Source organism: Kineosporia succinea, assembly GCF_030811555.1.
GTDB lineage: Bacteria > Actinomycetota > Actinomycetes > Actinomycetales > Kineosporiaceae > Kineosporia > Kineosporia succinea.
This window is the reverse complement of record NZ_JAUSQZ010000001.1, coordinates 5,282,580-5,513,265: the sequence shown is the minus strand read 5'-3', so window position 1 is coordinate 5,513,265 and position 230,686 is coordinate 5,282,580. Positions and strand designations below refer to the sequence as shown.

At 70.4% G+C, this 230,686-nt stretch carries 185 protein-coding genes, 1 tRNA gene, 3 rRNA genes and 1 pseudogene (2 of these 190 only partly in view); 101 read left to right on the top strand and 89 right to left on the bottom strand.

The features are described 5' to 3' along the window. Positions 1-36, top strand: the 3' end of a protein-coding gene (locus J2S57_RS23910; RefSeq protein ID WP_307246805.1) for a sugar-binding protein. Its footprint begins 3,267 nt before the window's first position; the window shows 36 of its 3,303 coding nt (coding positions 3,268-3,303); its start codon lies beyond the left edge, outside the window; it ends in the stop codon at positions 34-36. After that, positions 33-2,612: an alpha-L-rhamnosidase gene (locus tag J2S57_RS23905; protein WP_307246803.1), complete on the top strand. Its 2,580-nt coding sequence runs from the start codon at positions 33-35 to the stop codon at positions 2,610-2,612. The genes J2S57_RS23910 and J2S57_RS23905 overlap by 4 nt, the downstream gene beginning before the upstream one ends. Here the strand turns inward: J2S57_RS23905 and J2S57_RS23900 are convergent. The 13 genes from J2S57_RS23900 to J2S57_RS23840 all read right to left on the bottom strand — a co-directional run bounded on the left by J2S57_RS23900 (position 2,599) and on the right by J2S57_RS23840 (position 24,657). After that, complete coding sequence (locus tag J2S57_RS23900) at positions 2,599-3,264, bottom strand: alpha/beta hydrolase (RefSeq protein WP_307246801.1); 666 nt, start codon at positions 3,262-3,264, stop codon at positions 2,599-2,601. The genes J2S57_RS23905 and J2S57_RS23900 overlap by 14 nt on opposite strands. 60 nt (positions 3,265-3,324) lie before the next feature. Next, complete coding sequence (locus J2S57_RS23895; RefSeq protein WP_307246799.1) at positions 3,325-4,563, bottom strand: TIGR02679 family protein; 1,239 nt, start codon at positions 4,561-4,563, stop codon at positions 3,325-3,327. Further along, on the bottom strand, positions 4,556-5,074 hold the full coding sequence (locus J2S57_RS23890; RefSeq protein WP_307251107.1) for an SbcC/MukB-like Walker B domain-containing protein: 519 nt from the start codon (positions 5,072-5,074) through the stop codon (positions 4,556-4,558). Before J2S57_RS23890 ends, J2S57_RS23895 begins: the two co-directional genes overlap by 8 nt. A 3-nt stretch (positions 5,075-5,077) precedes the next feature. After that, entirely contained in the window at positions 5,078-8,602 is a 3,525-nt protein-coding gene (locus J2S57_RS23885; protein WP_307246797.1) for a TIGR02680 family protein, read from the bottom strand. After that, the gene (locus tag J2S57_RS23880) at positions 8,599-9,852 is read right to left on the bottom strand and encodes a TIGR02678 family protein (RefSeq protein ID WP_307246795.1); all 1,254 of its coding nucleotides are present in this window, start codon (positions 9,850-9,852) and stop codon (positions 8,599-8,601) included. The genes J2S57_RS23885 and J2S57_RS23880 overlap by 4 nt, the downstream gene beginning before the upstream one ends. After that, positions 9,849-11,396, bottom strand: coding sequence for a TIGR02677 family protein (locus J2S57_RS23875; RefSeq protein ID WP_307246793.1), 1,548 nt, complete (start codon positions 11,394-11,396; stop codon positions 9,849-9,851). Before J2S57_RS23875 ends, J2S57_RS23880 begins: the two co-directional genes overlap by 4 nt. A gap of 196 nt (positions 11,397-11,592) precedes the next feature. After that, entirely contained in the window at positions 11,593-11,811 is a 219-nt protein-coding gene (locus J2S57_RS23870) for a hypothetical protein (protein WP_307246792.1), read from the bottom strand. A 459-nt stretch (positions 11,812-12,270) separates the two neighbouring features. Then, positions 12,271-13,592, bottom strand: a protein-coding gene (locus J2S57_RS23865) for an IS3 family transposase (RefSeq protein ID WP_307246790.1) whose coding sequence is annotated in 2 segments (ribosomal slippage) — positions 12,271-13,184 and positions 13,184-13,592 — 1,323 coding nt in all. Because the reading frame shifts where the segments join, the coding sequence is not laid out codon by codon here. A gap of 132 nt (positions 13,593-13,724) precedes the next feature. Beyond that, positions 13,725-14,192, bottom strand: a complete 468-nt coding sequence (locus J2S57_RS23860) for a hypothetical protein (protein WP_307246787.1) — start codon at positions 14,190-14,192, stop codon at positions 13,725-13,727. After that, positions 14,189-14,515: a barstar family protein gene (locus J2S57_RS23855; RefSeq protein WP_307246785.1), complete on the bottom strand. Its 327-nt coding sequence runs from the start codon at positions 14,513-14,515 to the stop codon at positions 14,189-14,191. The genes J2S57_RS23860 and J2S57_RS23855 overlap by 4 nt, the downstream gene beginning before the upstream one ends. A 131-nt stretch (positions 14,516-14,646) precedes the next feature. Next, entirely contained in the window at positions 14,647-16,161 is a 1,515-nt protein-coding gene (locus J2S57_RS23850; protein WP_307251104.1) for a polymorphic toxin-type HINT domain-containing protein, read from the bottom strand. 547 nt (positions 16,162-16,708) lie between these two features. Beyond that, the gene (locus tag J2S57_RS23845; protein ID WP_307246783.1) at positions 16,709-21,634 is read right to left on the bottom strand and encodes an RHS repeat domain-containing protein; all 4,926 of its coding nucleotides are present in this window, start codon (positions 21,632-21,634) and stop codon (positions 16,709-16,711) included. Continuing rightward, positions 21,631-24,657 (bottom strand): LamG-like jellyroll fold domain-containing protein, encoded by a 3,027-nt coding sequence (locus tag J2S57_RS23840; protein WP_307246781.1) that lies wholly within the window; start codon positions 24,655-24,657, stop codon positions 21,631-21,633. Before J2S57_RS23840 ends, J2S57_RS23845 begins: the two co-directional genes overlap by 4 nt. A gap of 867 nt (positions 24,658-25,524) precedes the next feature. Here J2S57_RS23840 and J2S57_RS23835 point away from each other — a divergent pair. Next, positions 25,525-25,677 (top strand): hypothetical protein, encoded by a 153-nt coding sequence (locus J2S57_RS23835; protein ID WP_307246779.1) that lies wholly within the window; start codon positions 25,525-25,527, stop codon positions 25,675-25,677. 59 nt (positions 25,678-25,736) lie between these two features. Here the strand turns inward: J2S57_RS23835 and J2S57_RS23830 are convergent, their stop codons facing one another. Then, the gene (locus J2S57_RS23830; protein ID WP_307246777.1) at positions 25,737-26,069 is read right to left on the bottom strand and encodes a hypothetical protein; all 333 of its coding nucleotides are present in this window, start codon (positions 26,067-26,069) and stop codon (positions 25,737-25,739) included. 610 nt (positions 26,070-26,679) lie between these two features. On the opposite strand from J2S57_RS23830, the gene J2S57_RS23825 reads away from it, so the two are divergent. The 3 genes from J2S57_RS23825 (at position 26,680) to J2S57_RS23815 (ending at position 29,039) form a co-directional block, all read left to right on the top strand. Then, positions 26,680-27,207 (top strand): hypothetical protein, encoded by a 528-nt coding sequence (locus tag J2S57_RS23825; protein ID WP_307246776.1) that lies wholly within the window; start codon positions 26,680-26,682, stop codon positions 27,205-27,207. 420 nt (positions 27,208-27,627) lie between these two features. Then, positions 27,628-28,578 (top strand): hypothetical protein, encoded by a 951-nt coding sequence (locus tag J2S57_RS23820; RefSeq protein WP_307246774.1) that lies wholly within the window; start codon positions 27,628-27,630, stop codon positions 28,576-28,578. Positions 28,579-28,901: 323 nt separating this feature from the next. Next, positions 28,902-29,039 carry a hypothetical protein gene (locus tag J2S57_RS23815; protein WP_307246772.1) on the top strand — a complete coding sequence of 46 codons (138 nt, stop codon included), beginning with the start codon at positions 28,902-28,904 and terminating at the stop codon, positions 29,037-29,039. A 335-nt stretch (positions 29,040-29,374) separates the two neighbouring features. On the opposite strand, the gene J2S57_RS23810 is transcribed toward J2S57_RS23815, so the two are convergent. Continuing rightward, positions 29,375-29,941, bottom strand: a complete 567-nt coding sequence (locus J2S57_RS23810) for a Uma2 family endonuclease (RefSeq protein ID WP_307246769.1) — start codon at positions 29,939-29,941, stop codon at positions 29,375-29,377. Between the two features lie 96 nt (positions 29,942-30,037). Between J2S57_RS23810 and J2S57_RS23805 the strand changes: the two genes are divergently transcribed. After that, positions 30,038-30,553: a hypothetical protein gene (locus J2S57_RS23805; protein WP_307246768.1), complete on the top strand. Its 516-nt coding sequence runs from the start codon at positions 30,038-30,040 to the stop codon at positions 30,551-30,553. Between the two features lie 413 nt (positions 30,554-30,966). On the opposite strand, the gene J2S57_RS23800 is transcribed toward J2S57_RS23805, so the two are convergent. Then, the gene (locus J2S57_RS23800) at positions 30,967-31,536 is read right to left on the bottom strand and encodes a hypothetical protein (RefSeq protein WP_307246766.1); all 570 of its coding nucleotides are present in this window, start codon (positions 31,534-31,536) and stop codon (positions 30,967-30,969) included. Here J2S57_RS23800 and J2S57_RS35415 point away from each other — a divergent pair. Further along, a pseudogene (locus tag J2S57_RS35415) lies at positions 31,465-31,617 on the top strand (recombinase zinc ribbon domain-containing protein); the annotation flags it as partial. The gene J2S57_RS23800 and the pseudogene J2S57_RS35415 overlap by 72 nt on opposite strands. Before the next feature lie 35 nt (positions 31,618-31,652). Here the strand turns inward: J2S57_RS35415 and J2S57_RS23795 are convergent. Next, positions 31,653-31,907, bottom strand: a complete 255-nt coding sequence (locus tag J2S57_RS23795; RefSeq protein ID WP_307246764.1) for a hypothetical protein — start codon at positions 31,905-31,907, stop codon at positions 31,653-31,655. Between J2S57_RS23795 and J2S57_RS23790 the strand changes: the two genes are divergently transcribed. Continuing rightward, positions 31,869-32,153, top strand: coding sequence for a hypothetical protein (locus J2S57_RS23790; protein ID WP_370882503.1), 285 nt, complete (start codon positions 31,869-31,871; stop codon positions 32,151-32,153). The genes J2S57_RS23795 and J2S57_RS23790 overlap by 39 nt on opposite strands. Here the strand turns inward: J2S57_RS23790 and J2S57_RS23785 are convergent. After that, a tRNA-Leu gene (locus J2S57_RS23785) sits at positions 32,135-32,219 on the bottom strand. The two genes, J2S57_RS23790 and J2S57_RS23785, sit on opposite strands and share 19 nt — an antisense overlap. Before the next feature lie 130 nt (positions 32,220-32,349). Here J2S57_RS23785 and J2S57_RS23780 point away from each other — a divergent pair. Then, positions 32,350-33,636: an MFS transporter gene (locus tag J2S57_RS23780; protein ID WP_307246759.1), complete on the top strand. Its 1,287-nt coding sequence runs from the start codon at positions 32,350-32,352 to the stop codon at positions 33,634-33,636. Between the two features lie 9 nt (positions 33,637-33,645). Further along, complete coding sequence (locus tag J2S57_RS23775; protein WP_307246757.1) at positions 33,646-34,797, top strand: iron-containing alcohol dehydrogenase; 1,152 nt, start codon at positions 33,646-33,648, stop codon at positions 34,795-34,797. An 83-nt stretch (positions 34,798-34,880) separates the two neighbouring features. On the opposite strand, the gene J2S57_RS23770 is transcribed toward J2S57_RS23775, so the two are convergent. Next, on the bottom strand, positions 34,881-36,953 hold the full coding sequence (locus J2S57_RS23770; protein WP_307246754.1) for a HelD family protein: 2,073 nt from the start codon (positions 36,951-36,953) through the stop codon (positions 34,881-34,883). Between the two features lie 137 nt (positions 36,954-37,090). Beyond that, positions 37,091-37,489: a hypothetical protein gene (locus tag J2S57_RS23765; RefSeq protein WP_307246752.1), complete on the bottom strand. Its 399-nt coding sequence runs from the start codon at positions 37,487-37,489 to the stop codon at positions 37,091-37,093. Between the two features lie 181 nt (positions 37,490-37,670). Between J2S57_RS23765 and J2S57_RS23760 the strand changes: the two genes are divergently transcribed. The 3 genes from J2S57_RS23760 (at position 37,671) to J2S57_RS23750 (ending at position 40,376) form a co-directional block, all read left to right on the top strand. After that, positions 37,671-38,309, top strand: a complete 639-nt coding sequence (locus J2S57_RS23760) for a response regulator (RefSeq protein WP_307246750.1) — start codon at positions 37,671-37,673, stop codon at positions 38,307-38,309. Continuing rightward, the gene (locus J2S57_RS23755; protein ID WP_307246749.1) at positions 38,306-39,340 is read left to right on the top strand and encodes a sensor histidine kinase; all 1,035 of its coding nucleotides are present in this window, start codon (positions 38,306-38,308) and stop codon (positions 39,338-39,340) included. Before J2S57_RS23760 ends, J2S57_RS23755 begins: the two co-directional genes overlap by 4 nt. Before the next feature lie 139 nt (positions 39,341-39,479). After that, positions 39,480-40,376 (top strand): cutinase family protein, encoded by an 897-nt coding sequence (locus J2S57_RS23750; protein ID WP_307246746.1) that lies wholly within the window; start codon positions 39,480-39,482, stop codon positions 40,374-40,376. Here the strand turns inward: J2S57_RS23750 and J2S57_RS23745 are convergent. Both J2S57_RS23745 and J2S57_RS23740 read right to left on the bottom strand, forming a co-directional pair. Then, the gene (locus tag J2S57_RS23745) at positions 40,348-42,531 is read right to left on the bottom strand and encodes a beta-galactosidase (RefSeq protein ID WP_307246743.1); all 2,184 of its coding nucleotides are present in this window, start codon (positions 42,529-42,531) and stop codon (positions 40,348-40,350) included. The genes J2S57_RS23750 and J2S57_RS23745 overlap by 29 nt on opposite strands. Beyond that, positions 42,524-43,660 carry a LacI family DNA-binding transcriptional regulator gene (locus J2S57_RS23740; RefSeq protein WP_307246741.1) on the bottom strand — a complete coding sequence of 379 codons (1,137 nt, stop codon included), beginning with the start codon at positions 43,658-43,660 and terminating at the stop codon, positions 42,524-42,526. The genes J2S57_RS23745 and J2S57_RS23740 overlap by 8 nt, the downstream gene beginning before the upstream one ends. A gap of 295 nt (positions 43,661-43,955) precedes the next feature. On the opposite strand from J2S57_RS23740, the gene J2S57_RS23735 reads away from it, so the two are divergent. The 6 genes from J2S57_RS23735 (at position 43,956) to J2S57_RS23710 (ending at position 51,196) form a co-directional block, all read left to right on the top strand. Beyond that, on the top strand, positions 43,956-45,461 hold the full coding sequence (locus J2S57_RS23735; protein ID WP_307246739.1) for an alpha-N-arabinofuranosidase: 1,506 nt from the start codon (positions 43,956-43,958) through the stop codon (positions 45,459-45,461). 30 nt (positions 45,462-45,491) lie between these two features. Next, positions 45,492-46,760, top strand: a complete 1,269-nt coding sequence (locus J2S57_RS23730) for an ABC transporter substrate-binding protein (protein WP_307246737.1) — start codon at positions 45,492-45,494, stop codon at positions 46,758-46,760. Positions 46,761-46,828: 68 nt separating this feature from the next. Further along, positions 46,829-47,695: a carbohydrate ABC transporter permease gene (locus J2S57_RS23725; protein ID WP_370882701.1), complete on the top strand. Its 867-nt coding sequence runs from the start codon at positions 46,829-46,831 to the stop codon at positions 47,693-47,695. Positions 47,696-47,700: 5 nt separating this feature from the next. Beyond that, positions 47,701-48,558 carry a carbohydrate ABC transporter permease gene (locus tag J2S57_RS23720; RefSeq protein WP_307251102.1) on the top strand — a complete coding sequence of 286 codons (858 nt, stop codon included), beginning with the start codon at positions 47,701-47,703 and terminating at the stop codon, positions 48,556-48,558. Continuing rightward, positions 48,555-49,106: a hypothetical protein gene (locus J2S57_RS23715; RefSeq protein WP_307246733.1), complete on the top strand. Its 552-nt coding sequence runs from the start codon at positions 48,555-48,557 to the stop codon at positions 49,104-49,106. Before J2S57_RS23720 ends, J2S57_RS23715 begins: the two co-directional genes overlap by 4 nt. Before the next feature lie 125 nt (positions 49,107-49,231). Further along, positions 49,232-51,196: a GDSL-type esterase/lipase family protein gene (locus J2S57_RS23710; protein ID WP_307246730.1), complete on the top strand. Its 1,965-nt coding sequence runs from the start codon at positions 49,232-49,234 to the stop codon at positions 51,194-51,196. Between the two features lie 39 nt (positions 51,197-51,235). On the opposite strand, the gene J2S57_RS23705 is transcribed toward J2S57_RS23710, so the two are convergent. The 5 genes from J2S57_RS23705 to J2S57_RS23685 form a co-directional block, all read right to left on the bottom strand. Then, the gene (locus tag J2S57_RS23705) at positions 51,236-52,786 is read right to left on the bottom strand and encodes a serine/threonine protein kinase (RefSeq protein WP_307246728.1); all 1,551 of its coding nucleotides are present in this window, start codon (positions 52,784-52,786) and stop codon (positions 51,236-51,238) included. 323 nt (positions 52,787-53,109) lie between these two features. Further along, positions 53,110-53,226 (bottom strand): 5S ribosomal RNA (gene rrf / locus J2S57_RS23700). A gap of 103 nt (positions 53,227-53,329) precedes the next feature. After that, positions 53,330-56,456, bottom strand: a 23S ribosomal RNA gene (locus tag J2S57_RS23695). Between the two features lie 449 nt (positions 56,457-56,905). Further along, a 16S ribosomal RNA gene (locus J2S57_RS23690) occupies positions 56,906-58,422 on the bottom strand. The 16S, 23S and 5S rRNA genes sit together here, the layout of an rRNA operon. A 585-nt stretch (positions 58,423-59,007) precedes the next feature. Beyond that, on the bottom strand, positions 59,008-59,925 hold the full coding sequence (locus J2S57_RS23685) for an AEC family transporter (protein ID WP_307246726.1): 918 nt from the start codon (positions 59,923-59,925) through the stop codon (positions 59,008-59,010). A gap of 255 nt (positions 59,926-60,180) precedes the next feature. Here J2S57_RS23685 and J2S57_RS23680 point away from each other — a divergent pair, with 255 nt between their 5' ends. The 11 genes from J2S57_RS23680 to J2S57_RS23630 all read left to right on the top strand — a co-directional run bounded on the left by J2S57_RS23680 (position 60,181) and on the right by J2S57_RS23630 (position 70,756). Then, positions 60,181-60,630, top strand: coding sequence for a hypothetical protein (locus tag J2S57_RS23680; protein ID WP_307246724.1), 450 nt, complete (start codon positions 60,181-60,183; stop codon positions 60,628-60,630). A gap of 105 nt (positions 60,631-60,735) precedes the next feature. Further along, positions 60,736-62,100, top strand: coding sequence for a DNA-binding protein (locus J2S57_RS23675; protein ID WP_307246722.1), 1,365 nt, complete (start codon positions 60,736-60,738; stop codon positions 62,098-62,100). 48 nt (positions 62,101-62,148) lie between these two features. Then, positions 62,149-64,269 carry a catalase/peroxidase HPI gene (gene katG / locus J2S57_RS23670; RefSeq protein WP_370882700.1) on the top strand — a complete coding sequence of 707 codons (2,121 nt, stop codon included), beginning with the start codon at positions 62,149-62,151 and terminating at the stop codon, positions 64,267-64,269. 147 nt (positions 64,270-64,416) lie between these two features. Beyond that, complete coding sequence (locus tag J2S57_RS23665) at positions 64,417-64,881, top strand: MSMEG_3727 family PQQ-associated protein (protein ID WP_307246718.1); 465 nt, start codon at positions 64,417-64,419, stop codon at positions 64,879-64,881. A 13-nt stretch (positions 64,882-64,894) separates the two neighbouring features. Beyond that, positions 64,895-66,616 (top strand): PQQ-dependent dehydrogenase, methanol/ethanol family, encoded by a 1,722-nt coding sequence (locus J2S57_RS23660; protein WP_307246716.1) that lies wholly within the window; start codon positions 64,895-64,897, stop codon positions 66,614-66,616. A gap of 23 nt (positions 66,617-66,639) precedes the next feature. Beyond that, the gene (pqqA, locus tag J2S57_RS23655; RefSeq protein WP_307246714.1) at positions 66,640-66,732 is read left to right on the top strand and encodes a pyrroloquinoline quinone precursor peptide PqqA; all 93 of its coding nucleotides are present in this window, start codon (positions 66,640-66,642) and stop codon (positions 66,730-66,732) included. 59 nt (positions 66,733-66,791) lie between these two features. Further along, a complete protein-coding gene (gene pqqB / locus J2S57_RS23650) occupies positions 66,792-67,679 on the top strand; it encodes a pyrroloquinoline quinone biosynthesis protein PqqB (RefSeq protein ID WP_307246712.1) in 888 nt (295 codons plus the stop codon). Continuing rightward, complete coding sequence (pqqC, locus tag J2S57_RS23645) at positions 67,676-68,362, top strand: pyrroloquinoline-quinone synthase PqqC (RefSeq protein ID WP_307246710.1); 687 nt, start codon at positions 67,676-67,678, stop codon at positions 68,360-68,362. Before pqqB ends, pqqC begins: the two co-directional genes overlap by 4 nt. Continuing rightward, positions 68,359-68,643: a pyrroloquinoline quinone biosynthesis peptide chaperone PqqD gene (gene pqqD / locus J2S57_RS23640; protein ID WP_307246708.1), complete on the top strand. Its 285-nt coding sequence runs from the start codon at positions 68,359-68,361 to the stop codon at positions 68,641-68,643. Before pqqC ends, pqqD begins: the two co-directional genes overlap by 4 nt. A 10-nt stretch (positions 68,644-68,653) precedes the next feature. After that, positions 68,654-69,727: a pyrroloquinoline quinone biosynthesis protein PqqE gene (gene pqqE, locus J2S57_RS23635; protein ID WP_370882699.1), complete on the top strand. Its 1,074-nt coding sequence runs from the start codon at positions 68,654-68,656 to the stop codon at positions 69,725-69,727. Positions 69,728-69,736: 9 nt separating this feature from the next. Further along, positions 69,737-70,756 (top strand): sodium:calcium antiporter, encoded by a 1,020-nt coding sequence (locus tag J2S57_RS23630; protein ID WP_307246704.1) that lies wholly within the window; start codon positions 69,737-69,739, stop codon positions 70,754-70,756. Here the strand turns inward: J2S57_RS23630 and J2S57_RS23625 are convergent. From J2S57_RS23625 to J2S57_RS23615, 3 genes are read right to left on the bottom strand one after another with little or no spacing between them, the layout of a single operon-like run. After that, the gene (locus tag J2S57_RS23625) at positions 70,719-71,177 is read right to left on the bottom strand and encodes a hypothetical protein (RefSeq protein ID WP_307246703.1); all 459 of its coding nucleotides are present in this window, start codon (positions 71,175-71,177) and stop codon (positions 70,719-70,721) included. The genes J2S57_RS23630 and J2S57_RS23625 overlap by 38 nt on opposite strands. Further along, a complete protein-coding gene (locus J2S57_RS23620; RefSeq protein WP_307246701.1) occupies positions 71,177-71,452 on the bottom strand; it encodes a hypothetical protein in 276 nt (91 codons plus the stop codon). Before J2S57_RS23620 ends, J2S57_RS23625 begins: the two co-directional genes overlap by 1 nt. After that, positions 71,449-71,925 (bottom strand): hypothetical protein, encoded by a 477-nt coding sequence (locus J2S57_RS23615; RefSeq protein WP_307246699.1) that lies wholly within the window; start codon positions 71,923-71,925, stop codon positions 71,449-71,451. Before J2S57_RS23615 ends, J2S57_RS23620 begins: the two co-directional genes overlap by 4 nt. 358 nt (positions 71,926-72,283) lie before the next feature. On the opposite strand from J2S57_RS23615, the gene J2S57_RS23610 reads away from it, so the two are divergent. Beyond that, on the top strand, positions 72,284-73,870 hold the full coding sequence (locus tag J2S57_RS23610) for a S53 family peptidase (protein WP_307246697.1): 1,587 nt from the start codon (positions 72,284-72,286) through the stop codon (positions 73,868-73,870). Positions 73,871-74,039: 169 nt separating this feature from the next. Here the strand turns inward: J2S57_RS23610 and add are convergent, their stop codons facing one another. The 4 genes from add to J2S57_RS23590 all read right to left on the bottom strand — a co-directional run bounded on the left by add (position 74,040) and on the right by J2S57_RS23590 (position 78,439). Continuing rightward, positions 74,040-74,972 (bottom strand): adenosine deaminase, encoded by a 933-nt coding sequence (gene add, locus J2S57_RS23605; protein ID WP_307246695.1) that lies wholly within the window; start codon positions 74,970-74,972, stop codon positions 74,040-74,042. Further along, the gene (locus J2S57_RS23600; protein ID WP_307246693.1) at positions 74,969-76,165 is read right to left on the bottom strand and encodes an adenosylhomocysteinase; all 1,197 of its coding nucleotides are present in this window, start codon (positions 76,163-76,165) and stop codon (positions 74,969-74,971) included. The genes add and J2S57_RS23600 overlap by 4 nt, the downstream gene beginning before the upstream one ends. Positions 76,166-76,377: 212 nt before the next feature. Next, positions 76,378-77,517, bottom strand: a complete 1,140-nt coding sequence (locus J2S57_RS23595; protein ID WP_307246691.1) for a glycerol dehydrogenase — start codon at positions 77,515-77,517, stop codon at positions 76,378-76,380. Positions 77,518-77,671: 154 nt separating this feature from the next. Further along, the gene (locus J2S57_RS23590) at positions 77,672-78,439 is read right to left on the bottom strand and encodes a DeoR/GlpR family DNA-binding transcription regulator (RefSeq protein ID WP_307246689.1); all 768 of its coding nucleotides are present in this window, start codon (positions 78,437-78,439) and stop codon (positions 77,672-77,674) included. 169 nt (positions 78,440-78,608) lie between these two features. On the opposite strand from J2S57_RS23590, the gene J2S57_RS23585 reads away from it, so the two are divergent. The 11 genes from J2S57_RS23585 to pdxA are packed head-to-tail and all read left to right on the top strand — an operon-like array spanning position 78,609 to position 89,615. After that, positions 78,609-80,168: an ABC transporter substrate-binding protein gene (locus J2S57_RS23585; protein ID WP_307246687.1), complete on the top strand. Its 1,560-nt coding sequence runs from the start codon at positions 78,609-78,611 to the stop codon at positions 80,166-80,168. Position 80,169: 1 nt separating this feature from the next. Then, positions 80,170-81,150, top strand: a complete 981-nt coding sequence (locus J2S57_RS23580) for an ABC transporter permease (protein WP_307246685.1) — start codon at positions 80,170-80,172, stop codon at positions 81,148-81,150. Further along, complete coding sequence (locus J2S57_RS23575; protein WP_370882502.1) at positions 81,147-82,043, top strand: ABC transporter permease; 897 nt, start codon at positions 81,147-81,149, stop codon at positions 82,041-82,043. Before J2S57_RS23580 ends, J2S57_RS23575 begins: the two co-directional genes overlap by 4 nt. Then, complete coding sequence (locus J2S57_RS23570) at positions 82,040-82,966, top strand: ABC transporter ATP-binding protein (RefSeq protein WP_307246680.1); 927 nt, start codon at positions 82,040-82,042, stop codon at positions 82,964-82,966. Before J2S57_RS23575 ends, J2S57_RS23570 begins: the two co-directional genes overlap by 4 nt. After that, positions 82,963-83,793 (top strand): ATP-binding cassette domain-containing protein, encoded by an 831-nt coding sequence (locus J2S57_RS23565; protein ID WP_307246678.1) that lies wholly within the window; start codon positions 82,963-82,965, stop codon positions 83,791-83,793. Before J2S57_RS23570 ends, J2S57_RS23565 begins: the two co-directional genes overlap by 4 nt. Next, positions 83,793-84,749, top strand: coding sequence for an aldo/keto reductase (locus J2S57_RS23560; protein WP_307246676.1), 957 nt, complete (start codon positions 83,793-83,795; stop codon positions 84,747-84,749). The genes J2S57_RS23565 and J2S57_RS23560 overlap by 1 nt, the downstream gene beginning before the upstream one ends. 29 nt (positions 84,750-84,778) lie before the next feature. Continuing rightward, entirely contained in the window at positions 84,779-85,546 is a 768-nt protein-coding gene (locus tag J2S57_RS23555) for an HpcH/HpaI aldolase family protein (protein ID WP_307246674.1), read from the top strand. Continuing rightward, positions 85,543-86,709 carry a sialidase family protein gene (locus tag J2S57_RS23550; protein WP_307246671.1) on the top strand — a complete coding sequence of 389 codons (1,167 nt, stop codon included), beginning with the start codon at positions 85,543-85,545 and terminating at the stop codon, positions 86,707-86,709. The genes J2S57_RS23555 and J2S57_RS23550 overlap by 4 nt, the downstream gene beginning before the upstream one ends. Position 86,710: 1 nt before the next feature. Beyond that, positions 86,711-87,382 carry an SDR family NAD(P)-dependent oxidoreductase gene (locus J2S57_RS23545; RefSeq protein WP_307246670.1) on the top strand — a complete coding sequence of 224 codons (672 nt, stop codon included), beginning with the start codon at positions 86,711-86,713 and terminating at the stop codon, positions 87,380-87,382. After that, positions 87,379-88,518: a four-carbon acid sugar kinase family protein gene (locus tag J2S57_RS23540; protein WP_307246668.1), complete on the top strand. Its 1,140-nt coding sequence runs from the start codon at positions 87,379-87,381 to the stop codon at positions 88,516-88,518. Before J2S57_RS23545 ends, J2S57_RS23540 begins: the two co-directional genes overlap by 4 nt. Positions 88,519-88,559: 41 nt before the next feature. Then, positions 88,560-89,615 (top strand): 4-hydroxythreonine-4-phosphate dehydrogenase PdxA, encoded by a 1,056-nt coding sequence (pdxA, locus tag J2S57_RS23535; protein ID WP_307246666.1) that lies wholly within the window; start codon positions 88,560-88,562, stop codon positions 89,613-89,615. Between the two features lie 6 nt (positions 89,616-89,621). Here pdxA and J2S57_RS23530 read toward each other — a convergent pair whose 3' ends face one another. After that, positions 89,622-89,876: a hypothetical protein gene (locus tag J2S57_RS23530; RefSeq protein WP_307246663.1), complete on the bottom strand. Its 255-nt coding sequence runs from the start codon at positions 89,874-89,876 to the stop codon at positions 89,622-89,624. A 402-nt stretch (positions 89,877-90,278) separates the two neighbouring features. On the opposite strand from J2S57_RS23530, the gene J2S57_RS23525 reads away from it, so the two are divergent. Beyond that, the gene (locus J2S57_RS23525) at positions 90,279-90,857 is read left to right on the top strand and encodes a nucleosidase (protein WP_307246660.1); all 579 of its coding nucleotides are present in this window, start codon (positions 90,279-90,281) and stop codon (positions 90,855-90,857) included. Between the two features lie 55 nt (positions 90,858-90,912). On the opposite strand, the gene J2S57_RS23520 is transcribed toward J2S57_RS23525, so the two are convergent. The 3 genes from J2S57_RS23520 to J2S57_RS23510 all read right to left on the bottom strand — a co-directional run bounded on the left by J2S57_RS23520 (position 90,913) and on the right by J2S57_RS23510 (position 98,585). After that, the gene (locus tag J2S57_RS23520; RefSeq protein ID WP_307246658.1) at positions 90,913-93,135 is read right to left on the bottom strand and encodes an NADP-dependent isocitrate dehydrogenase; all 2,223 of its coding nucleotides are present in this window, start codon (positions 93,133-93,135) and stop codon (positions 90,913-90,915) included. A gap of 633 nt (positions 93,136-93,768) precedes the next feature. Continuing rightward, complete coding sequence (locus J2S57_RS23515; protein ID WP_307246656.1) at positions 93,769-97,458, bottom strand: DUF4132 domain-containing protein; 3,690 nt, start codon at positions 97,456-97,458, stop codon at positions 93,769-93,771. A gap of 119 nt (positions 97,459-97,577) precedes the next feature. Continuing rightward, entirely contained in the window at positions 97,578-98,585 is a 1,008-nt protein-coding gene (locus tag J2S57_RS23510; protein WP_307246654.1) for a class I SAM-dependent methyltransferase, read from the bottom strand. A gap of 199 nt (positions 98,586-98,784) precedes the next feature. Here J2S57_RS23510 and J2S57_RS23505 point away from each other — a divergent pair, with 199 nt between their 5' ends. Then, positions 98,785-101,049, top strand: a complete 2,265-nt coding sequence (locus J2S57_RS23505; RefSeq protein ID WP_307246652.1) for a GH92 family glycosyl hydrolase — start codon at positions 98,785-98,787, stop codon at positions 101,047-101,049. A 21-nt stretch (positions 101,050-101,070) separates the two neighbouring features. Next, complete coding sequence (locus tag J2S57_RS23500; RefSeq protein WP_307246650.1) at positions 101,071-102,324, top strand: glycosyltransferase; 1,254 nt, start codon at positions 101,071-101,073, stop codon at positions 102,322-102,324. 76 nt (positions 102,325-102,400) lie between these two features. Here the strand turns inward: J2S57_RS23500 and J2S57_RS23495 are convergent, their stop codons facing one another. The 5 genes from J2S57_RS23495 to J2S57_RS23475 form a co-directional block, all read right to left on the bottom strand. Continuing rightward, positions 102,401-103,411 carry a hypothetical protein gene (locus J2S57_RS23495; protein WP_307246648.1) on the bottom strand — a complete coding sequence of 337 codons (1,011 nt, stop codon included), beginning with the start codon at positions 103,409-103,411 and terminating at the stop codon, positions 102,401-102,403. Between the two features lie 107 nt (positions 103,412-103,518). Further along, entirely contained in the window at positions 103,519-104,298 is a 780-nt protein-coding gene (locus J2S57_RS23490; RefSeq protein WP_307246647.1) for an ABC transporter ATP-binding protein, read from the bottom strand. Beyond that, positions 104,298-105,119, bottom strand: a complete 822-nt coding sequence (locus J2S57_RS23485; RefSeq protein WP_307246644.1) for an ABC transporter permease — start codon at positions 105,117-105,119, stop codon at positions 104,298-104,300. Before J2S57_RS23485 ends, J2S57_RS23490 begins: the two co-directional genes overlap by 1 nt. 13 nt (positions 105,120-105,132) lie before the next feature. Beyond that, on the bottom strand, positions 105,133-106,131 hold the full coding sequence (locus J2S57_RS23480) for an ABC transporter substrate-binding protein (RefSeq protein ID WP_307246642.1): 999 nt from the start codon (positions 106,129-106,131) through the stop codon (positions 105,133-105,135). A gap of 431 nt (positions 106,132-106,562) precedes the next feature. Then, positions 106,563-108,095 (bottom strand): GMC family oxidoreductase, encoded by a 1,533-nt coding sequence (locus J2S57_RS23475; RefSeq protein ID WP_442358352.1) that lies wholly within the window; start codon positions 108,093-108,095, stop codon positions 106,563-106,565. Positions 108,096-108,378: 283 nt separating this feature from the next. Between J2S57_RS23475 and J2S57_RS23470 the strand changes: the two genes are divergently transcribed. Then, positions 108,379-109,860, top strand: a complete 1,482-nt coding sequence (locus J2S57_RS23470; RefSeq protein WP_307246639.1) for an aldehyde dehydrogenase — start codon at positions 108,379-108,381, stop codon at positions 109,858-109,860. Between the two features lie 422 nt (positions 109,861-110,282). Here the strand turns inward: J2S57_RS23470 and J2S57_RS23465 are convergent, their stop codons facing one another. Next, positions 110,283-110,537 carry a hypothetical protein gene (locus J2S57_RS23465; RefSeq protein WP_307246637.1) on the bottom strand — a complete coding sequence of 85 codons (255 nt, stop codon included), beginning with the start codon at positions 110,535-110,537 and terminating at the stop codon, positions 110,283-110,285. 174 nt (positions 110,538-110,711) lie between these two features. Next, on the bottom strand, positions 110,712-112,667 hold the full coding sequence (locus J2S57_RS23460) for a primary-amine oxidase (protein ID WP_307246635.1): 1,956 nt from the start codon (positions 112,665-112,667) through the stop codon (positions 110,712-110,714). A 145-nt stretch (positions 112,668-112,812) separates the two neighbouring features. Between J2S57_RS23460 and J2S57_RS23455 the strand changes: the two genes are divergently transcribed. Continuing rightward, positions 112,813-113,406: a TetR/AcrR family transcriptional regulator gene (locus J2S57_RS23455; protein ID WP_307246633.1), complete on the top strand. Its 594-nt coding sequence runs from the start codon at positions 112,813-112,815 to the stop codon at positions 113,404-113,406. Between the two features lie 6 nt (positions 113,407-113,412). Here J2S57_RS23455 and J2S57_RS23450 read toward each other — a convergent pair whose 3' ends face one another. Then, positions 113,413-114,351 carry a LysR family transcriptional regulator gene (locus J2S57_RS23450; RefSeq protein ID WP_307246631.1) on the bottom strand — a complete coding sequence of 313 codons (939 nt, stop codon included), beginning with the start codon at positions 114,349-114,351 and terminating at the stop codon, positions 113,413-113,415. 314 nt (positions 114,352-114,665) lie between these two features. Here J2S57_RS23450 and J2S57_RS23445 point away from each other — a divergent pair, with 314 nt between their 5' ends. The 9 genes from J2S57_RS23445 to J2S57_RS23405 all read left to right on the top strand — a co-directional run bounded on the left by J2S57_RS23445 (position 114,666) and on the right by J2S57_RS23405 (position 123,181). Next, positions 114,666-115,919, top strand: coding sequence for a flavin-containing monooxygenase (locus J2S57_RS23445; protein ID WP_307246629.1), 1,254 nt, complete (start codon positions 114,666-114,668; stop codon positions 115,917-115,919). Next, entirely contained in the window at positions 115,916-116,338 is a 423-nt protein-coding gene (locus tag J2S57_RS23440) for a RidA family protein (RefSeq protein WP_307246626.1), read from the top strand. The genes J2S57_RS23445 and J2S57_RS23440 overlap by 4 nt, the downstream gene beginning before the upstream one ends. Continuing rightward, positions 116,335-117,003, top strand: a complete 669-nt coding sequence (locus tag J2S57_RS23435; RefSeq protein ID WP_307246624.1) for a DUF1028 domain-containing protein — start codon at positions 116,335-116,337, stop codon at positions 117,001-117,003. Before J2S57_RS23440 ends, J2S57_RS23435 begins: the two co-directional genes overlap by 4 nt. Continuing rightward, a complete protein-coding gene (locus tag J2S57_RS23430; protein ID WP_307246623.1) occupies positions 116,996-118,117 on the top strand; it encodes a M20 family metallopeptidase in 1,122 nt (373 codons plus the stop codon). The genes J2S57_RS23435 and J2S57_RS23430 overlap by 8 nt, the downstream gene beginning before the upstream one ends. Before the next feature lie 199 nt (positions 118,118-118,316). Beyond that, positions 118,317-119,090, top strand: a complete 774-nt coding sequence (locus J2S57_RS23425) for a DsbA family protein (protein ID WP_307246620.1) — start codon at positions 118,317-118,319, stop codon at positions 119,088-119,090. A 177-nt stretch (positions 119,091-119,267) separates the two neighbouring features. Next, positions 119,268-120,383: an SPFH domain-containing protein gene (locus tag J2S57_RS23420; RefSeq protein ID WP_307246618.1), complete on the top strand. Its 1,116-nt coding sequence runs from the start codon at positions 119,268-119,270 to the stop codon at positions 120,381-120,383. Positions 120,384-120,420: 37 nt separating this feature from the next. Next, positions 120,421-121,518: a TFIIB-type zinc ribbon-containing protein gene (locus J2S57_RS23415; RefSeq protein WP_307246616.1), complete on the top strand. Its 1,098-nt coding sequence runs from the start codon at positions 120,421-120,423 to the stop codon at positions 121,516-121,518. Position 121,519: 1 nt separating this feature from the next. Continuing rightward, positions 121,520-122,389: a dihydrodipicolinate synthase family protein gene (locus J2S57_RS23410; RefSeq protein ID WP_307246614.1), complete on the top strand. Its 870-nt coding sequence runs from the start codon at positions 121,520-121,522 to the stop codon at positions 122,387-122,389. 24 nt (positions 122,390-122,413) lie between these two features. Then, positions 122,414-123,181 (top strand): maleylpyruvate isomerase N-terminal domain-containing protein, encoded by a 768-nt coding sequence (locus tag J2S57_RS23405; protein WP_307246612.1) that lies wholly within the window; start codon positions 122,414-122,416, stop codon positions 123,179-123,181. Between the two features lie 3 nt (positions 123,182-123,184). Here J2S57_RS23405 and J2S57_RS23400 read toward each other — a convergent pair whose 3' ends face one another. Continuing rightward, a complete protein-coding gene (locus J2S57_RS23400) occupies positions 123,185-123,619 on the bottom strand; it encodes a MarR family winged helix-turn-helix transcriptional regulator (protein WP_307246610.1) in 435 nt (144 codons plus the stop codon). 118 nt (positions 123,620-123,737) lie between these two features. Between J2S57_RS23400 and J2S57_RS23395 the strand changes: the two genes are divergently transcribed. The 6 genes from J2S57_RS23395 (at position 123,738) to J2S57_RS23370 (ending at position 131,332) form a co-directional block, all read left to right on the top strand. Then, on the top strand, positions 123,738-124,568 hold the full coding sequence (locus tag J2S57_RS23395) for an alpha/beta hydrolase (RefSeq protein WP_307246608.1): 831 nt from the start codon (positions 123,738-123,740) through the stop codon (positions 124,566-124,568). 123 nt (positions 124,569-124,691) lie between these two features. Further along, positions 124,692-126,302, top strand: coding sequence for a methyl-accepting chemotaxis protein (locus J2S57_RS23390; protein ID WP_307246606.1), 1,611 nt, complete (start codon positions 124,692-124,694; stop codon positions 126,300-126,302). Between the two features lie 378 nt (positions 126,303-126,680). Further along, the gene (locus J2S57_RS23385) at positions 126,681-127,511 is read left to right on the top strand and encodes an ABC transporter ATP-binding protein (RefSeq protein WP_307246604.1); all 831 of its coding nucleotides are present in this window, start codon (positions 126,681-126,683) and stop codon (positions 127,509-127,511) included. Between the two features lie 25 nt (positions 127,512-127,536). Beyond that, positions 127,537-128,547 (top strand): ABC transporter substrate-binding protein, encoded by a 1,011-nt coding sequence (locus J2S57_RS23380; RefSeq protein WP_307246602.1) that lies wholly within the window; start codon positions 127,537-127,539, stop codon positions 128,545-128,547. 10 nt (positions 128,548-128,557) lie between these two features. After that, positions 128,558-130,672 (top strand): iron ABC transporter permease, encoded by a 2,115-nt coding sequence (locus J2S57_RS23375; protein WP_307246600.1) that lies wholly within the window; start codon positions 128,558-128,560, stop codon positions 130,670-130,672. 342 nt (positions 130,673-131,014) lie between these two features. Beyond that, positions 131,015-131,332, top strand: a complete 318-nt coding sequence (locus tag J2S57_RS23370; protein ID WP_307246598.1) for a hypothetical protein — start codon at positions 131,015-131,017, stop codon at positions 131,330-131,332. Positions 131,333-131,342: 10 nt separating this feature from the next. Here J2S57_RS23370 and J2S57_RS23365 read toward each other — a convergent pair whose 3' ends face one another. The 15 genes from J2S57_RS23365 to J2S57_RS23295 all read right to left on the bottom strand — a co-directional run bounded on the left by J2S57_RS23365 (position 131,343) and on the right by J2S57_RS23295 (position 150,220). After that, positions 131,343-132,248 carry a helix-turn-helix domain-containing protein gene (locus tag J2S57_RS23365; RefSeq protein WP_307246596.1) on the bottom strand — a complete coding sequence of 302 codons (906 nt, stop codon included), beginning with the start codon at positions 132,246-132,248 and terminating at the stop codon, positions 131,343-131,345. A gap of 422 nt (positions 132,249-132,670) precedes the next feature. After that, positions 132,671-135,352, bottom strand: a complete 2,682-nt coding sequence (locus tag J2S57_RS23360; protein ID WP_307246594.1) for a beta-L-arabinofuranosidase domain-containing protein — start codon at positions 135,350-135,352, stop codon at positions 132,671-132,673. Further along, positions 135,349-136,758 carry an aminopeptidase P family protein gene (locus J2S57_RS23355; protein ID WP_307246592.1) on the bottom strand — a complete coding sequence of 470 codons (1,410 nt, stop codon included), beginning with the start codon at positions 136,756-136,758 and terminating at the stop codon, positions 135,349-135,351. The genes J2S57_RS23360 and J2S57_RS23355 overlap by 4 nt, the downstream gene beginning before the upstream one ends. Positions 136,759-136,763: 5 nt before the next feature. Beyond that, positions 136,764-137,627, bottom strand: coding sequence for an ATP-binding cassette domain-containing protein (locus J2S57_RS23350; protein ID WP_307246589.1), 864 nt, complete (start codon positions 137,625-137,627; stop codon positions 136,764-136,766). Further along, the gene (locus tag J2S57_RS23345; RefSeq protein ID WP_307246587.1) at positions 137,624-138,439 is read right to left on the bottom strand and encodes an ABC transporter ATP-binding protein; all 816 of its coding nucleotides are present in this window, start codon (positions 138,437-138,439) and stop codon (positions 137,624-137,626) included. Before J2S57_RS23345 ends, J2S57_RS23350 begins: the two co-directional genes overlap by 4 nt. After that, positions 138,436-139,425 carry an ABC transporter permease gene (locus J2S57_RS23340; protein ID WP_307246585.1) on the bottom strand — a complete coding sequence of 330 codons (990 nt, stop codon included), beginning with the start codon at positions 139,423-139,425 and terminating at the stop codon, positions 138,436-138,438. The genes J2S57_RS23345 and J2S57_RS23340 overlap by 4 nt, the downstream gene beginning before the upstream one ends. Further along, positions 139,422-140,369: an ABC transporter permease gene (locus J2S57_RS23335; RefSeq protein ID WP_307246583.1), complete on the bottom strand. Its 948-nt coding sequence runs from the start codon at positions 140,367-140,369 to the stop codon at positions 139,422-139,424. Before J2S57_RS23335 ends, J2S57_RS23340 begins: the two co-directional genes overlap by 4 nt. 1 nt (position 140,370) lies before the next feature. Next, on the bottom strand, positions 140,371-142,077 hold the full coding sequence (locus tag J2S57_RS23330) for an ABC transporter substrate-binding protein (protein ID WP_307246580.1): 1,707 nt from the start codon (positions 142,075-142,077) through the stop codon (positions 140,371-140,373). A gap of 1,223 nt (positions 142,078-143,300) precedes the next feature. Then, the gene (locus tag J2S57_RS23325; RefSeq protein ID WP_307246577.1) at positions 143,301-143,966 is read right to left on the bottom strand and encodes a GntR family transcriptional regulator; all 666 of its coding nucleotides are present in this window, start codon (positions 143,964-143,966) and stop codon (positions 143,301-143,303) included. Between the two features lie 34 nt (positions 143,967-144,000). Further along, positions 144,001-145,395 (bottom strand): aldehyde dehydrogenase (NADP(+)), encoded by a 1,395-nt coding sequence (locus J2S57_RS23320; protein ID WP_307246575.1) that lies wholly within the window; start codon positions 145,393-145,395, stop codon positions 144,001-144,003. A gap of 12 nt (positions 145,396-145,407) precedes the next feature. Beyond that, positions 145,408-146,409, bottom strand: a complete 1,002-nt coding sequence (locus J2S57_RS23315) for a proline racemase family protein (protein WP_307246573.1) — start codon at positions 146,407-146,409, stop codon at positions 145,408-145,410. Beyond that, on the bottom strand, positions 146,409-147,326 hold the full coding sequence (locus J2S57_RS23310; protein ID WP_307246571.1) for a dihydrodipicolinate synthase family protein: 918 nt from the start codon (positions 147,324-147,326) through the stop codon (positions 146,409-146,411). Before J2S57_RS23310 ends, J2S57_RS23315 begins: the two co-directional genes overlap by 1 nt. After that, the gene (locus J2S57_RS23305) at positions 147,323-148,753 is read right to left on the bottom strand and encodes an FAD/NAD(P)-dependent oxidoreductase (protein ID WP_307246569.1); all 1,431 of its coding nucleotides are present in this window, start codon (positions 148,751-148,753) and stop codon (positions 147,323-147,325) included. The genes J2S57_RS23310 and J2S57_RS23305 overlap by 4 nt, the downstream gene beginning before the upstream one ends. After that, positions 148,746-149,051, bottom strand: coding sequence for a (2Fe-2S)-binding protein (locus J2S57_RS23300; RefSeq protein WP_307246567.1), 306 nt, complete (start codon positions 149,049-149,051; stop codon positions 148,746-148,748). Before J2S57_RS23300 ends, J2S57_RS23305 begins: the two co-directional genes overlap by 8 nt. Continuing rightward, a complete protein-coding gene (locus J2S57_RS23295; protein WP_307246565.1) occupies positions 149,048-150,220 on the bottom strand; it encodes an NAD(P)/FAD-dependent oxidoreductase in 1,173 nt (390 codons plus the stop codon). Before J2S57_RS23295 ends, J2S57_RS23300 begins: the two co-directional genes overlap by 4 nt. Positions 150,221-150,553: 333 nt before the next feature. Between J2S57_RS23295 and J2S57_RS23290 the strand changes: the two genes are divergently transcribed. Further along, a complete protein-coding gene (locus J2S57_RS23290; protein WP_307246563.1) occupies positions 150,554-151,681 on the top strand; it encodes an aminotransferase class V-fold PLP-dependent enzyme in 1,128 nt (375 codons plus the stop codon). Positions 151,682-151,687: 6 nt separating this feature from the next. Here the strand turns inward: J2S57_RS23290 and J2S57_RS23285 are convergent, their stop codons facing one another. Beyond that, positions 151,688-152,134: a hypothetical protein gene (locus tag J2S57_RS23285; RefSeq protein ID WP_307246560.1), complete on the bottom strand. Its 447-nt coding sequence runs from the start codon at positions 152,132-152,134 to the stop codon at positions 151,688-151,690. A gap of 196 nt (positions 152,135-152,330) precedes the next feature. On the opposite strand from J2S57_RS23285, the gene J2S57_RS23280 reads away from it, so the two are divergent. Further along, positions 152,331-152,771 (top strand): VOC family protein, encoded by a 441-nt coding sequence (locus J2S57_RS23280; RefSeq protein ID WP_307246558.1) that lies wholly within the window; start codon positions 152,331-152,333, stop codon positions 152,769-152,771. A gap of 17 nt (positions 152,772-152,788) precedes the next feature. Here the strand turns inward: J2S57_RS23280 and J2S57_RS23275 are convergent, their stop codons facing one another. Both J2S57_RS23275 and J2S57_RS23270 read right to left on the bottom strand, forming a co-directional pair. Then, positions 152,789-153,181: a hypothetical protein gene (locus tag J2S57_RS23275; RefSeq protein WP_307246556.1), complete on the bottom strand. Its 393-nt coding sequence runs from the start codon at positions 153,179-153,181 to the stop codon at positions 152,789-152,791. A gap of 26 nt (positions 153,182-153,207) precedes the next feature. After that, positions 153,208-154,434, bottom strand: coding sequence for a VOC family protein (locus J2S57_RS23270; protein ID WP_307246554.1), 1,227 nt, complete (start codon positions 154,432-154,434; stop codon positions 153,208-153,210). A gap of 224 nt (positions 154,435-154,658) precedes the next feature. Here J2S57_RS23270 and J2S57_RS23265 point away from each other — a divergent pair, with 224 nt between their 5' ends. The 9 genes from J2S57_RS23265 to J2S57_RS23225 all read left to right on the top strand — a co-directional run bounded on the left by J2S57_RS23265 (position 154,659) and on the right by J2S57_RS23225 (position 167,070). Further along, positions 154,659-155,219 (top strand): TetR/AcrR family transcriptional regulator, encoded by a 561-nt coding sequence (locus tag J2S57_RS23265; RefSeq protein ID WP_307246552.1) that lies wholly within the window; start codon positions 154,659-154,661, stop codon positions 155,217-155,219. After that, the gene (locus J2S57_RS23260) at positions 155,216-156,709 is read left to right on the top strand and encodes an MFS transporter (protein WP_307246549.1); all 1,494 of its coding nucleotides are present in this window, start codon (positions 155,216-155,218) and stop codon (positions 156,707-156,709) included. The genes J2S57_RS23265 and J2S57_RS23260 overlap by 4 nt, the downstream gene beginning before the upstream one ends. Before the next feature lie 222 nt (positions 156,710-156,931). Beyond that, positions 156,932-158,095, top strand: a complete 1,164-nt coding sequence (rhaI, locus tag J2S57_RS23255) for an L-rhamnose isomerase (protein ID WP_307246547.1) — start codon at positions 156,932-156,934, stop codon at positions 158,093-158,095. A gap of 49 nt (positions 158,096-158,144) precedes the next feature. Then, the gene (locus tag J2S57_RS23250; RefSeq protein WP_307246545.1) at positions 158,145-160,181 is read left to right on the top strand and encodes a bifunctional aldolase/short-chain dehydrogenase; all 2,037 of its coding nucleotides are present in this window, start codon (positions 158,145-158,147) and stop codon (positions 160,179-160,181) included. Then, the gene (locus J2S57_RS23245; protein ID WP_307246543.1) at positions 160,178-161,653 is read left to right on the top strand and encodes a rhamnulokinase; all 1,476 of its coding nucleotides are present in this window, start codon (positions 160,178-160,180) and stop codon (positions 161,651-161,653) included. Before J2S57_RS23250 ends, J2S57_RS23245 begins: the two co-directional genes overlap by 4 nt. An 8-nt stretch (positions 161,654-161,661) precedes the next feature. Beyond that, positions 161,662-162,897, top strand: a complete 1,236-nt coding sequence (locus tag J2S57_RS23240; protein ID WP_307246541.1) for an alpha-hydroxy acid oxidase — start codon at positions 161,662-161,664, stop codon at positions 162,895-162,897. Positions 162,898-163,049: 152 nt separating this feature from the next. Beyond that, on the top strand, positions 163,050-165,191 hold the full coding sequence (locus tag J2S57_RS23235) for an MMPL family transporter (protein ID WP_307246538.1): 2,142 nt from the start codon (positions 163,050-163,052) through the stop codon (positions 165,189-165,191). Beyond that, positions 165,188-166,393, top strand: coding sequence for a sensor histidine kinase (locus J2S57_RS23230; RefSeq protein WP_307246536.1), 1,206 nt, complete (start codon positions 165,188-165,190; stop codon positions 166,391-166,393). The genes J2S57_RS23235 and J2S57_RS23230 overlap by 4 nt, the downstream gene beginning before the upstream one ends. After that, complete coding sequence (locus J2S57_RS23225) at positions 166,390-167,070, top strand: response regulator (protein WP_307246532.1); 681 nt, start codon at positions 166,390-166,392, stop codon at positions 167,068-167,070. The genes J2S57_RS23230 and J2S57_RS23225 overlap by 4 nt, the downstream gene beginning before the upstream one ends. A 42-nt stretch (positions 167,071-167,112) precedes the next feature. Here J2S57_RS23225 and J2S57_RS23220 read toward each other — a convergent pair whose 3' ends face one another. Then, complete coding sequence (locus J2S57_RS23220; RefSeq protein WP_307246530.1) at positions 167,113-168,879, bottom strand: ABC transporter ATP-binding protein; 1,767 nt, start codon at positions 168,877-168,879, stop codon at positions 167,113-167,115. 123 nt (positions 168,880-169,002) lie between these two features. Between J2S57_RS23220 and J2S57_RS23215 the strand changes: the two genes are divergently transcribed. Continuing rightward, on the top strand, positions 169,003-169,398 hold the full coding sequence (locus J2S57_RS23215) for a PLDc N-terminal domain-containing protein (RefSeq protein WP_307246528.1): 396 nt from the start codon (positions 169,003-169,005) through the stop codon (positions 169,396-169,398). On the opposite strand, the gene J2S57_RS23210 is transcribed toward J2S57_RS23215, so the two are convergent. Then, on the bottom strand, positions 169,395-170,282 hold the full coding sequence (locus J2S57_RS23210) for an SDR family NAD(P)-dependent oxidoreductase (protein WP_307246526.1): 888 nt from the start codon (positions 170,280-170,282) through the stop codon (positions 169,395-169,397). The genes J2S57_RS23215 and J2S57_RS23210 overlap by 4 nt on opposite strands. Positions 170,283-170,384: 102 nt before the next feature. Between J2S57_RS23210 and J2S57_RS23205 the strand changes: the two genes are divergently transcribed. After that, positions 170,385-171,245, top strand: a complete 861-nt coding sequence (locus J2S57_RS23205; protein WP_307246523.1) for a helix-turn-helix transcriptional regulator — start codon at positions 170,385-170,387, stop codon at positions 171,243-171,245. On the opposite strand, the gene J2S57_RS23200 is transcribed toward J2S57_RS23205, so the two are convergent. Continuing rightward, the gene (locus J2S57_RS23200; RefSeq protein WP_307246520.1) at positions 171,211-171,477 is read right to left on the bottom strand and encodes a helix-turn-helix transcriptional regulator; all 267 of its coding nucleotides are present in this window, start codon (positions 171,475-171,477) and stop codon (positions 171,211-171,213) included. The two genes, J2S57_RS23205 and J2S57_RS23200, sit on opposite strands and share 35 nt — an antisense overlap. 64 nt (positions 171,478-171,541) lie before the next feature. On the opposite strand from J2S57_RS23200, the gene map reads away from it, so the two are divergent. After that, on the top strand, positions 171,542-172,315 hold the full coding sequence (gene map / locus J2S57_RS23195) for a type I methionyl aminopeptidase (RefSeq protein WP_307246518.1): 774 nt from the start codon (positions 171,542-171,544) through the stop codon (positions 172,313-172,315). Between the two features lie 138 nt (positions 172,316-172,453). On the opposite strand, the gene J2S57_RS23190 is transcribed toward map, so the two are convergent. After that, positions 172,454-174,904, bottom strand: coding sequence for a rhamnogalacturonan lyase (locus J2S57_RS23190; protein WP_307246515.1), 2,451 nt, complete (start codon positions 174,902-174,904; stop codon positions 172,454-172,456). Positions 174,905-175,669: 765 nt separating this feature from the next. Here J2S57_RS23190 and J2S57_RS23185 point away from each other — a divergent pair. The 3 genes from J2S57_RS23185 (at position 175,670) to J2S57_RS23175 (ending at position 177,441) form a co-directional block, all read left to right on the top strand. Next, positions 175,670-176,191 (top strand): hypothetical protein, encoded by a 522-nt coding sequence (locus J2S57_RS23185; protein WP_307246513.1) that lies wholly within the window; start codon positions 175,670-175,672, stop codon positions 176,189-176,191. A gap of 84 nt (positions 176,192-176,275) precedes the next feature. Beyond that, positions 176,276-176,833: a hypothetical protein gene (locus J2S57_RS23180; RefSeq protein ID WP_307246511.1), complete on the top strand. Its 558-nt coding sequence runs from the start codon at positions 176,276-176,278 to the stop codon at positions 176,831-176,833. Next, positions 176,830-177,441, top strand: a complete 612-nt coding sequence (locus J2S57_RS23175; protein ID WP_307246509.1) for a hypothetical protein — start codon at positions 176,830-176,832, stop codon at positions 177,439-177,441. Before J2S57_RS23180 ends, J2S57_RS23175 begins: the two co-directional genes overlap by 4 nt. Here J2S57_RS23175 and J2S57_RS23170 read toward each other — a convergent pair. The 5 genes from J2S57_RS23170 to J2S57_RS23150 form a co-directional block, all read right to left on the bottom strand. After that, entirely contained in the window at positions 177,438-179,072 is a 1,635-nt protein-coding gene (locus tag J2S57_RS23170) for an amidohydrolase (RefSeq protein ID WP_307246507.1), read from the bottom strand. The two genes, J2S57_RS23175 and J2S57_RS23170, sit on opposite strands and share 4 nt — an antisense overlap. Positions 179,073-179,134: 62 nt before the next feature. After that, positions 179,135-179,872, bottom strand: coding sequence for a hypothetical protein (locus J2S57_RS23165; RefSeq protein WP_307246505.1), 738 nt, complete (start codon positions 179,870-179,872; stop codon positions 179,135-179,137). A 197-nt stretch (positions 179,873-180,069) separates the two neighbouring features. Then, entirely contained in the window at positions 180,070-181,413 is a 1,344-nt protein-coding gene (locus tag J2S57_RS23160; protein ID WP_307246502.1) for an aspartate aminotransferase family protein, read from the bottom strand. Positions 181,414-181,424: 11 nt separating this feature from the next. Then, the gene (locus tag J2S57_RS23155; protein ID WP_307246500.1) at positions 181,425-182,939 is read right to left on the bottom strand and encodes a CoA-acylating methylmalonate-semialdehyde dehydrogenase; all 1,515 of its coding nucleotides are present in this window, start codon (positions 182,937-182,939) and stop codon (positions 181,425-181,427) included. Between the two features lie 77 nt (positions 182,940-183,016). Then, positions 183,017-184,549 carry a GGDEF domain-containing protein gene (locus J2S57_RS23150; protein WP_307246498.1) on the bottom strand — a complete coding sequence of 511 codons (1,533 nt, stop codon included), beginning with the start codon at positions 184,547-184,549 and terminating at the stop codon, positions 183,017-183,019. Between the two features lie 147 nt (positions 184,550-184,696). Here J2S57_RS23150 and J2S57_RS23145 point away from each other — a divergent pair, with 147 nt between their 5' ends. Genes J2S57_RS23145 through J2S57_RS23135 form a run of 3 tightly spaced genes read left to right on the top strand, consistent with a single transcriptional unit; the run spans position 184,697 to position 188,899 of the window. Beyond that, positions 184,697-186,274 (top strand): PucR family transcriptional regulator, encoded by a 1,578-nt coding sequence (locus J2S57_RS23145; protein WP_307246496.1) that lies wholly within the window; start codon positions 184,697-184,699, stop codon positions 186,272-186,274. A gap of 42 nt (positions 186,275-186,316) precedes the next feature. Further along, on the top strand, positions 186,317-188,560 hold the full coding sequence (locus J2S57_RS23140; RefSeq protein ID WP_307246495.1) for a putative bifunctional diguanylate cyclase/phosphodiesterase: 2,244 nt from the start codon (positions 186,317-186,319) through the stop codon (positions 188,558-188,560). A gap of 12 nt (positions 188,561-188,572) precedes the next feature. After that, positions 188,573-188,899 carry a DUF1905 domain-containing protein gene (locus tag J2S57_RS23135; RefSeq protein WP_307246493.1) on the top strand — a complete coding sequence of 109 codons (327 nt, stop codon included), beginning with the start codon at positions 188,573-188,575 and terminating at the stop codon, positions 188,897-188,899. Positions 188,900-189,026: 127 nt separating this feature from the next. On the opposite strand, the gene J2S57_RS23130 is transcribed toward J2S57_RS23135, so the two are convergent. Continuing rightward, positions 189,027-191,252: an LLM class flavin-dependent oxidoreductase gene (locus J2S57_RS23130; protein ID WP_307246491.1), complete on the bottom strand. Its 2,226-nt coding sequence runs from the start codon at positions 191,250-191,252 to the stop codon at positions 189,027-189,029. A 66-nt stretch (positions 191,253-191,318) separates the two neighbouring features. On the opposite strand from J2S57_RS23130, the gene J2S57_RS23125 reads away from it, so the two are divergent. The 3 genes from J2S57_RS23125 (at position 191,319) to J2S57_RS23115 (ending at position 194,845) form a co-directional block, all read left to right on the top strand. Next, positions 191,319-191,672: a winged helix-turn-helix transcriptional regulator gene (locus J2S57_RS23125; protein ID WP_307246489.1), complete on the top strand. Its 354-nt coding sequence runs from the start codon at positions 191,319-191,321 to the stop codon at positions 191,670-191,672. A gap of 170 nt (positions 191,673-191,842) precedes the next feature. Beyond that, on the top strand, positions 191,843-192,547 hold the full coding sequence (locus J2S57_RS23120) for a hypothetical protein (RefSeq protein ID WP_307246487.1): 705 nt from the start codon (positions 191,843-191,845) through the stop codon (positions 192,545-192,547). Between the two features lie 105 nt (positions 192,548-192,652). Then, positions 192,653-194,845: a RelA/SpoT family protein gene (locus tag J2S57_RS23115; protein WP_307246485.1), complete on the top strand. Its 2,193-nt coding sequence runs from the start codon at positions 192,653-192,655 to the stop codon at positions 194,843-194,845. Between the two features lie 49 nt (positions 194,846-194,894). Here the strand turns inward: J2S57_RS23115 and J2S57_RS23110 are convergent, their stop codons facing one another. The 5 genes from J2S57_RS23110 to J2S57_RS23090 form a co-directional block, all read right to left on the bottom strand. Then, positions 194,895-197,090, bottom strand: a complete 2,196-nt coding sequence (locus tag J2S57_RS23110) for an immune inhibitor A domain-containing protein (RefSeq protein WP_307246483.1) — start codon at positions 197,088-197,090, stop codon at positions 194,895-194,897. A gap of 243 nt (positions 197,091-197,333) precedes the next feature. Next, positions 197,334-199,547, bottom strand: coding sequence for a choice-of-anchor J domain-containing protein (locus tag J2S57_RS23105; protein ID WP_307246481.1), 2,214 nt, complete (start codon positions 199,545-199,547; stop codon positions 197,334-197,336). A 225-nt stretch (positions 199,548-199,772) separates the two neighbouring features. Beyond that, a complete protein-coding gene (locus J2S57_RS23100; protein ID WP_307246479.1) occupies positions 199,773-200,423 on the bottom strand; it encodes a TVP38/TMEM64 family protein in 651 nt (216 codons plus the stop codon). An 18-nt stretch (positions 200,424-200,441) separates the two neighbouring features. Continuing rightward, positions 200,442-201,020: a hypothetical protein gene (locus tag J2S57_RS23095; RefSeq protein ID WP_307246477.1), complete on the bottom strand. Its 579-nt coding sequence runs from the start codon at positions 201,018-201,020 to the stop codon at positions 200,442-200,444. 635 nt (positions 201,021-201,655) lie between these two features. Continuing rightward, complete coding sequence (locus J2S57_RS23090; protein WP_307246475.1) at positions 201,656-202,618, bottom strand: nucleoside hydrolase; 963 nt, start codon at positions 202,616-202,618, stop codon at positions 201,656-201,658. 88 nt (positions 202,619-202,706) lie between these two features. On the opposite strand from J2S57_RS23090, the gene J2S57_RS23085 reads away from it, so the two are divergent. Then, positions 202,707-204,794, top strand: a complete 2,088-nt coding sequence (locus J2S57_RS23085) for an alkaline phosphatase family protein (protein ID WP_307246473.1) — start codon at positions 202,707-202,709, stop codon at positions 204,792-204,794. Here the strand turns inward: J2S57_RS23085 and J2S57_RS23080 are convergent. The 6 genes from J2S57_RS23080 to J2S57_RS23055 are packed head-to-tail and all read right to left on the bottom strand — an operon-like array spanning position 204,722 to position 211,328. Next, on the bottom strand, positions 204,722-205,378 hold the full coding sequence (locus tag J2S57_RS23080) for a hypothetical protein (RefSeq protein ID WP_307246471.1): 657 nt from the start codon (positions 205,376-205,378) through the stop codon (positions 204,722-204,724). The genes J2S57_RS23085 and J2S57_RS23080 overlap by 73 nt on opposite strands. Beyond that, positions 205,375-206,241 carry a carbohydrate ABC transporter permease gene (locus J2S57_RS23075; protein WP_307246468.1) on the bottom strand — a complete coding sequence of 289 codons (867 nt, stop codon included), beginning with the start codon at positions 206,239-206,241 and terminating at the stop codon, positions 205,375-205,377. The genes J2S57_RS23080 and J2S57_RS23075 overlap by 4 nt, the downstream gene beginning before the upstream one ends. Continuing rightward, positions 206,241-207,119, bottom strand: coding sequence for a carbohydrate ABC transporter permease (locus J2S57_RS23070; RefSeq protein ID WP_307246465.1), 879 nt, complete (start codon positions 207,117-207,119; stop codon positions 206,241-206,243). Before J2S57_RS23070 ends, J2S57_RS23075 begins: the two co-directional genes overlap by 1 nt. 7 nt (positions 207,120-207,126) lie before the next feature. Continuing rightward, positions 207,127-208,416 (bottom strand): extracellular solute-binding protein, encoded by a 1,290-nt coding sequence (locus J2S57_RS23065; protein ID WP_307246463.1) that lies wholly within the window; start codon positions 208,414-208,416, stop codon positions 207,127-207,129. A 24-nt stretch (positions 208,417-208,440) separates the two neighbouring features. Then, a complete protein-coding gene (locus J2S57_RS23060; RefSeq protein ID WP_307246459.1) occupies positions 208,441-210,318 on the bottom strand; it encodes a DUF2264 domain-containing protein in 1,878 nt (625 codons plus the stop codon). Beyond that, on the bottom strand, positions 210,315-211,328 hold the full coding sequence (locus tag J2S57_RS23055) for a hydroxyacid dehydrogenase (protein WP_307246457.1): 1,014 nt from the start codon (positions 211,326-211,328) through the stop codon (positions 210,315-210,317). The genes J2S57_RS23060 and J2S57_RS23055 overlap by 4 nt, the downstream gene beginning before the upstream one ends. Before the next feature lie 218 nt (positions 211,329-211,546). Between J2S57_RS23055 and J2S57_RS23050 the strand changes: the two genes are divergently transcribed. From J2S57_RS23050 to J2S57_RS23040, 3 genes are all read left to right on the top strand, one after another. Continuing rightward, positions 211,547-212,641 (top strand): LacI family DNA-binding transcriptional regulator, encoded by a 1,095-nt coding sequence (locus tag J2S57_RS23050; RefSeq protein ID WP_307246455.1) that lies wholly within the window; start codon positions 211,547-211,549, stop codon positions 212,639-212,641. Between the two features lie 3 nt (positions 212,642-212,644). Further along, complete coding sequence (locus tag J2S57_RS23045) at positions 212,645-214,468, top strand: heparinase II/III domain-containing protein (protein WP_307246453.1); 1,824 nt, start codon at positions 212,645-212,647, stop codon at positions 214,466-214,468. Between the two features lie 67 nt (positions 214,469-214,535). After that, the gene (locus tag J2S57_RS23040; protein WP_307246451.1) at positions 214,536-215,078 is read left to right on the top strand and encodes a hypothetical protein; all 543 of its coding nucleotides are present in this window, start codon (positions 214,536-214,538) and stop codon (positions 215,076-215,078) included. Between the two features lie 62 nt (positions 215,079-215,140). Here J2S57_RS23040 and J2S57_RS23035 read toward each other — a convergent pair whose 3' ends face one another. Further along, entirely contained in the window at positions 215,141-215,923 is a 783-nt protein-coding gene (locus J2S57_RS23035; RefSeq protein WP_307246450.1) for an MBL fold metallo-hydrolase, read from the bottom strand. A 93-nt stretch (positions 215,924-216,016) separates the two neighbouring features. Between J2S57_RS23035 and J2S57_RS23030 the strand changes: the two genes are divergently transcribed. From J2S57_RS23030 to J2S57_RS23020, 3 genes are all read left to right on the top strand, one after another. Further along, on the top strand, positions 216,017-217,099 hold the full coding sequence (locus tag J2S57_RS23030; protein WP_307246448.1) for an endonuclease/exonuclease/phosphatase family protein: 1,083 nt from the start codon (positions 216,017-216,019) through the stop codon (positions 217,097-217,099). A gap of 78 nt (positions 217,100-217,177) precedes the next feature. Continuing rightward, entirely contained in the window at positions 217,178-217,786 is a 609-nt protein-coding gene (locus tag J2S57_RS23025) for a DedA family protein (RefSeq protein WP_307246446.1), read from the top strand. Between the two features lie 32 nt (positions 217,787-217,818). Next, entirely contained in the window at positions 217,819-219,303 is a 1,485-nt protein-coding gene (locus J2S57_RS23020; RefSeq protein WP_307246444.1) for a hypothetical protein, read from the top strand. A 40-nt stretch (positions 219,304-219,343) separates the two neighbouring features. Here J2S57_RS23020 and J2S57_RS23015 read toward each other — a convergent pair whose 3' ends face one another. Beyond that, entirely contained in the window at positions 219,344-220,957 is a 1,614-nt protein-coding gene (locus J2S57_RS23015; RefSeq protein ID WP_307246442.1) for a flavin-containing monooxygenase, read from the bottom strand. 135 nt (positions 220,958-221,092) lie between these two features. Here J2S57_RS23015 and J2S57_RS23010 point away from each other — a divergent pair, with 135 nt between their 5' ends. From J2S57_RS23010 to J2S57_RS23000, 3 genes are all read left to right on the top strand, one after another. Further along, positions 221,093-221,914, top strand: coding sequence for an alpha/beta hydrolase (locus J2S57_RS23010; protein ID WP_307246440.1), 822 nt, complete (start codon positions 221,093-221,095; stop codon positions 221,912-221,914). 944 nt (positions 221,915-222,858) lie between these two features. After that, positions 222,859-223,731: a pentapeptide repeat-containing protein gene (locus J2S57_RS23005; RefSeq protein ID WP_307246438.1), complete on the top strand. Its 873-nt coding sequence runs from the start codon at positions 222,859-222,861 to the stop codon at positions 223,729-223,731. An 89-nt stretch (positions 223,732-223,820) separates the two neighbouring features. After that, positions 223,821-224,660 (top strand): NmrA/HSCARG family protein, encoded by an 840-nt coding sequence (locus tag J2S57_RS23000; protein WP_307246436.1) that lies wholly within the window; start codon positions 223,821-223,823, stop codon positions 224,658-224,660. Here the strand turns inward: J2S57_RS23000 and J2S57_RS22995 are convergent. Further along, positions 224,638-225,162, bottom strand: coding sequence for an Lrp/AsnC family transcriptional regulator (locus J2S57_RS22995; protein ID WP_307246433.1), 525 nt, complete (start codon positions 225,160-225,162; stop codon positions 224,638-224,640). The two genes, J2S57_RS23000 and J2S57_RS22995, sit on opposite strands and share 23 nt — an antisense overlap. Before the next feature lie 60 nt (positions 225,163-225,222). Here J2S57_RS22995 and J2S57_RS22990 point away from each other — a divergent pair, with 60 nt between their 5' ends. The 5 genes from J2S57_RS22990 to J2S57_RS22970 all read left to right on the top strand — a co-directional run. Further along, positions 225,223-226,839: an alpha-keto acid decarboxylase family protein gene (locus J2S57_RS22990; RefSeq protein WP_307246431.1), complete on the top strand. Its 1,617-nt coding sequence runs from the start codon at positions 225,223-225,225 to the stop codon at positions 226,837-226,839. After that, the gene (gene hisC / locus J2S57_RS22985) at positions 226,836-227,891 is read left to right on the top strand and encodes a histidinol-phosphate transaminase (RefSeq protein ID WP_307246428.1); all 1,056 of its coding nucleotides are present in this window, start codon (positions 226,836-226,838) and stop codon (positions 227,889-227,891) included. The genes J2S57_RS22990 and hisC overlap by 4 nt, the downstream gene beginning before the upstream one ends. Positions 227,892-227,959: 68 nt before the next feature. Continuing rightward, positions 227,960-228,841: a helix-turn-helix transcriptional regulator gene (locus J2S57_RS22980; protein ID WP_307246426.1), complete on the top strand. Its 882-nt coding sequence runs from the start codon at positions 227,960-227,962 to the stop codon at positions 228,839-228,841. A gap of 83 nt (positions 228,842-228,924) precedes the next feature. Further along, positions 228,925-230,112, top strand: coding sequence for a cytochrome P450 (locus tag J2S57_RS22975; RefSeq protein ID WP_307246424.1), 1,188 nt, complete (start codon positions 228,925-228,927; stop codon positions 230,110-230,112). Between the two features lie 28 nt (positions 230,113-230,140). Continuing rightward, on the top strand, positions 230,141-230,686 hold the 5' portion of the coding sequence (locus tag J2S57_RS22970) for a hypothetical protein (protein ID WP_307246422.1). 18 nt of this gene lie beyond the right edge of the window; only the first 546 of its 564 coding nucleotides appear in the window; its start codon is at positions 230,141-230,143; its stop codon lies off the right edge, out of view.

Here is a 230,686-nt window from a genome sequence, read left to right as displayed (position 1 = left end):
GACACTGAGCTGTTCGAGCCGGTGATCTTCGAATGATCGAGCCGTACCGTCTGCGCGTCGATGCCCGCGCCGAACCACGAGAGGTCGACGCCCCCGACCCCGAGCTGTCCTGGGCGCTGCGCAGTGACGACCGGGGCGCGACACCGGTCTCGTACCGGGTGACCGTGCGCTCCGCCGCAGACGCCTTGTGGGACAGCGGGATTCGCGAGGGCGATTCCACCCGGCTGCGCTACGACGGCCCGCCGCTCATCCCCGAGACGTCGTACGTCTGGACCGTCGAGGTCGAGGATCGTCAGGGCGCACGCTCCCGCGCGGAGTCGACCTTCGAGACCGGCGTCTGCGACTGGTCGGGGGTCGTGTGGATCGGCCGCGACCCCGAGCCGAACGGCGCGATCGACGCGACCGATCGCGACAGCGACGCCCCCGTGCGTCCGACGCTCCGCACGAAAGACCTGAGCCCGCCGCTGCAGCTGCGCCGCGCGTTCGCGACCCCGGCCGCGCCGGTGCGCGCCCGGCTCACCGTGACGGCGCGCGGTCTCGTGGTGCCGTACATCAACGGGGCCAGGGTCGGCGACGACGAGCTGCTCCCCGGCTGGACGGACTACCGCACGCGCATCCAGTACCGCACCTTCGACGTCACCGACCTCGTGCACACCGGGGAGAACGTGCTCGCGGCGGAGGTCGGCGAAGGATGGTGGTCGGGCTTCGTGGGCTTCGACCACCGCCACCACGCCCACCACTACGGCACGGCACCCCAGCTGCTCGCGCGCCTCGTGATCGACGACACCGACGGCGGGCGAACCGTTCTCGGCACGGACGAGTCGTGGCGCGAGCACGCGGGCAGACGGCGCTGGGCCGATCTTCTGATCGGCGAGTACATCGACAGCACGCACGAAACCCCGGGCTGGACCGGTCGCGGATTCGACGACTCGGGATGGCGTCCGGCGCAGGTGCTCGACGCCGACCCCGGTCCGCTGATCGGTCAGCGCGACGAGCCCGTGCGCGTGGTCGACGAGCTCGCCCCCGTCGCCGTCGACCGCACCGCGAGCCGCACGATCATCGACTTCGGGCAGAACCTCGTGGGCCGCCTCCGTCTGCCGGCGAGCCCGGACCATGCGCTCACCGTGCGCCACGGCGAGATGCTCGACGCGGACGGAGAGCTCTACACCGACAACCTGCGCTCCGCCGAGGCCACGGACCACGTGCGCTCAACCACCCCGACGGAGCCGGTGTTCACGTTCCACGGCTTCCGGTACGCCGAACTGAGCGGTGCCGACGTCGACCCGACACAGGTGCGCGCCGCCGTGCTCTCGAGCGACGTCGAGTGGACCGGAGAGGTGACCACGTCGTCCCCCTTTCTCAACCGGCTGATCGGCAATATCCGCTGGGGTCAGCTGGGCAACGTCGTCTCGGTGCCGACGGACTGCCCGCAACGCGACGAACGGCTCGGCTGGACCGCCGACGTGCAGGTGTTCGCCCCGACGGCCACGCTGAACGCCGACCTGCAGGCCCTGCTGCGGCGGTGGCTCGACGACCTCGTGTCGGCGCAGCTGCCCAACGGGTCGGTGCCCGACGTCATCCCCCGTTCCCCCGGCACGACCCTGTTCGACTACGGCGCCCCCGGCTGGGGCGACGCAATCGTGCTCGTCCCCTGGACCCTGTACCGCGCCTACGGGGACGTCGACGTGCTGCGGGCGATGTTCGGGCCGATGCGGCGGTGGCTCGACTACGTGGCGGAACGCAACCCCGACGGTCTCTGGCGCTCGCGACGCGGCAACGACTACGGCGACTGGCTGTCCGTCGACGAGCACACGCCCAAGGAGGTGGTCGCAACGGCCTACCACGCGCACGCCACCGCGACGGCGGCCCGCATCGCCGAGGTCCTGGGAGAACACGAGGCGGCCCGGGAGCTCGACACCCGCGCCGCGCTGATCCGGGCCGCGTTCGTCGAGGCGTTCCTCGGCGAGAAGGGCCGCGTGCACGGCGACTCGCAGACCGCATACCTCATGACCCTGGCGTGGGACCTCGCCCCGGAAGATCGCCGCCCGGCGCTCTTCGCCCGCCTCGTCGACAAGATCGAGCAGCGCGGCGCACGCCTCACGACCGGTTTTCACGGCGTGGCGCTGCTGTGCCCGACGCTCACGCGGTTCGGCCGCCCCGATCTGGCGTACGACCTGCTGTTCCAGCGGGAGTTCCCGTCGTGGGGGTTCTCGATCGACAACGGCGCCACGACGATCTGGGAGCGCTGGGACGGCTGGACCCCGGACGGCGGTTTCCAGACGCCGGAGATGAACTCCTTCAACCACTACTCGCTCGGGTCGGTGGGCCAGTGGATCTACTCGGACGTCGCCGGCATCGCGCAGGCCGACGACTCGGCGGGCTTCCGACGCGTCCTGGTCGCGCCGTCGATCGACCCGCGGCTGGAGTGGGTCAACGGCCGGCTGCAGGCCCCGCACGGGGAGATCACGACGCGCTGGGTGCGCGAGGGCGACGAGATCGTGCTCACGGTCACGCTCCCGCCGGGGACGACGGGGACCGCCCGCCTCGGGGCGCGCGACGCCGAGGTCCGCGCGGGGACGACCGTGCTGCGCGCGCTCGTCACGGAGGTGTGACGGGCAGGCGCGTCAGCCAGTCGGCGCAGAGGCCCGTCCACGCGGAGGCGTCGGTGCCGGCGGCGAGCGCCACCCCGTGCACGTCGCCGGGGAACACGTGCAACTCGTGCGGGACGCGCGCCGCCGCGAGTGCCTCACCCAGGAGGTACGAGTGCCGCACGGGCACGACGTCGTCCTCCGCCGTGTGCCACACGAACATCGGAGGGGAGTCCGGACGCACCAGCGTCTCCAGCGAAAGCGACCGTGCCGCAGTGTCATTGGAGGAGTCCGCGTCGTCGCCGAGCAGCACGGCGCGCGAGCCGGTGTGCGGACCGTCGACCATGCTCACGACCGGGTAGCCGAGGACCGCGAAGTCCGGACGCTCGTCCGGCTCGAGGCCGGGGGCGAGAGCGGACAGTCCGGCGAGGTGCCCTCCGGCCGAGAACCCGATCACGCCGACCCGGCGGGCACCGCCCGCACGTTCTCTCGCGACCGCGCGCGAGACGGCACGCAACGGGGCCGGGTGTGCCGTGTTCAGCGGGTAGTCAACGATCTTCGCGTGCCAGCCCTGGGCACCGAGCCATTCGACGATCGGTTCCGCCTCGTGCGGGGCATGGACGCGGTACCCGCCGCCCGGCAGCACGAGCGTGACATCAAACGGCGATCGGAACACACCGGTCACCCTACTCATTGGACGAATCAACGGGACACCCCGGCTGCGCACGGGCTGGCCTCAGACCTGTGACGAACCGTTTCCGGTACTGCCCTCGAGCAAGACCGACAGATCGTCCAGGAGCACGTCGACCACCGTCTCCTCGCTCACCGCGATCCCGGTTTCCAGCATTCGGGCGGTCAGCCTGCCGTGCCACGGCACCTCGCTCACCCGCCCTACTGCCGGGCCCGAGGTCCGCTGCGTCACCGCCTGGTCGTAGTCAGCCACACTCATCCGCCACGGAACCGCACCCACCTTGGCCACCAGGTGAGCCGCGATACGCAGTCCATCACCGTCGAAGTCACCGTGGTACTGAAGCTCCGCACCGACCTGTTGGAGCCTGCGCAGCAGGAGCATGCCAGCCGCACTCGGCCATCCCGAAACACACACCAGCGCTGGGCATCGCGATCCGAAACGCCTCAGTGCGGCGGCCATGACGCTGGGGTTCTCGACCACATGGACCACGCCGCTCGACCAGCGCACCTCAGGGATGCTGCGGACCTGCTGCAGAGTGAGGACACTCGCCTCCCCCGATGCGGCGCCGGCTCGCAACACTTTGAGCGCGGATCCAGTGCCATCGACCTGCGCAACCAGCCCGGCGACAAGAACGGTGGAGGACAGTTCGTCGGCCTCCACCCCGGCCAGCGCCCAGAGTTCGCGAGGCGTGAGGTGCTGACCGTATTGGAAGGACAGCCCTCGATGGACGATCGTGGCCAGCCGACTTCCCTCGTCCAGTGCGTGCGGATCATGAAGGACGCGGTCGGCGAAGATGGGGAGCGGCTCTCCTTCGGCGGGTAGGGCTTTCAGAACGTTCAGAGCCCGGTCGATCAGTTCCCTGGTCTCCGTGACCGATCCACCGACCAGACCGCCGGCCCGCAGGTACGAGACCCATTCCAGCAATGCAGGTTCGGCTTGGACCTGCGGGGATTCCCGCAGCCAGGTCCACAGCGCCCGTCTCTCGTTCTGGGCCAGCGAGCGCTCAGCGCGACGGTCGCCGATGGGGCCGATCACCCGCTCGAGGGTTTCGGCGATCTCGCCGCCGTCGATCTCCCGCACGGCGTCGGCGATCCGGGCCAGGCTCAGGGTGGCGCCGACGGCTGGGAGCCGGGGAAGTCCGAGCAGGTCGGCCACGGCCTCGCGCTCGACCTCGGACCACTCCCGCCCCACCCGGATCGAGCTGACCACCTGACCGGAGGAGAGCCGTGCGTGCAGCGCCTGCCACAGCGGGCGCAGCTGGGGACGAGTGGCCCAGTCACTCATGGACGTCGGGGACGTCGGGGACGTCGGGGACGTCGGGGACCAGGTCTGTCCCGTCCCAGATGAACCGGACGCTGGTCACCGCATCGTCCTGGTCCTGGCCGAGGCCGGTCTCCAGTTGGTGAACGGCGATCCCGTCGAGCTCACGGTAGGTGCCCCACTCATGGTCGGAAGTCAGCATCAGATCCAGGTCGAGGGCGGCCAGCAGCGCGAACACCTGGCCGCGGTTGACCGTGTCCACACCTACGAAAACTTCGTCCAGCAGTATGATCCGAGGGCCGAGGGGCACTGCCTGGTAGTGCGCGGCAATGGCCGCGAACAGCGGCAGGTGCAGAGCGATGGCCTTCTCCCCGCCGGAGAGCGCGCCGTGCAGTTTGCTGGTCAGCTTCTCCCAGCCCAGGCCCTTGCCGCGTTCGACGTTGACCTGGAAATGGTGCCAGGCGGTGTAGTCGAAGACCTGGCCGAGCTGTTCCTCCCAGCTGGCGGCCGTGTTCGCGGCCCGCGCCTCCTCGATCCGCTACCGGAAGAAGACGTGCAGAGCCTCGCGGTCCTGCTCGGACAGCCGGACCGGGTCCTTCAGCAGCAGCTCCCGGGCGGCTCGGGTACCGTCCGGCAGTTGCGGGTCGATCTGCCAGGTGAGCCGGACCGCGACGCTGGAAGCCGTGCGGACCATCGCGAGGCGCTCGTTCATGCTGTGCACCAGTTCCTCGGCCTGACGGATCCGGGCCGCCAGGTGACGGCGGGTATCACCGGTGAGAGTCCGCTCGAACAGCTGGTGCTCGGCGCCGGTGATGTCGTCCTGGCTGCTCTGCAGCTCGGTCCTCAGCCGGTGCAGCAGAGCGGCGGCGCTCATCCGGAGGCCACCGATCGAGGCGTTGAGCACCGCGACGTCGTTCTCCGTGGCCAGCTCCAGGTCGGCTCGGCGGGCCAGGATGTCCTGCTCGGCGTGCAGCGTCTCCATCAGCTTGCTCTGGGCCAAGGTGATCAGCCGCTGCTCGTGAGGAACGGTGGGCCAGGCCGCGGCGATCGCCCGGGCCGCCTCGAGAGCGGCGCGGGAGCCATCCCGCTCACCGAGATCCAGTTCGAGACCCGCGTCCTGGGGCAGGTAACCGCCCAGGAGCGCGAGGACGGCGTCGGCCGCCTGATTCCGGACCGTGAGCGTTTGCCGATGGTGGTCGGCATCGCGTAGCCGGGCCGTTCGGAGCTCTCCCTCCTTGCGGGTGAGGTCGAGCCGAGTGGATACCTGCTTATCGCGCTCCTTCTCGGCTGCGCTGCGCTGGCTTCGGGTGGCACTGACATCGGCCAGGATCTGTTCGTAGGTGGAGCCGATCGCGTCCTGGACAGCCTGCAGCTGGTTGCTCAGGGAGAGGGCGTCGGCTCGTGCTGCGGTGGCTTCCTGGTCGGCCTGTCCGGCGGCACGTTCGGCTCTGGTGCGCTGGGCTATGACGAATTTCACTACGCCGGTGGCGGCTTTGGTCCGTTGATGGGCGCTGGCCCAGGTGCCGGCCGCGGTCAGGAAGTCACCGAGGGCCGCCTCGACGGCGCTGAGCGTGCTCTCGTCGGCCGGAAGCCGGTGCTCGGCCGCGAGATTCATCAGGGCTTGCAGGGCTTCTCTCGCCGCGACCTCGGAAGCCTTCAGATGCTCCTGCGCGGAGGCCAGCAGGCGCTCGGCGGCTGAGGCGTCGGCCTGGGCACGCAGCACCTTGCCGCTGGCGTCGTCCACGGCCCGGAAGTCCGGGCGGGACCGGATCTCCTCGGCCAGGCGCTGGTCTCGCTCCTGCAGCAGATCCAGAGCTTCCTGAAGTTCCTGCAGCAGCGCGTCCAGTGCTTGCAGCTGCCTCTGAAGTTGGGTGATGCGCAGCCTGCGGGCCCGCTCCCGGGCGGTGGCCCCGATGTAGCCGGCTTCGGGCTTGCTCCAGGTGCCGTGCAGCGCGGACAGCCGCCAGCTGCCATCGGCGCCGATGGCGCTCTCACCGCGCGGGGGCAGGGTGCTGCCATAGGCCACCGCGGCCAGCAGTTCATTGACGGCGGCGGGCGGGACCGCTGGAGCAATCTCCGGAATCAGGACGTCACGCAGGCTGGGCCCATCAACCGCTGGGCGGGCCCCCTGGGCGAAGACGTCGTGCCCGTCGATCGCCAGGGACTTCCCGTCGGGAGCGACCCAGGCGTCCAGCAGGCCACTGGCCTCGAGCGCTGCCTCGATCCCGGCCTGCTCGGGTTCGGGGATGTGCGGGCGGAAGGTGATCAACTGCCACAAGGGCGCTCCCGGCCGGTTCTGCCGGGCGGCGGTGCGGGTGTGCGGTGGCGTCGGCGGTAGATGCACTTCGCTCTGGGTCCGCTCCAGATCCGCACGGACGCTCTCGTGCTCAGACCTGGCCTGGCGATGCCGGTGCTGCAGTTCGGAGCGCTCGTCCGAGATCCCCTGCACGACCTGGTCGCGCGCCTGCGACACCAGGACCTGGACCTCGCGCTCTTCGGCGGCGGCCGCACCCAGCGGCTCGATCGGTATCGGCAGGAGGATGCAGGCGGATGCCCATACGATCAGCCGCTCAGCCTGTTGCTCGATGGCTGTTTCCAGGGCTTCCTTGGCCGCCTCCAGCGTGCCGAGAGCCGACTGACGTCCGGTGACCGCCTCGTCCTTAACTTTCTCGGTCTGTTCGCGCCGATGCACCGCGTCGCGCTTCGTGCTCAGGGCCGAGCGGATCTGACTGATCTCTTGCCGACGTTCCCGCACCGAGAGGGCGATCAGGTTCCGGGCAGCAAGGGCGTCCACCTCCAGGCCGTCTGCAGGCGTGCGAGCGGACATGTCCACCCGCTCCGCGGCCCGGATCAGGCCGGCGCGATCACGTTCGAGTTCCTGGGTGGCCGATCGCAGGATCTCTTCCTGGCTCTGGGTCTGCTCCTGCAGGTCCAGCAGTTCGTCCCGGGCTTGCTCGGAGTGTGCACTCAGGCGGGTGGCCCGCTCCTGGGCCTGCTCCGCACGGCGGCGCAGGCCGTCGAGCTCGCGGCCCTCGCGGTAGGCGTCACTGCTGGTCAAGCCCTCAATCCGGGCTTCGTAGGCGGGGATCTGCTCGTTCAGGGTCTCGATCTGCTGCTGGATCTCGGTGATCCGGGCCTTCACCTGGTCGTAGTCGGCCTGGCTGTCACGGGCGCTCTGACTCGCCGTGTCCAGGCTCGTGGTGGCGGAGATCAGATCGGCCGCGTAGGCGCGCAGCACCCGGCGGCTGTAGGTCTGGGCCTGGCGGGCCACGGTTGCGGCCGCTGTGACGATGCCGTCCAGCTCCTTGACCTCTTCGCGTTGGCGGTCCAGCCGCTCGAAGCCTTCAGCCAGTTCGGCGATGTCGCCCTCGTCCAGCGGAGGCAGGGCTGCGGAGAGCAGGTCCGAGAGCAGGCCGGGATCCAGCCGCTGGGAGAGCTTCGGGGTGCGCAGTTGCAGCAGCGCGCTGATCATGGCCTCGTAGCGGCCCTCGTTCAGGCCACAGAAAAGCCTGGCCCGCAGTGCATCGCGGTACTCACCGGCGTTGGCGTGAACGGCGCCTCGCGAGTGCACCGCTTCCTCGAGGCTTTTCCTGGTCAGCGGTTGCCCGGCGTCGTTCAGCAAGTGCAGGTCGTGGCCGACCCGCTGATCGGTGGTGAACCAGTCCGACTTGACGCTGCTGGTGCGGGTAGTGGCCGAGAGCCGGGCCCCGCAGGTGAACCAGGTATCAGAGCCGAGCCTCAGTTCCAGCCAGACGTAGCCGACCCGGGTCACCGCTCCCCCGGTGCCCTCGCCCATCATGTTCCAGTGCATGGCCCGGTCGCCGGTACCGAAGGTGGACAGCCGGCTGGCTCGCAGGTTCGCGTCGAAGACGAACGGAAGCAGCAGTTCCAGTGCCTTCGACTTGCCCGAGCCGTTCGGGCCGCGGATCAGCAGGCGGCCGTGGTGAAACTCGAAGACCTCGTCGTAGTAGCGCCAGACGTTCAGGATGCCGGCCCGGCTCGGGCTCCAGCGCTCAGGCTCACCCCGCTCTGGGCGGTGCCGGTGCTGGTCCTGCACGGTCACGACGACGTCGTCCTCTCCGGTTGCGCGGGCTCAGCGGCGGTGACCTCGATCTCGTAACGAGCGGCGGCTGGCAATGACGTCACCAGGGCGCCCGCTTCGCGCACCAGCCCGAACGTCACCAGAAGGTCCACGGCCTGGCCGGTCAGGGTGCGCGGGCCGTCATCGCCACGGTGGCTCAGAGCCCACTTCGAGTTGCTGTCCAGGAGCTGCTGGGCGACAGCTACCAGTTCGGGCCGAGAGCGGCTCTGGCCCGGCGGCTGCAGATGATCCAGCAGATGCAGCGCCGTCACCTTCACCGTCGAGCCGCCCTCGGGGAACGTCTCGTCGGTGGCGATGGCCTCCGGGTCGACCAGCAGATACCCTTCGGCCCGTTCCTCTAGGACGAATCCGGCTTGTTCGGCCGAGCGGCGCAAGATCTGGCGCCCGGTGGGCGAGGCCAGGTAGTCCCGTTGCTCGACGCTCAGGTCGTCCTGATACAGCACCGGTTCGTCGAACAGCCGGCGCAGGATCGAGTGCCGCGTCCACAGGTTGCGCTGCACGGTGCTCGTCTCGCCGCCATCGGCTTCGCTATTGCCGTAACGGGATTCGGCGACCAGAGCGGCCAGCAGTTCCTCGAAGCGGGCAGGAATCTGCTCGGCTGGCACGGCCAGCGTCGAAGGCCCCTGGGGCGCGGACATCAGCCGGATCAGCAAGGTCACGTCCACCTCGTAGAGCACCTTCGCGCTGCGCGCCTCGACGAAGGTGTCGGTGCTGCCGTCGAGCACCCTCACCGCGCCGAAACCCTCCAGCAGCCGCAGGACATCGACGAACGCCCGCCGCTCGACCTGTCGGCTGGAATCGAAGGATGCGATGCTCTCCTCGATCGCGCAGGCCTGACTCACCCGGTCGGCCAGAAGCCCGATCGTGGTCACCGGGGTGTTCAGCAGTTCGGCGGCGACGAGGCACAGCAGCACGTAGCGACGCCGGTCGAAGGGCTGGCGGCTCGTGCGCGGACGGCGGGCCGGCCGGCTGGCATCGTCCCGGACCCCGACCTTCACCAGACGCGCGTAACCCAGGCGCGGTTCGACCAGCAGCGTCCATCCGCAGGTGTGGTCGAACCACTTCTGCAACGGCACCTGCCGGCGCCGGATCAGATCGAAGGAAGGTTGGTCGGCCCGCTGGGTGATCAGCGGGCTGCGCAACAGCAGACGGATCCCGCGGGCCACCTCCCCCTGCTCGGCCCCCGCCAGCTGATTGTGCAGATTGCTCACGCGCTGGCCTCCCGACGCGCTGCCCGGCCGCGGTCGGCCCGAGCGACGATATCGACCATGTAGTCCGGCCCGGTGAGCGCACCGTGCGACGTCCGGATCGTCGCCGGCCGGGCTTGCTCGGGCGGCCACAGCGTGATCTCGATCTGCCCATCACCCGACTGGTGCCGACGCACCCCGTCCGGCCCGGCAACCGCGGCGAGCGCACCGCCGATCAGATCCATCAGCCTTACGAAGGTGTCGTACTCCAGCATTCCGATCTGGCTGAGGCGGACCGGACCATCCGTGCCCAGAGCCCGTCGCGCCGCCTCCAGCTCCTGACGTTCGGCCTGCGCCCGCTGCGCCCGGGCCCGTTTCACCGCCACCACGTCCCGGACCTTCCCGGTACGCCCGAACCGCTCCGTCTTCCCGGCACTGCGGATCAGGCCCGACACCGGAACCGGTGGGGCGTGCGACCAGGCCGTGCCCGGCGCAACGACTTCAGGGTCTGGGTGCACCAGGTGCGCGTGCCGCGCCGACCCCAAACCGAACGCCGCCGCCCAAAGCCGGTGACCATCGTCCTCAGTCGGAACTGCTGCGAACCACCGCGCCAATTCCCGCAGATCCTCCGCCGCACCGGACGAGCGGCGACGGCTCTCATTGAGCCGGTCGAGCGCCTGCAGCAACGTCACGATGGCCCGCCGGGCAACCATGTGCAGCTGCTCGGCCCGCGCCGCGCCATCGCCAGGCGGCCGGAACCACGCCTGTAGCCCTTCCCACCGAGTACAACGGCGGTGCAGCCATTCCGGGCCAGGGTCCTGCGCACCCAACCGAGGCAGATCAGCCCCCTGCAGCGCACGCCGACGCAGCGCAACGATGTCGTGCCGCTCCACCTCGCCCACTGCGTCCGCGATGATCTGCACACGAAGGTCCAGGTCACCCAAGAAATCGTTGAGGTAGACCACCGTGGCCTGCTTGACCTCGTGAAAGGTCTGCTGATCGGTGCCCTCCACCCGCAACAGGCGCTGCAACTGCGCATTGAACTGAATCGTGTTGGCCCGCAGTCCGTCCAGATGCCCTTCAAGCTCCTGCAGCGTGGTGAACACCCGGCGATCGTCCGACGCGGGATCCGCCGCCAGGACCGCCAGGTCGCCCAACCGCAGAGCGATGGCCTCCAGCACCGCCGTCTGCAGCGCCCCGGTCGAGGCCAGGACAGCCGCCGCGTGCTCCAGCCCAGCCAGCGCCGCCTCGCCGTTACGGGTCAGGGCGTACAGAAGGTTCCGGCGCTCGTACTCGTCCGCCGTGCGGTAACTGCCCCCATGATTCTGTGCAGCCTCCAGCAGCCGCCACTCCCGCAACTGGCGCAACACGTCGAACAGCGTGTCCTCGTCGAGCAGGCTGACCCAGCCCAGCCCCGAGAGCCGCTGAGCGATGTCGTCCAGACCGAGTGCCGTCTCCAGCCGTTCGTTGGCCTCACCGAAGATATGCAGGACAGCGGTGTACACGTCGCTGCGCTCGCCCGTGGTGAAACGGAACATGTCGGTGGGCAGTCGCCGCGCGCTCGCCATGCCGCCTCCGTATCCCGGCCGATAGATGCCGGATCACACGGTACGGGGTCACTACGGATCGCGGAGCGCTTGTAACTCAGTCCAAGCGAGACCGCTTGCGCCTGGCCGAGGACTTGAGTCGTCCCCATCCGAAGCGGGCCTTATTGATCAGCCGGGCCGCACACTCTCCGGCAATACCTGAACACGGACGGTGACGTCAATGTTCGAAACGCAACCGCTCGGTATCGGGGTCGAGGATCTGCACCCGAATCTGGCGCCGGATCGAAGCGTTCCAGGCGATCGCGTCGTCCCCGGCCGTCGGGAGAACGGACTGCCGGGTCAGCCAGCCGGTAAAGGCGTCGTCCGGGGTCCCGTCGCGCTGCGCCAGTATCCGGATCCGGGCGACCTTGTCTCCCGGGATACCGCCGAACTTCACCGTCAGCTTCGATGCGAGATCGTCCAGGCCCGCGAACCTTTCGGCATCGCGGGTCGCACGCTCATTGCTCTACGAGAGCACGATGACGTGATCGATTGCGCCGTCCAGGACCGCCGACTCGTCATCGCCAAGCAGAAAGCGGGCTCAGATCCTGACTTGTTGATCAGAAACCGAACCCGCTTCATGAGTCAAGAAGTGTCCTCGGAGCGAGTTGGAGCTCAATGACACGTTCGATGTTTTCCTCCGAGTTCGCGCTGACCTAAGACGTCCGTCGCCGCCGTTCCCCAGCGCGGCCGCGGTTGTCATCAAAAAAGAGCGCATGAGGCATACGCGGACCTCAGGAATGACGACCGAGTGATTGACCAGACGTCAGCCAGTCGTATGACTTCTCCTGAAACTCCAGTCGTTGCGATCCGGATCGGGCCGTCACCCCGGAACTTGGACACACGGGTGACTGTTTCAGGCTGCCAGGACGAACGTAGCAGCATTCAGGAAGTTCTCGTACTGGTTGGGTGAGACTTTCTGGCAATAGGAGTGCCTTCGGTGTGTGTTGTACCGGGTGCAGAACCGGAAGCTGTCCCGGCGGCAGGTGGCCGCATCGATCCAGAACGGGTCGCCCTGGAGGGTTTCTCGTTTGAAGGTGGCGTTCCAGGACTCCACGGCGGCGTTGTCGGCGCTGGAGCCGATCCTGCCCATGGACTGCCGCAGCCCCAGCGACTTGCAGTGCTCCACGAAGGCGTTCGACGTGTATTGAGCGCCGTGGTCCGAGTGAAAAATGGCTCCTTGCACGATTCCTCGGGTGGCGAGGGCGTCATCGAGGGCCTCGATGACCAGCTCGGTGCGCATGTGATCGGCGATCGCCCAGCCGACCAGGCGGCGTGAGGCCAGGTCGATGACGGTGGCCAGGTACAGGTTGCTGCCGTCGGCGATCGGCAGATAGGTGATGTCACCGGCATGGACACACCCGGGGGCGGGCGCCCAGAACTGGCGTTTGACCAGGTCAGGGAACTTCTGCCCGGACTCGTCGCTGATGGTGGTGCGGACCTTGCGACGTAACCGCAGGCCGGCGATGTCGTGCTCGCGCATGACGCGGGCCACCCGCTTGTGGTTGACCCGCTCACCGGCCGGCACACCCTCGTTGAGCTCGGCCGTGATCCGGGGTGCACCCAGCGTCCGGTCAGCCGCGTTCAGAGCCCGGATCCGTTCGGCCAGAGCCAGGTCGTCAGCGGCCCGCCAGGCCCTGCCCGGCGCGGCGTTGCGCCAGGCGTAGTAGGAGGAACGTCGCAGGTCCAGGACATGGCACAGCCGCTTCACCGTGAAGGTGTTTCGGTGGTCAGCAACGAACTGGAAACCGCTCACCAGTTCGTCTCGCCCGCGAAATATTTTGCCGCCTGGCGAAGAATATCCCTTTCCGTGGAAAGCTTTTCGACTTCCACCTCATGCTCAGCGTCCCGACGCGAAGCCTCCGCCCGTAACGCCGCGACCTCGGCCTCCAACGCCGCGATCCGCGCCAGCGAGCCCGCCGGACGACCCCGTCCCCGCGCAGGCGTCTCACCCGCCTCGAGTGCCAGCACGATCACCTCGTCCGGACCCTCCACGCCGCTCCGGGCGTCCTGGACGTTTAGGCCGGCAACTGCAGGACGTTCTCGGGTCCACTTACTCAGCGCTTCGCGGCCGATCCCCAAGTCCTCAGCGATGCCCATGACCGTCGCGCCGGGCGTGGACCGGAACAGATCCACCGCCTGCTGACGGAACTCCTCTGAATACGGCTTACGGGCCACGAGGAGATCATCTCGCTTCCTCCAACATATGCTGGTTTCAGCGTGTCCAAGGCCCGGGGTAAGTCCCGCCATCATACTCCTGACAAGCACAATCGGACTTTGACGGGACCCTGGCTCACCCCCGACGGCCACTCACATGACAGGAAGCCAGTTTCCCATAAAAACATACATGAATTGTCTGGCGGCATGCTCGTCGGACAGCCCAACGGCTCGTCGGGACACTTCGAGCAGGTGAATGCTTCGTGTGAAAGCATGAATGTTCGTGCGCAGGATGCCATCCATCCCGTGTATCAGGACGGCAATCGGCGGCTCTTCCCACTGAACGAGAACCTGGTAAAGCGCAGAGCAGTGGGAATCCCAGCTGATTTTTGATGCTTCTGGCCAATCCAGGGCCTGGGCAATTTTGCGAAGAAGAATCTCTTCCGTGAAGGTGGCGCCGGTCTCAACTTCAACGGAGACGACAAGGAACCCTAGCTCTGCAAGTTTCTCGCCAACCTCTTGATAGTCGCTATTATCACACAGATATGGTCGCTCCCCTAGTTGGGGAATGATCGTTTCGACCTGAACCCATTCAGGACCGGCAAATCTCTTGTAGATCACGCTTTCCCCCCGATCGGGGTCCACGACCCGGGAAATATGTATTCGAGCTGCGCGAGGTCAGGGAAGTCGGGTGATCGATACGCCTCAGTCATACCGAGCAGGCCGTGCACGCATCCTAGATAAACGTGGACATCCCTACGCAGCATGGCATCAAGGCCGTAAACGACGATCGCCACAGGGTCTTCCTCATCGACCAGGAAGTCGCCTAGCCAATCGTTGAAGGCAGCCCAGTTGACCGGCCCTTCTGCCGGAAATCCCAAGGCCTTTGCTATTTCTCCGAGGATGTCCTCCGCAGCGCCGGCAGGTAACCTGCCAGATTGCACTCTGACAATTCGAAACCCCTCGTTCGCGAAGCGTCCAGTTACCGCCCCCACTTGTTCTGGAGCGATCAGGTGGGGCCTCAGCGGTAATATGTCAAATAGGGGTTGCGAAGCCACTCGCATTACGCCAGACATCAACACGCACAACCTGGGGCTCGTAGCGGAATAAAGGTCTCGTAGTGATCCGGGCTAAACCATACATCACCAGCAGCACCGAAGACCAAGCGAGCGGGGTGGTCGCGCTTCTGGCCGCGCAGGGTTGGAACCACATCGCTTTCGACGTAGTACCTATCTCCTCGAGCAGGAAGACCATTGCCCGAATAGATTCCTGGGGCGTCCTTGGATCCCCCGAACCGCACTCCTGGGGGCCGGCTTCCGTCTAGATCCATGGACGTGATAACCGCATCGGTCTGGGCACGGAGGTCTTCCGGGACGCCGCTGAGGTCCACGTGGGGGCATGCGTTGTGCACGAGAACCGGCGTAGAGCCAGCCACCACATAGAACGTGTGGATCTTAGCGACGCTAAGGTTGTACATGCGCGTCGATCCCGAGAACGACGTCGCGCCTTCTACCCGTGGGGAATCGCCGGACGGTGATGACAGCAAGTCACCTGGCTGCAGTTTCCCGGCGCGGGTCCAGGCGCCCTCCCCCGATTCCCAGAAAGGGTGTTCCTGAGTGGTGTGAACGACAGAGATCCGGCCTTCGCCATCACGGATTTTGAGGTCGGTCAAGTCGGTGTCGTGATGGATCATCACGGCAGTCACCGAGCGGCTGGTGTCCTGGCCGGTCTCGGGGGCGGTGGCGAGCACCTTGTCGCCGACTTCGATGTCCTGGATCTTCTTGCGGCTTCCGTCGGCCATCAGGACGAGCGTCGTACCGGAGAAGCTGTCGACGCATCGTGCCGCAACCTTGGAGCCCAGTTCGGCTGCCTCGTTTCCGGCCGCTGCGGGCTTCGGTGCCTTGTTCCAGAATTTGAGACGCTTGCCGACTCCCTTGCCGAAGGCCCATCCCTTCTTGGCGGGACCCATGCCCGGCATGATCGCGAGTTTGGCTTCCGTGCAGCCTTCCTTGCCCCCGGTGCTGAAGCACTTCTTTGCGGCTTGAGCACCGACCATTTCACCGGCGAAGCTCAGGACGCCCTTTCCAAAAGATGCCCAAGGATTGCTGTGATGGGCCTTGTCCGTCACCGGAATGCGGGCAGGCGTCGGATCGATGACCATCTTTGGTGGGCCGTACCAAACGTTCGTCGGGGAGCTGACGCCACGGCTGGAAGACCCTGACGACGCACCGGAACTGTTCGAGCTAGACGAGCTTGCGCCGCTCTTCTTCTTCTCGTACTCCTTGCGGGACTGTGCCTTTCCGTTACTGCCGACCATGCAGTCCGGACCGTCATCGGGCGTGCAAGGACTCAGGCCGGAGGGGTCCGAGAGGGTGACGGGGTTGTCGTTGGCGTACGAGTACCCGTTCCACTGATCAGGTTTCGTCAAGTCCATGACCGGGTCTACCGAGACGAACCGGCCAAGCTTCGGGTCGTACTCCCGGGCCCCCAGGTGGGTCAGGCCGGTGTTGTCCTTGGTTCCTCCAAGGAATCCCTTGTCCCCGGGCCACGAGGCGGGCGCGGTGCCGCGGTCTTCTCCGAAGGGCAGCATGCGCCGGCGGGTGGCCACGAGACCGACGGCGGCTACGAAAGCGGTACTGGTGCCGTGGTGGTCGTTCAGGAGCCAGTTCAGGCCGGCTTTGGTCCGCACGCCGATGGTTTCGCCGCCATGGCTGTAGTAGCGGGTGGCGGTGGCGGTCCCGCTGGTCGGCTTGCGCACCTCCTGTCCACCGGGCAGGTAGACGGTCGTGCCGGTGGGGTCGCGACGGATCAGCCGGTTGCCATCGGCGTCGTAGACGTAACTGGTGGTGCCGCTCTTGTCCGCTGCGGTGCTCTGGCTGCCTTCATCCGTCCAGGTGAGGGCCTGTCCGGCGGTGTCTTTCGTGCCGGTAGAGGGGCAGGTGTTGGCCGTGGTCCCGATGGGACGGCAGGTCGTGTTGCCGGCTTCGTCGTACGCGTACTTTTGGGTGACGGCGGCAGCGGTGCCGGTAACGCTGGCCACGCTGGTGACGGCATGTGGCTTGCTGCCGGGGGCTCCGCCGGAGGTCGGGTAGGTATAGGTGCGGGTGATGTCCGTGCTGGCGTGAGCGGTTTCACTCTTACGGTTGCCGGCGGCGTCGTAGGTGTATGAGCGCCAGTACGGGGCGGGCCCGCCCAGGGCGGCCTTGGTCGGGGCAGTCGCACACGACAGGGACGTCGGTGTCCAGGCTTCGGTCAGACGCTGACGGTAGTCGTAGGTGAAGCACTGGGTTTCGGACGGCTGTCCGCCCTCGGGCGCGTCTTTGATCGAGGTGACGTTGCCGGAGTCGGTGTACGTGTACGTCTGGTTGTACACGTAGGTCTTGTCGGTGGGCAGGGCGTAGTACTTGCTCAGCCGGCCGGTCGGTTCGTCGTAGCGGTAGGACTCGGTGACCCGGCTGTCGTACTCCCCCACGTCGCGACTCAAGATCTGGTCGAACTGGTTGTAGACGACGTTGTGAACGTACATCTGGGAACCGGCCCCATTCAGGGCGCCGCTGAGCTGGCCGAGGTGGCCCCGTGCGAGGTACGTGCTCGTCAGGGTTTCCTGCGGCAGGTCGGCAGCCGCGGGAATCGAGACCTTGCCGATCTGGCCGTTGGGTTGGTACTGCATCTGCTGGGTATAGGCGCACTTGTTCGTCGCCGCGGAAACCGCAGAGCCCGGTCTCAGTGGACGGCAGGGTCAGGGTGCTGCTGAGGGCCTGGCCGTCGACGTTGTACGAGCCGATCGAGGTCGTGTAGGCGGACGCGGTTCCGGCCGAGTCGTACTCGTAGCGAATCGACTTGGCCAGGCGGCCGATGCCGTTGGTTGCGACAGTGTCGTACTGCCACTCGGCGAGTTTGCTGCCGTCAGTGGTGGCCTTGCGCAGAGACGTCTGGCGTCCGAGCTTGTCGTAGGTGTAGGCGAGAACCTTGCCGCGCGCGTCCTTCGTCGTGAGCAGTTGCCCGGCGTCGTCGTAGGTGGAGGTGGTGGTACCGCTGTCCGGGTCGTCGACGGCAATCTGGTTGCCGCGTACGTCGTAGCGGTAGGCCCACGTGTTGCCGCCGGGGTCGACGACCTTGGCGAGCTCACCCTTGATGTTGAAACCGTAGGTGGTCTTGTCGAAGGTCGAGGCGCTGTCGCTGCCGACCTTGGCGGGGTCCTTGTACTGGCGCAGCTCGGTGGTGCGCCCCTGGGCGTCGGTGAACACCGTGGTCGCGGTGCCGCCCTTCAGTGGGGTGGTGCTGGTCTTTTCGCCTTCGTACTTGTTTGTGGATCGCCATTTTTCGTTGCCGTTGACGATCAAAGCGGATGCGGTCAGTCGTCCGGCGCCGTCGTACTCGTTCTGTGTCAAGGCCGGGATCTCGGGTCGGCCCTCGGCGGTGACCAGGCTCGTGCTGGGCGGGCTGTTGTCGCCGTCGTAGTACGGGTTACTGACCCAGTCCACCAGACCACGCGAGTCGTACACAGTCTCGGTGACAGCCCGTCCCCCGGCCACCGTCTCGATCTGGGTCTGGCGGGAGCGCGCCAGCCCGTCGAACAGCTCGATCGAGGTGCGGTAGGTCTTGTCGCCGTATGCAGTCAGAGTCTTGGTCGTGACGGTCGAGGGCGCGTTCTTGCGGATCTTGTATGCGTAGCTGACGCTCGGATCGTTGGGGAAGGCAGTCTTGGAGCGTCCGGGCGCCCAGACTCCCAGCATGCGGCCTGACCCGTCGTACGTCATCAAAGTCTGGGCCTTGTTCGCGTCCACGGTCTTGACCGGTAGTCCCAGGGCAGGGTCGAACGTGGCGGTGCTGACGTGCCCGAGGGCGTTGGTCACCTCGGTACCGGTGACCGGGCCCGCCACCGCCGGCGTGTACTTGGTGGTAGTGGTCTGACCGAGCGGGTCGGACTCACTGGTGATGCGGCCCAGAGTGTCGTACTTGCGTTCGGAAACGGTGAGGTACTTCGGGGCCGACCCGCTCCAGGAGTCGAGGTCCTCGAACCGCACAGGCAGGCCCTGGGTCGGGGCGGTGCCGAAGGTAGAGGCGTCGTCATAGTAGGTACGGCTGTCACTGACCACGTCACCCGGACGTGAGGGCGTCACAGAGCAGGAGACCGACAGCGTTTCGGTGCGCTTGACCTTGTCAAGGATCCAGTCGGATCGGTTACGGACGTACTCGGTGCGCACGCACTGGTCGTCCGCAGCGGTCGATTCGTCGCCCTGGTCATCGATCTCGACAGGGAAGTTGTCGTCGTCCACCTTGGTGACGGTCTTGGTCCACCGGGTCGCACCGGTGGAGAGCTTGACGCGGTCACGGCTGGTCCCCGTGTACGTCTGCCAGGCTTTCAGCGATCCGGAGGATGCGGTCGGTCCCTGATGGGAGGGGGTGTTCAGCGTGCCGCTGATCCAGGGACCTCCGGCCCCGTCGTAGACGATTTCCTCGCGGACCATTCCGGCGTACGCCGGGTGGTCGTCCAGTTTCGTCCCGAGGGAGTCCTCGATCTGGACCGAGCGGGGGGTGCCGGTCGGGGGACGCTCGGAGTCCTTGGGCTGCTTGTCGCCGTCCATACCGCGGAAGTACCGGTACTCGGTGCTGGACTGCGGTGCGGTGTCAGCACCTTGGATGACCCGGACCCGTTCGTAGCCGCGGAATTGGCTCCAGGTGCGTTTCTTGGGCTCGATCAGCTCGGAGTCGTCATAGGCCCAGGCCGGCGCTCCCAGATAGTCGTACGAGGTCATCTCGTGCTCGAAGCCACCGGTGTTGTCGTACACGTCCAGCTGAGTCACGACGTACTTGTTGAACCAGTCGATCACCGGCTGTTCACCCTCGGCGCCGTAATACTGCGGAAAGCACCTCTTACCGTTGGACCATGCCTTCGGGACAACCCCGTCACACTCAGGCTTGGAGTAGGTGACGCCCAGCTGCGCGCCGGTCTCGGTGGTGACAGTGTCGATACGGGCGCGGAAAAGGCTCGAGTGCCCGTTGGGGGTGTCGACCCGGTTGGGCATGACGTCAGCGTTCGGGTTGAAGACCGTGGCAGGATCGGTGACCTTGGCGCCGCCGGCGCTGGTCACTTCACCGGTGTGAGTGATGCTCTTGAGCCACATCGGGTTGCCCTCATTGCCGCCAGCGGCGAGGTACACCTGCTTCAAAGCCCAGGAGTCCACGTCGGTGTAGGTGCTGCCGGTCCCGCTGTACACCTGGGTCCGCACACCGGACAGGCGCTTCTGCGTCCAGAACGTCGGTGAGAAGTTGTCCTTACAGGGAGCTTCGGCGCAGTACTGGTCCCATGGGGTGTCCGGGAAGCGCTTCTTGATCGCCTGGTCCTTGGCGTTGAAGCAGCTGGTGCCCAGGCATCGGTCGGCGGTCTCGAACAGGATCCGGTTGGCCGGGTGCACCGAGGCGGCTGCGTCGGACCGGCTACCGTACTCCACCCGGGCCAGGGACCCGCCCCGGTCGTAGATGGTGCGCTTGTCCTTGTCGTTCTCCCGCGCGTATGCACCGGTCTCGGCGTCGTAGAAGTACGTGATCGTGTTGCCGCTGGGGTCGACCACGTAGTCAAGGTTCCACCGCCAGGCCCGCTGCTGCCGTGACTTGGCGAAATCCTTGTCGTAGCCGGGCTCGTCGGGATGGTTGCTGTAAACCGGGACAGACCAGACCGATCCGGTCTTGGTGTCCGCGGACGAGCCGCCCTGGCCCTTGTCGCGGCCGTAGTAGTACTGCGTGCCGTCGGTCGTGGTCACACGCCAGTAGGCGCCGTCGACGTCACCGTTGCCGTTCCCCGCCTTGACCAGCTCGATCCGCGAGCCGTCATCGGTGGTGCTGCGGTATTGGATGTCCTTGTCGCCCGCACCGCTGTCGGTGGTTTCGTCCTTGACCAGTTCAGTGGCAGCCCCGTTGAACGACATGGTGGCGTTGTCATTGAAATAGCACAGGTCGCCGCCCTTCTCGTCCTTGTTGTTCGGGTCCTTCTTCTCCTTCTCGTCGTGGTCGTCGGCACACGCACGGTAGGAACGCTCGATGTAGCCCGGCCACAGATCCCAGCCGTCACCGACCCACGAACCCTGCGTGTTGTTCGCCGAAGTGCGCCCGTCGATCGATCCGGAGGAGTACGACAGCTCCAGGGACGGGGCCACACCCGCAGGAGGGGCCGGCGCGTCGATCGGGTACGACCACGCGAACGCCCCGGTCTGGGTCGAGACCTGCCACGTCGAGGCCGCCGACAAGGACGTCGCCTTGTAGTCACCCAGCGGTCCGTCCGCCGCGGCCTCGACAGCGAACCGGCTCACCGCCCCGTCAGCGGCCAACGGCACGACCGCGCTGGTAATCCTCGTTCTGGCGTCGTTCTCGGCGGCGAACGTGGCTCCGTCCGACAACCGGACCAGGTGCAGCCGATTCAGCGCGTCCACGCTGAAGTCACCGGCGAACGCCGCCTGATCCACGCCCACGGAGACCTCCGCGGCCGTGCCGACCTCGTCCGCCCGCGACAGGGCCAGCACCAGGCTCTCACCGCCGGCCGCCTGCGCCGCGGCCCGCGAAAGGACCTCGACGCGAACCTTGCGCACCGGGCTCACCCGGGCGGATACCGCCGTATCCCCGCTGGACGCCGGCAGCGATACGACCACCGGAAGTTTCCCGGCCGGGACCGCATTGCCGGTCGCACCGGAGCCACCAGACGCGCGTGCCGCCGCCACCGTCGTCAGGTCCACCACAGCAGCACCGGATTCGTCTTCCGGGTCAGCTGGAAGGTCGGCCTCGGTGAGCTCCCTCTCCTCAGCCGTGTACTCGGCGCGGTTGGGAGCAGCGACCTCCTTCAGCTTGACCCCGGCGACGTCCCCGTCCTCCACCGCGGCGGCAGCCTGCGGGGACGAGGGCAGCTGAGCGGCCAGGGAACCGACGAAGACCGACGCCACCACCAGGGCAACGATCTTACGCCGACCCCGGACAAGTATCCGGCGGCGCGAAAACGGCGAGCGAGTAACACTCACAGCGACAATCTCCTCACGAACACGAAACAGCAGACCGGGGGCGAACCACGTCACTCGATCTCCGGCCACTCCTCGGGTTCCTTCGCTCGCATGTTGATCTCGCCGTCGTTCCACACCCGGGGAAGGGCGTAGACCTCATCGATCCAGCCGATCCAGCGTTCTGTCGTGGTTGCTCCTAGACCGCGGCCGATGGCGAAGTCGCCGGTGGAGTCCCAGGTCGCCTTACCGGTCGCTGCGGTCAGGGATCCGAGGACGGACGGGGTGCCGTTCACGTACAGGCGGATCTCGTTCGTGAGCGGGTCCGCCACGGCCGCCAGATGCGTCCACTCCCCAGTGGCGACGTACTCGGTCGTGCAGACTGCCGTTTCGGAGGCCGTAACCGTGTCTGCAGCTGCGATGGTGAAGCACCATCCCGGGTCGGGAGACCCGTCGGCTGACTTGTCGATGTTCAGGTCCGTGCGGTAGCCCAACCTGAACATGGAGCGCTTGTTGCCGTCCTGGGATACCGAGGCCTGGTTCGCGGTCGGAAGGGTCACCGCAGGAGGTTCTTCCGGCTCTACCGGCGGGGAGTCTTCACTGTCGGGGTCATCGCCGATGCCACCGGGGTCGCCGTCCTCACCCGTTCCAGGGGTTTCGGGTTCCTCCGGAGGCGCGTCCGAGGTTTCGGGGGAAGGCAGCCGTACCCAAGAGGCGACGGTGAAGCCAGCGACAGCAGTGGTCTTCAGCACCGATGACGTCGTGAACTGTCCTTGCCCGGCGAACTGGGCTGACCCGGCCGAACCCATCATCCCGACGGAGGACCAGGCGACTCCGGATCCGCTGATACCGGCGGGGCGGTTGTTTTCCGGGACCGATTCGGCCGAAGTACCCTCCCCCTCGTCGAGAGACCAGTACCAGCTGCCCTTTTCCAGAGCCACCCAGAACTCGAAATCCGATACCCCGGAGAGGTTTCCGGCCTTGTCAATAGCCTTCACGGTCAGGACGTTCTGGGAGTCCTTGGTCGGGGTGATCGGAACTTCCGTTATGCCGTTGGAGTCAGCGTCCTTGAAGCGCTTCTCGCCACCGTTGAGCTGGTATTGGTACTGGTAGACGTTGTCCGAAGCAGTTCCCGGGCGGAACGTAAACTTGGAGGACTGACCCACGCCCCCCTTCCACGCGTTCTCCGAGTAGAGGTCGCTGGTGATGACGGGCGACTTCGGATTCTCGTTGTCGACGATGATCTTCGCAATCGGATCCGTTGTGGCCGACCAAGGGCCACACTGGTTGTACGAGTCGCAGGCCCGCCCGATCCAGTAGTACGTCCCGTCACTCAAGCCGGGCCAGACCTTGGCCGGAGCGACCGGCTTGGCCGCCACCGTCCAGGTCCGCTTCGCACCGCTGGCGATGCCGCCGAGCTCGGTGGAGGCCACAATCTTCTGCCGGGTCGATTCGTACACGCGGTACTGGTATTTCAGCTTGCCGCCGTCGGGGTCCGTCGCCTTCATCGTGAGCTTGGGTTTGCGGCTAGGAGTGGCGACTGGGGCTGTGCACTCGAGGCAGGGAGAGACCTTGCGCTCCCCCACCTTGCCAGGACGGTGGTTGTAGTCGATGTCCAGGTACGCCGAATCGGCCTTCAGTTTCTTCCACTGCTTCTCGTCGCCCTCGCTCTTGGCCTTGAATGCCAGCGTGATCGCGGACTGGTCCCGGTCGGCGGCATCCTGGAACGCCTTCTTCAACGCAGAGCTCTTGAACCCGACCTCGTCATTGCCGTCCTTGGGACAGAACTGCTTGTTGGCCGTGGCCTTCACCTCGGCCAGACGCTTCCAGGTCTTGTCCTTGGTGCTGTTCCACGTGACCGGGGCAGTCCTGGAGATCGAGTTCGTCACCCACAATTGGAACGGTGAAGGGACACAGTCGGCGGTGTGCCAGACGTTGACGTGCACGGATGCCTTGATGATCTCGGTCTTCTTCAATTGTGCGGTGCTGAATCGCGCGAGCGTGCGCCAGTCGTCGTCGGCGGAGCTCTGCCAGTTCTGCCCCACGCGCATGTAATCGCGATACCCGTTGCCCGACCAGTACGACGTGGTCGGGTTCTTCCGGCTGACGACGGTCCAGATCTCGTCGAGGTTGTCGTAGCCCGGGTCGATGTACACGGGGAAGTTCGTGTCCGGGTGGGTGAGCATGTCCACGGACGGACTCAGCGTCATCGCGCTCGCCGTAACCTGCACGGGGACCGTCTCGGTCCGGGCCGGACCCGTTTCGGCGGAGGGCAGTTCGGCTCGCGCGGCCACCTCGCGGCTCGCGGCCTGCTTGCCGTCCGTCGTAGGAGCTGGGGAATCCCACATCGCGGCTCCGTCGGAGATGAACACGATGCTTCCCGACGGGTCGACCACGCGGATGAAACCGGTGTCGCTGTCCTGCTCGAGCTTCAGCCCTTCGGTAGCCAAATCGAAGCGGATACTGGCCAATTCCGGGTTGCGAGCCGCTTCGGCCGTCTTGACGACCAGCACCTCGCTGAAAGATCCCACCGAGGCAGTCAGCTTCAGGTCCACCCCTGGAAGCACATCGGCATAGGTCGCCGTGTCACCGTCCAGAACAGGCTCAGGCAAGGAGTCCTTCCACGTCATGGAAAGGCTCTTGCTGCCGTCGGTGATGGTGACCATCGGGGCGCTGCCGCCACCGGAAAACCACATGTCCAACGTGGTGGCTTCCGGACGGACCACGTCGCCGGCCGACTTCAGCGTGGTGTCCACCGGCACCCACCCGGCTCCCCGACGCACTCGCTGCGGCGAGGTTGCTTGCCGCAGCTTCATCGTGCCGTCGGGCTGGGCGAACGTCTGCGAGAACTCGGTTCTCGCAGCCACGACTTCCACGGGCGATCCGTACCGTCTGGCCAAGTCAATGGCCGTCTCTTCATCGGGAGCCTCGCTCGGCGTCTTCACCGGGTTGGAGATCACGGTGGTCCCGGTCGGCGGCACTTCGGCAGAAGCAGCCACTGCGGCTGACGGCGCAGCGGCGAGGCTGGCGCACACAACCGCACCGCCGAGCAGAGCAGCCGAGAACCGCGAACGAGCAGCACGAAGGAGGGCGCCGAGCACTATGTCTCCCTGACCAAAGGGGACATATCCGACTAATGGCCCCGAACTGTGGGAAACCTATGCGTCACTTCATGCGTGCACAAGATCCCCCAGGGCACTGTGTCCCCGTTCACGCGAACAGGCCCGATGGCGAGCTCGACCGGGAGAGACTGAAGCGCTCTGGATTCGATGGAGGCTCTCTCACCGGCGGTTGTGTTGTCCGCGGTGTTCAAGCAGTACTGCGGCCGCCTTCGACACCCAGCTGGCCTTCCACTACCCAAGGTCATCGGTAACAGGACACCGCTCCCAACAGCCACCCGAGAATCTTGGGCATCGCGCGGCTGCCGGGCTAGGAAGGGGCCCCTCCCGCCGTCACTATCCGAACGTGCCGCGCCCCATACGCCAAGGAGTCCCTCACGGCTGCATCCTCAGGATCTTCACCGCTTCCGTGGCCTTCGCCCCAATACCTATGGGCTCGGCACTTCCCCGTGCCCGACCTCACTGCCGAGCCGAGCATTCCAGTCCCACTCACGACCGCCATTCCGGACGTCCCCAAGCCGTCCCTAGATCGCGGTAGCAAGGGCCCGCCTCTAACGAAATCCTTGAACTGCGAGCCCGTTCAGGCTCTCGTTCGCTGGACGCATCGCAGATCGCAGGCAGTCCCGACTGTTGGAGGGTGAAGATGCGCGAGATGGAGCACAGCCGCGGTGACTTCTGGGGCAAGAGTTCTGTGGTGGACGAGGAGGCGATCGACCACGAAATGCTAGTCGGAACGGTCAAGGTCGGCAGCGACGCCATCGTGGTGCGGGTCGCCCAGCGCATCGACTTCGACCTCTTGGCCGACCCCATCGCCACACTCACCAGTCCCCGCGAATCACGGTGGGCGGCATGTGGGAACTCGACGCCGTGCAGGCCCTCCAACTCAGCGAGTTCCTGCTGCAGGCCGCGGGCAAGGTGGATGACGTGCTAAGCCAGACCACCAGGCCCCGGATGATCACCAAGGAGCCGGATTACCCACTGCGGAGCCTTCCTTCGGCTTAGCGTCTACTACTCGGTCAGGTCTCGGGCTGCGCCTCAAGAGGCGCAGCCCGAGCGCGCGTTCAGCCCGCGCCGAGCAGAAGATCCCTCTCGCTTTGGAGAGCCCGGCCGGTGGCCCAGACCCTCTCGAAGTTCTGCTCGGAGGTTTCGAACAGGCGGCCGCCCGTGTGCCACTGCAGATGCATCACCGGCGCGAAAGCCGCTGCGACACCGTAGACGTGCTGGTTCACGAGCATCTCGTCCCCGCCAAGGAAGATGGATCCGTACAGCGTGGTGTCGTGAAGACGGATGTCGATTCCCTCCACGTCCTGCAGCGGCCAGTACAACATCAGTGCATTGCGCACCTTGGCCGGCAGCGCGAGCCCGATCCCCTCTTCGACACCCCGTCGCGCCACCTGAGCTCCGTCCGGGTCCCCCAGCAGCAAGCGAACCCGCACGCCTTCGGCAGCCTTTCGAGACAAGATCCCTGTGAGTTCGCGATCTTCTGCCAGGAAAGCCCGCTGTAGACCAGCACGCCGATCTCCCCAGTGGCCTGACCGAACACCTTGCGCCACACCTGATGCGGCACTGAGCTGCGGTCGCTGTACGAGGCATACATCTCAGCCTCTGTAGCCGCCGACCTTGGAGCCGGCCAAAGCTCCGTCTCAGCCACCCCCAGCAGCTCCGCCAGCTCGGCGCGAAAGCGCGCCTGTGGCGTGCGTCCCCTGAGCCAGCGCGTTACGGTCTTGGGGGCGACCCCGAACCGGTCGACCAGCTGATTCTCGGTAAGGCGAGACCGAGATATCGCTCCGCCTCCGGTCGACGGCAGCGCGCTCCCCGCCGCAGTCAGCACCCCTACCTTCTACGGGGTGTCCTCACCTGCACGCGGTGCGACCGGCACATGGAGGGATCCTGGAACCACGGCCGCGCTCATTACCGATGCCGCCTGAAGCCGGCCGATACGGCGCTCGGGCGCTCGGGCGCTCGGGCCATCCGCGTGCCGCCTACGTGCGTGAGGACAAGGTCGTGGACCGGATCGACAGCTGGCTCGAAGATCTTTTCGCTCCCACTCGCCGCGAGCACACCATCACCCTGCTGCACGAGGCCGATCCCCACTCAGCCCTGGCCACTCAGCGGGCAGCCCTGAGCGAGAAGCTGAAGGTGTGCGAAACGAAGCTCGCTCGCTATCGAGAGGCGCTTGAGTCAGGCACAGATCCCGATCTGGTGGCCGCGTGGACGGCCCAGGTCATAGGGGAGCGTGCGCGTCTGACGGTCGCTCTGGAGCGCCTCGTGCCCACCGCAAGGCCCAGCCGAAAAGATCTTCATGCGCTTCTTTACCAGATGTCTTCCCTGGCCGAGTGCCTGCGCCGAGCAGATCCTCACGACCGCGCAGACCTGTACTTGCACCTGGGCCTACAGCTGCGCTACGAGCCGACAAAGCGCGAGGTCAGGGCCTTGATAAGCCCTGACCCGTGTAGCTATGAAAGTGTCCGAGGAGCGAGTTGGGGCTCAGGTACACGTTCGGTGCTGTCACGAGAGTTCGTTCTGGGGTGAATCGATCAACAAGACGGAATGCAGTCGGCGAGGTGATCGGTGAGACCCCGCTATCACGCGATGAACGACCTGGATCCTGAGGCGGCAGGACTACCGGGGTGCAGCCTCATGCCGAAGATGGCGAGGCGAGGCAACGGATCGACATGGGGAAGGGCACACTTTTCGAGCCACCAACCTGGACCTGCTGGGACGTTGTTCGAACCTTGCACCCCGGTCAGAGGGAGTGCAACGAATCCGGCCGCTACCCGAGAGCGACCAGCGCGTCGCTGGCGGCAACTCCGTCCAGGATTCACCTGCCCCAGGCGGCGAAACCCGCTGTAAGAGAAGCCTGGACAACCGCGCTCGGCCAAACGCCCGGTGGTAGCGGTGGTGCCCGGGACCGGTACGGTCGGCCCCATCCATGTGGGGGGATGAAGAACCATGCCAACGTCCGTGTTCTGGAGGCTGTGCCTCATCGTCGTTCTCGCCGTGGGCACCTCGCTCCCGGTCACCCCGGCTCAGGCCGCCAGCGGCGACCGGCTCGGGATCCGCACTTCCAATGGCCAGTGCGCCACGAAACCCGGTTTGCTCCAGGCCACCCCGGACGTCCAGCAGGCCCGGGACTGTGTCGACCTGACCCTGGCCCCGGGACGGATCGGTGTGGTGACGTCGACCGGAAAGTGCATCACGAAGGACACGTACTACACCACGCCGCGTTACCCCGGCGAGACATCGCAGCCGGTGGAGGGGGAGGCGTGGTACCGCAGCGGCGACTGCCTGGGCATGGCGCTCACCACGACCCGCACAGCGATTCGAGACAGGTACGGGGACTGTCTGGTCTGGGAGAAATCCCAAGCCAGGCAGACGCGTCAGAGCGGCCCCAACTGCACGGGAATCACGCTGAGCGGTGACCGCATCGGGGTGCGTACTTCGGACGGCAACTGCTGGGTCAAGGAGGGTGGGCTCGACGCCGCCTTCGTGCGGGAGTCCGGGCCCGGCTGCACCGGCCTGACGCTGGACGGCAATCGGATCGGGGTCCGTACGGAAGGCGGCAGCTGCTGGGTCAAAGAGGGATCGCTGCACGCCGACTTCGTGCGTCAGGACGACTGCACCGGAATTTCGTTGTCCGGGAACGTGATCGCCACCAGCAACGCCAGCGGCTACTGCGCTGCCAAGCAGGGCCCACTGAACGCGATCCCTTACGTGGTGGCCGGGCCCGGCTGCGCCGACATCACGGTGTCCGGCGACTGGGTCGCGGTGCGCATGCGCGACGGCCAGTGCTGGGCCCGGGAGGGCGTCCTGGTGGGCGTCCGGGAGAGCGCCTGGATCCGGCAGCCGGGAGACGAATGCCGGCAGATCACCCTGGCGGGTGCCTCGACGTTCGTGGGCTAGCCGCTCGGGGCCCCGCGAGTAGGGCCAGGGTGTCGCGTCGCGTGAGCCGGACTGGAACGGATCTTGCGCAGAAGCCGCCAGCTCTTTCAGGTCAGCGTTGGCTCACTCCCCGGGACTGTCCGCCGCTCTGACCTGGGTTTCCCAGCCGCCGGGTCGGGAGCCGAGGCCGCGGCCGCGGCCGCGGAGGATCACTCGGGGCTACAGCTCGGAAACCCCGGTGCCACCTGGAGTTCGTCGAGCACGTGGTGCGGCCCGTCCTGAGGAACGGGGCCCCGAGTGCGCGCGGCCGGGCCACGATCGACGTCCTCGGTCTAGACCGCGACATGCTGTCGGAATGTCGCCGGAAGTGTCTGCGACTGGTCGATGCGGCGGTCCGGCACTGGGTCGAGCGGGTCGAGGAGCTGGACGATCCGGACCGGGTGCGCCGGGAACGCCTGGACCGGGAGGACCTGATGGCCTGACAGCGCCAGATGCGGAGTACTCGGTGATGGCCCGAGCGCGCGTGGCCGAGCTGGTGAATCAGTTCAGGAAACCGCCGGGCTGAGCGGCGCGACCAGGGGAACGATCGGGATCTCCAACACCAGAGTCGCGGAGGCGCCCCGGGTTCGTGGAGCACTGCCGCCAGGTTGGACTTTACCGGCCCCGCCGCCGTGCGCTTCTCCCCTCCAGAACCACGAATGCCTAGCCGGCGCAGACCGTTCGAAGGCTCGTCCAGCCACCGGGTCGCGACAAGGACATCAAGGCTCCCAGACCCGCTCTGCTGCAGGCGAATCCGGCGTTTGCCACGCCCGGGAGTTCACATCTGATCGAGATCCACTTCGACCGTGAACGGCGCGGACACCTTGACGATCCCGGTGAAAACTTCGCCGTCCCGGTACCGGCCGACCGACGCATCAAGCACGTACGTGTAGACCACTGGTGCCCCGGTCGGGGCCTGCTCGACGCGCCAGTAGAACTGGATCCCCGCCTTCGCGTACTGGTCAGCCTTGACGATCCGGTCCGTCGTCTCCGACCCGGGCGAGACCACCTCGACCACCAGCAGCACATGCTCAGGCCTGGTCGGACTGACATCGATCGTCTCAGCCCGGTACACCGTCACGTCCGGACGGCGGTTGTTCAACGGCAGATCCTGCAGACGCACATCGAAGTCGGTGTCCGCGTTCCAGTCCTCACCCGCGGCCGCGTCCAGCGCGTTGGCCAGCAGCCGGGCCAGACGATTGTGACGCTTGGACGCGCTCGGGCTCACCAGGACCATCCCGTCCACGATCTCAATGCCTGCACACTGCTCGGGCGTCCACGTCGCGTACTGCTCAGCCGTTACCTGCTCATGCATCCAGGCCGGCGCGACCATCTCCGCGCTCATACGGACACCTCCAGAGACAGATCAGCTACCACCAGCAAGATACCGCCACCATCACCCGCCGAACGCCCTCACGCGCACCGCATCGAGGCAAACACCGTGCTCACGGACCCAGCCGAGCCTCATCGTGCGGAGCTGGACACCACCGAACAACTCACGCTCTTCGCCTGCCTCGCTCACCCCGAACTCTCCGAGCCACCTCACCTCGACGGCCCGCCAGCCAGTGGAACCACACGTCGCGTCCCTACACGGCAAGTAAGCAGGCAGGGAGATCTGCGGTTCGCGTTCTGCGGCCGGGGCTCCACCACCGAGTACCAAGACCCCGAATCCGCCCGAGGCTGGCAGTACGAAAGCGCCCGCGACCTCATCGCCGACGCCGGGCCGGTCGAGCACGAGTCCTTCGACATCGGATGCTCACGACCCCTGGCCTGGGCCGACCGGCCGTTCGAGGCCATCGTGGTTGGGGAGTCCGAGCGCGCGTTCTGCGCCGGGCAGCTCCCGGCCATGCTCGCACTGTTCATCGACCACGAGATCAAGATCTGCCACCCCGAATCTGCCAACTACTTGACGCGGGTCACCTTCACCCTCCCGCCGCTGACACCCAACCCGGTGTAGCCGTAAGCTAACAGGCGAGAAGTCAGCTAATGTTCACGAACTCTAAACATCTGGACGTCGCGGCTCCCCGGTCATCCAGACCAGGTTCTCAGTGAGCATTCAGAAGACCTGCCTCAGCGGCACTAATCATCCCGGCGACCCTGAGTAGCTCACTCACCAGGTCACCCCGCCCGGCCGGCCTGGCGAGGACCGTGACTGGCAGGTCATCGACAAGACGATCGCTCTTGTCGAACACCACCGCTCAATCAATGCGCGCGACTTTTCGGACAGACGCAGTCAAAGATTCTCTCTTACCTGGGCTCCGCGCTTCTGAACACCAGGCGCGCCCCGATCCTTCACACGATTACGCCACCTGACACAACGCCACTCTCCGCAGTACGCCGCAGCCCCCAACTATTGCCCAGCATTTCCCGCTACACCTGCCACCCATCGGGCGGGATCAAATCCGGCCATGCTTGCGTGACTTCAATACGCAGATCCATACTTCGGTCCGAATCCACGAGTCGCAACAAAAATCGGCGATCTGGGAATTTTTCCCTGAGGCGAGCTCCCCAAATTTCTATGAGAATCTGCCCCAGACTCCGGCAGGCAGCATAAAAATCTTTGCCATAAAACGGAGCATTTCTGAAGAGATGCTCTATCTCGATCACATTGAATGAGTCCACAAACTCAGACCACGACTTCATTCTGCCGTCATCGGACATTCTTTCGGTGACTCGGGCGTGCGTATTTCCGTTCACGCCGAGAAAAATAGCACTCGACTCTTCGATGAAAGATGGCCAGAAGAGCTGGGAGTAGAGCAGGGCGTGCAGCACATCCCCTTCATCGGCAAGGATCTCCCCAGATTCTACCCCCTCCCTGTTAAACCCAGCCAGTGACACAAGATCTTGCCAGCTTCTATCCGTCACGATATGCCTACTCACATTAATCATTCCTCTATCGTGGCAATTCAGGGACCATATCTCCTCCGCGGGCTGATCCACTGCGAACAGTGTGACCGCAGGATGGAAGGCTCCTGGAACCACGAACGAGCCCACTACCGCTGCAAGCTCAAGGCCGCCGACATCGGCCTGGCCCGGTCAGGACACCCGCGCGCCGTCTACGTCCGCGAGGACAAGATCACGAGCGCCTCGACGACTGGCTCGAGGACCTGTTCACCCCGGCCCGACGCGAACGCACCATCGATCTTCTGCACGAGGCCGGCGAGGATCCGCATCTGGCCGCGCAACGCGAAACCGCGAACAAGAAGCTCGGCGTCTGCAGCAACAAGCTCAAGCAGTACCGAGCAGCCCTGGAAGCCGGCGCCGACCCGGCCATGATCGCCACCTGGACCGCTGAGATCGTGGCTGAACAAGCACGCCTGAAGCTGATGCTCGAGCAACTGGTGCCGTCAGGGAAGCTGACCAGATCAGACATCGCCAGCCTGCTGGATCAAATGGGCAGCTTCGCACAGCGCCTGCAACGAGCCGATCCACGCGACCGCGCCGACCTCTACATGCAGCTCGGCCTGCGACTTCGCTGCGACCCGAGCGAAAGGTTGGTCAAGGCCGTTCTCGACCCTGACCCGTGTACCTATGAAAGTGTCCGAGGGGGGACTTGAACCCCCACGCCCGATAAAGGGCACTAGCACCTCAAGCTAGCGCGTCTGCCATTCCGCCACCCGGACAGGTCGTTCCCCGGGTCATGTGCCCTTCGAACGACGAGAAGCTTACCGCAATCCAAACGGCCGCCTGAACACACCCACCTCAGCGACGGCCGTATGTACGATCGTACATACGGCGCCTACCCTGACACCCATGAGCGTCGTCGCCCACCCCGCCCCCGAGGACCGCCGAGCCCGCACGGCCGTCGCCGCCCTCTTCCTCACCAACGGCGCACTCCTGGCGAACCTTCTACCCCGCTACCCCGAGATCAAGACCGCGCTCGACCTGCCCAACGCCACCTACGGCCTCGCCGTCATCGCGTTCCCCGCCGGCGCCATCGCCACCGGACTGGCCGCCGCGTCCCTCATCCGCCGCTTCGGATCCGGACGCGTCGCCACCGCCGGCACCATCCTGACCAGCCTCGGCACCCTCGCCGCGGGCGTCTCCCCCAGCCTCGTCCTCTTCGTCGCCGCCCTCTTCGTCGCCGGGGCCACGGACGCCGTCACCGACGTCGCCCAGAACGCCCACGGCCTACGCGTCCAACGCCGCTACGGCCGCTCCATCCTCAACTCCTTCCACGCCGTCTGGTCGATCGGCGCCGTCCTGGGCGGCACCATGGCCGCCGCCGCCATCGCCCTCGGCATCCCCATCGGCGTCCACCTGAGCGCCTCCGCCGCCCTCTTCTCCCTCGTCTCCCTGGCCGCTCTCCGCCACTGCCTCCCCGGCCACGACGACGAGACCCGGACCACCGAAAACCCCGCGCCCCCCGAAGATCCCGGCCGAGAGACCAGGCACCGCGTACCCGTCGCACTCCTGCTCCCCCTGACGGCACTCGTCCTCATCGCCGTCGCCGGCACGGTCGTGGAGGACGCCGGCAACTCGTGGGCCACGCTCTACCTGTCCGGCACCCTCGAGGCCCCGGCCGCGCTCGCCGCCACCGGTTACATCGCCCTGGTCGGTGCCCAGTTCGCGGGCCGACTGATCGGCGACCGCCTGGTCGACCGCTTCGGCCGGCGCACCGTGGCCCGCGCCGGAGGCGCCGTCGCCGCCACCGGAATGGCACTGGCACTGGCCTTTCCGTCGGTCCCCGGCACCATCGCGGGCTTCGCCGCGGCCGGGCTCGGCGTCGCCACCCTGGTCCCCGCCGCGATGCACGAGGCCGACATCCTGCCCGGCCTGCGCCACGGCACCGGTCTCACCCTCGTCTCCTGGCTCATGCGCCTGGGCTTCCTGCTGTCCCCTCCGGTGGTCGGCCTGGTCGCCGACGCCCACGGACTGCGCGCCGGGCTGCTCGTGGTCCCCGTCGCCGGGGCGCTCGTCGTCCTCCTCGCCCAGGTCCTCGGCCGTCGCCCCGAACCCACCGCCGAACCCACCGAACCAGCCGAACCCGCCGAACCCACCGAACCGGCCACCGCCATCTCCCCCCGGCCCGCTGGATAGCGTGTGAGCATGGCCCCGCACTCTTTCGCCCTCACGATGCCCAGCGACATCCGCTTCGGCGCCGGCCGCCGGGCCGAAGCGGTCGACGTGACCGCACGGATCGCCGGTGGGGGCACCGTCCTGCTGGTCACGGGCTCGTCCGACCGGCACGCCGGCCCCCTGCGCCAGGGGCTCGAGGACGCCGGGGTCACCGTGGTCACGGCCCGTGCCGTGGGTGAGCCCACGGTCGAGGCGATCACGGACGTGGTCCGCACCGCCCGGGGCGCCCGGGCTCGCGTCGTGCTCGGGGTGGGCGGCGGATCCGTGCTCGACACCGCCAAGGCCGCCGCCGCCCTCGTCGACAACGGCGACCCCCTCGACCACCTGGAGGTCGTCGGGAAGGGCCGCGCGCTCCAGAACCCGGTCCTGCCCTGGATCGCCGTCCCCACCACCGCCGGCACCGGCTCCGAGGTCACCAGGAACGCCGTCCTCACCGCCGGCCGGGTCAAGGTCAGCCTCCGCAGCCCCCACCTGCTCGCCCGCGTCGCCATCGTCGACCCCGACCTGCTCCAGGGCCTCCCGCGCACCCCTCTCGTCCACGGCGCCCTCGACGCCCTCGTCCAGCTCGTCGAGCCCCTCATCTCCTGCCGCGCGAACCCCGTCACCGACGCCCTCGCCCGACAAGGCCTCGCCGCATCCCTCAAAGCCCTTCCCGGAGCCGACACCACCCAGGCCGAGACCCGCGAGAACCTGGCCCTGGCGAGCCTGCTCGGCGGCATCTGCCTGGCCAACTCCGGTCTGGGCGCGGTGCACGGCCTGGCCGGCGTCGCGGGCGGCATGCTCGGCGCCCCACACGGCGCCCTCTGCGCCGCCTTCCTGCCCGCTGTGCTCGAGGCCGACCTCAAGGCCCTCCGGCGCGACCCGAACCCGCAGGCCCAGCAGCGGCTCGACGCCCTCGGCCCCCTCGTCACCGGCGACCCCACCGCCACGGCCACCGAGGCGATCCAGGCCCTCACCACCTTGACCCGGACCCTCCGGATCCCCCGTCTCGCCGATCTCGGGCTGACCGACGGGCACGTCGACGAGCTCGTTCAGGGCGCCCTCGCCGCATCCTCCACCCAGGCCAACCCCCTGCCCCTCACCGAGACGGAGATGAGGGACGCGGTGCTCGCCTCCCGCTGAACCTCCCCGAAGAGGGCCGGTCGACGGTGGTCAGGACACGTGAAAGAGACCGGTGGGGGACGACGTGGACGCACGTCGTCCCCTCACCGGGTCACCACGATCTGCCCGAGCTCCTGCGTGCACCGCGTCAGCGCGACGTAGAGCCCGTTCCAGCCGCGGGGTTCCGCACTGATGCCGTCCGGGTCCACGACCAGGGTCGCGTCCCACTCCAGGCCCTTGGCCTCGGCCGCCGTCATCACCGGGATCCCGGGCAGGGCGGCCGGCAACACCCCCATGAGGGACGCGGGGGCGACGACTCCCACGGTCCCGCCGGCCCAGCGCTCGGTGAGCCGGGCGACGGAACGGGCCGCGACCTCCGCCACGTCGTCCGGAGACGTGGCGAGGCTCCACGGCGGAACCCCCGACGAGCGAACCGCTTTCGGTGGGCGGTTGGAGCTGCCCGCCTTCTCCAGCACCGGCCCGGTCAGTTCCATCACCTCGCTCGGCGTGCGGTAGCAGATCGAGAGCTCGGCCGGGCGCCACCGTTCGCCCAGCGCCGCCCCGACCGCACCGGCCCAGGTGGTGTGCCGGTGCGAGGCCTCGGCCTGGTCGATGTCCCCGACCGCCGTGACCGAGCGGGCCGGGCAGCGCCGTAAGACCATCTGCCACTGCATCTCCGAGAGTTCCTGGGCCTCGTCGACCACCACGTGCCCGTACACCCACTCCCGCGAGCGCCGCGCCCGGTCGGCCACCGACTCCCCCTCCGGGTCGTCCGGGGTGACCGGACCGAGGCGGTCGGCCACCGCGTCCAGCAGCGGTATGTCGGACGCCGCAAGCGATCCCGGCAGATCCGTCACCCGGGCGATCTCGTCGTCCGGCAGAACCGTCGACAGCAGCGCCCGGTCACGCAGCAGCCGCCCCAGAACGTCACGGGCGGAAAGATCCGGCCACCACGCCGTCAGGAACCCCGAAACCGTCGCGCTGGCGAAGATCTCGTCGCGCAGCTCGGCGATCTCCCCGTCCGAGAGCTGCCCGTCCACCTCGGCGCCACTCACCGCCGGGCTGGGCCCGCCGTCGTCCCAGCCGGGCCTGAACGTGGCCAGGATGTCCTCGAAGCCCTCCTCCACCTCGGTGAGCATCGCCTCACGCCGCTCGACCACCGCGTCCACCATGATCTGCCGGAACTGCACCGAGAAGACGCGCCTGGCCTCGTGATACGGACGCCCGGCCACGGCCGTGAGCATCTGCGCGACCTTGGCCGCGGAGACCGGGAACTCCTCGCCCTCCCAGCGTGGCCTCAGCTCGCGCGGTTCCGGAACCAGTGACGCGACGAGGCCCTCGATCAGGGACTGCCAGACCACGCGTCCCTTGATCTCGGAAACCTCACGGCTCTCGGGCCTTTCGACCACGACGCCCGGGAGCAGCGTGTCACAGGTCGCCGAGACCACGGCGGTCTCGCCCAGCGCGGGCAGCACCTGCTCGATGTACTCGAGGAACCGCGCCGAGGGCCCGAGCACCAGCACGCCCTGCTCGGCCAGCTGCGGGTAGGTGAAGAGCAGGTACGCGACGCGGTGCAGCGCGACGACCGTCTTGCCGGTGCCCGGACCGCCCTGCACGATCAGCGCACCCGAGGCGTCGGCGCGGATGATGTCGTCCTGCTCACGCTGCAGGGTCGAGATCGCCGTGCCCATGCGTCCCGTGCGCCGCTGCCCCAGAGCCGCGAGCAGAGCGCCCTCCCCCACCAGACCGGAGTCCGAGGAGCCATCCAGGGGCTCGTCCGACACGTCCGTCACCGTGGCACCCTGCGTGCGGATGTGCCGTCGCCGGGCCTGCCCCTGCGGGCTCAGCGGCGTGGCCGTGTAGAACGGGCGCGCGGCGTCGGCCCGCCAGTCGAGCACGAGCGGTTCGGCGTCGTCGTCCGCCTGCCGCAACCCGACACGCCCGATGTGCCGCACCGTGCCGTCGAGAGCGTCCAGCCGCCCGAACACCAGGCCGTCCCGCGCGCGGCGCAGCTCGGTGCGACGCCGCCGCAGCACCTGGGCGCGCGCCTGGCCGTCACGATCGGCCGGGGCGGCGGCGATCTCGGTGTCCAGGTCGACGAGGATCTCGCCCCGGCGGGCCACGGCCCGGTCGAGGAACGTCTGCTCGACGGCGGTCTGGTGGGCGACCTCAGGCACGGCGTCATCCTCGAACGAGACGATCCGCAGACTCCGATCGGCCCGCGGCGGAGACAGAATAGCCGCGGGCCGAGCAGAAAACGCCTGTCGAGAGAGAAGTCTCAAGGGGTTGCCGTCGTGGGTGAGAGCGTGTCCTCTCAGCGGATGCTGCTCCCGGTGAGCACCGCGTCCGTCCCCCAGCACTGGCTCAGGCCCATCGCCACGCAGAGCCGGTGCAGGGCCTGCGAGTGCAGCTCCACCACCCGGGCGCCGCCGTTCACCGGATCCTCGAACTGCCCCAGAACGTAGGGGTACTCGGGCGAACCCTGGGCCTTGACGTGACGCAGCACGGCGCGCGGCCCGAGCGTCCCGGCCGAGGGGGTGCGGGTCTCGAAGAGAGGGATCGAGAAGGCCGAGGGCGGGATGGCGGGCAGGCCGTCCAGGCCGAGTGCGGCGGCGGTGACCGGTGCGTGCGTGCCCAGGCGGCTCTCGATCACGAGGACCTGGTCGAGTTCGACGGTGTGCGTCGTGGCTGCGGGCTGGTGACGGTGCGTCATGGTGATTCCCTCCGGTGCCGGGGAGTCCCGTACCCGTACCCCGTTGTGCGGTCGGTGCCTCGTCTCCTGGGACTCACGTGCGGAGACGACTCCGATCATGCGCCGCTGCGGTGATCCTGCCCTCGTCGTTGAACCGCACGGTGTTGCGGGTTTGCCGCACACCTCGTCATACGCTGGCCGGATGGAGTCCGAGAACACGTGGCGCATCGTCCTGGCCGACGACCACTCCATGGTGCGCACCGGGCTGCGGGCCCTGCTCGAGGCCGATCCGCGCTGCCTGGTGGTGGGTGAGTGCGGGGATCTGGCCAAGGTCGCCGGCACGGTGCTGGACACCCACCCCGACCTGGTCGTGCTCGACATCGCGCTGGGCCGCCAGAACGGGCTGGACGCGGTGCCCACCCTGCTCGCCCTGCCCGGGGAGCCGCGCATCCTGGTACTGACGATGCACGACGATCCCGGCTTCGCCCGCGAGGCGCTGGGCCGGGGTGCGCACGGCTACCTGCTGAAAGACGCGGCGGCGGCCGAGCTGATCCGGGCGATCGAGATCGTGATGGCCGGTGACGTGTACCTGCAGCCGCAGCTCGGGGCGCAGCTGATGCGGCACACGCCGGAACCGGCGGACGGGCTGAGCGAACGGGAGCGGGAGGTGCTGCGGTTGCTGGCGCGCGGGCACACGAATGCGGAGATCGCGCACGAGCTGTTCATCAGTCTGCGCACGGTCGAGGCGCACCGGGCGGCGTTGCGGGCGAGGCTGGGGGCGCACCACCGGTCGGAACTGGTGGACGCGGCCCGCAGGTTCGGTCTGCTGGACCAGCGGTGAACCCCTTCTCCCCGGTGCGGGCACCCGGCGGCCGGCCCCTGCTGGCCTGTGCCCTGGTGGGTGTCGCGCTCGCCGTGACCAGCATCGGCATGGAACTCACCGACGCCGAACCCCACCTCGTGATGTGGGTCGGGGTGGGCGCCGGGGCCCTGTTCCTGGCCGCGCTGCCCCTGGCCCGCGGTGTCGGCGACGACGCCCTGACGCTGCGCGCAGGCCTCCTGATCGGGGCCGGCGCGGGGGCGGTGCTGGCGGTGATCGGCCTGTGGCGGGCGACGGGCCGCGACCAGCCGGTGGTGCTCCTGCTCCTGGTGCCGTCTCTGCTGCTGCTGATCACGGCGGCGCTGGCGGTGCGGGAAGCGCGTCTCGCCGCCCACGCACGGCGCATGAAGCAGTTGCGGGCCCGGTTGCAGGGGCAGGAGGACGAGCGCCGCCGCTGGGCCCAGGAGCTCCACGACCAGACACTGCAAGACCTGGCGGCCCTGGAACTGTGGCTGGCGAGCCTGTCGCGCACCCACGACCCGGACAGGCTCGCCGCCGGTGTCGAGGACGCCCGTGGCATGGTTCACGAGCAGATCGGTGTGCTGCGGCACCTGATCACGCAGATGCGCCCGCTGGCCCTGGACACGCTCGGCCTGCGGGCGGCGGTGCAGGACCTGGCGCACCGGGCCGAGGGCGAGGTGACGGTGGCCTGCGACGTCGAGCGCCTCCCGGCCGGCCTCCCGCCCGACACCCAGGTCGCGATCTACCGCATCGTGCAGGAGGCCCTGAGCAACGCGGTGCAGCACGCGCACTGTCACCGCATCGCCGTCCGCGCGACGAACGACGGCTCCCAGCTCGTGGTCACGGTGCGGGACGACGGCCGGGGCCTGCCCGACCCCGCCTCCGGCGACGCCCCGAGCACGTCGTTCGGTCGCATCGGCATGCGCGAACGGGCCGAGTCGCTGGGCGCCCACCTCACCTGGAGCACCCCCGAGGGCGGCGGCACGATGGTCACGCTGCGGGTTCCCGAGGCGGCCCGGCCGCACTCGTAGAGGCCCCATGGTGGACGTTCCGGTCGCCGGATCCGTCGGCTCGCCTCCCGGCGGGGGTCGGGTAGCGTCCACCCGGTGGCCGCGGAAGGTGGTCCACGGTCACAGTGGGACGCCGTCGGGTGAAGGAGCAGACGCGGGGATGAGCGACCGGCACCGGACGCATCGACGGCTGGGCGTCGTCCCGGCCGTCCTGCTCCTGGCGGCCTGCGGCAGCGGTGCCTCGGCCCGCGTCGAGGCGGCACCGACCACCACCCCGCCCGCATCGTCGGCGACCACCACCCCGTCGGCGACCACCACGTCCGCAAGACCCACCACGTCCGCAAGACCCACCACGTCCGCAAGACCCACCACGTCCGCAAGACCCACCACGACCTACCCGTGCACCGGCTACCTGGTGATCAGCGCCCGCGGCACCGGGGAACCGCTCAACGGCAACTCGCTGCTGGGCGCCGTCGCCACCCGCATCGCCGCCGGGGAGCCGGGGCGCACGCGGCACGTCGACGTGCCCTATCCCGCCGACGCGACCGGGCTCAGCATCACCCCCGGCGACTCCTACTTCGGTGAGAGCGCCGACGAGGGAGTGCGTCTCATGGTCGATGAGCTGAACGCGGCGGCCCAGGCGTGTCCTGGGCAGAAGTCGGTCGTCTCCGGCTTCTCGCAGGGGGCTCTCGTGGCCGGTGACGTCCTGCTGCCCCCTTCGCGACGCAACGCCGGGCGGGAGGTGGCGGCCCTGAGCGAGCAGGCCTCGCGGAACGTCGTGGCCGTCCTGCTCTACGGCGACCCACGGTTCGTGGGCGGTGAGCCGTACAACGCGGGCAGCTACGACCAGACCCTCGACGGGTTCATGACCCCGCGCTCCGCCGGGGCTCTCGACGCCTACGACGGCCGGGTGCGCGACTACTGCGTGGCGCGCGACTTCGTCTGCCAGCGCGGTGGGCAGTTCGACCCGCACCTCGAGTACTTCAGCAACGGGATGATCGACGACGGCGCGTCTTTCGCCCTCGATCTCATGCGGCAGGGCTCCGCCACCGGGTGACGCGTGACAGCGTGGCCGCGTCGACCCTCCCGAGCGGGCCCGGCACCGCCCGGCGCCGCGCGAAGGCCTCACGGTCGAGCCAGACCTCGGCCTCCGGGTGCAGGGGCAGGATCTCGACGCTGACGCGCCCGGACTCGGCACCCGGGATCGCGTCGAGGTCGATCATCCACGGGGTGCCGTCCCAGAACCGGTCGGCCACGAAGGAGCCGTCGACGCACAGGTGCGCGACGTCACCGGCCCACTCGATCTCGAGCAGGCGGCGCGTTCCGGCGACCGGCACCCCGACATCCCCCAGACGGTGGACCAACGCGTTCCCGGCGAACTGACCGGCATCCGGCCTGGAGGCCCGGCCGTCGAAACTGCCGTATCCGCGCGGCACGTCACCGGCCTCACGCTCCCGAACCACAGAAACCGGTGCGGCCCGGCCGGCCGCCGCCCCGGGCTGCGCCTCGAGCACCTTCCAGGTCCCCGCCTCGAGCACCCTCAGATCCGGCTCGCGGTCGGCCTCCACCGTGACCACTCCGCCGTCCATCCACAGCGGGTGGTCGCACAGCAGCACGCGACCGTCGACGACCCACACCCGGTCGGCATCCCCGGCCGCCAGCACCACGACGGTGGCCGGGCCGTCGAGGTCGACGGTTCCGCCGGTACGCCAGCCGAAGCGGAAATCCCCCGCCGAGGTGCGTAGTTCGACATCGATACCGAACTCGGCCACGAGAACCAGCACCGGGCCCGGCAGCCGGGTGAGCACCGAGGCGGTGGCCGAGTGCACCGTCACCCCGCCGAGATCGAGGCCGAAGGGCCAGATCGCGACGGTGCCGGCCAGGATGTCGACCGGGCCGATCCCGAGTTCCCCCTCGGGCAGGCTCAGGTGAAGACGCACGTCACGGCACGGCGGTAGCGGCACGTGGGGCTGGTGCCAGTTCACGAACACGAACCCGGAGCGGCCGTCGCTGCGGACGGCCCAGCGCAGGGTGGTCGTGTCGTCCAGATCCCGAGGCCGTTGCGGGGGCAGCGTCGAGGGCATGGTGGCCAGGCCGGCCCCGAACGCGGCGAGAAAGGCGTGCTGGCGGCGCAGGGACGCGTGGCTGGCCGCCGGGATCCCGGCGGCACCGATCGGGGCGTGGAAGTCGTAGTCGGTGAACGGCAGGTCGTTCGGGTAGCCGGTGGCGTGCGACTCCTGAACCGGGCCGGACGCCCATGGATTCAGGCCGCCCGCGTACATGTAGTAGCCCTGCCAGACCGAGCCGCTGCCGATCTTGGCGTTGCCCACGGCCGCGACGTCGAGTGCCGAGGGCACGACGCGACGGTGGTAGGTCGTGGCCATACCGCCGCCGAGTTCGCAGGTGGCGGGCGGGAAGTCGTGCGTCCTGGCCGACTGCGCGGCACCGCCCCGGACGTCCGCACCCACTCCCGGGTCGTCCCACTCGTGCGAGAAGAAATAGTGCGCGCGGAAGTTCGGCTCCCAGCCGGCCGAGGCGTCGACCCAGAACCCGTCGCCGTACCCGGCCCACAGCGGGAACACCTCGCGCGGCGGCAGGTCGGCACCGCCCCAGGCCGTGGCCGTCCACAGCGGTGCGCTCATCCCGGCGTCGAGCGCCATCCGCTTCAGCGTGAGCAGGTGACCGGGCTCGGTGTAGAGCTCGTTCTCGAGCTGCAGACCGAGAAGGCCCCCGGCGCCGGAGATCTCCTGACCCAGCCGCTGGAACCAGGGCCGGACCAGGTCGAGGTAGGCCGGGTCGTCGGTGCGGTGCCGCACCGGCTCGGCCTGCACCCAGTCGGGGAACCCGCCGTTGCGCACCTCACCGTGCACCCAGGGGCCGAGGCGCAGCACCACCTCCAGGCCCAGCTCCGAACACAGCCGCACGAACGCCGCCACGTCGAGATCACCGTCGAACCGGGCCTGGCCGCGCTCCGGCTCGTGATGGATCCAGATCACGTAGGCCGACACCACGTCGACGCCGCCCGACCGCATGAGCAGCAGGCGCTCGCGCCATCGGTCGCGCGGCACGCGGGAGTAGTGCAGCTCCCCCGACACCGGGATCCACGGTTCGCCGTCACGGGTCAGGTGCCGGGAGGTGACGGCGACCCGCGCGTCCCCCATCGGCAGCGCCTTCTCGGCCCCCGTCACCGCGGGTACCACCAGCTCAGGCACGCGTCGACCCCCGGACCGAAAGGTGCGTCCCGATGGTCGCTTCCACGGGCCTGCCGCGACGGGACGCCGGAACGCGTTCCTCGTGCTCTCTCATCCGCTTCTCCAGGAGGTCGAGAATGGTCGAGGCGATGTCGGACTTCGACGGGCCGACACTCGTCAGCGAGGGCACCAGATACGGCGCCTCGTCGTTGTCGTCGAATCCCACCACCTGAACCTGCTCCGGCACAAGCAGTCCGAGGTCGGCGAGTCCGCGCAGCACCCCCATCGCGAGGAAGTCGGTCACCGCGATCACCGCGTCGAACTCGTGCTCGGCGGCCAGCTCCTTCACCGCGGAACACCCCGTGGCCGGGTCGATCTCGGGCAGCTGCCGCACCAGTTCCTCGGGCGCCTCGAGCCCGCGGGCCCGGTAGGCCTCCCGCCAGCCACGGGTGCGCAGCGAGGTCATGTGCGCACTGGTGTCGTCGAGCGTGCCGCCGAGCACCGCGATCCGCCGGGCCCCCCGCTCGAGGAGGTGCTCGGTGGCGCGCCGGGCCCCGCCGACGTTGTCGATCGTCACGTGGTCGAACGAGCTCGGCACCGGGCGCTCACCCACGAGTACCACCGGTGTGGTGAAGTTCAGGCGCTCCAGATCGGCCTGCCCGAGCCCGATCACGGTGACGATCACCCCGTCGTACATGCGCAGGTTGGCGTACGACGCGGCGGCCAGCTCCCCCTCCCGGCTCCCGCCCGAACGCTGCAGCACCAGGTGCCGGCCGCGGGCCTCCACCCCGTCGGCGAGCGTGGTGGCCAGCTGCCCGAAGTACGGACGGTCGAGCTCCGGCACCAGCAGACCGATCGCGCCGGTGCGGCCCGCCCGCAGGTTCCGCGCGGTGGGGTTGATCTGGTAGCCGAGCTCGTCGACGAACGCCAGGATGCGCGCCCGGGTCTCCTCGGCCATGCCCGGCCGGCCGTTCAGCGCATTCGACACCGTGGCCGTCGAGACCCCGGCGGCCCGCGCCACCTCGGAGATCGTCACCGCCGCGCCGGGTTTCGACCGCCGTCGCCCGGCCCGCCCAACCGGCTGCGCGTCCTGCCCCTCCTGCTTCACGCCCACCTCGCCCTGCCGCCTCGTCCCGGAACCACCGGCCACGTCTCCACCTCGTCACATCGGTCGGCACGGTCCACTGAACCCCTCGGGCACCGCCCGGGCGCGCCCGCCGGCGCCGGGGGCGCCCCAGCCCGAAGGGTCATGGGACCACCATCGTTCTCTTGACATTGCCCGCGCTGAGGTTAATCGTTTTACACGATCACGAGGACGCGATCGGCGGCGACAGGCCACCCGTTCCCGCCGACGCGCGGGCCCGGACGCCCCACCCCACCCGTCGCACCCGAGCCCGGCCCGCGCCTGCCTTGTTAATCGATTAACGAAGGAGCCACGACCGCTCATGAGCACGGCACCCGCCCGCGTCGTCATCAATCTGGACCTGCCCGGCCCGACGATCAGCCGGCACCTCTACGGGCACTTCGCCGAGCACCTGGGCCGGTGCGTCTACGGCGGCTTCTGGGTGGGCGAGGACTCGCCGCTGCCCCACACCAACGGCATCCGCACCGACGTGGTCGAGGCCCTCAAGGCGCTGCGCATCCCCAACCTGCGCTGGCCCGGCGGGTGTTTCGCCGACGACTACCACTGGCGCGACGGGATCGGACCGCGCGAACAGCGTCCCCGCACGGTCAACTCGCACTGGGGCGACGTGGTCGAGGACAACGCGTTCGGCACCCACGAATTCATGACCCTGTGCGAACTGCTCGGCGCCGACCCGTACGTCAGCGGCAACGTCGGCTCGGGCACCGTGCGCGAGATGTCCGAGTGGATCGAGTACCTGACCCGCGGCGACGACTCCCCGATGGCCACCCTGCGCCGCGCGAACGGCCGCGACGAGCCCTGGAAGGTGCCCTTCTGGGGCCTGGGCAACGAGGCCTGGGGCTGCGGCGGCAACCTGCGCGGCGACGCCTTCGCCGATCTCGCCCGGCAGTACGCCACCTACGTCCGCGACCACGGCGGCAACCGGGTCTACCGGATCGCCGCCGGGGCCAACGCCGACGACTACCACTGGACCGAGTCGCTGATGAAAGCGCTCGGCCAGGTGGAGAAGTCGAGCAACCCGGTGTTCCAGGCCCTGTCGTTCCACTACTACACGATGAGCGGCGACTGGCAGGACAAGGGCGACGCCACCAGCTTCAGCGACGACGAGTACTACCGCACCATCGCCCAGGCCTACCGGGTCGAGGAGATGCTCACCCGGCACTCGACGGTGATGGACCGCCGCGACCCGCACAAGCGCATCGGCCTGGTGCTCGACGAGTGGGGCACCTGGTGGAACGTGGAGGAGGGCACGAACCCCGGTTTCCTGTACCAGCAGAACACCATGCGCGACGCCCTGGTGGCGAGCCTGCACTTCGACGCCTTCCACCGCCACGCCGACCGGCTCGTCATGGCCAACATCGCGCAGACCGTGAACGTGCTGCAGGCGATGATCCTGACCGACCCGGCCACCGGCGCGCTCGTGCTCACACCGACCTACCACGTGTTCGAGATGAACACCGGCCACCACGACGCGGCCTCGCTGGAGGCGCACGTGATCGACGACCGGCGCTTCGAGGACGTCCCGCTCCTGTCCGCCTCGGCGTCCACCACCGGGGAGAGCGCGCTGATCAGCCTGTCCAACCTGGACGCCGGTCAGGCCCGGCCGGTGGTGCTCGACCTGCGGGGCCAGGACGTCAGCGGGTACGGCGCGCGCATCCTGACATCCGGCAGCCTGCACGACCACAACGACCCGTCCCGGCCGAACACCGTCCGCCCCCGACCCCACGAAGGTGTCAGCCGGCACGAGAAGGGCCTGATCGTCGACCTTCCCGCCCACTCCTACGTGACCGTCTCCCTCGAGCTCTGACCGTGCGTCCCCTGCCAGGAGGTTTCAACGATGAAGCTGACCACAAGGATCACCGTGCTGGCCACCACCACCGCCATGCTGCTCGGGACCGCCGCCTGCGGCGGGAACGACGCCGGCTCGGACAGCCCGGTGACACTGAGCTTCACCTGGTGGGGTGGTGACGAGAGGGCCGAGAAGTACCAGCAGGCGGTCGAGCTGTTCCAGGAGGCCAACCCCGACATCAAGGTCAAGACCTCGTTCACCGACTTCCCGAACTACTGGACGGCCCGCTCCACCGAGGCGGCCGGGCGCGCCCTGCCCGACGTCATGCAGATGGACCTCTCCTACCTGCGCGAGTACGCCGAGAACGGGCACCTGGCCGACCTGAACGGGCAAGTCGACACCGCCGGGTTCGACGAGAACCAGCTCAGGGCGGGCACGGTCGACGACCAGCTGCTCGGGATCTCGGCCGGCACCAACACCTTCGCCCTGTACCTGAACCCGGACGCGCTCGAGAAGGCCGGTGTGGAGCCGCTTCCCGAGAACTACACCTGGGAGCAGTACAACCAGTTCATCCTCGACGTGCAGGCCGCGGGCGTGAAGACGAAGGACGGGCAGCCGATCGTCGGCAGCGGCGACTACCGCGGCGTGCTCTGGCTCTTCATCCAGTGGCTCGTGCAGCAGGGCGTGAACCCGTACACCGACGACGGCAAGATCGCGTTCACCCAGGACCACATCCGGCAGTGGCTGGCCGTGGGCGACGCCCCGAACAACGCCAAGGCCTTCGCCTCGGCCTCCCGCACCACCCAGCTCAAGCCGAAGAGCCCGTTCCTGGTCGGCGAGCAGGCCAGCGAGCTCAACTGGGACAACTTCGTGGCGGGCTACCTGGTCGACCTGAAAGACGTCGAGCTGCAGCCCATCCCGGCCGGGGCGAACGGCACCGCGCAGTTCTGGAAGCCCGCCATGCTGCTGTCGGTCTCGAACAACTCCGAGCACAAGGAGGCCGCGGCCAAGCTCACCGACTTCCTGGTCACCGATCCGGCGGTCGGGAAGATCTTCGGCAACTCGCGCGGTGTGCCCAGCAACGAGGCCCAGCGCCAGGCCGTGGAGTCCGAGGAGGGCAGCGCCGACGAGCTGACCACGGCCTACGAGAAGGCCGTGGCGGCCCAGGTCACGGCCGAGACGCCCCTGCCGATCCGGGGTTTCGGCAGTCTTGAGGCGACCTGGCTGCGCCTGGGTGAGGACCTGGCCTACGGCAAGATCAGCAACGACGAGTTCGTGGAGCAGTTCTGGGCCGAGGCGCAGCAGGCGACGCTGTGACGGTGCTCGACAAGGCGCCACCGGTGACCGGGACTCCCCAGCCTCGCCGGTGGAAACGCCACGACCTGATGGCCGGCTACGGCTTCCTGAGCCTCTGGCTGTTCGGCTTCTTCGCCCTCACCGCCGGCCCGATGCTGGCCTCGCTCTACCTGTCGTTCACCCGCTACAACCTCTTCGGCTCGCCGGAGTGGATCGGTCTCGGCAACTACCAGCTGCTCCTGAGCGACCCGCAGTTCCGGCAGGCGGTCAAGGTCACCGTCACCTACGTGCTCGTCGGCACGCCGGTGAAACTCGCGGCGGCGTTGGCCGTCGCGATGCTGCTCAACAACAACCGCCGGGGCCAGGGCTTCTACCGCTCCGTCTTCTACGCGCCGTCGCTGATCGGGGCCTCGGTCTCGATCGCCATCGTGTGGCGGGCGATGTTCATCGACAACGGCATCGTCGACCGGATCGGCAGCGGCGCCGGCCTCGACTGGGGCGGCTGGATCGGCAACCCCTCGCTCATCATGCCGATGTTCGTGCTGCTGACCGCCTGGCAGTTCGGCGCCCCGATGGTGATCTTCCTGGCCGGGCTCAAGCAGGTGCCGGCCGACCTGTACGAGGCGGCCGCGGTGGACGGGGCGGGCCCCTGGCGCACGTTCCGCAGCATCACCGTGCCGATGCTCTCGCCGGTGATCTTCTTCAACCTGCTGCTCGAGGCCGTGCACGCCTTCCAGGTCTTCGGGTCGGCCTACATCATCTCGAACGGCACCGGCGGCCCGGCCGGTTCGAGCCTCTTCTACACGCTGTACCTCTACCAGCGCGGTTTCCAGGACTTCCGGATGGGATACGCCTCGGCCCTGGCCTGGGTGCTGCTGGTCGTGGTCGGTCTGCTGACGTTCGTCATGTTCCGCACGTCGAACGCCTGGGTGCACTACGGGGGTGACGAGAAGTGAGCACCATGGTGGACGTACGACCTGGCTACCGTCGTCGGCTCGGCTCCTTGGGGTGGCACCTTCTCACCCTGGCGATCGCGGCCGTCGTGCTGTATCCCGGCCTGTGGATGCTGCTCTCGGCGTTCAAACCGACCAACCAGATCGTCGGATCGGTCAACCTGGTCCCGGTCAACCCGACGCTCGACAACTTCCGCACCGCCCTCGACGGGATCGCGGGCGTCTCGTTCTGGCGGTTCTTCGGCAACTCGATGCTGCTGGCCGTGGGATCGGTCATCGGGACGGTGTTCTCGGCCTCGATCACCGCGTACGCGTTCGCCCGCATCGACTTTCCCGGCCGGAGGATCTGGTTCGCGCTGATGATCGGCACGCTGCTGCTGCCGTTCCACGTCGTGATCATCCCGCAGTACATCGTCTTCAACCAGCTCGGCCTGGTCGACACCATGGTCCCGCTGCTCATCGGCAAGTTCCTGGCCGCCGAGGCGTTCTTCGTGTTCCTCATGGTCCAGTTCATGCGCGGCCTGCCCCGGGAGCTCGACGAGGCCGCGTTCCTCGACGGCGCCGGGCACCTGCGGATCTTCACGTCGATCACGCTCCCGCTGATGAAACCGGTGCTGGCGACCTCGTCCATCTTCGCGTTCATCTGGAGCTGGAACGACTTCTTCGGGCCGCTGCTGTATCTCAAGAACTCCGACCTGTACCCGCTGCCGGTGGCCCTGCGGCTGTTCGTCGACCAGACCTCCACATCCGACTACGGCGCCCAGATGGCCATGGCCGTGCTCGCACTGGCCCCGGTGATCATCTTCTTCCTGGTGTTCCAGCGGTACCTGATCGGCGGGGTGGCGACGACGGGACTGAAGGGATGAGATCCGCCTCGTTCTCGCTGCTGGGCGAGACCCTGATCGTGGGCGTGCTGGTCGCGCTCGGCAGCCTCGGGGTCGTCACCGCCCTGCCCGCGCTCGCCCTGGCGGCGCGGTACCTGCGGGCCCATCTGGACGGGCGGGCCTACGGTCTCGGCGGGGCGCGGGCCGATTTCTTCCCCGCCGTCGCGGCTTTGGGCCCGGCCAGCGCCCTGGCCGCCGGGCTGCTGCCGGTGCTCTGGCTGAACCTGCTGATCGCCCGCGACGCCGGCCTTCCCGGGGCCGGGCTCATCTCCACGGTGACCTACCTGCTGATGGCCGGGGTGGTCGTGGTGGCTCTTCGGCGGGCCGGGGCGTGGGCCCTGGGCCGGCCGCACGGCGCCGCCACGGCCCTGACCGAGACCGCCGCCGATCTTCCCGGCACCGGGTTGCTCCTCGGCGCGGTGGCCATGACCGCGGCCATCACGCTGATGTTCCCGCCGCTGCTGCTCGTGGTGGGCGGGCTCCTGGCCCTGGCCGGACTGGCGGTGCAATCCCGGCTCGAACCGGCCTGATTCGACCGTTCGTCGCCACACCCTTCGGGAAAGGGCTTTCCATCCTATTCTGATGGCCGATCGCTCCAGGGCCCCGACCGGCCACAGAATCCGCAACGCTCCCCTCTCACCTAGGAGCAACGCCTGTGCCCCCTTCCCTGACCCGCACCCTGCGCCTGCTGCTCGTCGGCAGCGTGCTCGCCCTCGTCACCGGCCTGCTCACGTCAGCCCCCGCCCTGGCTGCGGAAACCACTCGCCCCACGGCGGGTTCGCTGAAAGACCCGAACCTGCGCCTTGTCGGCCGCTGGGACCGGACCGACCCCCGGACCTACGTCGGCAACTGGGAATCCCCCTACGTCGAGGCAACCTTCACCGGCACCACCGTGAAAGCGACCGTGCGCGATACGGTCACGGTGTACGCCAGCGTCGACCACGGCCCGATCCAGACCTTCGACCAGGTCTCCGGCACCATCAACCTGACCCCCGAGCCCCTGGCGAAGGGCACGCACCACGTGTGGCTCTCGTACCGCACCGGCGAGATCCCCACCTGCGCCACCTGGCCCGCCCCGTGCGCGACCTTCCAGGGCTTCACGCTCGACCGGGGCGCCCGCACGCTGCCCACGAGAGACCGCAAGCTGATCGAGTTCGTCGGAGACTCGATCACGGTCGGATACGGCACCGGGAAGACCACCGTCGACTCCTACAGCTGGCTGCTCGGCGAGAAGCTCGGCGTCGACCACACCAACATCGCCCGTTCCGGCGCGTGCCTGGTGCAGCTGACGAACTGCTTCGGCCTGAACGAGAACTGGGACCGCACCACGATCGGCGGTAGCACCGACTGGGACTTCCGGCGGTACCAGGCCGACGCGGTGGTGATCAATCTCGGCACCAACGACGCCGGGCGCGGCGTTTCGGGCACCACGTTCGGCGAGCAGTACACCCGCCTGCTCGAGGAGGCCCGGGCCCGATACCCACGCGCCCACCTCTACGCGTTCGAGAACCTCCGTCAGCGCTACCCGGCCGAGACGCGAGCCGCCGTGCAGGCCCGTACCGACGCCGGCGACCGGCGTGTGCACTTCATCGACACCGCCGACTGGCTCACCGCGGAGGACTACGTGGACGGTGGCCACCCCAACGAGGCCGGCCACGCCAAGATCGCCGACCGGCTGGCCCCGATCATCGCCCCCGACCTCGATGTGCCGTTGCCCGGCAGCACCGCCGACCGGAACATCGAGTTCACCGGCCGCTGGGACACCTCCGACCCGGCCGCGTTCGTGCCCAGCTGGGCCGGCGCGTACTTCACCACCCGCTTCACCGGGACCGGGGTGACGCTGAATCAGCGCGACACGATCGACTTCTGGGTCAGCATCGACGGCGGTGAGGACGTCTACTACTCCAAGGTGAGCGGCGACGTCGACATCACCCCGGCTCCCCTGGCCGAGGGCGAGCACACCCTGCGTGTCTCGTACCGCAACGTCGCCGGCTCGTACAAGGGCGACGCCGTGTTCCAGGGACTGACGCTCGATCCGGGCGCCCGCACACTGGCCACGCCCGGCCGCCAACCGATCATCGAATTCGTCGGTGACTCGATCACCATGGGGAGCACGTCGTCCAGAACCACTCTGACCTCGTACGGCTGGCTGACCGGGGAGGCCCTCGGTGCCCGGCACACCCAGATCGCCTGGGGCGGAGGGTGTCTGGTGGCGGCGGCCGACGGCTGCACCGGTGTCTCGCAGCAGTTCTTCGAAGCCGGTGACGGGCGCTGGGACTTCGGTACCTACCAGGCCGACGCGGTCGTGGTGAACCTCGGCACGAACGACCTCAGCCACAACGTCACGCCGGAGGAGTTCCAGACGGTCTACGTCCAGTTCCTCAAGGACGTCCGGGCGGTCTACCCCCGTTCGGAGATCCTGGTGCTGGGCACCTTCTCGGAGCGGTACGTCCCGCAGACCCGGGCCGCGGTGAAGGCCGTGCGCGACCGGCACACCCGCTACGTGGACACCACCGGCTGGCTCCCGCCGGAAGGCCTGACCGACAAGGTGCACCCGAATGATCTCGGGCACCAGCTGATCACGGAGAAGCTCGTCCCGATCGTGAGACGCAGCCTGTAGGGCACGCCGAGGGTGGCCGGCCCGGGCCGGTCACCCTCCTCAGGCGTCCGGCGCCGCGAACCGCTGATTCGGGTTGCCGCCCGAGCAGTCCCACAGGAAGAACAGCGAACCGTCGTCCGGCTCACCGCTCTCGGTGGTCAGGCAGCGGCCCGAGGCCCGGTTCTGCAGTTCCTCACCGTTGCGCACGAAGATCTGCGCGTCCGTGCCGTTGCACTCCCACAGCTGCACCGGGGTGCCGTTGTCGCGCGCGCCGACCCCCACGTCCAGGCACTTGTTCTCGATCTTCACCAGGCCCTCCGCCGTGAGACCCCACTGCTGCAACGCTGAGGAGTCACAGGGCTGCGTGCTGGGGCGGTCACCGTCGGCGCGGGTCTCGGGGACGCTCACGCACGTCCCGTTCGGTCCGGTCAGGGTGGTGGGTCGCGGGTCGATGCCTGGGGACGTGTCGGTCGCCGGACCGGACGCCTCGGGTGAGGGGGTGGCCGGGTTTCCGGAGGCGCTGTCACCGGGACGGGCGCCGGTGCTCGAGTCGGGACGGAAGGCCAGGCCGACCAGCAGACCGACCACCGAGCCGAGCGCGATCACGATCGCCAGGGAGGTCACGAGGCGGCGCTGCCCACCACCGGGGGCGCGCTGCACGCGGGTGGGTTCGGACACCGCGAAACCGGGCGCGGGCTCGGCCGGCTGGAAGGCCACCGTCTCACGCGCCCCCGGGCCCTGGGGCGCCGGCGGCCTCGCAGCGGGCTGCTTCGCGATAATGCTCTGGTAGGAGGAATTCTCGACCAGGGCCGCTTCGGTCCGGCACCGGTCCACGATCTCCTGCGGCGTCGGGCGGTCACCGGGTTCACGGGCCACGCAGTCGCGCACCAGAGAGGCCAGGTCCTCGGGCAGCCCGTCGACATCGATGCGGCCCTCGATGCAGCGGTTGTTGATCGTGTGCGGGCTGCCCTTGCCGTAGGGGGCACGGCCCGTGGCGGCGAACGCCATGGTGGCGCCCAGGGCGAAGACGTCGGCGGCCGGCCCGATCTCCTGCTCGAGCAGCACCTCGGGCGCGACGTAGCCGGGCGTGCCCATGGTCATCCCCATCTGCGTGAGACCGGGCTGCTCCTCGGCGCGGGCGATGCCGAAGTCGATGAGCTGCGGACCGGTCACCGACAGGATGATGTTGGCCGGCTTGATGTCCCGGTGCAGGACGCGGTGCGCGTGGATGTCGTCGAGGGCCTCGGCCAGCGCGGCGAACAGGCCGCGGCAGAGGTCGGGGGCGAGGGCCTGGTGCGTCTTGATCGCAGCCGCGAGGGTCGGCCCGGGCACGTACTCCGTCGCCATCCAGAAGGGTGGAGCGGTGACCTCGAAGTCGATGAGGGACGCGGTGAACGGGTTCCGCACGGTGCGCAGCGTCTCGACCTCCCGCTGGAACCGGCTCAGGGCCTCGGGCTGGTCCTGGATCTGGGTGTTGATCACCTTGATCGCCGCGGGACGACCGCCGGGGGTGCGCCCGAGGTAGACCGTGCCCATGCCGCCGGTGCCGAGCCTGCCGGCCAGTCGGTACCGGCCGATCGCCGGCGGATCGGACGGACGCAGCGGCAACACCCAAGACTCCTGACGGTTTTCGCGACCCCGGGTAGGTCGCCGGCGCGATTCCGTCACGAGTGTCCGGAATGGCCGCAGTGACCCTAGCGCAGGCTGCATCAATCAGACTTCACCGGAACCTCATGACACGCCCGGGCGCTTCTCGCGCGACGCCATGTTCGCACTCGCTGCCTGGGTTCGAGCTCGGATGGGGTGCTGTTCGTGCGGTCTGGCCGCGCCGACATCACCCGATCCTGGTTCTCCCTGAGGGGCAAACGCAGAAGTGGCGGCCCGCGCCGCCTTCTTTCGAAGGCGGGGGCCGCCACTTCTGTCTTTCAATGATTGTCCGGCGATGTCCTACTCTCCCACACCGTAACCAGTGCAGTACCATCGGCGCAGGCAGGCTTAGCTTCCGGGTTCGGAATGAGACCGGGCGTTTCCCTGCCGCTATGATCGCCGTAACTCTACCGGCACAACCAGCCACCCTCGTGGGTGGGCGTGGTCGTTTCCCGTGAACCGCATAGTGGACGTGAACAATCTTTACGCGCTCAACTCAACGAGTGAGTGAGTAAGTCATCGGCATATTAGTACCGGTCAGCTTCACAAGTCTTCAGTCCTTGCTTCCACATCCGGCCTATCAACCCAGTAGTCTAGCTGGGAGCCTCTCACACCTCGAGGGTGCATGGAAACCTCATCTTGAAGCGAGCTTCCCGCTTAGATGCCTTCAGCGGTTATCCCTTCCGAACGTAGCTAACCAGCGGTGCCCTTGGCAGGACAACTGGCACACCAGAGGTTCGTCCGTCCCGGTCCTCTCGTACTAGGGACAGCCCTTCTCAAGTTTCCAACGCGCGCAGCGGATAGGGACCGAACTGTCTCACGACGTTCTAAACCCAGCTCGCGTACCGCTTTAATGGGCGAACAGCCCAACCCTTGGGACCTACTCCAGCCCCAGGATGCGACGAGCCGACATCGAGGTGCCAAACCATGCCGTCGATATGGACTCTTGGGCAAGATCAGCCTGTTATCCCCGGGGTACCTTTTATCCGTTGAGCGACAGCGCTTCCACAAGCCACTGCCGGATCACTAGTCCCGACTTTCGTCCCTGCTCGACCTGTCGGTCTCACAGTCAAGCTCCCTTGTGCACTTACACTCGACACCTGATTGCCAACCAGGCTGAGGGAACCTTTGGGCGCCTCCGTTACTCTTTAGGAGGCAACCGCCCCAGTTAAACTACCCACCAGGCACTGTCCCTGATCCGGATCACGGACCAAAGTTAGACATCCAGAACGACCAGAGTGGTATTTCAACGTCGACTCCACCAACACTAGCGTGCCGGCTTCACAGTCTCCCACCTATCCTACACAAGCCGTACCGAACACCAATACCAAGCTATAGTAAAGGTCCCGGGGTCTTTCCGTCCTGCTGCGCGTAACGAGCATCTTTACTCGTAGTGCAATTTCGCCGAGTTCGCGGTTGAGACAGCGGAGAAGTCGTTACGCCATTCGTGCAGGTCGGAACTTACCCGACAAGGAATTTCGCTACCTTAGGATGGTTATAGTTACCACCGCCGTTTACTGGCGCTTAAGTTCTCAGCTTCGCCCCGAAAGGCTGACCGGTCCCCTTAACGTTCCAGCACCGGGCAGGCGTCAGTCCGTATACATCGTCTTGCGACTTCGCACGGACCTGTGTTTTTAGTAAACAGTCGCTTCTCCCTGGTCTCTGCGGCCCTCAAACGCTCACCGGAGCAAGTCCAGGTCACGCCTCAGGCCCCCCTTCTCCCGAAGTTACGGGGGCATTTTGCCGAGTTCCTTAACCACGATTCACTCGATCGCCTTAGTATTCTCTACCTGACCACCTGAGTCGGTTTAGGGTACGGGCGGCTCGAACCTCGCTAGATGCTTTTCTCGACAGCATAGGATCACCCACTTCCCGCCAATGCGGTCATCATCACATCTCAGGCTCATCATCAAAGAAAGAACTGCGGATTTGCCTACAGCTCGCCCTACATGCTTAAACGTGGACAACCATCGCCACGCGGAGGCTACCTTCCTGTGTCACACCATCGCTTAACTACTACCGATTCAGGTCCAAGGCTCCACCGCCGGCACCCGAAGGTCCCATTGGCTTCACGATGTTAGTATCCTCGGGTTCGCTATGGGCGGTTCTACGCCGGTACGGGAATATCAACCCGTTGTCCATCGACTACGCCTGTCGGCCTCGCCTTAGGTCCCGACTTACCCAGGGCGGATTAGCCTGGCCCTGGAACCCTTGGTCATTCGGCGGACGGGTTTCTCACCCGTCTTTCGCTACTCATGCCTGCATTCTCACTCGTGTGGCGTCCACGCCTGGGTCACCCCGACGCTTCACTCGCCACACGACGCTCCCCTACCCATCTGTTCCCCTGAAAGCCGGATCAAGCCGGTCTAGGGTCATGAACAAATGCCACAGCTTCGGCGGTGTACTTGAGCCCCGCTACATTGTCGGCGCGGAATCACTTGACCAGTGAGCTATTACGCACTCTTTAAAGGGTGGCTGCTTCTAAGCCAACCTCCTGGTTGTCACAGCAACTCCACATCCTTTCCCACTTAGCACACGCTTAGGGGCCTTAGCTGGTGATCTGGGCTGTTTCCCTCTCGACTACGAAGCTTATCCCCCGCAGTCTCACTGCCACGCTCTCACTTACCGGCATTCGGAGTTTGGCTGACGTCAGTAACCTTGTAGGGCCCATTAGCCATCCAGTAGCTCTACCTCCGGCAAGAAACACGCAACGCTGCACCTAAATGCATTTCGGGGAGAACCAGCTATCACGGAGTTTGATTGGCCTTTCACCCCTACCCACAGCTCATCCCCCAGGTTTTCAACCCTGGTGGGTTCGGTCCTCCACGCGGTCTTACCCGCGCTTCAACCTGGCCATGGGTAGATCACTCCGCTTCGGGTCTAGAGCATGCGACTGAATCGCCCTATTCGGACTCGCTTTCGCTACGGCTACCCCACACGGGTTAACCTCGCCACACACCACTAACTCGCAGGCTCATTCTTCAAAAGGCACGCCGTCACCCCGCAAGGCTCCGACGGATTGTAGGCACACGGTTTCAGGTACTATTTCACTCCCCTCCCGGGGTACTTTTCATCTTTCCCTCACGGTACTAGTCCGCTATCGGTCACCAGGGAGTATTTAGGCTTAGCAGGTGGTCCTGCCAGATTCACACGAGATTCCACGAGCCCCGTGCTACTTGGGACGCCCACAAGAAAGACCAGCACATTTCGTCTACGGGACTAACACCCTCTACGGTCGCCCATTCAATGGCGTTCGACTACATGCAGGTTTTTTGACTCTCCACTACCTCGACAGCGGTAATAAGCGGGATCCCACAACCCCGGACATGCAACGCCTGTCAGCTATCACACACGCCCGGTTTGGCCTCATCCGCTTTCGCTCGCCACTACTCACGGAATCACTGTTGTTTTCTCTTCCTGACGGTACTGAGATGTTTCACTTCCCGTCGTGCCCTCCCAACACCCTATATATTCAGGTGCAGGTGACTGGACTTGCCTCCAGCCGGGTTACCCCATTCGGAAATCCTCGAATCACAGCTCGGTTGCCAGCTCCTCGAGGCTTATCGCAGGCTCCTACGTCCTTCATCGGCTCCTGGTGCCAAGACATCCACCGTGTGCCCTTAAAAACTTACCAACACACCCCACCCACAAAAGGGGCAGGATGCACTCGGAAAAATTAAGCACAGAATTAAAGATGCTCACGTCCACTATGCAGTTCACAAGCAACGAACACACACAACCCTCAAGCTCACCAGTTGCCCCGTCGCCGGCGGAATCACTTCCGACCCACGTCGAGGCACTTTGATGAAGGACTGTCATGCCTTCGGCAGCAGGACCTCACGATCCCACCAGCCTGAGATACACGGCCCACCAGACTGTTTCCAGCCTCGTGGTCCGCTCCCTCAGGACCCAACAGTGCATCCCCATCTCCGCCCCGGAGATGAGAGCCAACCGATGTTCCACCCTTGAGCGGCCACCCCAGAACCAGGCCGACCATGATTGGCCGGCTCATCGCCTGGGCAGTGACACAGCCTCTGAACCATCAACCAGCCTGAGCCGGTGAGGTTTTCGAGTGCTCCTTAGAAAGGAGGTGATCCAGCCGCACCTTCCGGTACGGCTACCTTGTTACGACTTCGTCCTAATCGCCAGTCCCACCTTCGACGACTCCCTCCCTTACGGGTTAGGCCATCGGCTTCGGGTGTTACCGACTTTCATGACGTGACGGGCGGTGTGTACAAGGCCCGGGAACGTATTCACCGCAGCGTTGCTGATCTGCGATTACTAGCGACTCCGACTTCACGGGGTCGAGTTGCAGACCCCGATCCGAACTGAGACCAGCTTTTTGGGATTCGCTCCACCTCACGGTCTCGCAGCCCTTTGTACTGGCCATTGTAGCATGCGTGAAGCCCAAGACATAAGGGGCATGATGATTTGACGTCATCCCCACCTTCCTCCGAGTTGACCCCGGCAGTCTCCCATGAGTCCCCACCATAACGTGCTGGCAACATGGAACGAGGGTTGCGCTCGTTGCGGGACTTAACCCAACATCTCACGACACGAGCTGACGACAACCATGCACCACCTGTGAGGCGCCCTTGCGGACCCCGTATCTCTACGAGTTTTCACCCCATGTCAAGCCTTGGTAAGGTTCTTCGCGTTGCATCGAATTAATCCGCATGCTCCGCCGCTTGTGCGGGCCCCCGTCAATTCCTTTGAGTTTTAGCCTTGCGGCCGTACTCCCCAGGCGGGGCGCTTAATGCGTTAGCTGCGGCGCAGAACACGTGGAATGTGCCCCACACCTAGCGCCCAACGTTTACGGCATGGACTACCAGGGTATCTAATCCTGTTCGCTCCCCATGCTTTCGCTCCTCAGCGTCAGTAGTGGCCCAGAGACCCGCCTTCGCCACCGGTGTTCCTCCTGATATCTGCGCATTTCACCGCTACACCAGGAATTCCAGTCTCCCCTACCACACTCTAGCCTGCCCGTACCCACTGCACGCCCAGAGTTAAGCCCTAGGTTTTCACAGCAGACGCGACAGACCGCCTACGAGCTCTTTACGCCCAATAATTCCGGACAACGCTTGCACCCTACGTATTACCGCGGCTGCTGGCACGTAGTTAGCCGGTGCTTCTTCTGCAGGTACCGTCACTTGCGCTTCTTCCCTGCTGAAAGAGGTTTACGACCCGAAGGCCTTCATCCCTCACGCGGCGTCGCTGCGTCAGGCTTTCGCCCATTGCGCAATATTCCCCACTGCTGCCTCCCGTAGGAGTCTGGGCCGTGTCTCAGTCCCAGTGTGGCCGGTCGCCCTCTCAGGCCGGCTACCCGTCGTCGCCTTGGTAGGCCATTACCCCACCAACAAGCTGATAGGCCGCGAGCTCATCCCTGACCGAAAAACTTTCCACACACAGACCATGCAGCCATGTGTCATATCCGGTATTAGCCACCGTTTCCCGTGGTTATCCCAGAGTCAGAGGCAGATTACTCACGTGTTACTCACCCGTTCGCCACTGATCCCCTCCGAAGAGGTTCACCGTTCGACTTGCATGTGTTAAGCACGCCGCCAGCGTTCGTCCTGAGCCAGGATCAAACTCTCCGTAAATAATCTTCTAGGAAGACTTTTAGCGAAGTGTTGCAAGAATCCTGACCGAAAGAACCAGACCCGAACCGAATACCTCGACGGGGGTCGAGATATCCGAAGCCTGATCCATCAGCCAAGACGACCGTCCCAATCGGGACAATCATTTGGCATCGGTTGTTCAGATGCACTGTTGAGTTCTCAAGGAGCGGACGCTCAGAACTTCCTGCCTTTCGGCGTTCCGTCCTGGCGACGTGTTAAACATTAGAGCGTTTCCAGCACCCCGGTCAAATCCGCGTTTCCAGCGAATGAACCGGAGATAGAGCTCTCCCTTTGTCTTGCGAAAGCACGAAGAATAGACGTGTGCCGCGACGGCAAACGTCTCTTCTGAAGCTTGAGCAGAAGGGAAGGACTTCACTCTGCGAAGACGGCCACTGATGTGTCCGTTGCCCTCGCAGGTCGCGAGCTCGCCCCAGCGATCCCGGAAAATCCTCGTAGGAACCTAGCACAACCGCGACGGCCCGCAAGACCGGCCGTTCGGGCGACCCGCACGCCCCTCAAGTCCGCGCCGTTCCCGCCGACAGACAGGCACCGGACCACGAGCCCCCGTCAGAGGAACAGCGCCGCGATCAGCATCAGCACGGGCACGCAGGCCACGGTCGTCAGGAGGGCCACGTCACGAGCGACGGTCTCGCCCTTGCCGTACCAGATCGCATATGTCTGGACGTTCTGCGCGGTGGGCAGCGCCGCCATGGCCACGACCGCGAACAGCGCGTCACCGGTCAGGCCGAGCAGAGGTCCGGCCACCAGGAACGCGACGACCGGCATGACCATCGTCTTGATCACCGTGGCACTGAGCACCGGCGGCAGGTCGGCCCCGGCCAGTGGGCGTCTCCCCCACAACGAGATGCCGAACGCCATGAGCATCAGCGGCACCGCCGCACCTCCGAGGATCTCCAGGGGCGCGGTGACGACGTCGGGCAGCGTGATGCCCGCGAGCGCGACCAGGACTCCGAGCAATGTGGAGACCACGAGCGGATTCTTGATGGGCACCGTAAGGATGCCGAGAACGTCGAGGTGCCCACGCGTCCCCAGTTCGAGGGCGCCGGTGACCGCGGGAGCCAGCACCACGAGCTGGAGCATGATCAGCGGCGCGGCCGCGGACACGTTGCCGACGACGTACGTGGCGACGGGCAGGCCGATGTTGGCGGCGTTGGCGTACGACGAGGCGGTCACGCCGATCGTGGTCTCGGCCAGGGGCCGGCGGAAGAAGAGCCGGGACACGGCCACATAGAGCGCCCCGCTGACAACGGCCGAGGTCAGGGCGACGAGGGCGGCGGACGAAGCGAGCACGGAGGGGTCTCCGTGCGACATCGTCATGAAGAGCAGGGCGGGGTTGGCCACGGCGTACGCCGTCTTGCTGAGGTAGCGGGCGCCCTCGCTGGGGATGATCTTCGTGGCCGCCAGCACGACGCCGGCCAGGATCACGATGAGGATGATGGCGAAACCGGTGACGACGCCAGCCAAGAGTTCGATGCCTTCCGCGGTACTGCGGACCAGCCCGCGAGGGGCGCGGGCGTCCGACGAGAGAAGGCCCCGATGACATCCCCATCGTGGCACAGCGCCGATTCCCGGCGACGGGCGGCCGCCGAACCGTCCGGAACGACCGAAAAGCGCTGCCGTTCAAGGGGTTGAGTGCTTCACAGCCGCGCGTCGCGTGTGCGGTCGACGCGGTCGGGGTGCCACTCGTGTCGTCATGTCTCCCCCGTTCCCCTTCTTCGGGTGTTCGAGACGGCGACGCGGGTGCGTGTCGAGGACAACGGGTATCTGGCGGTCGAGAAGGTCACGCCTGCCGGGCAGCTGACCAGCCTTGGGCACTACTCCCGGGAAGGCGGGGTCGGGGAGCAGGCGGTGCCGCGTCCCCACGACCACCCGTCGCTCCCCCAGGTGCGCTACTCCCTGCGGATGGACACCGGCGAGACCGGCCCGACGCCGCCGCCCTCGTGGCCCTGCGTCCCACCGCTCGACACCCTCAACGTGCACGGCACTCGCTCCGACCTGGCGGGCGAGTCGCTCGGCGACGTGCGGGCGCTGGCCCGGGAGCGGGGCTACCGGTTGCGGGTCTTCGGCGAGGACGACGACTGCGCGAACGGGTTCACGGACGACCTCGACGGCTTCCGTCTCAACGTCTACGCCCAGGACGGGAAGGTGGTCTGGGCGTCCACGTTCTGAGCCGGGTGGTGGCGCAGCCCGCGAACCGTACCTACAGTGGTTGACGCCGATTCGTTACATATACGGCATACGGGCAAGGTGACGGACCAAAGGCGGTTCAGCACCATGGATGTTGCGCACCACCAGGAGTCCGTCTACTCGGCGTGGGAACGGTTCGTGCAGGGCGACGACCGGGTGCTCGGCGTCCGTCCCGAGGTGGCCATCTCCTGGCACCGCTGCCGTGAGCAGTACCGGGTCGACCCCCACCTCACCGAGGCCCCGATCGCGGTCGCCGAGATCGAGCACCGGCCCGAGCACGACGGGGTCTTCGCCGAGCTGGGGTTCCGCGCCGCGACGGTCGCCCAGGACGTCAGCTTCGCCGGGGGCGTCGTCACCGTCACGGACTCCACCGGGCGCATCCTGGCCGAGTGGGGTGATCCGGCCACGCTGGCCCGGGCCGCCGAGGCCAACCTGGCGCCGTGGTTCTGCTGGTCGGAGCCGGCGGCGGGCACCAACGGCATGGGGATGGCCCTCGAGACGCACGGGCCGGTGCTGGTCAAGGGGCCGGAGCACTGGTGCCGGGCCTTTCACGACTGGACCTGCGCGGGCGTCGCGGTGCGGGACGTGGTCACCCGGGAGCCCATCGCTGTTCTCAACATCTCCTGCTGGCGCAGCCGCCTGCCGTCGTTCGCCGGGGGCTGGCTGACCAACGCGGCCGCCACCACGCAGGGACAGCTGCGGCGCCGCGCCCGCGACAGCGGGGCCGAGCTGCTGGCGGCGTACACCCAGGCCCGCGCCGGATCGGCTCAGCCGCTGGCCGCCATGGACACCGCGGGCAAGGTGGTGATCGCCGACGAGACGGCGAGCGTGCTGCTCGGCGTACCGGCCGCCACCCCCGCACTCGACCCGACGGTCCGCTGGACGCCGGGTCTGCCGGAGCTCGGCAACGCCGCGCGCTACGCCTGCACCCAGGCGGCCCGGAACCCGGACTGGATCGGCTCCACCCAGGTCTTCACCCATCTGACCGGCGACCCGGTGCCGATCGTGCTGCGCCCGGTGTTCCAGTCGCGTCACCTCATCGGCACGCTCGTCACGTTCAACGCCACCCACGAGACGCAGATCAGCGCGCCCGACGAGACCCCGTCCCTGCCCGGGCCCCGCCGGGTGGTCGCCCAGCGCGAGAACCGCATGGTGCTGCTGCGGCTGCCCGAGGTCCGGTTCGCCGAGTCGGACGGCAACGAGGTCTGGCTCTCGACCGATCAGGGACGCCTCCGGGCCGCCTCCGCGAGTCTGGACAAGCTCGGCGGGGAGCTGGCCGGCGCCGGGTTCCTGCGCGTGCACCGCCGCTACGTGGTCAACCTCAGCCGGATCCGCGAGGTCGAGCGGGGCCGGGGCGGTGAGCTGACTCTCGTGATGGACCAGCAGGACGAGGCCATGGTGCCGGTCTCACGCCGCAACGCCCCGGCGGTGCGGCGGGCCCTGGACTTCTGAGCCCGGCCGGAGAGGAGTCCCGTGCCCCAGCATCCCAACGGTGGCGGACTGGGCCTGCCACCCAGCACGCCCGACCGGCGGCCGAAAGCGTCCACCAGCGCGACCGACTGGTGGCCCGACCACCTGGACCTGCGGGCGCTGAGGCGACCGGCGCGTCCCCCGTTCGACTACCCGGCGGCCTTCGCGACCGTGGATCTCGACGAACTGGCCGCCGACGTCGACGCCGTGCTCACCAGCTCGCAGGAATGGTGGCCCGCCGATTTCGGCCACTACGGGCCGCTGGTGCTGCGCATGGTCTGGCACTGCGCGGGCACCTACAGAAGGGCGGACGGACGCGGGGGCGCCAGCGCGGGTCTGCAACGGTTCGCGCCGGTGGACAGCTGGCCCGACAACCGCAACCTGGACAAGCCGCGCCGCCTGCTGTGGCCGGTCAAGAAGAAGTACGGGCGCCGGATCTCGTGGCCGGACCTGATGGTCTTCGCGGGCAACCGCGCGCTCGAGTCGATGGGCTTCGAGACGTTCGGCTACGCCGGCGGGCGTGAGGAGGTGCTCGAACCGGACGACGTGTACTGGGGACCGGAGCGGTCATGGCTCGGCGACGAGCGGCACGAGGGGGTGCGGGATCTCGAGAAACCGCTGGCCGCAGATCAGATGGGGCTCATCTACGTGAATCCGGAGGGGCCGAACACGGTGCCCGACCCGGTGATGTCGGCGCGCGACATCCGCCAGTCGTTCGCGCGCATGGGGATGAACGACACCGAGACCGTCGCGCTGATCGCCGGTGGGCACTCGTTCGGCAAGACGCACGGCGCCGCCGACCCGGAGAAGCACCTCGGCCCGGAACCGGCGGCCGCTCGTCTCGAACACCAGGGACTGGGCTGGCGCAGCACCCACGGCGCGGGTAAGGGTGGGGACACCATCACCAGCGGACTCGAGGGGACGTGGACGAAAACCCCGACAACCTGGGACAACAGCTTTCTGGAGAACCTGTTCGGCTTCGAGTGGGACGTGGCGCTCAGCCCGGCCGGGCTGTGGCAGTGGACGCCCCGGGCCGGTGGTGGCGCGGGCACGGTGCCGGACGCCCACGACCCGAACCTCTTTCACGCACCGACCTTCCTGACCACCGATCTGGCCCTGCGTTTCGACCCGGTCTACGAGCCGATCGCGCGCCGGTTCCTCGAGCACCCGCCGGAGCTGGCGGACGCGTTCGCACGGGCCTGGTTCAAGCTGACGCACCTCGATCTGGGGCCGCGGTCACGGTATCTGGGGTCGCTGGTCCCGGCCGAGACACTGCTCTGGCAGGATCCGGTTCCGGCGCCCGCCGCCGGTGATCCCGCCCCCGACCTGGTGGCGGGGATCAAGCAACGGGTTCTCGCCTCCGACCGGTCCGGGGCCGATCTCGTGCTCGCGGCCTGGGCCTCGGCGTCCACGTTCCGCAGCAGCGACCGGCGGGGCGGGGCGAACGGTGGGCGGGTGGGGCTCGCCCCGCAGCGGGGGTGGGAGGTCAACGATCCCGAACGGCTTGCGGACGTGCTGGTCACCCTGGCGGGGATCCGCGAGTCGGTCGGTGGGGACGTGATTTCCACGGCCGACCTGATCGTGCTCGCGGGCTGCGCGGCCCTCGAGCGGGCCGCGGCGGCGGCCGGGGTGGAGGTCGCGGTGCCGTTCCGGGCGGGCCGTACGGACGCGCTGCCGGAGTGGACCGACGAGGAATCCTTCGGCTGGCTGGAACCGGTCGCCGACGGATTCCGCAACTATCGCGGGCGACAGGCGCGCCGGCCCTCGGAACATCTGCTGATCGACCGCGCGGCACTGCTGACGCTCGATGTCGCCGAGACGACCGTGCTGCTCGGCGGTCTGAGATCACTGGGCGCGGTGGCGGGGCATTCGTCGCTCGGTGTGCTCACCGACCGGCCGGGTGTGCTGAGCAACGACTTCTTCGTGAATCTGCTCGACCACGAGACCGAATGGTTTCCTCGGCCCGACGGCACTTTTGAGGGCCGTGTACGGGGCGAGGCCCGCTGGGGTGCCAGCCGCGCCGACCTGGTGTTCGGGGCCCACGCCGAACTGCGGGCCGTCGCCGAGCAGTACGCCGCCGACGACGCGCTCGAGCTCTTCGTGCGGGACTTCGTGGCCGCCTGGCACAAGGTGATGGAGCTCGGGCGCTGACGAACGGTAGCCGATCCCGGGCGAGCGGTGGTGACGGCGGGCTGTGAGGCACGTCCTTGTCGGCCGTGTTGCGGGCACGTAACGTTCCCGCCGAAACAGCATTTCACAGCGGTTCCACGGCATGAACCGGATCAGGAGCTGAGGTCGATGACGACCCTGAACGATCGAGACGCGCTGCTGGAGAATCTCGGACTGGACGCCCAGAACAAGGCCGCGCTCGGAAAGCTGCTCAACACCGGCAACATCGCCCAGGCCAGCGAGGGCGCGGACGGGCGGATGAAGGCCACCGTCCGCATCAACCCCGACGAGATCTGCTGGGACCCGTCCATTCTGGTGCTCCCGCACGGCGGCGACCTGGATCTCGAGCTGATCAACGACGACCAGAACACGCACTGCGCGCTGCTGCCCAGTAACGGTGACAAGAAGTTCATCTGGCTGGTCAACCACTCCAAGGGCCGGGCGAGCCTGAACCTCGACGGCCCGGGGTACTACTGGTACAGCTCGCCCTCGGGAAACGACGAGGGGCGCGGCCTGACGGCCGTCATCGTCGTGCTCGGTGACGTGCCCCCGGAGGCCCGGCTCGACCGTCCCGACCAGCCGCGTCCGTTCTGAGGCAGGAGACGACATGACCACGTCCGACTACGTCGACGCCGGCGAGGCCGTCGACCAGGGCCGGCTGTCCGGCAAGGTCGCCGGCGGGGAGATCGCCCCTCCGGTCACGGAGAACCTCACCTACGAGCGCATTCTCGACGCGCGCAGCGAGCCGGAGAACTGGCTCACCTACTACGGCACCTACGACGGGCAGCGCTACAGCACGCTCGACCAGATCAACACCGAGAACGTCAGCCGGATCGGCCCGGCGTGGATCTTCCAGGCCGGGGTCAGCGGCATCATCGCGGGCACGTCCACGTACTCGTTCGAGGCCACCCCGATCGTGGTCGACGGCGTCATGTTCCTGTCCGGGTGGGACGGCTGGGTGTGGGCCCTCGACGGGAGGACCGGCAAGGAGATCTGGCGGTACAAGCACGCCGTGCCGTTCGACGTGTCGCTCTGCTGCGGCAACGTCAACCGGGGCGTGGCCGTGGCCTCGGGCAAGGTCTTCTTCGTCACGGCCAACGCCCATGTGATCGCGCTGGACGCGGGCACCGGCAAGCGGGTGTGGGACAAGACCTACGGAGACGTGCGCGCCGGGGAAAGCGGGACCCTGGCCCCGATCGTGGTGAAGAACCTGGTGATCGTGGGCAGCTCCGGCGGCGAGTTCGGGGTGCGCGGCCACCTCGACGCGTTCGATGTGGAGACCGGCGAGCACCAGTGGCGCTCGTACATGGTGCCCAAGCCCGGTGAGCCCGGCTCGGAGAGCTGGCCGGCCGACGGTGAGGCCTGGGCCCGGGGCGGCGGCAACTGCTGGCTGACGGGCACTTTCGACCCGGAGACCAACCTGCTCTACTGGGGCACCGGCAACCCGGCCCCCGACTTCGACGGCGGGGTGCGCGAGGGCGACAACCTCTACACCGACAGCATCGTCGCGATCGACGTCGACTCCGGGCAGATCCGCTGGCACTACCAGTGCACCCCGCACGACGTGTGGGACTACGACAGCATGAGCGAGTGCATCCTGTTCGAGCGGGACGGCCGCAAGCTGCTGGCCCACTTCGACAAGAACGGCTACATGTTCGTGCTCGACCGCACGAACGGTGAACGCGTCTCGATCACGCCGTTCGTCGACCGGATCACCTGGGGGGCGATCAGCCGCGACGGTCAGGTCGTGCCGAAGATCTACCCCGAGGAAGAAGGCGTGGAGGTGCACTTCTACCCCGGCCCGGCCGGGGCGAAGGAGTGGACGCACGCCGCCTACAGCCCGAAGACCGGCTGGTTCTACGTGCCGATCCAGGACGTGGGAGCCACCGCCGCCCGGCGCCGCCGGGAGTTCAGGGAGGGCATCCCGTACTGGAGCGCGGGCGTGGCCGTCGACATCGAGGAGGCCGTGGGCTACCTCAGCGCCTTCGACGCCGACGGGAACGAGAAGTGGCGCTGGCGCAACGAACTGCCGATGTGCGCGTCCGTGCTCGCGACCGCCGGGGACCTGGTGTTCGCCGGTGAGCCCTCGGGCGAGTTCAACGCCTACGACGCCCGCACCGGTGACCTGCTCTGGCAGTTCCAGTGCGGCAGCGGGCATCACAGCAGCCCGGTGACCTACGCGATCGACGGCCGCCAGTACATCGCGGTGCCGGTCGGCTGGGGTGGCTGGGCCGAGGGGTTCCTGCCCGGCATGCTCGGCGCCGGTCACGGGAGCGCGCTGATCGTGTTCGCGCTGCCCGAGCAGACGCCGTCGCGTGGTGACCATTGAGACGCTGGAGAGGAGGTAAGTCCATGGAGGCCCAGACCGATTGGGAAACACCCGTGTTCGACGAGATCGCCGTCGCTCCCGAGGTGACCATGTACATCGCCCGGCTCGACGACTAGTCCCGTCGCCGGCGGGACCCGGGTTCTCCCGGGCCCCGCCCCGGCAGAGGAGGTGCGGCATGTGGGTGCGGGTGCTCGGCTCGGCGGCGGGTGGCGGTTCACCGCAGTGGAACTGCGGCTGCCCCGTCTGCCACCGCGTGCGGCGAGGCTCCGGCACCCCACGCTCCCAGTCGTCCATCGTGGTCAGCCCCGACCGCGACCGGTGGTTCCTCGTCAACGCCAGCCCCGACGTCCGCCATCAGATCGAAGCCTTCCCCGGCCTCCACCCCCGCGGGAGCCGGGACTCACCGTTGCGCGCCTGCCTGCTCACCGATGCCGAGATCGACCACACCCTGGGACTGCTGCTGCTGCGCGAGGCCTCGGGGGTGCGGCTGTTCGCGACGCCGGCGGTGCACAAGACGCTCACCGACGGGTCCGGTCTGCTGCCCCTGCTGGAGCGGTTCTGCCCGGTCGAGTGGACGCCCGTGGAGCCGGGGGCCGGGTTCCGGCTCGCCGACGGGCTGTGGTGCGAGGCCTTCGACGTGCCCACGACCAAGGCCGACCGGTTCGGCACCGGCACGATCCCCGGGCGGGTGGTCGGATACCGCTTCACCGACGAGAACGACGGCGCCACCGTGGTCTACCTGCCCGGGGCGCAGCGCCTCGGCCCGGCCGTGCGGTCGGAGATCTCCGGCAGTGACCTGCTCCTGCTCGACGGAACCTGCTGGCACGACGACGAACTCATCGACCTGGGCCTGGCCGGCAAGACCTCCCGGGAGATGGGGCACCTTCCGGTGCTCGAAAGTCTCGCCGCGCTCGACGGTCTGGGCGTGCGACGCACGGTCTTCGTGCACATGAACAACACGAACCCGATCCTGCTCGACGACTCCCCCGAATGGCTCATCGTGGAGGAGAACGGTATGGAGGTGGCCATGGACGGTCTCGAGATCCAGGTGGTGGAGCAGTGACAGCGCTGGAGACAACCGCTTTCGTCGAGTCCCTCCGGGCCCACTCGCGGCAGTACCACGACGCACATCCCTTCCACGTGCGGATGAACGCCGGCCTGTGCACGCCCGGGCAGCTGCGGGGCTGGATCGCGAACCGCTTCTACTACCAGGAGAACATTCCCCGCAAGGACGCGGCGATCCTGGCCAACTGCCCGGACGTGGAGGTGCGGCGGCGCTGGATCCGGCGGATCACCGATCACGACGGTGCGGCTCCCGGCGACGGGGGCATCGAGGCCTGGCTGCGCCTCGGCGAGGCGGCGGGCCTGGAACGCGAGGAGATCCTCGACCACCGGCACCTGGTGCCCGGGGCGCGTTTCTCGGTGGACGCGTACGTGAACTTCGCACGCAACCGGCCGTGGACGGAGGCAGTGGCCTCGTCGCTGACCGAGCTGTTCGCGCCCGACCTGATGGCCGAACGCCTGGCGGCGTTCGAGAAGTACTACCAGTGGATCGATCCCGAGGGTCTGGCCTACTTCCGCGCCCGGCTCGAGCAGGCCCCGCGCGACAGTGAACACGCGCTGGAGATCGTGACCACGCACTGCCTGACCGAGGAGTCGCAGGGCGCGGCGATCGGGGCGCTGTCGTTCAAGTGCGACGTGCTGTGGAGCCTGATGGACGCGATCGGGCAGGCCTACCCTTCATGAGCCCCTTCCCGGTAGGGCCACCCGGACGACCGCGACTGGCCCGGCACGTGCGGCTGAGCTACTCGCAGGCCCGGCAGCGCCCGGTGCTGCTGCTGCCGGAGACCGTGGTGGTGCTGAACACCACCGGCGCGGAGATTCTTTCGCGGTGCGACGGCGAGCACACGGTGCGCGACATCGTCTCCGAGCTCGGGGCGGTGTACCGGAGTGTGCCCGCCGACGAGGTTCTCGGGTTCCTGGGTGGTCTCGTGAAGCGTCGATGTGTGGAGCTGGCCGATGAGTGAACAGCCGATGGTGGACGCGCCGTACGGGCTTCTCGCGGAGCTCACCTACCGGTGCCCGCTCGCCTGCTCGTACTGTTCGAACCCGCTCAACATGTCCGGGTACACCGACGAGCTGGGGCTCCAGGAGTGGAAGGCCGTGATGGGGCAGGCCGCCGAGATGGGGGTGCTGCAGGCGCACCTGTCCGGTGGGGAGCCCCTGCTCCGGCGGGATCTCGCCGAGCTGGTCGCCTTCTGTTCCGGGGTGGGTCTTTACACGAACCTGGTGACGAGCGCGGTCGGGTTGTCCCCCTCCCGGGCCGCGGAGCTGCGCGAGGCCGGGCTCGACCACGTGCAGGTCAGCATCCAGGCCGACGATCCCGCACTGTCCGACCGGATCGCGGGCACACCGTCGTTCGAGCGGAAGCTGCGGGCCATGGCCCTGGTGAAGTCGCTCGGGTGGCCGCTGACGGTGAACGTGGTGCTGCACCGTCAGAACATCGACCGCATCGCCTCGGTGATCCGGATGGCCGAGGAGGCCGGCGCCGACCGGGTCGAACTGGCGAACACCCAGTACTACGGCTGGGCCTGGCGGAACCGCGACGCACTGCTGCCCGGCCGGGAGCAGCTCGAGGCCGCCGAGGTGACCGTCCGCGAGGCCCGCACGAGGCTGGCGGGGCGGATGGACGTCCTCTACGTGATCCCCGACTACTACAGCCGCTACCCCAAACCCTGCATGGGGGGCTGGGCCTCGCGGCAGCTGACGGTGGCCCCGAACGGTGATGTGCTGCCCTGCCCGGCCGCACAGTCGTTGCCGTTGCCGCGCGCCAGTGTGCGGGAGCAGTCCCTGGCGGCGATCTGGCACGACTCCCCGGTGATGAACGCGTACCGGGGCACCGACTGGATGCCCTCGCCGTGCCGCGACTGCGACCGGCGTGAGATCGACTTCGGCGGCTGCCGCTGCCAGGCGTTCCAGCTGACCGGCGACGCGTCGCGCACCGACCCGGTCTGTCACCTGTCGCCCGACCACTCGCTCGTGACCGACGCGGTCGACGCGGCCCGGACGGTCACCGATCTGCAGCTCATCCCCCGTCCGCACCGAGCCTGAGGGGTTCCCGTGTCGATCCTGATCTTCGTCCTGGGGGCGGCGCTGCTCGTCTACACGGCCGAGAAGCTCATCGCCTACCTGGTGGGAGCGGCCGGGGCACTGCGGATCTCGGTGTTCCTGCTGGCGATCGTCTTCACCGGGATCGAGTTCGACGACGTGGCGCTCGGGGTGGTGCTGAACGTCGAGGATCTCGGCGGCGTGGCCCTGGGAACGGTCTTCGGCACGGCCATCTCGATGACCGGGATCGTGCTCGCCCTGGCCGCGCTGATCGCCCCGACCCGGGTGGACATCCCGCGTCGCTACATCGTGCTCTTCGCCCTGTCGCCGCTGGCGATGCTGCCCTTCGTGCTCACGCCGCCCCTGACCGCCACGGACGGCGCGGTTCTCATGCTGCTGTTCGTCGCGTTCATCGCCTACGTGGCCCGCAACGAACTGCGCAGCCAGACGCCGGTCTTCCGGAACGCGGAGGTGCTGGAGAAGGTGGGTTCCGGCTCCGGCGCCTCGTCAGCCACCGATGTGCCACCGTTCGAGGTGGACGTGCCCTTCTCGAAGCCCCTGCCCTGGGCCGGGCTCGGCATGGCCCTGCTGGCGCTGGTCGGCCTGATCGCGGCGGCCGCCCTGACCAGCTCCGGCATCGAGGGCATCCTGGACGACTACTCCATCCCGGGAACGGTCTTCGGCGCGACGATCGCCACCCTGGTGCTGGCCCTGGAGGACATCATGCTGACGGTGGAGCCCCACCGCCGTGGCGCGTCCGAGATCGGCATCGGCAACGTCATCGGCAGCGTGGTCTTCGGAGTGACGGCCAAGCTCGGGATCATCCTGCTGACCGGGCACGAGGTCACGGTCGACGACGACGTCCTCGCCTGGCACCTGCCTGCGCTGGTCGTGATGACCGGCTTGGGCGCGTATTTCATCAGCACCGGACGCCTGCGGCGCTGGCACGGCGTGCTGCTGCTCGCGCTGTACGTGGCCTATTGGGTGGTGTGCCTCACGGTGCTCGGGGAGGCTCCGGTGGGCGACGACTGACGTCACTGCCCGGGTGACGCTGGAGAAAGGCTCGTCCCAGACGGACGTCACGCTCGGCGCGCAGCAGAAGCCAAGCACATGTGACGGCTCCGAGCCCGACGAGGATCCCCCGCCACACGCCGGGGTCCAGGACCAGGCCCCCCGAAGCACCGAGGTAGACACTCATGACCAGGTAGGCCTCAGATCGCTGGAGACGGAAACCCTCGGCGTAGATCTGCAGTTCGGTGAGCCGCTCGCGATCGACCTCGGCGTCGAGCCCGGCCCGCAGGGCGACCCGGCGTTCCCGGTGGCGAAGCGGCTTCCCGATCCGGATCAGCCGCCGACGGTGAGCGGCGTGCTGCCGACGCGTCCGGAACAGCACCACCACCAGCGCGACGGCCGCGCCGTAAGCCGCCAGTGCCAGCCACTCCCACCCGGGCATCAGGTGTGCTCACGCAGGAAGGCCGCCCCGACCCGGGCCGCGCGATCCGCCACCACCACGACATACCCGCAGCTCACCGTAAGAGCGGCTGCCGGCAGACCCGTCCAGCGGACGCCCGGGATCAGGTGGGTGCCCCACACCGGCACGACGAGCCCGATGTTCGTCAGCGCGAGGCCCGGCTGAACGTAGAGGGACCAGGCGGCTCGTATCTCCAGGCCCACACCGATCACGATGAGGGCCAACCCGAACCAGCGGCCCGGATCCGCGACGCTCACGATCGCTCGTCGGCGTCGGCGTCGGCGTCGGCGTCGGCGGGATACCGGCGCAGGAAGGCCTCTCCTGCGCGGGCGATGCGGTCGAAGCGCAGCGCGGCGGCGCCGACGACCAGGAGGAAGAGGACCGGGAAGATGAAGTCGCCCGGCCGGTGCGACATCATCAGGCTTCCCCCCTGCAGGAGCACCCCGCCGACCAGGGCCAGCAGCGATATTGGGCGCTTCGCCCTCAGAGCGAGAGCCTGCGTCCGCAGCTCGGGGAGGTCCGCGGCGGCGGGCTCGTCGCGCAGGGCGCGCAGCAGGGCGGTCCGCTGCTGGGTCATCGACGGACTCTCCGCCGAGAGACCCATGGTGCGGCGGCGCTCCGCGTCCCTCATCGAGGTGCGGTAGAGGATCACCGGCACGGGTACGAACACCAGCAACCCGACGGCCCGGACCGCCAGCCCCACGGCATCCCAAATGCCCCATTCACCCATGACCCCACCTCAGCGTCTGATGATCACCCCCGCAACCGCACACCGATCACCGTCAGCCAGGCGTGTCACAGCAGCGAGTCACTGCCGGGTGGAGACCAGGGCGGGTGTTGCTTCTGCTGCCACCGCACGGCCAGGGCTACTTCGCGAAGGCGAGCGTCACGTTCCGGGACGGCGGCACGTGGGACGGCGCCGACGGTTGCCACCGTTTCGGCGGCACCTACACCGCCAGCGCCGGTGGCGGGTTCCGCGCGACCGCATCGACGTTGACATCGTCGACGGGAAGGTGGTCTGGGCCGATATCGGCTGATAAGTCCGGGCGATCCGGCTAGCGTGGTGGCCACCGAGGATGGGGGCCACGATGACCGATGACGACCATGTCGTGCTGTCCGCGCACACCAGCCGGCCCTGGCTGCCCGAACGTCCGCTCGACGCGTCCCCCGTTCCCGGCTCCACCGCCCGGGTGAGCCTGCTGCTGCGCCGCCGGGCACCTCTGCCGCACCAGCTCGTGCAGACCCCGGCCGTGATCTCGAACCGGGAGCTCGCCGAGCGCTTCGGCGCCGACCCGGCCGACATCGCCCTGGTCGAGGGCACACTCGGGCGCCACGGGCTGCGCACGGTGCAGGTCGACCACGAGTCACGGCTGCTCACCGTCGAGGGGCCGCTCAGCGCCCTGGCCGAGGTCTTCGGTTCCCGCATCCGGCTTTACGAGGGGGAGGATCCGTTCCGGCCCGGGCCGGTGCGCTACCGCCGCCACCTCGGCGAGGTCCTGCTGCCGGCCGAGCTCGACGGCATCGTGATGTCGGTGGTGGGCCTGGGCACGCAGCCCGTGGCCCGGCCCGAGTTCCACGTGCCCGACGACGAGCCCCGCATCACCTACTCCGCCGTGGAACTCGGCCGCCTGTACCGGTTCCCGGCCTCCCACGACGGCACCGGGCAGCGCCTGGCCGTCGTCTCGCTCGGCGGCATGTGCCGGCCGGACGACCTCGACGGCTACTTCCGGAGCCTCGGCCTGGCCACGCCCGACATCACCCACGTCAGCGTCGACGGCGCCCCCGTCACCCCGCAGAGCGGTCCGGCCACCCGTTTCGACCTCGAGGTCACCCTCGACCTGCAGATCGCCGGCGCCCTCGCCCCCGGCGCCACGATCCTCAACTACGTCACCCGCAACAACGGCCAGGGCATCCTGCTCGCGCTCAAGGCCGCCGTGCACGCGACACCCAGCCCGACCGTCATCAGCCTGAGCTGGGGCTCACCCGAGATCACCTGGTCGGGTCAGCTCGCCCTGGCCGTGCACGACCTGCTGGAAGACGCTGCGGCCCTGGGCATCACCGTCTGCGCGGCGAGCGGCGACTCCGGCAGCACCAGCGGCATGCCCGACGGCGCACCGCACGTGAACTACCCCGCCTCCGACCCGTACGTACTCGCCTGCGGTGGCACCACCCTGCTCGCCGATCCGGCCACCAATGTGATCCACGCCGAGACAGCCTGGAACACCGGCGCTTTCAGCGCCACCGGGGGCGGCGTCAGCGGGGTCTTCGGGCTGCCCGAGTGGCAGGCGACGGTGGACGTGCCGGTGCGGTCCGACTCCGGCGAACCGGGTCGGGGCGTCCCCGACGTGGCGGCCAACGCCGACAACCGCACCGGCTACCGGGTCCGGCTGGGCGGAACCGAGATCTGCGTCGGCGGCACCAGCGCCGCCACCCCGCTGTGGGCGGCCCTGATCTGCCGGGTCACGCAGTCGCTGGAGCGTCCCCTCGGCCTGCTCCAGCCCCTGATCTACCGGGACCTGCAGGCCGAGGTCGTCACCACCGGCTTCCGTGACGTGGTGGCCGGCGACAACGGCACCTACACCGCCCGTCCGGGCTGGGACCCCAACACCGGCCTCGGCTCCCCGCACGGCGAGGACCTGCTCGAGGTCCTGCACCGGCGGGTCGCCGAGGCCTGATTCCCGGGGCTCAGGACTCCGGGGGCTCAGGACTCCCGGGAATCAGGACTCCCGGGAATCAGGACTCCCGGGAATCAGGACTCCCGGGAATCAGGACTCCCGGGAATCAGGACTCCCGGGAATCAGGACTCCCGGGAATCAGGACTCCCAGGCATCAGGACGCCCGGGGTCAGGGCAGAAAGCGCGCCTTCTCCGCCGCCGCGCGCACCGAGGCCAGCTGCGCATCGCTCAGGCCCACCTCGTCACGCGCGACCGTGTACTCCCCGGAGAGCGTGATCGCCGAGGCCCGGGGATCATCCGTGGCCAGCGCCACCGGCACCCCGGCCGCCAGCAGTTCCCGGATCGGGTGGGAGGCGTAGTCCGCCACCACCGACGTGTGCAGATTGCTCGTCAGCGCCACCTCCAGCGTGATGCCACGCTCCGCCAGATGTTCCATCAGCGAAGGGTCTTCGAAAGACCGCACCCCGTGCCCGATGCGCTCGGCGCCCAGGTGCCGTACCGCGTCCCACACGCTCTGCGGCCCGGCCCCCTCACCCGCGTGCACCGTCACATGGAGCCCGGCATCGCGGGCCCGGGCGAACGCCGGCGCGAAATCGGGTGCGGGCACGCCGGCCTCGTTGCCGGCCAGGTCGACCGCGCAGAACACCTCGCGCCGCGACAGCAGCGTCTGCACCTGGGCCAGGCCCTGCGACGGGCCGAGATCCCGCAGCAGAATGCCGATCAGCCCGACCGGCAGACCGGTGCGAGCCGACTCCGACGCGACGCCGTCGGCGATCGCGTCGATCACCGCCTCGGGGACCAGGCCGGTCTCCTGCTGGATGAACCACGGGCTGAACCGTAGTTCGAGATACGTCAATCCGTCGGCGGCGGCGTCCGACACCACCTCTGCCGCGGCCCGGTTCCAGTCGTCGAGCCGGGGGAAGGCCGACGGGGCGGCGTCGACCTTGCCGAGGAACGGCACCAGCCCGCCGAGCGGACCGGAGGCCACGAGCTCGTCGTGCGGAGAGGCCGCCGAGGCCAGCGGATGGCCGTCCCGTTCGGCCAGTTCGAGGATCGTCGAGACGCGCAGCGAACCCTCGAGGTGACGGTGCAGGTCGATCACGAAGAAGCTCCCAGGGTGAGGCGTGCGGTGAAGTCCTCGGCGATCTGCCGGTCGAGCGCGGTGGGCACCGGTTGCACGCCGGCGTCCAGGCCACCCGTCGCGACCGCGGCCAGCGAGGCGGCCTGCAGGCTCAGCCCGAGATCCATGGCCTCGATCGGATTGCCGCCCCCGGCCACGAGATTGATCATCCGGGTCTCCGCCAGCACGACCGTGCGACGGCCGTCCGGCCGCACGTACTCCCGGTGGTGGAGCGTCTGACGACCGCCTCCCCGGGCCGAGACCGCGCCCAGCAGCGGCAGTGACACCTCGTCGGCGCGGTGTCCCACCCCGGCCAGCACCGCTCCGTCCGCGAGCCGGTCCACCTCGTCCGCACCCAGCACCCCCGGATGCCCGGTGGCCAGGAACACCAGATCGGCGCCCGGCAGCAGATCGCCGAGCGGGCCGACCGCATGCCCCTCGAGAACCGCTTCCAGACGCCGGTAGGGATCGGTCTCGGCGACCGACACCCGCGCTCCCAGCGATCGCAGGGTCCCGGCCACGCCGCGTCCGCACGGCCCGTAGCCCACCACCACCGCGCGGGCGCCGGGGATCATGCGGTTCGTCGCCTGCTGGAAGCCCTGCACCACCGACTGGCCGACGCCGAAACGGTTCTCGACCAGCTGCTTGAGGCGGCTGTCGTTGATCACCACGACCGGGAAGGTGACGGTCGTCCTGGACCTTCGGCCCGGGGAGGTGCCCCCAGCTGTGGTCGCCTCCCGGAGCAGCCGGCCTCCGGTGGTGGTCTCCTCGGTGCCACCCCGGAAGTGCGACGGCACCCCCCGTTCCAGCAACCCCAGCGTCAGGTCGGCGCCGTTGTCGAGCAGCAGGTCGGGCTCGAGGTCGAGCACCTCGCCGACGTGCGGGGCGTCGTCGTCGGGGCCCGACGTGACCTCGACCCCCAGCGCGAGCAGCGCCTCGACCACGTCGGGCCGGGTGGTGCCGGGCGAACCGGTCAGGCGGATCCGCACACCGGCCTCCTGCAGGAGCACCGCGAGTACGGCGGTCTTGGGCTCGATGTGCAGGCACATGCCCAGGCGCAGCCCGCTCAGGGCAGGAGCGACGCGGGCGACGGTGGCGTGCAGCAGCGGCATGTGCGCGGCCGCCCAGCGCAGATCGGGATGGGCGTACCGGGACAGCACGGAATCAGGTAACACGAAAGGACCTCTCGGCAGGAAGAAACCACGACACAGACAGCGAGCGAGCGCTCGGCTACTGGTAGAAGTCCTGCCGGAAGGAGTGGTCACCGAAGACGACAGCGGGGCGCACCGCGCGCAGGGCCGACGTCGAGATCACGCCGGGATACTAACCCACCTTCTGCGGGCGCAGGTGCTCGAGGACGTCCTCGAGCACCTGCGCCCCTCAGCCCTCAGTGACCGGCGACGTACTTCACCGGCTCGGGCAGGCCGTGCTCGGCCCGCACCCGGCGGGAGATGCCCTCGATCGCGATCAGCGCGTCGACGACCTGGTCGGCGGAGACCGGGAACGGCAGGTTGTGGATGGTCTCACCCTCGACCGTGGCGGCCTCGGCTACGGCCCGCAGCTCCTTGCGGTCGTCGGCCGAAAGACCGATCTCCGTCAGCGAGTTCGGCAGGCCGACCTTGGTGGTGAAGACGATGAAGTCCTCGATCTCGGCGGTCGGGGCACCCTCCAGCACCAGCTGGGTGACCGAGCCGATGTTGACCTTCTCGCCGTGCGTGAGCCCGTGCGTCTGCGGGGCGGCGGTGAGGCCGTTGTGGATGGCGTGCGCGGCGGCCAGGCCACCGGACTCGAAGCCCAGGCCGGACAGCAGCGTGTTGGCCTCGACCACGGCCTCGAGCGCCGGGGTGACGACCTTGGCGCGCACCGCGTCGAGCGCGGGAAGGGCGTTCTCCCAGAGGATGTTCCACGACAGCTCGGCCAGGGCGGTGCCGGCCCGGGTGGGGCGGCCGCCGGCCATCGCGGAACCGGTGCCGCGGCGGGTGGCGCGGGCCTCGATCCAGGTGGCGAGCGCGTCGCCGATGCCACCGACGAGGAAGCGGGCGGGGGCGCCGGCGACCAGCTGGGTGTCGATGAGCACGAGGTCGGGGTTGCGCGGGAAGAAGCGGTACTCGATGAATTCGCCCTCCTCGGTGTAGATCACCGAGAGCGCGGAGGTCGGGGCGTCGGACGAGGCGGCGGTGGGGACGCTGGCCCAGCGCACGCCGGCGAGGTGACCGGCGGCCTTGGCGGCGTCGATGGCCGAGCCGCCACCGAGCCCGACGATGACGTCGTGCTTGCCGGTGCGGATCTTCTCGACCAGCGCGTCGACGGCGGCAGGGGTGGCGAAACGGCCGAAACCGACCCGGATCACGGGGAGTTTCGCCGCGGTGAAGCCCTGCGTCAGGGCGGACTCGACGAGGCCCCAGACGATGTCGTCGGCGACCAGGAGGGGCGTGGAACCCAGACCTTCGAGGTGGGTGCCGAGTTCGGCGATCGCGTTCTTGCCCTGCACGTAGCGGGAAGGGCTGGCCAGCACGGAGACCGACATGGGTGTTCCTCTCTGTTGCCCGGACGCAAGCGGTTTCGGGCAGCGTCCGGTTGCGGGCCGGGCGCCGTCCCTCCTCGTCGTGGGCGCTGCTCCCGGCCCAGGTGTGGATCAAGTCCATCCAAGCAGAGGACATTTCGCCAGGGTCACTCGGCCCCTAGGGCACCGGGACGCTGATCACCCGCACGCCGCGTTCGAGGAACGGCTCGACCAGGTCTCCCCGCCCGGTGGTGACCAGCGTCCATCCGGGTGACAGACGCGTCCATGCGTGAAACGGCCGCCGGCCCAGTTTCGCCGCGTGCGCGAGCACGTAGACGTGCTCACTGCGTTGCGCCATCAGCTCTTTCAGCTGGGTCTGGTGCAGATCGGCCTCACAGATGCCGCGTTCGGCGTCGACACTGTCGGCTCCGAGGAAGACCCGGTCGAAGCTCATCCGGGTGAGGGCGATCTCGGTGATCGGGCCGACCATGGCCTGGCTGAGCGGGCGCAGCGTGCCCCCGAGACAGTGCAGGGTGACGCCCTGGGCGCCGGTGAGCTCGCCGATCACGGTCAGGCTGGCCGTGGTGACGGTCACGCCGGTGCGCTCGCGCAGCCGGTGCGCCAGGGCCGCGACGGTGGAGCCGGCATCGAGGGCCACGGACTCGCCGGGCTGGATCTGCTCGGCGGCCCAGGTGGCGATCGCGAGCTTGTCGGCGAAGGCCTCACCGATGCGCTGCTGCAGCGAGGGCTCGGCGTGGCTCTGGGCGGCCATCGCCCCGCCGTAGGTCCGCGCGAGCCGGCCGGAGGCCTCGAGCTGGGCCAGGTCGCGGCGGATCGTGCTGGCCGAGACCTGGAACCGGTCGGCCATCCCGGACACTTCGGTCAGGCCCCGGGTCTCGGCGAGGCGGACGATCTCCTCCCGCCGCCGGCGGGAACTGAGCACCATCGCTGACCTCCACCTGTTGCGTGTTCTGCGCGACTGTACGCAGAAAACCACCTCTCGCGTAAGCCAGGTCACTCAATTCCCGCGCATTCCGCGCGAGGGTCTGGCGCGCAACGCGCATCGGATGTGAAGGTCTCGACACGTCCCATCCCGTCAGAGGAGTCGGTCAACGATGACCCAACCCCCAGCGCCCCTGAGCAGACGTGGTCTGTTCCGGCTCGGCCTGCTGGCCGGTGCCGGCACAGCCCTGGCCAGCTGTGCGACCCCCACCGGCCTGCCCGGCCCGGGCACCCTGAACCTCGCGCTCAACCGCTCACTGGTCAGCCTCGACAACAAGCTGAACCAGTTCGACGCGGCTGTCACCGTGCAGCGGGCCGTCCGCCAGGGCCTGACCCGGCTGACCCCCGACCTGAAGGTCGAACCCGTCCTGGCCGAGAGCATCACCCTCACCGCCCCCACCGAGTGGACCGTGAAGCTGCGCGAGGGCGTCCGCTACTCCGACGGCAGCCCGGTCGCCGTCGACGACGTGGCGGTGGCTCTGGAGTCCTACCGGGACACCGACGGTGGCTTCCTGGCCACGTTCTTCCCGGAGTGGCCGAAGGTGCAGCGCCTCGACGACCGGTCGTTCAAGCTCGTCACCGACGAGCCGCTGCCGATCCTCGACTACCTGATGACCAACATCCTGATCACCCCGGCCGCGGCCAACAGACCCGAGGAGCTGCAGACGGGGGTGGGCACCGGCCCGTACATCGTCACCCGTTCCGACCGGGGCGCGGGCACCTACCGGCTCTCGCGCAACCAGAACTACTGGGGCGGCGCGCCGCTGCTCGACCAGGTCGACGTCCGGTTCCTGCCCGGTGAGTCGAGCCGCGTGGTGTCGCTGCGCAGCGGCGAGATCGACGTCATCGACTCGATCACCCCCGACTCGGTCGAGCAGCTCAAGGGCCTGTCCGGAGTGACGATCGAGACCCGGCCCGGCACCCGGCTGACGCACCTGTTCTACAACTTCCGCAAGCCGAGGACCCACCCGCTGTCGGACGTCCGGGTCCGCGAGGCCCTCAGTTACGCGATCGACGGGCCCTCACTGATCAACGACGTGCTGCAGAACGCGGTCGTGCCGGTGAACGGTGTGGTCCCGCCCGACCTGATGGGCGCGGCCGAGGTCGGCGAGTTCCGCCACGACCCGGACCGGGCCCGTCAGCTGCTGAGGGATCTGGGGGTGAACGACCTGCAGATGACCATCATCTGGGAGTCGGGTGAGTTCGCCGGCGACTCGCAGGTGATGGAGGCCGTCTACGAGATGCTGCGCTCGGTCGGGGTCGGCGTGAAGCTCCAGCAGTTCGAGCCGGGCGGCGACATCTCGGCCTGGCGCCAGGGCAAGGGCGGCGACTGGGACCTGCTGGCCAACGGTTACGCGAGCCCGACCGGCCTGGCCGTGACCATGCTGCAGGGCATGTTCACCGGCACCCCGGAGAAGGAGAAGACCCGGGACACCTACCACGGGTACATCGTTCCCGAGGTCACCTCGCTGATCCGCGAGGCGTCGTCCGAGGTGGACGAGACCGAGCGCGCCGATCTGCTCCGGCAGGCGCAGCAGGCGGTCTGGGACACCTGGCCGGCGATGTGGGCGTTCGCGCCGAAGGCCGTGGTGGCCCGCCGCGACCGCGTCGGCGGAATGACGCTGGGCGCCAACAACTCCTACGACCTGACCACGGTCAAGCTGGCGGCCTGACATGACAGTCATCACCTCGGGCGCGCCGCGGGCGCTCAAGCTGCCCGCCACCGCGACCTACGCCCTCAAGCGGCTCGCCCAGAGCCTGCTCACCGTGTTCCTCACGATCTCCACGGTTTTCGTGCTGATCCGGCTGGCCCCGGGCGACCCGGCCCGGGCCTACGCCGGGCCGTTCGCCACCAACGAGCAGCTCGCCGCCGTGCGCGAGCGGTTCGGCCTCGACCAGTCGCTGCTGTCCCAGTACGGGACGTTCATCACGGGTCTCCTGCACGGGGACCTGGGAACGTCGTTCAGTTACCAGGACTCGGCCCTGAGCGTCGTGCTCGACCGCATGCCCTACACGATCACTCTCGCCACCGCGTCCATCATTCTCACCACCGTGGTCTCGGTACCGCTCGGCGTGTGGATGGCCCGGCACGCCGACTCCCGCCGCGAACTGGGCGCCAACGTGCTCACCGTGGCCGGCCAGTCGATGCCCGAGTTCTGGACCGGGGTCATGCTTCTCACGGTCTTCGCCGTGCTCGTGCCGATCCTGCCCGCGTCCGGATTCACCACCTGGGGCGGCCTGGTGCTTCCGACCGTGACCATCGCGGTGCTGCAGATCGCGCTGATCAGCCGCATGGTGCGCCGCGAGATGATCGCCAACTTCGCCTCGCCCCACCTCACCGTGGCCCGCTCCCGGGGCCTCGGCGAACGGGCCCTCACCTGGCAGTACGCCATGGCCAACGCGGCCGTCCCGGTCGTCACCGCCCTCGGCACCCGGTTCGCGGCCCTGCTCAACGGCGTGGTCGTGGTCGAGGTGGTGTTCGCCTGGCCCGGCGTCGGCTCGCTGGTGGTGCGGGCGCTCGAGACCCGCGACTACCCGCTGATCGTGGCGACCGTGCTCGTCACCTCGGTGCTGGCCGTGCTCGTCCAGCTCCTCATCGATCTTCTCTATCCGCTGCTGGACCCGCGGGTCCGCCTCGGGAAGGCGGCGTCATGAGCGCACCGGCCGTTGAAAGACCCTCCGCCGTGAACGCTTCGGACCTCCGGACATCGACGGTGGCCGGGCGGCACCGGGCCAACCGGTTCAAGACGATCACCGGAGCCGTGTGCACGCTGATCGTGCTCGTGCCCGTCGCCCTGGCCCAGGTGCTGCCGCTGCCCGACCCGGACCGGCAGGACCTCTCGGCCCGCCGTCTGGCTCCCTTCACCGACGGGCACGTCTTCGGCACCGACGCCCTCGGCCGCGACCTGCTCTCGCTGGTGCTGCACGGCGGCCAGGTCTCGGTCGCGATCGGCCTGCTGGCCATCACCGTCTCCGGGATCATCGGCATCGCCGCCGGATCGGCCGCGGGCTTCTTCGGTGGCTGGGTCGACGCGCTGGTCTCACGCTTCCTCGAGGCCCAGATGTCGCTGCCCCTGCTGATGATGCTCCTGCTCGTCGTCGCCCTGTTCGGGCCCTCGCTGCCGGTCATCACCGGGGTGATCGCGTTCGCTCAGTGGCCCGAGGTGGCCCGGCTGACGCGGTCTCTCGTGCTCGTCGAACGCGAGAAGCCCTACGTGGCCGCGGCCCGGGTGCTCGGTCTGCCCCGGCTGCAGATCCTGGCCCGGCACGTGCTGCCCAACGTGATCCGCCCGGCCTCGCTGGTGGTGCTCCTGCTGCTGGCCCAGGCCGTGCTGCTGGAGAGCGCCCTCAGCTACCTCGGGGCCGGCCCGCAACGGCCCTTCGCCACCTGGGGCCGCATCATCTCCGACGGCCAGAACTACATCACCACCTCGTGGTGGCTGGTCACCCTGCCCGGCCTCGTCATCGTGCTCCTCGTGGTCGGCGTGAACCTGCTCGGCGACGGCATCCGGGATCGCGCCCGGCGGCGGAAGGCGGTCCGGCCGTGAACACTCCCCTGCTCGACGTGAAAGAGCTCCAGATCGAACTGATCACGGACGCGGGGGTGGTGCGCGCGGTGGACGGCGTCACCTTCCGGGTCTGCGAGGGTGAGACGGTCACTCTCATCGGCGAGTCCGGCTCGGGCAAGTCCACCACAGCGATGGGCGTCCTCCGGCTCCTCCCGCCCGGCCTGGCGGTGCTGTCGGGCTCGGTGGAGCTCATCGGCCGGGACGTCCTCTCGGACCCGGCCGCGATCGCCGGGCTCCGCGGCCGCTCGGTCTCACTCGTCCCGCAGGACCCGATGACGGCCCTCAACCCCGTGCTCACGATCGGCCGGCAGCTGGTGCAGGCGGTACGGCGCGGGCATCCCTCCCTGAGCCGCGCCGACGCCTCCTCGAAGGCGGCCGACCTGCTCACCCAGGTCCACATCCCCGATCCCGGCGGCCAGCTGAAGAAGTACCCGCACCAGCTCTCCGGCGGCATGCTGCAGCGCATCCTCATCGCGATCGCGCTGGCCGGCGAACCCCGCCTGCTGGTCGCCGACGAGCCCACCAGCGCCCTCGACGTGACCGTGCAGGCCGGTGTGCTCGACCTGCTGCTCGAGCTCCAGGAGCGCACCGGCATCGGCATTCTCATGATCACGCACGACCTCGGCGTGGCCCGCGTGGTCTCCGACCGCATCCACGTGATGAGGGCCGGGCAGTTCACCGAGAGCGGCGAGGTCGAGGACATCGTCGACCGGCCGCAGACGCCGTACACCCAGCAGTTGCTCGCGGCCATCCCCCGCCTGGAGATCCCGACGCAGGACGCGTCGGTCCCCCGGCGCGCGGAGGTCACCAGTCCCGTCACCAGTCCCGTCACCAGTCCGGTCACCAGTCCGGTCACCAGTCCGGTCACCGGGGCCGGCCGCCCGGAAGGAGCCCACCCGTGAGCAGTGTTCTCACCGTCTCGAACCTGGTCGTCGACTACCCGGTCGCCGCCGGGACGTTCCGGGCCGTCGACGACGTCAGCTTCAGCGTCGGCCAGGGCCGCACCCTGGCCCTGGTCGGCGAGTCCGGCTGCGGCAAGTCCACCGTGGCCCGCGCCCTGGTCCGGCTGGTGCGGCCCACCTCCGGCTCGATCGTGCTGGGCGGCGACGACGGCGGCACCGACATCGCCCAGCTGCCCGAGAAACGCCTGCGGCCGCTGCGTTCCCGCATCCAGATGGTGTTCCAGGACCCCTACGGATCGCTCGACCCGCACCTGAGCGCCCAGCAGATCGTGGCCGAACCGCTGCGGCTGCGCGGCCTCTCGAGCGCCGCCGAGCGGAACGCCGAGGCGGCCCGGCTCATCGACCTGGTGGGCCTGCCCTCCACCGCGCTCCGGCGCGGCCCGGCCGAGTTCTCCGGCGGCCAGCGCCAGCGCATCGGCATCGCCCGGGCCCTGGCCAGCCGGCCCGAGCTGCTGGTCTGCGACGAGGCCACCAGCGCGCTCGACGTGTCGGTGCAGGCCCAGGTGCTCAGGCTCCTCGTCGATCTGCAGGAGCAGACCGGCGTCAGCTACCTGTTCATCTCGCACAACCTCGGCGTGGTACGGGAGATCAGTCAGGACGTGATCGTGATGAAGGCCGGGCGCGTGGTCGAGGCCGGCCCCACCCGGCAGGTGCTGTCCCACCCGGCCGAGCCCTACACCCAGGCCCTGCGGGCCGCCGCGCTCGACCCGGCCGCGATCCGGGGACGCAAGCCCCGCAGCGTCCTCCAAGCCCAGAAGGTGGCCTGATGCACACCCCGTTCGAGCTGAGCCGCCTCGCGCTCGGCACCATGACCTTCGGCGACACCGTCGAGGCCGAGACCGCCGGTCGCATGCTCGATCTCGCCCTCGAGGCGGGCGTCACGATGATCGACACCGCCAACGGGTACGCCGGAGGGGCGACCGAGTCCATGCTGGGCTCGTTGCTGCCCTCGCGCCGGGGGTTCGTGCTCGCGACCAAGGCGGGTATCCCGCACCCGGACGCCGAGAGGCTGCCGCCGCTGTCGCCCGAGGCGGTGAGGCTGAGCGTCGAGGGCAGCCTGAAGCGGCTCGGGGTCGAGCGGGTGGACCTGTTCTACCTGCACCAGCCCGACCGTTCGACGCCCCTTCGGGAAACGCTCACCGCGGTGGGTGAATTGGTCACGGAGGGCAAGATCGGGGCGCTCGGCGTCTCGAACTACGCGGCCTGGCACGTCGGGGCGGTGAACGCCGCGGCGGACGAGGTGGGAACGCCGCGGCCGGTGGTCGCGCAGCAGCTCTACAACCTCCTCGCGCGCCGGATCGAGGACGAGTACACCGATTTCGCCTCCGCCTCGGGCATCGCCACCATGGTCTACAACCCGCTCGGCGGCGGCCTGCTCAGCGGCCGGCACACCTTCGGCCAGCGGCCCGCCGAAGGGCGCTTCGGCGACTCCCGGCTCGCGGCGATGTACACCGAGAGGTACTGGAACGCCGAGCTGTTCGAGGCCATCGCCGACCTGGGCGCGGTGGCCGAGCAGGCCGGGCTGGCCCTGCCCGAGCTCGCGCTGCGCTGGCTGCTGAGCCGGGACGTGGTGGACTCGGTCCTGCTCGGCGGGTCGAAGGTCGCTCAGCTGGAGGCCAATCTGGCCGCCGCCGCGAAGGGCCCGCTGCCGGAGGACGTGGTGGTCGCCTGCGAGGCGATCGGCACCCGCCTGCACGGCCCGATGCCCGCCTACGCCCGCTGAACCCGCACCCTCGGAAACGGAGATCCACCATGACCGTCGCTGACTTCGCCGCCCGCGTCCGCCGCCGGGAGACGGTGACCGGGTACTGGGTCCTGCTCGACGCGCCGCCCGCGACCGAGCGCATCGCCCGGCTCGGCTACGACTACGTCGCGATGGACGCCCAGCACGGCCTCTTCGGCTACGACGGCATGCTCGCCGGGCTCACCGCGATCGACGCCGGCGGGCAGTCCGCCGGCGTGATCCGGGTCGGCCAGAACGGTCCCGCCGACATCGGCCGGGCCCTGGACGCCGGGGCCCGCGCCGTCATCGTGCCGCTCGTCAACACCGCGCAGGACGCCGCCGACGCGGTCGCGGCCACGCGCTACCCGCCGCTCGGCATCCGTTCGTACGGGCCGATGCGCTCGATGCTGCGGATCGGGCCGGTGCCGGCCGAGGCCAACGAGTCGGTCGCGGTCCTGGCCATGATCGAGACCCCGCAGGGGCTGGCCAACGTCGAGGAGATCGCGGCCACGCCGGGCATCGACGGGCTCTACGTCGGGCCCTCCGACCTGACCCTGTCGATCGGCGGGGCGACCTCCACCGACCCGGCCGTGGCCGACGTCTTCGAAGCCTCCCTGACCCGGATCAGGACCGCCTGCGAGGCCAACGGCATCGCCGCCGGCCTGCACACCGGCGCCGGTGAGATCGCGGCCCGGCGGGCGTCCGAGGGCTGGACCTTCCTCACCGTCGCCTGCGACCTGGTGCACCTCGAGGCCGCGGCCCGGGCGCACCTGGACGCCGCCCGGGGTGACTCGTGACCACCGTGAACGACGGCGTGCTGCGTCCCACCACGACCCCGGGCCGCTGGGACGCCTACCTGGCCGCGCCCACCGTGCAGAGCCACGCGTCCTTCCTCGCCACCCTGCCCGACGGCGACCTGGGCCTGGTCTGGTTCGGCGGCACCCAGGAGGGCGTCGGCGACATCAGCGTCTGGTTCTCCCGGCTGGACGTCGACACCTGGACGAAACCTGAGCAGCTGTCGGACGACTCGCGGCGCTCGGAGCAGAACCCGGTGCTCTTCAGCACCCCCACCGGTGAGCTCTGGCTGCTCTGGACCGCCCAGCGCGCCGGCGACCAGGACACCGCCGAGGTGCGCCGCCGGATCTCGCCCGACTCCGGGCGGACCTGGAAGGAGGCCGAGACCCTGTTCCCGGCCGACGGGCACAGCGGCGTCTTCATCCGTCAGGCCGTCGTGGTCACCGGATCGGGACGCTGGCTGCTCCCCGTCTTCCGGTGCGTCAAGGTGCCCGGCGAGCGCTGGAGCGGCGACGCGGACACCAGCTCGGTGATGGTCTCCGACGACCAGGGGGCGTCGTGGCGCGAGGTGCCGGTGCCCGGCAGCGTCGGCTGCGTGCACATGAACATCGTCGATCTGGGCGACGGTTCGCTGCTCGCGCTGTACCGGAGCCGCTGGGCCGATCACGTGTACGAGTCCCGTTCGCACGACGACGGATCCACCTGGACCGCCCCGGTCGCGACCGGCCTGCCGAACAACAACTCCTCGATCATGCAGTGCCGTCTGGCCGACGGGCGCCTGGCCCTGGTGTTCAACGACGCGAGCCGGCTCGACGCCACCGCCCGCCGGGAGTCGCTCTACGACGAGATCGACGAGAACGGGATCGTCGAGGGGGTGTCCTCCGAGGGCAGCACCGATGATGGACGCGCCGGTGCCTTCTGGGGAGCCCCGAGGGCTCCCATGACGCTCGCCTTCTCGGACGACGGCGGGCAGACCTGGCGGCGCGAGGGCAATCTCGACGAGGGTGACGGGTACTGCCTGACGAACAACTCGCGGGACGGCCTGAACCGTGAGCTGTCGTACCCCTCGATCCACCAGAGCGCCGACGGCACGCTGCACGTGGCGTACACCTACCACCGCCAGACGATCAAGCACGTGCGGCTGAGCCCGGGCACGGTGCTCTGACGTGGCCACACTCGTCACCGGTGTCAGCTCGGGCATCGGCCGGGCGATCGCCGGACGGCTCGTGGCCGAGGGCCGGGAGGTGGTCGGGGTGAGCCGGCGCGACCCGGAACTGCCCGGCCTCGAATGGATCCCGGCCGACCTGACCGACGCCGACGACCTGGCCTCGTTGCTGACCTCGCTCGTGACCCGCCGCCTGGACTCCCTGGTGCACGCGGCCGGGGTCCAGTTCAGCGCGCCGGTGGGCGAACTCGACCACGAGGACGGGGCGTGGATGTGGCGTCTGCACGTCGACGTGCCCAGCCGGCTGGTCGACGCCCTGGCGCCGACACTGCCCGAGGGGGCTCGGATCGTGGTCATCGGCAGCCGCACCGCGACGGGAGTGGCCGGCAAGAGCCAGTACTCGGCCACCAAGGCGGCACTCGTCGGCCTGACCCGGTCGTGGGCGATGGAGCTGGCCCCGCGGCGGATCACGGTGAACGTGGTGGCGCCCGGGCCGACGGACACCGCGATGCTGGCCGACCCGAACCGGGCCGCCACTCCCCCGAAGGTTCCCGCGCTCGGGCGTTTCGTGCAGCCGTCGGAGGTGGCCGGGATGACCGCGTTCCTGCTCGGCCCCGACGGTGGGTCGGTCACCGGGCAGCACCTGGTGATCTGCGGCGGGGCGTCGCTGTGAGCGGGCGGACGCCGGTCCCCCCACCGCCCGACGGCGCCGGGGTCACCCCACGTCGCCTCGGGATCGTCGCGGACGACCTCACCGGGGCCGCCGACTCGGCGGTGCCGTTCGCCGCGGGCGGCGCGACCGTGTTCCTGCTGAGGGACGCGTCGGTCTCGCCGGATCCCGACGGCCAGGGGCCACTGACCGTGCTGGCCGTCGCCACCGGGACGCGGGCGCTCGGCCCGGCCGCCGCGGCCGAGCGCACCGTCGAGGCGGTGCGGGACCTGCTGCGTCTGGGGTGCGACCGGATCTACCTCAAGGTCGACTCGACGATGCGGGGATCCGTCGCGGGGCAGCTGCGCGGTGCTCTGGCGGCCTGGTCGACCGAGCACGCCGGTGCCTTCGCCGTGCTCTGCCCGGCCTTTCCCGGACAGGGGCGAACGGTTCTCGACGGAGAGGTGCTCGTGCACGGAACACCGCTGCATCGGTCCGCGGCCTCGCGGGATCCGGTCACTCCGGTGGTGCGGAGCTTCCTGTCCGAGCTGGTGCCGGGATCGCTGGCACTCGGGGAACCGGTCCACTCCGGAGAGGTTCGCCATGCCGATGCCTCGAGCGATCTCGAACTGGACGCGCTGGCCGCCACGATCGACGGATTCGGCCCGGCCGCCGTGGCCGCCGGATCGGCCGGGCTGGCGTCCGCCCTCGCCCGGAGGTGGGCCACCACCGCCCCGGGGTCCGAGCCGGCGGTGACCACCGCGTCCCGCATTCTGGTGGCCGTCAGCTCACTGCACCCGACCACCGCCGAGGCGGTGGAGCGGGTGCGCGAGAGCGGGGTCGACGTGCTGAGAACCCCGGCCGGACCCCGGGGCGACGCCGCCCGCACCGCTCACGACTTCGGCATCGAGGTCGCGGAACGGCTGCGGCAGAACGACTACGACGCGCTCGTGCTGGTCGGGGGCGACGGCGCGGCCGCGGTTCTCGACCGGGTCGGGGCCACCGGTATCGCCCTGCACTCGGCCCTGCTCCCCGGGGTCCCGCTCGGAACCGTGGCCGGCGGACGGGCCGACGGCCTGAGGGTCGTCACCCGTTCCGGCGGGTTCGGCGACGCCTCCGGGCTGCTCGAGATCGTCCGCCGGCTGCGGTCCGTCCACTGACACCCGTACATCAGTCACATTTCTCGAAAGGATCCATCGCGATGTCCTCCCCCCGCGCCGCCCTGCCCGTGCTCGCCGTGACCCTCGGCGACGTCGCCGGTATCGGTCCCGAGATCACCGCCCGCACCTTGCTGAGCCACCCGGAGCTGCGCGAGAGGTGCGTGCCCGTGGTCGTGGGCGACGCCGACTCGCTCCGCCGGGGCGCCCGCTCCGCCGGTCTCGACCCCGAGACGGTGCGCGTGATCACCGACCCACGGGCCGCGGCCAACGACCCGTCCACCATCGAGGTGCTCCAGACCGGGCCCTCACTGGGCGATGTCGCCGTCGGCGAGCTCAGCGCGGTCGCCGGTGACGGCTCGTACCGGTTCGTGGTCGAGGCCTGCCGGCTGGCCCGCGAGGGACGGGTCGACGGCATCGTCACGGCCCCGCTGAACAAGGCCGCGATGCACGCGGGCGGGCACATCTGGCCCGGCCACACCGAACTGCTGGCCCACGAGTTCGGCGTGAAGAACTTCAGTCTGGTGCTGTCGGCCGGCGACCTGTACGTGTTCCACCTGACCGCGCACGTCTCCCTGGCCCAGGCCGTGCAGAACTGCACGCCCGGGCGCACCGACGACGTGCTCTCCCTGGCGGGCGCTTTCGTGCGGGCGCTGGGCAAGCCCGAGGAGCGGATCGGCGTGGCGGGCCTGAACCCGCACGCCGGTGAGAACCGGATCTTCGGGCACGAGGACGCGGACGTGCTCGCCCCGGCGATCGCCCGGGCCCAGGAGCGGGGCATCAACGCCCACGGCCCGGTGCCGGCCGACGCCCTGATTCCGGCTGCCGTGCGCGGCAAGTGGAACATCATCGTGGCCTGCTACCACGACCAGGGGCACGCCCCGTTCAAGGCCGTCTACGGTGACGACGGCGTGAACATCACCATCGGGCTGCCGGTCGTGCGGGTTTCCGTCGACCACGGAACGGCTTTCGACATCGCCGGGCAGGGCATCGCCCGGGAGGCGAGCCTGGTGCTGGCCTGCGAGCGCGCCGCCGCGCTGGCTCCCGGCTGGGAGGACGTGTGGAAGGCGGCGTCGGCGGGTGTGGCCTCGCCGGCCTGAAGGCGCTCAGGCGTCTTGCATCTCGGCCGACTTCTGCTGCAGCACAAGGATGTTCGTGCGAGGACCGCGCTTGGCCGTCGGGGTGCAGTTGAGGCAGCTGACGACGCGGCGGCCGGGCTCGGCCGGGCGCATGCCGATCGGGCCGGCGGCGGCGCGCATGACGGCGGCGTGGTCGAGGCAGACGGCGCCGCCGCAGTAGCTGCAGCAGGCGACGGCGGGCGTGGCGCTGTTGGTGTCGAGGGCGCAGTCGAGGCAGTGCATGGGTGACTCCTGTTTCAGGTGAGGGTTTTTGGGGGACGCCGGAGGCGACGATGACGAGTGGTGGCGCGGTGGGGGTGCGACGAACGGTGTCGTGGCGCGGTTTTGGCGCTGATTCCCCCGCCAGCTGCCACTGAGGAAGTTACATGCGGTCGGAGGAGTCGGCCACCTTTAGCACGATTGAACTTGTTCAGTGTCGTCATGTCCTGATTACGGCCTGCCACCTGCGTCTCTGCCCGCGCCTGGGTCACTCTGATCAAACCCTCTGAACCGCAGCAGGTTTCACCTGGACGCAAGCATCGGACCACGTCTCCGGCACTCGGCATCCGCTGTGACCAAGGCCACTTCCGACGGCACCGCATAGATTGGTCCCCACCACGACCACCATCCGGGGACAGGACTGCCGTGACCACCGAACAGATCGTCGGAACCATCCGCGCCGACCGCCCGCTCCTGGTGCTGGCGGTGAAGGAGGAGGCCCAGTTCCTCCCCGAGGGACTTCCCGTGCTGATCACCGGGATCGGCAAGATCAACACGACTCTGGCGCTGTCCACGGTTCTGGCCTCGACGCGTCCGTCGGCCCTGATCAATCTCGGCACCGCGGGCGCCCTGCGCCCGGGACTGGCCGGGCTGCACGAGATCGGCACGGTGCTCCAGCACGACCTGGACACCGACCTGCTGCGGCGGCTGACCGGCGAGACCTACGGGGCGCCGATCGCGGTGCGGCCCGACGGGCTCACGCTGGCGAGCGGCGACACCTTCGTCGCGGGTGGGCCGGTGCGCGACGCGCTGGCGCGGCGGGCGCAGCTCGTCGACATGGAGGGCTACGCGGTCGCGGCGGTCGGCGAGCACTTCGGGGTGCCGGTGCGGCTGGTCAAGCAGGTCAGCGACGACGCGGACGAGAGCGCGGCGAAGAGCTGGCCGGTGGCGGTGGCCGAGTGCGCGCGGGTTCTCGCCGGCTGGGTGTCCCGCGAACTGGCCTGACCCCCGAACGCACCGCGGCGTCCCCCATTTCTGGAGGACGCCGCGGTGTGGGAGATCAGGCCAGGATCGCGAGCGCCTTGTTCAGCGTCGCCGACGGCCGCATGACCGCCTCGGCCTTGGCCGGGTCGGGGCGGTAGTAACCACCGATGTCGACCGGCTGCCCCTGCACGGCGAGCAGTTCGGCGACGATGGCCGGCTCCTGCTCGGCGAGCACGGAGGCCACCGCCGCGAACTGGGTCGCGAGCTCGGTGTCGTCGGTCTGCTTCGCCAGCTCCTGGGCCCAGTACGTGGCCAGGTAGTAGTGGCTTCCGCGGTTGTCGAGCTCACCGGCCTTGCGGCTCGGGGACTTGTTCTCGTCGAGGAACGTGCCCGTCGCCCGGTCGAGCGTGTCCGCCAGCACCTGGGCGCGGGCGTTCTTCGTGCTGATCGCCAGCTGCTCGAAAGAGACCGCCAGGGCCAGGAACTCGCCGAGCGAGTCCCAGCGCAGGTGGTTCTCCCGCACCAGCTGCTGCACGTGCTTGGGGGCCGAGCCGCCGGCGCCGGTCTCGAACAGACCGCCCCCGTTGATGAGCGGCACCACCGACAGCATCTTCGCGCTGGTCCCCAGCTCGAGGATGGGGAACAGGTCGGTGAGGTAGTCGCGCAGCACGTTGCCGGTGACCGAGATGGTGTCCTCGCCGCGGCGCAGGCGCTCCAGCGAGTACCGGGTGGCCTCGACCGGGGAGAGGATCTCGATGGTCAGGCCGTCGGTGTCGTGCTCCGGCAGGTACTGCCGGACCTTGGCGATGAGGTTCGCGTCGTGCGCCCGGGTCTCGTCGAGCCAGAACACGGCCGGGACGCCGGTGGCGCGGGCCCGGTTGACGGCCAGCTTCACCCAGTCGCGGACGGGGACGTCCTTGGTCTGGCAGGCGCGCCAGATGTCGCCCGGCTTCACGTCGTGCTCGATGAGCGTGGCGCCCGAGGCGTCGACGACGCGGACGGTGCCCGCGGCCTCGATCTCGAACGTCTTGTCGTGGCTGCCGTACTCCTCGGCCTTCTGGGCCATCAGGCCGACGTTCGGCACGGAGCCGATCGTGGCCGGGTCGAGGGCGCCGTTCGCGCGGCAGTCGTCGATGACGACCTGGTAGACACCGGCGTAGCTGCTGTCGGGCAGCACGGCGAGGGTGTCGGCCTCGTTGCCGTCCGGGCCCCACATGTGGCCGGAGGTGCGGATCATCGCCGGCATCGACGCGTCGACGATGACGTCACTGGGCACGTGCAGGTTGGTGATGCCGCGGTCGGAGTCGACCATGGCCAGAGCGGGGCCGTTCGTGAGCTCCTCGTCGAAGGACGCCTTGATCTCGTCGGCGTTGTCGATCGAGGAGAGCCCGTTGAGGATCGCGCCCAGACCGTCGTTCGGGGTCAGGCCCGCGGCCTTCAGCGTCTCGCCGTACTTCGCGAACGTGTTCGGGAAGAACGCCTTCACCGTGTGGCCGAAGATGATCGGGTCGGAGACCTTCATCATCGTGGCCTTGAGGTGGACGCTGAACAGGACGTTCTGGTCCTTGGCGGCCTGGACCTGCTTCGTGAGGAACTGGTTGAGCAGTTCCACGTCGAGGCGGGTGGCGTCGACGATCTCCCCGGCGAGCACCGGGACGCTCGGTTTGAGCACGGTCACGGTGCCGTCGGTGGCCACGTGCTCGATGCGCAGCGTGGTGTCGGCCTCGATGACCGTGGACTTCTCGCTGGTGCGGAAGTCACCGGCACCCATGGTGGCGACGTTGGTCTTGGAGTCGCCGCTCCAGGCGCCCATGCGGTGCGGGTGCTTGCGGGCGTAGTTCTTCACCGACAGCGGCGCGCGCCGGTCGGAGTTGCCCTCGCGCAGCACCGGGTTGACGGCGCTGCCCTTGACCTTGTCGTAGCGGGCGCGAACGTCCCGCTCGTCGTCGGTCGACGGGCTGTCCGGGTAGTCGGGCAGGTCGAAGCCCTGCTCGCGCAGCTCCACGATCGCGGCCTTGAGCTGCGGGATCGACGCGGAGATGTTGGGGAGCTTGATGATGTTCGCCTCGGGACGCCTGGCGAGCTCACCGAGCTCGGCCAGGGCGTCGTCGAGCTGCTGCCCCGCGGGCAGGCGGTCGGCGAAGGAGGCGATGATGCGGCCCGACAGGGAGATGTCGCGGGTCTCGACCGTCACTCCCGCCGTGCTCGCGTACGCCTGCACGATCGGCAGCAGCGAGTACGTGGCGAGGGCAGGTGCCTCGTCCGTGTGCGTGTAGATGATGGTGGAAGCGTCGGCCAACGCTGGCTCTCCGTCCTTAGATCCGGTCTCGGGCATCTGTGAGCCTACGACTTCGTGACTGCCCATGGTCAGTGAGGCTCACGTGCCGTGGGTCGCACTGATCATTACGCCGAACGGGCCGTGGAGACTCTCGCCCGCTCCGTCGGCCCGGCCGGGCCCGGTGACGAGGTGATGCGCTGCCCGGGCGCCACGCCTCGACATCGTCCGGCACCCACCAGGTGTACCTGGCCGGCCGCAACGCGAACGCCCCCGGCCAGTGGCGAGGACGACCCGATGGGACGCGCCACCGGGTGCCGGAGCGGAGCTTCACCCCCACCCCGACGGACTGCCATCGGCTGCCACGGCGTCTACCCGGCGAAGGACGACTGCGGCACCGCCGGGCAGAGGTGGCAAGGTCTTCACCCGACACCTCCGCCGTCAACGGCTCGCCCACGGCCCCTTCACCCGGGCGGCTTCTGGGTGCTGCCCACACCGTCGTCCTCGCCGGTGCCGGAGGTACGAGCAAGGTCTTCACCGTGCCGTTCACCGACGAGATCTGCCGCCCCACCGGTGCCTCTGCCGGGCCAGGACCAGTGACGGGTGCTGTGACACCTTTCCGTGAGGTGGGGCGCTGGATCTCGCCGCCCCCACCTCTCAGGTCTGGGCGTCGGCGCGGTCGCGCTGGTCGAACTGATGAGGGACGCGTGGGGGCGCCTCCTCCTCGGAGACCGGGTCCGCGGGGTCGACCGGAATGGCGGGGTCGGCCGGGCCGGCGGGGTCGACCTGATCGGCGGGCCTGGACGGGTTGGCTGCGGCGGCGGGCTCGGACAGGTCGGACAGGTCAACCGGATCGGCGAGTTCGACGGAGACAGCCGCGTTGACAGGCTCGGCCGGGTCAGCCGCGTTCCCGAGCTCGGTCGGGTCACCGGAATCAGCCGGGATCGCCGCCTCGGCGGGGTCGACGGAGTCGGCCGGATTGGCGGGGTCGACCTGATTGGCGGAATCAGCCGGGTCGGCGGCGTTGCCGGGGTCGGCCGGCCCGGCCGGGAGACCGAGCTGGGGGAAGGGTTGCTGGAGCCCGGCTTCGTCGAGATGCCGGCGCCAGGGGCCGGCCGTGTCGCCCAGGTGGTCGGGGTGCACGATGCCGAGGCGGGCGTCGCGTGGCCAGGTCACCTCGGCCCCGGCCAGGTCGATGCCGGTCGGGTCGGCGGACCGGCCGTTGCCGGTCACCCGGAAGGTGACTGCCGGACGTCCGTCTTCGTAGCGCGCGCACACGAGCCGGTGCGCGAGGTGACCGAGCACCGGGTGGCCGGCGAACTGCTCGCGGAACTCGGCGGCGCTCCAGAGCCGGCCCGAGAGCATGGCCTGCTCCAGGCGGGTGACGACGTCGGGGGCGATGCGCCTCGCGTCTTTCCTGAACACCGTGAACCGCTGGTGGGCGGCCGCGGCCCGGGTCGGGTCGTCTTTCGCTCCGGGCTTGGGCAGCGTCTTCAGCTGCTTGCCGGAGGCCGTGACCACGGTGGGCAACAGCTTCTCGTCGAGGCCCACCACGAACTGGCGGGGGCCGTAGTCGAGGCGCATCCGGCCGTCGGCGTCGAGACCGAGGTGGGGCACCAGACGGTCGGCGAGCTGGTCGGGGTTCAGCCCCCGGTCGTCGGCGACGGCGGCGAGCGCGCTCTGGGCCGCCTGCCGCAGGCTCTTGCCCGGGCCCGACTGCGCGACGGTGTTCAGGTGCTGCAGCACCTCGTCGTTGCCGGTCTCCGAGCCGATCGCGGCCAGGGCCCGCACGGCGGCCACCGCCTGGGTGGTCTCCCCGGGCCAGGTCAGCAGCAGCGGGGTGAGGCGGTGCGCCACCTCGGCGTCACCGGCGAGCGCGAGGGCGTCGAGCACCCAGTTCTCGCGGGGCGCCGCCCCGGCCGCGAACCAGCGCTGGAACAGGGCCCAGACGAACGCCGACAGATCGGCGGACTTGAGCTTCTCGCGCACGAGAGTGAGCCCGGCGTAGGGCTGATCGGTGCGGCTGACGGCGAAGAGCGTGAGCAGGTGGAGCGCCGCGACGTCGGGCAGCACGCCCGAGCGGTCGCGCAGGCGGACCGTGGGCAGCAGGACGGGCACCGCCCAGTCGGGGACGGCCGGGATGTCGGTCGGCAGCTGCATCAGCGGGTCGCGGGCCAGGAGCTCTTCGACCGCGGCGGGCGCCTCACCGCCGTAACTGCCCGCGGCGACGAGGACTTCGGCGGTGCGGCCGTGTGCCGCCAGGTGCCGGAGGGCGGCCTCGGCCTGACGCCGGGCCGCTCCGGCCGGGCCGAGCGCGGGTGGCACCAGGGCACGGGCGGCCGGGGCGGCGTGCCGCAGCAACCAGGCCGAGGCCGGGACGCGCAGGGCCTTGCCCCGGGCCAGCCACTCGGCGGTCTGGGTGGCGAGGTCGGGTGAGAAGCAGGGTTCCAGAACGGGGGACGCGTCGGCGGGGGTCTGCCGGGCCCGGTGCAGCAGGGCGGGCACGGAGTCGGCGCCGAAGCGGGCGGTGACGGCACGCAGCAGGTGGGTGGGCACGTCGCGGGCCGGTTTCCAGGTGGCCAGGGCCGGACGGGCGAGGTCGTCAGGACCGTCGAGGAAGAAGAAAGGCTCGGCCCGGCGCTCGTGGCGGCGGCTCACGTCGGCGGCCCGCTGCTGCCAGACGTCGAGGGGGTCGTCGGGAGAGAAGGGCGAGCGGTGGGTGGGAGGCAGCTCGGCGAACGCCTCCCGCTCACCCTCGCGCCACTCGACGGCCGGCGCGTCGGTGCACTCCAGGCCGGCGATGACCACGGGCCGGGGGGTCGGGGCCCGGTCTTGCCACGGCGGCGTCACCAGTAGCGGGGGCAGCGCCTGTTCCGGCGCCACCGGCCGGGCCGCGGCCTGGTCGAGCAGGGCCCGCACCCGGGCCGCGGACTCGTGCGGCAGCTCCGTGACCAGGGCGGCGGAGAGCCCCTGGTGGCCGCGGACGTGGGCGCGCAGCAGGTCGGCGAGCGGCCCGTCGGACCCGGTGGCGGACAGCACGGTGAGCGCGGCGCCGGGGAACCGGGACGCGGCCTCGAGCAGGGCGGCCTCGCCCTGGGGGCGGGAGACCCGGTCGGCCAGGGCCCGCAGCGCGGCCGGGCCGGGGATCTGCGCGATGCCCTCGAGCAGGCGGCGCCGGGCCTGGACGTCGAGGTGGTCGTCTTCGTCGAGCCAGGCCAGGAAGACCGGCAGGGCCTCGGCGCCGAGGGCGTCGAGCAGGGTCGCCACGTGGCCGGACGAGGAGGTCAGCGCCACCCGGAAGCTGCCGTGCGCGGTGGGCGCGGCGGCCAGGCGCTCGAGCTGCTCGACATCGGTGACCGCGGTGCTCAGGGCGTTGGGACGGTAGTCGTCGGCCGTGGTGCTCGCGGCCGAGACGTCGGCCTCGACCCAGTCGAGCTGGTCGGGCACCAGCAGGGCGACGGCCAGGCGGTGGTAGACGTGACGGGACCGGTGGGGCGCGAGAACCTCGACCACCCGGGTGTACTCGGCCTCGGAGGCTCCGGCGAGCGCCGCCCGCACGCGCCACAGCGGGTTCAGCTCGGGCGTGGACCACCAGGGGCGGCCCGCCTCTTCGCCGGGCTCGAGGAAGCGCACGTCGTGGGCGGCCGGAGCCGGCTCATCGGTGCCCCCGGCCGCCTCCTCCGGGCCGGTCACCTCACCCGGGGCAGCCAGCTCACCCAGGGCAGCCAGCTCACCCGCGGCAGCCGCCTCACCCGGGCCGGTCACCTCACCCGGGGCAGGCAGTTCACCCAGGGCAGCCAGCTCACCCGCGGCAGCCGCCTCACCCGGGCCGGTCACCTCACCCGGGGCAGGCAGTTCACCCGGGGCCATCACCTCATCTGCACCAGGCTCGCCACCGGACCCGGCGGCGAGCACAGCACCAGGCACATCGCCGGGCACATCGCCGGGCCCGGCACCAGCCACCGGACCGGCCCGGTTCTCCCCGATCCGGAGGCCGAGCAGCTCGACCGCCGCCCCGGCCGCGAACTCCAGCCCCCGTTCCGCGATCCAGACGTCGGCGAACGGGGCCCGGTAGCTGTCACGGTCGCGGTGCATCAGGGCGAGGGCCACGACGGCCGCGCCCAGCGGCGGCGCGTCGGCCGCGCCGTCGAGCCAGGCCCGCGCCGCGTCGCGCAGCGGCGCGTCACTCGCCCGCAGCAGCGCGCTCAGATCCTCACGAGCCGGCTCCAGGTACGCGTCGACCGCCTCCCGGGCACCCGGCTCCGGCTGCAGGGGCCCGGCGCCGAGAGTGCCGCGGCGGGGGTGCAGCCGGTGCTGCCAGGCAGCGGTGAGCTCGAAGTCACGCATGTATCCGGAGATCCTCGTCTGTGGTCGGCCCGGCGCCGTTGAGGCGTCGCGGCCCGCACCCTAGTCACGAGGTCCGACAAAATGCGCCCGAGCCACCCCGGTGCGCGCCATCAGCTACGTCACAACGCCCCACCGGCCACTTCGTGCTCAACCCGCGCCCGCAGGAACGCGCTGGTGAGAACCACCCCGACCAGCTCGAACCGGGTCGGTCCGGCCAGATGCCGTTCCGAGGCCTCCTGCACCCCGGGCCAGCTGCTCGAGCCGTAGTCGTCGAGCACCACGATTCCGCCCGGCGCGACGATCTTCTCGGCGTAGGCCAGATCGCTGGCGACCCCCTCGGCCGAGTGGTCACCGTCGATCACGACCACGCCGTACTGCCGGTCGGCGGCCTGGGCCTGCACCTGCGGGTCTTCGGAGAACCCGCGCACGATGCGCAGCCGCTCCGGGTCGACCCCGGCCAGGGCCAGGTTCTCGCGCACCACGGTCTCGGTGACCGGTGAACCCGAGGTGTCGGCCCGCAACGCGCCGGCCTGCAGCTGCACCGAGGCCAGCGGGTCGATCACGGTGAGCCGGTAGGGCAGCCCGACCCGGCTGATCTGACGCACCATCCCGCCCGAGAACAGACCGAAAAGAGTTCCGATCTCCAGGATCTCACCATTGGGCGGGTTGAGCAGCGGGGTCGTGACCAGCTTTCCGAGGATGTTGCGGGGCGTGCCCGCCAGGCGCCCGACACCGCGCAGCTCCAGCTCGAACAGGGTGCGGTAGGCCTGCACGACGCGTTCGTAGGCGTCCGGGACCCGCGTCACCGCATGCACCTGGGCGGCCAGCTCACGCAGCTTCTCCTCGCTCACCAGCCGGGAGTTGCGGCGGCCGTGCGGCCCCAGGAGCAGGTCGACGGCGTACTCCGACTGCCGCACCCGTTCCCGCATGCCCTCCAGCTCGGCCCGCACCTGCGCCAGGTCCTCCCGCAACTGCCTGCCGTCGCTCCTCAGGCCACGCACGGCCCGGCTGGAGTCGACGACCTCCCGGGCCCGGCGGCGCGCGAGCCGCTCGATGCGCCGGTCGAGCACGTTCAGCGCGGGCCGGATCGCGCGGACGGTGGTCTGCCGAGCCCAGTTCTGCGACATGCCGAACATGCAACCACCATCCCCGCACCCACGTGACCCAAAGGGGCGAATTGCCCCGGCCGGTGACCACCACGTCCATCATTGCCGCGCCCGACCGGACCGGTTTCGCCCCGGACACCAACAGATTTCGACAGCATGTCGAACTCCGGAACGGGGTGCCCCGCCTGTGTCGGCCAACGGTAGGTGGCATATTCACGCCATGGCGATCCTCACGCAGTCGCACACCTCCACCCGCTGGTCCTCGCACCCCGCCCTCGACGAGGTCGACCCGTTCATCGGCACCGCGGCCACCGACCTGCCCGCCCCCCGGGGCCTGGCCGCGAGCTGGTGGTGGCCCAAACCGCAGGTCGGCAACACCCATCCGGGCGCCACGTCCCCGCTGGGCATGGTCTCGGCCTGCGCCTACTCCGGCGCCTACCCGACGGGGTACGGGAAGTACGGCAAGAACACCCAGGGTGTGCCCGAGGAGATCTACGACCGGCTGCAGGCCAGTGGGTTCACCCACTTCCAGCAGAGCGGCACCGGGATGATCCGCAAGTACTACAACTACGTACGAGTCACCCCGATGATCCAGCCGCTCGACGACCTGGGTGAGTCCTGGGCCCTGACCGACGAGGAGGCCCACCCGGGCTACTACGCGGCCACCCTCGACACCGGCATCCGCTGCGAGATCACCGTCGGCGAGAAGGTCGCCGTGCACCGTTACACCTATCCGGAGAGCCGCAGCGCGCGCACCGTCGTCGACCTCTCGTGCGGCGGGCTCTCGATCGACCGCAGCCGCACCGTGCCGCTGCGCGCCCAGGTCGAGCTCATCGGCCGCGGCCAGGCCCAGGGCACCGTGGTCGTCGAGGGGGTGCCGCTGTCGTTCCACCTCGAGGTCGACACCCCCGGCTGGCGCCAGATGCTCTGGCACGACCGGCGTCTCATCGACGGCGGCACCCGCCTGGACTTCGACAGCATCCGGCACACCACCCTGCGCCCGTTCGGCCTGGTACTGATCGGGCCGGCCCGCGCGGGACAGACCGTGGAGCTGCGCATCGGCTTCTCGCTGCGGGGCCCGGAACAGGCCCGCGAGAACCTGAACCGCGAGTGCGGCACCGGCCTGCCGGCGTTCGACCGGGTGCGCGAGGCCACCGCCGAACGCTGGGCCGACCACCTCGGCCGGGTCCGGGTCGAGGGCGGTACGCCGGCCCGGCGCACGGTGTTCGGCACGGCGCTGTACCACTCGCTGATCAAGCCCTGTATCGCCGACGACGAGAGCCCCTTCTGGCCCTACGGCGGGCCGTTCGCGTTCGACGTGTGCACGATGTGGGACATCTACAAGACCCAGCTGCCGCTGCTGGAGGCGATCGCCCCGAACCGCGCGGTCGACCTGATGGAGTCGCTGATCCGGGTGGCGGAGGAGGAGGGCAACTTCCCCATCGGCTACCGGATGGCGCGCGGGGCCGACCGCTTCTTCCGGCAGGGCTCGGCCCTGGTGCACACCGCGCTCGCCGACATCCACGCCCTGGGCCTGGGTGACCTGGACTGGTCGTGGGCCCTCGTGCACATGGACGACGACCTGCGCCGCCAGTACGGCGAGGACTACTTCGACAAGGGCGTGGTGCACCCGATCAGCCACACCCTCGACCTGGCGATCGCGCACCACTGCACGTCACGCATCGCCAAGGCCCTGGCCGACGACCAGCTGGCCCGGAATCTGGCTGTGCGCAGCGGGAACTGGGTGAACGCGTTCGAGCCGGGCACCGGTCTGCTGCAGGACTCGACGTTCTACGAGGGCGGCAAGTGGAACTACTCGTTCCGGCTGATGCACGACATGGCCGCCCGGATCCGGCTGGCCGGAGGGGACGCGGCGTTCACCGGGATGCTCGACGCCTTCTTCGGGCACGGCGCCGCGCCGGTGCGCCAGCCCGGCCTCTCGCCCTCACCGGAGGAGATGGCCGCGGGGTACGCGCTGAACCGGTTCGAGGGCCTGAACAACGAGCCGGACATGGAGGTGCCCTGGGCCTACCACTGGGCGGGGCGTCCCGACCGCACCGCCGAGGTCGTGCACTCGGCGCTGACCTGGCAGTTCGGCACCGGCCCGGGCGGCCTGCCGGGCAACGACGACTCCGGCGGCCTGAGCTCGTGGTACGTGTGGGCGTCGCTCGGGCTCTTCCCGGTCGCCGGACAGGATCTGTTCCTCCTTCATCCACCTGCTTTTCCTCACAGCGTCACGCAGTTCAGCGCCGGGGAGCTCACCGTGGAGACCAGTGGCCATACCGAGACACCCATCAGCAGCGACGGTCTCGACGCCGAGCCGCCGGTGCAGTACCTTCAGTCCGCCACGCTGGACGGGAAACCTCTGGACGGGCCCCACATCCCGGCCCACGTCCTCCATCGCGGCGGTCGTCTGCACCTCCACCTCGGGGCCGAGCCCAGCTCCTGGGGCGGATCCGCGCGACCCCCGTCACTGTCCGACTGACCCCCGGAAAACAAGGATTCGATGAACCTTCCGCACCGCCGCCTCGTCATCATCGTGCGCGCCGACCCGGTGATCTGCGGTCACTCCGGCGAGGCCCGCAACCTGGCCGAGGTGGCCCTGACCCGCGGCTTCGACGACGTGCGCCTGCTGACCTGGCCGATGGAGGCCCTCGAGGCGGCCGGCCTGCCGCTGAAACCGGTCGACGGGCTGTTGCCCTACAGCCCCGGCATCACCGTCGAGCGGCCCGAACCGGTCGGCGACTACCGGGTGCCCGACGGCCGGTACCTGGCCGGGCTGACCGGCCGGCTGGTCGAGCTGCTGGCCGAGCCGGTGCCCACCGTGGTGCTGTCGATGTACCTGGTGCCGCACGCCGACGTCGCGGTCAACGCCGTCGCCGCCGCCCGCGCGGCCGGGCTCGACCCGCAGGTGCGCACCATGGCCAAGGCGGTCGGCTCCGACGTCACCAACGTGATCCGGAACGCCCTGCGCGAGCAGCACTTCGGCTCGGCGATCACGCTGTTCACCACGTTCCTGGCCAACGACGAGCTGATCGCGGTCTCGGAGTACACCCGCGACGAGATCATCGCCTGCGCACAGGAGGTCGACGAGATCGCGGGGACCACGTTCGCCGAGCAGTGCCGGCGGCGGGTCGTCATCGGCTACCCGCCGATCGACACCTCGGCCTACCTCGAGCCCGATCCCGCCGAGGTCGACGCGGCGCTGGCCCGGCGCGGTCTGGAACGGGGCGGTTACGTGCTCTTCCTGTCCCGGGTGGCCCGGGCCAAGGGCGTCTACGACCTGGTCACCGCGTTCGCCCAGACCCGGTGCCGCGAGCGGGTCAAGCTGGTGATCGCCGGGAACGGGCCTGCGCTGGAACACATTCAGGCGATGGCGCTGGAGGACGAGCAGATCGTCTTCCTCACCGACGTGGACGACGACGAGAAGTCACTGCTGATGAACGGGTGCGCCGCCTACACGCTGCCGACCAAACCCGAGCCCGACTTCGTGGAGACGTTCGGTATCGCGCTGGTCGAGAAGATGCTCTCCGGCGGGGGCCCGGTGATCACCACGCTGACCGGGGGCACCGGCGAGGCCGTGGGTGACACGGCGATCGTGATCGAGGCCGGCAACGTCAACGAGCTGACCGCGGCGATGGACCGGGCGGTGCTCGACCTCACCGACGGCGAGCGCGCGGAGATGGCCCGGCGGGCCCGGGAGTACGCCGTGAGGTTCGACCGGGCGCCGATTTTCGACGCGCACTTCGGCGCGGCCTAGGCCTCGGGCCGGGCCGGTTGCCGTGATCGGGTGGCTCCGGTGCGCCGCGACCGCACGGACGTCACCCGCTCCCGGGTCAGTTGCCGGGGGTTGCGCCGAACTTCGAGCGCAGGAACTCGCCCTGCCGCAGCAGCTGCTGTTCGAGGTTGCTGCGGGAGGGGCGCCGGGCCAGGTCGGCCAGCGCGGTCTCGATCGAGACCAGCTGGTCGGCCACCTCGGCCTGGGCGGAACGGCCCTGCACCGGGCTGTTCACGTCTTTCAGGCTCAGGAACGGCTCGAGGGTGTCGGGCAGGTAGCGCTCGACGCTGGCCTGCACCAGGTGCATGCCGTCGGCCTCGAGCTCGCCCTCCATGAGACGCACCAGCAGGTCGTCGAGGTGGGTGTCGATGGCCCGCAACGCGGTGAGGCCGCGCTGGTCGAGACGGCCCGCGGCCCGCTCGACCAGGGCCCGGCGACGCTGGTCGAGACCGGGCACCGCCGACGTGGCCCCGACGGCGACCACGTCGGCGTGGGCCAGGGCCGAGGCGATGGCCCCCAGCCGTTCGCGGCCGGTGCGGCGGGTGGCCGCGCCCAGCACCAGCGAGGCGGTGACCGCTCCGGCGACCAGGCCGATCAGGCTCGCGGCGATCACCCCGGCGCCGAGAAGCACGAGCACACCGATCCAGCCGCCCAGCGAACCGGCCACGACCGCGGTGTCCCGGGCCAGCTGGGCGCCGGTGCGTTGCGCGGCCTGGTGGGACAGGCTGCGCAACGCGTCGTCGTAGGCCGCCGAGCGCTGCACCAGGCAGCGCGCCTGCACGACCGGGAGCCGGGGGGCGAGCAGGTCGACGTCGGCCCGGGTGCGGGCCAGGTCACGCCGTACCCGCCGTGCCGCGGACGAGGGAACGGTGCCCCGGGTGGCCAGGGCACTGACGCGGTCACGGGTGCCGTCGAGCCGGGTCTGCACGGCCTGGGCCGAGCCCTGCGGGTCGGCCAGGAGCAGCGGGGCGGCCACGGCCCGGTAGGCCCGCTCGGAGACGGCCGGCGCCCGGTCGTGCACGACGTCCACCACACCACCCAGCACCCGCCCAGCACCCCGCACCACCATCGCACCCTCCCTCTCCGAGCCCCAGTATCCGCCTCCTCCAACGCCGAGGTCGAGACGAACGTGCCCGGAGAGACACCCGGCGCTTCGAAGCAGGCCGGCGAGACGGCTCAGCCCCGGTGGATCAGCTCCAGGATCTGCGAGTAGTACCCGTGGAACTCCGGGCTGCCCAGCACCTCCGGGTCACGGGGACGGGGCAGGTCGATCGCGAACTCGGCGGCCACCTTGCCCGGCCGCGGCGTCATCGCCACCACCCGGTCGGAGAGGAACACGGCCTCCTCGATGTCGTGCGTGATCAGCATGACCGTCATCCGGTTCTGCTCCCAGACCTGGGTGAGCAGCTCCTGCATGGTGCGCCGGGTGAGGGCGTCCAACGCCCCGAACGGCTCGTCCATCAGCAGCACCTCGGGCCCGTACGACAGCGACCGGGCCAGGGCCACGCGCTGCTGCATACCGCCGGAGAGCTGCGCCGGGTAGGACGACTCGAACCCGGTCAGCCCGACCTGGTCCAGCACCTCCCGGGCCCGCTCCACGCGGGCCTTACGGGACAGCCCCTCCTCGCCCTCCAGGGCGAACACCACGTTGTCCAGGGCCGACAGCCACGGCAGCAGCGTCGCCTGCTGGAACACCACGCCGCGGTCCCGCCCCGGGCCGAGGATCTCGTGCCCGGACAGCGACGTCGTCCCGGTGGTGGGCGCGTCCAGCCCGGCGATCAGCGACAGCAGCGTGCTCTTGCCGCAGCCGGAGGCCCCGACGACCGACACGAACTCCCGGTCGCCGAGCGTCAGCTCGACGTCGGACAGGGCCACGACCTCGCCGAACCGCTTGGTGACGCCGGAGACGACGACCTTGGGCTCGCGGGCGAGCGTCTCGAGGGTCTCGGAGGTCATCAGGAGCGTCCCTTCAGGTAACGGAAGAACTGCCGGCCCAGCGCCCGCATCAGCTGGTCGAAGACCAGGCCGAGCAGACCCAGCACGATCACGTAACCGATGATCAGGTCGGTCTCGAGGAATCGCTGGGCCTGGGTGATGCGGTAGCCCATGCCCTCGGTGGCGGCGACCAGCTCGGCCACCACGAGCCAGGTCCAGGCCCAGCCCAGGCTGATGCGCAGGGCGTCCCAGATCCGGGGCAGGGCGGCCGGGAACACGATCCGGGTGAGGATCTTGACCGGCCCGTGGCCCAGCGTGGCGCCCAGGTTGCGGTACTCCACCGGCACACGGCGCACCGCGTCGGCGAACATGAGCACCTGCTGGAAGAACGTGCCCAGGAAGATGATCAGGAACTTCTGGCTGTCGTTCGTGCCCACCCACAGGATCGTGAGGGGCACGAACGCCACCACCGGCATGTACCGGATGAAGTCCATGATCGGCTCGAGAGCCGCCTCGACCCGCGGGATCGCGCCGCACAGGACCCCGATCGGGATCGCGATCAGGCTGGAGGCCAGGTAGCCCACCATCACGCGGTAGGTGCTCACCCCCATGTCGCTCCACAGCTCACCGTTGCCGGCCTGCTCGCCGAGCTTGGTCAGCACGGCCTGGGGCGAGGGCAGGAACAGGGGCTCGACCAGCTCGAGAGCGGTGACGAGGGCCCACACGGCGAGGAGGACGACGAACCCGGCCACGGCGGTGACGAGGTACTGGCCGCGGCTCAGACCGGACGACACCGGCCGGGACCGCCGGGTCCGCACAGGAGAGCTGGTCGTGGTGGTCATGAGGGTGAGCCCCTTACTTCGCGGCTTCGACGAGGCTGGTGTCGACGGCGGTCTTCAGGTCGGTCCCGCCCTTGAGCAGGCCGATCTGGGAGGCGATGTCCTGCACGTCGGGCAGCACCGTGTTCAGGTAGTCACCGCCGAGCATGGTCTTGTTGGTCTCCAGCGAGAAGAACTCGACGCCGTCGAAGGCGGTGTCGAGCGAGGCCGCGTCGCTGCCGATGCCCTTGGCGATGATCTCGCGGGCGGCCTGGGTGTCGGACTCGTAGAAGCCCACCGACGGGCCCCACGCGTTCACGATCTTCTGCACGTCGGCGGCGTTCGACTTCAGGTAGTCGTTGTCGACCACCAGCACGTCGCTGATCAGGCCCTCGTTCTCGGCCGCGGTGAAGAGCGTCTTGAACGAGCCGGCCTTGGACGCCTCGGAGATGTAGGGCTCGTAGGTCACCGCGACCGGGACCTTCTTGCCGATCAGGGCGGTGGCGGCCTCGGACGGGTCCATCGGCACCGGCTCGATGTCGTCGAGGCTCAGGCCGTTCTCCTGCAGCGCGTAGCCGAGCAGGAGGTTGCTGACCGAGCCCTCCTCGAACGCGATCTTCTTGCCCTTGAGGTCCGCGACGCTGGAGATGCTGTCGTCGGTGAGCACCGCGTCCGCCGTCTTGGAGGCGTCCAGCAGCAGCACCACGCTGACGTCCAGGCCCTGCTCGATGAACTGCAGCGCGGAGTGGCTCGCGGCGTTGGCGACCTGGATCCGGCCGGCGGCGAAAGCGGCCGTCATGTCCGCGTCGCTCGCGAAGTTGGTGATGGTGACGTCCACCCCCTCGTCCTCGAAATAGCCCTTGTCCTGGGCGATGTACCAGGGGCCGTACCCGAGCCAGGGCTGGATGCCCATGCCGACGGCCTCGGAGCCGTCGCCGGACGACGAGCTGCCGGAGGAGCAGGCGGTGGTCACGGACAGGGCCACAGCGAGGGCCACGGCTCCGACTGCACGGCGGGAGCGGGTCTTCAGAGTCATCGGGGGGTCCTTCCGGGGCGGGGGTGCGGGGAGCACCTCGGCCTCAAGCATCGAAGACCTGGGGCTCACCGATCAAATAGCTTCGGACGAGCCGCTTCATCAGTTCCGTTGATGAAAAGCATCAGCAACGCTTGCGAAACACGCTCGAAACCTGGCGGCCGGGTTGAGCTCCGGTGAGCCCGGTCACCCCGGCCCGACCCGCGCAAACGTCCGGCTCCACGAGAGCCGTCCGGCCCGGGCGAAAAGGGCCACCGATGATGGACGCGCGGGTCGCCCGGGGTGCCCGGCCGCCGGTTCGAATGTTGCACATACGTTTCGGCGAGTTTGCCGCGTGGCCGTATCTGAATTTTAGATGTCGTGGCGCGTCCGGGCCGCCAAAACGCGTCGATCCCCGTCCGGCTCGAGGACGGGGACCGCGCGCGGGGGACGAACTACCCGACGATCAGGTCGGCGGCCCGCTCGGCGAGCACCAGCACGGTGCCCACCGGGTTCACGGCGGTGACGGTCGGGAACACCGACGCGTCGGCGATTCTCAGCCCTTCGAGGCCGATCACGCGCAGCTCCGGGTCGACCACCGCGTCCGGGTCGTCGGGACGGCCCATCCGGCAGGTGCCGCTGACGTGGTAGACGGTCTGGTGCGCGGCCCGCTCGATCCGCGAGATCTCCTCGTCGGTCTGCGCGTCCGGCCCGGGGAACACCTCCCGCACGATGTGCCGGGCCAGTGGCTCGGCCGCGGCGATGCGCCGGGCCAGGCGGATCCCGGCCACCAGCATGCGCTCGTCGTGCCCGTCCGGGTCGGTGAAGTAGCGGTAGTCGATCAACGGGGGACGCGTCGGGTCACCCGAGTCGATCCAGACCCGGCCGCGGCTGCGGGGTTTCGCCACGTTCGAGGCCATCGACAGGTTGCGCGGCGGCAGCACGGCGCCCTGGGCCTCGGCCTGCCCGCCCACGGTCGTGACCGGCAGGTGCATGAGAACGTCCGGCCGGTCGGCGTTCTCGTCGACGCGGGCGAGCACCCCGGCGTCCCAGTCGGTGGCCCGGACGTCGGGCACGTCACAGTCGATCTCGAAGACGGTCAGGCCCTCGGCGTGGTCCTGCAGGTTCTCCCCCACCCCGGGCCGGTCGAGCACCAGGTCCACGCCGGCCTCCTTCAGCACCCCCGCCGGGCCGACGCCGGAGAGCAGGAGCAGGCGCGGGGTGTCGATCGCGCCGCAGCTGAGCACGATCTCGCGGGCCGTGAAACGCTCGCCGCCCTCACAGACCACGGCCTTGGCACGCGTCCCCTCGAACTCGAGCCGCAGCGCCCGCCGGCGCAGCAGCACGTGCAGGTTCTCGCGTCCCAGCACCGGGTGCAGGTACGAGACCGAGGCCGAGGAACGCACCCCGGTGGCCGGGTCGTAGCCGATCTCGAAGAACCCGGCCCCCTCCACCAGGTCACCGGGCAGGTCGTTCCAGGTCTCGCGGCGCGGCACCCCGAGCGCCGAGACCGCCGACCGCACACCCAGTTCGACGAGAGGGTTGCGGTGCTCGGGCGCGACCGGCGTGATCGGCGCGGCCAGCCGGTCCCAGTACGGCAGGATCACCGACGGCTCCCAGCCCCGCGCACCGGCCGCGACCCACTCGCGCAGGTCGGAGGCCAGGGGTTTCCACGCGATCATCGTGTTGACGCTCGAGCAGCCGCCCAGGATGGTGGCCCGGGCCTGCCGGATGTTCGAGTTGCCCCGTTCCTGCGGCACCGAGCGGTAGTCGAGGTCGTACTCCCCCTCGAGCATCTCGGGCCAGCGGGCGATCTGCAGGGCGCGGGGCTCGTCCACGTCGCTCGGGCCCCACTCCAGCACCCCCACGCGGCGGCCGGGATCGGCGCAGAGCCGGGCCGCGATCACCGACCCGGCCGTGCCACCCCCGACGACCAGTACGTCGAAATCGGTCACCGGCGGGGTCTGCCCGCTCTCCACCACGCTCATCTGAGAGGTACTCCTGTCGTCCGTGCCGTTCGGCACCACGCTGTTCTCCACCGTGCTGTTCGCCACCACCAGGATGGTCACGTCCGGCCCCACCACCCAAGACTGTTTTACCGCTCCGGCGCATCACTTTCCGCGATGAAGCGACCTCGGTCACGCCGCATGTTTCGACGGCGTTTCCCGGCATCTGCCCCGCCGATGCCCTTCCCCCGGCAATCCCTGCTTGAGAGAGCGGTTCTCGCTGCCTAGGCTCGACGCCCGCACCGTTTCGTTGGGAGATCCCGTCATGACCGAGTCCGCCGCGAGCTGGCACGCCCAGGCCGAGAGCCTCACCCACCCGGTCCGGGCCGTCATCGGCGGCGAGCTCGTCGAGGCCACCGGCGGACGCACCCTCGACAACACCGACCCGGCCACCGGCCGGGTGCTCGCCCGGGTCGCCGCCTGCACCCCGGACGACGTCGACCGGGCCGTGCGCGCCGCCCGCGCGTCGTTCGACCGCGGCGTGTGGCGCCTGCAGTCGCCCGCCGCGCGCAAGCGGGTGCTGCTGCGCCTGAGCGAGCTGATCCTCGAGAACGCCCGGGAACTGGCCCTGCTCGAGTCGCTCGACACCGGCAAGCTGATCTCCGGCACCACCACGATCGACATCCCGGGCAGCGCCGCGATCCTGGCCTGGTACGCCGAGGCGGTCGACAAGGTCTACGGCGAGGTCGCCCCGACCGCCGGCGGCAACCTGGCCGTGGTCTCCCGCGAGCCGGTCGGCGTCGTCGGTGCGGTGATCCCGTGGAACTTCCCGCTGGAGACCGCGATCTGGAAGATCGCCCCGGCCCTGGCCGCCGGCAACAGCGTCGTGCTCAAACCGGCCGAGGAATCCCCCTCCACCGCCCTGCGTCTCGGCGAACTGGCCCTTCAGGCGGGCCTGCCCGCCGGCGTCCTCAATGTCGTCCCCGGAAACGGGCACGAGGCCGGGCAGGCCCTCGGTCTGCACCCGGACGTGGACGCGATCGCCTTCACCGGCTCCACCGAGGTCGGCAAGCTCTTCCTCGGCTACAGCGCCCGGACCCGGCTGCGCAGGCTGCAACTGGAGTGCGGCGGCAAGAGCCCGAACCTGGTCTTCGCCGACACCGCCGACCTCGAGGCCGCCGCCGACGGCGTGGTCGCGGGCATCTTCAGCAACAGCGGGGAGGTCTGCTCAGCCAACTCCCGCCTGCTCGTGCAGCGCGAGATCGCCGACGAACTGGTGCGACTCGTGATCGAACGGGCCGCGGCGAAGCAGCCCGGTGACCCGCTCGACCCCGCCACCGGCATGGGCCCGCTGGTCAGCGACCGGCACGCGGCCAAGGTCCTCGACCTGATCGCCGACGGCACCCGCACCGCCGAGCTACGCCACGGAGGAAAGGTTTCCGGCCCCCGCGACACCTTCGTCGAGCCAACCGTGTTCACGGGCGTCGACCCCACCTCGCGCATCGCGGTGGAGGAGGTCTTCGGGCCGGTCCTGGCCGTCTTCCCGTTCGGCACCGAGGAGGAGGCCCTGGCGCTGGCCGGGGACACGCCCTACGGCCTGGCCGCCTCGGTCTGGACCGACAGCCTCTCGCGGGCCCACCGCGTCGCCTCCCGGCTGCGCGTGGGCACGGTCTCGGTCAACTGCGTCGACGCCCTCGACGTCACCACCCCGTTCGGCGGTTTCAACCAGTCCGGCTTCGGCCGCGACCTGTCACTTCACGCCCTCGACGAGTACACGGGCCTCAAGACCACCTGGATCCGGTACTGAGACGGCCCGACCTGACCCGACCAGACCCGACCAGACCTGGCCCGACCTGGCCCGACCAGACCTGGCCCAACCCGACCTGAGCTGCTCCGACCTGGCTCGACCTGACCTGGCTCGACCTGACCTGGCTCGACCTGACCTGGCTCGACCTGACCTGGCTCGACCTGACCTGCTCCGATCTGACCTGCTCCGATCCGGCCCGGCTCGACCTGGTCAGACGCACTTCGGCCACGACCTGGCACGGACAGGGCAGTGGCGGACGGGGTTCCGTTCATGGACGGAACGGTGCCGGTGGGGGCTACCGAGGGTGGGGTGAGTAGAACCGCGCTGCTTTCGATTATCGATTATCGAAAGCAGCGCGGTTCTCGTTCGGCTGGGATGGCCCGACGGGTACGGGCAGTCGGGGGTGCCGGGAACCGGATTGTTCACACGTCGGGCCGGGCCGGGCCGTGCGGGCCAGGGCCACGGCCAGGGGCCAGGGGCCAGGGGCCAGGGGCCAGGGGCCAGGGGCCAGGGGCCAGGGTCACGGCCAGGGGCAGGGTCACGGCCAGGGCCAGGGGCCAGGGGCCAGGGGCAGAGTCACGGCCACGGGCTGCGACCAGGGCCAGGGCCGCGACCAGGATCAGGGTCAGGTTCGCGGTCAGGGTCAGGTTCGCGGTCAAGGTCAGGTTCGCGGTCAAGGTCAGGTTCGCGGTCAAGGTCAGGGCCGCGGCAGGTAGGGCCAAGTCAGGTCGCGGCGCATCTGACCAGGCCGGTCGGTGGCGCCAAGGTGGCGGTTCGGTGGTGCCGAGGTGGCCGGCCAAGCCGCACAGCCGGCCAGACCACACAGCCGGCCAGACCGCACAGCGTTCCGGTCAGTGCTCGCAGGAGCAGGCGCCCGGCGCCCCCGTGTGGCAGGCCGTGGCCTGGGGACGGGGCGCGTCCAGGGCCGGGTTGCGGTCGAAGAATCCCGACGGCTTGAGCACGAAACCGGTCTGGTCGACGGGCATGATCGGCCAGTCCTCCGGCCGCGGGAAGTGTGTGAGCCCGAAGGTGTGCCAGACCACGATGTCCGTGCCGTCGACGTCGCGGTCGGCCCGGGTCCAGGTGTCGATGCCGGTGTTGCCCGGGTTCTGGTTCACGTACTGACCCGAGGGGTAGCGCTCGGCGTCCGACTGGGCCGTCACCCACAGGTGTTTCGTGGTGAAGGCGGCCCGGCGCGCGATCGACGACGACGGGTCGGCCAGCAGCGTCGGCCCGCCCTCGGGATGCAGCGTGTACCCGACCGGCTGGCCCACCCGGTTGAGCACCGACGGATTCACCAGGTGCCAGACGCGTCCCACCGACCCGTCGGCCAGCCGGGCCGCCTCCGACTCCCGCCGCAGGCGGGTGGCCCGTCGCGTGAACGCGTTGCCGTGGGGGTTCTCGCCCGAGACGGGGACGCGCACCGCGTCCACCTCGTCGACGGCGTTGCCCACCCCGTCCACCATCAGGTCGAGACGCGCCGAGAACAGGTGCTGGTGATACGGAGCGCCGACCCCGGGCGCGATCTGACTGGCCCACGGATACCCCTCCCCCGGGTAGGAGGACGCGAAAACCACGCCGGTGGCCTTGCACTCGAGCTCGATCGTGCCGTCGAGGTACAGGTACCAGTAGAAACCGTAGTCGTAGTTGCCCACCGTGATGAAGAACGAGATCACCAGGCGGCGCTGACGACGCGTCGAGGAGGTGCGGTTGTACGGATCGGTGTGCTTCCAGAGCAGGCCGTCGTCCTCTTCGTGCATGCAGATCGCGTTGCCCATCGGCCGCGGCCGGCCGTGGTCGTCGGCCAGCACCGCGTCGAAATAGTGGATCTCGCCCAGGCAGTCGCAGCCCAGCGTGAGCGAGTTCGCCTCCCGGCCCAGCGAGTACTCACCCGCGTCGAAGTAGTTCTGCCAGAACCGCACCGGCGACGGATCACCGTAGGGCACGACCATCTCGGCCACCGACGCCCGGTACACGATCGGCCGCACGCGCCCGCCCTGGTCGCGGTCACGGAACCCGATCTGGTGCAACGTGAGCCCCTCGACCTGGTCGAAACCGACCCGGAACTCCCAGTTCTCCCAGCGCACCAGATCGCCGTCCACGGTGAAGCTCGGCCCGTCGGGCTGGATGATCCGCAGGGCCTTCTGGGTGTCCCGCTCCGACAGTCCGGGCATCTCGAAATCGGCTCGCTCACGCGGTAGTTCGAAGAGACCGTCATCGATCAGGTCGACCACCTCGGCGGTGATCAGGTCGACGTAGGCCACGATCCCGTCGACCGGGTGGGCCCAGACATTGTCGGCGTCGTCGAGCTGCAGGAACGACAGGCAGCGCACGAGTCGCCGCCCCCGCTCCCCCTCGATGCCGAAGTCCCCCGCGCTCAGGGCCGAGATCCGGATGCGGGTGGGCTCGTCCAGGCCGCGCCGGGCCATCGCCGCACACCAGCCCTCGTGCTTCCAGAGGATGCTCTCGACCAGGTCGAACTCCTCGCCCATGATCGGCGGCTGCCCCTCGGTGACCACGTCGACCCGGCGGCTGGTGACCACCGAGCGGCTGGTCAGCGAGACCACGACCTCGGTGACCGCGCCGCTGACCCGGTCGAGCAGGGTGCTGCGCACACGCCGGTCCCAGGTGGTTCCCGGGGTCCAGGCCAGCACCTCGGCCTTGGCCGGCTCGTCGGGCAGCACCAGCGGGAAGCGCGTGTGCGGGCCGATCAGCCCAGCCTCGTCGAGAACAGCCCGGTTCAGGATGATTTCGGACGCGGTGAGGCGGTCGAGCGGATGGGTGGCCGTCTCGGTCGGGCTGGGCACGGGCGGACCTCGTTCGTCGTCGTGAAGTTCTTTGTTGTTGGCATCAAAGAATCGGGGCGATGCCGAACAGTAGAACCCGCCCCCGTGCGGGAGGACAAGGCCGTCGGTTGATGATTCTTTGATGCAGACCATCAATAATGGAGAGATGGCCCGGCCCAAGGATCAGCGAGAGCGCCGTCACGACCTGGTGCGGGCGGCGATGCGCGCCATCACCGCGCACGGCGCCGCCGGCCTGAAGATCCGCGACGTCGCGGCCGAGGCCGGCCTGTCACCGGCCCTGGTCAGCTACTACTACCCTCGCCTCGACGACCTGCTGCTCGACGTGCACGCCCACGTCGTGCAGCGCTTCTACACCGCCCGCCGGGCCGCGATCGAGACCCTCGACGACCCGGTCGCCCAGCTGCGCGAGCTGGCCCGGCGGGGCGTGCCCGGGCACGACGAGATCTCCCCGGTGATCTACGAGATGCACCTGCACGCCGCCCGCAACCGGCCGCACGCCGCGCTCATGACCTCGCTGTGGGAGCAGGAGGTCTCACTCTACGAACGGGTGCTCTCCCGCGGCGAGGCGTCGGGCGTCTTCACGCTCCGGGCCCCGGCCCGCACCGTCGCCGAGACCGTCGTGGCGCTGGAGGACGCGGTCGGCCTGCACCTCGCCGGGCACAACGCCGCGCTCCCGGCCGAGCACGCCCGCGACCTCGTCGCCGGCCTGCTGGAACGCGAGACTGGACAGCATTTCTGACCGGTTTCAGGTGCCCGGGTGCGGCCGGGCACCCGGCACGGCGTTGGCCACCACCCGCACCGCGTCGGCCACCGCCCGCACCCGCGCCGTGGCCCGCACCGAGCGCAGGGTGGCCACCACCAGGGGCAGGCCGGGCACTTCGTCGGAGATCGGCCGGGTCACCACCGCGCGCCCGTCGTAGGTGGAGTCGTGCCGGGGCTGCTGGTTGAGAATCGCGTAGCCGTAGCCCTTGGCCACGAGTGAGCGCACCGTCTCATAGCCGTACGAGCGGTGCCGCACCACCGGTTCCACGCCCGCGCCACGCATCACGTCGAGGAAGTACTCACGACTGTGCGGCAGGTCGAGCAGGATCATCTTGTCGTGCGCCAGTTCCCGCAGCGGCACCCGGCGGCGCGCCGACAGCGGGTGCCCGGCCGGCAGCACGACGTGCGGGGGCACCGTGGTGACGATCTCCCGCCGCATCTCCTCGCCGAACGCGAAGTCCCAGCTGACGGCCATCTCCGCGCGGCCGGAGCGCAGTGCCTCGCGGGCCTCGTCGGCGTCCACCTCGATCACGTCGACGTCGAGCCCGGGATGCCGCTCGGCCAGCAGCGCCATCACGTCGGCGAGCAGGAACGGCGCCAGGGTGACGAAGAAGGCGATCCGGATCGTGCCGCGGACCTGCTCGTCCATGCCGCGCGCGGCGTCGAGCGCCTCGTCGAGCGTGCCCAGCACCGCACGGGCGTCGCCGAGCAGCTGCTGCCCGGCCGGGGTGAGCGCCAGCCCCTTCGAGCGCATCCGGATGAACAGCTGCGCCCCGACCTGACTCTCGAGCTGCGCCACGGCCGACGACACCGCCGACTGCGCCACCAGCAGGCTGGTGGCGGCCTGGGTCATGCTCAGGCAGCTCGCGGCCTCGACGAAGTAGCGCAGCTGCGCGAGCGTGATGTCCGGCTTGCGGGCCATGGCACTCCTTGCGGGCGTCGATCAGCGCAGTAGGGCGGCTGAATCAGAACACCATAGGCCATCTGCATCAGCTCAGCCGATGCCGCGCTCCCGCGGCCGCACGCCTGTGCTTGCCTGCGAACGGCCGGGTTTCAGGCATGTTTCCATCTCGTTATCGGCGCCGCTTCATCACTTCCACCGATCTACTTCCCTGCCGAATTCATTTTTTACTCCGCCAGAAAGCGCTCCTACGCTGATCGGGAACCGGTGGGACGGGTGCCGATCGCGCCGCCCCCGGCTCCAGCACGTCCTTCCCCTCAGAGCTTGGAGACGAAATGGCCCACCACGAGGTGGAGGTTCTCGTCGTCGGCGCCGGCCAGGCCGGTGTCGCCACGAGCGAGCACCTGACCCAGGCCGGGGTGAAGCACCTCGTTCTCGAGCGCGGCCGCATCGCCGAGCGCTGGCGTTCCGAGCGCTGGGACTCGCTGGTCGCGAACGGCCCGGTCTGGCACGACCGTTTCCCGAACCTGGAGTTCGCCGACGTCGAGCCCGACGGCTTCGCCACCAAGGAGCAGGTGGCCGAGTACTTCGAGGCCTACGCGGCCAAGTTCGACCTGCCCGTGCGCACCGGTGTCGAGGTCACCTCCGTCCGGCGCAACGACGGCGAGCCCGGTTTCACGGCCGAGACCTCCATCGGCACCGTCAGTGCCCGCTACGTCGTGGCCGCGACCGGCCCGTTCCAGACCCCGGTGTTCCCACCGATCGTGCCGACCGGGGCCGTGCACCAGATTCATTCCAGCTCGTACCGCAACCCGCAGCAGCTGCCCGAGGGCAACGTGCTGGTGGTCGGCGCGGGCTCGTCCGGCGTCCAGATCGCCGACGAGCTGCAGCGTTCCGGGCGCCAGGTGTACCTCTCGGTCGGGCCGCACGACCGGCCGCCGCGGCGCTACCGCAACCGCGACTTCGTCTGGTGGCTGGGCGTTCTCGGCCTGTGGGACCTGGAGACCCCGGCCGCCGGGGCCGAGCACGTCACGATCGCCGTCAGCGGCGCGCGCGGCGGGCACACCGTCGACTTCCGCGAACTGGCTCTCGGCGGTATCCGCCTGGTGGGGCTGACCGATTCGCTCGAGGACGGTGTGGTGACCTTCCGCGGGGACCTCGCCGACAATGTGGCCGCCGGGGACGCGAACATGCTGGCCCTGCTGCGGGCGGCCGACGCGTACGTGGCCCGCAACGGGCTCGACCTGCCCGAGGAACCCCAGGCGCACGTGCTCGGCGATCTGCCCCTGGACGCCCAGAATCCGCTGCGCTCACTGGATCTGGTGGCGGCCGGGATCACCAGCATCGTCTGGGCCACCGGCTTCAAGACCGACTACAGCTGGCTGCAGGTCGGCGACGCCGTGGACGACTCCGGCAAACCCGTTCACCGTCGTGGCGTCTCGGCCGAGCCCGGCGTCTACTTCGTGGGCCTGCCGTGGCTCTCGCGGCGCGGGTCGAGCTTCATCTGGGGTGTGTGGCACGATGCCAAGCACGTCGCGGGTCACATCGGCACGCAGCTGAACTACGTCTCTTACCAGGAGAAGTCATGATTGTCGCGGGTGGCCACCGACGGATCCGGCCCTTCAACACCAAGGACACCTACCCCGAGCAGAACCTCGACAACGACCTCTGCCAGGCCGTCGTCGCGGGCAACACCGTGTACGTGCGCGGGCAGATCGGGCAGGACCTCGACACCAGCGAGTCGGTCGGCATCGGTGACGTCGGCGTGCAGACCGAGCAGGCCATGGCCAACATCGCGATGCTGCTCGACGAGGCCGGCGCCACGATGGAACACCTGGTCAAGCTCACCATCTACATCGTCGATCCGCGTTACCGCGAAACGGTTTACCGCGCCATCGGCCGGCACACCAAGGGCGTGCACCCGATCTCCACCGGCATCGTGGTCTCGGCCCTGGCCCGCCCGGAGTGGCTCGTCGAGATCGACGCGATCGCGGTGATCCCCTCATGACCTTCTCCGTGCTGGCCACCGACCCCTCCGGCGCCGTCGGGATCGCCGTGACCTCGTCGTCCCCCGCGGTCGCGGCCCGCTGCGTGCACCTGCGGGCGGGAGTGGGCGGGGCCTCCTCGCAGAACGTCACCGACCCGCGCCTGGGAACCGCGCTCCTCGACGCGTTGGACTCGGGTCTCCCGGCTCCCGAAGCCCTTTCGCGGGTGGTCACCGACCGCGAGCACATCGAGCACCGCCAGCTCACGGTGCTGGGGCTCGACGGGCCGGGCGCCGCGTTCTCCGGCGCCGGAACGTTGGGGGTGCATCACACCGTCGTCGGCGACCGGGTGGTGGCCGCGGGCAACCTGCTGGCCTCCACCTCCGTGATCTCCGCGGTGGCGCAGGCTTTCGAGCAGTCGTCCGGTGAGCTCGAGTCCCGTCTGCTGCTCGCGCTGGAGGCCGGGCTGGCCGCGGGTGGTGAGGCCGGGCCGATCCGCTCGGCCGGGCTGTCGGTGGTGCGGCAGGTCGCCTGGCGCGAGACCGACCTGCGCGTCGACTGGAGCGACACCCCGCTGGAGGATCTGCGAGCGCTGCTCGAGGTGTGGATGCCGCAGCGCGACGCCTACGTGACGCGGGGGCTGAACCCGGAGTCGGCGCCGTCGTACGGGGTTCCGGGCGATGAGTAAGGATGCTGCCGCGGCCGGGGTCTCGCGGGACGCCGGGCGGCTGATCCAGCTGTCCGAGCTGCTGCACGCGAACCCGGAGACCGGCTGGCAGGAGCACCGGGCGTCGCGCTGGGTGGCCGAGGCGCTGTCCGAGGCCGGTTTCGACGTGACGCCGGCCTATCTCGGCCTGGAGACGGCGTTCCTGGCCACGTACGGCAGCGGCCCGTTCCGGCTCGGCCTGTGCGCCGAGTACGACGCGCTGCCCGGGCTGGGGCATGCCTGCGGGCACAACCTGATCTCGGCGATCACCGTCGGCGCGGCGCGGGCCCTGGCCCCGCTGGCCGACGCGGCGGGTCTGACCATCGAGGTGTACGGCACGCCGGCCGAGGAGGGTGGTGGCGGCAAGATCGAGCTGCTCGAGCGGGGCGCCTTCGCCGGGCTCGACCTGGCGATGATGGCCCACCCGGCGCCGGTCGACGTGGCCGAGGCCGAGCCGTTCGCGGTGTCGCACTCGCACGTGTCGTACCGGGGCAAGGCCGCGCACGCGGCGGCCTACCCGGAGCACGGCGTCAACGCGGCCGATGCGTTCACCGTCGCCCAGGTCGCGATCGGCCTTCTGCGGCAACAGCTTCCGCCGACGGTGCGGGTGCACGGCGTGATGACCAACGGTGGCGAGGCACCCAACGCGATCCCCGCCCACACCGAGGGGCGCTGGTACGTGCGCGCGTCGTCCCTCCAGCAGCTGACCGAGACCGAGGAGAAGGTCCGGCGCTGCTTCGAGGCGGGAGCGCTGGCCACCGGCGCCACCCTGGAGATCGAGCCGGAGAGCAAGCCCTACGCCGAGTTCCGCACCTTCACCCCGGCGCTGGAGGCGTACCGGCGCAACGCCCGGCAGCTGGGCCGGGTGTTCGACGAGCACTCCCCCGCGCGCAGGATGAACCGCGCGTCGACCGACATGGGCAACGTGTCACAGGTGGTGCCCGCGATCCACCCGTACATCGGCATCAACTCGGGAACGGCCCTGAACCACCAGCCCGAGTTCGCCGCGCACTGCGTGGGGGCGGACGCCGAGAAGGCTCTGCTCGACGCGGCGACGGCCCTCGCCTGGACGGCGCTGGACATCGCCGTGCCCTGACCGGCCGGACGATCCGGGCACGGTGATCGCGTCCGGTGCGTCGGCGGTCCGTCGGCGGTCCCGATCGGCGGCACCCCGGAGACCCGGGTGGTGCGGTGGCCGGCCCCCGGGATCGCTCCCCGACCGTTTTCATATGTTCCTCACGGGTTCCGCACAGCCCGCCGCCCTACGGTTCCTCCCCCGACGGAGGAGAGGAACCATGACCAGCGGACGTGCGACCCGTGAGGCGCGGCGGCAGAAGATGGAGCAGGAACGGCTGCGGGTGGCGCGGGAGAAGGCCACCCGGCAGGCGGTCCGGGTCGGTACCGCGGTCGTGCTGGTGCTCGTGGTGGTCCTGGGCGGGTTCCTCTACTGGTCCGACCGCCGGCCCGGCGAGGAGGCGACGGAGACGGCCGCGACGACCACGCCGTCCAACATCGGGCCGGACAACTCGGTCGTGGTGGGTGACGAGACCGCCGCCGTCACGATCGACCTCTACGAGGACTACGCGTCGAAGGACTCGGCCACGTTCGAGAAGTCCGCCCGCGAGCAGCTCGCCACCTGGGCCGAGGACGGCGACGTGCAGGTTCACTACCACCTGCTCTCCACGGACGACGCCGACAGCGAGACCACCGGGACCACCGCCGACCAGGACGAGACCTCCGCCGGCCTGAAGGCCGTCAACGCCGCGGCCGCCGTGGTGAACGCCGACCCCGACGCCTTCCCGGCCTTCCACGAGCTGCTCCTCGAGCACCAGGGCGACGACCTCACCGACGACGCCCTGATCGGTTACGCCGTCGAGGCCGGCGCGAGCCAGGACGCGGTGAGCACCGCGATCTCGAGCCTCACCTACGGCGACTGGGCCACGGAGGCGACCACGGCGTCCACCGTCACCACCACCCCGGCCGCACGGGTGAACGGGACGACGGTGGACGACCTGAGCGCCAGGACCCTGCGGACCGCGGTCACCGAGGCCCTGGATTCCGGCGAGTAGCGTGCCCCTCCCGGCTGCCCTCGGGTGCAGCCCGTAGCCTCTTCGCCGAGTGGTGCAACGTCGGCGCACGGGTCGTCGTCTGTCTGGTGCAAGATCCCCGCGAGGGGACGTGTGCACCCGGCCGGCCGGTCACGGACCGACCCGGCCAGGGGCACCGACGAGCCAAGGAGGAGCACGGTGGGCCTGTTCGACAAGATCCGCGGCGAGCTGATCGACATCATCGAGTGGCTGGACGACAGCCGCGACACGATGGTGTACCGCTTCCCGCGCTACCAGAACGAGATCAAGATGGGCGCGAAGCTCGTCGTGCGGGAGTCCCAGACCGCGGTCTTCGTCAACGAGGGCCAGATCGCCGACGTGTTCACCCCGGGCACGCACACGCTCGAGACCCAGAACATGCCGGTCCTGAGCACCCTCAAGGGCTGGAAGTACGGCTTCAACTCGCCGTTCAAGGCCGAGGTCTACTTCGTCAGCACCCGCCAGTTCACCGAGCTGAAGTGGGGCACGCAGAACCCGATCATGCTGCGTGACGCCGACTTCGGCATGGTGCGGGTGCGGGCGTTCGGTGGGTTCTCGGCGCGCGTGGTCGATCCCGGCCTGTTCCTCAAGGAGCTGGTGGGCACCGACGGGCTCTTCAAGACCGACGAGGTCAAGGAATACCTGCGGCAGATGATCGTGGGCCGGCTGGCGGGTGCCCTGGCGCACGCCCAGGTGGCCGTGCTCGACCTGGCCGCGAACCAGGAGGCCATCGCCGCGCGCCTGGCCGGCACGCTGACCGAGGAGCTCGCGCCCTCGGGAATCGCGATCCCCAAGTTCATCATCGAGAACGTCTCCCTCCCGCCCGAGGTCGAGGCCGCGATGGACAAGCGCACCCAGATGGGTGTGCTCGGCGACCTGAACAAGTACACGCAGTTCCAGACGGCGAACGCGATCGAGAACGCGTCGAACAACCCGGGTGGTGCGGGTGACGCTCTCGGGATCGGGCTGGGTGTCGGGCTGGGTCAGCAGGCCGCCGCCGCGATGTATCAGCAGCCCCAGGCGCAGGCTCAGCCTCAGCACCAACCGGCCGGTCCTCCCCCGCTGCCCGTCGCCGCCCAGTGGTACATCGCCGTGAACGGTGCCCAGCAGGGGCCGCTCGACGAGGCCGGGCTGCAGGCGCAGGCCTCCTCCGGCGCACTGTCGGGCACCACCCTGGTCTGGAAGGCGGGTATGGGCGAATGGACGCCGGCCGCCTCGGTTCCCGAGGTCTCCCGGTTCCTCACCCAGGGTCCGCCGCCGCTGCCCCCGCAGTAGATTTCCAAGCCACCGACGATCTAGAGCCAGGTCAGGGATGACGGACCAGCAGCAGTACACCCAGCAGCAGTACCCGTGCGCCTCGTGCGGCGCGCGGCTCACGTTCGCGCCCGGCACCACCGCGCTCAAGTGCCCGTACTGCGGGTTCGAGCAGGAGGTCGCGCGCGACGAGAACCGGGTGGTGCGCGAACACGACTACGACCTGTGGATGGCTACGGCGCAGAGCATGCCGGTGTCGCAGATCGCCGCGCACACGGTGACCTGCACCGGCTGCGGGGCGCGCACGGAGACCGACAAGCTCTCCGACGCGTGCCCGTTCTGCGGCGCCGCGATCGTGGTCGAGGCGAACACGGACATCATGATCACGCCCGAGGGCGTGCTGCCGTTCGCGATCGCCTCGGACAAGGCCATGGATCTGCTGCAGGCCTGGGTGAGAAGCCGCTGGTTCGCGCCCAACTCGCTGAAGTCGCTGGCCGCCCGCGAGGGTATCCAGGGCACGTACCTGCCGTACTGGACCTACGACAGCGACACGATGACCATGTACCACGGTCAGCGCGGCGACTACTACTACGAGACCGAGACCTACCGCGACTCCGACGGCGAGGAGCAGGAGCGTCAGGTGCGCAAGATCCGCTGGTGGCCGGCCTACGGGCAGGTCGAGCGGATCTTCGACGACATCCTGGTCCCCGCCGTCACCCGCCTGCCCTCGAAGCGGGTGGAAGCCCTTGAGCCGTGGGACATCCCGGCCGCCGTGCCCTACCAGCCGGAGTTCCTGGCGGGCTACCAGACGCTGCGCTACGAGGTCGAGCCGCCGGCCGGCCTGGAGCAGTTCAAGCAGATCGCGGAGCGGCAGATCGAGCGGGACTGCCGTGACGACATCGGCGGTGACGAACAGCGGGTCACCTCGATGGACACCCAGTGGAACGCCATCACGTTCAAGCTCCTGCTGCTGCCGGTCTGGCTCGCCGCCTACCGCTTCGACAACAAGACCTGGCAGGTGATGATCAACGCGCGCACGGGTGAGGTCATCGGCGACCGGCCGTACAGCGTCGCGAAGATCGTCTCGGCCGTGATCGCGGCGCTCGTGGTCGTGGGGCTGGCCGTTCTCGCCTACACGATGTTCCAGGGGAGGTGAGATGTTCACGGGGCTGAGCGCTTTCCCGCTGACACCTCTGACTCGGGAGGGCGTCGACGAGGTCGCCCACGCGGGTTTGACGGCACGGCTGGTGGACGCGTCGGTCGACTCGATCACGGCCCTCGGGTCGACGGGGTCGTACGTCTACCTCGACCGGGCCTCGCGGGCCCGGGTCGCCCGGCTCACCGTGGAGAACGCGGGGTCGATCCCGGTCGCCGTGGGTATCGGCGCCCTCAGCACCCGGGCCGTGCTGGAACACGCCGAGGACGCCCAGAACGCCGGTGCCGCCGGTGTTCTGCTCGCCCCGGTGTCCTACCAGCCACTCACGCCCGACGACGTGTTCGGTCTGTTCGAGGACGTCACGCGCGAGCTGTCGGTGCCCCTGGCGGTCTACGACAACCCGGCCACCACGCACGTCACGTTCACCGACGAGCTCTACGCGGCGATCGCGGCGCTGCCGAACGTGGCCTCGATCAAGATCCCGCCGGCGGCGGCCTCCCGGGTGCCTGAGCTGAAAGGGCTTCTGCCTTCGGGGATCACACTGGGAATCTCCGGTGACGCGGCCGCCGCGACCGGCCTGGCACAGGGGTGTGACGCGTGGTTCTCGGCGATCGGGGGAACCCTGCCCCTTCTCGCCCAGGGGATCGCCCGGCCGGCCCGGGCCGGGGACCACCCGGCCGCCCTGAGAGAATCGGCTCGGCTCCAGCCTCTGTGGGACCTGTTCGCCGAGCACGGCAGCTACCGGGTGATCGCGGCGATCGCCGAGCACCTGGAGCTGGTCACCCGGCCGAGCCTGCCCCGGCCGATCCGGGGCCTGCCCGACGAGACCCGGGTCCGTCTGGCCGCGGTGCTCAAATTCGTTGCGGCGTGAGCATCTCGCTGGTAAACAGCTCCGGTGCACACACCTCTGCCGTTCTCGGAACTCCTGCGCCTGTTCGGCGAGCGCTCCGCGGACTTCCGGGCGGCGATCGCCGCCGCCCCCGATCTCGAGGTGCGGGTACCGACCTGCCCCGACTGGACGCTGTCCGACCTGGCCCGGCACATCGGTGAGCGCCGCCGGTGCTGGGCCGCGACGGTGGCCGCGGGCCCGGACGCGACCGGCCTGGTCGTCCCCGACGACATCCCGCCCATGCCCTCCGACCGCGCCGAACTGGTGGCCTGGCTGGCCGAGGGCGCGCAGCAGCAGATCGACGCGCTGGCGGCCGCGGGGCCCTCGGCGCCCTGCTGGACCTGGTGGGGCGACTCGCAGTCGCCGCGGACGTCCGGTGCGGTGGCCCGGCACCAGCTGCAGGAGATCTCGGTGCACGCCTACGACGCGCAGCTCACCGTCGGTCCCGGGAAGCCGCTGCCGTCGGAGGTGGCGCTCGACGGGGTCGAGGAGTTCCAGTTCACCATCTGTGCCAACACCACGCCGTGGCCCCACCGGCCCGCGGTGCTCGACTACCACGCCACCGAGGGCAGCTCCTGGCGCGTGACGCTGGGCGCCGACGGGGTCCGGGCCGACCGGCTCGACCTCCCGGCTTCCACCCCCGACGTCTCCGTGCGGGGAACCGCCAGCGACCTGCAGCTCTTCTGCTACGGCCGGCTGGAACTCGACGCCCTGCAGGTGACGGGTGACGTCACGGTCATCGACCAGCTGGTGGCGTGGGACCCGAGCGCCTGAGTCTCAGCCCAGCTTCTCCAGCGACGCCCGGAGCGCGGCGAGAACCCCGGCGGCCCGGGCCAGTTCGTCGAGCGGGGCGACGTCGGCGGTGAGGGCGGTCAGTTCGCGTTCCAGCACCGGGCGGGCCGTCTTCAGTTGCTCGGCCCCCTCGGGGGTGAGCGTCAGGATCGACGAGCGACGATCGCCCGGGTTGGCCGCCCGGGCGCACAGGCCGGCGGCCTCCACCCGGTCGACCGCCTTGCTCGCGGCACCCACCGTGATGCCGATCGCCTGGACGACGTCGAGCACCCGGCAGTTCTCGGTGGAGTCGATGATGTGCAGCAACTGGAACTGCCCGAGCGTGAGCCCGTGCCGGTCGCGCAGCCGGGCGTCGGCGGTGTTGTAGAGCCGCGTCTCCACCCGGACGAAGTCGAAGAACATCTCTGTGGCCTGGCTCACGCACACCTCTTTAAATTCCTGGGAATCTAGTTCCCGGGAAGCTGGTTGCTCCCGTCACGATAGATTCCCTGGAAGCATCTTTCCATGGAGTCGACTGCGACGAGCGACCGGAGCCGGCATGACCATCGACCCCACCCTCGCGGACCAGCGCACCTCCTACGACCAGCTGATCCACCGGGACCTGCCCGCGGGCGTCACCACCCGGACCACCACACTCGGTGGCCGCCCCGCCCTCGAGATCCGCACCGGCGCCACCGGCGGCACCCTCCTGTTCCTGCACGGCGGGGGCTACCGACTCGGAAGTCCGGCGGCCTACGCCGGTTTCACCACCGCCATCGCCCGGCAGACCGGCACCGAGGCCGTCGCCCCGGACTACCGCCTCGCCCCGGAGCACCCGTTCCCCGCGGCCACCGACGACGCCCTGGCCGCCTACCGCGAGCTCGTGCGGAACGTCCACCCTTCGCGGCTCGTGATCGGCGGCGACTCGGCCGGCGGCGGGCTCACCATCGCCACCCTGGTCGGGGCTCGCGACGCCGGACTCCCGCTTCCCGCGGCGGCTTTCGTGTTCTCGCCGTACGCCGACCTCACCCACAGCGGCGAGTCCATGCGCACCCGGGTCGGTATCGACCCGATCTTCACCCCCGAGGCCCTGGCCACGCTCGGCGCGCTCTACACCTCCGACCCGCACGACCCCCGGGCCAGCGTCTGGACGGCCGACCTGAGGGGCCTCCCGCCCCTGCTGATCCAGGTCGGCTCGAGCGAACTGCTGCTCGACGACGCGGTGCGCCTGGCGGCCCGGGCCGCGGCCGACGATGTCGACGTGACGCTCGAGGTCACGGCCCGGGCCCCGCACGTGTTCCAGAACCGGTTCGGTGACGGCGGTCCCGCCGACGCCGCCCTGGAGAACGTGGGCCGGTTCGTACGCCGGCACCTCACCGTTCGTCGCTGAATCGCCGCCGGGCGGGAAATTCACCGTCCCCGCCCTCAAGGTGTCGCCCCTGTCACGATCAAGATCAGAACCGCGTTCGACGAGACTTGCTTGAAGGCTCACGAAACGTTGAAGGCGGGGAAGATGGGCAAGAGGCAGAACCACGGACGGAACCTGCTGGGTTCGCTGAGCATCCGCACGAGCATCCTGCTGGTGGTGACGGTGGCGCTCGCCGTGACCGTGCTCAGCGCCGGGATCAGCCTGCTGTCGATGAGCAACCTGGCGAAGAACAGCTCGGCCATCTACACCAGCTCGTACCAGCCGGCTCAGGACATCGCGACGGTGCGCGAGATGGTGTGGAAGGCCCGCTGGGCGTCGCTGAAGGCGAGCACGTCGCTGGACGCGCCCACCACGAACGACTACCTGAAGCAGTTCAGCGAGATGCTGACCGTCATCGACTCCGCGATCACGAGTTTCGAGGCGCAGCCGGTCACCACCGCCGAGCGCGAGAAGATGCGGGCCTTCGCGGGCAACTGGCAGACCTACCTCGAGATGCGCGACCACGCCGAGGAACTCAATGCCGCGGGCCGCACCAAGGAGTGGCAGGACTACTCCACCAACGAGATCAACCCGCAGATGGCGCAGACCCTCGACGACCTGGCCGGTCTCACCGAGATGTCCACCGCCGCCGCGAAGACCAACGTGGACGCGGCGTCGGACACCTTCGGCCGCAGCCGCCTGGTGCTGATCCTCACCCTGGCCCTGGCCATCGCGATCGCGGTCGGCCTGTCCACGGTGGTCGCGCGCAGCATCACCGTTCCGCTGGCCCGCCTGCGGAGCGTGCTCGAGGCGGTGGCCTCGGGCGACCTCACCCAGGACATCCACCTCGGTCTGCGCAACGAGGTCGGCCGGATGGGCGAGGCGCTGTCCGAGGCGGTGCGGCGTATGCGCGCAACGCTCGGCACCCTGGCCACGAGCAGCCAGGCCCTGGCCCAGCACTCGGGCGAGCTGGAGCGCTCCAGCTCGGCGATGTCGACGAGCGCGCACACCACCAGCGACAGCGTGAACCGGATGGGGGACGTGGTGACCGGGGTGGCCACGAACGTCCAGGCGGTCGCGTCGGGAGCCGAGCAGATGGGCGCGTCCATCCGCGAGATCTCCTCCAGCGCCCAGGATGCCGCGGGCGTGGCGGCCCAGGCCGTGACCGTGGCGGCGGACGCGTCCGAGATCATGATCCGGCTGGGGGCCTCCTCCAGCGAGGTCGGGAACGTGGTCAAGCTGATCACGTCGATCGCCGAGCAGACCAACCTACTGGCCCTCAACGCGACCATCGAGGCCGCCCGCGCCGGTGACGCCGGCAAGGGCTTCGCGGTGGTGGCCGACGAGGTGAAGCAGCTGGCGCAGGAGACCGCCCGGGCGACCGAGGACATCTCGCAGCGCATCGAGGCGATCCAGAGCGACACCTCGGTGGCGGTCGAGTCGATCGGCCGGATCAGCCAGGTCATCGGCGACATCAACTCGTACCAGACCACCATCGCCACGGCTGTCGAGGAGCAGTCGGTGACCACCAGCACGATGGCCGCCGACCTGACCACGGCCGCCGGCGGAGCCGACCAGATCGGGCACGGCCTGACCAGCGTGCACTCCTCGGCCAACACCACGCTGAACGGGGCCCAGGCCACGCAGGCGTCGGCCGCGCAGCTGGCGGCGATCGCCGGTGAGCTGCAGAGCGCGATGTCGGCCTTCCGGGTGTAGCTCGGCCCGCCCGGTGCTGCGACCCGTTCGCGGCCCCGGTGCACCCGTGTTCCCGACCCAGGCGCACCCGTGCCCGGACCGAGCCGCACCCATCCCCCGACCGAGCCGCACCTCGTTCCGGCCGCACTGCACCTCATCCCCCACCCGAGCCGCACCCCGTTCCGGCCGCACTGCGCGCCGTTCCCAGCCGAGCCGCACCCCGTTTCCGCCTGAGCGCAACACACCCCCCTATACCCGATCGGTATAGGGGGGTGTGTTCCGTTCCGGCTCGACCCGACGGTCACGATGCCTGTGCCGGAGCTGTAAGGCCACAAAACAATTCGGCTGAACGCCCCACCCCCAACATCACCGGCAGCGGCATAGGTTAGCCTCACCTTCGTGAGCCTGCCCTTACCCGCACCGGCGCTGACCGGCGCAGATCTGACCCTCGGCTACGACGGCAAGACCGTCGTGCGGGCGGCCGGCATCAGCCTGCGCACGGGCCGGGTCACGGCACTGATCGGCCCGAACGGCTCGGGCAAGTCCACCCTGCTGCGCTCGCTGGCGCGGCTCCACACCCCGCAGGCGGGCGCCGTCACCCTGGGCGACGGCGTCGAGGCGCGCACGCTGCACCCCAAGGACTTCGCCCGCCGCGTCACGCTGCTGACCCAGTCCCGCCCCACCCCCGGTGGGGTGCGGGTCAAGGACGTCGTCGGGTACGGGCGTCATCCCTATCGCGGCCGTTTCGGCTCCGGTGATGAGGACGGCGCCGCCGTCGTCGAGCGGGCCCTGGAACTGACCGGCGTCGCCGCCATGGCCGAGCGCCCGGTGGACGAACTGTCCGGCGGTGAGCTGCAGCGCGTCTGGCTGGCCACCTGCCTGGCCCAGGACACCGGCGTGGTCCTGCTCGACGAGCCGACCACCTTCCTCGACCTGCGCTACCAGATCGAGATCCTCGACATCACAAGAGATCTCGCGGACGAGCACGGCGTCGCCATCGGCGTGGTGCTGCACGACCTGAACCAGGCCGCCGCCGTCGCCGACGAGGTGGTCCTGCTGCACTCGGGGGTCGTGCGGGCCACCGGCACCCCCGCCGAGGTCCTCACCGCCGACCTGCTCAGCGAGGTCTACGGCCTGCGCATCGACGTGCAGATCGACGAATACGGCGGTGTGCACACCAAGCCGGTCGGCCGTCACACGCAACGGCTCTCACGCCTGCCCAGCCTGTAATCATCCACATCACGAAGGACGAAGCATGTTCACCCGCCCCCGCCGCGCACTGACGCTGGCCGCGACCACCACCGCGGCCCTGGCGCTGCTGCTCACCGCCTGCGGCACCACCGAGTCGACCGGCTCCTCCAGCGAGTCCACCACCTCCGCGGCCGCCTCCGGCCCGGTCTCGATCACCGACGAGCGCGGCACCGTCGAGCTCGACGCGCCCGCGACCAAGGTCGTCTCGCTGGAGTGGGGCCTCACCGAGAACCTGCTCGCCCTGGGCGTCACCCCGGTCGGCGCCGCCGACGTCGAGAACTACAACATCTACGACACGGTCATGCCCCTCGACAAGGAGACCCCGGACGTCGGCGTGCGCGGCACCCCGAACACCGACGCCATCTCCGCGCTCGACCCCGACCTGATCGTGGCCGTCACCGGTCTCACCGACAAGGTCTACGAATCCCTCGAGAAGATCGCCCCCGTGGTCGTTCTCAAGGGTTCCGACGGCGCCGACGCGATCGGCTACATGCGCACGACCGTGAACACGCTGGCCGAGGCCACCGGCCGGACCACCGAGGCGACCGCGCTGCTCAGCGAGTTCGACGCCAAGGTCGAGGAGGGCAAGAAGGCCCTGGAGACCGCGGGCAAGACCGGCGCCCCGTTCGTGCAGGCCGACGGCTGGGTGCAGTCCGGCACCGTCACGATCCGCATGTACACGCCGACCTCGTACTTCGGCGCCGTCGCCAAGGAGATCGGCCTCGACAACCAGTACACGACCGGCGGCGACGCCGACTACGGCCTGGCCACGATCGACGTCGAGGGCCTGACCAAGATCTCGAACGCCGACACGAGCTTCCTGTACGTGCAGGGCGGCGCCCCGGCCGACTCGTTCGTGAAGTCCCTCGAGGACAACGCCATCTGGAAGAAGCTCGACTTCGTCAAGGCCGGCAACGTGAAGCCGATCACCGACGGCATCTGGATGTTCGGTGGCCCGAAGTCCGGCGCGGCGTACATCGACACGCTGGTCGAGAACGTCACCGCCGCCGGCTGATCACACCGCAGTGACCCAGACCCGCACCGCCGCCCCGGGGACGCCCTCCGCGTCCCCGGGGCGACCCGCGTCCCCCGTGCCGATCACGGCCGCCGTCGGCGTCTTCGTGATCGGCCTGGCCGCGCTCGCCGCGCTCTCCGCGGTGCACCTGACCCAGGGCACCGCCGACCTCGGCCTCGGTGAACTGCTGCGCGGGGTGCTCGGCCACGACCAGTCCGACGCCAGCGCCGTTCTCGTCGCCAGCCGTCTGCCCCGCCTGGGTGCCGCCGTGTTCGTCGGCCTGGCCCTGGGCGTCGCCGGCACCACCCTGCAGTCGGTCGCCCGCAACCCGCTGGCCTCGCCCGACACCCTCGCGGTCAACGCCGGCGCCTACCTCACCGTCGTCGCCGTCGCCGCGTTCGGCGTCAGCCTGCCGTTCTACCTCGACGGCCTGGTCGCCTTCGTCGGTGGATGTGCCGCCGCCGCAGCCGTTCTGGTCATCTCACACGGCGGCGACAACGGCCCGACCCGTCTGGTGCTGGCCGGTTCCGCCATGGCACTGGCCCTCAGCTCACTGAGTTACGTGCTGCTGATGCTGTTCTCGACCCAGACGACCGGTCTGTTCGCCTGGCAGAGCGGCACCACCGTGCAGTCCGGCGGGCACCAGGTGAAGATGGCGATCCCGGTCATCCTGCTCGGCATCGCCGGTCTGCTGCTGCTCGCCCACCGCCTCGACGTGCTGGCCCTGGGCGAGGACTCGGCCCGGGTCCTCGGCATCGACGTGCGCCGCACCCAGGTGCTCGCGGTGCTGCTGTCGGTGCTGCTGGCCGCCATCGCCGTGACCGTCACCGGCCCGATCGGCTTCGTCGGCCTGAGCGCCGGCGTGGCCGCCCGGTTCGCCGCCCGCAAGCTGCCGGGCCTGGGCAAGCACGTCGTGCTGCTGCCGCTGGCCGGGCTCCTCGGTGCCCTGGTGGTCGTCTCGGCCGACGTCGTGCTGCGCCTGTTCGTCTCCGCCGACGTCTCGATCATCATCCCGACCGGTGTCGTCACCACGCTCTCGGGCGCCCTCGTGCTGGTCTGGCTCGCCCGTCAGTTGCGCGGGGGCGCGGTCGGCCAGGGGACGCGCGGTGCCCACGGCACGGTGCGTTCCGGAACCTGGGTGGCCGGCTTGTGGGTCGTGCTCGTCGTCGCCCTCGTCGGGGTCCTCATCGCCGGCATGCTGCTCGGACAGCGGATCGTCCTGCTCGGCGACGTGATCAACTGGGTCGGCGGCGCGGCCGGGCCCCAGGTCGACTTCGCCCTGAGCCAGCGCTGGCCGCGGGTTCTCGCCGCCCTCGCCGGCGGTGCCGCCCTGGCCCTGGCCGGTGCCGTCGTGCAGGCCGTGTGCCGCAACCCGCTGGCCGAACCCGGCCTGCTCGGCGTCACCCCCGGCGCCTCGCTCGGCGCCGTCGCGGTCGTGCTGCTCCTGCCCGACCTGGGCACCTGGTCGATGATGGCCCTGGCCACCCTCGCCGCCCTGGCCACGTTCGCGCTGGTGCTCTGGCTCGCCGCCGGCACCCGGGCGACCGGCCGCGGGCTGTCCTCGGAACGGCTCGTGCTCATCGGTATCGGCGTCAGCTCCGCGGCCACGGCCGTCACCACCCTGATCGTGGTGGTGGTCTCCCCCTACGACCTGAACCTGGCCCTGACCTGGCTGTCCGGCTCGACCTACGGCCGGGGCACCGACCAGTCCGTGCCGGTGCTCATCTGCCTGGCCATCGCCCTGCCGGTCACGCTCTGGGCCTCCCGCACGCTCGACCTGATCGTGCTCGACGAGGACATGCCGCGCGTGCTCGGCGTGCGCCTCACCGCGGCCCGGATCGCGTTCTGCGCCCTGGCCGCGCTCCTCACCGCAGCCGCGGCCTGCGCCGTCGGGGCCCTCGGCTTCGTCGGCCTGGTCGCCCCGCACGCCGCCCGGGCCCTGGCCGGGGGCCGGCACTCGCGGTCGGTGCCGGTGGCCGTGGCGCTGGGCGCGATCCTGGTCTGCCTGGCCGACACGATCGGCCGCTGGCTGATCGCCCCGTCGGAGATAGCGGCCGGCCTGGTCACCGCGATCATCGGGGCGCCGTACTTCGTCTGGCTGCTGCACCGCACCCGCGCCGGCTGAGGCGGTGGTGGTGGCAGTGATGGCGGCAGGCAGCGGCGGTGGCCGGGCCTCGTCGATCGCGACCGGGCCCGGCCCACCCCCGCGTGCCCGAGGTGTCACGCACCGCGCATCACGATTCGCGCACACCGGCAAGCCTGCTTTCGGGTGGTCCGTTTTGCGGCGCGTCGCCCAGCGGTTCGTGGGAGGATCGGGGTGAACCCGAACTGAAGTCGCCCTCTGCCCCGACCGGCTGACAGTTCGTGCGGCACGACTCCTCCGCCCGGAGGACAACTGCTCAGCTCACACGCGGTACGGCCGACCATGGGCGCGTCGGTCTCTCCACCCGGTATACGGAGGCAGCGCTTGGCCGAGAGCCTGGACGGCTGGGGCACGTACGACGAGCCGCAGCCCCGGCAGCGCCCACGACGTCGAAAACGGCCGGTCGAGGCGGCACGCTCGCTGCCGCGTTACATCGACCGCAACCGCCGCAAGATGCTGATCCTGTCGCTGCTGCTCGCCTGCGTGATGCTCACGGTCACGGTGGTCGCGGTCACGGTGGCCGGCAGCCGCGCCAACTACAGCGACACCAACCGGGGCCGGTCCGAGATGGTCTCGCAGTGCCAGCTCATGTACCCCGACGACAGTGCCAAGTCGCAGCAGTGCGTCGACAACGCCCCCTGACCCTCCCGCCTCACGACGTCGTGGGCCTGGACGCCCGGCACGCGGCCACCTCCACGTCGGTGCGGGTGCGCACGGCCGGCAGCCACCCGACGACGTCGCTCCCGGGCACCGCCACGTGGTACCAGCGGTGCGTCGACACCCCGGTCTCGTCGGTGATGAGCCGCCCGTCCGCGATCACGCAGTCGGCCACCACCACGTCTTCGTGAAACACCCGGCCGGTCTGGTTGTCCGCGCTGCGCGGCTCCCACGGACTGCGGTAGAGCCCCAGCGCACAGGCTGCGATCCGCTGGTCGCGGCAGGGTTCCTCGACGTTGAACACGGTCAGCTCGGTGCCCCGGTCGAGCACCGCCGCGGCATCGGGCCCGGCGTCGGGGCCCGGATCGCCCGGCTCGTCGCCCGCCAGCCCGATCTGCCAGACCAGGCCGGCGCCGAGCACCACCACGGCCGCCGCGACGGCGGCCACGATCCACAGTCGTGACCGGGTCTTCCGAGCGTTCGGGGTGTCCGAGGGGGCGATGGTGGACGCGGGGAGCACCGGCATCGCACCGGTCAACGGCGCGGACGTCCCCGACCGGGCGGGGTCGGCCGCGTCGGCAGAGCCGGCCGGGTCGGCGGGCCGTGACTCGTCGACCATCAGCACGGCCCAGTTCTCCAGCCACGCCGCGGCCTGCGCGTCGTCGTCGGCGTAGGCCTGCACGACCTGGCGGATCACCGGGTTGCGGGGCTTGCGCCGACCGCTGAGAGTGTCGTTGAGCGTGCTCAACGGGATGCCGGTGCGCTGGTGCAGGGCCCGGTAGCTCTCCCCCGCCGCCACCCGCAGCGAGGCCAGGGCGCGCACGAACTCGTCCGAGGTGGTGGCCGCACCCGGGTCGCGCGTCGGACGGGTGGAATCCGGCAAATGCTCACTTTCGGACACGCGTCCACCCTAACCAGCACGACGGCCCGCGGCGGGCGATTTGGCGGGCCCGGTGCCCCGGCGAACGGCCCGCCGGTTGCGAACCCGTCCCGAAGCCGTCCCGAAGCCGTCCCGAAGCCGTCCCGACCCCGCCCCGAACCCGTCCCGCACGGTTCAAACCCAGGAGGGCGTCCGGGACTGTCCGAGATCGTCCGCAGCCCTTGATCGGGCTCTGACCTGCACGATTGGCTGTTGCCGCGAACGGCGGCGGCCCGTGCCGGAGGGGAACCGGCCGACGCCGAGGGCGGAACGTGCCTGATCACCGAGGGATCCGCCCCGGTGGTCACGCACGGTCCGCCCCGCGGTCCGGCTCGGCGTCCAGGGCCCCCGCTCAGGCCCCGCGCTCAGGACCCGCGCTCAGGACGCGCGCTCAGGACCCGCGCTCAGGCCCCGATCGCCGGGAGCTCGACCGTCTGCACCGGGCTCACGTTGCCGGCCCGGTCGGTGGCCGTCACCTCGAGCGTCTGCGGCCGGTCGTGCAGGGCCCGGGTGAACGGCTCCTGGTAGACACCCCAGAAGGTCTCCGCCGTGCGCCACTGGATCCGGTCCACGCCGGACACCTCGTCCACCGCGTCGAGCGTCACCTCCACGCTGCTGCTGCCCAGCGACCGCACCCGAATGCGTGGCACCGGAGGCGTGGTGTCGACCGCGACCTCGCGCTCGGCGTACACCGTGCGCCCCAGGCCGTCGCTCGCCCGCGCCCGCACCAGGTGACGCCCGTCGTCGAGCGCCGGGAGCCCGATCCCCGTCCGCCACGCGTCTCCGTCGGCGATCTCGAGCACCGTGACGCCGGACCCGGCCGAGACCACCGTGGCCGCGCACGCCGGGGCACTGGTGTACCAGCCCGAGGGGGCCCGCTCCCCCGTGACGTCCACCCGGATCACCGGGGCCGCCTCACCGCTCAGCAGGTCGTCCGGAACCTCCCAGACCACCACGTCCTCCGTCGGCTCCTCCGACCGCCGCACCCGGCCGCCCTCGAAGGGAGTGCCGCCGGGACGATGCGGGTCGGTCGTGCCCCGCCGCCGCACCACCGGATCGTCGAGCGTGCTCTCCGCCGCCGCCCCGAGCACCGCGCCCAGCTCGGCACCACTCAGCAGACCGGTCCGGGCCGCCGTGATCACGTGCCGGTGCACCGCTGAGAAGAAGTCCTCCACCGACCCGTAGCCGCCCTCGCCCCACAGCGCCCCGAGGAACGACCACCCGTGCTGGTCGTGCCGGTTCGGGACACCGGAGTCGCTGCCGAGGAACGCGATCCGCTCATCGGCCAGCCGCAGGTAGAGGTGGTAGCGATGATCGCCCCCCGACCAGGCCGGCTCGAACGTGCGCCCGAGCACCGTGACCAGATCACCGTCGCGGGTGAAGCCGTCGAGACTGCCGTCCAGCCGCCGCAGCGCCGCCGGGGCCACCGTCTGCGTGGTGGTCGCGTCGTCGCGGGCCAGCAGCACCGTCGGGCCCAGCTCGAGACTGACGAGGGACGGGTCGTCGGGCGCCGGCACCAGCCGCAGCGGGAGCGGCAGCTCGAGGCCGACCGTGTCGCCGGGGCTGAACTCCCGGGACACCGTGACGAACCCGGCCCGGGGCCGGCTGATCACGGCACCCGGTGCGACGACCCGCTCACGGCCCCGCGCCCACTCCGGGATCCGCAGGTGCAGGTCGAGCCGTCCGGACACCTCGAGTGTCAGCGTCACCTGCCCCTCGCGCGGGTACCGGGTGTCGAGCGTGACCGAGCCACCCGCGTCCGCCCACTCCAGCCGCGAGGGCACGTACTGCAGCACGAACAGCTCGCCGGGCGCCGCGAAGAACACCGATTCCTGGTGCTTCACATGGGTTTCCAGGCCGGTGCCGCCGCAGCAGGTGCCCACGTTGCCGTACTCGCGCACGGCCCCGGCGTCGACCGGGTACATGTAGACGACCTCCGGGCTCACGTCGGACGTGACGTCGGCCCGCGCGCCCACCAGGTGGTTGAGCCCGGCCCGCTCGGCGTAGTCCGCGTACCGCACGTCGAGCGTCAGCCCGAACAGGCCCTTCGCGATCTTCAGCAGGTTGTAGGCGGCACAGCTCTCGGCGTTGCGGCGCCCGACGAATCCCGCCACCACCCCGGCCGGGCCCCACAGCTCCCCCTCACCGGTGCCGCCGTGCGCGAAGGTGCGCCCCGGGACGATCTGCTCCCAGAGGTTGACCACCGCTTCCAGGTAACGCTTCTCGCCGGTGGCCTGGTACTGCGCCAGGTGCCCGGCCAGCATCGGCAGGTGCTGATTGGCGTGCATCCCGTCGAGCACGTCCGCACCGGACGAGGCGGCGTCGAGCAGGCTGTCCATCTCGAACGCCGAAGCCGCCTCGAGGAAGGACTTCTCACCGGTGACGCGGTACAGCGCCACCAGGCTCTCGTTCATGCCGCCGTACTCACCGGCGATGTACAGCGACCACATCCTCTGCACCTGGGCCCGTTCCAGCCGGGCCATGCGCTGCACGACCCAGTGCCCCATCGAGGTGACCACCTCGACGGCCTGCTGCGAACCGACGTGCTCGTGGGCGTCCAGAAGCCCCGCCATGATCTTGTGCGTGGTGTACCAGGGCGCCCAGATCTCACCGTAGGGCGCGAGGTGCTCGAGCCGGTCGAACTGCCACTCCCCGTAGGCCGCGAGGAAACCGGGATGACTGAACCGCCCGGTGGCGGCCAGTTCCCGCTGCACCTCGGCCAGCCCGGCGACCATCTCCCCGGTCTTCTCCCGGAACACCGCCTCACCGGTGGAGGCGTGGGCCAGGGCCAGCATCGACAGGAAGTGCCCGGCGTAGTGCCCGCGCAGCAGGCTCGCCGTGGGTGCCACCCCGGCGCCCGGGTAGTCGGCCCCGGACCAGGGCTGCTCGTCGGGGTGACCGAAGTCCTCCCAGTTACCCGGGGGCTGAGCGCCTTTCGTGTCGAGGCCGGCGTTGGCGCGGAACACCGCCAGCACCCGGTCGACCGGGTAGACCCGGGCCAGGTGCAGCATCTGGTCCTGCGCGCGCGACTGCACCCCGGGATTCAGGGTGACGTCGGACAGGGCGAACGGACGGGCCAGGGTCACCGCGTCTGCTCCCGGGTCCACTTCTCCAGGCCCGCCGCGTCGATCGGCAGCGCGCCGGAGAGCACCTCGTGGCCGCCCGGGGTGACGAGCAGGTCGTCTTCGATGCGCACGCCGATACCCCGCAGCTCGGGCGGGAGGGTCTCGTCGTGGGCGTGGAAGTACAGGCCCGGTTCCACGGTCAGCACCATGCCTGCCTGCAGCGGAGCGCCGTGGTACTTGTCGTAGACGGACATCCCGCAGTCGTGCACGTCCAGACCCAGGTGGTGCCCGACGCCGCAGGCCAGGTAGCGGCGGTGCTGCTGCCCCTGCGGCGACAGGGCCTCGTCGACCGAGACCGGCAGCAGACCCCAGTCGTGCAGACCCCGGGCGATGATCTCCATCGAGGCGAAGTGGAAGTCCGAGTACTGGGCCCCGGGCCGCACCTGGGCCATGCCCGCCCGGTGCGACGCCTCGACCAGATCGTGCACGGCGCGCTGGATCCCGGTGAACTCCCCGCTCGCCGGGATCGTGCGGGTGACGTCGGCCGTGTAGAGCGAGTCGGCCTCCACCCCCATGTCGAGCAGCAGCGTCTCGCCGGGGAGGACCGGGCCGTCGCAGCGCACCCAGTGCAGGATCGGCGCGTGCGGCCCGGACCCCACGATGGTCGCGTAGCCCGGGCCGTTGCCGAACGTCCGCGCGTGCCGGTCGAACGTGCCCTGCAGCCAGCGCTCGCCGAGGTTCTCGGCCAGCACCCGCGGCAGCTCGCCGGCCACCGCCGCGAAACCGCCCACGGTGGCGTCGATCGCCTCGCGGAGCTGGGCGATCTCCCAGTCGTCCTTGATCATGCGCAGGTCGGAGGCCACCTCGGCGGTCTCGGCCTCGTCGACGCCGTCGGGGGCGACGAACTCGCTGACCGGACGGACCCTCACCCCGAGAGCCGCGGCCCACTCGGCGAGCCCGGCGCTGGGCCCGACCCAGAGCTCGCCGTGCGCGGCGCTGGCGTAGAAGTCCTTCTCACCGGGCCGGGCGGGCGGGGGCAGGTAGAGCGTCGCGTCGTGACCGGTGCCGTGCGGGGTCATCACCAGCACCGAGCCCTCGGCCTGGCAGCTCGTGGCCCAGACGAAGTCGCTGTCGGCCCGGAAGGCGTAGTCGGCGTCCCCGTTGCGGTTGCGGGCGGCGCCGGAGGCGAGCACCAGGGTGCGCCCGGGCAGCGCGGCGCTGAGGCGGTCCCGGTGGTCGGCGGCGGCCTGCGCGGCGGCGGCGTTCACCGGGGCGGGCACCGGGCGGTCTTCCCAGCCCTGGCTGATCCAGCTCTGGAAGCCGGTGCTCTGCTCGGACAGCCGCGGCGGACGGGTGCCCGCCCCGACCGGTCGCTCTCCGGCCGGACCGGGCGGCGTGGTGGTCACGAAGCTGGGTGTGCTGGTCATCGGAGTCACTCTCCCCTGGGCGTGGACGTGGTCGTCTCGAGCCGGGCCCCCGCGTTGTGCCGCCGGGCCGCCTCCCACTCGGGGCGGATCCGGGGCACCGCGGCGAGCAGCTTGCGGGTGTACTCGTGCTGCGGGTCGTCGAACACCGCGTCACGCGGCCCGGTCTCGACCACCCGGCCCGCCGTCATCACCGCCACCGTGGTCGCGATCTGGCGCACCACGGCCAGGTCGTGCGCGATGAAGAGGCAGCCGAATCCCTCCTCCCGCTGCAGCGTGCGCAGCAGGTTGATGATCTGGGCCTGCACCGAGACGTCCAGCGCGGACACGGCCTCGTCGCAGACCAGCACGCGGGGGCCGACGGCGAGGGCCCGGGCGATGCCGATGCGCTGGGCCTGACCACCGCTGAACTGGGCCGGGTACCGGTCGACGTGCCCGGGATCCAGGCCCACCCGTTCGAGCAGGCCCTGCGCCACGGCCCGCGAGCCGCCCGGCATCGGCCGCTTCTGGTAGCGCAGGGGCGCAGTGACGATGCGCTCCACGGTGTGCCGCGGGTTGAGCGACGAGAACGGGTCCTGGAACACCATCTGCACCTGACGCCGGACCTCGAGCAGGTCGGCGCCGGACAGCGTGGTGACGTCCTGGCCGTCGAGGAGCACCGTGCCCGAGGTGACGTCGATCAGCCGGGCGGCCAGGCGCGCGGTGGTCGACTTGCCCGAGCCGGACTCGCCGACCAGCGCCAGGGTCTGGCCGGCGTGCAGCTCGAACGAGACGTGGTCGACGGCCGTGAACCGCCGGGCCGGTCTGACCAGCCCGGCCGTGCCCGCCACGTCGAACTCCTTGACCAGCTCCTGGGCTGCGAGGAGCGTCATGCCGGGCCTCCCGTGGTGGTGCGGAGTTCGCCGATGCTGTCGTCGATGCGGGGAACCGCGTCGAGCAGCGCCTGCGTGTAGGCGTGCTGCGGGTCGGAGAAGATCCGCTCGGCGGAACCTCTCTCGACCACCGAGCCGTCGCGCATGACGATCAGCTGGTCGGCCACCTCGCTGACCACGGCGAGGTCGTGCGTGATGAGGATGAGCGCAGCGCCGGTGTCGCGGCGCACCTCGGCGAGCAGGTCGAGGATCTGGGCCTGCACGGTCACGTCGAGGGCCGTGGTCGGCTCGTCGGCGATGATCAGCTCCGGCTCGGTCGACAGGGCCATCGCGATCATCACGCGCTGGCGCATGCCACCCGAGAACTGGTGAGGGTAGTCGTCGACCCGGCGGCCGGCGTCCTTGATGTGCACCCGTTCCATCGCCTCGATCGCCGCCTGCCGGGCGGCTTTACGGCTGACGCCCGACCGGTGCGACCGGTACGCCTCGGCGATCTGCGTGCCCACCGTGTAGTAGGGGTTGAGCGACGAGAGCGGGTCCTGGAACACCATCGCGATCCGGTTGCCGCGCACGGCGCGCATCTGGCGCTCCGGCAGTGACGTCAGGTCGGTGCCGTCGAAGTCGATGCGCCCCGAGCGCCGGGCCGACGCGGGCAGCAGCCCCATGATCGCCAGGCTGGTCATCGACTTGCCCGAGCCGCTCTCACCGACGATTCCCAGCGTCCCACCCGCGGGGACCTCGAAATCGATGCCGGCCACCACGTCCGTCGTTCCGAAACTGACCGTAAGGCCCTGGGCGGACAGCAGACTCATGCCGACACCCCCACCCGGACGCGCGGGTCGATCGCCGAGTAGAGCAGGTCGACCACCATGTTGCCGACCACCACGAAGAACGCGGCGAGCAGCGTGACGGCCATGATGACCGGCTGGTCGTTCTTGGTGATCGAGTCGGCGGCCAGCTTGCCCACCCCGTTGATGCCGAAGACGGTCTCGGTGATCAGAGCGCCACCGAGCAGGCCGGCGAAGTCCATGCCGGCGATGGTGACGATCGGTGTGAGGGCCGGGCGCAGGGCGTGCCGCCGCCAGACCAGGTCCGGGCGCAGCCCTTTGGCGCGAGCGGTGCGCACGAAGTTCTCGTCGAGCGTGTCGATCACGTTGGCCCGGGTGAGCCGCGTGTACGAGGCCGCGTAGCCGATCGCCAGCACCGACCAGGGCAGGATGAAGTTGAGGAACCACTGCACCGGATCGTCGGCGAACGGCACCGCCTGCGGGAACGGGAGCCACTGCAGCCAGACCACGAAGACGTACTGGAGCGCCAGCGCCAGAACGTAGTTGGGCACCGACATGCCGCCGAGCGTCAGCCCGGCGATGAAGCGGTCGGCGAATCTGCCTTCCTGCACCGCGCTGACCAGACCACCGATCACGCCCATGAGCAGCCAGAGCACGGCCGCGCCGATCGCGACGACGGCGGTGACCGGCAGACGCTGCACGATCATGTCGGTGACGACCTGCGAGGTCTGGAACGAGTAGCCCAGACACGGTGCCGGGCAGCTGATCCCGCCGTCGTACTCCCGGCCGACGAAGAGCCCGCGCAGGAAGTTGAGGAACTGGGTGACGAACGGATCGCTCAGGCCCAGGTTCTCGCGGATCTGGTCGATGCGCTCGGGGGTGCAGTTCTTGCCGCAGATCTGCACCGCCGGGTCGGGCGAGAGCAGGAAGAAGACCATGTAGGTGAAGAGGCAGACCCCGAACAGGACGAGAACCATTCCGGCGACGCGGTTCACGACGTACTTCGTCACGAGCGACCTCCCGGGTCCACCACGGCGCGGATGCGGTCACCGAGAACCATGAACGACAGCACGAGCAGCGCCAGGAACACGCCGGGCACCAGGAAGTACAGGGGCACGACCGAGTACCAGAGCACCGAGCTCGAGATCATCTGCCCCCAGCTCGGGGTCGGCGGAACCACCCCGACGCCGAGGAAGCTGAGCCCGGCCTCGGTGCCGATGTAGCCGGGCACCGCGAGCGTGACCATCACCAGGATGGTCGAGCGCAGGTTGGGCAGGATCTCGGTGAAGACGACCGTGGCCCGCGAGGCGCCGGAAGCCACGGCGGCCTCGACGAACTCGCGTTCCTTGAGCGACATGGTCTGCCCGCGCACGATCCGCGCCAGGTAGGGCCAGCCGAACACCGAGATGACCACGACGAGCAGGTACTGCCGGTTGTCGGCGGGCATCGCTGAGAGCACGGCGATCATGAAGATCAGCGCGGGGAAGGCCATGAGGAACTCCATCACCCGTGAGATCACCATGTCGGTGCGTCCACCGAAATAGCCCGCCAGCAGCCCGAAGACGACTCCGAGCACGCTGGTGAGGACCGTGGCCGAGACCGCGATGAGCATGGACGACCGGGCGCCGTAGACGATGCGTGCGAACACGTCCCGCCCGGTGCCGGGTTCGACGCCGAGCCAGTGCTCACGGGAGAAGCCGTGGAGCGGGATGCCGCCCATGTTGGCGTCGATGGCGCTCTGGTCGAACTCGTAGGGACTCCAGCCGCTGATCTTCACGATCAGCGGGGCGAAGACGGCCATGAGCACGATCAGGCCGATGTAGGCCGCGCACGCGACGGCGGCCGGGTCACGCAGCAGCGTCTTCAGGACGCGGCCCCGTGCCTGCGGGGTGGTGCCGGCGGTCTCCTGCTCGGATTCCGCCGGCACCGTCAGACCGGTCGAGGGGATGGTCATCTCAGCCCCGCGACGGGTCCTTGAGCCCGATGATGGTGTAGTCGATGTCGCCGCTCGGGGTGATGAACCCGCCGAGGTTCTCACCCGGGAGGTAGAGCCGGTTCTCGACGTTCAGCGGCACGACCGGCGCGAGCTGCATGATCTGCTCGTCGAGGGCGCCCCAGGCGGTGTTGGCCGCGTCGATGTCGGTGAGCTTCTTGCCCGCGTCGATCGCGTCGTTCACGGCCTGGTCGTCGAGCTGGGCCAGGTTCGAGTTGCCCTTGTCGTAGATGTTGCGGCCGTCGAACAGCGGCGGCAGGAAGGTCGAGGCACTGGAGTTCCAGTCCGGGCACCAGCCGGTGATCGCGGCGTCGTGCTGCTGCGACGGGGTGCCGATGGTCTCGTAGTAGGTCGAGACGTCGATGACGTTGAGCTTCACGTCGATGCCGACCTTCTGCAGGGCCTGCTGGATCGCCTCGCCCTGGCGCTGCATCACCGGGTTCGCGCGGATGTCGAGGGTCAGCTCGAACCCGCCGTCCTGACCGGCCTCGGCCAGCAGGGCCTTGGCCTTCTCGACGTCGCCCTTGCCACCCTCGCTCGGGTACAGGTCGAAGTCCTTGTGACCGGAGACCGTGCTCGGGATGATCGTGTTCGCCACGGTCGCGAACTGCGTTCCGCCGGCGGCGTTCAGCACGCTGCTCTTGTCCACCGCGTACTCGATCGCCTGACGCACCTTGACGTCGTTCAGCGGCTTCTTGGTGGTGTTCAGCCCCATGTAGGTGAGGCAGGTCGACGGGTTCTTGACCAGTCTCTGCTGCAGGGCGGGCGTCTGGATACGCGCGATGGTCGCCGTCTGGATGCTCGGGGCGCTGGTCATCGAGTTGATGTCGCTGCCCTGCTGGGCGATGAGGCGCTCGTCGATCGTGGCGCCGTCGATGCCGATGGTGAAGGTCCAGTTGTCGGGGTAGGCCTTGCGCTGCTCGTCGGTGGAGGCGTCCCACTCCGGGTTGCGCTTCAGCTGGATCACGCTGCCGGGCGTGAACTTCTCCAGGTCGTAGGGGCCGGAGGCGACGATGTCGTTGATGAACTCGTCGCCCTTGCCGGTGCCCTCCGGGAACGGCGTGCCGCTCGGCATCGACAGCACGGCGTCGAACTCGGGGAAGGCTTCCTTCAGGTGGAAGACGATCGTGCGGTCGTCGGGCGTCTCGATGGTGTCGAGATCACCGGACCGGTAGGGGCCCTCGTAGTCCTTCGGCGCGTCGATGACCTGCTTGAGATAGGGCGAGCCGATGCCGATCTCGGGGTCCCAGCTGCGGCTGATGCCGAACTTCACGTCCTTGGAGGTGATCGCGGCGCCGGTGTCGAACTTGACGCCCTCCTTCAGCGTGTAGGTCCAGGTCTTGCCGTCGTCGGAGACCTTCCCGAGCGACTCGGCCAGGTCGGGCACCATCGCGTTGGGGTCGGACGCGTCGTTGGCGGCCTTGGTGACGAGCGTGCGGTAGACGAGGCGGTAGAACGAGTTGACGCCGCCGTCCCAGCCCCGGGTCGGGTCGAGGTACGAGAAGTCGGCGTTCTGCAGCACCTGCACGGTGCCGCCCTTGCGCGGGGTCTCGCTGCTGCCGCCCGCACCGCTGGTGCTGCCGCCGGCCGAGCCGCCGGAACAGGCCGACAGGGCGAGGGCCGAGGCCATCACCAGGCCCAGGGCCGTCCGGGGAGTGCTTCTCTTCACGGGGTTCTGCCTTCCGGGATGACGCGGACCGGGTCGCGAGGGGGCGGTGCCGGTGCGCGTTGCGTCGAGATCAGCGAAAGTCGTTCTCGCGGTGCGAAAGATCCACGCCGGGGATACGTGGGGAGACAGGCGGGACGTGAGGCCCGGGCAGGAGGGCGGCCGTCAGGCGCGCCCCACGGGTCACGACAGGTGCCGGGATTTATGGGGTAATGCCGGTCACTGGGTGGAACAGTAATATGTCACACCTTGCAGGTGAAGAGGTGAGGGCGGTCTAGTTACAAACCATTAATGTTTCCGTCGGCGAACGGCCCGCTTTCGCGGTCATCTCACCGAAAGTGAGCACTCGGCAGCAGTTTCACTGGTTTTCCAGGCGGCTTGAGGACGCGTCGGTCACCCCGGGCGCGTCGGTCCCGCTCAAGCGGTGGGGCGCCTCGGAGCGAGTGGTGCAACCTCACGCCCTCGGGATCAGCGCCTGTTTCATGCGCGCCGGATGACGCCGCCCGGTGGTGTGACCTGATCCGGTGCCGACGGGCCGCTCGTGTCTCCGGGAGCAGAGCACCCCCCTATACCGCTTGGGTATAGGGGGGTGTTCTGCTCTCGGGCCGTGGCCAGCCGGAGTGACCGGGCGTGCCAGGGTCGACCGGGCGGACGGCGTCGACGGGGGTCAACGGGGTCGACGGGATGGATCGGGACAGACGGGGTGGACGGGATCGACCAGGTGGACGGGGTCGACCGGGATCGACCAGTGAACGGCGTCGACCGGGTGAACGGCGTCGACCGGGTGGACGGCGTCGACCGGGTGGACGGCGTCGACCGGGTGGACGGCGTCGACGGGGGTCGACGGGGTGAACGGCGTCGACGGGGTCGACGGGGTCGACGGGGTCGACGGGGTCGACGGGGTCGACGGGGTCGACGGGGTCGACGGGGTCGACGGGGTGAACGGGATCGATCAGGCGGACCGGGGGCGACCAGGGCGACCAGGTGAGCCGAATGGCGAATTCGAGATTCCCACCAGCGAATTGGCGTGGTCAGGCCCACTGGACGACCCGGCGCGGTCACGCCCACCCCGGCAATCCCGGCGCGCTCACACCCACCCGGGCAGCCCCAGCACGCTCACACCCACCCCGGCAACGCCGGCATGCTCACACCCACCCCGGCAACCCCGGCACGCTCACACCCACCCCGGCAGTCCCGACAGCCCCGGCACGGCCACCCGGGCGCTCTCAGGCCTCGTCGCGTCCGCTCCACCAGCCGAGCACGTGCTCGATGTGCGAGTGCATGAGCTGTTCGGCGCCGCGGCCGTCGCGGGCCTCGAGCAGGTCCATCAGCTGCAGGTGCTCGCCGGCCGAGCGGGCCAGTTCGTCCGAGCCGATCAGGTTGGCCAACCCCACCATGCGGGTCTGCTGACGCAGGTCGCGCACCAGCTCGACCAGGCGGTCGTTGCCGGTGAGCCGGAGCAGGGCCAGGTGGAAGTCGACGTCGGCGGCCAGGTAGGTCGGGATGTCGGCCGAGGCTGCGGACTTCACGATCAGCGCGGCCTTCTCGCGCAGCTCGACCGCGGCGTACGGCTGCAGGATGCGCGCGATGTCGCGCATCGGGGGCACCTCGAGCAGCTGCCGGATGCGCACGATCTCCCAGAGGTCCTGCTCGCTGACGTCCGTGACCCGGAAACCCTTGTTGCGCACGGTCTCGACGAACCCGCGCTTGGCCAGGTTCAGCATCGCCTCGCGCACCGGGGTCGCCGAGACCCCGAAGCGGGCCCCGAGCGTGGGCGCGGTCAGCAGCGTGCCCGGGGCCAGCTCACCGGACACGATCGCCGAGGCCAGGGCCTCCTCGACCGTCCCGCGCAGGCTCGAGCCCGCGGCGACCGGTCCGATGTGCGACGTCACTTACCCTCCCGACCCGAGCATCCGACGAGCGATGCTACTCACCCCGGCTGTCCGCCGTACGCAGCTCGGCCGGCAGCAGGCTCTCGGGGAACCCCTGGAAAGCGACCGGCCGCTGGAACCGCTCGATCGCGGCGAGCCCCACCGAGGTCGTCAGCGGGCTGGTGGACGCGGGGTACGGGCCTCCGTGCTGCTGCGCGGCACTCACGCTCACGCCGGTCGGCCACTGGTTGTAGAGCACCCGGCCGACCCGGGAACTCAGCGCCGCGACCGCCTCGGCGGCCACCGCGTCCCCCGTCGCCGTGCCGTGAACCGACCCGGTGAGCTGCCCCGGAACCGTGCCCAGGGCGTCCGCCAGCTCCTGCGCCGACCCGTACTCGACCACCAGCCCGGCCGGGCCGAACATCTCGGTCTCCAGAGCCTTCGGGTCGAGCTCCGCGACGGTGGTGCGGAAGACCCGCGCCGCCACGCCCTGCTCGTTCGCCGGCCCCGAGACCGCCTCGACGATCCCAAGCAACCCGGCCACCACGTCCGTCGACGCCCGGAAACCCTCTTCCAGGCGGGAGTTCAGCATCCGGCCGGGCTCGGCCAGGGAGACCGAGGCCAGGAAGGAGTCGGCGTCGGGCACGAAGACCAGGCCCGGATTCGTGCAGAACTGGCCGGATCCGAGCAGCAGCGAGTCGAGCCAGCCGGCGACGATGTCCGGTCCGCGCTCGGCCCAGCCCTCGGGCGTGACCACGACCGGGTTCACGCTGCCGAGCTCGCCGTAGAACGGGATCGGCTCCGGACGCGAGACCGCGATGTCGTACAGAGCCCGCCCACCGGCGGTGGAACCGGTGAAACCGACTGCCTTGATCCGGGAATCACGCAGCGCCGCGAGCGAGGGGTCGACGCCCTCGACGAGTGCGAACATCCCCTCCGGCAGCACGTCCGCGACCAGCGCGGCCGTGCGCCGTGACAGTTCCGGATGCCCGGGGTGCGCCTTCACCACGACCGGGCAGCCGGCCGCCAGCGCCGACACCGTGTCACCGCCGAACACGCTGAACGCGAACGGGAAGTTGCTCGCGGCGAACACCAGCACGGGCCCCAGCGGGACCACACCGCGCCGCAGGTCGGGCCGGGGACCGCTGCCCCAGTTCGCCTCCGGCGGGTCGACCCGGCTGGGCGTGAGGGCACCGGTGCGCAGGGCGTCGGCGAACAGCCGGGCCTGGAACGTGGTGCGCTTCAGCTCACCGGTGAGCCGGGCCGTGGGCAGGTGGGACTCGCTGTGCGCCAACGGGATCAGCTCGTCGGCCGCCGCGTCGAGCGCGTCGGCGGCGGCGTCCAGCCAGCCCGCCCGGTCGGTCGGCGTGGCCGCCCGGGCGCCGGTCAGCGGGACGGCCGCGGCCGCGCTCAGTACCTTGTCGAGGGAGGTCATGTCGTCCTTGCTCATGTGCTCACGATGTCAGAACTCGAAACCCTCCGGGTACGGGTCGCTCGGGTCGAGCAGGTACTGCCCGATGCCGGTGACCCAGGCCCGTCCGGTGATGGTCGGCAGCACGGCCTTCAGCCCGCCGACGGTGGTCTCGCCGATCAGCCGCCCGGTGAAGCGGCTGCCGATGAAGCTCTCGTTGACGAAGTCCTGGTGCAGGGGCAGCTCACCGCGCGCGTGCAGCTCGGCCATCCGGGCGGACGTTCCGGTGCCACAGGGCGAACGGTCGAACCAGCCCGGATGGATGGCCATCGCGTGCCGCGACAGCACCGCGTCGGAGCCCGGGGCGATGAATTCCACGTGGTGGCAGTGGTTCACACCCTCGATCTGGGGATGCTTCGGCGGCGCCTGAAGGTTGATCGCGTTCATGATCGCCAGCCCCGCGCCCAGGATCTCCTGCTGTCGCGACCGGTCGAACGGCAGGTTCACCGCGTCGAGATCGACCATGGCGTAGAAGTTCCCGCCGAAGGCCAGGCTGTAGGGCACGGCCCCGAGACCGGGCACCTCGATCGTCTCGTCGAGCCGTTCGCAGTACGAGGGGACGTTCTCGAGGGTCACGCTGTCGGCGTGGCCGTCACTGACGGCCACCTTCGCGACGACCAGCCCGGCCGGGGTGTCGAGCCGGATCGTGGTGACCGGCTCGATCACCTCGACCATGCCGGTCTCCACCAGAACCGTTGCCACCCCGATGGTTCCGTGCCCACACATCGGCAGGCAGCCGGAGACCTCGATGTAGAGCACCCCGAAGTCGGCGTCCGGGCGGGTGGGCGGCTGCAGGATCGCGCCGCTCATCGCCGCGTGCCCGCGCGGCTCGTTCACCAGGAACCGGCGCACGTGATCCATCTCCGCGATGAAGTGCAGGCGCCGCTCGTTCATGGTGGCGCCCGGGATCACCCCCACTCCCCCGGTGACGACCCGCGTGGGCATGCCCTCGGTGTGCGAGTCGACCGCGGTGAAGAGCCGTTTCGACCTCATCAGGCCGTGGCCCGCAACGACTCGATACCCGCGATCGCGCGCTCCATGTCGGCCCGCACCTGCGCGGTGTGCTCCGGCGTGAGCGGGCCCCGCGGCGGGCGGCACGGGCCGCCGTAACGCCCGACCATCTCCATGCCCAGCTTGATCGCCTGCACGAACTCCACGCGCGAGTCCCAGCGGAACACCGCGACCAGGTGCCGGTACAGCTCGCGGGCCTGATCGTAGCGCCCGGCCACCATGTGGTCGTAGATCTCGACCGACTCGCGCGGGAAGGTGTTGGGGAAGCCCGCGAACCAGCCCACCGCACCGTCGACCATCAGCTCGAACAGCACGTCGTCGGCGCCGGCCACGATGTCGATGTCGCACAGCTCGGAGATCTCGAACGCGCGGCGCACGTCGCCGCTGAACTCCTTGATCGCCGAGATGTTCGGGATCTTGGCGATCTCGGCCACCAGCGACGGCACCAGGTCGACCTTGGTGTCGATCGGGTTGTTGTAGATCATCACCGGCAGGCCGACCTCGGCGATCTTCTCGTAGTGCTCGATCACCTGCGCGGGCGAGGCCCGGTACATGGTGGGCGGCAGCGAGAGCACGCCGTGCGCACCGTCTTCGGCGGCCAGCTCGGCCCAGTGCCTCGCCTGGTGCCAGCCCGGCCCGTGCACACCGGCCACGACCACGCCGCGGTCGCCGACGGTCTCGACCGCGACCTGGATCACCTTGCGGCGCTCGGCGTCGGTGAGCGAGGAGTACTCACCGAGCGAGCCGTTCGGGCCGACACCGCGGCAGCCGTTGCTGATCAGCCAGTCGCAGTGCTCGGCGAACTTGTCGTAGTCGACCTCGAGACCGGCCGGGGCGGAGGGGTTCTCTTTGTAGGGAAGGGCGGTGGCGACGATGACGCCACGGAGGTCGGTGGTCACGGATGGTCCTCTCGATCAGGGGCACGTTCGGGTGCGGGAGCGGGGGTGAGGGTCGCGGCCAGTTCCCCGAGCCGGACCGGTGTGGCGATGGGGCGGTGCGACGTGCGGCCTGCCTGCATCAGGCCGCCCGTCTCGACGACGAGGATGTCCTCGAGGTTGCGGCCGCAGGTGCGGCCCTGGCACGGCCCGAGACCGGCCCGGGTCGTGAGTTTGAGGGAACGGAGTCCGCGGGCACCGGTTTTCGCGGCGATGTCGCGGACCTCGCCGACGGTGACGTCCTCGCAGCGGCACAGCACGGTCTCCGGCGTGGCCCAGGTCTGCCAGCCCGGCCGGATGCCGTGGGCGGCGTGCATGCGGCTGGCGAAGGTCGCGTACCGCCGGCGCTTTTCCAGGGCCTGCGGACGCGGTGGTCGCCCGGCCGCGGCGCTCCCGGCGATCTCGCCCTCGGCGAGGGAGAGGTCGGCTCCGCCGATCCCGGTCAGCTCGCCCGCGCTGAAGACGCCGGGAACGGTCGTCCTCTGCTCGTGATCGACCACCACGAAACCGTTCTCGTCAACCGCGCACCCGGCCGCGGTGGCCAGCTCGGTACGTGGGACGAAACCGTGACTGACACAGACGGCGTCGACCTCGATCACCCTCTCGGAGCCGGGTACGCGCGTCCAGTCGTCATCGAGTCCGGCCAGTGTGACCGCCCGCACCCGGTCGGTGCCGTGGGCCTCGACGACGGTGCGGCCGGTCCAGTAGGGGACGCGGTGGCGCGCCATCGCCTGCACGTAGCCACCGAGTTCGGTCGCCTTGGAACGGGTGCCGAGCAGTTCCCAGGGGCGCGGGAGCCAGCCTCGCGCCAGGCGCCGCGGGCCGGAGGCCTCGGCGACGCCGACGACCGTGGCGCCGGTCTGGATCAGGCTGGTGACGACGGGGAGCAGGAACGGCCCGGCCCCGGCCACCAGCACCCGCTGCCCGACCGCCACCCGCTCGCCCTTGGCCAGGGCCTGGGCGGCACCGGCGGTGAAGACGCCGGGCAGGTCCCAGCCCGGGAACGGGAGGGTGCGCTCCTGGCCGCCGGTCGCGACGACGAGCCGGTCGGGCGCGTAGGTGCGCGGTTCGCGGTCGGTGCCGTCGGGTGCGCCGACCATGACGTGCACGAGGGGCGGCGCGTCGTCGTTGCGGTCGACGGCCCAGACGTGGGCCCCGAGCACGACGTCGCAGCCCTCGGTGATCGTGCGCCTGAGCTCGAGGAAGGTGTCCCAGCCGTGGTGCAGCGCGGCCTCGTTCGCGCCGCTGCGCCCGTCGGCCAGGTGGCGCCAGTACTGCCCGCCCAGGTCGTAGCCGGCCTCGAGCACAGTCACCCGGGCCCCGGCCTCGAGAGCGGCCGCGGCGGCGGCCATCCCGGCCGGGCCACCGCCGATGATCAGCACCTCAGCCATCCTGGACCCCCGTGGTGATCACGTCGCCCTCCTGCGCACGCCGCTGACAGGCTCGCACGTCGGGCAGGTCGTTGACCGTGACCAGGCAGTCGAAACACACTCCGATACCGCAGAACACGCCCCGCGGACGGCCGTTCCGGCTGGTGCGCCAGGAGACCCGGCCGGCGCCGAGCAGGATGCCCGCGACGGTCTGCCCGGCCTGGCCGGTGACCTCCTCGCCGTCGAGCGTGACGGTGAGCGGGCCGGAGTCCTGCGGCCGCACCGGGTCGAGCTCGACAGGGACGCGACGGGGGTTCACGCGGCGTCCTCCAGGGTCAGCGTGGGCCGGTCGACGCGGAACGGGTTGCCCGGATCGGGTTTCGCGAGCAGGCCGGTGAGGATCTCGGCCGTGGCCAGACTCAGCCCGATGCCGGCCCCCTCGTGGCCGGTGGCGTGGAACAGCCCCTGCACCCGGGGGTCCGGGCCGATCACCGGCAGGTGGTCGGGCATGAACGGCCGGAACCCGCCGTAGGCCCGCATCACCGGGACGTCCTTGAGGAAGGGGAAGAGCAGCAGCGCCTTCGCCGCCATGGTGGCGACCACGCGGGCCTCGATGCGGTCGTCGAAACCACGCCGCTCACGTGACGAGCCGATGAGAACGGTGCCGGCGGCGGTGGACTCGACCACGCTGGAGACCTGGAGGTCGGCCGCACCGGACCCGACGGCGCCGACGTAGTCCGCGTCGTAGACCTTGCGGTGGACACGGTGCGGCATGCGGGTGGTGACGAGCACGGTGCCGCGCCGGGGACGCACCGGCAGCGGGGCCCGGAGCCGACGCGAGAGCTCACCCGACCAGGGACCGGCGGCGAGCACCACGGCGTCACCGGTGACCGGGCCGTCGGTGGTCAGGACCCCCTGCAACCGGTCGCCGATCAGCAGCGGCCCGACCACCTCGACGCCCTGCCGCACCCGCACCCCCCGGGAACGGGCGGAGGCGAGCAGGGCTTCGGTCGCGACGACGGGCTGAACCTGGGCGTCGCCGGGATAGAAGACCGCGGCCGTCCAGTCCCGGGTGAGATCCGGTTCCAGCTCGCGGACCCGGGACTCGTCGACCTCGTCGGCCACCACGTCCGCCGTTCGCTGTTCGGCCGCGAAACCGCGCAACGCGACCGCGCCCGCCCCGGTGGTGGCGACGACCAGCCCGCCCTTGTGATCGAGTTCGAGCCCCGGGAACCCGGCCGGCAGCTCGTCGCGGAGCTGCCCGTCGAGCTCACGCCACAGCTCCAGCGAGCGCCGCATGAGCTCGAGCTCGGGGCCCGGGCCCTTGTCGGAGACGAGGAGGTTGCCTTCCCCGCGCGAGGAGGTACCCCCCGCGGTGGGACCCCGGTCGAGCACAACCACCTCGTAGCCGTGGTGCCCGAGGGACCGGGCGATCGCGGCGCCGACGATGCCGGCCCCGATCACAATGATGCGCCCTCGCTCAGTCACGTCAGTAATATTGCACAGCGCCCAGCCGGGCGGAAGGGGTGAATTGTTCCGACCGCTGGGCGAATATGCCGGTCGGAGAACAGTTAACAAGCCTGTAGCAATACTTGGGCGTCTTGACAGCACCCGGCGGTCCCACTAAGGGAGCGGCGGCGATTCATCAGTGGCATTGCACTGATCCACTGCCGGACGCGCGCGCGGGCCGGTGCGGGTCTCCGGCCCGCCGGGCCGGTTCAGACGATCGCGGACGCCGATGTCCCGGACCTCGTACCGGCCCCGCCCATGTGCCGTGACATGATCGGGCCGCTTCCGCAACGACGACGCCAGGAGTGCGACGTGCCCGGTCTCGACGCGTACACGACCGAGTTCACCGAGCCCGCGGGGTATCTGAACTTCGCGGCCTACGGCCCGCCATCGACCGCCGTGGTGCGGTCGCTGACCGACGCGGCGCAGCTCGCGGCCTCGGGCGAACCCGCCGCGAACCTGCACGCGGCCGACGCCCGGGCCCTGGCCGCCGTCTCCCGGCTGAGCGGGTTCGCCCGGGAGAACTGCCTGCTCACCACCAGCACCTCGGCCGGGCTCCAGCAGATCGCGTTCGGGCTGCCCGGGGCCCGGGTGCTCGCGGGCCGCGACGAGTTCCCCTCCAACCTCTACCCGTGGTGGCGCGCCCAGGAGGCGGGGCTCCTCGAGGTGAGCCTGATCGCCGGGGGTGACCACGGCGTCCCCCGGCGGATGACCCCCGAGACCATCGACGCCGCCCTGACCCCGGCCACGACGGCCGTCGCGATCAGCGCCGTGGACTTCCGCACCGGATACCGGGCCGACCTGCGGGGGATCCGCGACGTGATCGGCGAGAGGCTGCTGATCGTCGACGGCATCCAGGGTTTCGGCGTCCTCGACGCGGACTGGCCCCTCGCCGACGCCCTGGTCGTGGGTGGGCAGAAGTGGCTGAGGGCAGGCTGGGGAACGGCTTTCGTGGCCCTGTCCGACCGGGCGCTGGAACGGGTGCGCCCGACCCTGGGCAGCTGGACCGGCGTCGAGCGGCCGACCGCCTACGACGGGCTCGAGCATCCCCCGGCGCCGGGGGCGCAGCGCCTGTCGATCACGAACGTCTCCCCGTTCACCTCGGCCGCCCTCGGCACCGCGCTGGAACTGCTGGAGTCGGCCGGGGTGGCTGCCGTCGCCGGGCGGATCACGGCGTCGGCCGGCGCCGTGGCCGATCGCCTCGACGCCGCCGGGATCGAGGTCCTGTCACCGCGCGACGAGGCGCGCCGGGCGGGCCTCGTGGTCGCCCGGGTGGCCGACGACCGGGCCGCCGCGACCCGGGACCTCCTGGCGGACAGGGGAATCACGGTCACGGCCCACGACCCCGGGCGCATCCGGATCAGCGTGCACGCGACCACCGACCCCGGTGACGAGACGTTCGCGACCCTCGTGGACGTCCTCACGCAGGTTCGCTCCTAGCCGAGCTCACCACCACGACCGGAACCGCATCACCAGGGCGAGCACCACCGGCACCCAGACCAGCGTGGTCACCACGACCCGGAGTGGGCCGGGCCGCATCCGGCGCAGCACCCAGAAGGTGACGAACTCGGCCGCGATCACCCAGACGAGTCCGGCCCCACTGAGAAAACCCAGCACCAGCGCCGCCATCAGCCCGGTCCCGGCGGCGGTGGGCAGGGGCCGCAGCACCGCGACCTGCTTGCCCTCGTCGGGCAGTTCCACCGTGGGACTGCGGTGCCAGAGGCTGAAACCGATCTCCGGGCGGTGCACCGTGCCCTCGGCGTCGGTGAGGATCCAGTTGTCCCAACGATCCCGGGGCAGGGGTTCACCGTCGCGCAGGAAGCGCCCCGGTTTCTTCCTGGGGATCTCCACCACCAGATCGACCCCGGCCACGCAGACGGGATAGAGGTCCATGGCTCACATGATCAAGGGCCCGGACAAGAGCCGCACGCGCACCGGCCCGCTACCGGCCACGAACCGGCTCATCCCTGTCGGGTGCTACCCGCGAGCGCGCAGTCGGGGCATTCTCATCCGCATTCCGGCCGGTGCCCCCGCATGAGGTCCCGCCCTAGGCTGAACACATGGGTTTTCACGGGACCGGGACGCGCCGATGACGACACCCTGGACGCTGACCTTCGACGCGTCGGACGCGCCGGCGCTGGCCGCGTTCTGGGCGGTGGCGCTCGGGTACGTGCCCGCTCCCCCGCCGGCCGGGTTCGCGTCCTGGGAGGAGTGGTACGAGCGGTTCGACGTGCCCGCGGCCGAGCGCGACGAGCTGGCCTCGATCGCCGATCCGGAGGGGGTGCGTCCGGGCATCTCGTTCCTGAGGGTGCCGGAGCCGAAAACGGCCAAGAACCGGGTGCATCTGGATGTGCAGGCCGGGGGCGGGCGGGCTGTCGACCAGGGCGAACGATGGACGCGCATCACGGCCACGGTCGACCGGCTCACCACGGCCGGTGGCCGGGTGGTGCGGGTGGACGCGCGGGGCGACGGGACGCCCGACCACGTCGTGATGACCGATCCCGAGGGCAACGAGTTCTGCGTGGTCTGACCCGGCCGCGAGCCGCTCTAGGAGAGGGCCTGGCGGCAGGCGCCGAAGGTGAACGACACCGAGGCCCGCACCGGGTCGGTGCAGCTCTGGGTCTGCTGCGCCTCGCCGTCACGACCGGTGGTCACCACGACCTCGCCCGCCTGCTCGTGCCGGTAGGTCTGGACGATCTCGTCGCCCTCGACCGTGGGGAAGGTGACCTCGAGGCGGGCCGCGTCACCGGCCGTGACCGCGCCCAGGAAGCAGTCGGCCGCCCGGTCGCTGATGCGCTCGCCCGCCGCCAGGGTGAAGGAGCCGCAGTCGGTGCCGGGGGACGACGCCGACGCCGCCTCGACGACCTGCACGTCACCCCGCCCACCGCACGCGCTCAGCACGACGATCAGACCGATCCCCAGAAATGCCCTCAGCCGCATGCGTTCTCCTTGTCCCCGGGCCCAGCCTACCGCTCCGGGCCCTCGGCCTGGATGGCGTACAGCGCGTAGGGATCGTGCAGCTCCCGGCCCAGCACCGACCGCATCCAGTGCGCGTCCCGGGCCGCGGCCTGCCACCGGCTGTCGGAGCGGCCCTCCCCGGTCAGATTGGACGCGAAGATCCCGGCCGCGGACTTCGGCAGGAAGTCCTCGTAGACGATCGGCGTCAGATCACCGGCGGAGTTCCGGACGTAGTAGGCCAGCCCCTCGGCGTGCAGGGCCTCGTCGGTGCCGGGCAGCCCGTCCAGACCGAGCTCGTCGTACCGGCGGCGGCCTTCCGGGGTCAGCGCGACGCCGCGCTGCTCCACCTCACCGAAGCGCACCCGCAGCGCTCCCTCCGAGACCGAGCCGTCCGCGTCCCGGAATCGACGGGGCTCGGCCAGTGCCCGGAACGACGTCTGGCGCAGCAGCACGTCGGGCACGCCCTCCGGAGTGCGGGGCGGCCCCTGGATCCGGTCGATCATCTCGATCCCGAGCCGACCCATCCGCTCGTACAGCGCGTCGATGTCGAGCACCCGCGGCGTCAGGTGGTTGATGTGCGTGCTCGTCACCCCGCCGATGTCGGCCGCCACACTCGAGATCTCCTCCAGCCGGGCGTACCAGGCCCGGTCGACCGGCTCGGCCGAGAGCGCGAACGAGGCGGTGGCCAGGTCGAGGAAACGGTCGGCCGCGGCCGGGGGCAGGGAGCCCTGCAGTTCCATCCGGTCGGCCAGCTCGAGCAGCTCGGCCGGGAACAGCGTGCGGGCGCCCAGGAACTCACGCAGCTCGGACTCGGTGCGCTCGTCGAAGAAGCGCCGGTCGTCGATCACGAGCATCGAGGTGAAGACCCGGAACGGGTTCACGGCCAGTTCTTCCGGGGCCACCGGGCGGAACGCGGTCGAGATCACCGGGATGGCCGGCCGGGCCTCGCGCAGGTCGTAGAAGCCGACCGGGTACATCCCGGCGGCGCCGAAGATCCGCCCGGTCTGCTCCAGCTCGGCCGCGGTGCCGACCCGGATCGCGCCGTGCCGCTCGGCCGTCACCCGCTCCAGCGTGCCCAGCCGCCCGGCCGCGTCACCGAGCCGGGCCAGCACCTGCGCGTTGACCTCCTGCGAGACCTCGACCAGCGTGGTGTAGGCGGGCACCTCGCGGCCGTACAGCTCGGACAGCCGCGCCGCGAACCGGGAACGGAGCTGCGTCGGGCCGACGACGGTCATGCGGTCTCCTGAACACTCGTCCGGCACGAGCCCATTGTCGCCGGTGCGGGACGGGTTGCGCCTCGTCCCCCGCCGTCCGTGAGCGGACAGGTGCCGTTCGACGGATGGAGCGACCCCGGGACACCGCCCTTCGGGTGAACGACATTGAGACATTACTGTCTCACGTGAGACAGTGAAGTCTCATCCTCTGTGCCCACAGAAAAGCCCACAGAAACAGGTCAACCGTGAACTCCCGGGACGCGATCCTGGCCGCCTCCCAGCGGCGCCTCAACGTCGACCCGAGAGCGTCGATGACCGACCTCGCCACCTCGGCCGGTGTCGGCCGGGCCACGCTGCACCGGCACTTCTCCACCCGCGACGAGCTGCTGCACGAACTCGGCACGCGCAATCTCAACCGATGGCAGAACACCATGGAGCGCGCCGGGGTCGACGACGTCATCGCCTCCGGTGACGCCGCGCGCATCTCCGCGTGCCTGCGTGGGCTCTTCCGGCAGTACCTCGCCGACTACGACGAGTTCGGGTTCGCGCTGACCGACCCCTACATGTGCACGGCCCCCGAACTGGTCGAGCGCACCGAGGTTCTCGCCGACAAGGAGACCGAGCTGCTCGCCGCCGCACAGCGTGCCGGTGTGCTGCGCGACGACCTGCCCGCCCGCTGGCTGTCCACCGCGGTCTACGGCCTGCTCGTGGCCGCGCGCGACGCCACCACCACCGGCCGGGTCGCCCGCGCCGACCTCGACGAGATCGTCATCTCCACCTTCCTGAACGGCACGAGAGCCCAGTGAGCACCCAGACCCCCGCCCCCGAGTCCGCCACCACCGCAACGGTCCACAACCGCTGGGCCGGCCTCGCCGTCCTGGCCGCCAGCCTGCTCGTCGTCGTCATGGACATGACGGTGCTGAACGTGGCGCTGCCCGACCTGATCGCCGACCTGCGTCCCGGCGCGGTCGCGCAGCTGTGGATCGTCGACGCCTACCCGGTCGTGCTCGCGGGCCTGCTGGTGCCGGTCTCGTCGCTGGCCGACCGCTGGGGCCGCAAGCGCATGCTGCTGGCCGGTTTCACGGTCTTCGGCCTGGCCTCGCTCCTCGCCCTCCTGGCCGACTCGCCGGGCGAGGTCATCGCCCTGCGCGCCGTGCTCGGCCTCGGTGGCGCGATGATCATGCCGACCACCCTCTCGCTGATCCGCACCCTCTTCCCCGACCCGGCCGAGCGGGCCACCGCCCTGGGGATCTGGGCGGCCATGGCCTCGGTCGGCAGTGCCGTCGGCCCGATCGTGGGCGGCGCCCTGCTCGAGCGGTTCAGCTGGCACTCCGCGTTCCTCGTCAACGTGCCGCTCATGGTCGGCGCCGTGATCGCCGGGCTGGTGCTGCTGCCCGAGAGCCGGTCGTCACGGCCCGGCCGTCTCGACGCCACCGGTGTGCTGCTGTCGGTCGGCGGCATGGTCGGGATCACCTACGCCGTCAAGCATCTGGGCAAGCACGGGGCGGACGGCCAGGGGCTGGTCGTGCTCGTGGTCGGCGTGCTGGCGATGGTCCTCTTCGTGCGCCGCTGCCTCACCCAGCCCGAGCCGATGCTCGCGGTCGGCCTGTTCCGCGACCGGATGTTCCGCTCCGGCGTGGTCACCGCCGTCGCCCACAGCGGCGTCACCATGGCGCTGCTGCTCGTCGGCTCGCAGTGGCTGCAGCTGGTGCTGGGCTGGTCGCCGCTGGCGGCCGGCGCGGCGCTGCTGCCGATGGCGCTCGGCGGCATGATCGGCTCGCCGTTCGCCCCCGCCGTCGCGGCCCGCGCCGGGGTCCGCCCGGTGCTGGTGACCGGCCTGCTGCTGACCGCGGCCGGTCTGGCCACGATCTTCGTCCTGCCCCGCCCGATCCCCTACCCCGGCGTGGCCGTCGCGCTGCTGGCCATCGGCCTGGGCGGTGCCGCCCTGGGGGTCGGCTCGGCGCTGATGATGGGACGCGCCCCGGCCCACCAGTCCGGCTCCGCCGCCGCCATCGAGGAGATGTCGTTCGAGGTCGGGGCCGTGCTCGGGGTCTCGATCCTGGGCAGCCTGGCCGGGCTGGTCTACCGGGCGGGCCTTCCCGACGGCGTGCCCGATCCGGTGTCCGAATCGGTCGCCGGCGCGCTGGGGACCTCCGTCGAGAACGCGGCCACCACGTCCTTCATCGACGCCTTCGCCACCGTGGGCCTGGCCGGTGCCCTGGCCGTGCTGCTCGCCGCCGCGGTGGTCTGGTGGTGGCTCCCGCGCGACCTGGACCTCGCCGACCTGAACCACTGATCCGGAGGTCCGGCCGGCTGACACGTTTCAGCCGGTGCTCACGAGGGACGACGCCGTCGCCGGCCGCCCACCACGGCCGGCGACCCGTTGGTGAGCCCTGGAATCCGCCCGGCTGACCGCTGGCCGACGGCGGGAATCTCCCCCCGATCGACACTGGATGACCCGGCCCGGCCCGTGCTACGTTCCCTTGAAACGTTTCAGCGACGAACGGACAACGCCGTCATGCCACACCTGAAGGACGTCGCGCCCCAGCTGGCGCAGCAGGCGATCGAGCTCCCCTCCTGGGCCTTCGGAAATTCGGGCACGCGTTTCAAGGTCTTCGGATCGGCCGGCACGGCCCGCGACCCGTTCGAGAAGATCGCCGACGCCGCGCAGGTGCATCGCTACACCGGGCTGGCACCCGTCGTCGCCCTGCACATCCCGTGGGACACGGTGGAATCGTTCGCCGACCTGCGCAAGCACGCGGAAGACCTGGGCGTGCAGCTGGGCACGGTCAACTCCAACACCTTCCAGGACGACGACTACAAGCTCGGCGCCCTGACCCACACCGACGCGACGATCCGCCGCAAGGCCATCGACCACCACCTCGAGTGCATCGACGTGATGGACGCGACCGGCAGCCGCGACCTGAAGATCTGGCTGGCCGAGGGCAGCAACTACCCGGGCCAGGCCGACCTGCGCGGCCGTCAGGACCGCCTCGCCGAGTCGCTGGCCACGATCTACGAGCGCATCGGTGAGAACCAGCGCCTGGTGCTGGAGTACAAGTTCTTCGAGCCGGCGTTCTACCACACCGACGTCCCCGACTGGGGAACGAGTTACGCCCAGGTCAGCGCGCTCGGCGAGCGGGCCGTGGTCTGCCTCGACACCGGCCACCACGCCCCGGGCACCAACATCGAGTTCATCGTCATGCAGTTGCTGCGCCTCGGCAAGCTCGGCAGCTTCGACTTCAACTCGCGCTTCTACGCCGACGACGACCTGATCGTGGGCGCGGCCGACCCGTTCCAGCTGTTCCGCATCCTGTTCGAGGTGGTGCGCGGCGGGGGCTACGGCAACCCGGACGTCGCCTTCATGCTCGACCAGTGCCACAACATCGAGCAGAAGATCCCCGGCCAGATCCGCTCCGTGCTCAACGTGCAGGAGATGACGGCCCGGGCCCTGCTCGTCGACACCGAGGCCCTGACCGCCGCCCAGGAGAGCGGTGACGTGCTGGGTGCCAACGCGATCTTCATGGACGCGTTCTACACCGACGTGCGTCCCGGCCTGGCCGAGTGGCGCGAGAGCCGGGGTCTGCCGGCCGACCCGATGAAGGCCTACGCCGCGTCGGGCTACCAGCAGCAGATCGAGACCGACCGCGTGGGCGGCGCCCAGGCGAGCTGGGGCGCCTGAGTCTCCCCGTCGTCCATCATTTCCGAACCCCTTTGAACCAGAGGAAGCAATGACGAACGAGACCGTCGCCGCGCTCATCGCCCGGAGCAACCGCCTCGGCGCCGACCCGCAGAACACCAACTACGCCGGGGGCAACACCTCGGCCAAGGGCACCGGGACCGACCCGGTCACCGGGCAGCCGGTCGAGCTCCTGTGGGTCAAGGGCTCCGGGGGCGACCTGGGCACGCTCACCGAAAAGGGTCTGGCCGCACTGCGTCTCGACCGCATGCAGGCCCTCGTCGACGTCTACCCGGGCATCGAGCGGGAAGACGAGATGGTCGCCGCGTTCGACTACTGCCTGCACGGCAAGGGTGGCGCGGCACCGTCGATCGACACCGCCATGCACGGCCTGGTCGACGCCGCGCACGTCGACCACCTGCACCCCGACAGCGGCATCGCGATCGCCACCGCGGCCGACGGCGAGGCCCTGACCCGGCAGATCTTCGGCGACAAGGTGGTGTGGGTTCCCTGGCGCCGCCCGGGTTTCCAGCTCGGCCTGGACATCGCCGCCATCAAGAAGGCCAACCCGCAGGCCATCGGCACGATCCTGGGCGGCCACGGCATCACGGCGTGGGGTGACACCAGTTCCGAGAGCGAGAAGAACTCGCTGTGGATCATCGAGACCGCCGCCGCGTACATCGCCGCGAACGGCTCGGAGAAGCCCTTCGGTTCCCCGAGAGAGGGCTTCGGGGCACTGCCCGAGACGGAGCGCCGGGCCAAGGCCGCCGCCCTCGCCGCCACCGTGCGCGGTATCGCCAGCCGCGACAAGCGCATGGTCGGCCACTTCACCGACGCCGCCGTGGTGCTGGACTACCTGGCCAGCGAGAAGGCGCCCGCCCTGGCCGCTCTCGGCACCAGCTGCCCCGACCACTTCCTGCGCACCAAGGTCAAGCCGCTCCTGCTCGACCTGCCCGCCTCGGCGAGCGTGGAGGAGAGCATCGCCCGGCTCAAGGAGCTCCACGAGGAGTACCGCGCCGACTACACGGCCTACTACGACAAGCACGCCTCCGCCGACAGCCCGGCGATCCGCGGCGCCGACCCGCTGATCGTGCTGATCCCGGGCGTGGGCATGTTCAGCTACGGCGCGAACAAGCAGACCGCGCGGGTGGCCGGCGAGTTCTACGTCAACGCGATCAACGTGATGCGCGGCGCCGAGGCCCTTTCCACCTACTCCCCCATCTCCGACGCCGAGAAGTTCCGCATCGAGTACTGGGCCCTGGAGGAAGCGAAGCTGCAGCGCATGCCCAGGCCGAAGTCGCACGCCGGCCGGGTGGCGTTCGTGACCGGCGCCGCGTCGGGCATCGGCAAGGCCATCGCCCAGCGCCTGGCTGCCGAGGGCGCCTGCGTCGTCGTGGCCGACCTCGACCTGGAGAAGGCGCGGGCCGCGGCGGCGGAGCTCGGGAACAGCGACGTGGCCATCGGGGTGGCCGCCGATGTGAGCGAGGCCGGCGACGTCCAGAAGGCCGTGGACGAGGCCCTTCTCGCCTTCGGCGGCATCGACCTGGTCGTCAACAACGCCGGGCTCTCACTGAGCAAGCCGCTGCTGGAGACCACCGAGGCCGACTGGGACCTGCAGCACGACGTGATGGCCAAGGGCTCGTTCCTGGTGTCGAAGGCCGCGGCCAAGGCGCTCATCGAGCAGGGTCTGGGCGGCGACATCATCTACATCTCCTCCAAGAACAGCGTTTTCGCGGGGCCGAACAACATCGCCTACTCCGCCACCAAGGCCGACCAGGCCCACCAGGTGCGGCTGCTGGCGGTCGAGCTCGGCGCCTACGGTGTGCGCGTCAACGGCGTCAACCCCGACGGGGTGGTGCGCGGCTCGGGCATCTTCGCCTCCGGCTGGGGCGCCAACCGCGCCGCGACCTACGGCGTGGCCGAGGAGGACCTCGGCCAGTTCTATGCCAACCGCACCATTCTCAAGCGTGAGGTGCTGCCCGAGCACGTCGCCGACGCGGTGTTCGTGCTGACCGGTGACGAGCTGAGCCGCACCACCGGCCTGCACGTCCCGGTCGACAGCGGCGTCGCGGCTGCCTTCCTGCGGTGAGTGACGTCACCGGCCGGGCCCTCTCGCAGGGCCCGGCCACCAGCCCGGCAGCCGCCCCGGCCACCGTGGCCGCCGTCGACCTGGGCGCGACCAGCGGCCGGGTCATCCTCGGCACGTTCTCCGACGGTGCGCTGCAGATGCGGCACCTGGCCCGGTTCCCCAACGAGCCGGTCAGTTTCGGCGGCGGACTGCACTGGAACGTCGTCGAGCTCTACCGCCAGGTGCTGTCCGGGCTCACCACGGCCGAGCGGGAGCACCCGGGTGAGATCGTCAGCGTCGGCATCGACTCCTGGGCCGTCGACTACGGCCTGCTGCGGGGCGGGCAGCTGCTCGGCGTGCCGTTCCACTACCGGGACGCCCGCACGGCAGAGGGTGTGGAGAAGGTGCACGCCCAGTTCGACGCCCGTGAGCTGTACCGGCGCAACGGTCTTCAGCACCTGCCGTTCAACACCGTGTTCCAGCTGGCCACCGACGGCCTGCTGGACGTGGCCGACACGGCGCTCCTGATCCCCGACCTGCTGGCCCACTGGCTGACCGGCGCCGTCGTGGCCGAGCGCACCAACGCGTCCACCACCGGCCTGCTCGACCCGCGCACCGGCCGGTGGGACACCGAACTGGCCACCGCTCTGGGCATCTCACCGTCGATCCTGCCGGGTCTGATCGACGCGGGCACGGTGGTCGGGCAGCTCACCGGGGACGCGGCCGGCTCGGTCGGCCGAAGGGTGGACGTGGTGGCCGTCGGGTCGCACGACACGGCCTCCGCGGTGGTCGCGATCCCGAACACCGGACGCGACTTCGCCTACGTCTCCTGCGGCACCTGGGGTCTCGTCGGACTCGAGCTGGAACGGCCGGTGTTCTCCGAGGAGGCACGCGAGGCCAACTTCACCAACGAGGGCGGCGTCGACGGGCGGATCCGGTTCCTGCACAACGTGATGGGGCTGTGGCTGCTGTCGGAGTCGGTGCGGTCGTGGGACCGGGCCGCGGGCAGCAGCGAACGGTCGAGCAATCTGGAACTCCTGCTCGCCGAGGCCGGATCGGTGCCCTCCCCGGTGGAGGTCTTCGACGTGGACGACCCGAGGTTCATGGCGCCCGGCGACATGCCGGCCCGGATCGCGGGCTGGTACACCGAACGGGGCCTGCCCGCGCCGCGGACCCCGGCCGAGTTCACCCGGGCGATCATCGACAGCCTCGCCCAGGCCTTCGCCGACACCGTGCTCCGGGCCGCGCGGATCGCCAAGACACCGGTCACCGTCATCCATGTCGTGGGTGGGGGTGCCCAGAACAGGCTGTTGTGCCAGGCCACCGCCGACCGCAGCGGGCTGCCCGTGCTGGCCGGACCGGTCGAGGCCACCGCCATCGGCAACATCCTGGTGCAGGGCCGCGCCGCCGGTCTGGTCGCGGGCGGCCTGCCCGAGATGCGTGACCTGGTCGCCCGGGCGTTCACCCCGCTCCGCTACGAACCCCGCCCCTGAGAGGGATCATGCAGCGCCAATTCCCCAAGCCGGCCGAGATCTTCGAGCTGATGGAGTTCAGGAAGCCGGAGTTCAACGGCCGTAAGCGCCGTCTCGACAAGGCCCTGACGATCGACGACCTGCGGACGATCGCCCGCAGACGTACCCCACGGGCCGCGTTCGACTACACCGACGGCGCCGCCGAGGCCGAGCTGTCGCTGTCCCGGGCCCGCCAGGCGTTCGAGGATGTCGAGTTCCACCCGGGCGTGCTACGTGACGTGGCCCGTGTCGACACCTCCACGACCGTGTTCGGCGGCCCGTCCGCGCTGCCGTTCGGGATCGCGCCCACCGGCTTCACCCGGCTGATGCAGACCGAGGGCGAGATCGCCGGCGCCGGGGCCTCGGCCGCCGCGGGCATCCCGTTCTGCCTCTCCACCCTGGGCACCACCTCGATCGAGGACGTCAAGGCCGCCAACCCGGCGGGCCGTAACTGGTTCCAGCTGTACGTGATGAAACAACGCGAGATCTCCTACGCCCTGGTCGAACGCGCCGCCGCCTCCGGTTTCGACACCCTGTTCTTCACCGTCGACACCCCCGTGGCCGGAGCCCGCCTACGCGACCGGCGCAACGGATTCTCGATCCCGCCGCAGCTGACAGCCGGCACGATCCTGAACGCGATCCCCCGCCCCTGGTGGTGGTACGACTTCCTCACCACCCCCAAACTCGAATTCGCGTCACTGTCCGCGACCGGCGGCACCGTCGCCGAACTGCTGGACTTCGCGATGGACCCCACCATCTCCTACGAAGACCTGAGCATCATCCGCCAGATGTGGCCCGGCAAGATCGCGATCAAGGGCGTGCAGAACCTCCAAGACGCCCGCAAACTCGCCTCCCTCGGCGTCGACGGGATCGTCCTGTCCAACCACGGCGGCCGCCAGCTCGACCGCGCCCCCATCCCCTTCCACCTCCTGCCCGACGTCGCCCGCGAAGTCGGCAAGGACGTCGAGATCGTCGTCGACACCGGCATCATGAACGGCGCCGACATCGTCGCCTGCATCGCCCTGGGCGCCCGCTTCACCCTCATCGGCCGCGCCTACCTCTACGGCCTCATGGCCGGCGGACGCCAAGGCGTGGACAAGAGCATCGAGATCCTCACCGACCAGATCGTGCGCACCATGAAACTCCTCGGCGCCCACACCCTCGACGAACTCCAACCCCACCACGTCACCCAACTCCAACGACTCGGCCCCATCCGCCGCAACTGACCACCCACACACCCCCTATACCCCCGAGGCATAGGGGGTGTGTGGCTGCTCTACCGCAATCGCGGTACACCGACCACGACGCCGGGCTGACGTCACCGAGGGCCCAGGACGGGAGGGTGAGACCACCTCACCCCCTGACCTAAGGAAGATCCGTGGTCCGTCTGGCCAACTGGTGCACCCGCCGCTGGTACCTCGTACTCGCCGGCTGGGTGCTCGCCCTCGCCGCCCTCGCCGGGCTCGTCGTCGCGAACGGCACCGCCTTCACCGACTCCACCACCATGCCCGACAGCGAATCAGCCACCGCCTACAGTCTTCTCGGGCAGGGAGACGGCCCGTCGACGACCAGCGGCAAGATCGTCTGGCACGCCGGCGACTCGATCACGGGCGGCCCGGTCCGCACCGAGATCAACCAGATGCTCGAGACCGTCAGCGCCAGTGAGGGTGTGATCTCGGTCGTCAGCCCGTACACGAAAGCGGGCGCGTCACAACTGAACCGGGAGGCCAACACCGCCTTCGCCACGGTCACCCTGGCCGACGACGCCGACACCGAGCCGATCGAGGACGCGGTGCAGACCGTGCGCGAGAGCGGACTCTCCGTCGAGACCGGTGGGCAGGCGTTCGCCGAGATCCCCAGCGCCGGTGGCGCCACCGAGGGCATCGGCGTGCTCGTGGCGCTCGTGCTGCTGCTCTTCTTCTTCCGCTCGGTGGCGGCGGCGGTCCTGCCCATCGTCACCGGCGTGGCGGGCGTGGGTATCAGCCTGCTCGGCGTGATGGCCGCCTCGCACGTCGTCGACCTGTCCGCGAACTCGCTGACCATGGGCGCGCTGATCGGGCTGGGCGTCGGCATCGACTACGCCCTGTTCATCGTCAACCGGCACCGGAAGGCGCTGCTGCGCGGGGCCTGCGTCGACGAGGGCGTGGCCCAGGCCCTGAACACCTCCGGCCGTGCGGTGATCTTCGCCGGTCTGACCGTGATCGTCGCACTGGTGGGCATGTTCGTCATCGGCGTCGGCATCCTCACCGGCATGGCCTTCGCCGCCGCGTTCACCGTGCTGTGCACCGTGCTCGCCGCGAACACCCTGCTGCCGGCCCTGCTGCGCCTCCTCAAGCTCCGGGTGCTGGCCCGTAAGGACCGTCACGGCAACGCGTCTCGTTCCGCCAACGGCCTGGCCGCCCGCTGGGCCACCGGTGTGCAGCGCCGCCCGGTGATCGCCGCCCTCGCTTCCGTGGTGGTCGTGGGCGTACTCGCCTACCCGGCGCTGAGCATGCGCCTGGGCAACGCCGACGCCAGCAGCGACCCGGACGACTCGGCCTCGCACGCCTACTTCGAGCTGATGTCCGCGGGCTTCGGCGAGGGCACCGACGCAACCCTCCTCCTCGTCGGTGAGACGCCCGACCAGGCGACCACCACGTCCTTCAGCTCGATGGTCCGGGACCTGCCGAATGTGCCGAATATCGCTTCGGCCGTGATGACGAGCCAGCAGGGCGGCATCTCGGTCGCCGCGATCACCCCGAGCCACAGCGCCCAGACCGAGGAGACCTCGGACCTGGTGCACACCCTGCGCGAGGAGGTGATCCCGGCGAGCGGCGTGACGACCTACGTGGGCGGCACCACGGCCACCGACATCGATCTGTCCGACGCCATCATGGACAAGCTGCCGATCTACCTGCTGCTCGTGGCGGCACTCGGATTCCTGCTGCTGGTGCTGGCCTTCCGCAGTCTGCTGGTGCCCCTGCTCGGCGCCCTCACGAACCTGGCGACCATCTGCGTGGGCCTCGGCGTGGTCACGGCGGTGTTCCAGTTCGGCTGGGGCAGTGAGCTTCTCGGCGTCGGATCGGGCGCGCCCATCCTGTACCTGGTGCCCGTGCTGATCTCCGGCGTGATCTTCGGGCTCTCGATGGACTACCAGGTGTTCCTGATCAGCTCGATGCACGAGGAGTTCCACCGGAGCGGCGACAACCGCCACGGCGTGCGGCAGGGCCTGACCGAGAGCGCCGGGGTCATCGTCACCGCCGCCACGATCATGCTGGCCGTGTTCGCGTCGTTCGGGTTCAGCGGCGAGCGCATCATCTCGGCCCTCGGCCTGGGCATGGCGATCGCGGTGGTGGTGGACGCGTTCGTGGTCCGGCTGACGCTGGTGCCGGCACTGATGACGCTGATCGGCCGGGTGAACTGGTGGTACCCGCGCATTCTGGAGCGAATCACCCCGAAACTGGCGCTGGAGAACGCGGAGACGCCGGAACCGGTATACAGCTCCCAGACCACAGTCCCCCGGATCCAGGACCACGTATGACGTCAGCACCACCGGTTCGGGCCCAGGAGAGATCCTTCTCCTGGGCCTGGCCCGCGTTCGACCTCGTCTACCTCGCGTTGATGTTCGTGACGGCGACGGTGCGGATGGGCGGGCGCGACTACCCCGGTCCGGAGCTCACGACGCTGGTGATCGTCTCGTGGGTGCCGCTGCTGGTGCGCCGGCGCCACCCGGCTGCGGTGCTGCTCGCGGTGGTGGTCGTGGAGGCGGTCCACATGACGACGGTGCAGACGGCGGGGGTGAACCTGACGGCGAACATCGCGATGGGGGCCTTCCAGCCGGTGCCGCTGGCCAGTATCGCGGCCGCGTTCACCCTGGCCGCGAAGCGACCGGGCCGGGCCGGCTGGGGCCCGGGCGTGCTCGCGGCGCTGGTGCTGCTCGGCACCGGGATCGTGTCGCACGGGCACAGCCTGCTGGTGACCAGTTTCGTGGTGTTCGACCTGATGATCATGGCGGTCGGCGCGGGGGTCCTGGTGAGCCTGCGCCGCGAGCGGATCGCCCGCGACGAGCGGGACCGGCAGGCCGAGATCAGGGGTGAGGTGGTGGCCGAGCGGATCCGGATCGCCCAGGACCTGCACGACGTGCTTGCCCACCACCTGACGCTGGTCAACGCGCAGGCCGGGGTCGCGGGTTACCTGCTGCGCTCCGATCCGGCGGCGGCCTCCGACGCGTTGCGGGACATCGCCGGCAACACCCGCCGGGCTCTCGACGAGTTGCGGGCCACGGTGGGGATGTTGCGTGAGGACGACGTGGCCGCCGAGCCGTTGAAGCCCACCCCGGGCACGGCCCAGCTGGGCGAGCTGCTCGAGGGTTTCCGCTCGGCCGGGGCCCGGGTGTCGTTCGGCACGACCGGGGAGCCGCAGCCGCTGCCGGCGGGCAAGGACCTGGCCGTGTACCGGATCGTGCAGGAAGCCGTCACGAACGCCACCAAGCACGCGCCCGGTGCCCCGGTCGAGGTCGGGCTGCACTGGCAGCGGCGCAGTCTCAGCGTCGCGGTGACGAACCCGGCCCCGGCCGGACGGCCCGCGGGCTTCCAGGGGCCGGGCACCCGCCACGGCCTGATCGGCATGCGCGAGCGAGCCGTCACCGCCGGCGGAACCCTCACCGCCGGCCCCACGTCCACGGGAGGGTTCGACGTGCGTGCAAGCATCCCCGTGCACCCCGACTCCGAGGAGACGTCATGACCGTCCGGGTCCTACTGGTCGACGACCAGGCGCTGCTGCGCTCGACCCTGGCCCTGCTGTTCCGGGCCACCCCCGGCGTCGAGCTGGTGGGTGAGGGCGGAACCGGTTCCCAGGCCGTCGAACTCGCCCGCTCGACGCGGGCCGACGTGGTGATCATGGACATCCGGATGCCGGACATGGACGGCATCGAGGCCACCCGCCGGATCACCGCCGACGAAGACCTGGCCGGGGTACGGATCCTGGTGCTGACCACGTTCGAGACCGACGACCTGGTGGTGCGCGCGCTGCAGGCCGGGGCGAGCGGCTTCCTGGGCAAGGGGGCCTCGCCCGAGGAGCTGATCGCGGCCGTGCGCACGATCGCGGCCGGCGAGTCGCTGCTGTCGCCCTCGGCCACCACCGCGCTGATCGCGAGATTCCTGGAACAGCCCCAGATCACGACCGAGGTCAGCACCCAGGCCCTGGTGCAGCTGACCGACCGCGAGCGCGAGATCACCACGCTGGTCGGGGCCGGGCTGTCGAACCAGGACATCGCCGATCGTCTGTTCATCAGCCCGGCGACGGCGAAAACCCATGTGAACCGCGCGATGATGAAGACGGGCGCCCGCGACCGGGCCCAGCTGGTGGTGTTCGCCTACGAGGCGGGCCTGGTCAGCCCCTCGCAGCGACGTTCACCCTGAGACCGGCCGAGGTGCCCCGGCGCGTCCGTCATCGACCGGCGTTCACCCCGCCTGGGCCCGGTGCAGGGCCGCGTAGCGACCGCCGCGGGCGAGAAGGTCGTCGTGGCCGCCGATCTCGACGATGCCACCCTTCTCGAGCACGACGATGCGGTCGGCCTGGCGGATCGTGGAGAGGCGGTGGGCGACCACCAGCGTGGTGCAGCCGCCCATCAGGTGGGACAGGGCTTCCTTGACCTGGCTCTCGGACTCCGGGTCGAGGGCACTGGTGGCCTCGTCGAGCAGGAGGATGCGGGGTTCGCGGATCAGGGCGCGGGCGATCGCGATGCGCTGGCGCTGGCCCCCGGAGAGGCGGGCGCCGCGCTCCCCCACCACGGTGTCCCAGCCGTCGGGCTGGGAGTCGACGATGTCGAGGGCCTGGGCGTCGGCGAGGGCGCGGCGCACGCGCTCGTCGGGGACGTCGTCGAGCCCGTAGGTGACGTTGTCGCGGATGCTGCCCTCGAACAGCAGCGGTTCCTGGGGCACCACCGACACGAAACGCCGCACCACGCGCAGGTCGAGGTCCTGCATGTCGGCGCCGTCGAGCAGGATCCGGCCGCGGGTGGGACGCACGAAACCCAGCACCAGGTTGAGGATCGTGGACTTGCCGGCACCGGAGGGGCCGACGAACGCGACGGTCTCGCCGGGTTCTATCGACAGGTCGATGCGGTGCAGGGAGTCGACGGTGGCGTCCGGGTGGCGGTGACTGACGTTGTGCAGCAGGAGGGCGCCGCCGACCTGGGTCACGGCGTGCTTGCCCGCGTTGAGCTCGAGATCGGGCTCGGCCAGCACCTCGGCGATCGAGCGCACCGACTCCACGCCGCGGGCGGCGACGGGCAGCAGGCCGAGCAGCTGGATCAGCCCCTGGGTGAGCAGGGTGAAGTAGGTCGACAGGAGGACGACGTCGCCGGGTCCGATGGGCAGGGTGCCGGTGAGCGCGGCCAGCGCGGCGAGGGCCAGGCAGGCGACCCCGAGGAACTGCATGCTCACCCAGGACATGGACGCGGTGTGCCCGTTGAGCATGTCGAGCTTGAGGGCCTGCTCGCGCACCCGGTCGACGCCGGTGGCGACGCGGTTCATGGCGGTCTGCTCGAGGCCGTGGGCGCGGGTGACCGGGATGAGTGACGCCATCTCGCCGACCCGGGCGGCCAGGCCCTCCATCTCGAGGCGGAAGCGCTCGTTGCGGTCACGGCTGCGGCGGGCCACGGTCCAGCGCACGAGCAGGGCCATCGGCACGGTGAGCAGGTAGACCGGCAGGAACTGGGGCACCAGGATCGCGGTCATCACGGCCGCGCCGGTCACGACCATCACGGCCGACAGCAGCGGGTGGGCGACCTGCTGCAGCATCAGCTCGATGTTCTCGACGTCGCGCACCACCTTGTTCTGCACGACGGCGCTGGTGGAGCGGTTGTGGAAGCCGATGGACAGGGTCTGGAGCCGGGCCGCGAGCACGTTGCGCAGCTCGGCTCCGGTGTCACGCACCACGATCATGAAATTGCGCGTGTAGACGAGGTGGTTGGGGTAGTTCTGGGCCAGCAGGGCCACGGCGAGCACGAGCCAGCCGGCCACGGTGCTGATCTCGCCGCCGGTCGCGACGGTGTCGATGATCCCCGCCGTGATCACCGGGAGCATCCACATCGGGATCTCCTTGAGCACGAAGGCGCCGAGAGCCACGGACATCCGGCCGGGTCTGCGCGCGAGGAGCCGGAGGAGGGAGCGCACCGGGTGCGCGCCGTCGACGAGAGCCGGTTGGGAAAGCGCTTGCCCAGACATTGCTCGAGTGTAAGGGCTCGATCCGCGTCGGTTCATGATCAATTCCCGGGACGCGCGGCGCTCCCGGGCGCTACGATCCGGCAGCCCACGACAGATCGTGCCATCAGCTCGAGGAGAGCCCCCGTGATCCGGTTCCTGCCCGCCCTCGTCGAGCTCGGCCTGCTGATCTTCTGCCTGATCGACTGCATCCAGACCGATTCCGCCCTGGTGCGCAACCTGCCCAAGCCGCTCTGGATCCTCATCATCATCGTCCTGCCGGTGATCGGCCCGATCTGCTGGCTGGTCGCGGGCCGGACCTGGCCGTCGCAGGCCGGCAACGCGGTGCCGTGGCGCTCGACCGCGACGGCCGGCTTCCCGGAGTACGAGCGCCCGGCCAGCTACTCCCGGGATGCCGCCGCCATCGACGACCAGCTGCGCCGCGACCAGGAGCAGGTCGACCGGGAGCACGAGGAGGCGCTGCGCCGGTGGGAGCAGAGCCTGGCCGAGCGGGAGCGCGAACTGCGCGAGAGGGATGCCTAGGCGAGGAGCTCGGCCGTCGCCTCCCACAGCCGGCGCTCGCGATCACGGTCCTGGGCCAGGGGCTGCACCTCGACCACGCGGTCACGTACCACGAACGCGCCGTCGCGCAGGTGGGCCCAGCGCGCGTCCACCGCGACCGCGGCCAGCAGCGGCCCCGACCGTTCCGGGGTCGCGACACCGGGGATGTGCCCCAGGGCCCGGCCGACGGCCTGCACCGCCGGCGGGGCGCCCCGCCCCAGGGCGGTGCCGGGCATCCAGCCGGGTTCGTACACCACGACACTCACGCCCGGCGCGATCCGGCGCTGCAGTTCGTGCGCGTAGTACAGGATCGCCAGCTTGGAGTCCGAGTACGCCGTCATTCCCGAGCTGCCGGTGCCCGGCTCCGCCAGCTCCAGCGGGTCGCGCCAGTTCGCCGGCGGTACGTGCATCAGCCGGCGCCAGATGTTGGCGTAGTACGTGTTCGAGCCCAGCAGAACGATTCTGGCCGTCGGCGCGAGCACCGGCTCCAGGTCGCCGACGAGCTGCGCGTGCGCCAGGTGGTTCACGGCGAAGGTGAGCTCGTGGCCGTCGGCCGAGGCGCGCATGCCGTCGCTCGAGGCGATGCCGGCATTGGCGATCAGGGCGAGCAACGGACGCACGGTCCCGGCTTCCACGAGCCCCCTCACGGTGGCGGCCGCGGAACGGACGTCGGAGAGGTCGGCCAGGTCGCAGCCGATCGGGTGAGCCCGGACGCCGGGACGGCGCACCCGCTCGGCGACCTCGTCCAGGGCGGGGCCGCGGCGCCCGACCAGGAGCAGGTCCTCGACCTCGGGATGCCGGGCCAGGGCCTCGGCGGTGACCCGGCCCAGACTGCGGGTGGGTCCGGTGATGAGCACGGTCGTCATGGGCAGCAGCCTGCTCGCCCCGGCCGGGCTCAGGCAGTCGCCGGGTTGTCGTAGGACTGGCAGGGCCAGGATCCCGGCGGCCGGGAGGGGCAGACTGGCCGGGTGAGCGAATTCGGGGCGGCCCTGCGCCGGCGGCGTGACCAGGTGAGCCCGGAGGCGGTCGGCGTACCGCTGGGCCGGCGGCGGCGCGCGACCGGGCTGCGCCGGGAGGAACTCGCCCAGCTGGCCGGGATCTCCGCCGACTACCTCACCCGCCTCGAGCAGGGCCGGGCCACGACCCCCTCGGCCCAGGTCGTGGAGGCCCTGGTGCGGGCGCTGCGCCTGCCCGACCCCGACCGCGCCCTGATGTACGAACTGGCCGGGCTGACCGCGCCCGGTCCCGACGTCGTCCCCACCCGGATCCCCCCGAGCGTGCGGCGCCTGCTCGACCGCTTCGACCAGCACCCCGTCGTGGTCTACGACGCCACCTGGACGCTCGTCGAGGCCAACCCCGCCTACGACGCGCTGATGGGCGACACCACCGGCTGGACCGGCCCGGAGCGCAACGCGATCTGGCGGCATCTCCACGGGCACCGCAACCGGGTCGTGCACACGCCTGACGAACTGGCCACGCACGTCGCCCGGCTGGTGGCCGACCTGCGCCGTACCGCCGCCCGCTACCCGGCCGACCGTTCCCTGGCCCGGCTCATCGGTGAACTTCGTCGCGGGACGACGGGTTTCGGCGACCTGTGGGACTCCCCCGCCCCGCCCCGGCCCGATCCGTCACGGCGCAAGACGATCGACCACCCCGCGGTCGGGCGCATCACGCTGGACTGCGACGCCCTTCTGCTCGCCCTCGACGACCTGCGCGTCAGCGTCTACACCGCCGAGCCGGGCACACCCGACGCCGAGAGGCTGGCGCTCGCGCTGGTGCTCGGTACGCAGGAGCTCACGAGGCCAGCTGCGCGCCCCGCGTCTGGTTGATCTCGGCCCACACCACGTCGAGCGACAGGCCCAGCACCTCGGCGATCGCCGCGATGGTGGTGAAGGCGGGCGTGGCCACCCGGCCGGACTCGATCTTGCGCAGGGTCTCGGGCGAGACCCCGGCGTCGAGCGCCGTCTGCAGCATCGGGCGATCACCCCGGGCCTCCCGCAGCAGGGCGCCCAGACGCTGTCCCCGTTCGACCTCGTTCGCGGTGAGCGGCATCCTGACCATGACCCCGATGATAGCTGGGATAGTATTACCGGGATAGTTATTGGTCGCGCGAGAAAAGACGCTGATGATCGAGATCCTCACCCCCACCGAACTGCCCGCCGCCCGGGTCACCGGCGCCCTGGTCGGGCACATCCTGCAGACGCTGAAGGGCCGGGCCACGGTCGGCACGAACCTGCTCGACATCGACCGCTGGACCAAGGAGATGATTCTCGAGGCCGGGGCGACGTCGTGCTACGTCGACTACGAGCCCACCTCGTTCGGCCGCGGCCCGTTCGGCCACTACATCTGCACGGCGGTGAACGACGCGGTGCTGCACGGCCTGCCGAAGAACTACGCCCTCAAAGACGGTGACCTGCTCACGCTCGACCTGGCCGTGCTCAAGGGCGGGGTCGCGGCCGACGCGGCGATCAGCTTCGTGGTCGGCGAGTCGCAGCCGGCGCAGAGTCTGGCGCTGATCGAGGCCACGCGCACGGCCCTGGCCGCGGGCATCGAGGTCGCCCGGGCCGGCAACCGCATCGGCGACATCTCGCACGCCATCGGCAGCGTGCTCACCGGCGCGGGCTACCCCGTCAACACCGAGTTCGGCGGGCACGGCATCGGCTCGACCATGCACCAGGACCCGCACATCCCCAACACCGGCCGCGCCGGGCGGGGTTACACGCTGCGCCCGGGGCTGCTGCTCGCCCTCGAGCCCTGGGTCATGCTCGACACCGCCAAGCTCGTCACCGACGCCGACGGCTGGACGCTGCGCAGCTCCACCGGCTGCCGCACCGCGCACACCGAGCACACCATCGCGATCACCGACGGTGAGCCCGAGATCCTCACCCTGGCCAACTGATTCAGGGTCTCGCGCACATCAGCACCAGCACCACGCTCCGGACCAGACCGAAGACGCCGTCGCGACCAGGACCAGCCCGTCGCCCGCTGACGAGACCCGACGGGGGACGAAGGGCCCGGGCCCTTCGTCCCCTCTCACCTACCGCTTCAGCAGGGGCACCTTCGACCAGTCCGTGTCCGAGGCCAGGTAGAAGCTCGGGTACGACGGCTGGTTGTAGGTGGTCTGCTGCCGCGCCACCTCGACGCGGTACTGCGGGTCGGCCATCAGCGTGTAGAGCTTGTGGTTCGTCAGCTCGGTGCTGGTGTAGACCCGGATCGCCGAGCTGTCGGACGTGCGCACGAGCAGTTCCTCGCGCCAGTCACCGAACACGTCCGCGACCAGCGAGGCCGTGCCCTTGGTGCCGTTGTTCGTGCGGGTGCCCTCGGCGGTCAGCCGGGTGCCGCGCGAGGCGTCGTCGATCGTCGGGGTGACCTCGCCGGAACCGTTGAGGATCTGCGTGGTTCCGTCACCGGCCCAGCGGATGCTCTGGTTCGTGCCCGGGCTGGTGTTCGTCACCAGGTCGCCCTGGGCACTGTGCAGGCCGAGTGCGCCGGAACCACCCGGCATGCTGGCCCAGTTCTCGATCCCGGGCACGTCCGGGAGCACGTCGCCGATCATCCCGCGCCCGGTGTCCGCCCCCGAGTAGGTGCCGAAGAGCACCTCGCCGTCCGACGCGTCCCTCATCGCCATCCCGTAGGGCGCGTAGGCGCCGCCCTCGTGCACGGTGAAGATCTCGAGACCGGGCCGCGTGGGATCGATGTCGGTGACGTGCATGGCGTCTCCGTGACCGAGGCGGGCGCTCACCCCCGGGGTGGCGCTGCCCGCGGGCATGGTGTCGAAGGACGAGTAGAGCAGGCTGCCGTCGTGATCGACAGTGGCGCTGCCGTAGACGATTTCCTGCTTGCCGTCCTGGTCGACGTCGGCCGCGCTCAGGCTGTGGAAGCCCTGCGTGGTGAGCGTGCCGAACTCCTTGCTGGTGCCGTCGCGCCCGTGCGGGGAGTCGTTGAACGGGTTCGTCATCGGGGTCCAGCCGCTGTCTACGTACCAGTTCTCGGTGAGCTTCTTACCGTTCCAGCCGTAGGCGACCAGCGTGGTGCGGGTGTAGTAGCCCCGCGCGAAAACGGCCGACGGGCGCCTGCCGTCGAGATAGGCCACACCGGCGAGGAACCGGTCGACGCGGTTGCCCGGTTCGATGCGGGCCATGGCGTAGTCGCCCCACAGAAGTCCGTCGTCGGTGCGTCCCGGCTTGTAGTCGGTGGTTTCGAGTTCCTGTCCCGTCCGGCCGTCGAAGACCGTGAGGTACTCGGGCCCGTCGACGATGAAGCCCTCGAAGTTCCGCAGCTGGTTGCGGGCACTGCGGCTCGGTGCGTAGACGTCGATGAAATAGTCGACGAGCTTCTCGGCATCGGCTGTGCTGAGCGGGTATTCGTACTGCTTCTCGATGCCGAAGGCCTGTTCGAGGGTGGCGGGCCACTGACCTGATGTGACCTCGCGCCTCTGGCTCCAGCCCTTGAACAGCGTGACGAGATGGTCGTGATAGTCGGCCGCGCTCATCCGGTAGTCGTCGGAGTTCTTCACCCCGGCCTTCCTGTCCTTCGCCGAGATGGTCACGTACTTCTCACCTATCACCCGGCCACTCTTGTCGTAGCGGGTGATCCTGGTGCCCGGGGCGGTCTTGAACATCATCTCCGAGCGGCCGTCACCGTCGAAGTCGTAGACCAGGAACTGCGTGTAGTGAGCCCCCGCGCGGATGTTCACGCCCAGGTCGATGCGGTGCAGCAGGGTGCCGTCGAGCTCATAGGTGTCGATGAACACGTTGCCCGTGTAACCGACCTGGGAAACGTCCTTGGAGTTCGACGGGTCCCACTTCACCACGTACTCGTACTGCCCGTCGCCGTCCACGTCGCCGACGCTCATGTCGTTGGCGGAGTAGGTGTAGGCCTCCCCGGCCGGGGTCGTACCGCCCGCCGGGCGTTTCAGCGGCAGATCGACATGGCCGGTGTCCCAGGCCTTCACACTGGCCGAGCGGCCGTACTCCTGCTTGCCCCGCACGGGCACGACCCGGTACGTGGCCGTCCCGGTCGCCGAGCCGTCCTTGTCGAGGTAGTTCGTGCTGCCGGTGACCGTGGCCAGCTTCTTCCCGCCCCGGTACACGTTGAAGTTCGTTCCGGTCAGACCGGTTTCGGACGACCCGGTGGCCTCGTCGCCGAGCAGGCGCCAGCTCAGGAACACGCCTTCACTGGTCCTGGCGGCGATCAGGCCGCGGTCGAGCTTCTCGAGCTCGGCCTTCACCTGAGGCCGGGATTGCCGCACATCGTTCGCCGATGATCCGGCGGCCCGGTGCGAGAGGCCGGCGGCCTGGGCGGAGGGGCCGGTGGCCTGGGCGAAGGGGCCGGTGGCCTGGGCCGGGAGGCCGGTGGCCTGGGCCGGAAGGCCGATGCCCCGGGCCGAGAGGTCGGTGGCCTGGGCCGAGGGTCCGGTGAGCATCAGACCGGCGGCGCAGGAGGCTGCCAGGGCGGCCCTGACCAGGCGTTTCGTGCGGGGACTCATCGTTGGGTCTCCTCCGACAGATGCTGAATCGTTTCAGACTGCGCGAGTCAGCTTGACCCGGGCATTTCGGTCATGTCAATGGCCGTCGGCCGATCCGGGTCTTTCGAAGGGGGGACGCGTCGGCCGGCCCGGCCGGGGACACGGCCGCAACCAGCCTGCCGGGCCACGCGTTGGTCCGGGCCGGCGGGCACGCGCCGGTCGGGTCCGGCGCGCCCCATCGGTCCGGCCCGGTCCGGTCAGGCCCGGCCCGGCCCGGTCTGGTCCAGTCAGGTCTGGTCCAGTCAGGTCTGGTCCAGTCAGGTCTGGTCCAGTCAGGCCTGAGCCAGTCAGGCCTGAGCCAGTCAGGCCTGAGCCAGTCAGGCCTGAGCCAGTCAGGCCTGAGCCAGTCAGGCCTGACCGACCGGGTGCGGCGACGGACGCGACGAGCCCGGCGCTCGGGCACGGGCGTACGGGCACGGGCGGGCAGGTCTGGGTGGACTCGGGGGCACGAGGGCCCGATACGCGGCGAATGTGGGTGACGGCCCTCATAGGCGTCCCGGGAGCGGGTGGGCACGCTGCGATGATCGACGCGTCCGGCGCACCGCCCGGGCAGCCCGGGTGCGCGCACGGGCAGCTGCGCAGGTGCCCGCGGGGATCTGCCGCCTTTCCGGGCGATCGGGGTCAATCGGGGCACCGTGTCCCTGCCATGCTTTCCGAACCCGGACGCAGGGTTCCGGACGAGGAAGGGGAACGAACGTGCGGGTTATACCGGCGGCCCGGTGCGCCATGGCCGTCTCGATCATCGGGCTGGTGCTGGCCGGATGCAGCGGCGGCTCCTCCGACGACGCCTCGCCGGCGCCGTCCGCGTCGAGCAGCGTCGCGGGCTGGACCGTGGACGCGACCCAGGACGCGGCCTGGACCCAGTCCCTGGCCGACCTGAGCACGCAGAGCGAGACCGCCAAGGGCGAGGCCCAGATCCAGCTCCGCACCGAGGTCGGCACCGTCGCCCGCGAGATGGGGGCGGCCGGTGGGCCCGACGGCATCGGTCACGTCGTCTGCGTGGCCCTGCCGGTGCAGATGAAGACCCTGTCCGGCCGCATCGCCGACGACCAGGAGCAGCTGGCGCAGTACCTGGGGGCGTTCGTCGACAGCGTGCTGGTGGAGGCCTCGGCGGGTGAGGCGCGCAGCTTCGCCGACGCCCAGCTCGACGCCAAGGTCCGGGCCGAGTGCCCGGACGTGCGCCAGGACGTGATCGACGCCACCGGGGTCACGAGCCTCGACGACCTGTACGAGGCTGCGGGGAGCTGACTTTTCACTCGCCGTCAGCGGCCCGGCGCGCAACGCCGGGCCGCTGCGGTGGTCGTTCCGAGAGGGGATGAGATGATGTCTGCCGTGGTGACCAAACGCGCGGTTCTGGCTGTGTCGGCGGCACTTTCACTAGGCGGCCTGATGCTGTCCGGCTGCAGTGGCGAAAGTGCCGACAGCGGTGGGGAATCCGCGGCACCGGTGGCCAGTGCCAGCCCGGAGTCCGGTGACTACGAGAGCCAGGTCGAGGAGCTGACCGGCCGGATGGACTCGCTCGACAGCCTCGACGACCTGACCGAGATCGCCGAGCTGCAGGAAGAGCTCGGCAGCGTGGTCACGCAGTGGGCCGCCGGCACCGGGCCGACCGGCCTCGGGCACCTGGCCTGCGAGGTCATGCCGAGTCAGCTGCAGGCCGTGAGCAAGTCCGACCCCGCCGACCAGGCCAAGCTGATGGGCCTGAGCTGGCTGGCGCCGGTCGTGGCCGCCGCGGGCGGCGGATCGGCCACCGACGTGGAGTTCGGGCACGTCCGGCTCGACGCGCAGATGCGGGCCGAGTGCCCCGACGTGCGCGGCGAGGTGCTCGCCGCCACCCGCGTCGCCAGCATCGACGACCTCTGGGACCAGACCCAGAACGTCAGCCCGTGACCCGTCCCGCCGTCGCGTTCGGTCTCGTCCTCACGGGCCTGCTGCTGGGCGCCTGCACCACCGGCGACCCCGACATCCCGTATCCGTCGTCGGCCTTCGAAGACCGCTCCCCCAGCCCTGACCCCACGGTCGAGAGCACCTGGAACGTCGGCAAGGCGCAGGACCGGGCCTGGAGCGCCGAGCTCGCCGAGATCTCGACGACGATGAAGAAGATCAAGCCCGCGGTGGAGGCCGACCACGCCACCGCCCTGCGGGCCTACGGCGACCTGATCGACCGCACCAACGCCGTGCTCTACGACATGGCCACCACCGCCGGCATCGCGGGCATGGGCCACATCGGCTGCGAGGTGTTCCCGGTGCAGCTGCTCACGCTGCCCGCCGACTACCCGCCCGAGAGGGCGGCCCGCAACCTCGGCATCTTCTGGGCCGCCCCGATCGCCGACGGTGGCGCCGACGACGGCACGTTCGCCGACGCCCAGTTCGACGCCCGGGTGCACGAGGAATGCCCCGACGTGCGTCAGGACGTCCTCGACGTCACCGGGCTGGACTCGCTCGACGACCTGTACGACTACTCGGTCGAGGAGAGCCCGGCGCCCGAGGTGGTCTAGCGGCTGAACACGACCCGGCCGTCCACGAACGTGAGATCAACCGTGCACCGACCGATCTCGTCCACCGCAACGGCGAACGGGTCACGGTCGAGCACGACCAGGTCGGCGCGGTGCCCCACGGCCAGGGTGCCGGTGTCGTCGCGCCGGTTCACGTAGGCGCTGCCCGAGGTGTAGGCCGCGAAAGCCGTGTGCGCGTCGATGCTCTGGCCGGGCCGGAACGCCGGCGCGGTGCTGCCGAGCGTGCGCCGGTTGACCGCGGTGTGGATGCCCAGCAACGGGTTCGGGCTGCTGACCGGCCAGTCGCTGCCCGCCGCCAGCCGCGCACCGGCACGGTGCAGGTCGCCGAACGGGTACTGGTGCCCGGCCAGGCCGCCACCCAGGAACGGGATGGTCAGCTCGTCCATCTGCGGTTCGTGCGCGGCCCAGAGCGCCTGCAGGTTCGCCGTCGCGCCGAGTTGCGCGAATCGGGCCACGTCCGAGGGGTGCACGACCTGCAGGTGGGCGAGATGGGGCCGGGTGTCGCGGAATCCGTTGGCGGCACGGGCGGCGGCGATCGCGTCGAGGGCCTCACGCACGGCCCGGTCGCCGAGGGCGTGGAAGTGCACCTGGAAGTCGAGGGCGTCCAGCGCCGTGACGTACTCCCGCAGCTTCAGCGGGTCGACGAAGCTCAGTCCACGGTTGGCGGTCGCGTGCCCGCAGGAGTCCCGGTAAGGCACGGTCATTCCCGCGGTGAAGTTCTCGGCGACCCCGTCCTGCATGATCTTGACGGTGGACGCGTCGAGGCGGCCGATCCTCAAAAGGTCGCGCCGGGCGGTCAGTTCGGGGATCTGCTCGGCGCCCCGGTCGCGGTCCCACCACAGCGCGCCGACGACATCGGCGGTCAGGAGATCTCTTTCGGCGGCGGTGCAGTAGGCGTCGGTCACGTCGGGGTAGCCGTTGGTGGCCGAGAGCATGGCGTCCTGCCAGGCCGTGATCCCGAGCGAGTGCAGCAGTTCCTGGGCCCGCAGCAGCCCGGTGAGGCGGTCGGCGGCGGTGGCCTTCGGGGCGATGTCCGCGACCAGCGACACCGCCCCCTCCTGCAGCGCACCGACCGGGTGGCCGTCCGCATCCCGGTTGATCACCCCGTGCGCCGGATCCGGCGTGCCGCGGTCGATCCCGGCCCGGCGCAGGGCGGCACTGTTCACCCAGGCACCGTGGTGGTCGCGGTTGAAGAAGAACGCGGGACGCCCACCGGTGACGTCGTCGAGCAGCTCCGCGGTGGGCACGCCGCCCGGGAAGCTCTCCATCGACCAGCCGCCGCCGAGAATCCACTCCACCTGCGGATGGGCGTCCGCGTAAACCTTGATCAGCCGCCGGTACTCCCCCAGGTCGGTGGTGCCCGACAGGTCGCACTGCCCGAGCTCGAGGCCGCCGAACACGGCGTGGACGTGCGCGTCCTGGAAACCGGGCAGCAGCGCCCGCCCGGCCAGGTCGACGATCTCGGTCTTGGGGCCCACCGCGGCGGTGGCCCCCACCCCGAGGGCGACGATCCGGCCGTCCCTCACCGCCAGCGCCGAGGACTGCGAGCGGGCGGCGTCGAGGCAGTGAACAGGGCCACCGGTGAACACGAGATCGGCGTGCGGGTCGGTCATGGGCCGAGGATACGGACTGCCGGCCGGACCGGCCCCCGCGTGCCGGTCCGGCCGGCCCGCGGCTACTTCGTGAAGGGCCAGCTCCCGACGGTCGTGCCCCGGGTCCCGGAGCCGCCCTCGGTGGTGAAGTCCAGGTCGGTGTCGTCGTCCGGCCCGATCTTCGAGACCTCGACGGCCCAGCTGGAGGTGCCGTCGTAGGTGAGCTCGCCGGTGGCGTGCTTCACCGTGACGTCGGTGGCCCCGGGCGCGTACACGACGACCGCCCCCGCGACCGCCTCGTCCGTGGGCTCGCGGTAGCGCAGGAACACCGCCTCCGCGTTGCGCACGATCGAGTCTTCGATGGCGACCTGCTCGCTCGCGGCGTGCATCGGCGTGAAGTCACCGGCGTCACCACCGGCCGGGGCGAGGAGGAACATCTCGTTCCAGAAGGGCTCGCCCCTGCCGTCGAGCCGCGTGGGGTACACCGCCACCGCGTACCGCACCTGGCCGACCTCGCCCAGGGCCGTGATGTCGACCAGAGCCGGCGATTCCAGCTGGTACCGCTTGCGGCCGGCCCTGACCTGCCGGGCCACGATCTCGCGCAGCTGCGCCACCGTGCCCGGGTCGGAGGCCACCGCCGCGCTCACCTTCTCACCGGAAGACCCCACCGAGACCGGCGTCGCCTCCGCCGGGACCGTGACCGAGTTCGAAGCCGAAGCCGTGGGCCGAGCCGAGGCCTCACCGCCGCTCTCGGACGTGCACGCACTCGTCAGCAACACCGTGACCGCCGCCACCGCCAGCGCCGACCGTAGGTTCCCCACCCGCATCCTCACCACATCCGCTCTCGTGAGCGCGTCTTCACGCGCCGTCACCGGATTCGCCGCGGACCGCGCCCGTGCCCCCACGCGGCGGTCCGTCACCCCGGTGATCTTCCCTGGAGAGTACGGAAGGCTCCCGATAAATACGACCGGACCGGGACGGGGCCGACCCGGGAGGTCTCCCGGATCGGCCCGGCCCGCTACACCGCCGCCCGGGCCGAGGTCAGCGCCGCGTCGAGCGCCGCCAGCCCTTCGTGGGCCTGCTCGTCGGTGAGGTTGAGCGGAGGGACGACGTGCACGCGGTTGTAGTTCGCGAACGGAAGGAGGCCCTGGGCCCGGCAGGCCCGGAGCAGGGCCGCCGTCGCCGGGCTGCTGCCGCCGTACGGGGCCAGGGGTTCCCGGGTCGTGCGGTCGGCCACCAGCTCCAGCGCCCAGAACGCCCCGGTGCCCCGCACTTCGCCGATCCACTCGTGCCGGTCCGCCAGCTCCCGCAGGCCGGGGCCGAACACGTCCTCACCCAGCCGGGCCGCACGGGCGACCGTTCCCTCGTCCTCCATCGTGCGGATCGTCGCCACCGCCGCCGCGCACGCCAGCGGATGCCCGGAGTAGGTCAGGCCGCCGGGATAGACGCGCTCGGTGAAGGTCTCGTGGATCGCGTCACTGATGGCCACGCCACCCAACGGCACGTACCCGGAGTTGACGCCCTTGGCGAAGGTCAGGAGGTCGGGCGTCACCCCGAAATGCTCGATCGCGAACCACTTCCCGGCCCGGCCGAAGCCGGACATCACCTCGTCGGCGATGAGCACGATGCCGAACCGGTCGCACAGCTCACGCACCCCGGCCAGGTAGCCGGGCGGCGGCACCATGATCCCGGCCGTGCCCGGGATCGACTCCAGGATGATCGCGGCCACGGTCGAGGGTCCCTCCAGCGTGATCACCTGCTCGAGGTGGGCCAGCGCCCGCTGGGACTCCTCCTGCTCGGTGGTCGCGTGAAAGGCGCTGCGGTACAGGAAGGGCCCGAAGAAGTGCACCGTGCCGGACGAGGCGTTGTCGTTGGCCCACCGGCGCGGGTCGCCCGTCAGGTTCACGGCCAGGTGCGTACCGCCGTGGTAGGAGCGGTAGGTCGAGAGCACCTTGTGCCGGCCGGTGTGCAGCCGGGCCATCCGCACCGCGTGCTCGTTCGCGTCCGCCCCGCCGTTGGTGAAGAAGACGTGGTTCAGGTCGCCCGGGGTGTGCGAGGCGATGAGCCGCGCCGCCTCCGACCGGGCGCCGTTCGCGTAGGCCGGGGCGACCGTGCACAGCGCCGCGGCCTGCTCCTGGATCGCCGCCACGATGCGCGGGTGCTGGTGGCCCAGGTTCGTGTAGACCAGCTGCGAGGTGAAGTCGAGCAGCCTCTGCCCGTCACCGTCCCAGACGTAGGGGCCCTCGGCCTTGGTGATCACCATCGGGTCGAGCGCGCCCTGCGCCGACCAGGAGTGGAACACGTGGGCGCGGTCGAGCTCGTAGGTGCGCCGGGCGTCGTGGGTGCCGTCGAGATCGGACATCGCCGCACCCCCTAGTCGTTCTGCGGGAAGCCGAGCTGCAGGCCCCCGGACGGACGGTTGGCCGGGTCGATCCAGCGGGTCGTGACGACCTTGCCCCGGGTGAAGAAGTGCACGCCCTCGACGCCGTGCGCATGGGTGTCGCCGAACAGCGAGCGCTTCCAGCCGCCGAACGAGTAGTAGGCCACCGGAACCGGAACCGGCACGTTGACGCCGATCATGCCGACGTTCACGTCCTTCTCGAAGCGGCGCGCGGCGCCGCCGTCGTTGGTGAACACGGCCGTGCCGTTGCCGTAGGGGTTGGCGTTGATCAGCTCGACCGCCTCGGCGTAGGTGGCGACCCGCACGACCGAGAGCACCGGGCCGAAGATCTCCTCGCGGTAGATGTCCATGTCGGCGGTGACGTTGTCGAAAAGCGTCGGCCCGAGCCAGAACCCGTCGGCCTCACCGCGGGCCTGCACCGTGCGCCCGTCGACGACGACCTTGGCCCCCGCGGACTCGCCGTCACCGATCAGGCCGGCCACCCGGTCGCGGTGCGCCTTGGTGACCAGGGGGCCCATGTCCGCCTCGCGATCGAAACCCGGCCCCCCGTCACCGATCAGCAGCGTTCGGGTGCGTTCCGCGACCCGGGCGACCAGGTCGTCCGCAATGGAGTCGACGGCCACGAGAACGCTGATGGCCATGCAGCGTTCGCCCGCACTGCCGTAGCCCGCGCTCACGGCGGCGTCGGCGGCGAGGTCGAGATCGGCGTCAGGCAGCACCACCATGTGGTTCTTCGCCCCACCGAGGGCCTGCACGCGTTTGCCGTGCCTCGAGGCGGTCTCGTAGACGTAGGAGGCGATCGGCGTGGACCCGACGAAGCTGATGGCCTGCACGTCGGGTGAGGTGAGCAGCGCGTCGACGGCGACCTTGTCGCCCTGCAGCACGTTGAACACGCCGTCGGGCAGACCGGCCTCCTTCCACAACCGCGCCAGCCAGATCGACGAGGAAGGGTCCTTCTCACTGGGTTTGAGCACCACGGCGTTGCCGGCGGCGATGGCCACGGGGAAGAACCACATCGGGACCATGGCCGGGAAGTTGAACGGGCTGATCACGCCGACGACGCCCAGGGGCACGCGCTTGGAGTGCACGTCGACGCCGGTGGAGGCCCCCTCGGTGTGGCCACCCTTGAGCAGATGGCTGATGCCGCAGGCGAACTCGACGACCTCGAGGCCGCGCGCGACCTCGCCGAGAGCGTCGGAGAGCACCTTGCCGTGCTCGGCGGTGATGATCGCGGCGAGTTCGGCCCGGCGGGCGTTGAGCAGCTCACGGAAGGCGAAGAGCACCTGGGTGCGGCGGGCCAGCGAGGTGTCGCCCCAGGCCGGCTGGGCCCGCACGGCGGAGGCGATGACGGCGGCGGCGTCCGCCTCGGAGGCCAGGGCGACGCGTCCGCTCTCGGCGCCGGTGGCGGGGTTCGTGACCGGGGCCCACTGCTGGGACGAGCCGGTGAAGGCGCGGCCGTCGGCCCAGTGCGTGATGTCTGCGCTCATCCGGGCATGGTGCCGGTCCGGAGCCATGATCGCAGCCTGCACTCCGTCGGCGTTCGGCCCGATTCCCGCACAGAGTGTCAGGCCACCTCGACCGTGACCGCTGCCAGCACGGTGCGATTACGGCCGGACCCCTTGGCCTCGTAGAGCGCGGTGTCGGCCTGCTGGAGCAGGGTCGCCGCGTCGTCGGTGCCGTTCCAGCGGGCCACGCCGATCGAGCAGGTCTGCTGGTAGGGCACGAGGCGGCGCAGTTCGTCGAGCACGTGCAGGCCCTCCTCGACGCCCGAACAGCTCAGCGCGACGGCGAACTCCTCACCGCCCCAGCGGGCGATCCGGCCGGTCGGGCCGACGGCCACGCTCCAGGCCCGGGCGGCCTCCCGCAGCAGCTCGTCACCGGCCTGGTGGCCGAAGGTGTCGTTGTAGCGCTTGAAGTGGTCGAGGTCGAGCAGCCCGACGAGGAGCATCCGGCCGCTCCCGCGGGCGGCGGCCATGGTGCGGGCCAGCTCGAAGTCCCAGGAGCGCCGGTTGGCCACGCCGGTGAGCGGGTCGGTGCGGGCCATCAGCGCCATCTGCTCGGACTGCCGGCGCAGTTCCTGCAGCAGGTCGTAGATCCGGGCGATCACCATGATCAGCAGGAGGAGCGAGCCGATGCCGAGCAGCACGGCGCCCTCGTACTCGCCGAACGACATCCGGGTGATGAGCACGGCCAGGGGCATGCCGGCCGCGAGCGCGAGCACGGCGAGCCGGGGCACGGTCAGGCCGCTGCCGTCGATGGCGGGGGCGCGCACCACCTCCCCGCCGCGCCCGGCGCAGACGGCCGAGGCGCCGACGAAGGCGTAGAAGCAGGCCCAGACCATGTTCATCCAGCGCGGGAAGTCGGTGCTCCCACCGGTGAGCAGGATGACGTTCATCGAGATGTCGGCGACCAGTGAGCAGCTGATCGCGGCCACGACCCAGTAGGCCACGGCGGACCGGCCCGGGCTGGCGACGAGCAGGCGGGCGACGAGGAAGACGAGCAGCACGTCCATCAGGGGGTAGAGGCTGCCGGTGATGCGGGAGGCGACGGTCTCGGAGGTGTCGGCGAGCAGGGGCAGGATGACGAACACCAGCGCGAGCACCGCGGCGGCGGCGGTGACGATGGCGGCGTCGAGCATGCCGCCGAAGGGTGGGCGGTGATTGCGCTGCCGGTCGAGGGCGACCACGCCGCAGGCGGTGAACAGGTACGAGCTGATGTAGAGCACGTCGACGGGGGTGGCCCAGGCGTCGCCGTCGCCGAACTGCAGCACGCCGGAGTAGATCTCACCGGCCAGGGCGGCGGTCTGCATGGCCAGGAGCCAGTACCAGGGGCGGCGGGCGTGGACGGGCAGGCGGCTCACGGCGAACACGAGCAGGCCGCCGGACGTGGCCACGGACAGCGTGTAGATCACGACGGCGAGGTCGCGCGCCGGGTCGAGGAAGGCCAGGGACAGGATCAGCACGGCGCTGGGCGTGCCCGCCAGGCAGGCCGCCCGCAGGCTCGTTCTCGGCCCCGGCATGTGCAGGTTCTCGGCCGGGCGGGCCGGGGCTGTCAGTGTCGCCGGGAGATTGACCGGTTCGGCCCCGCGTCCGGTCACCGAGAGCGAACCCCTCGTGCGGACGCGGGGTCCCGGGCGGTCTCTCCGGCCAGAACACCGGTGCCCCGGGCAGAACGTCGGTGCCTCGGGCCGGACGGCGGGCCTCTCCGGGCCAGGAGGGCAAGGTCTGGGGCAGAATGCGGAGGCGTGCCCCACCTGAGCGTCGCCGACGTGCTGCAGCTGCCGGTCGTGCGGCAGGGCGGCCCGGTGGTGCTGGCCGGCCACGCCGGGCTGGAGCGGCCGCTGCGCTGGGTGCACGCGACCGAGCTGGCCGACATCGCACCGCTGCTGCGGCCCGGTGACCTGGTGCTGACGACCGGCGTCGGGCTGCCGGCCGACGACGCCCTGGGGGACTTCGCCCGGAGCCTGCACGAGGCCGAGTGTGCCGGGCTGATCGTCGAGTACGGACGCCGCTGGTACGGGTCGCTGCCCGCCGCCCTGGTCGGGGCGTGCGGTGAACTGGATCTGCCGCTGGTCGCCCTCACCCACGAGACCCGGTTCGCCGCCGTGATCCAGACGGTGGGCGAGCTGGTGGTCGACCGGCAGCTCGCCGAACTGCGCGATGCCGAGCGGGTGCACGAGACGTTCACCGAGCTGAGTTCGGGCGAGGCCGGGCCCGCGGAGGTGCTGGACGCGGTCGGCCGGCTGGCGGCGGCGCCCGTGGTGCTGGAGAACGAGCAGCACCGGCCGCTGGACTTCCGGCCCGGGCCGGACGGGTCGCACGGGTTCCTGGACGGCTGGCCCGCCCGGTCGGCGCGGGTCGTGATCACCGGGCGCACCGGCTGGGACGAGGGCAACGGCTGGCTGGTCACCCGGCTCGGCACGCGGGAGCGGTCGTGGGGACGCCTGGTGATCGGCTCGCCGGAGCGTCCGCCGCAGCGGCTGGTCGCGGTGGCCGAACGGGCCGCCGCGTCGCTGGCCCTGCACCGTCTGCACGACCGCGACCGTGACAACCTGACCCGCCGCCGGCACCACGAGCTGCTGGTCACGCTGCAGGCCGGGCCGCCCTCCGACGAGGTGCTGCGACGCTGCGAGCTGGCCGGGCTGCCGGTGGAGCGGCGGCGGTTCGCCGGGCTGGTGTTCCGCCCGGCGCGGGTCGGGGCCGGGCGGCCGGACCTGGACGACGTGGTGGCCTCGGTGGTGCACAGCGCCCGGGTTCCGGTGCTGGTGTGCGAGATCGACCGGGAGGTGCGGGTTCTGGTGTCGATGCCCCACTCCGCCGACGAGGGGGCCACGATCGACCGGCTGGCCGAGCGGGTGGCGCAGCGGCACGCGGTGGTGGCCTGCGCCGGGCGGGCCGTGTCGTCACCCGACTCCATCGACCGCACGCTGCTGGAGGCCCGGCAGGTCGCCGACTCGCTGAGCACACCGGGCCAGGGCCCGCGGGTGCACCGGCTCGAGGACGTGCACCTGCGCGGCCTTCTCACCCTGCTGGGCACCGACGACCGGCTGCGGCTGTTCGTGGACCGCGAGCTGCGGGCGCTGCGCGAGTACGACGCCACCGCCGCGGCGCCCCTGACCCCGGTGCTGCGCGCGCTGCTCGAGCACCCGGCGGGCAAGTCGACCGCGGCCGCGGCGCTGCACCTGTCGCGGGCCGCGTTCTACGACCGGCTGGCCCGGCTGCAGAAGGTGCTGGGGCTCGACCTCGACGATCCCGGCATCCGGGTCTCGCTGCACGTGGCGCTGGTGGCCGACGAGCTCGCGCGGCGGCGCCCGGAGGGGTGAGACGCCCTTCACCCGGCCGGGGCCGGGGCCGACGACACAGCCATGCGTCTCGACGCCGGGCGGCGTTTCCTTCTCGTCGCGGCCCTCGCGCTCGGCGCGTACTGGCTGGTACCGGCCGGGATCCCCCGGTCTGTCCTGCAGGCCGCGATCATCGCCGGCTCGGCCGTGGCCGCCCTGGTGGCCGCCCGGCTGGACCGCGAACGACGGCACGTCTGGCTGGCTCTCGCGCTGGCGATGCTCGCCGGGGCCGTCGCCGACTCGATCCAGGCCGGCTACCTGGCCCGCGGCGAGGCGCTGCCGTCCCCGTCGTGGTGCGACCTGTTCTGGACGGTCAAGTACGTGATGGCCGGTGCGGCTCTGGTGATGCTGCAGCACCGGCGCCGGTTCGACGTGGCCGGGGTGCTCGACACCGCCGTGATCACCGCCGCGGGCGGCCTCGTGCTCTGGGTCACCGGCTCGAGCCCCCTCACCGGCGGCCTGACCGGCGCCGAGCAGCTCGCCCTGATCTTCCCCCTGGCCTCGTTCGCCCTCCTGGCCCTGGCGATGTCGCTCATCACCTGCTCCCCCCTGCCCGTGAACGGACTGGGCGTGGCCGCCCTCGTGGTCGGAGTGGTCGCCGGGCTGGTGGGCAACGTGCTCTACGGGGCCTCCGGGATCCTCGTCACGCCGCAGCAGCGCTGGTACGAGTCGCTGTACCTGGTCGGTGTCGTCGCCTGGGGCTACGGGTCACTGCGCTCCGCCACCGCCCCGGCCCCCGCCGCCAACCGGGAGGCCCGGGCGTTCTCCCCGGTCCGGCTGCTCCTGACCAGCGGGGCGCTGATGGCCGTGCCCGCGATGCTGGTGTACGACAAGTTCCACGACTCCGAGCTGAACCACGTGCCGCTCGCGATCTTCCCGAGTTTCCTGTTCCTGCTCGTGCCGCTGCGGATGTCGCTGGCCACCCGCGAGCTGAATGCCTCGACCCGGCAGCGCGACGCCTATCGCGACGACCTCGTGCACCAGGCCGCGCACGACCCGCTCACCGACCTGCCCAACCGCGCCTACCTGATGGAGCTCCTGGCCGCCCAGCTGCAACGGGCCCGGCGCAACGGCACGACCACCGCCGTGCTGTTCGTCGACCTGGACTTCTTCAAACGCGTCAACGACCAGCTCGGGCACGCCGCCGGCGACGAGGTGCTGCGCACGGTCACCGAGCGGATGAAGGGCGTGCTGCGCGCCGGGGACGTGATCGGGCGGCAGGGCGGTGACGAGTTCGTGGTGCTCGTCGACCCGGTGCCGCCCCCGGCCGAGCTGATGGCCGTCGCCGACCGCCTGGTGCGGGCCGTCAGCGAGCCGATCATGACCGCCGGCGGCAAGGCCTCGGTGGGCGCCAGCATCGGCATCGCACTGTGCCGCGACGGCCGGACCGATCCCGAGAAACTGCTCCAGGACGCCGATCTCGCCGCCTACCGGGCCAAGAGCAACGGACGCGGGCGGGCCGAGGTGTTCGACATGGCGCTGCGCACCGAGCTCGAGGCCCGCGCCAAGCTGGAGGCCGACATCCGGGCCGGGCTGGCCGACGGGCAGTTCGAGCTGCACTACCAGCCGGTGATGAGCGTGGCCACGGGCAGCCTGCGCTCGTACGAGGCGCTGATCCGCTGGAACCACCCCGAACGCGGCCTGGTGCCCCCGGCCGGCTTCATCCCGCCCGCCGAGGAGAGCCTGCTGATCTGCGAGATCGGCCGCTGGGTGCTCGGTACCGCGACCCGGCAGCTGGCCGGGTGGATCTGGGACGATCCCGAGACCCATCGCGGCGTGACCGTCTCGGTGAACATCTCGGCCCGGCACCTGGCCTCGCCGTCGCTCGTCGACGAGGTGCGCCAGGCCCTGCACGAGAGCGGTCTCGAGGCCGCCCGGCTGGTGCTCGAGATCACCGAGACCGCCCTGATGGACGAGCCCACCGCCGACGCCCACCTGCGCGACCTGCGGGCCCTCGGCGTCACGGTCAGCCTCGACGACTTCGGCACCGGTTACACCAGCATCGGCCAGCTGCAGAAGCTCCAGGTCGACACCCTGAAGATCGACCAGAGCTTCCTGCACGCCGACGACACGCCCACCCAGGCCCTGGTCGAGCTCATGGTCACCGCCGCCCACGCGTTCAGCCTCGACGTGGTCGCCGAGGGCGTGGAGACCCGCGAACAGCTCGACCGGCTCGCGGACATCGGCTGCGAACTCGCGCAGGGGTACTACCTGGGCCGGCCCAAACCGGCCCGCGACACCGTGGTGCAGGCCGAGAGCCTGAGCTGAATACTGCTCGTCGTGGACTTCCGCTTCGAGGCCGAGCTGATCGAGTGGCGCGGCCCGGCGCCCTACTACTTCCTGCCGATCCCCCCTGAGATGGTGGACGCGGTGCGCGAGGTCGCGGCCGACGTCACCTACGGGTGGGGCATGGTTCCGGTCGAGGCGACGATCGGCGCGAGTTCCTGGGAGACCTCGCTGTGGCCCCGCGAGGGCGGCTACCTGCTGCCGGTGCGCAAGTGGGTGCAGAAGGCGCAGACGATGGACGTCGGCGAGACTGCCACGGTCGGGATGCGGGTGGTCTCGCGGGGCGGTCGGGCGGCGAACGGGACCGGCCCGACCATGTGATCAGGTCTCCCGGCAGCGCAGCACCGCCCGCGCCGGTGACTGGGCCGGAGTCTGCGGCGCCGCCCCCGGGCGGCCTGGACCGGGCCGTTGCCCGACGGTTCCCGATCCCGGCCGGCCCCGAGCCGGTTCAGGCCGGCGGGACGAAGAAGTTGTCCCGGAATAGCCCGGTCGGGTCGTAACGGCGCTTCAGCTCCCGCAGCCGGGACAGGTGCGCCGGCGGGAAGGCCCGCTCCAGCGCCGCCGGGCCGGTGCCGGTCTCGAAGCTCAGGTACAGGCCCTCGAAGTACGGCAGCAGACGGTCCCAGTACCGGTCGAAACCGGCCGGGGCCGAACCGAACGCCGCCACCGAGAAGTTCGCGTCCCGCCAGGCGTAGGCCGTGGCGTCGGCGGGCACGTCGGCGACCGCCCCACCCACCGCCCGCACCGAGAAGAAGTACGAGCCCCCGGCCGCGAGCATCGCCTCGACCTCGCGCCCGAACGCCGGCGTCAGGTGCCCGATGTTGCCGGAGTGCGAGAGCGGCTCGCCCTGCGCCTGCTGCGGCGCGTCGCTGACGAAGGCCCCGATGACCTCGTCGTAGGTGGTCAGGGCCACGGACTGGTCGAGCAGCGGCGCGATGTCGGCGATCGGCTGCAGGATCCCGACGATCGTGTCCGGGTCGGAGGAGTTCACCAGCAGCATCGCCTGGGCCACCTGCCGTCCACCGCGCGGCGGGCCGAGGATGACCTGCCCGGTGACGCGCCGGTCGGCCGCCTCGATCGCCGCACCCCAGGCCGTCAGGAAACCGGGCACGTCGGCGGCGTCGAAGACCAGCTGGGCGAAGGCCACCTTCTCGACCGGCCGGGCCTCGAACGTGAACGACACCGCGACCCCGAAGTTGGCCCCGGCCCCGCGCACCGCCCAGAACAGGTCCGGGTTCTCCTGCTCCGAGGCGTGTTTCACGGTTCCGTCGGCCAGCACCACGTCGACCGAGCGCAGCAGGTCGACGGTCAGGCCGTGCTCGCGGGCGAACCAGCCCACCCCACCGGCCGTGGCCAGACCCCCGACCCCGACGCCACCGTAGTCACCACTGGTGATCGCCAGCCCGTGCGGCGCGAGTTCACGGGCCACGTCCACCCAGAGCGCACCCGGACCGACCCGTACCAAAGCGCCCGCCGCGTCCACCATCTCGACGCGATTGAGGGCGCCGACGTCGATGACGAGACCGCCCTGGTTGAGCGAGCGCCCGGACAGCCCGTGCCCGGCGCTGAAGATACCGAGCGGAACGTCCCGGTGGGCGCTCGCGAAAAGCACCGCGTCGGAGACCTGCTCGATCGACTGCGGCCTCAGCACGAGCCCCGGGGCACCTCCCCGCAGATACCCGGAGCGGTAGCGCGCATAGGCCGGGTCGGCGGGCTCGACGGCCCGCTCGGCCAGCGACGACGGCACCCCGTCGTAGTCGATGCCCTCGGCCCGCCGGGCCTTCTGGGCCGCCGTTCGCACCGACACCACCTCGGCCACGCCGCTCGCCGACCGGGCCGCAGCCACCCGCTCGCGCACCACCGGCACGACGTCCGCCGAGAAGGCCTGCAGCACGCGCGGATCGTCACTGGCCAGGATGAAGGTGCTCGCGCCCTCCTCGAGGGCCAGGCGCACCAGGTCGTCGGCGGTCTCGTTCGGCGAGATGTTCAGCAGGCGAACGATCTCGGCCGGGTCGCGCCCGGCGGCCCGGGCCTCCTCGTCGAGAATCTTGTTGCCCGCCGCCAGGTCTCCGGGCTTCAGGTACGGCAGCGAGGGCAGCCAGCCGTCACCCTGCCGCCCGGTCAGGCGCAGCATGCGCGGCTTGTACGCGCCGATCCACACCGGGATCGTGTGGGCCGGCGCCGGTCCCCGCTTGGCCCCGTCCACCCGGTGGAACTCACCGTCGACCCGCAACGGCCGCCTCTCCCCCGCGTCCCAGATCCCCCGCATCACGTCGATGGCCTCGGACAGCGCGTCGACCGCCTGACCGGGCGTGAGCCGCCGGCCGCCCATCCCCTCGACCGCGTCCCAGAACGCCCCGGCCCCGAGGCCGAGACTCACCCGGCCGCCACTGAGCAGATCGAGACTGGCGGCCGATCGGGCGAGCACGGCGGGCGGGCGCAGCGGCAGGTTGAGCACGTTGCCGGACAGGTGGATGCGCTCGGTGCGGGCCGCGACCCAGGTCAGCAGCGTCCAGGTGTCGAGGAACCCGGCCTGGTAGGGATGGTCCTGGAAGGTCACCAGGTCGAAGCCCAGTTCCTCGCTGAGCACGGCCAGCTCGCCGGGACGGGAGGCGTTCGCGGCCGTGGGGGTGATGAAGGTCCCGAACCGGATCGGGTGGCCGTAGTCAGGCATGCGCACCAGCTTTCGCTGCGGGCGGAGCGCCTGGCAACCACGATGTTAGTGACTTACCTTGGGTGGGTGGAAACTCCTTTCGGTCCCCCGATCGACGACGAGGCCTGCGACCGTTCCTCGCTGGCCGAGATCACCGCCGTGTTCAGCAAGCGCTGGACCGGGGGCGTGCTGCTCGCCCTCAGCCGCGGCGCCGACCGTTTCGGGCAGATCGAGGGCATCGTCACCGGCATCTCCGCCCGCATGCTCTCGGCGCGGCTGCGTGAGCTGGAGCACCACGGCCTGGTCGCGCGGGTGGTCACCCCGACCGTGCCGGTCTCGGTCCGCTACTCGCTCACGGCCCGGGGACGCGTCGTGCTGGCGACCATGCAGCAGCTCACGCCCCAGCCCGGTCGTCTTGAGGACGCCTCTCACGTCGCCTGACGCGATGGCCGGGCACACCATCCCGGCTCCTGATCGCCATCAGCCGATCAGAGGGCGCTCGCCTCGGCCTTATCCCTCATTCTTCGCGCCGGGGGAACTCGACCGGCGATTCGATCTCCCCGCCACCCTGACACTGAGCGGTGTCATTTTGGAATGCGGGAAGGCTGACCATGATCCGGGCACTGACCAGGGCATCCGTCGCGGTGCTGGCTTCCGTCGGGCTGGCCGTCGGCGGGGTGGCCGGGGCGGGCCCGGTGCGGGCGGCCGACGCCACCGGCGCGAGCGTGAAGGTCGCGAACGGCACGGCCAAGCTGGGCGGTGGGTGCATCCAGCTCCGCACGACGATCCGGCCGCCGGCCGGGGCCACGTCCTGGGACGCGACCACCGAGGTCGACGAGACCACGGGCAGCGGCTACTCCTCCGGCAGCACCGACGCCCCGGCCACGGGCACCCTGCAGCACTGCCCCACACTCGAGGGCGTCGGCCGGTTCCACTGGACCTCCACCCTCACCTACCGCACCGGGGACAGCGACACCGAGTCCACCGCGTCCTTCAGTGGCACCTACACGATCGCCAAGGCCCGGCGCACGGGCACGCTGAAGATCTCCGACCGCACCCCCAGGTACGGCCAGAAGGTCACGTTCCGGACGTGCATCCCCGGGCCGCGGTACGTCGACTACAAGCTGCAGGTGCAGGTCGGCAAGACCAAGATCGAGACCTCGCCCGCCCTGACCACCGGCTCCCGGGGCTGCGACAGCCTCTCCGCGGTCTGGCCGAAGTCGAAGCTGGTGCCGAAGTACCGCCTCTACGTCCCGGGCGAGGACACGATCAACCGCTACGTCGGCCCGTGGCTCACCGTCCGGGGTCACGCCTGACCCATGGCGCCGCGCCTCTGCACGGTAAGGAAACGATCACTGGTGCCTGACGATCCGGGAGAGAGAAAACTTCACCCGCCCGGCGTGCGTGCCGATCGGACCCGGGTGGGTTCAGAAATCGGGTCGGGCGACGCCTTTGTCACCGCCGCCGTCGCCGACCTGGACCAGGCCGTCGCGCACTGGGACGAAACGGCCCGCGCCGAGCTGACCAAGGCCGTCCGCTACGGGATCCTCGCGCACACCGGGCAGTTCCGGCGCAGCGGCGAGCCCTACATCACCCACCCGCTGGCCGTGGCCACGATCGTGGCCGGGCTCGGGGCCCAGCCGGTCACGGTGATCGGCGCGGTGCTGCACGACACCGTCGAGGACACCTCGGTGACCCTGGAGGACGTGCGGGAGGAGTTCGGCCCGCAGGTCGCCGTCCTGGTCGACGGCGCCACCAAGGTCGCGGCCGTGCGCGGCGACCACCCCGACCGCACCGAGGCCGAACGGCTGCGCAAGCTGTTCGTGGCTCTGGCGGCCGATCCCCGGGTGGTCACCATCAAGCTGGCCGACCGGCTGCACAACCTGCGCACGATCGGGTCGCTCCCCTCGGCGAAGGCCGCCCGGATCGGCCGGGAGTCGCTGGCCATCCACGGCCCGCTCGCCCACCGTCTCGGATTCGCCCTGATGAAGGCCGAACTCGAGGACCGGGCGTTCGCGGTTGCGCTGCCCGACGAGTACCTGGAACTGCGCGCCGAGCTGGTGAACCGTCCTCACCTGGAGGACACCCTGCAGGAGGCGATGACGGCGCTCGACGCGCACCTCAACGCCACCGACGGATCGACCGGTCGCCACCGGCACCAGATCACCGGCCGGATCAAGCACCTGTGGAGCATCTACCGCAAGACCCACGTCTCCGGCCGCGACCTGGAGAGCCTGCACGACCTGATCGGCGTGCGGGTGCTCGTCGACGACGTGGAGGACTGCTACCGGGTGCTCGGCCTGGTGCACGCCCTGTGGGAGCCGGTGCCCGACCGGTTCAAGGACTACATCGCGCGCCCGAAGTTCAACGCCTACCGCTCCCTCCACACCACCGTGCTGCTCAACGGCCGCATGGTCGAGGTGCAGGTGCGCACCCACGAGATGCACACCGCGGCCGAGAACGGCAGCGCCGCCCACCACGCCTACAAGCACGAGACCGGCACCGAACCGCAGTGGCTGTCGCGGGTTCTCGACTGGCACGACGACAGCGTCGACGACACCGAGTACCTGTCCGCCGTCGCCGGTGAACTGCGTTCCGAGGAGATCTGGGTGCTCACCCCGCGCGGTGACGTGATCTCGCTGCCGGCCGGCTCGTCGGTGGTCGACTTCGCCTACGCGGTGCACTCGCAGATCGGCGACCGGGTCTCCGGAGCCCGGGTCAACGGCGCCCTGGTGCCGCTGAGCACCCGCCTGATCAGCGGCAACACGGTCGAGATCATCACCCGCCGCACCACCGGCCCGTCGCTGGACTGGCTGGAGTGGACCGTGACGGCCCGGGCCCGGCAGCGCATCCGCGCCTGGCACACCCGGCAGCGCCGCGACAGCGACCGGGCCAGCGGCGAAGCCGCTCTGGTGCAGCTGCTCTCGCGCAAGCGGGTGCTGCCCCGGGCCCAGGCCGAGTCCGCGCTGCTGCGGGCGACCGGGCTGGACTCGCTGGAGGCCCTGGCCGAGGAGGTCGGCGCCGGCCGGATCGAGCTGGAGACGCTGGCCGAGGCGCTGGCGTCCTCCGCGTCCTCCGTGTCGTCGGCACCGGCCACCGCGCCGTCCACCCCGGCGCCGCGCAGCGCTCCCGCCGACGACGAGACCCCGCCCGGACCGGCTCCCACGCCCGCCGGGGTGCCGCTCCTGCACGTGACCGCCCCGGGCCTGACCGGTGTCACCCTGACCTGGCCGGGCTGCTGCCACGCGGTGCCGGGACGCGGTCTGCTGGGCGTGCTCTCGCGCACCCGGGGCATCGTCGTGCACGCGTCCGACTGCCCGCAGGCCCTGGCGTCCCTGGCCAAGGACCCCGCCCGCAACGCCCGCCTGGCCTGGGTGCGGGCCGGCTCGCACCTGTCGATGATCGACCTGGTCTGCGAGAACACGCCGGGCATGGTGGCCCGGGTGACCGTGGCGCTCGCCGGCGCCGACTGCGACATCGAGGCGTCGTCGTCGTACATCGGCGAGGACGGCGCCGGGCACCAGTCGTACGAGGTGGTGCACCACACCAGCCGGGCCGAACTGGTCACCCGGCTGCGGGAACTGCCGGGGGTGCGCTCGGCCCTGGTGCGCTGACGCGACGGTGCCCGCCGTCCCCGACGGCGGGCACCGTCGTCCCCTGTCGTCAGCCCTGCGGGCCACCACCGGGCTGGAGCGCCCCGTTGACCGTCAGCGAATAGGGCGCGTACTGCTGCACGTCGCCGGTCGGCTCGTCGTAGGCGACGATCGCCACCACCCGGTCGGCCTTGCGCAGTTCCCGGATCTCGGCACTGCGGCGGCCCAGGTCGACCGACGGACGGCCGTCGAACGTGACCTGGTAGGCGCGGTTCTTGCGGTCGTCGAACCCGACCAGCCGCAGGTTCCAGTGGTGCACGGCCACCGGCGCGATCTCGGTCGGCGAGTCGAACGGCTCCAGGCTCGACCCGTCGCTGACCACCCTCGCGCCGACCGACACGTCGTCGACGAGCAGGCCGCCCTCGTTGACCCCGCCGTCACTCACGTACCGGATGCTGACCAGGATCGTGCGGCCCGCATAGGCGGACAGGTCGTACTCCTGCGGCTCGAAACCCTCGGTGGTGCCGTTCAGCCCGGGACCCAGCGGCCCGTCGTCCACCGTGCCGCTGCCCGGAATCGGCTCCCCGTAGGTCTTTCCGCCGTCGGTCGAGACACTCACGTAGCCGTAGTCGTAGGTCGCCTCGGCACCGTACTTGGCCCGGAACCGCAGCGTCGGGTCGGCGGCCGGCACCGTGACCGCGGTGACCAGGGCCGCGTCGATGTTGTCGCCGTCGCCCGAGAACAGCACCGGATCGCCCGGACGGTCCGGGTCGTCGTTCACGATCGTCCAGGCCAGCGGCGCGACCGGCAGGGTCCTCGCACCCCGGAAGACCAGCTCGTCCAGGTCCTTTCCGCGGAGCTCGGCGCCCCCGCGCGTCAGCCGGACGTAGTCGGCGCCGTTCGGGGCCGCCCCGGGATCGGCGTACGACTGCGGGTTGCCGAGGTTCACCGAGGCGGTCATGCTCGCGCTGGTGACCCGCTCCTTGGCCACCCCCTCGACGCGGGACTTCCTCGAGGCGTCGAGGAAGGCGTCGAGCAGGATCGACGACTGGAAGTCGTGCAGCACCCCGTAGAGGTCGCCTCCGCTCCCGAGCACCGCCTTGATCGCGGCCAGGCCCTGGTGATCGCCGTCGCGGTGCAGCTCCGAGATGGCCTGCGGGCCGTAGTGGTCACGCAGGTAGAGCATCAGCGCGTACGGGTGCCCGTAGTCGGCCACGATCGACGCGGCGTTGCCGGTGTCCTCGCCCCAGAGATTCAGCGAGTTCTGCGGACCGCCGCAGTCCCGGGGGTTCGGGTTGTACGGCGTCTGCACCGGACCCCAGCCCTGGTAACAGATGAGGTGGTTGTCGTGGCCGCGCTGGTTCACGGTCGCGGTCGAGTTGCTGTACCCGGTCAGGGCCATCGCGTAGTCGGCCAGGCCCTCGTCGACCCACACCGTCTCGAACGGGTCGTTGTAGTAGTGCAGCAGGTGCTGCCACTCGTGCGCGAAAATGCCCTCGTAGAGCCGGGGCCGGGCCGGGCGGCTGGTGCACAGGTCCGGGGTGGCCGCGTCCGGCGGGTTCGCGGTGGTGCGGTGCGTCCAGTCGAACGCGTCGATCGTCATCACGTTCCGGTCGAACTGCTCGTTGAGGAACGGGACGAAGAAGCCCCCGACGAAACCGGTGACGCTCGGGCCGACGTAGAAGTTGTCGTCGCGGATGTTGTCGACCAGGGTGACGGTCTTCTCGCCGGCGCCGGTGAACACCCCGCCGTTGCCGTCGTCGTCCGGGCCCAGCAGGGCGTTCGAGCCGTCCCGGGCGGGTGGCGTCGAGAACGCGGCGGTCTCCTCCGGGTAGATGTTGGTGTCGAACTCGTGCACCAGCCCGGCCACCTGGGCGTCGCTGACACTCGTGGTGCCCGGCACGGCGTTGCGGCAGTCGCCCTCCGGGAACGCCAGGTCGTTCGCGACCCAGACCTCGATGTGGTCGCCCACGCCGCGCAGCGTGAAGTCCTTGCGGTAGAAGCCGGCCGTCTCGTCGTCGGCGAGCCACTGGCGCACCGTGCCGACCTCGGGAGTCCCGGCCGCCCCGGCCTTCCGGGCCTCGGCCGCCGGGCGGTAACGCTCTGGCGTGGGCGCCTTCTCACCGTCGATGAGGAGCGGCGCCGAGGAGCCCATGACCGCGTCCGGACCCACCGGCGTCACCGCGGCCCGGGCGGGTGACGCCAGGGCGCCGAGCGGGAGGGCGAGCGCCGCGGCGATCAGCGCCACGGCTCGTTTCCGGGCCATCAGAACTCCTCGAGGAGGCGGGTGGAGCGCCCGAAGGCGGCACCGACCGTAACCGAGCCGGTGCCGCCTCCTGCCCTGACCATCCGGTAACCCGCCGTTCGGTCAGGCCGGAGAAGCGGCTGACAGCCCGGGGTCCGGCCGGCGGGCAACGGGCCGGCCCTCCCCCACGCGAAGGTGCCCGCCGTCGTCGACGGCGGGCACCCGCGTTACTCATTGTTCAGTTCTGATGCGGTATTTCAGGACTCAGTTCGGGGCGCTGCCGCCCGGCTGCACCGTGCCGTTGACGGTCAGCGTGTACGGCGCGTACTGCTGGACCTCTTCGGTCGGCTCGTCGTAGGCCACGATCGCCACGACCTGGTCGGACTTCTTCAGCTTCTTCAGCTCCGCGCTCTTCTTCGAGAGCTTGACGCTGTTCTTTCCGTCGAACGAGACCTGCACCGCCTTGTGCTTCTTGGCGTCCAGGCCGACCAGGCGCAGGTTCCAGTTGTGCACGGTCACCGGCACGATCTCGGTCGGCGAGTCGAACGGCTCCAGGCTCGAGCCGTCGCTGACCGTGGTCGCGCCGACGGTGATGTCGTCGACGAGCAGGCCGCCCTCGTTGACGCCGCCGTCGCTCACGTACCGGATGCTGACCAGGACGTCCTGGCCCGCGTAGGCCGACAGGTCGAACTCCTGCGCCTCGAAACCGTCGGTGGTGCCGTTCAGACCCGGGCCGAGGGGCCCGTCGTCCACCGTGTTGCTGCCCGGAATCGGTGCGCTGTAGGTCTTTCCGCCGTCGGTGGAGACGCTGACGTAACCGTAGTCGTACGTCGCCTCGGCGCCGTACTTGGCCAGGAAGCGCAGCGTCGGGTCGGCGGCCGGCACGGTGACCGGGGTGACGAGGGCCGCGTCGGTGTTGTTCGCGTCACCGGAGAACAGCACCGGGTTGCCGGGACGGTCCGGGTCGTCGTTCACGATCGTCCAGGACAGCGGGACGGCCGGGAGGGTCTTCGCGCCGCTGAACGTCACGGAGTCGAGATCCTTGCCGCGCAGCGCCTTTCCCTTCTTGGTCAGGGCCACGTAGTCGGCGCCGTTCGGGGCCGCGCCCGGCTCGGCGTACGACTGGGTGTTCTCGAGGTTGACCGACGACTCCAGGCTCTTGCTCGTGGCCCGGGCCTTCGAGATGCCCTCGACCTCGGACTTCCTCGAGGCGTCGAGGAAGGCGTCGAGCAGCGTGCTCGACTGGAAGTCGTGCAGGACGCTGTAGACGTTCTTGGCGCCGGCCTTCTTGAGCAGGGCGGCCAGGCTGTCGAGGCCCTGGGCGTCACCGTCGTTGTGCAGGGCCGTGAGGAAGTCCGCGCCGTAGTGGTCGCGCAGGTACAGCATCAGCGAGAACGCGTGACCGTAGTCGGCCAGCACCGCGTTCGGGTTGTCGCCGCCCTCACCCCACAGGTTGAGCGAGTTCTGCGCCCCACCGCAGTCGCGGGGGTTGGGGTTGTACTGCGTGGCCACCGAGCCGTAGCCCTGGAAGCAGATGATGTGGTTGTCGAAGCCCGGCTCGTTCACGGTCGCCGTGGAGTTGGCGTAGCCGTCGAGCTCGATCGCGTAGTCCGACAGACCCTCGTTGACCCAGTTCACCTCGTTCGGGTCGGTGTAGTACTGCAGCAGATGCTGCCACTCGTGCCCGAAAACGCCCTCGTAGAGCCACGGACGCGCGGGGCGGCTCGTGCACGGGTCGCTCGTCGCCGCGTCGGCCGGGTCCGCGGTGGTGCGGTGCGTCCAGTCGAAGGCGTCGATCGTCATGACGTTGCGGTCGAAGATCTCGTTCAGGTACGACGAGAAGAAGCCGGCGGTGTAGGTCTGCACGGCCGGGAAGTCGTAGTAGTTGTCGTCGCGCACGTTGTCGACGAGCGTGACGGTCTTCTCGCCGCCGCCGGTGTAGACGCCGCCGTTGCCGTTCGCGTCCGGCTTCAGCAGGGCGTTGGAGCCGTCGCGGTCGGGCGGGGTGCTGAAGGCCGCGGTCTCCTTCGGGTACATGTTGTCGTCGAACTGGTCGATCAGCCCGGCCACCTGCGCGTCGGTCACCGTGGTGCTGCCCGCGACCGCGTTGCGGCAGTCACCGGCCGGGAACGCGATGTCGTTCGCGACCCAGACCTCGATGTGGTCGCCCACGCCCCGCAGGGTGAAGTCCTTGCGGTAGTAGCCCTGCGTGTCGTCGGAGGCCACCCACTGGCGCACGGTGCCGACGGCCGGGGTCTCGCCGGCCGCGGCCTTCCTGGTCTGGGCCTTGGCCTTGTACGCGCTCGGGGCGTCGACCTGCTTGCCGTCGACCAGCTCCGGGGTCTTGGTACCCAGGGTGATGTCGGGGGCGTCGGTGGGGGTGGACGCGGCGGCACCGGCGGACGCGGGCAGCACCAGGGCGCTGATCGGGACGGCGAGCGCGAGGGCGACCGTCGCCGCTATTCGTTTCCGGACCATCAGATCTCCTCGGGGGTGGGGCGGAGTTCGATGCACGGGTGGACGACCGGACCGGTCGGGATTCGGGGGGATCCGTCGTCCACTCCGGCAGGGACGGTGTCCCGGTCGGGGGCTGAGCAGACGGTAACGGACGTGGCGGTAAATGTCAGGACTTGACGCCATCTGACTGTTGCGTAGGGAAACCAGTCGTCGGCTGTGGTTCGCGGGGACCGAGGAGCGTGGCCGTCAGGAGCCGGAGCGGCTGTGGCGGCGGGTCAGCCACCAGCCGGCGGCCACGCCGATCACGCTCACGGCGATCCCGACCCCGGTCGCGACCAGGGCGAGGGAACCGTTGCCGGTGACCGCCGCGTCCCCCAGGGCCGTGTAGGCGAAGGCCCGGGGGGCGGAGCCGATCAGGGTGCCGAGGGCGATCTGGTGGGCCCGCAGGCCCAGGAGCCCGAAGGCGTAGGAGAGCGGGGCGTCGGGGACGCCGGGGATCAGGCGCTGCACGAAGACCGCGAAGGTGCCGTGGCGGCGGGCCAGCTCGGTGAGCGCCCGCACGCGCTCGTTGCTCAGTTCCTCGACCGCGGGTCTGCCCGCCCGGCGGGCGATGAGCAGGGCCAGCACGGACGTCAGCATGGAGCTGAGCACGCTGCAGACGAAGCCGACACCGGTGCCGAACATCGCGCCGCTCGCCGCGGACAGCAGGGGGCCGGGCACGAAGACCAGCCCCAGCACGCCGGACACGACGACGTACACCGGGGCCGCCAGGAGCCCGAAGCGCTGCACCGCGTCTTGCAGGCCGTCGGCGCTGACGGGCAGGAGGGCCCAGGTCAGCAGGCCGGCGAGGACCAGCAGGGTGAAGAGTCCGGCGAGGCGGAGAACCGGGCGCTGCACACCGTCAGCCTCGCACAGTCAGCACCAGGCCTTGCCCTCCAGGTACCAGCCGGCGTCGACCCGGACGAACTCGATGACCCCGACCCGGTAGCCGTTGGGCCGGACATAGGCGAACTCCCGGCGCTGCTCGGTGGTCCCGACCCCGACCAGACGGGCGTCCGGATGCTCGGGCAGCACCGAGACCCGGCCGAAGAGCTCGGCCTGCTCGCGCGCCGGGGGCAGGGTGTCACCGGTGAAGAAGCCTCCCGTTCCACCGGCTCGGTTGCCCGGACACTCCTCACGGGTGAGCGGGCCGGAGAAGAGAGGCACCGGTTCAGCCGACTGTGCAGTGGTCTCACGCTCCTGGGTGATCAGGAACATCCCGACGATCACGGCGCCGGTCAGCACCGACGCCGCGCCGGTCACCAGCCGACGCCGATACTGGTTCCGATGCCGGTTCTGTTGCCAGTTCCGATCCCAGTTCTGATGCCGGTTCTGATGCCGGTTCCGGCGAAGCACCGCCGCCCGCGCGGTGCGGGTCAGGTCACCGGGCACCGGAGCCTCGAGCGCGGCCTCGTGAAAGGTCTCGCTCAGCGGGCGTTCCACCAGGTCCGTCATCGGGCTCCCTCTGCTCGGCCTTCCGGGACGGCCCGCTGTGCCCGCAGCGTCGCCAAGGCCCGGGAGGCCGTGGCCCGCACCGAGCTCAGCGAGATCCGCAGGGTGCGGGCGATCTCGGCGTCGTCGAGGTCACACTAGTAGCGCAGCACCAGAACTGTCCGGGCCCGACCGGCACGGTGCGCATCTCGTCCCGTCCCGCCACCCCTTCGGCTGGGTCCACGTCCGCGGCCCCGGGAACGAGACCTGAAGCCCGCTCCCCCCCGACGGTGCCCCCCTCGTCCCGGCCCGCTGCCACCGAGTCGGGAACGAGACCTGAAGCCCGCTCCCCCTGACCGCGCCCACCTCGTCCCGGCCCGCTGCCACCAGGTCGGGAACGAGACCTGAAGCCCGCTCCCCCCGACCGCGCCCACCTCGTCCGGCCCGCTGCCACCGAGTCGGGAACGAGACCGGAGGCCCGTTCCCCCACCCACCGGCGCCGGCGCGTCCCCCGGCTTGGGTCGTGCGCGCGCAACCGCTGTGCTTTCGATTATCGATAATCGAAAGCACCCCGGTTTTCATCGGGCCACCATCGCCCGACGGGTATGGATGCCGATGACTGTCGACGGGAGCAGAACGAGCGCCGCCTCCACCTGCGTTCAGGCCGTGAACGGCCTCGGCGGCGTGGTCTCCACCGACAGCATCGAGAGCAGGAACTCGCGGAAACCGTCTTCGTCGATCTCCTCGACCACCGTGGCGTTGGGCGCCAGTCCGTGCACGCCCCACGACATCGCCGCGTAGCCCCGGGTCAGCTCCGAGCCGGTCTCGATGTCGACGTTGTACTGCGCGGAGCGGCGCACCAGCTCCGGGCGCAGCAGCACCGCGACCGACAGCGAGTCGGGGTGGGTGGTGCCCGGGATGCCGACGCTCTCGTCGAAGGCCAGCGTGGACGAGCAGACGCGGGTGAAGAACTCGGCCAGCGGCGTGCCGATCGCGGCGATCCGGTCGAGCACCGGACGCTGGAACACGGCCTGCTGCAGGGTGAGAGGGGCCCAGGGCACCACGGTGACGTTGAACCCGGCGTCGAAGACGATCTTCGCGGCCTCGGGGTCGACGTAGAAGTTGAACTCGGCCGCGGCGGTGATGTTGCCGCGGGCGTTGTTCGAGCCCCCCATCACCACGAGATGCTTGACCTGCTGGGCGAACTCGGGACGCTTGGCCACCGCCAGGGCGATGTTGGTGAGCGGGCCGATGGCCACGATGCTGAGCTCACCGGCGGCCTCGTCGGCCAGGCGCAGCAGCGCGTCCACCGCGTGCTCAGTTTCCGGCTCCAGACCCTCGAACGACATGTCCAGGCCGCCGGCGCCGTCACCGTGCACGTTCTCGGCCGAGACCCACGGGCGCACCAGGGGCCGGCGGGCGCCCAGGTAGATCGGCGCGGCACCGAGCTTGTCGGAGGCGTTCAGGGTCAGGTACGCGTTGCGCACCTGCCGGTCGAAGCCGACGTTGCCGGCCACCATGGTGATCGCCCGCAGATCGGCGCCCTCCGTCAGCAGGCCGGCCAGGATCGCGACGCAGTCGTCCTGGGCGGTGTCGGTGTCGATCACCAGGGGGATGCTCACGGTTCTTCTTTCCTTCCAGCGGTGCAGAGTGACGGGAAGCAACCTAGCCGGATCCGGGGAGCGGAGAAGAGCCGGATAACCTGCTCGGATGCCGAGAGGGCTGAACATCAGCAGCCGTGACCTGCGCGACGCCCTGTTCGGCCTCGTGCCGACCGCCGCCGCCCTCCTGGTGTCGTCGTGGATCCTCGCCGACCTGGAGATCGCGCACTGGTGGTGGGCCGTCGCCGTGGCCGCGGTCACCGCCGTCATCGACGCGGTCGTGCGTCCCGCCCTGCGCCTCATCGCCGGTCTGGCCGGGGCGATCACCGCGCTGGTGCTGGGTCTCAGCGCGCAGCTGGCCCTGATCACGCTGGCGCTCCTGCTGGTGCCGGGCGTGGTGTTCACCGGTCCGCAGGCGGTGGCCCAGACCCTGCTGCTGGCCGCCCTGCTCGCCGCCGCCACTCGCTGGCTGGTCGGCGTCAACGACAGCTCCTACCTGGTGGCCGACCTGATCCGGCGGGGTGAGGCGCGGCGCCGGCGCCGGGGTCACGAGAAGCCCGGCGACCAGCCCGCCGGGGTGGTCTTCGTGCAGATCGACGGCCTGCCCTACCCGCTGCTGCAGAACGGCATCGTGTCCGGGGTGCTGCCCACGCTGTCGCGCTGGGTGCGTTCGGGCAGTCACGAGATGACGCCGTGGTGGGCCCGGGTGCCCTCGACCACCCCCGCGAGCCAGGCCGCCCTGCTGCACGGGAGCAACGACGGGATCCCGGCCTTCCGCTGGTACGAGAAGGAGTCCGGCCGGCTGCGGGTGGCCAACCGCCCGGCCGACGCCGCGGTCATCGAGGCCCGCCTGTCCGACGGCCGGGGCCTGCTGGCCGACGGCGGGGTGAGCGTCAGCAACATGTTCAGCGGTGACGCACCCACCGCCCTGATGGTGATGAGCCGGGCCGCCCGCCGCGGTGACCTGGGGCCGGGCAGCTCGTACATCCGGTTCTTCTTCAGCCCGTTCGTGTTCGCCCGGGCCCTGGTGCTGATGCTCGCGGAGATCGTCAAGGAGCTGTACCAGGGCCGCCAGCAACGGGTCCGGGGCATCGAGCCGCGCATCCGGCGCCGGGGGTCGTACATCGCGCTGCGCGGCCTGACCAACGTCGTGCTGCGTGATCTCAACGTGGCGCTGGTGGCCGAGCACATGATGGCGGGGGCACCCTCGATCTACGTCGACTTCGTGGACTACGACGAGATCGCCCACCACGCCGGGGTCAGTCGCAGCGAGTCGATGGACGCGCTGGTCGGCCTCGACCTGGTGCTGCACACCCTGGAACGGGTCGCGGCGGCCGCGCCCCGCGACTACCGGTTCGTGGTGCTCTCCGACCACGGCCAGGCCCAGGGGTCCACGTTCCGCCAGCTCACCGGCACGACGCTCGAGGAGGCCGTGCGCGCGCACTGCGACGCGTCGGTGGGCGGCACGGTCGAGGAGACGGGTGACGTGGAGGGCTGGGGTCCGCTGAACGCTCTGCTCGGTGACGTGCTGGCCGCCCGGCCGAGGGCCCGGTGGGGCCGAAAACGCAGCGAGGCAGGCGTTCTCGTGGGTCCCCAGCGCCTGAGTGGTGACGAGAGCGAGCCTCCCGAACTGGTGGTGGTCGGGTCGGGAAACCTGGGTCTGGTCTGGTTCCCACAGATGCCCGGGCGGGTCACGGTCGAGCGGTTCACCGAGGTCCATCCGGGCCTGATCCCCGGCCTCGTCACCGAGCCGGGCATCGGTTTCGTGGTGGCCGACAGCGTGCGGGGCCCCCTCGTCATCGGCCCCTCGGGTGTGCGGGTTCTGCTGGAGGACGTGGTGGAAGGCACCGATCCCCTGGCCCCTTTCGGTCCCCGGGCTTGCGCGGACCTGCTGCGCGTGGCCCAGATGCGCGGCGCCCCCGACCTTTACGTTCACTCCACTCTGCACCCCCGCACGGGCGAGGTGCACGCGTTCGAGGAGCTCGTCGGCTCGCACGGCGGGCTCGGCGGGTGGCAGAACCAGGCCGTGCTGGTGCATCCCACGGCCTGGCCCCTCGACGACGACCTGCTCGACCGGTCGGTGCCGGGCGAGGAGCTGCTCTACGGGGCGGACCAGGTGCACCGTCAGCTGGTGCGCTGGATGGAGCGGTGCGGGGCCCGCAAAGCGTCGGTGCCCGAGAGCGCACGCAGCGAATAACGGCAGTTCGCCCACACCACGTACAGCAGCGGAGCCAGCGCCAGGCCGAGCCCGAGGGCGGGCCGCAGCACCACGGCACCGCCCAGCAGCGCCAGGACGAGCAGCGACACACCCGTCAGACACCAGTGCCGCAGGCCGAGATACAGCCCGGCGCGGGCCAGGTCACGCACCCGCAGGCCGGGGTGCTCGGCGAGCCCGACGAGCACGTGCAGCGTGGTGATCACGACCAGCAGGGCGAGCACGGCCAGGAGCGGGATCACGGCCGGCATCGCGTTCCTGAGCAGGTGGGCGTCCACGGCGAGAACCACGAGCACGAAGGACGCGGCGGCACCGGTGCGCAGGGCGGGTGCCAGTGAGCGTCGCCAGTGGTGGACGAACGACACCGGCTCCCTCCCGCCGAATCGGGCGAAGGCAGCGACGGCCGCCGGTGCCCACAGCGGCGCGAGAACCGGCCACAGCCGCGGGGTCGAGGCCGTGAGCAGGAACGGGAGGACGGCGATGACGACGAACAGGTTGGTGCTGAGGAAGAGCCAGACCGTGCCGATGACGCCGGTCCAGGTCTCGTAGCGGCCGGCGGCGTTCATCCCTTGATCCCGGTGGTCGCGATGCCCTGCACGAAGTACTTCTGGCCGAGCAGGAACACGATCGCGATCGGCAGCACCGAGAGCACCGACCCGGTCATGATGAGCGCGTACTGCGCGTTGTACTGGCCGATGAAGGTCTTGAGGCCGATCTGGATCGTCCAGAGGTCCGGGTCGCGCAGGTAGATGAGCGGGCCCAGGTAGTCGTTCCAGACGTTGACGAAGGTCAGCAGCGTGAGCGAGGCGATGGCCGGCATCGACAGCGGCAGCATGATCCGGCGCCAGATGCCGTACTCCGACAGCCCGTCGATGCGCGCGGCCTCGGACAGTTCCTCCGGCACGGTCTCGTAGAACTGCTTCATCAGGAACACCCCGAACGCGCCGAAGGCCTGCAGCGCGACCATCGCCCAGAGAGTGTTGGACAGGTGCAGTTTCGAGAACAGGATGAACTGCGGGATCATGTACGCCTGCCACGGCACCGCGATCGTGCCGACGTAGGCCAGGAACAGCACGTCCCGGCCGGGCCAGCGCAGCCGCGAGAACCCGTACGCGGCGAAGCTTCCGGTGAGCACCTGCAAGAAGGTGATCACCACCGACAGGATCAGCGTGTTCCTGACCCAGGTCACCATGCCGGACCTGGTCCAGATGTCGACGTAGTTGCTCCAGTGCCAGTCCGGCGTCCAGCGGATCGGCACGGTGAACACGTGGTTGTTCGTCTTCAGGCTGGACAGCACCATCCAGAAGAACGGGGCCAGCACGGCGAGCGAGGCCACGATCAGGGCCGCGTGGCCGACGACGGGCCAGAGACTTCGCCTGCGGGCCGTGGTCTTCCGGTCTGTCACGGGCCGGGTCCCGGTGAGGGTCATCAGGCGCTCCTGCGGCGGTTGACGAGGAACTGCACCAGCGTCACGGCGATGCAGATCCCGAAGAGCACGACGGACACGGCCGAGGCGTAGCCGAACTGGTTCTGCACGAAGCCCTTCTGGTAGATGTACTGACTCAGCACCAGGGTGGACTGCCCCGGCCCGCCGTTGGTCAGCACCAGGATCAGGTCGAACACCTTGAGGCTGCCGATGGTGAGCACGACCGTGACGAAGAACGTCGTCGGCCGCAGCCCGGGCAGCGTCACGTGCCGGAACCGCTGCCAGGCCCCGGCCCCGTCGATGGTCGCGGCCTCGTACAGGTCCCGCGGAATCGTCTGCAGCCCGGCCAGGAACAGCAGCATGTAGAACCCGAGGTCCCGCCAGACGCCGACGATGATCACCGAGGGCATCGACCAGTCCCTGGAGTTCGTCCAGCCCGGCGGGCCGGCGACCCCGACCGCGCCCAGCAACTGGTTGACCGGTCCGGTCTCCGGGCTGAACATCATGTTCCAGACCGCCGCGATCGCCACGATCGAGGTGATGTACGGGAAGAACGCGGCGGTACGGAAGAACCGCACGCCCCGCAGTCTCGTGTTCAGCAGCAGGGCCAGCGCCAGGGACAGCACCAGCGTCACCGGCACGTGAACCCCGGTGAAGTACAGGGTGTTCCGCAGGGCGGTCCAGAAGCTGCGGTCACCGGCCAGGCGCCGCAGGTTGGCCAGGCCGGTCCAGTCGGCCTGGCCGAACACGTTCCAGTTCGTGAACGACAGGTAGAACAGCGCCAGCACCGGCACGAGCGTGAGCAGGGCGAAGCCGAGGAAGTTCGGCAGCACGAAGCTCAGGCCGATGAGCGCGTTGCGTCGGCGCAGCGAGGCGGCCATGACCCGCTCAGCCGCCGATCTGGTTGGCGTACTCCTGCTTCGCCGCCTCGAGAGCCGCCGGCACGTCACTGCTGCCGGACATGATCGCGGTGTGCGCGTCGTTCAGCAGCGTGGTGATCGTGGGCGTGTTCGCCGACACCGGCACCTCGGGCCTGATCACCCGGGTGCTGAACGTCGACTTCGCGAGCTCGTCGTCGGGCATGCCCTCCACCGCGAAGAACGCCTCGGCCACCGCGTCACTCGTGTTGGCCGGGGTGATGCCGATCTCGGCCAGCGCCGTGCTGCCCTCGTCGCCGGAGATGTAGGCCAGGAACTCCTTGGCCGCGTCCACCTTGCGGTCGGAGATCCCGGCGTTGATGCCCATTCCCGTCGGCCCGCCGAACGTCACCGGACTGCTCAGGGTCGAGGCGTCGATCTGCGGGGCCGGAGCGAAGCCCCAGTCGAACGTCTCGGCGTCACCCGACTCCTGCTGGGCCAGCAGCGTCGCGATGTACCAGGAGCCCATGAGCATCATCGGGACCTTCTGGGTGCCGAACTCGCCCTGGTAGGTGAGGGTGTTCGTGGTCGCGGTGCCGTAGTCCACCGCGGCCTTCGACTTCTGGAGCTCGAGGGCCCGCTCGTAGTACGGCTGCAGGTAGGCGAAGTCGCCGGCCAGGAAATCGGCCTGGCCGTCGGCGGTCTGCGCGTTGGCGAAGCCCTGCACCGCTGAGGCCCAGGTGTGCGTGTAGGTGCCCGCGTCGGCACCCGGGGCCTTCGCCAGCTCCCCGGCCGCGGCGGCGTAGTCGTCCCAGGTCCAGCTGCCGTCGGGCTCGTCGACCTTCGCGGCCTCGAACATGTCCCGGTCGTAGTAGAGGAACCAGCCGTCCTCGCGGTAGGGCACGGCGTAGGTGGCGCCGTCCACGGTGTAGGGCGCGGCCGCCGACTTCACGGTCTCGTCGAGGCCCCCGGTCACGTCGGACACGTCGAGCAGCTGCCCGCCGCCCTGATAGGTCGCGAACGTGCACAGGCACTTGATCGGGTAGACGTCCGGGGCCGATCCGGCGGACAGGTCGGCGGTCATCTGGGTGTCGTAATTGGCCGCGTCGTACTCCTTCACCTCGACCTTGACGTCGGGGTGGGACTTCTGGAAACCCTCGGCCAGGAGCTCGAACTCGGGGGTGGTGGCCAGGCTCCAGCCCCCGACGGTCAGGGTGACGGGGCCGGACTCGTCACCGCTGTCGCCGGAACTGCATCCGGTCAGGGCCAGGGCGGCGACGACGGCGAGCGAGGCGATCCGGGTCAGTCTCGAGCGGTCCATGTCTCTCCTTTGAGATCGGAACGGTCAGCCGAGGAGCTGGTGACGGGAACGGGTTGCGTCGGGCCAGGTGACGGTGGCGGAGCGGTGCTCGTCGAGGGTGACGCTGATCGCGGGCCGCCCCGGTTCGACGCCCGAGAGCGTGACGACGACGGCCTGCCAGACGTTCTCCGGGGCGTCCAGTTCCACCCAGGGGACACCGATCTCGGGAGCCAGCGGACTCGCGTCCTCACGGGTGCTGACGCCCTCGCTGCTCGGGGGCCCGCCGAGAACGTCTACGCGGGAGTGCAACTCACCGCCGACCGGCACCGGCCAGCCTGCGATGCGCACCGCCCGCACGTCGCCGGCGGCCTCGTCGACGCGCACCAGGCGCACCTCCCAGGGACCACGCACGATCGAGCAGACACTCACGTGACCGACCTCGCGGGACTCGCCCACCAGACCGCCGGCGTGACCGGCCCCGCGTCCGCCCAGATCGACGCGGCCCGTCACGACCCGTTGCGGTCCGCCGGAGGACGCCTGCCCCACCGGCGTTCCCGGGTCACCGGAGGTCTCCCCCGGGAACATCCCGGCCCGGTGCGCCACCCGGCCGTCGACGAGCACCAGCGCGGCGCACTGGTCGAACGGCTGTTCCCAGGACGCCTCGTCGAGCGGCGGCAGCGTCGCCGTGGAGTAGCCGAGGCGGGCGTACAGAGGCGAGTCCCCCGCGTCCGTGCCCGGAACGTCCTTGTCCGTGCCGTGGTTGACGATGCGCACGATGCCGTCGGCCCGGGTTCCGTGCACCACCCAGCCGGGTGCGCGCAGCGCACGCAGCGTGTCACCGGTCTCGACCGGCAGCGGCTCCTCGGGGGCCGACCACACCGGATGGTCGGCGGGCAGGGCGATGCCGAGCAGGCCCTTGCTCGCCCAGTACGGGGATCCGGGGCCGGAGTACGACTGGGCCAGGGCCCGCCACGGGCCGAACCAGCCCAGGGTGAGAAGGCCTTCGGCGTCGGGCACACCACGGTCGGTGAAGTGCCCGGCCACCTTCGAGGCCGCCCGCCGCAACTGGCCCGGCGGCACGGACGGCACCTCCGCCACCGCTCCGGCCCAGAACGGGGCCGCGGCCGCGAACCGGTAGATCAGGCTCCGGCCCTGCATCAGTGGGCCGCCGTCGGCACCGACCAGGTACACCGCGTCCTGCAGGTAGCGGTCCAGGTCGGCGGCGTCCCGTTCCCGACGCCCGGCGGCCAGGTCGGCGGCCCCGGTCATGCGCGCCCACAGCGTCGGGTAGAGGTGCAGGGCCCAGCCGGTGTAGTGGTCGTAGGCCCGCGAGGTGCCGTCGGCGATCCAGCCGTCGGCGCGGCGGAACGCGTCGTGCCGGGCCAGGTCGGCCTCGATGTCGTCGGGCGACCAGGGGCCACCGACCGAGCGCAGGAAGGTCTGCACCACGACGCGGAACCACAGCCAGTTGTTGACCGGGTAGGTGTCGTCACCCACGACCTCGGCCAGGTAGGCGACGAGGCGTTCCTGCACCCCGGCGTCGAGGCGGTCCCAGAGCCAGGGACGCGTCAGGTCGAGGACGAGGGCGATCGAGGCCGCCTCGACCTTGGCCTGGCCGTGCTCGGACGGGCGCACCCAGCGCTCGGGCGACCCCGGGGCGGTGCCGGCGGCCAGGCCGTCGGCGTACCACTGGGCCAGTCCCCGCGGATCGGCGCCGCGCTCCCCCGCGAGCCGGAAACCGGCCAGCAGGAAGGTGCGGGCGAATCCTTCGAGCCCGTCGACGTCGGTGCCGTACCCGCCGGGGGCACCCGGGAACGTGAACCGGCCCCGGCCCGGCGACGCGTGGGGCCGGGCGGCCAGGAGCAGGCGGTCGGCCAGAGCGGTCCAGGTCTCCCGGGTCCAGGCGCCGGAGGTCTCGATCATGCGCTCCACTCCAGTTCGGCCGCGGTGACCGGGGTCAGGAACTCCTCGCCCCGCGTCCACCGTTCGAGCTCGGTGATGGCGTGCGCCGACATCCGCCGGACCTCCGACCCGAGTGATCCGGCGACGTGCGGCGTGACCATGACGTTCGGCAGGCCGAGCAGCGGGTGCCCGGCCGGCAGGGGTTCGGGGTCGGTGACGTCGAGCAGGGCGTGCAGACGACCGGCCCGGCACTCGGCGGCCAGGGCGTCGTGGTCGACGAGCGCGCCGCGGGCGGTGTTGATCAGGGTGGCGCCGTCGGGCATCGCGGCCAGCTCGCGGGCGCCGATGAGGCGGTGGGTGCTGTCCAGCGCGGGGGCGTGCAGGGTGAGAATCTCGCTGCGGGAGAGCAGTTCGTCGAGACCGACCCGTTCGGCCCCGGCCGCCGCGACCGCGGCCGGGTCGGCGAACGGGTCCGCCACCAGCACCGACCGGGTCTCGAGGGCACCGAGCAGCTGCACCACCCGGCGCCCGATCCGCGAGAAGCCGAGCACCCCGACGGTGCGGCCGTAGTTCGACAGCTCGGGCCGGGGCCGGACATCGGCCCAGCCGAGCGGCCTTTCGAGTCGGGTCCGGGAGGCCAGCGTCCAGGCCTGCTTCCCGGCCATCACCACCGCCGCGAAGGTGAACTCGGAGACCGGCACGGCGTTGGCGTCCGCCGCGGCGCTCACCGCGATGCCGCGCTCCCAGACCGGCTGCCCGACCAGGCCCCGCACGCTGCCGGCGGCGTGCACCACCGCCCGCAGTCGCGCAGCGGCCGCGACCCGTTCGGCACTCAGGTGGGGCGCGCCCCACGAGGTGACCATCACGTCCACCGTCGACATCGCCGACCGGACGGCCCGGGAGTCGAGCTCCCCCACCGGATCCGGCGTGACCAGCTCGACGCACTCCGCCAGACGCTGCCGCTCGGGCTCCCCGAACTGCGAGGAGGCGGCCTCGGGATCCATCACGAGCAGTGCACGTGGACGTCGCAACCCGGCGTCTCCTTCCGTGGATCAGCCTGCTCGGATGCGATCGAACAGCTTCGGATGCGCGCACTTTCGCACCGAACCGCGCATACCGGCATGAGAACTCGACGCACGCACGACTGTCAAGGAACTGGCGCGGAACGGTTCATCACTGGACAGAAACGCACACAAGCGCTCACAGTGGGCGGGCACACCGCCGTGCGTCACCGTGAGGGGGAGGTCGAGTGAGCGCGGGACCGGAGTCCGAACGCCCGCTCCTGGCCGTCGATCGTCAGCAACAGCTGCTCGACCTGATCCAGCAGCGGGGCACCGTGCGGGTGGCGGAGCTGGTGACCGAACTGGACGTCGCGGCCGCCACGATCCGCCGGGACATCGCCGCACTGGCTGCCGACGGGCTGGTGCAGCGTGTGCACGGCGGGGCCACGACCGCCCGGGCCGATGCGGTGCCGAGCGAAAGTCTGCTCGAGACCGGAATTCTCGGCATGCTCGTGCCCTCCCTGGACTACTACTGGCCCGGCATCGTGCGCGGCGCCGAGGTGGCCGCCCGCGAGAACGGCCTGCGAGTGGTGCTGCGCGGGTCGTCGTACACCATCGACGACGAGCGCCCCCACCTCACCCGCCTGCTCGAGCAGGGCGCCGGGGCGATCCTGGTGTCACCGAGCCCGGCCAGCCCACACCTCGCGGAAACCGTCGACCAGCTGGGCGATCTCGACGTCCCGGTGGTGGTCGTGGAGCGGCCCGGGCTCGCCGAACCGGCCGGGCGGCCGTTCGAGCACGTGCACTCCGACCACGCGTTCGGCGGCGCCCGGGCCACGAAACACCTTCTCGCGCTCGGACATCGCCGCATCGCGTTCGCCTGCCCGCCGGAGAGCCCGACCGGCCCGGCCGTGCGGGAGGGCTGGTCGCGGGTGCTCGACACGCTCGACGTGCCCACCGCGTCCCGCATCGATCTCAGCATCCCGCAGCACGGTTCCACGATCTCCGAGACCGCCGTCGACCACGTGGTCGACGAGCTCCTGGCCTCCGGCTCGACCGCCGCGCTGGTGCACGCCGACGCGCACGCGATCGCGATCGTGCAGCGCCTCGAGGACCGCGGATTCTCCGTGCCCGCCGACCTTTCCGTGGTGGCCTACGACGACGAGTTCGCCAGCCTGTTCAGCCCGTCACTCACGGCCGTGCGGCCGGCCCGGGCCGCGATCGGGCGCGCCGCGGTCGAACTGGCCGCCGCCCGGCTGGCCGATCCGGACCGCCCCACCCACCGGGTCGTCGTGCTGCCCACCCTGCACGTGCGCGAGTCCAGCGCCGGACCGAAGGGATGAGACGTGAGCACCGGACCTCTGGGCGAGCTCTGGCCCGACATCACATCCGAGCTGCTGCTGCCACCTGATCAATGCCTTCCGCTGGGGGGCCATTTCACTGACACCGCTGATCTGGTTGCCCGGGCCGAGCTCGACCGGGGTCATCCCTGGCCCCAGCCCCTGGCCCACGCCGCCGCGCGGTTCGTGCTCGACGGTGACCGGGAGGAGTACCAGGAGGCGGTCTTCGAGCGTCAGTGGCGGCTGAGCCGGGCGGTCGTGGCGGCCCTGGTCACCGAGGAGACGCACTGGCTCGACGAGGTGGCCGACGGGGTCGTGCTGCTGTGCGAGCAGAGCTCCTGGTGCTGGCCCGCCCACGACGACAGCTGGCCCGCACACGGGTCGGTGCTGCCCGTGATGTCCTCCCCGTACCTGGATCTCGGCGCCGGGGAGGTCGCCGGGCAACTCGCCTGGGTCGACGCGGCGCTCGGACCGGCCCTCGACGAACGGTTCCCGGGACTGCGAGCGCGCATGCGGCACGAGGTGCGGGTGCGGGTGGTCGAGCCGTTCCTGAACCGCCGCGACTGGCACTGGCTGGGGCTCGACGGTGACGTGGGCAACTGGACCCCGTGGATCCACGGCAACATCCTGCTGGTCGCGCTGCGGCTGATCGACGACCCCGAACTACGCTGCCACGTGCTTGATCTCGCGGTCCGGGGGCTCGACCGGTTCGTGGCCGTGCTACCGGCCGACGGGGCGGTCGACGAGGGCTACGCGTACTGGTGGAACGGGGCCTGCCGGGCCCTGGAGGCGCTCGACCAGCTGTGTCAGGCGACCCGCGGGGTGCTGGACGCCACGTCGGTACCGGCCCTGAGGGCGACCGTGGCGTTCCCGCACCGCATGCACCTGGGCGGCGACTGGTACCTGAACCTGGCCGACGGACCGGCCCGGCCCCCGGCCGACCAGCCCTGGGCCACCCTGTTCCGGGCCGCGCGGGTGATGGGCGAGGAGTCGGCGGCGCGGCACGCGGCGGCCCGGCGCGGCGCCGCGCCGTCGGAGCGCGAGGGTCTCGGCCGTCTGCTGCTGGCCCTGACCGACCGCGAATGGGCCGATGCCGCCGTCACTTCCCCGCCGTTGCCCCGTCAGGTCTGGCTGGAGTCGATCCAGGTGCTGCTGGCCCGCCCGACCGAGGGGACGGACCGGGGGCTCACCCTGGCGGTCAAGGGCGGGCACAACGGCGAGCACCACAACCACAACGACGTGGGCCAGGTGGTCGTCGCCGCGAACGGGGTGCCGGTGGTGGTGGACGCCGGGCGGCCCACCTACACGGCCCGGACCTTCGGCCCCGACCGCTATCTCATCCCGACCATGCAGAGCGACTGGCACAGCGTCCCGCGGATCCGCGGCACGGCGCAACGGGCGGGCCGGGAGTTCGCCGCCCGCGGTGTCCGGCACCGCCTGACCGACGAGATCGACCGTCTGGAGCTGGATCTGGCCGCCGCCTACCCGGGCTTCGAGACAGATCACTGGTGGCGTTCCGCGCAGTTCGACCGGCGTTCCGGCGTCATCACCGTCACGGACGCCTGGAGCCTCACCCCGGGAACCGGCTCGTCCCAGGTGCGCTACCTGCTGGCCGGCGACGTGCACCTGACCCCGGGCCGGGCGACGGTGGTGCACGGCGACGCCTCGGTGACGCTGTCCTGGGAGTCCGGTGAGCCCGCCCGGCTCGACGTGCTGCCCCTGAACGACCCGATGCTGGCGGACGTCTGGGGCGAGCGCCTCACCCGCCTGTCGCTGGACGTCGGCGCGGCGCCGACGGGTTCCCTGAACGTCGTCGTGGAACTGCTCTGACGGTGGAGGCCGGACACGGGCCGTCCGGGTCACGGCCGGTGGGCGTTCCGGCTGCTTGAATCGGCGCATGGGGATGCACTGCGTCTACTTCGCCGCGTCCACGGACGAGGAGGCGGCCGCGACGGTGCACCGGGCGGGCGGTCCCGGGTCGCAGGACGTGCTGGTGCCCGCGCCGCGGGAGCAGCGGCGCACCTGGTTCCGGCGTCAGCCCGGTCCCGGCTCGGCGGTCGCCGTCGACGAGTCGCTGCCGGTGTTCGACAGCGTCCCGGCCCGGGGCCTGGAACCGGCGCTGCAGATGGGCTCGCTCGAGGAGCTCCTGACCGAGCGCCCGCTGCTGCCGGAGGACGAGCCCCGTCGCGGCGAGGTGCTCGCCGAGCGGGACGGGGGTCGCCTGGTCGTCCCGGTCACCGACCGGCTGCGCGACGCCCTGGCCTCCTCGACCGGTGACCAGCTCGAGGAGGTGGCCGACGCCTGGCTGCGCACGGGCGAGTTCGACGATGCGGAGGTGCTGGGCTCGGTGCTGCCGTCGCTCGCGGAACTGGCCCGCCGGGCCCAGGAGCACGGCCACCACCTGTACTGCTGGATGTCGCTGGGAGACAACCGGTCCTAGCGCAGAATCGCCGTCCCCGGCCGGCAGCGACCGCGGAACCGGCCCGGCCCGACGGGCGGCGCTCAGAGCGGGATCTCGGCGCGCTCGCCCAGGCCCAGCACCAGCGGCCGGCACTCCGGCGCGCGCTCGCGCAGGGCCTGCACGAACGCCGGGCCGCCCGCATCCATCCAGCCGCGCGGGAACCGGCCCACGACCGGCGCCCGCAGCGTGCCCCAGTGCACCGGGATCGCCACCCGCGCGCCCACCCGGGCGCAGGCCTCGGCCGCCTGCACCGGGTCCATGTGGCCCCCGGACAGGCGCGGGCCCCAGCCACCGATCGGCACCAGCGCGACGTCGACCGAGCCGCCGGCCAGCTGGGGCAGGTCGGCCATCTCGTCGTACAGGCTGGTGTCACCCGCCGCCCACACCGACAGGCCCGGCGTGATGACCAGGTGCCCGTTCACCGCGTTGGGGCGGTGCGGCATCGGGCGGTGTCCGTGATCGGCGCGCACCAGTTGCACGCGGGCCTTGGTGCCGGGCACGTCGTAGCCCCCGGCGGCGTCGAGCGGCGCCGTGACCAGGCCCTTCGTGCGCAGCCAGGCGGCGTTCCCGGGGGCGGTGACCACCGGCGCGCCGCCGACCAGCCGCAGCGAGCGCAGCTCGGCGTGGTCGTGGTGCAGGTGGCTGAGCAGAACCACGTCCGGGTCGGCCCACCGGCTTCTGGACGGTGTGGTCCCCCGCCGCCGCAGCGGGCCGTTGTGCCTGAGCAGGAGTGGGTCGGTGAGGACACGGGCACCGCCCGCCTCGATCACGACCGTGGAATGGCCCAGCCAGGTGATGGCGGGGGGCCTGCTTTCTGGTGTCACCGGGCCAGCATGCTCCACCTTCCCGGGCGCGCATCCAGACGAGCCGTTCGCCCGCGGGCCGGTTCTCAGCAACGGATCGGTAGGGTCCTCGCTGTGACGGCAGGGATCCTTACCGGCCGGCCCCTGATCGCGACGACGGCGATGCTCGGGGTGGTCGCGTACGGAGCGCTGGCCACCCTGCACGTCGTCCTGCGGCAGCTGGCCGGTGACCATTTCTCGTGGCTCTACGTGCTCAACATGCTGGCCGTGGTGCTCTGGGCGCCCGCTCTGCCGGCGCTGCTCCTGCTCCTGCTGGGCCGGTTCTGGTGGCCGGCGGTCGCGCTGTGCGTGCTGCCGGCGGTGATGTGGGCGACGACGTTCGGGCCCTACCTGGTGCCGGGCCGGGACTCGCCCGGTCAGGCCGCCACGGCCCCGGGCACCTCGGCCCCGGGCACCTCGGCCCCGGGCACCTCGGCCCCGGGCACCTCGGCCCCGGGCACCTCGGCCCCGGGCACCTCGCTGCGGGTGATCTTCTGGAACGTGAAGCCGCGCGACCCTTCGGTGGACCTGGCCGCGCTGGTGGCCGAGAGCACCCCCGACATCGTGATGATGGCCGAGCTGCCGGGTGATTTCGAGGACGAGGTGGTCGCCGCGGTGCCGAGCCTGCCGTACCACTACTTCGCCCCGGCGGTTCAGGCCGAGGTGGCGTGCTGCGGTGAGACGGCCGTGCTGTCGCGGTACCCGATCGTGGACGCGCGGACGATCGAGGGACTGCCCGCCCAGGCGCGGACGGCCGCGGTGGTGACGCTGGACGTGGACGGGACGCGGATGGACGTCGTGCCCCTGCACCTGGCCTCCCCGCTGGCCGGGCGGGGCGTGCGGGACCTGGGCAGGCAGGCCCGCTTGCGGGAGGACGAGACCGCCGTGATCGCCGACGCCCTCCGTGACCACGACGTCCCCCTGCTGGTCGGGGGTGACCTGAACTCGTCGATGGCCAACACCCCGCGGCGGCTGCTGCGCGACGCCGGGCTCGAGGACCTGCAGCTGGAGTCCGGTTCGGGTCTGGGCACGACGCGGCGCAAGCTGCGGATCGACTGGCTGTTCGCGAGCGGGCTGAGGACCGGGCGGGCGTGGACGGGCAACGCTCGCGACAGCGATCACCGTCCGGTGCTGGCCGACGTGGTGCTGCCCCGCTGATCGATGACATCCGTGCGGCCAGGACGCACGGATTCACCCGATCCGGCTTCGGGTGCGGCGGCCGGTAGCATCCGCAGGATGCACGGGATCACTGCGGCCGACGTGGCCGACGCCGCGGAGGTCTCCACCTCGCTGGGAGTGGCGGCGCTGGCCGGGCTGTTCCTGACGGTCACCCTGGGTGCGATCGTGCCGGTGGTGCCGACCGGGGCGGCGGTCAGCGCGAGTGCGGCCTACGCCTGGCACAACGAGCCCTGGGTGCTCCTGCTGGTGCTCGCGGTCGGCGCGGGCGGGGCCTATGCCGGTGACCTGGGCACCTACGCGGTGTGCCGGCTGGGCGGGCGCGCGATGGCGCGCCGTCTGCGCTGGCTGCGCGAGGACGAGCACCTGGGCGCGGTCGAGGAGCGGCTGCAGCGCAACGGGGTGCAGACCCTGCTGGTGTCGCGGCTGCTGCCCGGCGGGCGCATCCCGGTGCTGCTCGCGGCGGCCTTCCTGGGGCTCGACTGGCGCACGTTCCTGGTGGCCAACGCCCCGGCCTGCGCGCTGTGGGCGGTGGTCTACGCGGCGATCGGCACGGTCGGCGGCAGCATCTTCCCCGAGCCCTGGCAGGGGGTGGTCGCGGCGGTCGTGATCGTGCTGGTGGTGACCCAGGTCGTGGGCCTGGTGAACCGGCGCCGGTCCCCGGCCTGAGGGCACTCGGCCCAGGCTGCCAAAATATGGTCATGCGCATGGGATTCGGTGCCGCTGCGCGAGCAGGGTGGGACACGCCGCTGCGGCGGCTGAGCAGGTTCGACGGGGTGACGTTCCACCCGGTCGACGAGGCCAGCGTGACCGAGCGTCACGTGCACGTGTTCGTCCACGGCTGGCAGCCCGGTTTCCGTCTGCAGGAGCGACTGCACGCCATCACCGACCTGGTGCCCGCGCTGCCGGCCTGGGACCCGCGTCTGATCGACCCGGTCGGCCGCACGCTCAGCTCGTACCACGTGGAGCTGCTCGGGGCCCTGGCCGCGCTGGGCCCCGACCACTGTGTGCTGCACTACTCGTGGATCGACGAGTCGGCCACCGACGCCCGGGTCATGCTGGCCTACCGGTCACGGCAGGCGACGCAGGTGAACGGGCGCCGTCTCGCGGCCGGGCTGCAGCAGGTGCTCAAGAACGGCGAGTCGCAGCTGCACCTGATCGGTCACAGCCACGGCAGCGCGGTGGCGGTGCACGCGGCCGCCGCCCTGGGCCGCACGCCCCGTCAGGTCACGCTGCTCGACGCGCCGGAGAACCGGCTCAGCCGTCTGAGCGGGGCGGCGAACCTGATCGACGTGGTGCTCCCCCGCATCCGGCCCACCCGTGACGACGAGGGCCCGTTCGTGGACTCGTACGCCAGCGTGTTCGGGCGTCCGTACCACCGCAAGGGCGGGCTCTCGTCGGTCGTCGACGTGTCGCTGTACGCCGGGCTGGCGCTGAAACCAACCTTCGTGGAGGCGCTTTCCGAGGCCCACCTGTACGCCGTGGACTGGTACGCCCTGTCGGTGCGCGAGGCCGAGCGGGGTGTCGGCTACGGCTGGTCGCCCCTCTACGACGGCGATGTGAAACACCTTTCGTCGTACTACCATTCGCGAGGGCGCAAGAAACCCCTGACGCTGGGCCGCCGGGCCGGGCTGGCGCACCTGATGGGCGCCCAGCGCCCCCTGCCGGCACCCCGCCGCGACAGCCGCGTCACCGACATCGACCTGCACCTGAACCGGCGTTATCCCGCTTCCGCCAAGGTTCTACGGCTCCTGCCCGGTGACGGCCTGATCACGTTCGACGTGGAGATCGACGGGGGTGACGGGGACGAGCAGATCCTGCTCGAGCTCGACGCCGTGCCGGTCTTCATCGGACTGGCCCGCTACCCGGTGCCGCGCTCGGGCCGCTACGTGGTGCTCACCGACGGCAGCGCCGGCGAGCACCTGCTGACGGCCCGGCTGGTGACCGACGCGTCCACCCGCGCCTGGCCCCGTGTGCTGATCACGAACGTGACGATCGAGTCGTGGCCCGACGCCATGCCGGGCTTCACGATGGAACGCGTCGCGATGCGCACCTTCGTGTCCGGGCTCGTGGTCGGCGGGGCGGGCACCCTGTTCACGCAGATGCTGTGGAAGCTGCTGCGCTGGACGCTGCGGCCGCTGCCCCGGATCGTGCGGCGGATGCTGGCCGAACGGGCGCTGCGCTGAGGGGGCGATCCTCGGCGCGGTGCACGGTGCCGGGCGGCTGTCAGTTCCGCACGCGTACCCGCCGGCGTAACCGCCCGGCCCGCGACAGCACCCGCGCGGGGCCGGGATGCCCGAGCGTCAGGTCGTCGATCTGGTCGCGGTGACGCAGCACCAGCCGGGCGCCGACGTCCTGGTACGAGGCCGGGTCGACCGGCATCAGCCACTGCCGCAGCCGGGTCGGGCCGCTGACGTTCAGGCCGAGGTCGTCGAGGATCTCGTCGACGAAGTGCATCGAGAACGGCACCACGTTGGTGCCCCGGCCGTGCTTGCCCTCGGTGCGCCGCTCGGCCCAGCGCAGCTGCGCGGCCACGTGTTCGCGCATGGTCAGCTCGTCGGGCAGGGGCAGGCCGCCGAGCAGGTGGGCGGCGATCCAGACGGCGGACATCTCGGAGCCCAGCGGGCTGAAGAACGACGAGCTGTAGCCCGCGAAGGTCAGGTTCGGCACGCCGGGCGGCAGGATCTGGCGGTAGAGCGTGAAGTTGCCGCGGTCGTCCTGCAGCCGGGCGACCAGGTCGGGGGCGAAGAACGGCACCACCTGGTCGAAACCGGTTCCACAGATCACCAGATCGGCGGGAACGGTCTCGCCGTTGCCGAGACGGGCCGTCGGCTGGCCGTTCTCGGCGCCCAGCTCGTCGATCGTGGTGTCGCGGACGACCCGGATCCGGCCGTCGCGGATGCGCTCGTACAGGCCCTCGGTGACGAGACTGACGGTGCTGCGGGCGATCCGGCCGAAGTCGCCGCGCGGCACCAGGCCCAGTTCCCGCAGGCGCAGCTGGCGCACGGTGAGCGCCCCGACCGAGTTCAGCATCGCCTGGCCGACCCGGCCGCCGCCGCTGTGCATCAGGCGCTCGACGCGGGTGGGCCGGATGTAGCGGAACAGTCCCTCGCCCAGCCGGGTCAGCAGCAGGTACTTGTAGTTCAGCACGCCGCCCAGGTAGCGGGGCATCTTCCAGAGCAGCTCACGGGCGACCACCGTGGTGCTCGCCGCGACGTCGCTCACCTCGACCGCCGCGTCGCAGGCGGACTTTCCGTAGCCGACGACGAGCACGTCCCGGCCGCGGGCGTCCTCCAGGTCCGTGAAGTCCGACACCGCGCTGACCTCGCCCCCCGCGTCCTCGAACACCGTGCGCCCCGGGAAGACCGGAATCGCGGGCTGCGAGAACGTGCCGTTGGCGACCACCAGGTGATCGAAGGTGAGCGTCTCCTCGAGCTCGGCCCCGGTTCTGGCCCTGGTCCCGGTTCTGGTCCCGGTTCCGGCCCCGGCCGGGCGCACGGTCAGTGACCACGACCCGGGCCGCACCACCGTGGCCGAGACCACCTCCGTCGACAGGCGAAGTGCGGGCCCGAGCCGGAACACCTCGACGTAGCTCTCCAGATAGCGCTGCACCTGTTCCCCCGAGGGCCACTGCGGGTAGTGCGCGGGCATCGGGTGCTCGGAGAAGGCGTAGGTGCGCTTGTCGTTCTGGGTGCGCAGTCCGGGGTAGCGCCGGGTGCGGCTCCACACCCCGCCGACGTCCGGCGCCCTCTCGAACACCGTGACCTCGAACCCGCAGCGCATCAGCATCCGGGCCGTGCCCAGCCCCGCGAACCCGGCACCGATGACGGCGATCCTCATGTGTCCAACCCCCCGTTGAGACGCGATCCCGCCATGATCGCGTCTTCACCGCCCCGGGGGCCGGACCGACGCCCGGGGATGCGGCGACCGGGCCTAGACTCGGGCGCTGCTGAAGATCGACGCGGGGAGCCGGACATGTCCGAAACAGCGCCATTCCTCTTCACCCGGGTGCATCCCCCGGCCCTCTCGCCCGGTGACCACGCGCTCAGGGGACTGCTGCAGGCGGTCCGGCGCGTGCCGCGTCCGTTGCTCGCCGCGGTTCTCGAACGCGACCCGGAGACCGACCCGGTCGCGCACCTCGTGCGCAGGCTGCCGAACCTGCCGACGAACGCCCTGCGGGGGCGGCGGCTGCCGGTCAGCGCCTGGGAGACCACCGTGGCCGGGCAGCGCCTGCGCCTCTACCACCCGGCCGGCGAACTCCCGCGCAGCCTGCTGGTTCTCGTGCCCGGCACGCCGATCGCCGATTACCCGTTGCGGTTCCTGGCCTTTCACGCGCATGCGCAGGTTCTCGTCACCCCTTCAAACCTGATGGTGGACGACGCGGTCACCCTGATCCGCTGGGTCACCTCCCACACCCGGCAACTGGGCGTCGACCCCGCGCGTATCGCCCTGGGTGGTGAGGGTGCGGGTGCCGACCTGGTGGCGGCGGTGTCCCTGGCGCTGCGGTCCGACGAGCGGCGCCCGGCCCTCCAGGTGCTGCTGGGCCCCCGCACCGTGCCCGAACGGGGTGCGGACCTGTCCGGGGTGCCAACCACGTACGTGGCGTCCGCCGGCACCGAGGCCCAGCGCGCCCCCGCCCGCCGGTACGCCGAGGCCGCCCGCGAGGCGGGCGTACAGGTCACCGCCATCGAGCACGCCGACCTCCCGCGCGACTACCTGCCCTACGCCGGGCTGGGCGGCCGTTTTCTCGAAGCCTCACGACACGCTGCCTACGCCGTACGCAACGCCATGCTGTAGACAAGGCCCCCGCATGCGGCCCACGCGGCCACCACATCCACACAGCCACAGCACCTCACGCGGCTACGACACCCCGCACAGCCACAGCACCTGGGCGGCCACAGCACCGCAAACAGCCACAACACCTCACGCGACCACGACACCCCACAGCCACAACACCTGGTGCGGCCACGACACCCCACACAGCCACAACACCTCACGCGACCACGACACCGCACACAGCCGCGACACCCCCACACGGCCACAGCACCTCATGCGGCCACGGCACCTCATACGGCGGCGGCACCTCATGCGGTGGCACCTCATGCGGTGGCAGCTTCACACGGTGGTCGCGCCATGGGCTGGTGGGCCCCGGAGGGCGCGGTTCTACAGGAATCGCGGCGACCTCGCCGTATCCCTGGTGCTGGAGGCGACTGTTCGCTGCTTTCGATTATCGATAGTCGATTATCGAAAGCAGCACCCTGTCGGTTCTCGGACAGATGGGCGCGCAGGGCAAGGGGCCGGCACGGGCACACGGACGCGCATAGGAGCCGTACCCCCGAGGTACGAGGCGGTTGTGCGGAAGAGGACGCGCGGGTGGAGGCACGCGTGAGCGAAGGCGCCGGTGAGGTGGGGCCCGCGAGGGTGCGGCGCTCATGGGGCATGCACTCGTAAGCGCCATGTAGGCGAAAGTGCCACGTGGCTAAGGCACCGGTGTAGTGAGACCGGCCGTGGGTGGGACGCGCGGCTGGGGGCGTAGGGTGCGGCCCGGTCCGGCCTGGGCGGCGTGGTGGGGCGCGCGGGTGGATGTGGGTGAGCGCGCGGTGGGTGCGGGTGGGCGCGCGGGTGGGTGCGGGTGAGCGCGCGGGCGGGTGCGGGTGGGTGTGAGCACGTGCGGCGCGGTCGTTGGGCCGGGCGGGTGGCTCGGGTCGCCGGGGTTCGTGGGCTGACGAACGCTGATGGGCGTGAACAGCGTCGGTGAAGAGGATCTGGCGGGCCGGGACCTACGGCACACACGGCTGCGCGACTACAAACTGGACGGCGCCGATCTGAGCCGGTGCATCCTGCAGGGGACGGACCTGCGGGGCACCGATCTGCACGGGGCCAACCTGACCGGTGCCAATCTCGAGGGTGCCAACCTGGCCGGGGTCGACCTGCGGGCGGCCACTCTCGAGAACATCGTGCTGACCTGGGCGAACCTCAAGGGCGCGCAGCTCGGCGCGGCCGATCTGCGCGACGGGCACCTGCACGGGGCCGACCTGTGCAACGCCGACCTGCACGACGCCGACCTCGACCACGCCGATCTGGGGGATGCCGCCGTGCGCAGCGCGGACCTGCGCGGCGCCAAGCTCACCTGGGTCCGGCTGTCCGGGGCCGATCTGAAGAAGGCCGAGGCCGCCGGCGCCGACCTGGCCCACGCCAGCCTGGCCGGGGCACACCTGACCGAGACCCAGATGCTGCAGGTGATCCTGACCGAGGCCGATCTCACCGGGGCCACCGTGGCCGGCGCCGATCTGGCCGGGGCCGACCTGAAAGACGCTCGCATGCGCAGCATCACGATGGGGATGTCGGCGCGGCAGGGCATGGTGAACCTCGACCGGGCCGACCTGTCCAACGCCGACCTGCGCGACGCCCGGCTCTCGGCGGTGCGGCTCACCCACGCCGAGCTGCGCGGCGCCGATCTGAGCGGGGCGTCCGCGTTCAACGTGGAGCTGACCTACGCGCACTGGGACGACTCCACCCGCTGGGACTACCACCACGAACTGCAGATCCGGGACGCGTCCGTCCCCACCGAGGACGGCGGCTACCGGGTGGCGAAGCGTTACGTCATGCGCTGAATCGCCCGCCACCGGCGGGCCTCACATCGCTCTGACCAGGGACTGTGCCTAGACTCGCCCGCGGAGTCGAACAGTGAGGACGCATGGGCATGGCAGTTCAGGGCACGGTCGCGGTCATCGGGGCCACCGGAAACCAGGGTGGCGCCGCGGCGCGGCATCTGCTCGAGCAGGGCGCGCAGGTGCGGGCCCTCGTGCGTGATGCTGCGAGCCCGAAGGCCGCGTGGCTGAGTGACGCCGGCGCCTCACTGGTGCAGGCCGATCTCGACGACCCGTCATCGGTGCTGTCGGCCCTGCGCGGCGCCGACACCCTCTTCGCGATGATGACGCCCTTCGGGCCGGACGGGGTCGAGGGTGAGCTCCGGCAGGGGCGCACCGTCGCCGAGGCCGCCCGGGACGCCGAGGTGCGCCAGGTCGTCTACAGCTCCGTCGGCGGCGCCGACCGCTCGAGCGGTGTGCCGCACTTCGAGAGCAAGTGGGCGGTCGAGGAGTACCTGCGCGACCTCGGCCTCGACCTCACCGTGATCCGGCCGGTCTTCTTCATGGAGAACCTGGGCGGCGCCGCGGCCGAGGAGGGCGACGAGCTCGTCGTCCGCCTGCCCCTGGTGCCCGGGGTGCCGCTGCAGATGATCGCGGTGGAGGACATCGGCGCGATCTGTGCCACGGCCGTCCTCGACCCGCAGCGCATTCCCGGCGGCGAGCTCGAGATCGGTTCCGACGAGCTGACTCCCGAGCAGATCACCGCCGCCTTCGCCGAGGCCGCCGGCCGCCCGGCCCGTTTCGAGCCGGTGCCGCTCGCTTCCATCAGCGACCCCGACATGCACGCCATGTGGAGCTGGTTCTCCCAGGTGCCCGCCTACCGGGCGGACTTCGCGACCACCCGGCAGCTGCGCCCGTCGGCCCTGACGTTCAGCGACTGGCTGCGTTCGTAGCCAGCCGTTCCAGCAGCCCGTCGAGACGTAACGGGCGGACCTCCTTCAGCACGATGGCCGTGCTGGTGCGCACGATGCCGGGCATGTCCACGAGCATCTCGGTGATCCGGTTGAGATCAGCCGTGTCCCGGGCCACCACGCGCGCCAGCAGGTCACCGTCGCCGGTGGTGGCCAGCAGCTCGAGCACCTCCGGCAGCGCACTCAGCGCCTCGGTGGCCTGCACCCGCATACGCTGGCTGATCGACACCGTCACCAGCGCCAGCAACGGGTAGCCGAGAGCCGCCGGGTCGATCCGCCGGCTCTCCCGGCCCAGCGCCCCGCTCTCCGTCATCCGCCGCAGCCGGGCCTGCACGGTGTTGCGCGCCAGACCGGTGTCCGCGGCCAGCGCCACCACCGTGGCCTGCGGATCACGGTCGAGCGCCAGCAGGATGCGCGCGTCAGTGCCATCAAGAGGTGTCAGGTTGCTCAATGCCTCTTCCTTCCCGGAGTCGGGCTTGAGCATATTGCTTCATTGTTCAGCAGGATATTGCGCAGCCTGCTCCATCCAGACCATCTTGACGTCATGGACGAGCGGATCACTGTGGCGGAGTACCTCGGGCACCGGCTGCGCCAGGCCGGGGTCGAGCACCTGTTCGGCGTACCCGGCGACTTCAACCTCACGCTGCTCGACCACCTGACCACCGTGCCCGGCCTGCACTGGACCGGATCCCCCAACGAGCTCAACGCCGGCTACGCGGCCGACGCCTACGCCCGCCGCAAGGGTCTGGCCGCACTCGTGACCACCTACGGCGTGGGCGAACTCAGCGCTCTCAACGCGGTCGCGGGCAGCGCCGCCGAGGACGTTCCGGTGGTCCACATCGTGGGCAGCCCCTCGACCGCCGCGGTGAGCACCGGCCGCAAGGTGCACCACACGCTCGCCGACGGCGTCTTCGGGCACTTCGAGCGGGCTTTCGCCGAGGTCTGCGTGCACTCCGAGACCCTCACCGCCGAACGCGCCGCCGAGCAGATCGACGCGGTGCTGCTGGCCGCCCGGACCCACCGCAAACCGGCCTACCTGAGCGTCCCGATGGACCTGGCCACCCTGAAGGTCTCCTCGGCCCCGCTGAACACCCCACTGCGGCAACCGGTCTCGCCGACCGCTGAGCTGGAACGCGATCTGACCGAAAGCCTCCGCACCGCAACCCGACCCGTCTTCGTCGTCGGCCACCTCGTCCCCCGTTACGGTCTGGTGCCCGCCGTGCTGAAGGCCGCCCGGGCCGCGAACATCCCGATCGTGACCACGCTCGCGGCCAAGGGCGTGATCGACGAGTCCGATCCCCTGCACTTCGGCGACCACGCGGGCACCATGGTGGACGCGTCGGGAGGCCTGGTCACGGACGCGGACCTGGTGATCGAGCTGGGCACGGTTCACACCGACCTGCTCACCGGGTTCTTCACCCATCGCGTGGGCGACGTGCACTTCTCGGCGACCCGGGCAGGCGGGCACGACGTACTGTTCCCCGACGCGGTCGCGGCTCTGGCCCGGGTCTGCGAGGACCTGCGATTCTCTTTGCCGGACAAGTCTTCCCAGGATCGGCCGGCGGCCGGCCACTCGGACGAGGACGCGGTCTCCCAGGAGTCGCTCTGGTCGGTCGTCGAGTCCTGGCTGCCCCCGGGCACGGCCGTGCTCGCCGACACCGGCACCGCGTTCTTCGGCTCGGTGCGCATGCGCCTGCCCGACGACACGGTCTACGTCGGCCAGCCGGTCTGGAACTCGATCGGTTACGCCCTGCCCGCCACGCTCGGCCAGGGTCTCGCCGAACCGCACCGCCGCCCGGTGCTTCTCGTCGGGGACGGCGCCGCGCAGATGACCGTGCAGGAGCTGAGCACCATCGCCCGGGCCGGCCTGACGCCGATCGTGCTGCTCATCAACAACGACGGCTACACCATCGAGCGCGCCCTGCAGAGCCCCAAGGCCGGGTACAACGACATCGCGCCCTGGGACTGGACCTCGCTGGCCGTCTCACTGACCGGCGGTGCCGTCTGGACCCGCACGGTCTGGACCAACGCCGAGCTCCGCCGGGCCCTGCACGAGGCCCCCGCCGACGAGTTCGTCGTCCTGGAAGTGGTCGTCGACGCGTTCGACACCCCTCCCCTGCTGAAAGAACTGGCCGAGCGCAACTCCGGAGGTGCGAAGTGACCCGTCCCCTGCTGCGCGAAGCGGTGCGAGGCCTGCCCGGGTACGTTCCCGGCCGCCGCGCCCTGGGCGCCGACATGGCCGCCCTGGCCTCCAACGAGAGCCATTTCGACCCGCTGCCCTCGGTCCGGGCGAAGGTGCTCGACGCCGCCCACCGGGTGCACCGCTACCCCGACCTGAGCTGCCTGGCCCTGCGCGAGCGGATCGCCAAGGAGTACGCCCTGGGCAGCGCCGACGAGGTCGTGGCCGGTCCGGGCAGTGTCGGTGTGCTGCAGCAGCTCCTGCTCACCGTGCTCGACCCGGGCGACGAGGTGGTGCACGCCTGGCGGTCTTTCGAGGCCTACCCGATCCTGGTCACGATCGCGGGCGGCGTCTCGATCCCGGTGCCGTTGCGACCCGACGAACACCACGACCTGCCCGCGATGCTCGCCGCGATCAACGACCGCACCCGCGCGGTGCTGCTCTGCTCACCGAACAACCCCACCGGCGTGGCGATCACGCACGCGGACCTGACCGCGTTCCTCGACGCCGTGCCCCCGCACGTGCTGGTCGTGCTCGACGAGGCCTACGTCGAGTTCGTCACCGGTGACGACCGCGTCGACGGCCTGGCCGCCTACCACCGCTACCCGAACCTGTGCCTGTTGCGCACGTTCTCCAAGGCCTACGGCCTGGCCGGGCTGCGCGTCGGCTACGCGATCGCCGATCCGGAGCTCGCCGAGGGCGCCCGCCGCACCGCCATCCCGTTCTCGGTCAGCGCCCTGGCCCAGGATGCGGCCATCGCCTCGCTCGACGCCTCCGACGAGATCGCCCACCGGGTGGCGTCGGTGGTGGGCGAACGGACGCGTCTGGTCACCGGCCTGCGCGAGCTCGGCTGGAGCGTGCCGGACCCGGCGGCGAACTTCGTCTGGCTGCGCGCGGACGACGCCCCGGCCCGGCTCACCGTGGAGCGGCTGGCCGCGGCGGACATCCTGGTGCGCGCCTATCCGGGTGACGGCATCCGGATCACGGTGGCGGACGCGGCGACGAACGACCGGGTGCTGCGGGCCCTGGCGTGAGGGGCGGTGCCGGAGGGCGGTAACGGCAGGGCCTCCCTGAACGCGGCGGGGCGTTCTACCGTGGGTGGATGAGCTCGACCGACCTTCGCACGCAGATCCGTGAGTTCCTCTCCAGCCGCCGTGCCCGCATCACCCCGGATCAGGCCGGTCTGCCCGCGTACGGCGGCAACCGGCGGGTCAAGGGCCTGCGCCGCGAGGAGGTCGCCATGCTCGCCGGCGTGTCGGTCGACTACTACGTGCGGATGGAGCGGGGCAATCTGGCCGGCGCGTCCGAGAGCGTGCTCGAGGGTGTCGCCGACGCGCTGCGCCTCGACGAGGCCGAGCGCTCACACCTGTACGACCTGGCCCGTGAGAGCACCCCGGGCAGCCGGGCCCGGCGCCGTCCGGCCCCGCAGAACCGGGTGCGCCCGGCGATCCAGCAGATCCTCACCGCGATGCCCGACTCCCCCGCCTGGGTGCGCAACGGCCGGCACGACATCATCGCCATGAACGCGATGGCCCGCGCCCTCTACTCCCCCGTGCTGCTGAGCTCCCGGCAGCCGGCCAACACCACGTGGTTCATCTTCATGGAACCGGCCGCCCCCGAGTTCTTCGTCGACTACGACCGGATCGCCGCCGACGCCGCGGCCATGCTGCGCCTGGAGGCCGGGCGCAATCCCGGCGACAAGGCGCTCATCGGGCTGGTCGGTGAGCTGTCCACCCATTCGGAGCTCTTCCGGCAGCGCTGGGCGGCGCACAACGTGAAGTTCCACCGCTCCGGGGTGAAACGGCTGCGGCATCCCGTGGTGGGGCAACTCGACCTGGACTTCGAGTCGATGGACCTGGCGTCCGAGCCCGGCCTGCGCCTCAACATCTATACCGCCGCGGCCGACACGCCGACGGCCGACGCCCTGAAAATGCTTGCCTCGTGGGTCGCCTCGCAGGAAGAGCAGCCGACACCACACGGGTGACAAGCGGCGCGGCAACTGGATTCCCCCGCCCGTCGCGTTGCTAGGGTGCTCCGCGTCACTGCACCGGGGGAAGGGTCTGATCGATGCTCACTGCCGTCGAGACCGATGTGGACGGCATTCTGCGCAAGATCTTTCTGCCCGCCGCGCAACGGGATCCGCACCCCTGGTTCGCCCGGCTCCGGCAGGATCACCCGGTCCTGCGCACCGGCGACGGCCTGTGGATGTTCAGCCGCTACGACGACGTCGCGACCATCACCCGCGACCCGGCCCTCCAGGTCAAGGACGCGACCTGGTTCGACGCCGGGACCCCCGGCTGGCGTGACCACCCCGGACTGCGACTATTGCTGTGCAGCATGGTCTTCCGCAACGGCAGCGGGCACCAGCGGGTGCGGCGGGCCCTCGCCCCCTCGTTCACCCCGGCCCGGCTGCGCAACCTGGCCGCGGTCACCCGGCGGGCGACCTCCCAGCAGCTCGCCCTCCTCGACCAGAAGCCGGACCTGCACCGGGATTTCACGGTCCCGATCGTGCAGCGCACGGCCTGCGCCCTGCTCGGGGTGCCGGCGGACGACGGCCCGCAGCTGTACGACCTGGTGCAGCCGATGCTCAGCCTGCTCGACCCGTTCCCGGGAGAGAGCACGGTGGAGCGGGCCGACACCGCCGCCGACACACTGCTGCCCTACCTGGCCGACCTGCTCGAGAGCCGCCGCCGCGAACGGGGCCCGAACCTGGCCTCCGACGCCGCCGCCCTGCCCGACGACGACGCCCTCCCCGCCATCTTCCTCGGTCTGGCAGCCGGTTTCGACACCACGCTCTCGCTGCTCGACCACCTGATCCGCAGCCTGGCCGCCGCCCCCGCCCTGGCCGCCAACATCGCCGCGCACCCGCAGGCCATCGAGGCCGCCATCCACGAGAGCCTGCGTCACGACCCCCCGCTGCACCTGATCACCCGGGTCACAGCTCGCGAGACAGTGATCGGCGGAGCCCGTCTGGAGGCCGGGCAGGAGGTGATGGCGCTGATCGCGGCCGCCCACCGCGATCCCTCCCGGTTCACCGCGCCCGACGAGTTCGACCCCCGGCGCGCCCCGGCCGACCTCCTCGCGTTCAGCGGCGGCCCGCACTACTGTCTGGGTGCCCAGCTGGCCAAGCTGGAGGCCAGCATCGTGATTCCGGCCCTGCTGCAACGTTTCCCGTACCTGCGCCCAGGAGCCGGGGCCCGCACCAACCAGCGTGTGACCATGCCGGGATGGACCAGTCTCCCGGCCGTCCTCTGAACACACCGTGACCCCGAGGAGATCAGCCATGACCGCACACACCCGAAACCAGCTCCGCCGCAGCACCGTTCCGGCGGCCGTCACCGGGCTCCTGATCGCCTCGGCCGCCCTGGCCCCGGCCGCGTCGGCCGCGGCGTCCGCTTCTTCCGGCCTGAAGATCCCCGTCGTCTGCGAGAGCACCGCCGAGGACACCGTCGGTTCCCAGAACCCCGGCAACCCCGACGCCATCGACTTCGAGGGCACCGGCACCGTCGTCTGCCTCACGCTCACCGGAGGGTTGCTGGCCAAGGGCACGAGCACCTTCAGCGGCACCATTCCCAAGGGCGCGTGCACGAACCTCGACCAGGGCTACGTCTACCGCGCCCGCGTCGACTGGAACGACGGCACGTACACCACCGGCACCTTCGACGACTTCACCCAGACCAAGCTCGGCGGCACGGCGGCCGTGCTGATCAGCGGCGTCACCGATGCCTCGAGCACGAAGTTCGGGAGCTGGCACAACCTGCTCGTCAGTGCCTCACTGGGCGGCTGCGGCACACCCGCCGCCGAGGCCGACAAGACGCAGGCCGGCGTC

Coding starts and splice junctions, on each gene's coding strand:
- J2S57_RS23905 (WP_307246803.1), top strand. CDS start 33: ATGATCGAGCCGTACCGTCTGCGCGTCGATGCCCGCGCCGAACCACGA.
- J2S57_RS23895 (WP_307246799.1), bottom strand. CDS start 4,563: ATGAGTGACTGGGCCACTCGTCCCCAGCTGCGCCCGCTGTGGCAGGCG.
- J2S57_RS23875 (WP_307246793.1), bottom strand. CDS start 11,396: ATGGCGAGCGCGCGGCGACTGCCCACCGACATGTTCCGTTTCACCACG.
- J2S57_RS23850 (WP_307251104.1), bottom strand. CDS start 16,161: ATGCTGCCCTTCGGAGAAGACCGCGGCACCGCGCCCGCCTCGTGGCCC.
- J2S57_RS23835 (WP_307246779.1), top strand. CDS start 25,525: ATGTGGGAACTCGACGCCGTGCAGGCCCTCCAACTCAGCGAGTTCCTG.
- J2S57_RS23820 (WP_307246774.1), top strand. CDS start 27,628: ATGCCAACGTCCGTGTTCTGGAGGCTGTGCCTCATCGTCGTTCTCGCC.
- J2S57_RS23815 (WP_307246772.1), top strand. CDS start 28,902: ATGCTGTCGGAATGTCGCCGGAAGTGTCTGCGACTGGTCGATGCGGCG.
- J2S57_RS23810 (WP_307246769.1), bottom strand. CDS start 29,941: ATGAGCGCGGAGATGGTCGCGCCGGCCTGGATGCATGAGCAGGTAACG.
- J2S57_RS23790 (WP_370882503.1), top strand. CDS start 31,869: ATGATCGCCACCTGGACCGCTGAGATCGTGGCTGAACAAGCACGCCTG.
- J2S57_RS23780 (WP_307246759.1), top strand. CDS start 32,350: ATGAGCGTCGTCGCCCACCCCGCCCCCGAGGACCGCCGAGCCCGCACG.
- J2S57_RS23775 (WP_307246757.1), top strand. CDS start 33,646: ATGGCCCCGCACTCTTTCGCCCTCACGATGCCCAGCGACATCCGCTTC.
- J2S57_RS23765 (WP_307246752.1), bottom strand. CDS start 37,489: ATGACGCACCGTCACCAGCCCGCAGCCACGACGCACACCGTCGAACTC.
- J2S57_RS23760 (WP_307246750.1), top strand. CDS start 37,671: ATGGAGTCCGAGAACACGTGGCGCATCGTCCTGGCCGACGACCACTCC.
- J2S57_RS23750 (WP_307246746.1), top strand. CDS start 39,480: ATGAGCGACCGGCACCGGACGCATCGACGGCTGGGCGTCGTCCCGGCC.
- J2S57_RS23735 (WP_307246739.1), top strand. CDS start 43,956: ATGAGCACGGCACCCGCCCGCGTCGTCATCAATCTGGACCTGCCCGGC.
- J2S57_RS23730 (WP_307246737.1), top strand. CDS start 45,492: ATGAAGCTGACCACAAGGATCACCGTGCTGGCCACCACCACCGCCATG.
- J2S57_RS23725 (WP_370882701.1), top strand. CDS start 46,829: ATGGCCGGCTACGGCTTCCTGAGCCTCTGGCTGTTCGGCTTCTTCGCC.
- J2S57_RS23720 (WP_307251102.1), top strand. CDS start 47,701: ATGGTGGACGTACGACCTGGCTACCGTCGTCGGCTCGGCTCCTTGGGG.
- J2S57_RS23715 (WP_307246733.1), top strand. CDS start 48,555: ATGAGATCCGCCTCGTTCTCGCTGCTGGGCGAGACCCTGATCGTGGGC.
- J2S57_RS23675 (WP_307246722.1), top strand. CDS start 60,736: ATGGATGTTGCGCACCACCAGGAGTCCGTCTACTCGGCGTGGGAACGG.
- J2S57_RS23665 (WP_307246718.1), top strand. CDS start 64,417: ATGACGACCCTGAACGATCGAGACGCGCTGCTGGAGAATCTCGGACTG.
- J2S57_RS23660 (WP_307246716.1), top strand. CDS start 64,895: ATGACCACGTCCGACTACGTCGACGCCGGCGAGGCCGTCGACCAGGGC.
- pqqA (WP_307246714.1), top strand. CDS start 66,640: ATGGAGGCCCAGACCGATTGGGAAACACCCGTGTTCGACGAGATCGCC.
- pqqB (WP_307246712.1), top strand. CDS start 66,792: ATGTGGGTGCGGGTGCTCGGCTCGGCGGCGGGTGGCGGTTCACCGCAG.
- pqqD (WP_307246708.1), top strand. CDS start 68,359: ATGAGCCCCTTCCCGGTAGGGCCACCCGGACGACCGCGACTGGCCCGG.
- J2S57_RS23625 (WP_307246703.1), bottom strand. CDS start 71,177: ATGCCCGGGTGGGAGTGGCTGGCACTGGCGGCTTACGGCGCGGCCGTC.
- J2S57_RS23615 (WP_307246699.1), bottom strand. CDS start 71,925: ATGGGTGAATGGGGCATTTGGGATGCCGTGGGGCTGGCGGTCCGGGCC.
- J2S57_RS23610 (WP_307246697.1), top strand. CDS start 72,284: ATGACCGATGACGACCATGTCGTGCTGTCCGCGCACACCAGCCGGCCC.
- J2S57_RS23595 (WP_307246691.1), bottom strand. CDS start 77,517: ATGTCGGTCTCCGTGCTGGCCAGCCCTTCCCGCTACGTGCAGGGCAAG.
- J2S57_RS23590 (WP_307246689.1), bottom strand. CDS start 78,439: ATGGTGCTCAGTTCCCGCCGGCGGCGGGAGGAGATCGTCCGCCTCGCC.
- J2S57_RS23585 (WP_307246687.1), top strand. CDS start 78,609: ATGACCCAACCCCCAGCGCCCCTGAGCAGACGTGGTCTGTTCCGGCTC.
- J2S57_RS23580 (WP_307246685.1), top strand. CDS start 80,170: ATGACAGTCATCACCTCGGGCGCGCCGCGGGCGCTCAAGCTGCCCGCC.
- J2S57_RS23575 (WP_370882502.1), top strand. CDS start 81,147: ATGAGCGCACCGGCCGTTGAAAGACCCTCCGCCGTGAACGCTTCGGAC.
- J2S57_RS23560 (WP_307246676.1), top strand. CDS start 83,793: ATGCACACCCCGTTCGAGCTGAGCCGCCTCGCGCTCGGCACCATGACC.
- J2S57_RS23555 (WP_307246674.1), top strand. CDS start 84,779: ATGACCGTCGCTGACTTCGCCGCCCGCGTCCGCCGCCGGGAGACGGTG.
- pdxA (WP_307246666.1), top strand. CDS start 88,560: ATGTCCTCCCCCCGCGCCGCCCTGCCCGTGCTCGCCGTGACCCTCGGC.
- J2S57_RS23530 (WP_307246663.1), bottom strand. CDS start 89,876: ATGCACTGCCTCGACTGCGCCCTCGACACCAACAGCGCCACGCCCGCC.
- J2S57_RS23515 (WP_307246656.1), bottom strand. CDS start 97,458: ATGCGTGACTTCGAGCTCACCGCTGCCTGGCAGCACCGGCTGCACCCC.
- J2S57_RS23510 (WP_307246654.1), bottom strand. CDS start 98,585: ATGTCGCAGAACTGGGCTCGGCAGACCACCGTCCGCGCGATCCGGCCC.
- J2S57_RS23505 (WP_307246652.1), top strand. CDS start 98,785: ATGGCGATCCTCACGCAGTCGCACACCTCCACCCGCTGGTCCTCGCAC.
- J2S57_RS23500 (WP_307246650.1), top strand. CDS start 101,071: ATGAACCTTCCGCACCGCCGCCTCGTCATCATCGTGCGCGCCGACCCG.
- J2S57_RS23495 (WP_307246648.1), bottom strand. CDS start 103,411: ATGGTGGTGCGGGGTGCTGGGCGGGTGCTGGGTGGTGTGGTGGACGTC.
- J2S57_RS23490 (WP_307246647.1), bottom strand. CDS start 104,298: ATGACCTCCGAGACCCTCGAGACGCTCGCCCGCGAGCCCAAGGTCGTC.
- J2S57_RS23485 (WP_307246644.1), bottom strand. CDS start 105,119: ATGACCACCACGACCAGCTCTCCTGTGCGGACCCGGCGGTCCCGGCCG.
- J2S57_RS23480 (WP_307246642.1), bottom strand. CDS start 106,131: ATGACTCTGAAGACCCGCTCCCGCCGTGCAGTCGGAGCCGTGGCCCTC.
- J2S57_RS23475 (WP_442358352.1), bottom strand. CDS start 108,095: ATGAGCGTGGTGGAGAGCGGGCAGACCCCGCCGGTGACCGATTTCGAC.
- J2S57_RS23470 (WP_307246639.1), top strand. CDS start 108,379: ATGACCGAGTCCGCCGCGAGCTGGCACGCCCAGGCCGAGAGCCTCACC.
- J2S57_RS23455 (WP_307246633.1), top strand. CDS start 112,813: ATGGCCCGGCCCAAGGATCAGCGAGAGCGCCGTCACGACCTGGTGCGG.
- J2S57_RS23450 (WP_307246631.1), bottom strand. CDS start 114,351: ATGGCCCGCAAGCCGGACATCACGCTCGCGCAGCTGCGCTACTTCGTC.
- J2S57_RS23445 (WP_307246629.1), top strand. CDS start 114,666: ATGGCCCACCACGAGGTGGAGGTTCTCGTCGTCGGCGCCGGCCAGGCC.
- J2S57_RS23440 (WP_307246626.1), top strand. CDS start 115,916: ATGATTGTCGCGGGTGGCCACCGACGGATCCGGCCCTTCAACACCAAG.
- J2S57_RS23435 (WP_307246624.1), top strand. CDS start 116,335: ATGACCTTCTCCGTGCTGGCCACCGACCCCTCCGGCGCCGTCGGGATC.
- J2S57_RS23430 (WP_307246623.1), top strand. CDS start 116,996: ATGAGTAAGGATGCTGCCGCGGCCGGGGTCTCGCGGGACGCCGGGCGG.
- J2S57_RS23425 (WP_307246620.1), top strand. CDS start 118,317: ATGACCAGCGGACGTGCGACCCGTGAGGCGCGGCGGCAGAAGATGGAG.
- J2S57_RS23415 (WP_307246616.1), top strand. CDS start 120,421: ATGACGGACCAGCAGCAGTACACCCAGCAGCAGTACCCGTGCGCCTCG.
- J2S57_RS23410 (WP_307246614.1), top strand. CDS start 121,520: ATGTTCACGGGGCTGAGCGCTTTCCCGCTGACACCTCTGACTCGGGAG.
- J2S57_RS23395 (WP_307246608.1), top strand. CDS start 123,738: ATGACCATCGACCCCACCCTCGCGGACCAGCGCACCTCCTACGACCAG.
- J2S57_RS23390 (WP_307246606.1), top strand. CDS start 124,692: ATGGGCAAGAGGCAGAACCACGGACGGAACCTGCTGGGTTCGCTGAGC.
- J2S57_RS23380 (WP_307246602.1), top strand. CDS start 127,537: ATGTTCACCCGCCCCCGCCGCGCACTGACGCTGGCCGCGACCACCACC.
- J2S57_RS23355 (WP_307246592.1), bottom strand. CDS start 136,758: ATGACCAGCACACCCAGCTTCGTGACCACCACGCCGCCCGGTCCGGCC.
- J2S57_RS23350 (WP_307246589.1), bottom strand. CDS start 137,627: ATGACGCTCCTCGCAGCCCAGGAGCTGGTCAAGGAGTTCGACGTGGCG.
- J2S57_RS23345 (WP_307246587.1), bottom strand. CDS start 138,439: ATGAGTCTGCTGTCCGCCCAGGGCCTTACGGTCAGTTTCGGAACGACG.
- J2S57_RS23335 (WP_307246583.1), bottom strand. CDS start 140,369: ATGACCATCCCCTCGACCGGTCTGACGGTGCCGGCGGAATCCGAGCAG.
- J2S57_RS23320 (WP_307246575.1), bottom strand. CDS start 145,395: ATGAGCAAGGACGACATGACCTCCCTCGACAAGGTACTGAGCGCGGCC.
- J2S57_RS23315 (WP_307246573.1), bottom strand. CDS start 146,409: ATGAGGTCGAAACGGCTCTTCACCGCGGTCGACTCGCACACCGAGGGC.
- J2S57_RS23305 (WP_307246569.1), bottom strand. CDS start 148,753: ATGGCTGAGGTGCTGATCATCGGCGGTGGCCCGGCCGGGATGGCCGCC.
- J2S57_RS23285 (WP_307246560.1), bottom strand. CDS start 152,134: ATGGACCTCTATCCCGTCTGCGTGGCCGGGGTCGATCTGGTGGTGGAG.
- J2S57_RS23280 (WP_307246558.1), top strand. CDS start 152,331: ATGACGACACCCTGGACGCTGACCTTCGACGCGTCGGACGCGCCGGCG.
- J2S57_RS23275 (WP_307246556.1), bottom strand. CDS start 153,181: ATGCGGCTGAGGGCATTTCTGGGGATCGGTCTGATCGTCGTGCTGAGC.
- J2S57_RS23270 (WP_307246554.1), bottom strand. CDS start 154,434: ATGACCGTCGTCGGCCCGACGCAGCTCCGTTCCCGGTTCGCGGCGCGG.
- rhaI (WP_307246547.1), top strand. CDS start 156,932: ATGCCACACCTGAAGGACGTCGCGCCCCAGCTGGCGCAGCAGGCGATC.
- J2S57_RS23250 (WP_307246545.1), top strand. CDS start 158,145: ATGACGAACGAGACCGTCGCCGCGCTCATCGCCCGGAGCAACCGCCTC.
- J2S57_RS23240 (WP_307246541.1), top strand. CDS start 161,662: ATGCAGCGCCAATTCCCCAAGCCGGCCGAGATCTTCGAGCTGATGGAG.
- J2S57_RS23230 (WP_307246536.1), top strand. CDS start 165,188: ATGACGTCAGCACCACCGGTTCGGGCCCAGGAGAGATCCTTCTCCTGG.
- J2S57_RS23225 (WP_307246532.1), top strand. CDS start 166,390: ATGACCGTCCGGGTCCTACTGGTCGACGACCAGGCGCTGCTGCGCTCG.
- J2S57_RS23220 (WP_307246530.1), bottom strand. CDS start 168,879: ATGTCTGGGCAAGCGCTTTCCCAACCGGCTCTCGTCGACGGCGCGCAC.
- J2S57_RS23210 (WP_307246526.1), bottom strand. CDS start 170,282: ATGACGACCGTGCTCATCACCGGACCCACCCGCAGTCTGGGCCGGGTC.
- J2S57_RS23200 (WP_307246520.1), bottom strand. CDS start 171,477: ATGGTCAGGATGCCGCTCACCGCGAACGAGGTCGAACGGGGACAGCGT.
- map (WP_307246518.1), top strand. CDS start 171,542: ATGATCGAGATCCTCACCCCCACCGAACTGCCCGCCGCCCGGGTCACC.
- J2S57_RS23190 (WP_307246515.1), bottom strand. CDS start 174,904: ATGAGTCCCCGCACGAAACGCCTGGTCAGGGCCGCCCTGGCAGCCTCC.
- J2S57_RS23185 (WP_307246513.1), top strand. CDS start 175,670: ATGGCCGTCTCGATCATCGGGCTGGTGCTGGCCGGATGCAGCGGCGGC.
- J2S57_RS23170 (WP_307246507.1), bottom strand. CDS start 179,072: ATGACCGACCCGCACGCCGATCTCGTGTTCACCGGTGGCCCTGTTCAC.
- J2S57_RS23160 (WP_307246502.1), bottom strand. CDS start 181,413: ATGTCCGATCTCGACGGCACCCACGACGCCCGGCGCACCTACGAGCTC.
- J2S57_RS23155 (WP_307246500.1), bottom strand. CDS start 182,939: ATGAGCGCAGACATCACGCACTGGGCCGACGGCCGCGCCTTCACCGGC.
- J2S57_RS23140 (WP_307246495.1), top strand. CDS start 186,317: ATGCGTCTCGACGCCGGGCGGCGTTTCCTTCTCGTCGCGGCCCTCGCG.
- J2S57_RS23130 (WP_307246491.1), bottom strand. CDS start 191,252: ATGCCTGACTACGGCCACCCGATCCGGTTCGGGACCTTCATCACCCCC.
- J2S57_RS23120 (WP_307246487.1), top strand. CDS start 191,843: ATGATCCGGGCACTGACCAGGGCATCCGTCGCGGTGCTGGCTTCCGTC.
- J2S57_RS23110 (WP_307246483.1), bottom strand. CDS start 197,090: ATGGCCCGGAAACGAGCCGTGGCGCTGATCGCCGCGGCGCTCGCCCTC.
- J2S57_RS23105 (WP_307246481.1), bottom strand. CDS start 199,547: ATGGTCCGGAAACGAATAGCGGCGACGGTCGCCCTCGCGCTCGCCGTC.
- J2S57_RS23095 (WP_307246477.1), bottom strand. CDS start 201,020: ATGACGGACCTGGTGGAACGCCCGCTGAGCGAGACCTTTCACGAGGCC.
- J2S57_RS23085 (WP_307246473.1), top strand. CDS start 202,707: ATGCCGAGAGGGCTGAACATCAGCAGCCGTGACCTGCGCGACGCCCTG.
- J2S57_RS23080 (WP_307246471.1), bottom strand. CDS start 205,378: ATGAACGCCGCCGGCCGCTACGAGACCTGGACCGGCGTCATCGGCACG.
- J2S57_RS23075 (WP_307246468.1), bottom strand. CDS start 206,241: ATGACCCTCACCGGGACCCGGCCCGTGACAGACCGGAAGACCACGGCC.
- J2S57_RS23070 (WP_307246465.1), bottom strand. CDS start 207,119: ATGGCCGCCTCGCTGCGCCGACGCAACGCGCTCATCGGCCTGAGCTTC.
- J2S57_RS23065 (WP_307246463.1), bottom strand. CDS start 208,416: ATGGACCGCTCGAGACTGACCCGGATCGCCTCGCTCGCCGTCGTCGCC.
- J2S57_RS23060 (WP_307246459.1), bottom strand. CDS start 210,318: ATGATCGAGACCTCCGGCGCCTGGACCCGGGAGACCTGGACCGCTCTG.
- J2S57_RS23040 (WP_307246451.1), top strand. CDS start 214,536: ATGGGGATGCACTGCGTCTACTTCGCCGCGTCCACGGACGAGGAGGCG.
- J2S57_RS23025 (WP_307246446.1), top strand. CDS start 217,178: ATGCACGGGATCACTGCGGCCGACGTGGCCGACGCCGCGGAGGTCTCC.
- J2S57_RS23020 (WP_307246444.1), top strand. CDS start 217,819: ATGCGCATGGGATTCGGTGCCGCTGCGCGAGCAGGGTGGGACACGCCG.
- J2S57_RS23015 (WP_307246442.1), bottom strand. CDS start 220,957: ATGAGGATCGCCGTCATCGGTGCCGGGTTCGCGGGGCTGGGCACGGCC.
- J2S57_RS23010 (WP_307246440.1), top strand. CDS start 221,093: ATGTCCGAAACAGCGCCATTCCTCTTCACCCGGGTGCATCCCCCGGCC.
- J2S57_RS23000 (WP_307246436.1), top strand. CDS start 223,821: ATGGCAGTTCAGGGCACGGTCGCGGTCATCGGGGCCACCGGAAACCAG.
- J2S57_RS22995 (WP_307246433.1), bottom strand. CDS start 225,162: ATGCTCAAGCCCGACTCCGGGAAGGAAGAGGCATTGAGCAACCTGACA.
- J2S57_RS22990 (WP_307246431.1), top strand. CDS start 225,223: ATGGACGAGCGGATCACTGTGGCGGAGTACCTCGGGCACCGGCTGCGC.
- J2S57_RS22980 (WP_307246426.1), top strand. CDS start 227,960: ATGAGCTCGACCGACCTTCGCACGCAGATCCGTGAGTTCCTCTCCAGC.
- J2S57_RS22975 (WP_307246424.1), top strand. CDS start 228,925: ATGCTCACTGCCGTCGAGACCGATGTGGACGGCATTCTGCGCAAGATC.